The organism is Streptomyces sp. NPDC002886 (assembly GCF_042888445.1).
In the GTDB taxonomy this organism is placed as follows: domain Bacteria; phylum Actinomycetota; class Actinomycetes; order Streptomycetales; family Streptomycetaceae; genus Streptomyces.
Map to the genome: position 1 here is coordinate 668,697 of NZ_JBIAPV010000002.1, position 223,853 is coordinate 892,549.

Consider the following 223,853-nt stretch of genomic DNA (forward strand, 5'->3'; position numbering starts at 1 on the left):
GGTCACCCCGATGCCGGGGAACGGCGTGTCGAGAGTCGGGTTGGTCGCGGACTGCAACGGCTTCGGGCGCGAGGGTACGGCGTTGGTGGACGCGCGTTTCGGCCAGGTGGGCACCTGGATCGTCGAGCTGGACGGCGGCCGGGTCCGGGCGAGGGACCAGGGCCCGGACGGCGCTGAGCGGGGGGACTGGGAAAGGCGCTGGTTCACGAAGCAGGCCCTGAACGAGGCCCGCCGCGTGGAGCACGGCGATTGGTCCGATCCCGCCGCCCTCGCCCGCCGGCACTTCGGGCTCCCCGCGGACGCGCCCCTGCGATGACAGCCGCGGTATCGCGGGCGGCGGCGCCCGGTCAGGAGCGTTCGTAGTAGTAGCCCTCGCCGTGCGAGGGGCCGACGTTGTGCTGGAGGCCGGACGGCAGGCTCTTGGTGAAGAAGGAGGGGTCCAGGACCCCGCAGAACTGGCTGGTGGACTTGGACTTGTCCACCGCCGCCGCCCCGATGTTGATCCGGGTCCCGCCGGAGGCCAGCGAGGTCACCTTGCCGATGTTCTCGCAGTGGCCCATCTGGGACTCGTTGATCAGGCGGACCGCCCCGGACCGGCTGATGATCACCGTCCCCGGCTGGCCGATGTTGAAGTCGCCCTTGTAGGTCCAGGTCCCGGCGAAGTACGAGGGGACCGCGCCGCCGCCGCCGGAGCCGCCGCCGCTCGGCGACCCGCCCCCGCTCGGTGACCCGCCGCCGCTCGGCGAGCCCGAGCCCGATGCCGCTCCCCCCGGGGTGGCGCTCGGGCCGGTGCCCGTACCGGTGCCCCCGGCGGCCGGGCCACCGCCGCCGCCCTGGTTCGCGCCGCCGCCCGGGGTGCCGGAGCCTCCCCCGGGGGTACCCGTCCCCGCCGCCGCGCCCTGCCCGGCGGCGACCTGCCCGTCCGGCGCCGGTACCGGAGGGCTCTGCGCGGCCTGGGGGCTCCCGGGGTTCTGCGTACCCGGGGCCGGCGACCCGCTCGCCGCCGAAGGGGAGCCCGAGGAGGCGCCGGGCGTCACGGGCGCACCGCTCGCCGGGGGCGAGGCCTGCGCCCCGCCGCCAGCGCCGCCGAACGGCTGGAGCAGGGCCACCGTGCCCCCGCCGACGGTGAGCACCAGGGCCACCGGCACCGCGACGGTCAACCGCCGCCGCTCCCGGCGCCGTTCGCCTTCTCCGGCAGCTCCGGCGGCCGGGCCGGTGGCCGGCGCAGCCGCCGCCCCGACCACCTGCGCGCCGGACCCTCCCGGCCCTCCCGTGGCTCCCGCCTCCGGCCGCAGCCCGAGCGTCCCCCGGTCGGGGGTCCGCGCATCGCCCGCTCCCCCGTCCCCGACGTGCCCGGGCACCGGCTCCGGCTCCGGCTCGGCGACCGGTACCGCCTCCGCGTCGAGCAGCCGCGCCGCCTGCCGGGCCAGCCGTTCCACCACCTTGGGCGGCAGCCACGCCCCGCCGCGCGCCGCCGGGCGGACCCGCTCCGGGTCGGCCAGCAGCTCGTCCACGCCGGGCCGTTCCTCCACGCCCTTGACCAGGCAGCGGCCGATCAGCGCGCGCAGCGGGGCGTCCGCCACCCGCTCCAGGGCCGGTTCGCCCTCCACGATCTGGAACATCACCGCGTGCTGGTTGCTGGCGCCGTGCCCGAAGGGCAGCTCGCCCGTGGCCGCGTACATCAGGACGCAGCCGAGCGTGAACACGTCGCTCTTCGCCCCGGCCCGCTGCCCGCGCACCTGCTCGGGCGACATGAACCCGGGCGAGCCGACGACCATGCCGGTGCTGGTGAGCAGCGATTCGACGGAGGTCTCCAGGGCCCGCGAGATCCCGAAGTCGATGACCCGGCTGCCCTCGACGGTCAGCATCACGTTCGACGGCTTGAGGTCGCGGTGCACGATCCCGGCGGTGTGGATGTCCTTCAGCGCGTGCAGCAGCCCGTCCGCGAGGGCGTGTACGGATTCCACGGGCAGGGGGCCGTACCGGCGCACGATCTGCTCCAGCGAGAGCCCGGGTACGTATCCGGTGGCCACCCAGGGCCGTTCGGCGTCGGGGTCCGCGTCCAGGACGGGCGCCGTGTACCGCTCGCCCACCTTCCGGGCGGCGTCGATCTCGCGGCGGAAGCGGGCCCGGAACTGCGCGTCGGCCACGTGCTCCTCGTGCACCACCTTCACCGCGACCGTACGCCCGCCCTCGGACCGGGCCAGGAACACCCGTCCCATCCCGCCGGCCCCGAGGCGCCCGAGCAGCAGGTACGGCCCGATCCGGCTCGGATCTCCGGGCGCGAGCGGCTTTATGCCACCGTCGACGTTGTCGTCGTCACTCAGTGCGCTGCTCATGCCCTCTGTCCCCCGGTGAGCCCCCTACGGACGGCCGAACCGGCCAGTCCAGTCGAACGGGCCTCAGCCTAAAGGCAGTTCGTTGCAGGATGAAGGCAAGGGTGACCGCACGGCGGACTTCCGGACGGCGGTTCCCGCCGGGGGCCACCGGCGGGAACCGCACTCGGCCCCCGGTACCACCGGCCGTACGGGTACTCCCGCCGAACCGGGCCGTCCCGGGACGGGCGGCAACCGAATCCTTTTTCCTCAAGGGAGGCCGGGCGGAGTCGGCCACCGCGCGCGGGCCCGGCTCGAAGGGGCCCCCAATGGCCGCTATGCCCGCCCCGCGGATCTTGCTTGAGTGCGCGTGTTCCGTCCACGCCGCCACCAGGGAGTCCCCATGTCCTACCGCCCCCGCCTCCGCAGCACGGTGATCGGCGCGTGCACCGCGGCGCTCCTCGCCGGCTCCGCCCTGGCCTCCGTGCCCGCCCAGGCGCAGAGCCCGCGGACCTCGGCGACCGCCACCGTCCGCATGGAGAGGGCCGAGGCCGCCGTCATCACGTTCTTCCAGGCGTACCTGGACGCCACCAACGGCTCCCACTCCGAGGGCAAGGACACGTTCGCGGTGCGGAAGGAACTCCTCACGTCCCGGCTCGACGACGAGCTCTACAAGTGGGAGGGCGACCACCAGACGCACGGGATCTTCCGCCGGAACGTGCCTGTCACGACGTTCTCGACGGTCTACAAGGGCACCAGCACGGAGGGCATCGCCACGGTGGACCTGACCGAGAAGTTCGAGGACGGCTCCGCCGACCTGGTCGTCCACTACACGGTGCTCGACAACCTCCTGATCGACGGCCTGACCAGCTAGCCCCAGGCCAGGCCCGGCCCCGCCGCACCGTCAGAGGCTGCGGACGAACTCCGCGAAGGCGGCGGGGGCGACGGTGAAGGCGGGGCCGTCGGGGACCTTGGAGTCCCGGACGGCGATGCGGCAGGGCTGGTGGGCGATCTCCACGCACTCGCCGCCGGTGTCACCGCTGTACGAGGCCTTGCGCCAGGCGGCCGCGCCGAGCGGGGCGCACTCGACGCACTCGCCGCCGGTGTCACTGCTGTACGAGGACTTACGCCAGCGCGCGCCCGTCAGGTTCTGGATGGTGTCCATAGCGTTCCTCCATTACGCGGGCGATCAGTCCCGCCGATTTCTCCACGGAGAGCGCGGCGGCCTGCAGGTGATCGTAACGGAGCGAACCCTCCCTGAGAGTTGCCGGATTGGCCGTCATGTGCCCCTGAACGAAGTCCTCGGTGTAGACGATGTCCGGGTCATCCTCGAAGCGCAGGAGGGTGAATGTCCCTGGCAGCCCCGCGTGCGCGCCCGCCTCGAAGGGCAGGATCTGCACCCGCACCCACTCCCGATTCCGCAGACCCAACAGGTGGGCGAGTTGACCTCGCATCACCTCCCGGCCCCCGACCTCCTGGTGCAGGGTCGCCTCGCTCAGCACCACCCACATCAGCGGTGGGTGGTCGCGCTCCAGGATCCGCTGCCGTTCCATCCTGGCGGCCACCAGCGCGTCGAGCCCCTTCTCGTGCCGCACGCCGAGTACGGCCCGCGCGTAGGCCTCCGTCTGCAGCAGTCCATAGACCAGCTGGGCCTGGAAGGTGGAGATGTACGCCGCCTTCGCCTCCATCTCCGCATACGCCTGGAACCAGGTCGGCAGCTGGCTCCGTAGCACCAGCCCCACCAACCGGGAGAACACACCACCTGTATCCAGCGCCGCGTCGACCCGTTCCGAGAAGTCGCGGGTCGGGACCTTCCTCGCGGTCTCGATCTGCCCGATCAGCGAGCCTGCGCAGAAGATGATGTCGCCCAGCTGCCCCTGTTTGAGCCCCGCGGCCTCCCGCAGGCGGCGCAGTTCGGCGCCGTAGTAGTCCAGCGGAGAGGCGCTGGGGTCGAGACTGCGGATGTTGACCATGGAGCGGTCACCCCCAAGTACACGCCGGGCGGCGTTCGTTTCGGTCCATAGCCGAGCGTAACCACGCCGCTCCAGTCTGGTGCCATGAATCTCACAACTGACTGCTCAGCGGGACACGTTGACGCCAGCTACCGCATGGGCTTCACCGTCGGTGACCATTCCGCCGGCCACATGCGCCGCATCCTGCGGATGTTCCTCGCCCAATGGGAGCTCGAAGCCCTGGCCGACGCCGCGGAGCTCGCGCTCACCGAGCTGGTCGCCAACGTCGTGCGCCACGTACCCGGACGCGGCTGCGTGGTCCTCATCCTGCGCCGGCCGGACGGGCTGCGCGTGGAGGTCTCGGACGGCTGCCCCGCGCCCCCGCACCCCCCGACCGGCTCCGGGGAGCTGAGCGAGGACGGCCGCGGCCTGCTCCTGGTCGAAGCGGTGACGGACCGCTGGGGCACGGCACCGAACTCCACGGGCAAGACGGTGTGGTTCGAGTGCGACGCCGCCGCGCGGTGACCCGGTACGACGTCACGCGGCGCTCCGGAGGAATGCCGTCCCCGTCCGGGCGGGAACACTCCCTTCCGGGTCCCCGCGGTCAGCGGGTCCGCGCGTGCTCCACGGCCGCCGCCGCCAAGCCCGCCACGAACGGGTGCGCGCGGGTGCCGTCGCCGTCCAGTTCGGGCTGGAAGAGGGTGGCCAGGAAGAAGGGGTGTCCGGCCAGTTCGGCGATGCGGATGTCGCCCGATTCGTCGGCGCCGGTGAAGGTCATGCCGTGGGCCCGAAGGAGGTCCAAGTGGAGGGGGTTGGGGCCGTAGTTGCAGTGGTAGCGCGCCTGCGTGCGGTCCGCGCCGAGCAGCCGGGCGGCGCGGGAGCCGGGGGTGACCCGTACGGTCCCCTCGTGGCCCACGAGCGAGCAGGCCAGCGGGACGACCACCGCGTCCGCCTCGGCGGTCGCCGGGTCGTTCTCGGCGTGGGCGGCCCGGTCCAGCCCGCAGACCGTACGGGCGAACTCCAGCAGGGCGTGCTGGAAGCCGCCGCAGGTGCCGAGGAAGGGGATGCCGTTCTCGCGGGCGTCCCGGATCGCCGTGAGCACGCCGCCCTCGCTGCGGTACGGGCTGCCGGGCAGGACCCAGACGGCGTCGAAGCCGTCCATGCCCTCACCGGCCTCCTCGGTGGGGATCCAGTAGGCGTCCAGGTCCAGGCCCTCGCGCTCGCGCAGCGCCTCCAGCAGGCCGGGGACGCGGGCGTGGGAGCGTACGGCGTCGGAGCGGTCCGCGATCAGGGCGATGCGGGCGGGCGACGTGCGGTGGTTCGCGTTCATGACGACCATCCTCCGAGCCGCCTGCTCATCACGTCCAACGATGATCCGCACTACCCGCATAAGCGATACTGATGCCCATGGATCCGCATCTCCTCCGCACCTTCGTCGCGGTCCTCGAACACCGCTCCTTCTCCACCGCCGCGTCCGTCCTCGGCTACACGCAGTCGGCCGTCTCCCAGCACATCGCCGCCCTCGAAGCCGACCTGGGCGCCCGGCTGGTCGAGCGGCGGCCCGTCGCCCCCACCGAGGCGGGCGTCCGGCTGATGGAACACGCCCCCGCGCTGCTGCTGCGCCTGGACGCCGCCCGCGCCGACATCGCCCGGCTGCACCGGGCCCCCGACGCCCGGCTGACGCTGGCCTGTTCCCCCGCGGCCTTCGGCCCGGCGCTCGCCCGGGCCCTGGCCCGGCTGCGCGCCGCGGGACCGGTGGAGGTGGACCTGCACACCCTGGCCCGGGACTCCGTGCTCGAAGCGGTCCTGACCGGCCGCGCCGACCTCGGCCTCGTGGACGGCGTGGCCGCGCCCAGCGATCCCCTCCCGCTGCCGGACCTCGGGCCCACCGTCACCCTCGCGGTCGCCGAAGGGCCCCTGGCCGTGCTCTTCCCGCACACCCACCCCCTGGCGCGCCGGAGTTCGGTCCGGCTGCCCGACCTCGCGCAGGCGCAGTGGATCGACGCCCCCGACACGGCCGTCCCCCTGGCCCGGCTCCGCGAGGTCAGCCACACCGCCGGCTTCCACCCCCGGATCCGCCACCACGGCACCGACCCGCACGCGCTGGCCGCCCTGGCCGCCGCCGGGCACGGCCTGACCGCCCTCCCCCTCTCCCTGGCCGCCACCTTCCCCGGCACCACGGCGATCCCGGTCCGTGCCCCCCGCCTGGTCCACCGCACGGAACTCCTCCACCCCACGGCCCCGAACCCGCACGCGGCGAGCCTGGCGGCCCTCCTCACGGCCGCGGGGTAGACCCGGCCGGTCCGGACCGGCCCCCCGGGGCAGTGGCGGAGAGTCGACGCGGTCGCCCTACTTCCACTCCACGCCCTTCACCGACAACTTCGTCGCGTCGTAGGCATCGGTGGAGAGGACCGTCGCGGGTCCACCACCTTGCGGGACCTCCACGACCGCCGTCGCACTCCACACTTCCTCGATGCCGGCCCACTTGCGGCGCCCTCCGCCCAACAGGGCTTCGGAGTCGCTGTCCGCGTCCAGCAGCGCCCAGTTCGCCGAGGTGACACCCCGGTTCCGGTACGTTCCCTCGAGCGTGCAGGTGACCAGGGAGCCGCCGTCCTTGAGCCGGAACACCGGCAGTTCCTCCCCCACCGGCCGGTAGGAGAAGCTGCGCTGCAACTTCTCCGCGGCCCACCCGTTGAAGTGGTCCACCATCGTGCCGGTGAAGTCGCCGGGTTCGAAGTACGGGCTGTCCGGCTTCCCCGCCGGCGCGATGAAGCTCAGGTAGTCCGCGTAGCGACCGCACACGGCGGTGTCCGCCGTCGCGGTCGGCGACAGCTCCGCGTTGCCGGCCGCTCCCCGCGCCGGCTCCGGCAGCACCTTCGGGCGAACCCTGATGACCCCTTCCTTGGGTGACGCCGTCGGCGAGGCGCTCGGGGTCGCCGGCGGAGGCACGGTGACGACCCAAGTGGCCACCACGGCCTTCCAGTCCCCAGCGCCTCCGGCGCCGTCGCCGTCTCCGCCGCCTCCGCCACGCGTGAAGTAGTGCAGGACGGAGCTCCGGTCCTTCTCCGCTCCTTCCCTCTTGCTCAGCACGGCGAATCCCCGCGGAGCCGGTGCACCCTCCGCCACCGCCGGAATCAGGAACACCGGCCGCACGTACCGGACCGGCGTCGCCTTGGTGCCCTTGGCCCGGTCCAGTCGCGCCACGGCCCGGCTCTCCTCCAGCAGCCGACCGCCCTCCACTCGGGCGAGCGCTTCGGTGTCCCCCTTCGCGTCGGCCGCGGCGTTCTCCAGCACGTACCTGTCGAAGACCTCTTTGGCCCGCGCCTCCGTCAGCAGCGGCGCGGCGCCGGCGGCCGTGCCGGCCGAAGACGGGCCGGGGGATCCGACCGCCCCGCCCGCCCCGCCCCCGCCCGTGCACCCGGCCATGACCGTCCCGGCCAGGACGACTGCTCCCATCGCACTCCACGCACGTCCGCGCAGGACCATCGCCCGCTCCCCCTGTCGGTCCATCAGATCGACGTGATCATAGAGTGCGGGTACGACCACAGAGGGCTGCGGAACAGCCCCCAACTCCACTGATCCACCGGAGAATTCCGTGGACGGCTTCGCGCGGTCCCCGCGGGCGGCGCCGGAAGCCGTGCTCGCCGGCTCGCCCTCACCGCACGCACCGCACGCACCGCCCACAAGGAGTTCCCGTGTCCGAGAGCCGCTACGGCCTTCCTCCCGAACGCGCCGCGCTCATCGCCCGCTTGGTCGACCGGTGCACGCCGCTGCTCGAAAGGGGCGAGGGCATGGAACGCGTCCAGGTGCTCCTGCGGGAGCTCGGGGCGGGGGTCATGGACGCGATCATCGTCACCCGAGAACTGCGGGGAGGCGGTCTCGCGGAGGCGAAGGAGATCGTGCTGTCGAGTACCGCGTGGACGACCGGGCCGACGGAAGGCCCGCAGCCCGTGGACTTGGCGGAGCGGGCGGGGGACGTCGCCGAAGCCCTCCTGCGGCTGCCCCCGACCCCACGGGCCACCAAACTCCTCGCCGTCGACGGCGCCGGCGGATCGGGCAAGACCACGCTGGCCACCGCGACGGCCGCGCGCCTCGGCGACGCCGTCGTGGTGCACGTGGACGACTTCTACCGCCCCATGGCCGAGCGTGAGCGCGAGCAGCTCGACGCCGAGCAGGGCTACCACCGCTACTTCGACTGGGAGCGCCTGCGCGACCAAGTCCTGATCCCGCTGCGGGACGACCGGGCCGCCCGCTACCAGCTCTACGACTGGAGCACCGGGCGGCTGGGGGCCTGGGGCGAGATCGGCGAAGGCGGCGTGGTGATCGTCGAGGGGGTCTACTCCGCGCGACCGGAGCTGGCCCCGTACTACGACCTCACCGCCTACGTCGACACCCCTCGGGACGTCTGCCTGCGGCGGGTGCGCGCACGCGGCGAGAACTCCGAGGAGTGGATCCTCCGCTGGCGCGCCGCCGAGGACCACTACCTGCGCACCACCTGGCCCCAGACCCGAGCCGGGCTCCTCGTCAGGGGCTACTGAGGCACCATCGCCCTCAGGGAGCCGCAGGCCCCGTGGGCTCGGAGCCGCCCAGGAGGAACTCGGTGGCCCGGGCGATGGCCTCGGCGTACGTGGGGTGGACCGCCTCCGACTCCTCGTCCCGGCCGTCCGCGGCGGTGGCGGTGTACCACCAGGCGTCGGCGTCCGGGTCGTGGTGGATGACGGCGGTGCCGCCGGCGTAGCGCAGCGGGATGGACTCGCTGGCGGACCGCTTCGCCACCGCATGCGGCCACTTGAGGCGGGCGGACTGGCGCTTGATGCCGCCCCAGGCCGCGCCGAGCTGCGCGTAGCTGGCCCCGCTGCGGCCGGCGACGGTCGCGGCGCTCTCCGCCATCCGGTCGACGGACCGCTTGGCCTCGTACAGCGCCCGCAGCATGGCGAGTTGTACGTCGGGGGCGGCCATCAGGGCGGGATCGAAGGGCTTGCCCTCGGCGCGGTAGGCCTGTGCGCGCGTCGAGATGCGCTGCGCCAACGGCCGGACGGCGTCTAGCACTTGGTCGTCCATGGCGAACGCCTCGTCCTCGGCGGGCTCGCTCCAGGCGGGCTCCACGAGGGCCGCGACGGTGGCCCAGAAGTCCTCGTCGTTCCGGTCGGGGGTCGGGATCGGAGTTGAATCGTCCATGTGACATGTTTACCTGCCGCGACGCCGTACGACAAGTAAAACTGTCGCAAGGTGGATCGACAGGTGTTCATGTCGGTGGACGCATCCCCAGTCCGGCCCCGGCACCGCGGGCGGGCCCGGGCATGGCGTCCTACCAGCGGGTAAGGCACCATGGGCCGCCGACGTGCGCCGATCCAGGCCGGACGCCACCCACCCCGCAGGAGGAACACCATGGCCAGCCCCAAGCCGGAGACCCTCGCCGCCTTCGAGGCCGCCAAGGGGTTCATGCCCGTAGGGGAAGGGCTCGCCCTGTACGCGGCGGCCGCCGACGCGGCGCGGCTCGGGCTGCCGCTCCTGGAGGTCGGCACCTACTGCGGGCGCTCCACGATCCTGCTCGCGGACGCCGCCCGCGAGGCGGGGGTGAGCGCGCTCAGCGTGGACCACCACCGGGGCAGCGAGGAGCAGCAGCCCGGCTGGGAGTACCACGACCCGAGCGTCGTGGACCCGGAGGTGGGGCTGATGGACACCCTGCCCACCTTCCGCCGGACCCTGCACAAGGCCGGCCTGGAGGACCACGTCATCGCGATCGTCGGCCGCTCCCCGCAGGTCGCCGCGGCCTGGGGCGGCAAGCTCGGCCTGGTCTTCATCGACGGCGGCCACACCGACGAGCACGCCACGGGCGACTACGAGGGCTGGGCCCCGCACCTCGCCGAGGGCGGCACGCTGGTGATCCACGACGTGTTCCCCGACCCGGCCGACGGCGGCCAGGCCCCGTACCGCGTCTACCTGCGCGCCCTGGCCTCGGGCGCCTTCGAGGAGGTCTCGGTGACCGACTCCCTGCGCGTGCTGCGCCGCACGGGCGCGGGCATCTGACCTTCGGGTCCTGCCCCGGGGCCCGCTTCGGGGCAGGCTCCAGGGCCGGACCCGGGGCGGGCCCCGGCATATAAGCTCACCGCGCCCCCGGATGGCCCACGGTCCGTACACCCGACCGACCTCCGGTCTAGCATCGCCGGGTGCGCTACGACGAAAGCTCCCCGCCGCTCCCCGAGTCCTCGACGTCCATCAGTCCGGACCGGCCCTGGTACGCCCGCCGGTCGACCCTGGTCGTCGCGGCGGCCGCGATCGCCCCGACCGTTCTGGCCGGGTGGGTACTGACCGAGGTGCTGAGCGGGGGCGCGAGCGACGACTCGCGGCCGCCCCGGATCGTGATGCCGCTCGCGGCTTCGGCCGCCGCACCTTCCGCGTCGGCCACGTCCTCGGCCTCGGCCGCGTCCTCCGCCTCGGCTACGCCGACCCCCGGACCCGGCGCGAGCGCCGCCCCCGCCGCCAAGGGGCTCGCCGGCCGCACCGTCGTCATCGACCCCGGCCACAACACGGGCAACTTCAAGCACACCACCGAGATCAACCGCCAGGTGGACATCGGCACCAACCGCAAGGAGTGCGACACCACCGGCACGACCACGAACTCCGGCTACATGGAAGCCGAGTTCAGCATGGACGTGTCCCGGCGGCTGCGCACCGTCCTGGAGGCCAAGGGCCTCAAGGTGGTCCTCACCCACGAGGCCGGCAAGGAACGCCCCTTCGGCCCGTGCATCGACGAGCGCGCCCGGATCGGCAACGAGGCCGCCGCCGACGCCGTGGTCTCCGTCCACGCGGACGGGGTCTCGGCCGGGAGCCGCGGTTTCCACGTGATCCTCCCCGCCAAGGTCAAGGGCGGCGGCGCGGACACCGCGAAGATCATCGGACCGTCCCGGCAGCTCGGCGAGCGGATCGCCGGAAACTTCGCCCGGACCACCGGCTCCGCCCCCGCCAACTACCTGGGCAGCGGTACCGGATTGGTCGTGCGCGACGATCTGGGCGGACTGAACCTCTCGACCCGCCCCAAGGTGTTCATCGAATGCGGCAACATGCGTGATGCCAAGGACGCGGCACAACTGTCGAGTCCGGAGTGGCGCCAGAAAGCGGCCCAGGGCATCGCGGACGGCATCGTCGGCTTCCTCGGCGGGTAGGGCCACCAGGACCGTCCTCCCGGACGGCCCGCAGCCCCGATCCTCTCGGCCGCGGCGAAGCTCCGTACCATGGTGCCGCCCGCCCCCTGCGTCACGGCGGGCGCCCACGGCACCACGAGACGACGAGACCGAGAAGGACACCTAAGACGTGAACATCCGATCCCTCACACGAGGCGACGGCGTGGTGATCGGAGCAGCGGCGTTGCTGTTCATCGCCTCGTTCCTCGATTTCTACTCCGCGCCCGGCGTCGACGCACCGAGCGCATGGGACACCGACGTGTACCGCCTGGCGCTGCCGAGCATCTTCCTGCTCGCGTTCATCGCCGTCGGCCTGCTCGTCGCGGCCCGCCTGCAGCCCGCCGGACGCCAGCTCCTGGGCCTGCCCTTCCAGGCCTGGGGCACGGTGCTCGCCGTCGCGGCCGCCTGGTCCGCGCTCTGGGGCCTCATCACCTGCCCGACCGGGGCCGACCTCGGCGCGGGCGCGGTCATCGCCTTCCTCGCCACCGCGGCGCTGGCCGGCGTGTCCCTCTTCGGCGCGAAGGTGCCCGCGCTCGCCGGGCAGCTGGTGCCGGACCCGAAGCCCGCCACCACCGCGGTCCCGCCGTACGGCGGCCAGCCGCAGCAGCCTGGCGCCGGGTACGGATACCCGGGCGGCCAGGAGCCGCAGCCGTACGGGGCCGCCCCGCAGCCGGTCCCGCCCTACGGCGGCGGCCACGAGCAGCAGCACCAGGCCCCGCAGACCCCCCAGGACGCCACCCCGCAGCCCGCTCCGGCCGCGGACTTCACGCCGTTCTGGTTCGCCGTTCCGGTGGCCCGCCCGCTCTTCGCGGAGGACGGCAGCCCCGCCCCGATCGCGGAGCTCGCGCCCGGCACCTGGTACCTGGCCGTGGAGCAGCGCGGTCCGGCCACCCTGATCGCCCAGACCCAGGACGGCCGTCGCGGCGTCCTGAACGACACCTCGGGCATCCAGCGCGGCTGATCCCGGTCCCTTGCGCGCACAACGGCCCCCCGCCCTTCCGGGCGGGGGGCCGTTGCCCTACAGTCACCTGACGCATCGTCAGATTCGTGGAGGGGACCGTCACATGCGCCTCGGACTCGCACTCGGATACTGGGGCCGCGGCCCCAATCCGGACCACCTCGACCTCGCCGCCGAAGCCGAGAACCTCGGCTACGACTCCGTGTGGACCGCCGAGGCCTGGGGCTCGGACGCCTTCACCCCGCTCACCTGGATCGCCGCGCACACCTCGCGCATCCGCCTGGGCACCGCCATCGCGCAGATGGCCGCCCGCACCCCGACCGCCACCGCCATGCAGGCACTGACCCTGGACCACCTGTCCGGCGGCCGGATGATGCTGGGCCTCGGCCTGTCCGGCCCGCAGGTGGTCGAAGGCTGGTACGGGCGCCCCTTCCCCTCCAGCCCCCTGACCGCGACCCGGGAGTACGTGGACGTCATCCGCCAGGTGCTGCGTCGCGAGGCCCCGGTCGCACTGGAGGGCCGCTTCCACAGCCACCCGTACCGGGGCGCGGACGGCACCGGCATCGGCAAGCCGCTCAAGCCCATCACCCACCCGCTGCGCGCGGACCTGCCGATCCTGCTCGGCGCCGAGGGCCCGAAGAACATCGCCCAGACCACCCGCATCGCGGACGGCTGGCTGCCCCTGTACTGGTCGCCGACCCGCACCGACGTCTACCAGGCCTCGCTGTCCGAACTCCCCGAGGGGTTCATGATCGCCCCGATGGCCCGCGCGAAGGTCTGCGACGACGTCGCGGAGGGACTCCTCCCGGTGAAGGCGATGCTGGGCTTCTACATCGGCGGGATGGGCCACGCGGCACGCAACTTCCACGCCGACCTCATGGGTCGCATGGGCTACGAGGAGGAGGCGCAGCGGATCCAGGAGCTGTTCCTGGCCGGGCGCAAGGAAGAGGCCGTCATGGCCGTCCCGGACGCGTTCGCGGACGAGATCTCCCTGGTCGGACCGCGGGAGCGGATCGCCGAGCGCCTGGAGCTGTGGCGCAAGGGCCCGGTGACCGACCTGCTCCTGACCGCCCCCGACCCGCACACCCTGCGGGTGCTGGCGGAGCTGAACAGCTAGGCCGGTCTCCCCCCGGCCCCCGGCCGCCGCCGGACCCACGGCCTGCGCGTCCGGGGCGGGGGGACCGGGGCGGATACGGGTGCCGGAGCGGCAGCCGGGACGGCATCGTCCTGGAGCACCCCGCGCGCGACGGCCACGAGGGCGACCAAGGCCGCCCAGAACGGCGCGTAGCACTCGTTGAACCGCTCGATCGCCCCGGCGTCGCCCCCGATCATGTCCTCCAGCGCCTCGTAGCTGTCGGACGTCGACCGCCGCAGCCGGTAGGCGGCCTCCGCGACCTCCTGCGGCCCCTCCAGCTCCACGATGCGCACGAGGTGGCGCAGCGACGCGTACGCGTCGCGCAGCCGCAGGCGCAGGTCCTTGAGCGCGTCGATGCGCACCTCGGGATCCGGTTCCGCGTGGGCGTCGTTGACCTTCCAGTACAGGTCGCCCATCTTCTGCGCCTGCTCGATGACGTCCGCGTAGGCGGTGCGCCGCGCCGTGCGCCGCTGATCCGCCCGCTGGACGGCCGCGGTCGTCTCGGCCTGTATCCGGGCCGCCCGGGCCGTGCCCCGGCTGGTCACCCAGCTCGCGAGCACCGCCGTGCCCGCGGTGAGTACGCCCACCCACAATGTGTTGTCCCCCATGGCCCCATTCTCACGGCCGACGAGGCTACCGCGGCCCGGAATCCGGGGTTTGCTCCGGCGGGGGCGCCGGGAGGGAGTCAGGGGCCGTCTCCGGGAGGGCAGCCAGGAGTTCCCGCAGGTCCAGCGGCATCACGGCGATCTCCATGCCCTCGCCACCCTCGAACTCACAGGTCACGATCCGCGAGCCCGGGTTGATGGAGATGCCCTCCCGCACGGAGGGGACCCGTACGCCGGTGGCCCGGGCTCCGGTCAGGGGCACGGGCTCGCCCCGGCCGGGCACCCAGCGGGCCGCGCCCGGGTCGGCGTACACCCGGCCGCTGCGCCAGCGGCCGCCGCCCGCGGGCCGGCGGGCCATCGACGGGATCCCGGCCGGGGATCCCGCGGCCCGGCGCCGGTGGTGTTTGCGGCGCAGCAGCCATCCGGTCGCGGCGGCGACGCCGGCGAAGAACACGAACTCGATCATCGGCCCATTCAAACAGGGAAACGGAAGCGGGCCGGACCGGAGGATTCCGGTCCGGCCCGCCGCACCGGACCGCGTCAGCCGGTCAGCTGGCCCGCGCTCGGGACCTTGTCGGTCACCGTGGCGCCCGCGCTCTTGCCGGCCTCCTTGACGCTGTTGATGACGTTCTCGAAGGCGCCGATGTCGGCGTCGCCGGCCTGGCCCTTGCGCAGCTTGGTGCCGAGCCCCTTGAGGGAGTCGATCCCCGCCGTCAGCGGGCCCACGGCCTTCGACAGCAGCGGGTCGCCCTTGGCGTTCTCGCTGGCCGCCTTCAGCCGGTTGTAGGCGAAGGCGCCCGCGAGGCCCGCCTTGACCAGGGCGAAGGTGCGGCCCTTGGCGCCCTTCTTGAACTTGCCCGCCTTGTACGGCTTGATGATCCACTGGTAGGTGGCACCCGCCGCGAGTCCCGCGTTGGCGACGAAGCGGGTCTTGGCGAACTTCTGCTTCTCCGCCGGGGTGCTGGGCGAGGGTGTGGCGGCGGCCGCTTCCGCGTCCTCGGCGGATGCCGCGGCGTCGGCCTCGGCGAACGCGGCCATGGCCACCGAAACCTCGTCGGCCTGACCGGGGGCGGCCTTGTCGCCGCCGCCCGAACCGCAGGCGGTCGCACCGCCGAGCAGGGCGCAGGACAGGAGCACCGCCGTGAGGGCACGGCGGAAGCGGACGGCTGTGGTGGGTAGGGACACGGGTCTCCTCCGGGGACTGAGGCGTCCCCCGCAGCCTCACCCCGGCCGCCCTGCTCCGCCACCCGGGGGACCCGTTCGGGTTGGCCCGGCGGGGTTTACCGCGGCGGGGAGCGGCCACAAGCGCGGCATGCGCACACACACGCGAGTACACACCAGAAGAAGCAGCTCGGCGGGCCGCATCGTCGCGGTCGTCGCCGACGTCATGGCCTTCATCATCGGCCTGTGGATCCTGCTGTACCTGCTGGACGCCAACCAGGGGAACGCACTGGTCGACTTCATCCACGACGCGGCGAGCTGGCTGGCCGGCTGGTCCTACGACCTCTTCACCTTCAACCGCGACTGGGTCCAGGTGGTGATCGGCTACGGCATCGCGGCCGTCGCCTACCTGGTCATCGGCCACGCCGTCGCGGGCCGGCTCTACCGCCGCTAGGCCGTCCCTTCCGGAATTCCGGGACACGAGGGCAACCATCCGTGCCGGCCGTGGGTCGAACGGGCGAGAGTTGATGCATTGGACTTCGCCCGGGGGGCTCTTGTGAAGAAGTACACGGCGACCGAGGGTGCCTCACCCGCCCGCTCGGTACCCGCACGCTCGGTACCCGACCGCTCCGCGCCCGCCGCGCCGCACCGGGCCGCGGCGGCCCCGGGAGAGCCCCTCCGCATCATCCGGTTCGCCGTCTCCACCGAGGAACGTGCGCAGGACCCCGAGAGCTACGCCGCCGTGCGCTGACGCGTGCGGCGCGGAGACGAATGCGGGAGGGGGCACGGGCCGCGCCCGTGCCCCCTCCCATCAGCCGTCGGCGTCAACCGTCAGCCGCAGCAGTCCGGTTCCAGGCCGGCCGGCAGCGTCAGGCCGCCGAAGACCGTGCCGGTGGCCTTGTCGCCGCCCAGGGCGGCCACCGCGAGGAGGAGCGAGCCCGCCGTCCAGGTGGTCTGCTCCACGGGCCAGACCGCCCGGTCGTCGAAGACGTACCCGGTCCAGTACATGCCGTTGTCGGCCCGCAGATGGCCGATCGAGCGCAGGATCTCCAGGGCCCGGTCCGACTCCCCCGTCGTCCACAGCGCGAGGGCCAGTTCGCAGGACTCCCCGCCGGTCACCCAGGGGTTCGGCAGCACGCACCGCACGCCGAGGTCCGGGACGACGAACTCCTCCCACCGCTCCTCGAGCCGGGCCTTCGCCTCCGTGCCCGTCAGCGCCCCGCCGAGGACCGGGTAGTACCAGTCCATGGAGTAGCGGGACTTGTCGAGGAACCGCTCCGGGTGCCGGCGTATCGCGTGCCCGAGGGCGCCCGCGGCCAGTTCCCAGTCCGGCTGCGGATCGCCCCTGTGCTCGGCGATGGCCAGCGCGCAGCGCAGTGCCTGGTGGATGGAGGAGGACCCGGTGAGCAGCGCGTCCTCGACCGCCTCGCCGGAGGGTTCGCGCTTCCAGCCGATCTCGCCGCCCGGCTGCTGGAGCCGCAGGACGAACTCGACGGCCGCGTACACGGCGGGCCACATCCGGTCGAGGAAGGCGTCGTCGCCGGTGGACAGGTGGTGGTGCCAGACGCCGACGGCGAGGTACGCGACGAAGTTGGTCTCCCGGCTCGCGTCCTGCGGCTCGCGGGTGTCGACCCCGTCCTCGCGGTCGGCGTAGGCCGCGTACCAGGAGCCGTCGTCGTTCTGGTGGCGGACCAGCCAGTCGTAGGCCCGCTCGGCGGCCTCGTGCTCGCCCGCCGCGTCGAGGGCCATCGCGGCCTCGGTGTGGTCCCAGGGGTCGAGGTGGTGCCCGCGGAACCACGGTATGGCCCCGTCGGCGCGCTGCGCGGCGAGGATCCCGGCGACGGTGGCGGCGGCCTGATCGGCCGTCAGCACGCCGTCCAGGACCAGGTGTTCGGGTGCGGTGCGCCCGGGAGAGCTCACTGCGCGGCATCCACGGGGAGGTGCGGCTTGGTGGCGTAGGCGACGAAGCTCTTGCCGATGACCGGGTTCAGGGCCTGCTCCGCGAGCCGGGTGAGCGCGGGCTTCTTCATGATGTCCCAGACCAGGAGCTTGTGGTACGCCTTGACGGGCAGCGCCTGGTCGTTGTCGACGCCGAAGGCGCACTTGAGCCACCAGTACGGCGAGTGCAGGCCGTGGGCGTGGTGGGTGCCGTACGGCTTGAGACCCGCGGACTCCATCTTGCCGAGCAGCTCCTCCGCCTTGTAGATGCGGATGTGGCCGCCCTCGACCTCGTGGTAGGCGTCGGAGAGCGCCCAGCAGATCTTCTCGGGGCCGTAGCGCGGCACGGTGATCGCGATGCGTCCGCCGGGCTTCAGGACGCGGACCATCTCGGCGAGGACGCCCTTGTCGTCGGGGATGTGCTCCATCACCTCGGAGATGATGACGACGTCGAAGGAGTCGTCGGGGAAGGGCAGCGCGAGGGCGTCGCCCTCCATCGCGGTGGCGGTGGCGCCGGCCGGGGCCTCGCCCGCCTCCTTCATCGCGGCGAACCACTTGGCGACCTCGCGGATCTCCTCGCCGTTGCGGTCGAGGGCGACCACCTGGGCGCCGCGCCGGTAGCACTCGAAGGCGTGCCGGCCTGCGCCGCAGCCCAGATCGAGTACGCGGTCGCCTGCGGCGAGCGGGAACCGGGAGAAATCGACGGTCAGCACGTGGTCCTGCCTTCGCGGTCGCGGGGTGGGGAGGGGAACTGCATCGGACGGAAGGGGGAGGTCACCGGGTCGTCGCGGCCTGCGGGGCTTGCGGGGCCTGCCCGGCCTGCTCGGCCTTCGGGGTTCTCGGGGCCTTCGCGCCCGCCGCCGCGCGCTCGATGGCGGCGCGGTAGTGGACGACGGTGCCCTCGGCGGCCTTGGCCCAGGTGAAGCGGGACAGCACCCGTTCGCGGCCGGCGGCGCCGAGCCGGGTGCGCAGTTCGGGGTCGCCCAGCAGTCGGCCCAGCGCGGCGGCCAGCGCCCCCGCGTCGCCGGGCGGCACGGCGAGGCAGCTCTCGCCGTCGGGGCCGGTCACCTCGGGAATCGCGCCGCCGGTGGTGGCGACCAGCGGGGTACCGGTGGCCATGGCCTCGGCCGCCGGGAGCGAGAATCCCTCGTACAGCGAGGGCACGCAGGCGATCTGGGCGCTGCGGACGAGGTCGACGAGCTCGGTGTCGGTGATGCCCTTGACGAAGCGGACGGCGTCCTGGAGTCCGTACGTCTCGATCGCGCGGGCCACCGGGCCCTGTTCGGCTCGCTTGCCGACGACGACGAGGTGCGCGTCGGGCTGTTCGGTACGGAGCTTCGCGAGCGCCTCGACGAGGTGCACGAGCCCCTTGAGCGGGACGTCGGCGCTGGAGGTGGTCACGATCCGCCCGGGCACCTCGGCCACGGAGGCGTCGGGCGACCACAGGTCGGTGTCGGCACCGATGTGGACCACGTGGATGCGCTCGTCCCGGACACCGAGGTGCTCGGCGATCTCCTTCTTGGAGGAGCCGGAGACGGTGAGCACCGATCCCAGCCGCCGGGCCACGCGGCCCTGCATGCGCGTGAACCCGTACCAGCGCCGTACGGAGACGCGCTTCCTGCGGTCCTTGGCGGCGGCCAAGTCCAGCTTGCGGTCGACGGTGATGGGGTGGTGGATGGTGGTGACCAGCGGGGCACCGAGGTCCGCCAACAGCCCGTAGCCGAGGGTCTGGTTGTCGTGGATGACGTCGAACTCGCCCGCGCGGGAGGCCAGATGACGGCGCGCGCGGAGCGAGAAGGTCAGCGGCTCCGGGAAGCCGCCGGTCCACATGGTGGCGACCTCGACGGCGTCGATCCAGTCGCGGTACTCGTCGCGCCCCGGCGTACGGAACGGGTCGGGGCTGCGGTAGAGGTCCAGGCTGGGCAGCTCGGTGAGGGTGGCGCCGGCGCCGGTGAGGGCGTCGGTGTCGAGCACCGGGTAGGGCTGCGCGCCGATGACCTCGACGGAGTGGCCCAGCTTCACGAGCTCGCGCGCCAGGTGGCGGACGTAGACGCCCTGGCCACCACAGAACGGGTTCCCCTTATAGGTGAGGAGTGCGATCCGCAACGGGCGGCCGCCGTCGGCGGCCGAACCCGTGAGAGGGCTCGTCACCATGGCCTCTGCGGTCACTCTCGGCCCCCTTCTCCCTGCACTTTCGCCGGAGCGTAACCGCTCGGATAATGTAGAACAAGTTTCAGACTTGATCCGTTGAAGAGCATTGAATCTACCGGCCGGAAACCACACCGTAAGAGGGGTGGCGGGTGATTCGCGCCACGGATCGGGCGCCTGCCATGCTGGGGCGCACGACAGCCCGGGGCAGCGCGCGTGGTCGCTCCGGCGCAGACCTGAACGCCCTGGAACTGAAACGCCTTGGAACCGGAACGGGACAGATGACAGCGGAAGCGAAGGCCGTGACCCCAGCCGTCACCACACCGGCGTCTCCGCCCCTGACGGAGCGCCAGGAGGCACGCCGCAGGAGGATCCTGCACGCCAGCGCCCAGCTGGCGAGCCGGGGCGGCTTCGACGCGGTGCAGATGCGGGAGGTGGCGGAGTCCTCCAGCGTGGCCCTGGGCACGCTCTACCGGTACTTCCCCTCCAAGGTGCACCTGCTCGTCGCGACCATGCAGGACCAGCTCCAGCACATGCACGGAACGCTGCGCAAGCGCCCGCCGGCCGGGGACGAGCCCGCGGCCAGGGTCGCGGAGACCCTGATGCGCGCCTTCCGCGCGCTCCAGCGGGAGCCGCACCTGGCGGACGCGATGGTCCGTGCGCTCACCTTCGCGGACCGCAGCGTGAGCCCGGAGGTGGACACGGTGTCCCGCCTCACGACGGCGATCATCCTGGACGCGATGGGGCTGGACGCCCCGCCGACGGCGGAACAGCTCTCCGCGGTCCGGGTCATCGAGCACACCTGGCACTCGGCCCTGATCACCTGGCTCTCGGGCCGCGCGTCGATCGCCCAGGTGAAGATAGACATCGAAACGGTCTGCCGCCTGATCGACCTCACGGCCCCGGAGCCCCCGACGGCGACGCCGCCTGCGACGCCCCGGAAAAAGTCCTGATCCCGCCGTAGGGCGGGAGGTTCTCACCTCTCCCTGCCGTCGACACCTCAGCCCTGCTGCTCCTTGAACCGCTGCTCGCACTCCGGGGTCCCCTTCAATGCCAGCAGGCTGAACTGAAGGGCGCCGTTGGGCGCCTTGGCGAAGGTACTGAGGCTCCACTTGCCCTTCTCCAGGGTGTACGCGAGCACCGGTTCGGTCATGCGATGGTTCACCGTCCAGCCGCGGGCCACCAACCCGTTCACGAGCCCCACGAGCTGCTGATCGCTCACGAACTCGAAGCTGACGTAGTCGGCGGCACAGTCGCCCCAGGCTTCGCGTAGCGGGTTCCCCTGCCCGACGTCCATCCCGACCTCCGCATCGTCCGTCACGACGTAGAAGTCCTCCAGGACCGTATCCCGCGTCGGCTCCGGCCCGGAGTACACGGGCTGCAGGGACGACCGGGGTACCGCCGTCCAGTTGGCCCGCGGACTCGCCGGGGCCCTCTCCGGCGCCAGCAGACTGCCGCCCACCACCACACCCAGCCCGGCGGCCACCACGGCCAGCACCTTGAGGCGTCCGACCGTACGACTCCGGGCGGGCTCGGCCTGCTCGGCGAATTGTCCGGGAGTGTCCGTCCCGTTGGTGTCTCCGGTACCGCTCATGTCCCCACCCCTTGCGAAGCCGCCGGGCGAGGTTCGGCCCGACGGCGGTCGCAGGAGTGTCACACGCTCCACCACGTGGACCGGAGCCGGGGCCGCCCTTCCGCCCCCACCCGGCCCCGGCGGCCCCCTCACTCCTCCGGCGGGAACACCGCCTCGCCGCTGCCCAGCAGGGTGATCGCGATCGCCTCGACCGGGCAGCCCTCCGCCGCCGCGAGCACCGGCTCGCTCGCGTCCGTCTCCGCCGCCCGAGGATGCGACTGCCGCGCCGAGTCGAGGGCGAAGCCCTCGGGGGCGTGGTTCACGCACATGCCCGAGCCGATGCAGACCCCCCGGTCCACCTCGACGTGCCAGCGGTCACCCATCACGCACCGGCCGCGGGGGGTACGTACCCTGCCGGGAGGTGGATCATCTTGTGCTCGAGGTACTCGCCCAGCCCCTCCGGGCCGAACTCCCGCCCGACGCCGCTGTTCTTGTAGCCGCCGAACGGCCCGAGCATGTCCAGGCTGAAGGTGTTCACGTTGAAGGTGCCGGTCCGCACCTGCCGCGCGAAGTCGATGCCGTGTTCCACGTCGCCGGTCCAGACGCTGCCGCTGAGCCCGAACTCCGAGTCGTTGGCGATGCGTACGGCCTCCGCCTCGTCCCCGTACGGGATCAGGCAGACGACCGGGCCGAAGATCTCCTCGCGGGCGATCCGCATCGAGTTGTCTACGTCCCCGAAGAGGGTCGGCTCCACGTACCAGCCCTGGTCCAGGCTCGAGTCGCCCGGGCGTCCACCGCCGGACAGGACCTTGGCGCCCTCCTCCTGGCCGATCCGGATGTAGTCGAGCGAGCGCTGCTGCTGCCGCCTGGCCACCAGCGGGCCGAGCTGCGTCGCGGGGTCCATCGGGTCGCCGACGACCAGCGCGGACGCCGCGGCGGCGAGCGCCTCGGCGATCTCCTCGTAGCGGCTGCGCGGGGCGAGGACGCGGGTCTGGGCCACGCACGCCTGGCCGTTGTTCATCCAGGCCGCGGGGACGATCCCGGCGATGGCGGCGTCGAGGTCGGCGTCCGGGAGGATGACGGCCGCGGACTTGCCGCCGAGTTCGAGGGTCACGCGGGTGAGGTTCTTCGAGGCGACCTCCATGACCCGCCGGCCGGCGGGCACGGAGCCGGTGAAGGCGACCTTGTCCACGTCCGGGTGGCCGACGAGGTACTCGCTGACCTCGCGGTCGGCGGGCAGGATCGACAGCACACCCTCGGGCAGCCCGGCCTCGCGGGCGATGTCGGCGAGGATGTAGGAGTCGAGGACCGCCTCCGGGGACGGCTTGAGGATCACCGTGCAGCCGGTGAGCAGCGCGGGCGCCAGCTTGGCGGCGGCCACGAACTGCGGGACGTTCCACGGGATGACGGCGGCGACCACGCCGACGGCTTCGCGCCGGACGAGGATCGGGCCGAGGACGCCCTGGCGGAACTCCTCGTAGGGGTAGTCGCGCGCCACGGTGATCGCGGCGTCGTAGACCATCATCGGGCCGAGGGCCTGCGCGAGGACGCTCCAGGAGTACGGGGACCCGTTCTGGGAGCTGATCGAGCGGGCGATCTCCTCGTGCCGGACGGCTATGGCGTCCTTGATCCTGGTCACCACCGCGATCCGCTCTTCGAGCGTGGTGCGCGGCCAGGGACCCTCGTCGAAGGCCTTGCGGGCCACGGCGACGGCCCGGTCGACGTCGGCCTTCGAGGCGTGCGGGACGCTGCCGATGACCTGCCCGGTGTGGGGCGAGACGACCTTGATCGTTTCGGAGCCCAGCGGATCCGTCCACTCACCGCCGATGAACAGTTTTCCGTGTTCCACGAGCTCGGTCATGGCTGATGCCTCCTGCGGCTTGGCGTTCCAGAACTGATACCAGTTCTAGTTCTAGGAGTCCACGGAGCTGACCGAACCGCCCGTGCATCGGCCCACACTCGACAGCCCGAAGATCCAACGACTAGTCAGGAAGCCGGAGAAGTGGTCGACTTGGGCGACTAATGCAACACGTTCTCGTTAGACCTGTTCCCGTTGCACCTCCCGTTGGACCTGTTCCCGTTAGAGCGGAGCCCCTCATGGCAGAGGACACCCCGGACGTGGCACCTCACGTCACCGATCACGGCGGCGGCGTGTGGGGCATCAAAGTCCCCATCCCCGACAATCCGCTCGGCCACACCCTCGTCCACGTCCTCGACACCGACCGCGGCCCGGTCCTCATCGACACCGGCTGGGACGACCCCGCCTCCTGGGACACCCTCGTCGCCGGCCTCGGCGCCCTCTCCATCGCCGTCGCCGACCTGCACGGCGTGGTCATCACCCACCACCACCCCGACCACCACGGCCTGTCCGGCCAGGTCCGCGAGGCCTCCGGCGCCTGGATCGCCATGCACGCCGCCGACACCGAGATCGTGGTGCGGACCCGGTCCTCCGAACCCGGCGTCTGGTTCGACTACATGGCCGAGAAGCTGGCCACCTCCGGAGCCCCCGAACAGCACATCGCCCCGCTGCGCGCCGCCCGCGCGAGCGGCCGCATGAGCACCCTCCCGGGGCTGCGGGCCGCCGTCCCCGACCGGGAGATCGTGCCCGCCGAGCTGCTGCCACTGGCCGGCCGCCGGCTGCGGGCGGTCTGGACCCCCGGGCACACCCCCGGCCACGTCTGCCTGCACCTCGAGGAGAAGCACCCGCGGAACCTCCCCGGCAACGGCCGCCTCTTCTCCGGCGACCACCTGCTGCCCGGGATCTCCCCGCACATCGGCCTCTACGAGGACCCCTCCTCCGAGCAGGTCACCGACCCCCTCGGCGACTACCTCGACTCCCTCGAACGCATCGGCCGCCTCCAGCCCGCCGAGGTCCTCCCGGCCCACCAGCACGCCTTCACCGACGCACAAGGCCGCGTACGGGAACTCCTGGACCACCACGAGGAGCGGCTGACCGGGCTGCGCGCACTGCTCGCCGCCGAGCCGCTGACCCCGTGGGCGCTCGCGGAGCGGATGGAGTGGAACCGGCCCTGGGAGCAGATCCCGTACGGCTCCCGCAACATCGCCGTCTCGGAAGCGGAAGCCCACCTGCGGCGTCTGGTGAAGCAGGGCCGCGCGGAGGCGGTGCCGGGCAGCGACCCCGTGACGTACCGCGCCGTGTAAGGGGTGCGGGTGGGCGGCGCCACCCGGCCCCGGGGCTACGGGCCGGTAGAGTATGGGCGTCGTCCACACTTCCGTACGGGGGGAAGCCGGTGCGAATCCGGCGCTGACCCGCAACCGTGACCCACCCCGGCAGCTTCGGGGCGGGGAGCCGGATTGCCCCGTGCGTGAGGTGCGCGGCTCGAGCCGCCGGGTCCTCCGGCGGCCGGCACCGTCGAGGTAAACGGAGCCGGAGCCCGGTACCAGCCTCCATCGCTGTGCTGCCTGCCTCCGGGTCCCCAGCACGAGAGGCACCCGCCCCGCCATGAACGTCCGCCGCAGCGCCGCCACGCTCGCCGCTTCCGCCGTGCTCTGCGTGGGCGCGGCCCCCGCGGCCCTCGCCGATGTCGCCACGCCGTCCCCGGCACCCGTCGTCCCCTCCGGGCTCTTCGGCAAGAACGATCCGACGTACGACGGGGTGTGGCGGCAGTCCTTCGCACTGCTCGCCCAGCACACGGTGGGTCTGAAGCCCGCGCGGCAGGCCGTGGACTGGCTCGTCGGCCAGCAGTGCGCCGACGGCGGCTTCGCCTCCTTCCGCGCGGACACGGCAGCCGCGTGCGACGCGAAGCTGATGCTCGACACGAACGCCACCGCGGTGGCCGTGCAGGCGCTGAAGGCGCTCGGCGGTCAGGACGCGGCGGTGAAGAAGGGCGCGGACTGGCTGAAGTCCGTCCAGAACGCGGACGGCGGCTGGGCCTACGTCCCCGGCTCCCCGAGCGAGGCCAGCTCCACCGCCGTGGTGATCAGCGCGCTGGCCGCGGCGGGCGAGAAGCCGGCCGAGGTCAAGTCGAAGGCCGGCAAGTCCGCGTACGAGGGGCTCCTCGCCTTCCAGCTCGGCTGCTCGTCCGAGCCGGCCGCCGACCGGGGTGCCTTCGCCTACCAGGCGACGGCCGACGGCAAGCTGCCCGCCAACGCCGACGCGACGGCCGCGGCCGTACTGGCCGGCCTCGGCCAGGGCGCGCTCGTCTCCCCTTCCGCCTCCCCCACGGACACCCCCGCGGCGGGCCTCGCCTGCCCGGCGACCGCCGGTGACCCGGCGGCGGCGGCCCAGGGCGCGGCCGGATACCTGGCCCAGGCCCTGAAGAAGGACGGCCACCTCACCGCCCTCACCCCGGGCGCCGACCAGCCGACCCCGGACACCGGCAACACCGCCGACGCGGTGATCGCCCTGGCCGCGGCCGGGCACAAGCAGTCCGCGGCGGGCGCCCTGGAGTGGCTGAAGACCAACTCCGCCGAGTGGTCCAAGGGCAACCCGGCCGGCCTCGGCACCCTGATCCTGGCCGCGCACGCGACGGGCACCGACCCGAAGGCCTTCGGCGGCACCGACCTGGTCGCGGCGCTGAACGCGACGGGCCCGGCGCCGCAGAACGCCTCCGCGAAGGCGTCGGAGCAGCCGGCGGACAAGAAGGAAAAGAAGGACGAGGACTCCGGCGGCAGCAACGTCTGGTGGATGATCCTCGCGGGCGCCGCGGCCGGCATGGGCATCGGCATCGTGCTGAGCGGCCGCCGGAAGAAGAACCAGCTCTGATGCGCGGACGCCGCCCGTCGCTGCCGGCCCTCTTCGCCGGCATCGTCCTGACCCTGGCCATGACGTTGCTGGCCGCGTCCCCCGCCCTGGCCTCGACCTACCGCTACTGGTCGTTCTGGGACGGCGCGGGCGGCACCTGGGCGTACGCCACCCAGGGCCCCTCCTCGCTGCGTCCGGCGGACGGCTCCGTGCAGGGCTTCCACTTCGTGGTCAGCAAGGACGCGGCCGATCAGGCCGCCCCGCCGCGCGCGGACGCCGACTTCGCGGCCATCTGCTCGGCCACCGCCCCGGTGCCGGGCAAGAAGCGGATCGCGCTGGTCGTCGACTTCGGCACGCCCGCCGAGGCCCAGGCGGGCGAGACCCCGCCGCAGGCAGCCCCGCGTACGGCGTGCGCGCAGGTCGGCCCGGACGCCACGACGGCCGAGGCACTGGCGGAGGTGGCGAAGCCGCTGCGCTACAACAGCGCGGCACTGCTGTGCGCGATCTCGGGCTACCCGAAGCAGGGCTGCGGCGAACCGGTGGCGGACACCGCCGCCACGCCTGACAAGCCCACCGCCCCGTCCGCCGGCTCCGAGGACGGGGGCCCGTCGGCGGGCCTCTTCGCCGGCATCGCGGCGGTGGCCGCCCTGGCCGCGGCCGCGTTCTGGCAGTCCCGTCGCCGCCGCACCCGATGACGGGCGGTCCCGAGGTGGAGGGTCCCGCGGGGTCGGCCTCGGCCGCGCCGGCGGGGCCCGCGAACGGCGGGACGGTCGCCGACGGCGGGCAGCCGCCCACCGGGGCCACCCGCACCACCCGCCCGTCTTCCCGCACGGGTGGTGCGGGTGGGCACCCGGCACGGCCGCAGGCCGGGCGCACCCGGCACGGCGCGGCACGCGAAGTCCCGACCCCGGCCGGCCCGAACGCCCCCGACCGGGCAACCGGGAGCACGCGCGTGCCGACGTACAAAAAATGGCACGCCCCCGAGGCCACGCGGAGCAACGCCCTGCACGCGGGTGCCTGGTGGCTGTGGGCCCTCGGGCTCGCCACCGCCGCCTCCCGCACCACCAACCCGCTCCTGCTCGGCCTGATCATCGGCGTCACCGGGTACGTGGTCGCGGCCCGCCGCACCGATGCCCCCTGGGCGCGGTCCTACGGGGCGTTCGTCAAGCTCGGCCTCTTCGTCATCGGCCTGCGCCTCCTGTTCTCCGTGCTCCTCGGCTCCCCCATCCCCGGCACGCACCTCCTCTTCACCCTCCCCGAGATCCCGCTCCCGGCCTGGGCGCAGGGCATCCGGTTCGGTGGCCGGGTCACCGCCGAGCAGCTCGTCTTCGCCTTCTACGAGGGCGCGAAGCTGGCCACGCTCCTCATCTGCGTCGGCGCCGCCAATGCCCTCGCGAACCCGGCGCGGCTGCTGAAATCACTGCCCGCGGCCCTGTACGAGGTCGGCGTCGCCGTGGTCGTCGCGATGACCTTCGCGCCGAACATGGTCGCGGACGTGGTCCGGCTCCGTACGGCCCGTCGCCTGCGCGGCCGCCCCACGGGCGGGGTCAAGGCGATCCTCCAGATCGGCCTGCCGGTCCTGGAGGGCGCCCTCGAACGTTCCGTGGCCATCGCCGCCTCGATGGACGCGCGCGGCTACGGCCGTACCGCGCACGTTCCCGCCGCCGTCCGCCACACCACCAACGTGCTCACGCTCGGCGGGCTGCTCGGCATGTGCGCGGGTACGTACGGGCTGCTGGCGGCGGAGGGCGCCGAGTACGGCCTGGTCCTCCTCCTCTTCTCCCTCGCCCTGGCCCTGGCCGGGCTGCGCCTGGGCGGCCGCCGGTCGATCCGGACCCGGTACCGGCCGGACCGGTGGGGCGTACGGGCCTGGCTGGTCGCCGGGTCGGGCGCGGCGGTCGCGGCGCTGCTGATCCGCGCCGTGTCCGCGGACCCGGCGGCCCTGCGGCCGGGCGTCGTCCCCCTCGTCGTCCCGACCCTCCCCCTCTGGCCGGCGGCGGCGATCCTGATCGGTCTTCTCCCGGCCCTGGTGGCCCCGCTCCCCCCGGCACCCCTCGCTCCCCTGAAGGAGGCGTAAGACCCCCGTGATCCACTTCGAGGACGTATCGGTGACGTACGAGGGCGCGAGCGCCCCCTCCCTCTCCCATGCCGACTTCACGCTCCCGGAAGGCGAGCTGACCCTCCTGGTCGGCCCCTCCGGCGTCGGCAAGTCCACCCTCCTCGGGGCGGTCTCGGGCCTGGTCCCGCACTTCACCGGGGGCACCCTCAAGGGCCGGGTCACGGTCGCCGGCCGCGACACCCGCACGCACCAGCCGCGGGAACTCGCGGACGTGGTCGGCACGGTCGGCCAGGACCCGCTGGCCCACTTCGTGACGGACGTCGTCGAGGACGAGCTCGCCTACGGCATGGAATCCCTGGGCCTCGCGCCCTCCGTCATGCGCCGCCGCGTCGAGGAAACCCTCGACCTGCTCGGCCTGAACGACCTCCGCGACCGCCCCATCGCCACCCTCTCCGGCGGCCAGCAGCAGCGGGTGGCGATCGGTTCGGTCCTGACTCCGCACCCCCGTGTCCTCGTCCTGGACGAGCCGACATCGGCCCTCGACCCGGCGGCGGCGGAGGAGGTCTTGGCCGTCCTGCAACGCCTGGTCCACGACCTGGGCACGACCGTCCTGATGGCGGAGCACCGCCTGGAACGGGTGGTCCAGTACGCCGACCGGGTCCTGCTCCTCCCCTCCCCGGGCGCACCCCCCGTCCTGGGCACCCCCGCCGACATCATGGCCGTCTCCCCGGTCCACCCCCCGGTAGTGGCCCTGGGCCGCCTGGCCGGCTGGTCCCCCCTCCCCCTCTCCATCCGAGACGCCCGCCGCCAGTCCACCCCCCTACTGACCCGCCTGCCCCAGGCACCACACCCACACCCCGCCACGGCAGCAGGGGCGCAGCCCCCGGCGGGAGCGGGGGCGGAGCCCCGGGCGGGGTCGGGGGCGCAGCCCCGGCCTGAGTCCGGGGCACAGCTCCCGGCGGGATCGGGGGCGCAGCCCCAGGCGGGTTCCGGGGCACAGCCCCCAGCCGGTCCCGGGGCGGAGCCCCCGGCGGGGTCCGGGGCGCAGCCCCGGGGAACGGGCGAAGGGCGGGTAGGGGACGGCCGCCCGCAGGGCCCCCGCCCCGGCCTGCTCGCCCGGCTGCGCCGCCGCGGCCTCCGCACCCCCCGGCCGCAGGCCCCGGCCGACCCCACCGGGACCACCGGGGCAACCGGGGCCACGGGGACGACCCCGGCCACCGTCAAGGCCGTCTCCCTCCGCCGCGACCGCGCCGAAGTCCTCCGCGACATCAACCTCACCGTCGCGAAGGGCGAGACCATCGCCCTCATGGGCCGCAACGGCGCCGGAAAGTCCACCCTCCTCGCCACCCTCATCGGCACCCTGGAGCCCACCACCGGCCAGGTCACGGTCAGCGGCCGCACTCCCCACCGCACGCCGCCCTCCGAGATGGTGACCCGCGTCGGCCTCGTCCCCCAAGAGCCCCGCGACCTCCTCTACGCCGACACCGTCGCCGCCGAGTGCACCGCCGCCGACCACGACGCCGGCCAGGCGCCCGGCACCTGCCGTGCCCTGGTCGCCGCGCTCCTGCCCGACGTCCCCGACGACACCCACCCGCGCGACCTGTCCGAGGGCCAGCGCCTGGCCCTCGCCCTGGCGCTGGTCCTGACCGGCCGCCCGGCCCTGCTGCTCCTCGACGAGCCGACCCGCGGGCTGGACTACGCCGCCAAGGCCCGTCTCGTGGAGATCCTGCGCGGGCTGGCCGCCGAGGGCCACGCCGTCGTCCTGGCCACCCACGACGTGGAGCTCGCCGCGGAACTGGCCCACCGCGTGGTGATCCTGGCCGGCGGCGAGATCGTCGCGGACGGCCCGACCGCCGAGGTCGTGGTCTCCTCCCCCGCCTTCGCCCCGCAGGTGGCCAAGATCCTGGCCCCGGGCCACTGGCTCACGGTCTCCCAGGTCGAGGCGGCCCTCTCCACGGAAGCGGCCGGTGCAACCGGGCCGGCCGGGGCAGCCGGTGCAACCGGTGCAACCGGTACAGCCGGGACGGCCAAGACAGCCGGAGCGGCCTCGTGAGCACCCCCCGTTCCCGCCCCCTCCGCATCGGCCCCCGCGCCGCCACCGCCCTGGTCCTCGTCACCCTCATCGGCATCGCGGCCTTCGGCTGGCCGCTCCTCGCCGACCGCCAGTCCGGCTTCGCCCACTCCCATGACGCCCCCTGGCTCTTCGCCGCCCTCCTGCCCCTCCTCGTCGGCGTGGTCGTCGCGACCATCGCGGACGACGGCATGGACGCCAAGGCCGTCGCCATGCTCGGCGTACTGGCCGCGGTCGGGGCCGCCCTGCGCCCGCTCGGAGCCGGTACGGGCGGCCTGGAGCCCATGTTCTTCCTGATGGTGCTGAGCGGCCGGGTGCTCGGCCCGGGCTTCGGTTTCGTCCTGGGCGGGGTCACGATGTTCGCGTCGGCCCTGCTCACGGGCGGTGTGGGCCCGTGGATGCCGTTCCAGATGCTGGCGATGGGCTGGTTCTCGCTGGGCGCCGGACTGCTGCCGGGTCCGGACCGGATCCGGGGGCGGGCCGAGCTGGCGATGCTCGCGCTGTACGGGTTCCTCGGCTCGTTCGCGTACGGCACGATCATGAACCTTCAGGGCTGGGTGATCCTGCAGGGCAGGGACCAGGGGATCTACTTCTCCCCCGGGGACCCGATCTCGGCGAACCTCGTGCGGTTCCTCTCGTACTGCCTGGCGACCTCGGTGGGCTGGGACCTGGGCCGGGCCGCGCTGACCGTCGTACTGACCCTCACGCTCGGCGCGACCCTGCTGAAGGCATTGCGTCGGGCCACTCGAAAAGCGGCGTTCGACGCCCCCGTGACCTTCGATCCGGGGCCGGATCGAGCCGCCCACCTTCCTCCGAAGGGGACATGACCGGCCACGGAGGGTGAGATCCGGGCCTCGTGGCGGTGACCCGCCCCACAGGACCTTGGTCACATACGAGGCGGGATAGTAGTCCTTAAACGTCCCTTACCCACCCCCTCGAACCCACCCCCACCTGCGCCGATACCCGCCCGGCCCGCGGGGGGCCGTTGCGCCCCGGCTGCGAGGACCACTAGTAAGAGGGGTCGTTGCCAGCCGCCCCGGACCCCCGTAGAACTGGATGAGTCGCAGGGCGGACGGAGGTCCCCCGGATCCCCGCTCCCGCCGACGATCCCCTCTCCTTCACGTGAGTGGCTCACGCATGCTCCGGCATGTCCGCTGCGGCAGTCCTTGTCCCCGTCGAAAGGTCCGTCCGTGTCCAACGCCGTCATCCGCCGCATCGCCGCTTCGAAGAAGACCCTCGCGGGTACCGTCCTCGCCCTGGGTGTCGCCGGTTCCATGCTGGCCGCGGTCCCCGCGCAGGCCGCCCCCATGAGTGCCAAGGCGATCGCCCAGCAGATGATCAAGGACCCGGCTCAGTTCGCGGCGTTCAACAACATCGTTTCCCGTGAGAGCGGCTGGAACCACACCGCCACGAACTCCTCTTCGGGCGCCTACGGCCTGGTCCAGGCCCTGCCGGCCTCGAAGATGGCCTCGGCGGGCTCGGACTGGAAGACGAACCCGGCCACCCAGATCAAGTGGGGCCTGGACTACATGAACTCCCGCTACGGCAGCCCCGCCGGCGCCTGGACCTTCTGGCAGAACCACCACTGGTACTAAACCACCAGCGGAACCAGACGCAGACGCAGAGGCACGAGCGAGAGCAGCGAGACCAGCGCATGCGAAGGCCCCGGCGGCCGACCTCCCCAGGTCCGGCCACCGGGGCCTTCGCGATCCCATCCCACTGGGTTCAAAGGCGGCGCAGCAGTGCCTGCTACAGCCGCTGGATGATGGTGCCGGTGGCCAGCGCCCCGCCCGCGCACATGGTGATCAGCGCGAACTCCTTGTCCCGGCGTTCCAGCTCGTGCAGTGCGGTGGTGATCAGCCGGGCCCCGGTCGCACCGACGGGGTGACCGATGGCGATGCCGCCGCCGTTGACGTTGACCTTCTCCAGGTCCTGGTCGAAGACCTGGGCCCAGCTGAGGACGACGGAGGCGAAGGCCTCGTTGATCTCCACGAGGTCGATGTCCTTCAGCGACATCCCGGCCTTGCCCAGCACGGCCCGGGTGGCGTCGATCGGCCCGTCCAGGTGGAAGTGCGGGTCGGAGCCGACCAGCGTCTGGGCGACGATCCGGGCGCGCGGCCGCAGCTTGAGCGCGCGGGCCATCTTGCGCGAGGCCCACATCACGGCGGCGGCCCCGTCGGATATCTGGGAGGAGTTCCCCGCGGTGTGCACGGCGGTCGGCATGACCGGCTTGAGCCGGGCCAGGCCCTCCATCGAGGTGTCGCGCAGGCCCTCGTCGCGGTCGACCAGCCGCCACATGCCCTGACCGGCGGCCTGCTCGGCCTCGGTGGTGGGCACCTGCACCGCGAAGGTCTCGCGCTTGAACCGCTCCTCGGCCCACGCGGCGGCGGCCCGCTCCTGGGACAGGACGCCGAGGCGGTCCACGTCCTCGCGGGTCAGTCCCCGGCGGCGGGCGATGCGCTCGGCGGCCTCGAACTGGTTCGGGAGGTCGACGTTCCACTCGTCCGGGAAGGGCTTGCCCGGGCCGTGCTTGGAGCCGGAGCCGAGCGGCACGCGGGTCATGGCCTCGACCCCGCAGGCGATGCCGATGTCCATGACACCGCTGGAGATCATGTTGGCGACCATGTGGTTGGCCTGCTGGGAGCTGCCGCACTGACAGTCCACGGTGGTCGCGGCGGTCTCGTACGGGAGGCCCATGGCCAGCCAGGCGTTGCGGGCCGGGTTCATCGACTGCTCGCCGGCGTGGGTGACGGTGCCGCCGACGATCTGCTCCACGCAGTCGGGCTGGATTCCGGTGCGGGCGAGGAGCTCGCGGTAGGTCTCGCCGAGAAGGTAGGCGGGGTGAAGATTGGCGAGCGCGCCCCCGCGCTTGCCGATCGGGGTGCGTACGGCTTCGACGATGACGGGTTCCGCGGCCATGAGCTCGTCCTCTCCTGTTCCTGCGTAGCGCACAGCGCGCATCGGCTAGCGCGCCTCAGCTGACGGGCGGGCCGTCCCGGCGCCCCACCCGAACTAGTACGCGTTCTAGTTCTCCCCGCAGTCTTATGACCAGAACACCCGGTACGCAAGGGTCTTGCACGCGGCTTACACGGATTCCACACGCAACAGTTGGCGCGGGGCCCCTTGTCACTTCTAGAACTCGTTACTACCTTCAAGCCAACTTCTGATGGGCCGTCAGACTCTGGAGTCGCCCGATGACCTGCCCCGCGCTGCCCGAAGGCTTCGACGCCACCGACCCGGACGTGCTCCAAGACCGGGTCCCCTACCCCGAGTTCGCGCAGTTGCGGCAGACCGCACCTGTGTGGTGGTGCCCGCAGCCGCGGGGTGTCACCGGCTTCGACGACGAGGGGTACTGGGCCGTCACCCGGCACGCGGACGTCAAGTACATCTCCACGCACCCGGAGCTGTTCTCCTCGACCACGAACACGGCGATCATCCGCTTCAACGAGCACATCCAGCGTGATGCGATAGATGCCCAGCGGCTGATCATGTTGAACATGGATCCGCCGGAACACACCCGCGTACGCCAGATCGTGCAGCGCGGCTTCACCCCGCGGGCCATCCGCGGGCTGGAGGACGCCCTGCGCGACCGGGCCCGCAAGATCGTCGCGGAGGCCCTGGCTGCCTCGGCCGACGGCAGCTTCGACTTCGTCACCCAAGTGGCGTGCGAGCTCCCGCTGCAGGCCATCGCCGAGCTGATCGGCGTACCGCAGGAGGACCGGTCCCGGATCTTCGACTGGTCGAACAAGATGATCGCGTACGACGACCCGGAGTACGCGATCACCGCCGAGGTCGGCGGAAACGCGGCGGCGGAGATCATCGGCTACTCGATGAACCTGGCCGCGGAGCGCAAGGAGTGTCCGGCCAAGGACATCGTCACGCAGCTCGTGGCCGCCGAGGGCCAGGGCAACCTGGGCTCCGACGAGTTCGGCTTCTTCGTCCTCCTGCTGGCGGTCGCGGGCAACGAGACCACCCGCAACGCCATCAGCCACGGCATGCACGCCTTCCTGACCCACCCCGAACAGTGGGAGCTGTACAAGGCGACCCGGCCCTCGACGGCCGCCGAGGAGATCGTCCGCTGGGCCACCCCCGTGGTCTCCTTCCAGCGCACCGCCACCCAGGACACCGAACTGGGCGGGCAGAAGATCAAGGCCGGCGACCGCGTCGGCATGTTCTACTCCTCCGCCAACCACGACCCCGAGGTCTTCGAGAACCCCGACGTCTTCGACATCACCCGCGACCCGAACCCGCACCTGGGCTTCGGCGGCGGCGGCCCGCACTTCTGCCTCGGCAAGTCGCTGGCCATCATGGAGATCGACCTGATGTTCAACGCCCTGGCCGACGCCCTGCCCGACCTGCGCCTCGTCGGCGAGGGTCCGCGCCGGCTGCGCGCGGCCTGGCTGAACGGCATCAAGGAACTCCGGGTCAGCCACGGCTGACGGTCACCGCTGACCCGTGATCCAGGACGGCAGGGGCCCCACCTCCCACGCCCGGCCCCTGCCGTCCCTCGGTTGTTACTCGCGGGTCGCCGTTCGTTACCGTCTCGCTGCCTGCGAGATCATTGCCTTGGCCCCGAACCGGCCCCCAGACTGCCCGGATGAACCTCGATGACCCCAGCGCGAGACGTTGGCAGCGGCTGCCCACGACGTGGCAGCGGATGGTCGATCTCGGCGAGGGGTCCGAGCCCCTGAGCCAGGGGGTCCTGGCCCTCATCGAGGCCGCCCGCGAGGAGCCGGAACTACGCCGGCTCTACCCGTACACCAGCCACTTCACCCTGTGGTTCAGCGCCTCCGCGGGCCACCCCTTCGCCGTGACCGCCCCGGCGGTGGAACCCCTCCCCGACGGCCGCTTCCGCGTCCGCGGCCCCCGCCAGACCACGGTCCTGGGCGAAGCCGACACGGCCCGGGCGGCGATAGCCCTGGTCGTGGCCAACCTCCCGACCGAATAGCCCGGCCGAACCCCGCCGCTTCCCGGCCGAGCCCGGCCGCTCCCAGCCCGCTCCGATCCCAGCCCCTCCCCGGCCGAACCCAACCTGCTCCGGGCCGATCCCAGCCCGCTCCGATCTCAGCCCCTCCGGCGTTTGAGGAGCGGGGGTCCGGGGGCGGGCCCCCGGGAACGGCGCCGCACGCGGCAACGGGTCCGGGCGGAGCCCGGGGAACGGTGGAAGGGCGGGTAGGGGACAGCCCCGCAGGGCCCGCCGCCCCTCCGCCCACGCCCCCCGAGTGGCGGAAGCCACCCCGCGGGCGGATCCTGACAGAACGCGGCGATCCATCGCGAAGGGGTGCCGGGGCGGGCTGTTACACCGCCCCGGCACCCCTTCGTCGTAGCCGCACAGCCGGCTAGGCCCGAGTCCGCTCCGCGGACCCCGCGGACCCCGCGGACCCCGCCCCGACCCGCTCGGGCCGCCGCGGCCGCGGTACGGAAACCCCCGCCGGCACGGCATCCCCCCGGGGACCGGACAGCACGTAGACGAGCCCGAACCCGGCTCCGACGACCACCGCGCCGCCGACCGCGTCAAGCACCCAGTGGTTGGCGGTCGCGACGATCGCGCACACCGTGATCGTCGGATGCAGCGCACCGAGCAGCTTCTGCCACCGCTTCGGCGCGATCGTCACGATCACGATCCCGCACCACAGCGACCACCCGAAGTGCAGCGAGGGCATCGCCGCGTACTGGTTGGAGATCGCGGTCATGGCCCCGTAGCTCGGGTTCGCCAGATCCTGCACCCCGTGCACGGTGTCCACGAAACCCAGCCCGGGCATCAGCCGCGGCGGCGCCAGCGGATACAGCCAGAACCCTATGAGCGCCAGCACGGTGGCCAGGCCCAGCGAGGCCCGCGCCCAGCGGTAGTCCTTGGGGCGGCGCCAGTACAGGACGGCGAGTATCGCCAGCGGGACCACGAAGTGGAAGGAGGTGTAGTAGAAGTTGAAGAACGCCTCCAGCCAGGGCGCCCCGACGACCGCGTGGTTCACCGCGTGCTCGATGTCGATGCCGAGCGCCTTCTCGATCCCGTGGATCTGGCTGCCGTTGCCCTCCGCGAGGGTGCGGCTGGTGGGGGCGGCGGCCCGGATGTGCGAGTAGAGCGAGTACCCGACCCGTATCAGGAGCAGTTCCAGCAACAGGTTCGGACGCGACAGCACCCGCCGCCAGAACGGCAGCAGCGGCACCCGCGCCCACCGCGCGGGCGCGGGCCGGCCGTAGGCCGTGGGGACTGGCTCGCGCCAGTGCGGGGAGGAGCGCGGCAGGAACGGCACCGCGCAGGCCGCCGCGAGGGCCGCGAGCAGCAGCACGTTGTCCCGTACGGGGGCCAGCGCGACCAGGTTGGGCAGCAGCACGTCGCTCGGCAGGGTCATGGCGAGGACCACGGCCACCGGCCACACCGGCCGGTCGGCGGCCCGCTTGCCGACCTTGCCCGCGACCGCGAGCAGCACCCACAGCAGCTGGTGGCGCCAGCCCGTCGGGGACACGGCGACGGCCACGCAGCCGGTGATCGCGACGGCGAGCAGCAGCTGGCCGTCGCGCGCGTAGCGGGCGGCGCGGCGCAGGCCGATCCAGACGATCGGGGCCGCGAGGGCGACGTAGAGCAGGATCTCACCGGGGCCGGAGAGGCCCAGGCGCAGCAGCGCGCCGTGCACGGACTGGTTGGCGAGGCCGTCGGGTGCGCCGCCGAGGCCGGTGCCGGCCAGGTGCTGGACCCAGTACGTCCACGAGTCGCTGGGCAGGGCCGCCCAGGACAGGGCGGTGGCGCCGGCGAAGGCCAGGGCCGCCGAGCGGGCGGTGGTCCGGCGTCCGGACAGCCACAGCAGCGGAGCGAAGAGCAGCAGCGCGGGCTGGAGCGCCGCGGCCAGGCCGATCAGGAACCCGGAGGGGCGCTCGCTCGGGACCCGGAACACGGCGAGGAGCACCAGCAGCACCGGCAGCACGGCGGTCTGCCCTGGCAGCGCGGCCTCGCGGACGGGCAGCGAGACCATCATCAGCGCGACCAGCACGGGCGCGGCGAGCAGCGCGGTGCGTCGGGGCACGGGGTCGGGCAGGGCGCGCGCGGCGACCAGCCCGACGGCGGCGACGAGCAACAGGGTCACGCAGGTCCAGGCCACCTCCAAGGAGGGCGCGGCGAGGCCCAGGAGCGGCTTGAGGACCAGCCCCGCGAAGGGGGTCCCGGTGAACTGGCCGTTCGTGTAGAGCGAGCCCGGCAGGCTGCCCGGGAGATGGAAGCCGCTGAGCCACTCGCCCGGTGGCACGCGCAGCACGACCGAGGCCTGCCTGACGGCGAGCAGCAGGGCCAGCGCCCACAGCATGAGGCGTGCCGCCCCGAGTCTTCCGCCGCTACCGCCTATGACCCCGGCATGTCCGTTCGCACCACTGTGCTCCGCCGCGTTAGCCACGCCTCGCCGGCCTCCCGCCCTGTTGACTGCAACCCTGACTTCGCCTGGCTGCCGCGTTTCGTACTGCGTTTCATCCCGCGTGCTTCATTTACCGGGACGACGATATCCCCCGCGCGATACCTAGGATGGCGGGCATGAGCATCGTGAAGATCAACGCCCTCACCGTCCCGGACGAACAGCGAGAGGTTCTGGAGCAGCGGTTCGCCTCCCGCGCCGGCTCCGTGGAGAACTCGGACGGCTTCGAATGGTTCGAGCTGCTGCGGCCCGTCGAGGGCACCGACCAGTATCTCGTGTACACGCGGTGGCGTTCCGAGGAGGACTTCCAGGCGTGGATGGAGGGGCCCATGAAGGCGGCCCACCAGGGCGGCGGCGCGGGCGGTGCCGGTGGCGGCGCGGGCGGCGGCGCGGAGCGGCCGAAGCCTGCTGCCACGGGCTCTTCGGTGTGGTCGTTCGAGGTCGTGCAGCAGGCGGCGCCGAAGCAGGGCTGACGCGGGCCCGAGATCGGAGAGAGGGGCCCGGAGCCGTGGCTCCGGGCCCCTCTCCCTTGCCTGTCCGGCTCAGGCCCAGAAGGCTTCCATCTCGTCGATGTCCTCGATGCAGACGTCGAGGTCGCTGATCTTCCCCCCGACGATCGTGAAGAAGATGCCCTCGTGGATCTCGATCCCGCGGTCTCCGCGATCGGCGCGCGTTGTGTGGAAACTCATGACGTGGCCACGGCCGTCCGCGAGCAGTTTGTCCAAGTGGAGCCGCATGGTGCCGTGCGTCTCCTCGCCCATCCGGCGATAGAGGTCGAGGACGGCTTCCCGCCCCTTGTGGTGCCCGGAGATGGGGCTGGCGCCGGGGACGTGCTGGATGACGTCGGCCGTCATCATCGTGCTCAGCTTCTCCATGTCGCCCTGGCCGAATGCCTCGTAGCCGCGGCGGATCAGGGCACAGTCAGGATGCTCCGACATGACGGTCACGCCCTTCGTGCGTACGGTTTGACCCTTTTCCTATCATCGGCCCGGCCTTGTGGATATTCCAGCGCGGGCGGCCGGGGATCGCACCACAATGACGTCATGACCAGCAGAGAGACGCTCCCCACGACTGCGCCCACGACCACGGCGTCGCCCACCCCCACACCCGCGGTGTCGCCCGGCACCCCGCCTCCGGGCGGGACCTGGCAGGTCACCGCAGAGCCGTTCACCACCCCGGACGCCACGCTGCTGCGCCGCGCGTACTACGCGGAGGTCGCCGGCCGGTACTGGCGGCGGTCCGTCACCGAGGCCGAGATCGACCAGGGCCTCCTGGACTTCCCGGACGACGACCTCGCGGCGCCGACGGGCCGGTTCCTGGTCGGCAGACTCGACGGCCGGCCCCTCGCCTGCGGCGGGATACGTCTGCTGGACCCCGTCACCGCCGAGCTCACCCGGGTGTACGTGGACCCGCGCGCCCGCGGTACGGGTGGCGGGGCGGCTCTGCTCCGGGTCCTGGAGGACGCGGGCCGCGCGCTGGGCGCCGAGCGGGTCCGGCTGGACACCCGGTCCGACCTGGTGGAGGCCCGCGCCTTGTACGCGCGCCACGGGTACGCGGAGATACCCGCGTACAGCTCCGGCCCCTACGCCGAGCACTGGTTCGAGAAGCGCCTGGCCTGACCGTTCACGCGGCTCGGCTCCACCCTGGCGGCTCGGCGGTTCGCCCTGGCGGCTCGCTGGTTCACCTGGCGGAGTGGTCCCGGCGGGGCAAGGTCTCGTAGGGCTCCTCGTCCACGGAACCGCAGAGCTCCGAGTTGATCTCGGCGACCAGCTCGGACAGGTCGGTCGGGCGGTCCGCGGTCCACCAGTCGCCGAGCAGCTCGGCGAGCGACTCCTCCCGCGCGGCGGACAGCTTCAGCGCGCTCTCGCGCCCCTTGGCCGTCAGGACCAGCGGCAGGCCGTCGCGGACGGCGAGCCCCCGTCCCTCGATCTGGCGGCCCGCGTCCGTGATGGCCCGCAGCGGCACCATGGTCTTCTCGGCCAGCACAGCCGGGTCCGCGCTGCCGTACTTGTTGATCCGCAGCAGCAGCCAGCTGGCGGCGGGCAGCAGGTCGTAGCCGGCCTTCTCGGTGATCTTCTCGTAGACGTGCTTGCGGCCCTGGAGGGTCCCGAGCGTCGTCAGGGCGCGGGCGACCTCCTCCCGCGACGAGCGGTGGACGGGGTTGGAGGCGAGGGTCTCGGTGGCATCGGGAGCCGTCACCGAGGCGCGCAGCTTGTCCTCCTTGAGGAACCAGGCCACGACGAAGGCGACCAGCACCACGGGCGCCGCGTAGAGGAAGACGTCGGTGATGGAGGTGGCGTAGGCGTCGAGCACGCGCGGTCGCAGAGCGGCGGGGAGGGCGCCGATGGCGCGCGGGTCGGCCTCGAGCTTGCTCGTGTCCAGCCCCGGCGGCAGCGGGATGCCCTTGAGCGCACCGGCCAGCTTGTCGTCGAGCCGGTTGGTGAAGATCGTGCCGAAGATGGCGACCCCGAAGGAGGCGCCGATGGAGCGGAAGAAGGTGGCACCGGAGGTGGCGACGCCGAGGTCGGCGTAGCTGACCGAGTTCTGCACGACCAGGACGAGCACCTGCATGACCAGTCCGAGGCCGGCGCCGAAGACGAAGAAGTAGACGCTCATCTCCCAGGTGGAGCTGGTGCGCTCCAACTGGTGCAGGAGCAGCAGCCCGACCGCGGTCAGGGCCGTGCCCGCGATCGGGAAGACCTTCCAGCGTCCGGTGCGGCTGACGATCTGGCCGGACACGGTGGAGGTGATCAGCAGTCCGAGCACCATCGGCAGCATGTGGACGCCCGACATGGTCGGGGAGACGCCCTGGACCACCTGGAGGAAGGTCGGCAGGTAGACCATCGCTCCGAACATCGCGAAGCCGACGATGAAGCTGATCAGCGAGCAGAGCGTGAAGGTCCGGATCCCGAACAGCTTGAGCGGGAGCACGGGCTCCGCGGCCCGCCGCTCGACGAAGACGAAGGCGATCAGCAGGACGAGGCCGAGTGCGGCGAGCCCGAGGATCTCCGGGGAGCTCCAGCCCCAGGTGCCGCCGAGCGAGGCCACGAGCACCAGGCAGGTCGCGACGGAGGCGATGAGGAAGGTGCCGAGGTAGTCGATGGTGTGCTTCTCGGTGCGCACCGGGATCTTCAGGGCCGCGGCGATGACGACGAGGGCGACGAGACCGATGGGGAGGTTGATGTAGAAGACCCAGCGCCACGACAGGTGGTCCACGAACAGTCCGCCCAGCAGCGGACCCAGCACGCTGGTGGCTCCGAAGACCGCACCGAAGAGCCCCTGGTACTTGCCGCGTTCGCGCGGCGGGACGATGTCCCCGACGATCGCCATCGACAGCACCATCAGCCCGCCGCCGCCCAGTCCCTGGAGCGCGCGGAAGCCGATGAGCTGCGGCATGTTCTGTGCCAGGCCGCACAGGGCGGACCCGATCAGGAAGAGCACGATGGCGGACTGGAAGAGCTTCTTGCGCCCGTACTGGTCCCCGAGCTTGCCCCACAGCGGCGTGGCGGCCGTCGAGGCGAGCATGTAGGCCGTGACCACCCACGACAGGTGCGACATCCCGCCGAGGTCGCTGACGATCGTCGGCAGGGCCGTGGACACGATCGTCTGGTCGAGCGAGGAGATGAGCAGTCCCAGCAGCAGCGCGCCGATGGAGACGAGCACCTCACGTGAGGCGTGTTCGGCGCTGGGGCCGGATGTCCGCTTACGCGGGTCGGGCTCCGTGGTCACGTCCTGCACCATCGGCTCCTCCTCGGGCCTGATCGACTCCTCCATCCTGAGTGGTGTGTCCCGTTATGGCCTCTCGGGCGTGTTGGGCGGGTTACCGGGGGTCTGCATAATCGCAGGCAGCGGCCAGGGGAGGGATTCGAGTGAGCACTGAGCACTGTCCGGATTGCGGCACGACGGAAGGGGCCTGCGACTGCGCACGAGGCTTCCAACCCTTGCGCGTCCGCCCCTACGTCACCCACCCCACCCCACCACCCCAGCCGACCACCCCGCCCCACCCGGACCCGGCTCACACCCCGCCTCGCCCGGACCCGGCGGGTACCGCACCACACGCGGGCCTGGCCGGCGCCCCGCCACGCGCGGACCCGGCGGGCACCCAGCCACACCCGGGCCCGGCGGGCACCCCGCAGCACCCAGGCCCGGCGGGCACCGCGCCACGCCCTGAATCGGCGGGCACCGCGCCACGCCCTGACCCGGCGGGCCCCCAGCCACACCCGGACCCAGCGGGCACTCCGCAGCACCCAGGCCCGGCGGGCACCGCGCCACACCCGGGCCCGGCCGGCACCCCGCAGCACCCGGGCCCGGCCGCCACCGCTGGGCACCCCGCTCCCCCGAATCCCGCGCCCCACCCGGCCCGAACGGCCACCCCACCGCCGCGCCCGGGCCCGGCGGGCACCCCGCCACACCCCGACCCGGCCGTCGCTCCGCCCCACACCGACCCGGTGGACGCCGCGCAGCACCCGGGCCACACGGCCGACGCGCAGCCCCGCACCGACCGGGCAGGCAACGCCCCACACCCCGAGTCGGCCCGCCCCGCCCCAGGAGGCGCCGCCGCTCACCCCGGTTCGGCAGGCACCGCCGCGTACCCCGCCCCGACGGGCAACCCGCCGCACCACCCCGGCGGAACGGCCGCCTTCCCGGCCTACCCCGGCCCGGCGCCAACCGCGTCATACCCCGGCCCGTCGGATGCCGCGTCGCCGTACCCCGGCCCGTCGGATGCCGCGTCTCCGCACCCCGGCCCGTCGGATGCCGCGTCTCCGCACCCCGGCCCGTCGGATGCCGCGTCTCCGCACCCCGGCACGGCCGGACCGACCGGCACCCCGCCGCCGCCCGGCCCGACCCGCGCCGCGCCGCTCCCGACGGGGGCCGGTACTCCGGCGTACGGAACACCCGTAGCGTCTCTGCCCGAAGAAACGATGCAGCTGCGCCCCGTCCCGGCGTACGAGCCCTCCGCGGCGCCCGGAACCTATGGCACATACGGATCCCCCGAGGACCACGCGGAAAACCAGGCCGGCCCGGCTTACGGCGCACACGGCATGGGCGGCGCGGACGGCACACGCGGCATGGACCGTACGGGCGGGCCGTACCCGCCCAGACCCCCGCGGCGCCGCATACGCGCGCTGCCCGCCGCCGCGGCCGCCATCGTGCTGATCGGCGTGGCCGTCATCGCGCTGAGGGCCGCCTCGGACTCCGCCTCGCCGGAGGCCGCCCTCGTCGACGCGAAGCCCTCCGCACCCCTGACCAGCCTCACCCAGGTCGCCCCGTCACAGCCCGCCGAGAGCGTCGGCCCCTCGCCGTCGCCGTCGCCGTCCCCGTCGCCCTCCCCCAGCCCCTCCCGGTCGGCGTCCGCCTCGCCGTCCCCCTCGGCCTCCCCCACCCCGAGCCGTACATCCTCCCCCTCGGCCGCCCCGTCGCCCACCCCGAGCCGATCCTCTTCTCCGACCTCGCGCCCCCCGACGCACGCGCCGACCCTCCGGTACGGGGATTCGGGCCCCGAGGTGGAGAAGCTCCAGCGCCTGCTGGCGGCGCAGGGCATCTACCACGGGAGGTACGACGGCCGGTACGGCAACCGTACGGAAGCGGCCGTATCGACCTTCCAGGCGTACAACGACATCGACGAGGACCCTTGGGGCGTCTACGGTCCGGCGACCCGTCGCGCGTTGGAGGGATAGAACACACCGCATCTGGTGGCGAGCACCCCTCCGCGTTTTGTATTCTTCAGGAACAAAGTGGTTCCGTCCTCACTCCCTGACCGGTGGACGGAACCACTTGTTCTCTTTCCCGTCCCGTCTGGAGCCTCTCCGATGCCGGCCAGCACCACCACCGCCACCGCCCCCGCCGTCCTGACCGCCAAGGCCCTGCTCCTGGACATGGACGGCACCATCGTCAACTCGGACGCGGTGGTCGAGCGCTGCTGGTACGACTGGGCCGTCGCCCACGGCCTGGATCCGGAGGCAGCCCTCAAGGTGGTCCACGGCCGCCAGGGCTACGCCACGATGGCGATCCTGCTCCCGGACCGCCCGATGGAGGAGAACCTCGCCGAGAACGCGGTGATGCTCGCCCGCGAGACCGCCGACACCGAGGGCGTCGTCCCGATCGGCGGAGCTCCCGCCTTCATGGCCGCCCTCAGCACCCTGCCGCACGCCCTGGTCACCTCCGCCGACGCGGCCCTGGCCACGGCCCGGATGACGGCCGCCGCACTGCCGATGCCCGAGATCCGGGTCACCGCCGAGTCCGTACAGGCCAGCAAGCCCGACCCCGAGGGCTTCCTGATGGGCGCCGCCGCCCTCGGCGTGGACCCGGCCGACTGCATCGTCTTCGAAGACTCGGCCGCCGGCATCGCCGCGGGCCAGGCCGCGGGCATGCGGGTCATCGGCGTCGGCCCCCGCGCCGCCGCCCACGGCCCGACCGCCCACGTCCTCGACCTGACCGCCGTCGCCGTCGCCGCCTCCCCCGACGGCTCCATCACCCTCACCCTCCAGACGGCCTGACCCGGACCGCCCGACCAGCGGCATGCCCTGGTCGGGCGGCGGGACGTACTCGATCGCCCGTATCCCGTATGTACGGACCACCGGCTACCAGCGCGCGACCGCGTGCCCCCTCGAGGGACGGCCGGGTAGGTGAGGTGCGGGGTCTCGCACCCTCGCGTCCCGCGCACGCTCCTCGCATAGGGCCCGGCCCGGTTCCCGAGCGGGTGGCCCAGGCGACCCCTCGGATCAAGACCGGAATCCACGCCGCAGGCCCGCTGAGCGAAGGAACCGCAGACCATAGCGTCGCGGCTGACCTTCCGCCGCAGGCGAACCCTCCGGAGGCCGGCCGTTCGCGGCGAGGGAATACGAGGTGACCGAGGCCGGCGCGCGCCGTGGAACGGACTGACGCCCCCACTGGTCCAGAGCGGACTCCGACCACCAGTCGGCGCACGACAGGCCTCCGCCCCGCGCCTCTCTGCCCCGGCATCGGACTGGACACGGCTCTCCGGGCCGACCCAGGCGACCCGCCCAGCCCAACCAAGCCCAGCCCATCACCGACTCAGGCGACGCAGAACTCGTTCCCCTCGGGATCCTGCAGCACCACCGCGTAGTGCGTCTCCAACTCGTCCAGCACGCGCAGCACAGTCGCCCCCGCGCCGATGAGCCGCGCCACCTTGTCGTCGACCCTCCGCGTCCGGAGCTCCATCGGGACACCACGTCCGCCGCTGACCTTCACATCCAAGTGCACCCGGTTCTTGCCGGTCTTGGGCTCCGGAACCTGCTGGAACCACACCCGGGGCCCCCGCCCGGACGGATCCACGATCGACTCCGGCACTTCCCCCACCCCTTCGGGCAGCTCCTCCTCGGGCACCCCCATGCCCTCCCAGTACGCGCGCCAGGTCGCGTGCCCGTCCGGCGCAGGCTCCGGCACGTAGCCCAGCGCTTCGGTCCAGAACGTCACCATCACCCGCGGGTCGGCGCAGTCGATGGTCAGTTGCAGCGTGGTCTCCATGAACCCAGCCTCGCAGGCGGGTCTGACAACGCGGGGTACGGTCGGCCGTGGCGCACCGGATCAGCGGTATGCGCAGGTGGAGCACGTGACCACGGGGGAAATGCCATGACCGAACTGATCGCTCTCTTCGCCCTGATGGGCATTACCGGGCTGTACGCCGTCGCCAAAGTGATGCGCAGGGAACGGCGCCACCGCGCGGAATCGGCGGACGGACTGCTGATCCAGCTGGAGCGCACCGAGCAACTGCGCAAGGACCGGACCACTTACGGATCCAACGCCGTCCACAACAACCCCTTCACCACCGGACTCTGATTCCGGATCACGGCGCCGCCCCCGGAACGACCGGGCGCGGCGCCGTCGCCATGCCCGCTGCCGGCGCCACCCAGAGGCCACCGCCGCCGCCCCCGAAGCCACAGCCACAGCCACAGCCACAGCCACAGGCACAAGATTCAGGAAACGGGCCGGGACACCGACCCCACTCCCGCCCAACCCGGCCCAAATCCCCAACTCCCCCCACCCCGAGGCCCGTCACCCACCTCGCCATGACATGCTCATGCCTTCAAACTGTCACCTCACGCCCACCCCCGCGAAACCCGGCGCGGCCACCATGGCCACGCCCCACAGCTCACCCACCCCACCACCCAAACCCACCCCTCACCCTCACCCTCGCCCTCCCAGGAGCCCTCATGTCCTCCGCATCCCCCACGCCCTCCGTCTACGCGCGTCGACTCGGCGCGCTCGCCTCCATACTCGCGGCCGCCTCGCTGACCACCCTCCTCGCCGCCCCCACCGCCGCCGCCTCCCCTCCCACCCCCATCAGCGCCGCGGCCGCCCGCTCCTACCTCGCCACGGTCACCCCGAAGACCGAAGGCACCACCAGCGGTTACAGCCGCGACCTCTTCCCGCACTGGAGCACCGTCTCCGGCACCTGCAACACCCGCGAGACCGTCCTCAAGCGCGACGGCTCGGGCGTGGTCCAGGACTCCGCGTGCGCGGCCGTCAGCGGCAGCTGGTACTCCGAGTACGACGGCGCCACCTGGACGGCCGCCTCCGACATCGACATCGACCACATGGTCCCGCTCGCCGAAGCCTGGCGTTCCGGCGCCAACTCCTGGACCACCGCCAAGCGCCAGCAGTTCGCCAACGACCTCACCCGCCCCCAGCTCATCGCGGTCACCGACAACGTGAACCAGGCGAAGGGCGACCTCGACCCCGGCAAGTGGCTGCCGTCGCGCACCGCCTACCGCTGCACGTACGCGCGCATGTGGGTCGAGGTCAAGCAGTACTGGGCCCTGAGCATGGACTCGACCGAGAAGACGGCCCTGGTCAACATCCTCAACGCCTGCTGACACCCCCCACGCCCGCACACCCCGGGCCACCCCCGCGCCCCCACCCCTGGCCAAAGATCTTTCCCCCGCCAGGGGGAGGTGGACCACCCCCTTCCCGTCGTACGGTGACCGAACGGCAATGCCGGATGAAGGAGGGGGAGTTGCATGGGGACATTGCGCCTGGGACCGCTGCTGCGCCACGTCGACTGGGACACGGGCGACTCCGCCACACTGTGGATCGAGGCGGACCGCCCGTGCACCGCCGAGGTGCGCTGCGCCGACGGCTCCGGCGGGAGCGTCCACACCTTCCAGATAGCCGGCCACCACTACGCCCTGATCACCGTCACCGGCCTCACCCCGGACTCCACCACGGGGTACGAGGTCTTCCTCGACGGTCTCCGGGTCTGGCCGCTGCCCGACAGCCCGTTCCCCGCGAGCACCATCACCACCCCGCCCGCGCGACGGCCCGGCTCCACGGCCGCTCCCGACCTGCGCCTGACCTTCGGCTCCTGCCGCCAGGCCGCCCCGCCGGCCGACCGGCGCGGACCGCACGGGCCCGACGCCCTCGACACCCTCGCCGCCTCTCTGGCCGCCGATCCGGAGGCGGTGCGGCCCGACGTCCTGCTCCTCCTCGGCGACCAGGTGTACGCGGACCAGCTCTCCCGCTCCACCCGACGGTGGCTGGCGGCCCGGCGGGACCTCCGCGAGGCCCCCGGCGCCCAGGTCGCGGACTTCGAGGAGTACACCCGGCTCTACTACGAGTCCTGGCTCGATCCGGAGATCCGCTGGCTGCTCTCCACCGTGCCGAGCCTGCACATGTTCGACGACCACGACGTCATCGACGACTGGAACACCAGCGCCGCGTGGCTGGCGGAGATGCGTGCCACCCCGTGGTGGCAGGAGCGGGTGGTCAGCGGCCTCATGTCGTACTGGGTGTACCAGCACCTCGGCAACCTCTCCCCCGCCGAACTGGCGGCCGATCCCGTGTTCGAGGCGGTCCGGGCGACCCCCGACGGCACCGACGTCCTACGGGCCTTCGCCACCTCGGCGGACGCCGACCCGGCCAGGGCGCGCTGGAGCTACCGGCGCGACTTCGGCCGGTCCCGGCTGCTGATGGTGGACACACGGGCCGCCCGGGTGCTCGCCGAGGACGGGCGGGCCATGCTCGATCCCGCGGAGCAGCAGTGGCTCCGGGAGAACGCCCTGGCCGGACACGGGGGTTACGACCACCTCCTCATCGGCTCGTCACTGCCCTGGCTGATGCCCCCGCTCGTGCATGACGCGGAGGTGTGGAACGCCGCGCTGTGCCGCGGGGAGCGGGGCCCGAGATGGGCCCGGATCGGCGAGGACCTGCGCCGCCGGAGCGACCTCGAACACTGGGCGGCGTTCCCGGACTCCTTCGCGATGCTCAGCGACCTGATCGAGGAGGTGGGCACGGGTCCCCGGGCTCCGGCGACGGTGTGCGTGCTCTCGGGAGACGTGCACCACGCGTACGTGGCGGAACCCCGAATACCCAGCACGGCCCAGGTGTTCCAGCTGACCTGCTCCCCGGTCCACAACTCCATCCACACGGCCGTGAAATGGGGCTTCCGGCTGGGCTGGTCGCGGCTGGGCCGGTGGCTGGGCCGGGGCTTCTCGCGGCACGGCCGGACGGGCCGGCCTCCGCTGAGCTGGCGGCGTACGGGCGGCCCGTTCTTCGGCAACCAGCTCATGACGCTCGCGCTGTCGGGGCGCTCCGCACGGCTGCGCCTGGACCAGGCCCGCAAGGGCCCCCGCCTGGTGACGGTGCTGGACCGCGACCTCACACCACCCCACTGACGCGCGGCGGGGCGGACCCGTCACGCCGGAGCACGGCCCCGGGCGTCCGGTCCGTGGACACCCGGCGTACGCTGTTCCGCTGTCAGCCGCCCCTGCCGCTCCCCGCGACGTCGCGGCGCCTCACGCCGAGGCACGTCAACCGGACTGGGGAGTCCCGTTTTGCTTGAGACTCTGGGCTCGCTGACTTCGAGTCCGTGGATCTACGCCCTCGTGGCGCTGTCCATCCTGCTCGACGTGTTCCTGCCGGTGCTGCCGAGCGGGGTGCTTGTGGTCACCGCCGCGGCTGCCGCGGCGGCCGCGGGTCCCGTGCCCGTGCAGTCCCAGGTGCCGGACATCCTGGCCCTCCTGGCGACGGCCGTCACCGCCTCGGTACTGGGCGACATGGCCGCGTACCGCCTGGCCCGGCGGGGCGGGGCCCGGCTCGACCGGGCCATCGCCCGGTCCCGCCGGCTCACCCGGGCCCACGAGCGCCTCGGCACCGCCCTCGCGCGCGGCGGCGGCGCCCTGGTCGTGGTCGCCCGCTTCGCCCCGGCCGGCCGCTCGGTGGTCTCCCTCGGCGCGGGCAAGACCCACCGCAAGGTCCGGGAGTTCCTGCCCTGGTCGCTCCTGGCCGCCATCGCCTGGGCCGGCTACAGCATCGCCCTCGGCTACTTCGGCACCCAATGGCTGGGCACCACCTGGCTCGGCAGCGCCATCTCCCTCATCGCCCTCTTCGCCGCCGGCTCCCTGGCAGCCTTCGTGGTCCGCCGCCCCACCCCCGCGCCCACCCCCGCCGCCTGACTCCGCCCGCACGGGCTGATGGACCAACATCCCGGCCCGGCCGCCCACCTTCCCCCGGCCCCGGCCGCTCGATAGCCCCACGCCGACCCCACCCACCCCGCCGACCCGGCCCACCCCCTCGCCACTCCGCCCCGGATGTCCCGTACCCAAGGCCGACCCGGCCGCTCGATAGCCCCGCGGCGGCCCCACCCACCCACGGCCCGGCCCATTCCCTCGGCACTCCGCCTCGGATGTCCCGCACCAAGGCCGGCCCCGGCCGCCCGATAGCCCCGCGCCGGCCCCACCGCGCCATCCCGGCCCGCTCGCTCGGCACTCCGCCCCAGATGTCCCGTACCCAGGGCCAGCCCCGGCGCTCGATAGCCCCCGTGCCGGCCCCACCCACCCAGCCGGACCGGCACGCTGCTCGGCACTCCGCCTCGGATGTCCCGTACCCAGGGCCAGCCCCGGCGCTCGAAAGCCCCCGCGCCGGCCCCACCCACCCCGCCGGCCCGGCACGCTCCCTCGGCACTCCACCTCGGATGTCCCGCACCCGGGGCGGCCCCGGCCCCGGCCCCGCTCCCCCGCCGCCGCCCCGCGCGGATCGCGGGCTCAGCCGTTCGCCCCCGCAGCAATCGCCGCGGCCACCCACCCTCCGCCAGCCCCTCCACCCGGCCCCTCCCCCGGCCCCGCGGTCGGCCCCGCGCCGATCCCCCGGCCTCCCCACCCGCAACCAGCGCCCGGTCCCAGTCCCACCCGCCCCACTCGTCCCACCCGCCACACCCGCACCGCCCGGCTCCCCCGGGCGGAGCAGTCGCTCACCCGTTCACCCGGCAGCGATCGCCGCGGCCGCGCCGGGCTCCTAGCGTCCAGAGAACGGTGCATACCCGAATCCGCGCCGCGCCGTTCCCGGAGCCCGAGGAGTCCTCTCCATGCCCGCCACCCCCCGCAGCCCGCACAGCCCCCGCCCCCGCCGCCACCGCCCCCTCCCCCGCCTGCTGGCCGTCGCCGCCGCGACCGTCGCCTTCGCCGCGGCCGCGCCCCCGACCCTCGCCCAGGCCCAGCCCTCCGGCAGCGTCTCCCCGACCAACGTCGCCCCCGGAGGCCGGGTCAGCCTCAACGTCACCGGCTGCGGCACCCGCACCGGCAAGGCCACCTCCCGCGCCTTCGGCGACGTCTGGCTGACCCCCGGCAACGCCGAGGCCACCAACCTCTTCGGCTCCGCCACCACCTCCCGGAACATCAGCGCCGGCTCGCACCCCGTCACCTTCGAGTGCGGCGGCCCCGGCGGCGAGCGCGTCACGGTGGCGCTGAACATCACCCCGGGCGCCGCCCGCGGTGGACTCGGCGGCAGCGTCGGCTCCATGAGCCCGGGCCAGATCGCCATCGGCGGCGCCCTCGTGGCCGGCGCGCTGGGCGCCGGTGCCTGGATCCTGCGCCGCCGCACGGGCCACGCCTCCTGAGGCGACCCGGCGCCCCGCCCGCTCCGAGCCGCCGGCACGGGAGTGGCCGATGGTCCCGCCCCACTCGGGACTTTCCCCACTCCCGCCGGGCACTCCCTCCCGCAAGGCTGAGTCCACGCACCGCTGCCCCCGAGGAGCCCGCCATGGACCAGAGCCCGCGCCCCGTGATCGCCGCCGTCGACGGTTCCGCGAACGGCAACCGGGCCCTGGAATGGGCTGTCTCCCAGGCCCTGATGACCTCAGCCCCGCTGCGGATCGTGCACGCCCGCCTCTACATGAACACCATCGGCGCAGCCCTGTCCGGCGGCTTCGCCGAGCCGGGCCTCGACGACGACCCCGTACTGATCCGTGTCCGCGAGGCCCTCGACGGCCGCGCCGGCCTCCCCCCGATCGAGTACGCCTCGTACCCCGGCGCCCCCGACCGGGTACTGCCCCAGCTCGGCGAGGACGCCCAGGTGATGGTCCTCGGCTCGCGCGGCCGCGGCGGCTTCGCCAGCCTGCTCCTCGGCTCGAACGGCATCGCCTGCGCCGGCCAGGCCGCCTGCCCCGTGGTGGTCGTCCCGCGCGCCGAGCCGCCGCTGCACGACCCGTACGGGCAGGTCGTACTCGGCCTCAACAGCGCGGCCCCCGACGCGAGCACCACCTACTTCGCCTTCCGCGAGGCGGCCCTGCGCGGGGCCCGGCTCCAGGTCGTCGTGGCGCACGCCTGGCCCGGCCGGACCTTCACCGCGGCCGGCGCCATCGGCTCGGCGGCCGCGCACGGGGAGACCGCCAACGCCCACGAGGTCGCGGCCCTGGCAGCCGTACACCTGCGTCCGTACGCCGAACGGTTCCCGGAGGTGGAGATCGAGCAGTTGTCGGCGCCCGGCGACGCGGCCGGCCACCTGGTCGCCGCTTCCCAGGCCGCGGACCTGATGGTCATCGGCCGCCACCGCAAGCGCCCGCTCTCCCCGCGCCTGGGCTCCGTCACCAACGCGGTACTGCTCCACACCGGCTGCCCGGTCGCGGTGGTCCCCCTGGAGGAGAGCGCCGTCCCGGCCGCCGCCTGACCGCCCGCCGGGCCCTCACCCGGCGGACACGGCCGCTCCCGCTCCCCTGACGTGCAGCCCCTCCAGCAGGTCCCTCGTAGCCTCCGCGACCGCGTCGACGGCGGCGTCGAAGACCTCCTGGTTGTGCGCGGCGGGCGCCCTGAACCCGGACACCTTCCGCACGTACTGCAGGGCGGCGGCCCGGATCTCCTCCTCGGTCGCCTTCTCCGGAATGGCGGGCGGACGCAACGTCTTAATCGATCGGCACATACCCCCACTATCCCGCGCCCCGCACACCCGGAGCCGAGGGTCCGCCCCCGCGTCGATGTCGGCCATGGACCTCAGCGGCCGCTCACCACCAGCCCCATTTCTTCTTCCGCAGCTCCTGCATCCTGGCCTTGGCTTGCTTTGCCTCTGCCTGAGCGTTCCCTTGTCGGGTCCAGCGCCCTTGGTGCTTGGCGCACTGGCCGCTCCCGACGATCGCCTTGTTCCGGCACCGGCCTCCGCGCTTGGTCACCGCGCCGCACCTCGGTTGCGCCACCCCGCCCCTCCCGCTCCCGCCCGCTCACCCGACGTGAGCACCCCTTGCACCGTGCCCGAAGCCTCGAGGAGCAGAAAGGGCGCACAGCGACGCACCGGGAGCTCAAGACGTCCTCAACGGTGGACGCCGTCTCGCGGGGCGGGGGGCTTGCGCAGGTCAGGGGGCCAGCGCGGCGGCCACCCGGGACAGTCGGCCGGCCGGCAGCGCAAAGTGGTTGGCGGGGTTGCGGCTGGAGTACTCACCGTCGTTGACGGAGCAGCCGCGGCCGTCCGTCGTCCAGCGCGCGGGGCCCGGCGCCCCCTGGCCATCCAGGAGGACGACTCCGAGGGCCTCGGGGTCGTCCACACCCGTGCAAGCACGCAGCGCGGCCGTCAGCCGGCCCACGGCATCGTCGGGCAGTTCGTCGTCGCCCAGCGTGGGAAGCAGGAGCAGCCGAGCGTGCGGGTCGGTGGTGCTCCCGCCGGGCAGTGCGTTGTCCGCAGCAGCCACCAGCTCGGGCCAGGACAGGCCCGGCCCCATGAAGTGCCCGTCGTCCTGGGCGAGGTGCTCGGCCTCCTCCCAATCGAGATGGTGGAGGAGGTAGTCCGTGCCGGCCTCGCCCGTGAAGGTGCGATAGACGATGTGGAGCCGGTGATCGTTGGCAAGGGGGATGGTGAACGTCGGCCACTTGGCCTGCTCCCACAACCGCCGCTGGAACTCGCCCGCCGCGTCGTAGTCAGCACCGAAGAGCAGTTCCGCGGCTTCCTCGGAATGGACACACGAGGAGACGTGCCCAAGCCAGAACAACGGCTCGTCCAGGAACCCGGCCTCATGCGTGAGGGGGCCACCGTCGTACCCCGGTATCCGGTCAGGATGCAGGTCTCCGCTGTTCGTCACGGGGGACATCATGCCGCCCGTGACCAGAGCCACGATCCGAAACCACCCACACCCCTCCCGCCGGCCCCCACCATGCCGGTCGGCGCTGCTCGCATTGGTGTCAGATGCGGACGCAAAAGACCCCCTGCCATGATCGGCAGGGGGTCTTTTCGCTGGTGGGCGCGGACGGTTTCGAACCGCCGACATCTGCTTTGTAAGAGCAGCGCTCTACCCCTGAGCTACGCACCCGTGGATGAGTGGACAGCCTACATGGAGTGCGCACCCCCCACGCAAACCCGTTCCCGTGGGGGAGAATGGACCGGGGCAGGGGAATTGCGGACGGACCGGGTACGGGAGAGGCGACTGTGACGACGGCACCCCGGCGGTGGTTCGGCGGCGGGCGGGACGAGAGTCGGCGAGCGGATGCTCAGGCGGCGAAGGACGCCGCGGCGGCGGCGTTCTACGAGCTGGACACCGCGCAGCGGGATCTGCGGATCTCGATCGAGACGATCGCGGCCGCGGACGGCTCGCCGGAGGCGCGCCGGGTGGGTGAGGGGTTCGCCGCGCTCGGGCAGCGCATCGACCAGGTGAGTCATGTCTACATCGACGCCGTCGACGCGCACGATCTCGATCGGGTGGAGCTGGAGGCGTCCGCCGCGACGCGGGCACGGGAGGAGCTGACGCGGGCCAAGGAGGAGCTGGTCCGGGTCAAGGGCGAGCTCGACCGGTTCGCGCTCGGGCTGCAGCCGCTGCTGGACCGGGCCGAGACGCAGCTGGCGCGGGTGGCGCCCGCCCGGGAGCGGGCCAGGGCCGCGCTGCTCGCGGCGAGCACGGCGCTGGACGAGGTGCGCGGGAAGGGCTTGCAGGCCGATGACCTGGCCGCCCGGCTGGCCGCGCTCGGGCCGGAGCTGACCAAGCTGAACCAGGGCGCCGCGCAGCACGGTGTGCAGGAGACCGTGCAGCGGGCGGAGCGGATCCTGCGGGATGCCGAGGCGATACGGGCCGAGGCGGCGCGGCTCCCGGAGCGGGCCGCGGAGATCGACCGGCGGCTGGTGAGCCTGCGGACCCGGGCGCAGGCGCTGCGCAACCGGGCGGACCGGGTGGATCCGGTGCTCAGCGAGCTGCGCCGGCGGTTCAGCGCGGCCTGCTGGCAGGACCTCCAGCACGTCCCGGAGCAGGCGGTACGGGACGTGGCGCAGGCCGAGGAGCGGCTCGCGGAGGCCGGCCGGGCGCGCGACCAGCAGCAGTGGGCCGTCGTAGCTGCCCTGGTCGAGGCGGTACGGGCTGCGCTGGACGCCACCGACGAGGCGGTGTCGGCGGCGCAGGACCGGCTGACGCGGCTGGAGGCGGTGGCACGGGATCCGCAGGCGGAGGTGCAGCGGACCCGGTTCGCGATCCGGGACGCGCAGCGACTGGTGATGGAGGGCCGTACGGTTCCCGAGGACCGGCACGCGCGTCCGCTGGACGACGCGGTGGCGCGGGTGGCGCGGGCGCTGGCCGCGCTGGAGGACCGCCACCCCGACTACTGGGCCTTCCTCCAGGAGATGGAGGCCGTACGGTCGTCCGTGCAGCGGGTCGTGACGGACATCCGGACCGAGCGCGGCCACGGCTGAGCGGACGGGGCTGAGCGGACGGGGCGACGGGGCCGGACTTGTCCGGGTGGGGGCATCGGCGGATGCTGGAAGGGCCAACCGGAGCAGAGGAGGGCGCCATGGCCGCCCAGCCTTCACACGCGCCGCAAGAGTCGCAGGAGCCGCACGCGCCCCACGCGCTCTACGGGTGTCACGAGTCCCATGAGCACTACGCGCCCTACGTGGCCCACGAGCCGTACGGGACCGCGCCGGCGCCCCGGAGCTCGCCGGGGATCCTGCACCGCATGATGCGCCCCGTGAACGCGAGCCTCGACGAGCACCTGCCCAGCGATCACCGGCTCAGCAAGGTCTACCGGGTCGGGGCAGGCCTGACCGGACTGCTGCTGGTGGTCTTCGGGATCCTGGGGCTCATCGACCGGATCGGCTTCTTCGACACCGGCGGGGACACGGTGCTGGCGCTGAACACCAACGGCGCGCTGAGCGTGCTGTCGATCTGCATCGGGCTGCTGCTGTTCGCCGGGATGGTCATCGGCGGCACCTTCGCCTCGACGCTCAACATCGTGCTGGGCGTGCTGTTCATCGCGAGCGGGTTCGTGAACCTCGCGCTGCTCGACACGAAGATGAACTTCCTGGCCTTCCACATCCCCAACGTGCTGTTCAGCTTCGTGGTCGGCGTGATGCTGATGTGGTTCGGGATGTACGGGAGGGTGGGCAGCGCCCTGCCGCACGACAACCCGTACTGGCGTGCCCGCCACCCCGAGCAGGCGGCTCGGGAGCAGCGGGCACGGGCGGCCCGTCCGGGCGGGAGGCCCGTCGGCAGGCCGGCGTAAGAGAGCGGCCAACGGCGGCCGAAGGCGGCCTACGCCTCGATGCGTTCGACCCGTCCAGTCGGACCGACTGCCGCCGCACAGCACGCCCACGAGGGCGGCGACGAAGGGCAGGGCTCCGGTCGGTCCGCCCTTGTCGTCGCCTCGTCCTCAGTGATGTGGACGAGTTCGTACTCGCCGACCTTGAGGTGCTGTTCGGGGCGGTTGCGGATGACCTTCACCCACACCAGCGCCCAGGCGATGCCCATGCCGCCGAGGATCCAGAACACGTGGGGCCAGCCGAGGCCGATGAACTGCCCCGAGGTGGAGACGGCGACCGCCCGGCCGCGTTCCGCGCGTGGGAACCAGGAGGCGGTGAGGCGCCCGTCCCAGGGGAAGGCGGGGGCTTCGAAGAGGCCCAGGCCGGCCCATGCGGCTGGCGAAGAGGAAGCCGAAGCCCTTGGCGAGCGAGTTGAGGGCGGTCATGACCGACCAGCCGATCAGCGCCCAGGCGTAGACGGGGCGCGGCCCGAACCTGTCGACGAGGCGGCCGCCGGGATGTCCCGGGAGACGTCGGGCGCCACGATCGACAGGATGCTGCGGTCCAGGTAGCTGATGGCGGTGCTGACGAAGAGCACGGCGAGGATCGCGAAGCGGTACGTGCCGATCCGGCGCTTCGGCAGGCCGGAGGGGCCGGTGCCGGTGCCCGGCCGCGTGGTCGCGGCGGCCGGGTCGTGGCTGAGTGAGATCGGTGTCTCCCGGGGGGGCGTGTGAGGAGCGTGGAGCAGCGCCTGGCGGTGCGATGCCCTGCCGACCTGCCGGAATCAGGGGTTCCGGTAACACGACGTAATAATTGCTAATTAACGATTACTTGTGCAAATGTTTGCCTTGTCGGGGCGGCAAGTAGGGGCGAAAGCCTGGTGGGGAGAGGGGAAACCGGAATGAGCAGCAGCGAAGCCGCCTACGCCGGCCGCGGGATCCACAAGGCCGCCGTCGAGGAACTGGCCCGCAGGATCTTCGACGGCTCCTACGACGAGGAATCCACGCTCGACCTCCCCCGCCTCATGGAGGAGCTCGACGTCAGCCAGACGGTGCTCCGCGAGTCCATCAAGGTGCTCATGGCCAAGGGGCTGCTCGACGCACGCCAGAAGCGCGGCACCTTCGTGCGCCCGCGCGCCGACTGGAACCTCTTCGACGCCGACGTGCTGCGCTGGAAGCTCGCGGCCGGCGCGCCCGACTGCTTCTTCTCGGACCTGCTCGAACTGCGCCGCTCGATCGAGCCGGCCGCCGCCGCGCTGGCCGCCGTACGGGCCACCGAGCGGGACCTGGCCGCGCTGGACGCGGCTCTGACCGCGATGGCGGCGAGCGACTCCGACCCGGTGCTGCACGTACGGGCGGACGCCTCGTTCCACCTGGCGCTGCTGACCGCCTCGCACAACCTGTTCTTCGCGCAGATGCACCGCGTGATCATCCCAGCCCTCGTGGAACGCGACCGCGCGGTGCACAAGGGGGACTTCGAGCACCCGCACGCGATCCACCGGGCCGTGGTCGACCGGGTCCGGGCCGGGGATCCGGACGGGGCGCACCGGGCCGTGCTCGACCTCCTCGACATGGCGCAGCGCGACCATCCGTAGAACCCATAGAGCACGTAGAACCCGCAGACCAACCCCACAGGCCGCCCCGCAGACCGGCCCGTAGCCCCCATGGCCCCCATAGCCCCGCAGACACCGTCCTGCCGCCCCCCCACCAGGAGAGGACACCGTCAGCCGTGAAGATCACCCGCATCGAAACGTTCATGGCCCCACCGCGCCGGATGTTCCTGCGCGCAGAAACCGACGAGGGCGTCGTCGGCTGGGGCGAACCGGTGGTCGAGGGGCGTGCCGAGGCGGTGCGCGCGGCCGCGGAGGTGCTGTCCGAGTACCTGATCGGCCAGGACCCGATGCGGATCGAGGACCACTGGCAGGTCATGACCAAGGGCGGCTTCCACCGCGGCGGCCCCGCCCTGTCCTCCGCCGTCGCCGGGCTCGACCAGGCGCTGTGGGACATCAAGGGCAAGGCGTACGGGAAGCCCGTGCACCAGCTCCTCGGCGGGCCGGTCCGCGACCGGATCCTCGCGACCCGCTCCGAGGTCCGCGACTGCCTCCGGCGTGCCGAGACGGCCCTCGAGGTGCTCGGCGACGACCGCGACTTCGGACTCGACTTCCACGGCCGGGTCTCCCCCGCCAACGCCCACCAACGCCCGCAGATCCTGCCCCTGCCGGCCCCGTACGACCCGATGTTCGTCGAGGAGCCGGTCCTCTCCGAGTACGCGCAGGCCGTCCCCGATCTGGTGAAGGCCTCCAGCATCCCCATCGCGCTGGGCGAACGGCTCCTCCCCCGGCGGGAGTTCCTCGAGCCACTGCAGGCCGGCGTCGCGATCCTGCAGCCCGACGCGGGCTCCCTGGTCCGCACCGAGCGGCCGGGCCTCGGCGTCGAGGTCGACGAGGTCGACGAGGTCGACGAGGTCGACGAGGCGGCCGTCCGGGCCGCCGACAAGAAGGGCCACGCCTGGCGCAACCCGGTGTGGTGCCACGAAGACGGTTCCTTCGCCGAGTGGTGAGCCCCCACCACCACCCGGCGACATCCCCTCCCCCCACCCCCTCACCTCAGAAGGCAGGCATTCCCATGGAGTTCGGCGCAGCGCTGCGACAGGAGCGGCTCGTCGCCATCGTCCGCGGACGGGACGCGGAGGCGTCCTTCCGTACCGTCATGGCCCTCGTCGAGGAGGGCGTCCCGCTCATCGAGGTCTCCCTCAGCGGGACCGACGCGCTGGACGTCATCGGCCGGGCCCGCAAGGAGCTCGGCGACGAGGCCTGGCTGGGGGCCGGTGCGGTCCTCACCGCCGAGGACGCCCAGCGGGCCGCCGAGGCCGGCGCCAACCTGATGGTCACCCCGGGCCTCGGCGCCGGCGTGGACGAGTCCGTCCGGCAGGGCTTGCCGGTACTGGCCGGGGTCATCACCCCGACCGAGGTCATGGCGGCCGACGCGGCGGGGGCTGCCGCGCTCAAGCTGTTCCCGGGCTCGATCGGCGGACCGGCGTACCTGCGGGCCCTGCGCGCCCCCTTCCCCGACCTGCCGTTCGTGCCCGTCGGCGGGGTGGACGCGGCGGCCGCGGCCGAGTACCTGTCCTCCGGCGCGGTGGCGGTCGGCGTCGGCTCCCCGCTGATCGGGGACGCGGCCGACGGCGGCGACCTGCTCGCGCTGCGGCGCCGGGCGGCGGAGTTCAAGGCGGCCTGCGCGTGACCGGAACCGACACCGCCCCCGAAGCCGCCCCCGCCACCGCCCCCGAGGTGCTCACCTTCGGGGAGACGATGCTCGCCCTGCGCGGCAGCGGCCCGCTGCGCCTGGGCGGGAGCATGGACGTCTCCGTCGCGGGCGCCGAGTCGAACGTCGCGATCGGCCTGGCCCGCCTGGGGCACGCGGTCCGCTGGGCGGGTGCGGTCGGCGCGGACGAAGCCGGTGAGCTGGTCCTACGGACCCCGCGCGCCGAGGGCGTCGACGTCTCCGGAGCCTCCCGCGACGACGGCGGGGCCCCGACCGGCCTGATGCTCGCGGAGCCCAGGCTGCCGGACGTCACGCGGGTGCACTACTACCGCGCGGACTCGGCGGGCTCCCGCCTCGAGGCGTGTTCCCTGGAGCGGGCCTTCACCGCGGCCCCGCCGAAGGTCCTGCACCTGACGGGGATCACCCCCGCCCTCTCCCGCTCCGCCCGCTCGGCCTGCGCCCTCGCGCTGCGCCTCGCCGCCGAGCACTCGGCGCTGGTCTGCCTGGACGTGAACTTCCGGTCCCGGCTGTGGTCCTCCGAGGAGGCGGCGGCGGTGCTCCGCGCGTGGATGCCTTCGGTGGACGTCCTCATCGCCTCGGAAGACGAGCTCCCCCTGTGCCTGCCGTCCGGCGCCCCGGCCGACACGGCCCTGCGGGCGAAGGAACTGCTCGCCCTCGGGGTCGGCGAGGTCATGGTCAAGCTCGGCGCGGCCGGCGCGACGGCCTACGGGGACGACGGCCGGACCCTCCACGCCCCGGCCCGGCCGGTCCGCGCGGTCGACACGGTCGGCGCGGGTGACGCCTTCGTGGCGGGCTACCTCTCGGCGTTCCTAGACGGGTCGACAGCGGAGGCCCGCCTGGACCGCGCGGTCACCACGGGCGCCTTCGCGGTCGCCTCACGGGGCGACTGGGAAGGCGCCCCGACCCGAGCCGAACTCGGCCTCCTGTCCGCCCCGGCGGACACGGTGGTCCGCTGAGCCCCGGCGGGGCCAGGCCGACACGGGGGTGCGGCCCGGCTCCGCCGGTTCCGGGGGCCCTGCGGGCGAAGTCCCCTCCCCGTCCTTCCACCGTTCCCCGGGCTGCGCCCGGACCCCGCTCCTCGAACGCCGGCGGGGCTCGAATTGCCCCGCGGACAATCCAGCCCCGGCCGGGCAGCATCCCGCCCCTCCGGCGTTCGAGGAGCGGAGGCCCGAGGCCCGGCCCCCAGTGACGGCGCCGCGCGGGGGCGGGTCCGGGCAGAGCCCGGGGAACGGGCGAAGCGCGGGGAACGGGCGAAGCGCGGGGAACGGGCGAAGCGCGGGGAGGGGACCTCGCCCGCAGGGCCGACCCAGGCGCACCCGACCAGCCCGCATCCCGGATCCGACGCGCGGGGGCTCCCGAGGCCGGTCGGCACTGCGTAGCCTGTCCGCATGCCCCGTTACGAATTCCGCTGCCGGACCTGCGAAGACACCTTCGAGGTCAGCCGGCCCATGGCCGAGTCCTCCGCGCCCGCCGACTGCCCCGCCGGGCACGCCGATACCGTCAGGCTGCTCTCCGCCGTCGCCGTCGGCGGGACCAGTTCGGCCCCCGCCGCGCCCATGGGCGGTGGCGGAGGCTGCTGTGGTGGGGGCGGCTGCGGGTAGGCCGTCCCTTTCGGATCTTGCCGGGCCCGCGACGCCCGGCAGCGCGCCCGGCCGCACTGCCGAGGCGCCCCCGTACACCCCGTACGCGAGCGCCCCGACAGCACGCCCGGGCACGGCACCAGACGCCGCGAGCTCGGCCGACAAGATCCGAAAGAGACGACCTGGCGGTCAGCGCTTGCGGGACAGGGTGATGCCGTCGGAGATCGCCAGGAGCACCGATTCCATGCGGGGGTCCGCGGCGACGTGCTCGTTGTAGGCCTGGACCCCCGCCGCCCCACCGGTCGCCGCCGGGTCCAGCACCGAGCCGTGGAACAGCGTGTTGTCCGTGACGAGCAGCGCGCCCGGGCGCAGCCGGGGCACGAGCTCCTCCCAGTAGGCGATCTGGCTCTGCTTGTCCGCGTCCATGTACGCCATGTCGATGTGCGGCTCGGCCGGCATCGCGCGCAGCGTCTCGATCGCGGGCGCGATCCGCAGGTCGATGCGGTCCGCGACCCCGGCCTTGGCCCAGGCCTCGCGCGCGTACGCCGTCCACTCCTCCGAGACGTCGCACGCGATGAGACGTCCGTCCGCCGGCAGGGCCTGCGCCATCGACAGGGACGAGAAGCCCGTGAAGGTGCCGATCTCCACGATGTGCCGGGCGCCGGTCAGCCGGACCAGGAAGGCCAGCAGCGGCCCCTGCTCCTGCGCCGACTGCATTCCGGCCGAGTCCGGGAACACCCTGTACGTGGTCTCCACCAGCCCCCGCTGGACCTCGTCCAGCGGGGGGTTGTGCGCGAGCACGTACTGGTAGAGCTCGTCTGTGATCTTCGTGCTGTTGCCCTTGGTCATGGGGCCAGTGTGCCCAAGGTCAGGCGGCGGGCGGGGCCAGTCGCGCGACTTCGCGGGTGAACGCGCGCACGATCTCCTCGCCGGCCAGGACGCCCGCCTGGGTCAGCGCGGTCACGTGCGGCGCCGTCCAGCCGGCATCGGCCAGCTCTCCGTGGCCCGGCCGCCAGGCCGTGTCCGCCGCGAGCAGCAGGTCCGCGTCCAGCAGCGAGTCGCCGGCGGCCAGGGTGCTCGTGGCCCCCGTGCGCCGGGCCACCTCGTGCATGGCCGCGCTCTTGGTCAGCGGCCGCGGGACGGCGTAGATCTTCCGGCCCTGGAGCGAGACCGTCCAGCCGCGCGCCTCGGACCATTCCGTCAGCGCCTTGATCCACTCGGCGGGGACCAGCGCCCGCTCCACGACCAGGTACGCGAACAGGTCCTCGGCCACCCGCGCCTTGCGCAGCCACGCCGGGTCGGTGACCGACATCAGGTGGGCGTGCATCTCCTCCAGCGGGACGGACTCCGCGGCGAGCCGCGCCGCGACCTGGCGGCGCCAGTCCCGGTCCGGGACCCCGTCCACCAGCAGCTGGCCGCCGTTGGCGCAGATCGCGTACTTCGCCGGCCGTCCGGGGAAGCGGATGCGCTGGTACTGCTTGCGGGTCCGGGTGGTGGTCGGCACGAACACCGCGCCCGGGTCGGCGGACAGCTCCGCCAGCAGCCCCGCCGCCGTCTCCGTCATGTACGACAGCGGCTTGCTCTCGTGCACCTCCACGCACAGCAGCCGCGGGGCCACCGGGTCGGGCATGGTCAGGCCGAGAGCGGCCGCCGAGTAGATGAGCGTACGGTCGAGGTCACTGGCTACGAGAACGGTCACTTGGTGGCCACAGCCTTTCCGTCGGCGCCCGTGGCGCCGCGCGTGAATCGGGGATGAATGAGTCCTACGCAGCTGTACGGCAGGCCGTCGACCTCTTCCACCGGCACCCCCCGCTGCTCCGCGAGGAGGCGTACGTGGTCCAGGTCGGCCCCGGCGCCGCGCTGCGCGAGGATCTTCCACGGCACCCGGCGCAGCAGCACCCGCGTCGTCTCGCCGACGCCGGGCTTCACCAGGTTCACGTCGTGGATCCCGTACTCCTCGCTGATCCGCTCGACGGCCTCCCAGCCGACCCACGTCGGCGTGCGGTCGGCGGCGAGGAGCTCCTTGACCTCGGCGTCCACGGCCTCGGCCACCTCCTCGAAGTGCGCGGAGACGGTGTCGACGAACGCGACGGAGACATCGGCCCCGGCGAGCTCGCGGTAGAACTTCGCGCCGTGGAAATCGGCGGGCCCGACCAGGTCGGACCTGAGAACCGTACGCGAGACCAGCCCGGAAACGGTGGAATTGAGACAGGCGGAGGGGATCAGGAAGTCCTCGCGGGTGCCGTACGTCTCCACGCACGAGCCGGGGTCGGCGAGGACCACGATCTCCGGGTTGAAGCCCTCGAACTCGCCCAGGGCCTCGCGCAGTTCGCGGGTGATGGCGCCCTTGCCGGTCCAGCCGTCGACGAAGACGATGTCGGCCGGGTCGTGGTGGGCGGCCAGCCAGCGCAGCGCGTTGGCGTCGATGCCTCGGCCGCGCACGATGGAGACGGCGTAGTGCGGCAGGTCCAGGCCGTGCCGGGCCTGCGCCCAGCGCCGCATCAGCACGCCCACGGGGGTGCCGGCGCGGGCCAGCGAGACCAGGACAGGGGAAGGCGAGCGCTCGGCGAGGACCGTCTCGGTGACGGTGCCGACGGCGCGGGCCATGCGGGCGGCGGAGGCGGTCAGCGCGCTCTGGTAGAGCTGCTGGTACTCCGGGGACGGCTGGAACTCCACCGGCAGGGATTCCGCGTAGTGCGCGCCGCCCGCCTGGATGGCCTCCTCGCGCTCCTCGGTCGGGGCCTCCAGCTCGACGTCGGAGAGGTCCTGGAGCAGCCAGCCGACGTCCTCGGCGGCGTAGGAGGAGAAGGCGGGCCCGCGCAGCGGCTCACCCAGCGGTCCGCCCGGCGCTTCGCGCGGGGGCTCGGTCATGATCGGCTCCTGCCGGTCGGGTACGTACGAAGGTATGACCGCCAGCACGACCCGGCCGGTGTGCGGCGCGAGGGCGGCGAGCAGGCCGGTACGGAGCTCCGCGGTGTCCCCGGCCGAGTCCACGACGGCGACCACGGCGTCGAAGCCGGCGCCGACCGTGCCCGCGGCGACGTTGTACGCGTACCGGTCTCCGGGGCCGTCGGCGGGGTCGTCGTGGGCGGGGAAGACGAGCCGGGTGCGGATCGCGTAGCCGGGGTCGTCCACGGCGAGCACCGGCGAGCGGGTGGTGGTGGAGAAGCGCACCTCGACCGCCGCAGCGGCGGCGGACGCCTCCAGGGCCTGCGCGAGGCGCAGCGGGGCGTACATCAGCTCCTCGTTGCCGAGTACGAGGACCCGCGCGGGGCCGTCGCCGAGCGCGGCCTTGAGCCGGTCCGCCATGGCCGGCAGCGCGGCGTCCAGTGCCGCGCGGTGCGCGGGGGTGAAACCGTGGCGTCCGCCGTCGGGTATGCGGGCCGGCCAGCCGAGCTCCACGGTGGTCACCTGCGGGACGTCTGCCGGGGCGCCGCCCGTGGCAGGGGCATCGTCCGGGGCGGAGGCCGCAGCGGAGGCCGCGGCCTCCGCCTCGTACCGCTCGACCAAGGCCCGGCCCTTCTCCAGCACCCCCTCCGGGAGGGAGACCGTGCCCGAGGCCAGGGATATGAGGTCCACGCGGGCGCCCAGCCGCTCCGCGAACGCGACGAGGCGGTCGCGGTCGGCCGGGGAGCGCATGTCGACCAGGGCGACGACCACGTAGTGATCGCGCGGGTGGCGGGCGTGGAGGTCGGCGATGGTGTTCAGGACGGTGTTGCCGGTGGAGAACTCGTCGTCGACGAGGACCAGCGGGCCGGGGCCCGCCAGCAGCTTCGGGTCCTCGGGCAGCAGCAGGTGCGAGGTGGCGTGCGAATGTGCCTCCTCGAAGCCCCCGGCGGCCTCCACGCCGCGCACGGGGCGGCGGGTGGAGTGCAGGTACGGGGCGCTGCCCAGGCCGTCGGCCACGCAGTGGCCCAGCCCGGTCGCGGTCTCCGCGTACCCCAGGACCACCGCCGAGGCCGCCTCCGCGTCGCCCAGCAGCTCCCGGACCCGCTCACCGAGCCCGTACCCGGCCGCGTAGACGGCCGCCGGGGACTGCGGGACGTGCTTGCCCAGCACCCGCGAGACCAGCAGGTGCGCCCGCTTGGGGTTGCGCCGCAGCGCCAGCCCCAGCAGTTCGTCCAGTCGCGGGCCGTCGCCCGTCCCGTCCGCCAGGCTCACGCCCAGCCGGTCCGCGACCCACGTTCCCGACCACACCGCTTCGATCTTCTTGCCCTTCTTCGCAGTCAACGGCCCGCTCACACCTGGAGCCCGGCCGTGAGGAGATCGACGAAGCCGACCTCCTCCTTCGCCACACCGAAGACCTCGGCGCGCAGCATGGTGCGCTCGGCCCAGGCCCGGTGGGGCTTCACTTCGTTCATCTTGTTCGTGTAGGCGGAACGCATCACTCCGCCGCCTCCCCGCTCGGGGCGCAGGATGTCTTGAGCATCGCTGAACTCCTCGTGCGACACCACCGAGAGCGCGTGGACCGGCGTGACGTGGGCGGGGTGGATGCAGGTCTTGCCCAGCAGCCCGTTGGCCCGGTCGAGCTCGATCTCGCGCAGCAGCCCGTCCAGGTCGTGCTCGATCAGCGCGGTGCGCAGCTCCTCGACGCCCTCCTCCAGGAAGGGGCTGCGGCGCAGCTGCGGCTTGAAGAGGCGCTGCTGGCTGCGGAAGTACTCCCACACGGGGCCGGTGACGGTGAAGCCGGTGCCGTCGGCGCGGCTGAGGACGTTGACCACGTCGGCGATCACCCCGGCGACGATCTGGACGTCGTAGGCCGTCATGTCGGGGGTGCGGCGCAGCCCGTACGCGGAGCAGAAGTCGGTCACGCCCAGGCGCAGCGCCAGGACCCGCTCGCGGTACTTGTTGACCGTGCGCGAGATCCCGGCGAGGGCCTCGACCCGGGTCTCCAGGTGGAGCAGCTCGGGGGTCTCCAGGACGGGCATCGCGTACAGGCGGGACAGTCCGCTCGCGGCTTCCGCCTGCGCGACGGCGTCGAGGAAGGCGATCCCCCGGCTCTCGCTGAACTTGGGAAGGACGAATCCGGCCAGTCGCGCCGCCGAGCCGCCGAGCCGGTGCACGAGGTCGGGAATCTGCTCGGGCTCCCGGACGCGGATGAAGAGCAGCGGGAGCTCCGCCGGATCCTCGTGGAGGGCGGCGAACTGCCGGACGAGGTTCTCCTCGCCCCCGACGACGTCCGCGTCGCTGATGGAATCCTCCAGGCAGAGGACCATCGAGACGACCCCGAGGCCGGCCTGCTTGCGGATGTCACGGGCGAGCTGGGGCCGGGTGGCCGGGCTGTAGAGCGTGGCTCCCAGCGCGGCCGCGAGCGTGGCGGCGGGGGAGGCGGCGGTGAACTCTGCCGGCTCCTGGTGGAAGAGGTCCTTGCGGACGGTGGGCGAAATATGCCCGAAGTGACGCATGTGCTTCCCCCGTACAGGCTCGGCGGCCGATCTGGCGTGGCCGGTAATAGTACGTACGAACGTGAGTCAAAAATTCCTCAAGCACATGAAATCCAGGTAACCCTCTTGCACCATGCCCAGGTCTCGCGATCCGGACAAGGTCTACGGGGGGCCGCATTGTCCCGCTCCCGCCCGGGAGGGCAGGATGACCGCCATGACGCACGCGATGCAGAAGGGCTCCAACATCCCCGTGGCCGCCTTGGCGGTCCGCGCGGTGCTGCGCTGGACCGGGGGGCCCGACGTGCCCGACGTGGACGCCTCCGCGCTGCTCGTCGGCGCGGACGGGCGCGTGCGCTCGGACGAGGACTTCGTCTTCTACAACCAGCCCCGGCACCCCTCGGGGGCCGTCTGGCGGCTCGGGAAGAAGCAGCTCGGCGACGGGATCACCGACGCCGTACAGGCGGACCTGCGGGCCGTCACACCGGCGGTGGACCGGATCCTGGTCGTCGCCTCCGCCGAGGACGTCCCCTTCGAGCGGGTCCACGACCTGCGGATCCTGCTCTACGACGCCACCGCGACCGGCGGCGCCGAACCGCTGGCCTACTTCGACGTACGGCCGGAGACGGGCGCCGAGACGGCCCTGATCTGCGGCGAGCTGTACCGGCGGGCCGACGCGTGGAAGTTCCGCGCGCTGGGCGAGGGGTACTCCAACGGGCTCGTCGGCCTGGCCACGGACCACGGGATCTCCGTGGACGAGAACGCCGCCGAGGCCCAGGAACAGGCGCAGGGACAGGCCCAGAGCCAGCCCCAGGCGCAGGCCGCCACGACGGCCCTGGCGCCGCCCACCCAGGCTCCGCCGGTCGCCCAGCCCGCCTACGGCTACCCGCAGCCGGTGGCCCCCGTGCCGGTGCCGGCTCCGGGCGGGGACCCGTCCTTCCGGCTGCCCGCACAGGGCCCGCAGTTCATCCGCCGGTGACCGGCGGCCGGGCGGGGCGGCCCGGGCCGCCCCGGCGGCCCCGGCCGCCCCGTCAGGTCTTGGTCTTGTAGCCCCGGCCCCACTGGAGCCCCCACCCGTACAGCCGGTCGAGCTCGGCCTGGAACCCGTACACGAAGGTGACCTCACGCCGCACGATCAGCTCCCCCTTGACGTTCTCCAGGGAGACGACGGCGCACGAGCGGGCGTGCGGGTGGCGCTCCTCCAGCGGGATCTCGATGCGCGGCCCGGTGATCGGGTAGAGGGTGACCAGGGCGTGCGTCCGGTCGAAGGCCGGGGTCTGGTCGTAGATGTACACGAAGACCAGCAGCCGCTTGATCTCCTCGGCGTGGTCGAGATTGACGAAGATCGTCTCGCCGGAGGGCGCCCCGAACCGGTCGTCCCCGCTGAGCTTCACGTACGGCGGGCTGTTGATGTCCCCGTGCAGGTTCCCGAGCGGCTGGACGACGCCCCGGGTGCCGTCGGTCAGCTCGTAGAGGCAGCCGATGTCGAGGTCGACATTGACCATGCCCTGGGTGTGCGCCTGCACCATGTCCGGCTTGAACAGCTTGAACGGATGCCGGAAGAGCTGCCCGCTCTGGCCGGTGCTGCGGCCGCCTATGTCCGAGGTGCGCATCCGCCAGGAGAGGTTCACGCGCAGATTGCCGTGCACCGCCCCCTGTTTGGTCAGCGATACCGTCGGATGGCGTTTGGTCAGCTCGATCGCGTTCGACGAGGCACTGCCCGACTGGAACTGCGTGCCGCGGCTGCCCCTGATGCCGTCGAAGAATCCCATCCCCACAACCCCCCTGCTCCCTTGGCCCGCTTGGCCCCCTGCAGGCATGCCGGCGTCCGGTCCCGGCATGCGGACGGGGCGGCCCGGTGGGTCCGTGGACCCGCCGGACCGCCCCGCACTTGAGCGTTCCGCATTACCGCCGCGATCATGCCTCGGCGGTGGAACCCTCCAGCTCCAGGCGCTTGTTGCGGCGCACCGAGGACCAGAAGGACCATCCGATCAGCACGACGCCGACGAGGCCGGTGATGACCTCGTTGATCTCGTACTGGATGGTGACGAGCAGGATCACGGCGAGCGCGCCGATGGCGTAGTGCGCGCCGTGCTCCAGGTAGACGTAGTCGTCGAGGGTGCCCTGGCGGACCAGGTAGACCGTCAGCGACCGGACGTACATGGCGCCGATGCCGAGGCCGAGCGCCATGATCACGATGTCGCTGGTGATGGCGAAGGCGCCGATGACCCCGTCGAAGGAGAAGGAGGCGTCGAGGACTTCGAGGTAGAGGAACATGAAGAACGCGGCCTTGCCGGCCATGGCGACGACCGAGACGGGTTTGCCGCTCTTCTTCGCCTCTTCCTCCAGCTCGTGTTCGTGCTCCTCCTCTTCCTCCAGCTTGTTCTCGAAGTAGCCGGAGAGGCCGCCGACGATCATGTAGGTGATCAGGCCGAGGATGCCGGAGATCAGGACCGTCTGCGCCTTGTCCACGTGCACGCCGCCGTGCTGGTGGGCGTTGACGGCGAAGGTCATCGCGGTGATGACCAGGACGATCAGCGCGATGCACGCCGACAGCATGTCGATCTTGCCGAGCTTGGCGAGCGGACGCTCCAGCCAGGCGAGCCACTTGATGTCCCGGTCCTCGAAAATGAAGTCCAGGAAGATCATCAGCAGGAACATTCCGCCGAAGGCGGCAATGGACGGGTGGGCGTCCGTGACGAGCTGCTTGTACCTGTCCTGGTCGCGCACCGCGAGTTCGACGGCGTCGATCGGCCCGATCTTGGCACTGATCGCCACGATCACGATCGGGAAGACCAGGCGCATGCCGAACACGGCGATGAGAACACCGACGGTGAGGAAGATCTTCTGCCAGAAGGCATTCATCTTCTTCAGGATTCCGGCGTTGACCACCGCGTTGTCGAAGGACAGCGAGATCTCAAGGATGGTCAGGATCGCAACGACCCCGAAGGCCTCCCACCCCCCGTAGAGCACCGCTGCGACCAGTCCGAGCGCAGTGACTGCGAACGACCAGCCGAAGGTTTTCAGAACCACTGGCATCCCATCGTGTTGTACGGCTTTACGAAACGTTGACCCCGAAGTCTAGAGCGATGCCGCGGAGCCCCGACGCGTACCCCTGCCCCACCGCACGGAACTTCCATTCGCCGCCGTACCGGTAGACCTCGCCGAAGATCATCGCGGTCTCGCTGGAGGCGTCCTCGGAGAGGTCGTAGCGGGCGAGTTCCTGACCGTCCGCCTCGTTCACCACGCGGATGAAGGCATTGCTGACCTGGCCGAAGCTCTGCCGGCGGGCCTCGGCCTCGTGAATGGAGACCGGGAAGACGATCTTGTCCACGCCGGCCGGGACCTTGCTCAGGTCGATGATGATCGACTCGTCGTCGCCTTCACCCTCGCCGGTGAGATTGTCCCCCGTGTGTTCGACGGAGCCCTCGGGGCTCTTCAGGTTGTTGTAGAAGACGAAGTACTCGTCCCCGAGCACCCGGCCGTTGCTGCACAGGAGTGCGCTGGCATCGAGGTCGAAGTCCGCGCCCGTGGTCGAGCGCGCGTCCCATCCGAGGCCCACCAGAACCCGGGTGAGGTTCGGTGCGGCTTTGGAGAGGGAGACATTGCCCCCCTTGGCGAGTGTGACGCCCATGTTGTGGTCCTCCCCGGACGACGATGGCGGTGTGGCGAAGTGACGGTACGGCGGTGAGGCGGTGTGACCGTACGGCGGTAGAGCGGTGTGACGGTAAGGCGGTACGGCCGTAAAGCCGGTCCGGCGCCGTACACACGAGTGCACGGCGCCGGACGGACGATGGAACGACTGCTCTCGTCGAGCAGGCTCAGACGTTGACGCCGAAGTCCTGCGCGATGCCGCGCAGGCCCGAGGCGTAGCCCTGGCCGATGGCGCGGAACTTCCACTCCGCGCCGTTGCGGTAGAGCTCGCCGAAGACCATGGCGGTCTCCGTCGAGGCGTCCTCCGACAGGTCGTAGCGGGCGAGCTCGGCGTTGTCGGCCTGGTTCACGACGCGGATGTACGCGTTGCGGACCTGGCCGAAGCTCTGCTGGCGGCTCTCGGCCTCGTAGATCGAGACCGGGAAGACGATCTTGGCCACGTCGGCGGGCACGCCGGCGAGGTTGACCTTGATCGCCTCGTCGTCGCCCTCGCCCTCACCGGTGGTGTTGTCACCGGTGTGCTCGACCGAGCCGTCAGGGCTCTTCAGGTTGTTGAAGAAGACGAAGTTCGCGTCGCTGGCGACCTTGCCCTGGTCGTTGGTCAGGATCGCGCTGGCGTCCAGGTCGAAGTCGACACCGGTGGTGGTGCGAGCGTCCCAGCCCAGACCGACGATGACCGCGGTCAGGTTCGGCGCGGCCTTGGACAGCGAGACGTTGCCGCCCTTGCTGAGGCTGACTCCCACGGGTCCTCCATAAGGTTTTGTGTGGGGCGGGGCCCCGTCGTGCGATTGCTATCGGATCAACGTTTCGATCCTAGTGACGGGTTCCCGCCTGTACGGGCTTATTCCAGGCGAACGGGCCCGCGTGCCTGTCGGCACCGCGCCCACGAGCCTGCGGTACCGACTCAGAGGCTGTCGAGGGCCTTGATGTACTCGTTCAGGTCACGCGCGTCGGGCAGCCCGTTGACGACGCTCCAGCGCACGATGCCGTCCCGGTCGATGACGAAGGTGCCGCGCACCGCGCAGCCCTTCTCCTCGTCGAAGACGCCGTAGGCGCGGGAGGCCTCCCCGTGCGGCCAGAAGTCCGACAGCAGCGGGTACTCCAGCCCCTCCTGCTCGCCGAAGACGCGCAGGGTCGGTACGGAGTCGTTGGAGACGGCGAGGAGCTGCACGTCGTCGTTCTGGAAGCGCGGCAGCTGATCGCGCAGCTCACAGAGCTCGCCGGTGCAGACGCCGGTGAAGGCGAAGGGGTAGAAGAGCAGCACGACGGCCTTCTCCCCCCGGAAGTCGGAGAGCCGCACGACCCTGCCGTGGTTGTCCTTGAGCTCGAAGTCCGGGGCCTTGCTGCCGACCTCGATCGCCATCTGTCGCATCCCTTCGTCCCGCGTTCGTCCCGCATCCCTGCGTTGGGCTGTTCGGGTGATCTCAGCTTATGGGTCCGCCGCGGATCCGGCCCCGCCCGGCCCGCCGCGAAACGCACACACCCCGCCCACCGGGAAGCTTCCGGCGGGCGGGGTGCGTGTGTCCGCATGACTGCGGGGCGCGGCTCAGCGCTTGGACTTGGCCGTCTTCGGAGTCGCCAGCTTGGTGGCGGTCCACTCCTTGCCGACGGGGAGACCCTTCGCCAGCGAGAGGCCGGCGGTCTCGGCGGCCTCGCTGATGTCGCTGGCCTCCACGAAACCGTCCTTGCCGGTCTTGGGAGTGACCAGCAGGATCAGTGCGCCTTCCTCGACCAGCTCGGTCGCGTCGACCAGGGCGTCCGTCAGGTCGCCGTCGTCCTCCCGGAACCACAGCAGAACCGCGTCTGCGACATCGTCGTAGTCCTCATCGACGAGTTCGGTGACGTGACCCTCTACGGCATCACGGAATTCCTGATCGACGTCGTCGTCGAAGCCGATTTCCTGGACCACCTGTTCGGACTGGAAACCCAGCCTGGCGGCCAGGTTCTCCGCGTGGTCCGCGGTCGCGCTCACGGGGTGCCTCCTGCTCATGTTCGGTGAATGTTCTTCGGCGGCGCGCGTACGCGCAGCATGGGCGTAGTCCACACGGGCGCGGCGGATCGCGCAAGTACCCGGCCGCCGAGACCGTCGAAACGGTGACGATTGCGGCCGTCTCGCCGCAACTTTCAGCCCTTCGGCATGTACCCCTGGTGATTCATCCCACACCATTCCACCTCATTCGGCACGGTCCCGGGACTTTCGCACCTGTTTGAGGGACGAACGGCCATGCGAAGGGGGTGATCGACATGGGCGTAAGGTTGCGGTTTGGGCGTTGTCGTCAGCGCGGCAGGCACAATCCCCCCACACTCCAGGGATTACCCAGCGGTAAAGATGACGATTTCTTCCGAGCGTAAGACCATGGGAGGCGGCGAGACTCAAGGCACGACTCCCCCGACAGCGAAGGAACAGCGTGGCTTCCGCATCCGATCGCAATCCGATCATCATTGGTGGCCTGCCGAGTCAGGTACCGGACTTCGATCCGGAAGAGACGCAAGAATGGCTCGACTCCCTGGACGCCGCGGTCGACGAGCGGGGCCGTGAGCGCGCCCGCTACCTCATGCTGCGGCTGATGGAGCGGGCCCGCGAGAAGCGCGTGGCCGTGCCCGAGATGCGCTCCACGGATTACGTCAACACGATCGCCACCAAGGACGAGCCCTTCTTCCCCGGCAACGAGGAGATCGAGCGCAAGGTCCTCAACGCCACCCGGTGGAACGCGGCCGTCATGGTGTCGCGCGCCCAGCGCCCGGGCATCGGCGTCGGCGGTCACATCGCCACCTTCGCCTCCTCCGCCTCCCTCTACGACGTGGGCTTCAACCACTTCTTCCGGGGCAAGGACGAGGGCGACGGCGGCGACCAGATCTTCTTCCAGGGCCATGCCTCACCCGGCATCTACGCCCGCGCCTACCTCCTGGACCGGCTCTCCGAGCAGCAGCTCGACGCGTTCCGCCAGGAGAAGTCGAAGGCCCCGTACGGGCTCTCCAGCTACCCGCACCCGCGGCTCATGCCGGACTTCTGGGAGTTCCCGACCGTCTCGATGGGCCTCGGTCCGCTCGGTGCGATCTACCAGGCCCGGATGAACCGGTACATGGAGGCCCGCGGGATCGCGGACACGTCCAAGTCACACGTTTGGGCGTACCTGGGCGACGGCGAGATGGACGAGCCCGAGTCGCTCGGCCAGCTCTCCATCGCGGCCCGCGAGCACCTCGACAACCTGACCTTCGTCGTCAACTGCAACCTGCAGCGCCTCGACGGCCCGGTCCGCGGCAACGGCAAGATCATGCAGGAGCTGGAGTCGCAGTTCCGCGGCGCCGGCTGGAACGTCATCAAGCTGATCTGGGACCGCTCCTGGGACCCGCTGCTGGCCCAGGACCGCGACGGCATCCTGGTCAACAAGCTGAACACGACCCCGGACGGCCAGTTCCAGACGTACGCCACCGAGACGGGCGCGTACATCCGCGACCACTTCTTCGGCGGCGACCACCGGCTGCGGGCCATGGTCGAGAACATGACCGACCAGCAGATCCAGCACCTGGGCCGCGGCGGTCACGACCACAAGAAGGTCTACGCGGCCTACGCGGCGGCCAAGGCCCACAAGGGCCAGCCGACGGTGATCCTGGCGCAGACAGTCAAGGGCTGGACGCTCGGCCCGAACTTCGAGGGCCGCAACGCGACCCACCAGATGAAGAAGCTGACGGCCGACGACCTCAAGCGCTTCCGCGACCGCCTGCACATCCCGATCACGGACGCCCAGCTGGAGGACGGCGCGCCGCCGTACTACCACCCGGGCCGCAACTCCCCCGAGATCCAGTACATGCACGACCGCCGCAGCGCGCTCGGCGGCTACGTGCCGACCCGCGTGGTGCGCGCGAAGCCGCTCCAGCTGCCGGGCGACGCCACCTACGCGGCGGCCAAGAAGGGCTCGGGACAGCAGTCGATCGCCACCACCATGGCCTTCGTCCGCATCCTGAAGGACCTCATGCGGGACAAGGAGATCGGCAAGCGCTTCGTGCTGATCGCCCCCGACGAGTACCGCACCTTCGGCATGGACGCGTTCTTCCCGAGCGCCAAGATCTACAACCCGCTGGGCCAGCAGTACGAGGCGGTCGACCGCGACCTGCTGCTCGCGTACAAGGAGTCGCCGACCGGCCAGATGCTGCACGACGGCATCTCGGAGGCGGGCTGCACGGCCTCGCTGATCGCCGCGGGTTCGGCGTACGCGACGCACGGCGAGCCGCTGATCCCTGTCTACGTCTTCTACTCGATGTTCGGTTTCCAGCGCACGGGTGACCAGTTCTGGCAGATGGCGGACCAGCTGGCCCGTGGTTTCGTCCTCGGCGCGACCGCCGGCCGGACCACCCTCACGGGTGAGGGCCTGCAGCACGCCGACGGCCACTCCCAGCTGCTGGCCTCGACCAACCCGGGCTGTGTGGCGTACGACCCGGCGTACGGGTACGAGATCGCGCACATCGTCAGGGACGGTCTGCGGCGCATGTACGGCCCCGACGCCGAGGACGTCTTCTACTACCTGACGGTCTACAACGAGCCCATCCAGCACCCGGCCGAGCCGGCCGGCGTGGACGTGGACGGGATCCTCAAGGGCATCCACCGGATCTCCGAGGGCACCACGGGAGCGATCGGGGCGCAGATCATGGCCTCGGGCGTGGCCGTGCCGTGGGCGCTGGAGGCGCAGCGGATCCTCGCCGCCGAGTGGAACGTCAAGGCGGACGTCTGGTCGGCGACCTCCTGGAACGAGCTGCGCCGCGACGCGGTCGCCGTGGAGGAGCACAACCTGCTCCACCCGGAGGAGGAGCAGCGCGTCCCGTACGTGACGAGCAAGCTGTCCGGCGCGGAGGGTCCGTTCGTGGCGGTCTCCGACTGGATGCGGGCGGTCCCGGACCAGATCTCGCGCTGGGTCCCGGGCCCGTACACCTCGCTGGGCGCGGACGGCTTCGGCTTCGCGGACACGCGGGGCGCGGCCCGGCGCTTCTTCCACATCGACGCTCAGTCGGTGGTCCTCTCGGTGCTGACCGAGCTGGCCAAGGAAGGCAAGATCGACCGTTCGGCGCTGAAGCAGGCGATCGACCGGTACCAGCTGCTGGACGTCCGGGCGGCCGACCCGGGCGCGGCCGGGGGCGACGCGTAGCCGTCACTTTTCCGTAGGGGCGCCGGGACACCTGTCCCGGCGCCCCTTACGCGTTCTTTACGATGCTCCGCATGAAGCAACCCTCCCCCCAGGCCCGGTGGGAACGCCGGACGCAGATGCCACTGCTGGTGCTCGCCCTGGGATTCGCCGTGGCCTACGCGGTGCCCATCGTGCTGCCCGACGCGAGCCCGGCGGTGCACGCCGCCTGCAAGCACGCCGAGTGGGGGGTGTGGGCCGCCTTCGCCGCCGACTACCTGGTGCGGCTGGGTCTGGCGCGGTCGAAGAGGGCCTTCGTACGGACCCACTGGCTGGACCTGATGGCGGTGGTGCTGCCGATGATCCAGCCGCTGCGGCTGCTGCGGGTGGTCTCCACCCTGATGCTGGTGGGGCGGCGGGCCCGGATGGCCCCGCAGATCCGGCTGACCACCTACGTGGCGGGCTCGGTGGTCGGGCTGCTGATGTTCGGCTCGCTGGCGGTGCTGAGCGTGGAGCGGGACGCCCCCGACGGCAACATCAAGAACCTCGGGGACGCGCTGTGGTGGTCGGTGACCACGATGACGACGGTCGGCTACGGGGACCACTCCCCCACCACGGGCCTCGGACGGCTGCTGGCGGTCGGGCTGATGCTGTCCGGGATCGCGCTGCTGGGTGTGGTGACCGCCAACATCGCGGCCTGGTTCATCTCCCGCTTCGAACGCGACGACCTGGTCGAGCGCGCCCAGACGGCGGCGATCTCCGAACTGACGGCGGAGGTACGGGCGCTGCGTGCGGAGGTCGCGCTGCTCGGCGGGGGCCCGGGGGCGGGCCGGGCCGCGGGTGCCGCCGGGGCCGCGGAGGCTCCCGGTGCCGCCCGGGACCCCGGGCCCGCCCCGGAGCCGGCCCCGGTCGCCGGGGTCGGCGCCCAGGGCGGGCCGGTCCAGGCGGGTGACGGCGCCGCCGTCAGCGCTCCCACACCTTGAACGCCCTGACCTGGTAGGGCGACTGGGGCAGCCACACCCCGTCGCCCGGGTAGGTCTGGAACTCGCCGGTCTCGGCGCATTCGGCGGACTGGTAGGTGGTGACCGGGCGGCCGGTCCGGTTCGTGAGGGACTGGGCGGTGGTCCCGGCGGGCAGGGCGGTGCAGCTGTTGATGTCGAGGGTGCTGAGCTCGTGGGTCGTGCGGGCGCCCTTGAACTCCGGCTTCGCCCACAGGCACAACTGCCCGGTGGCGCAGGCCCCGAGCGTCGGCGGCCCGGCGGCCCGCCCCCGCGGCCGACCGGAACCCCGGGTGGCGGCCGGACCATCGGCACGGACCGGGGCCAGGACCTGCGCCTGACCCTGCGTCTGGCCCTGCGCCTGCGCCGGCGTGAGGCTCGGGGCGCGGGCCGCCGCGTGGGCGGATTCCGCCGTGCCGGGGATCAGCAGGGTGGCGGCGAGTGCGGTGGCCGTGACGGCGGGGAAGCCGGAGAAACCGAAGAAACCGGAGAAACTGGTGCTCCACGTACGCATGACGGGTCAACTCCTGGTGGACGTACGGGCCCCGGACCGTTTCCGAAGGCTCCGTCGGCACCACGCTGACCTGCGAGGACGTCCCGGCGGAAGGGGCCGCGAGCGGGTCCACCCGGATAGGCGACAGCCCCGCCGGAACCGTCCGGCGGGGCTGTCGCGGCCCCGGAGTTGACGCCCGCGCGGCCTCCGGGACCTCCGCCATCGCGCGGCCCCCCGGCACGGTGCCAGCGGGACACCGTGCACGGGCGGGCCGCCGGGGCGGGGCGAAGGGGCTGGATGCGGGCCGCGACCACGCCCGCGACGGTGAAGGCGGTGCCCACCCCTGACACGAACGTGTCGTGGCCGACCCCCGCGATGGTCGCCGCGAGCCGCTCCGGCGCCTCCGGCGAGAGTGCGCCCCCGCCGTCGACGGTGATCCGACCGATCACGCCGACAGAATAGTGTCAGCGGCTGACACTTCACAGGGCGGTTCGTCAGACAGCGCTGTCAGGTCGGTCACAGGTACCCTGACGGCCGTGACGACCGATCAGCGGCCCGCGTCCGCACCGCCGGCCGGACTGCGCGAGCGCAAGAAACAGCGCACGCGCGACGCACTGCTGCGCGCGGCCCTCCTCCTCTTCATCGCCCAGGGGTACGAGGAGACGACCGTCGACGAGATCACCGACGCCGTGGACGTCTCCCAGCGCACCTTCTTCCGGTACTTCGCCAACAAGGAAGAGGTCGCCTTCGCCGTCCAGGACCTGGTCGAATCGCACTTCGTCGCGGCGCTGGACTCCCGCCCGCCCGCCGAGGGCCCCTTCGAGGCGATGCGCTCGGCCGTGCTCGCCGCCTGGGACACCGTCGACGAGGCCATTTCGGACCTGGTCCCCATCGACCTGTACATGCGCAGCTACCGGCTGATCGAGTCCACCCCGGCCCTGCTCGCCGTGCACCTGCGCCGCTCCACCGAGCTGGAGGAGCGGATCGCCCGGCTGCTGGCCGAGCGCGAGGGCCTGGACGTGGACGCCGACCCGCGCCCGCGGGTGGCCGTCGCCGCGTTCACGGGGGTGATGCGCGTCACCGGCCGGCTCTGGGGGCAGGGCGAGGACACCAGCGTGGCCGCCATCCGGCGGATGACCGAGGTCTACCTCGACCAGATCGGCCCGGCGCTGGCCTCCGACTGGCGCCGGCCCGCCTGACCTGCGCGGTTCGCACCCGGCCGGGCGAAGACCCGGAGGGGTGCGGCGAAGACCCGTACGGGCCCGGTCGCCCGCGCGCGCCGATCCGTACGGGAGCACCCGCCGGCGGGTGTCCCACGATCGGCCGTGACTCCCGTCACCCGGCGCGCAGCCACCCGCGACGGTCTCCTAGGCTGGAGGCAGTGAACCTGCCCGGCCCCGCCCACGCCCTCTCCGCCGACGCCCCCGCGCGCCCGGCCGCCCTGCGCGCGCTGCTCGCCCTGACGGTGGTCTTCCTGATGCTCGCGACCACCGGCTGGACGGCCGTCTACCGGACCGCGGACGACCCGTCCCCGCGCCAGGCCGCGCTCGCGTCCTGGGCGCATGCGCACTTCGAAGGCCGGGCCCTGCCCGCCGCGGACGCCCCGGCGCCCGTGGTGGCACGTTTCTTCAGGAGTCTCGACGGCGCCCAGCGCGCCCGGCTCACCGAGGGCCATCCGCTGGTGGTCGGCAATCTCGACGGCGTGCCGCCCGACGTCCGCTACCGGGCCAACCGGATGGCCCTGAAGCAGGCCGCGCGGGTCGAAGGCACCCGTGCCCGCGACATCACGCTGGCCCCCTCCGACCGTGCCGTCGCCGCCCGGCGCTCCCACCGCTTCGAGTCCCTCGCCGAGCCCGGCCGGCAGATCCTCGTCTTCGACCCCACCGGCGGCGCCCTCGTCGCGGAGGTCTTCGGCGACCTCGACGAGGCCCGCCGGGTCTCGGTGGTCGTCCCCGGCGTCGACACCGACGCGCTCACCTTCGAGCGCTCGGTGCGCCGGCTGACCGCACCGGTCGGCATGGCCGAGTCCCTGTACGAGGCCGAGCGCGCGGCCGCCCCCGACAGCCGGACCGCGGTCATCGCCTGGGCCGGCTACACCGCCCCGACCGGCGTCGGCATGGACGCGGCGACCGGGCGACTGGCCGTGGACGGCGCGGCCAGGCTGCGCGCACTGACCTCCGGGCTGCCGGGACGGGCGAGCGTGGCGCTGTTCTGCCACAGCTACGGCTCGGTGGTGTGCGGGGTGGCGGCGCACGAACTGCCGTCCCGGGTCACGGACATCGTGGTGGCCGGGAGCCCCGGCATGCGCGCCGGGAACGCCGCCGAGCTGGGCACCTCCGCGCGGGTGTGGGCGATGCGCGATGCCGGCGACTGGATCGCCGACGTGCCCCACCTGGAGTTCGGCGGCCTGGGCCACGGCGTGGATCCGGTCTCCGGGGAGTTCGGCGCGCGGGTCCTGTCGGCGGCCGGAGCCAAGAGCCACACCGGCTACTTCGAGCCAGGGACCGAATCTCTGGACAACTTCGCCAAAATCGGAACCGGTGCGTTCGGTTCCACCGTGTGCGCCGCCGGGGACGACTCCTGCCGACGCGGAACTTCCGGTTCGGACGGCGCCTGACCGCTCGGCCGACCCGAAATCGGACCGCGCAGCAGGGGGACGCACGGGGGTGCGCCCCTTTACGATGTCCCGCATGGGTGACGTACTGGCCGGAAACCATGCCGTCTGGGAGTTCGACCGCACCACGAACTCGCTCATCATCCGCTTCGCACGGGGGATACGAACGCCCAGACTCTGGCACGCCCTGGGGGAACGCCGGATTCCCCTGGAAGCGTTGTCCGGGGTGGACCTGACCGTGGGGCGGCGGGACACCCTGGTGCTGCACGCCCGCGTACGGGTGGGAGCGGACCCGCTGATGGAAGCCGCGGCGGGGCAGCTGCGGGAGGTCTGCGATCCGTACCGGCTGGTGTTGCCGGGTGGCGGGGGCGAGGCCGGCCGTGCCGCCGCCTTCACCGAGACCCTGCGCGAACGGCTGGGGCCCGCCGAGCCGGCCGAGCGGTTCCTCGTCCGCGTCCCGGAGCCGCCGGCCACGCTGAAGGCGTACGACGCCCGGCTCTCCTTCGACGGCGGCGCCGTCACCTTGCGCTGGTCGCGCACCGGGGCCACGAGCGCCAAGTGGAAGGCGGGCGACCAGCGGTATCCACTGGTCGCCCTGGCCGGGCTGGTCTGGCACTCCCCGGAACGGCCCGGCGGCCACCTACGGCTGTTGCCCCGCGAGGGCGCCGGTGATCCGCGGCCCGACCACGATCTCGCCTCCGCGGTGTTCGGTGTGGGGTACGGGGGCGTCCACGAGTCGCTGCCCTTCGCGGCGGCCGTGCTGGTGGCCCTGCGGGCGCGGGCCGTCGTCGCCTCCGGCGCGGGGGTGTCCGGGCCGCGGGCCTGGGAGCGGATCCAGCACCTCGCCGAGCTGCACGGTGCGGGGCTCCTCACGGACGCGGAGTACCGGGCCCTGCGGGACCGGTTCACGGCCGGGGCCTGACCACGAGGCTGGATGAGGCCGGATCCAGCCGACGCGGGACCTACCCCTCGCGCGCCGCCGACGTGGAGCTCATGTCCGGGTAGCGATCGCCTGCGACCTGGGCCGCGATCGGCTCCAGCAGGGCGAGTTCCGCCGTCGTCAGGGTGATGCGGGTCGCCGCCGTGTTCTCCGTGAGGCGGGAGGGCTTGCGGGTGCCCGGGATCGGGACGACCGTCAGGCCGTGCACCGCCGCCCGCTGCTGCACCCACGCCAGGGCGATCTGCGCCGGCGTGGCCCCGCGGGCCGCCGCGATCTCCCGTACGGGGGTCAGGAGCTCCCCGTTCGTCTTCGCGTTGTCACCGGTGAACCGGGGCTGGTACTTGCGGAAGTCGTCGGCCGTCAGATCCGCCGACGCGTCCGCGAAGGCCCCGGTCAGGAAGCCGCGCCCGAGCGGGGAGTACGGCACGAAGGCCACGCCCAGCTCCGCCGCCGCGCCCACCGCGCTGCGCTCCACGTCCCGGCTGAACAGCGACCACTCCGACTGGAGCGCCGCGATCGGGTGCACCGCGTGCGCCTCGCGCAGCTCGGCGCCGGTCACCTCGCTGAGCCCGAGGTGGCGCACCTTGCCCTCCTTCACCAGCTCCGCCATCGCGCCCACCGACTCGGCGAACGGAACGGCCGGGTCCCGCCGGTGCATGTAGTAGAGGTCGATCACCTCGGTGCCCAGCCTGCGCAGGCTGTCCTCCACCGCGCCGCGGATGTACGCGCGGTCGTTGCGGACCGCCCGGTACTGCGGGTCGTCCGTCCGCTCTATGGCGAACTTCGTGGCGAGGGTGATCCGGTCGCGGTGCGCGGCCACGAACGGTGCGAGGAACTCCTCGTTGGCGCCCCGCCCGTAGATGTCGGCGGTGTCGAAGAGCGTGACCCCGGCGTCCAGCGCCGCGTCCAGGGTCTGCCGGGCCGCCGCCTCGTCCGTCTCCCCGTAGAACTCGCTCATGCCCATGCAGCCGAGCCCCTGGACGCCCACCAGCGGTCCGCCCGCGCCCAGTTCGACCTGCTCGATCCGTGCCGTGTCGCCTGCCGTGTTTCCGGTCATGTCCGGTCTGCCTCTCCCGCGACGGTGGTGCACATCGCATATGTGTCGATCTTGTAGTCCAGTACGGCGAGCGCGTCGGTCAGTTCCGCGATCCGCGTCCGCACCTCGTCGCGCGTGCGCTCCAGCAGCTCCCGCCGGTCGTCGGCGGTGTGCGGGCCCTCGCGGACGAGTTCCGCGTACCGGACCATGTCCGCCACCGACATTCCGGTGGTGCGCAACTTCCCGACGAAGCCCAGCCATTCGAGGTCCTTGTCGGTGAACCGCCGCTGCCCCGAGTGCGAGCGGTCCACGTGCGGCATCAGGCCGATCCGCTCGTACCAGCGCAAGGTGTGCTGGGTCAGACCGGTCCGTGCCTCGACCTCGCTGATCGTGTACCGCGTCCGCGTCTGCAGGGGGGTCTGGGTCAGGCTCATGGCTCCACGCTAAATCCTTGGAGTGCACTCCAAGCAAGTACCCTCGGCCGCATGGAGAGCTTGCAGAGTCTGCGCATCATCGAGAACTGGCCGGTTCCGACCGCGGCCGCGGCCGTGGTCGACTCCGACGGGACCGTGCTCGGCACGCACGGCCCGGTGGACCACCGCTTCCCGCTGGCCTCCGTCACCAAGCCGCTCACCGCCTACGCCGCCCTCGTCGCCTACGAGGAGGGCGCGATCGAGCTGGACGAACCGGCAGGGCCCGCGGGCTCCACCGTGCGCCACCTGCTCGCCCACACCAGCGGCCTGGCCTTCGACGAGCACCGGGTGACGGCCCCTCCCGGGGAGCGCCGGCTGTACTCGAACGCCGGTTTCGAGGAGCTCGGCGACCACATCGCGAAGGCCACCGGGATCCCCTTCGCCGCGTACCTGGCCGAGGCCGTCTTCGAGCCGCTGGGCATGGAGTCGAGCAGCCTGGAGGGCTCGCCCGCCAAGGACGGCGTCTCCACCGTCTCCGACCTGCTGCGCTTCGCCGCCGAGCTCCAGCAGCCCCGGCTGCTGGACGTCCGCACCGTCGCGGAGGCCACCTCCGTGGTCCACCCCGGGCTCAAGGGCGTGCTGCCCGGCTACGGCCACCAGTCCCCCAACGACTGGGGTCTCGGCCTGGAGATCCGCGACGGGAAGGCCCCGCACTGGACGGGCGCCGGGTCCTCGCCGCGCACCTTCGGGCACTTCGGGCAGTCCGGGACCTTCCTGTGGGTGGACCCGGACGCCCGCGCCGCCTGCGTGGCGCTGACCGACCGCGCCTTCGGGCCCTGGGCGGTCGAGGCCTGGCCGCCGTTCACCGACGCGGTGCTCGCCGAGCTCAGGACCCGCTGAGACCCCCGCGGGACCCGCGCCCGCGGGTCCCGCCTAGGCGAACTCCCAGATCAGCACCTCGGCCGGCGAGCCGGCGACCAGTTCCAGCTCCGGCTCGCCGGTGATCCGCACCGAGTCCCCGGGGCTGAGCTCCTCGGCGCCGTCCGCGGATCCGCCGTGCAGCCGCAGGTCGCCCCGTACGACGTGCAGGTACACCCGCCCGGCGGCCGGTACGGCCACCCGCTCGCCCGCGCCCGGACGCCGTACGTGCAGGACGGCCCCGGCGGCCGGCACGGCGTAGGGCGTGCCGTCGGCGATCCCCCGGACCAGCGCGTACGAGGGTTCCCCGGCCGGATCGGCCGGGGCCAGCCACATCTGGACGAACCGCAGCGGGCCGGAGCCGTCGTTGCGCTCCGCGTGCCGGGTCCCGGACGCCGCGCCCAGGTGCTGTACGTCACCGGGCCGCACCAGGGTGGTGGCGCCCTCGGCGTCCCGGTGGGTGAGCTCGCCCTCGGCCACCCAGGTCACGATCTCGGTGTGGCTGTGGGGGTGCTCGTCGAAGCCCGCACCGGGGGCGAGGCTCTCCTCGTTGCACGCCAGGACCGGGCCGAACCGCAGGTTGTCGGGGTCGTAGTGCGCGCCGAAGGAGAAGGCGTGCCGGGTCGTGATCCCGGAATCCGGGTCCCCGCCCTCGAACCGGTCGGGGTCTCGGCGTACATCAATCATGGGGGCCACCGTAGCCCCGGAGGGCGGCCCGGGACGGGACCGGACTCCGCGCAGCGGTTCCGATAAGGCAGTCTTGTCACGTGCCCCAACCCGAACGTGAGCATTCACCCGCGGCCCATCCCGCACATCCGGCTCCGGCCCATCCGCACGCGGCGACGCTGCGACGACTGGAGAAGTCCTCCGGCCGGCTCGCCGCCAACGCCATCGCGCGCATGGACGAGACGCTGTCGTGGTACCGGGCGATGCCGCCGGAGAACCGGTCCTGGATCGGCCTGGTCGCCCAGGCCGGCATCGCCGCGTTCACCGAGTGGTTCCGGCATCCGGAGACCCCCCAGGCGATCTCCACCGATGTCTTCGGGACGGCTCCGCGCGAGCTGACCCGGGCGATCACCCTGCGCCAGACCGTCGAGATGGTGCGGACCACGATCGAGGTCATGGAGACCGCGATCGACGAGGTCGCCGCGCCCGGCGACGAGTCGATCCTGCGCGAGGCCCTGCTCGTGTACGCCCGGGAGATCGCCTTCGCGACGGCCCAGGTGTACGCCCAGGCCGCCGAGGCACGCGGTGCGTGGGACGCCCGGCTGGAGTCCCTGGTGGTCAACGCGGTGCTGTCCGGGGAGGCCGACGAGGGCGCGCTGTCCCGGGCCGCGGCGCTCGGCTGGAACTCCCCCGAGCACGTGTGCGTGGTGCTGGGCACGGCACCGGAGGGCGACAGCGAGCTGACGGTCGAGGCGATCCGGCGCGCGGCCCGCCACCACAAGCTGCAGGTCCTCACCGGTGTGCTGGGTGACCGGCTCGTGGTGATCGCGGGCGGCAGCGACAATCCGATGCAGGTGGCGAAGTCGCTGATCGGGCCGTTCGCGGCGGGTGCGGTGGTCGCCGGACCGGTGGTCCCGGACCTGCTGAACGCCACGAAATCGGCGCAGGCCGCCGTGGCCGGACTCAAGGCCTGTACGGCGTGGCAGGACGCGCCGAGGCCGGTCCTCGCGGATGATCTCCTGCCCGAACGCGCGATCGCCTCCGACCCTGCGGCCCGCGAGCAGTTGGTGGAGGAGATCTACAGACCGCTCGAAGAGGCGGGCTCGGCCCTCCTGGAAACGCTGAGTGTTTATCTGGAGCAGGCGAGCAGCCTGGAAGGTGCGGCCCGGATGCTGTTCGTACACCCGAACACCGTGCGCTACCGGCTGCGACGTGTGACAGACGTCACCGGCTGGTCGCCCTCGGATGTCCGCTCCGCGTTCACGCTGCGAATCGCCCTGATCCTCGGACGTCTGGCCGACGGCGATCCTCAGTCCTAAGCTTTTGTCGGACATCAACAATTACCCCGATGGTTCTTCGTCCCTGTCCCCACGGGCGGCGCGGACCGAACACAAGAGAGAGTGTGAGGGTGCTCGTACTCGTCGCTCCCGGCCAAGGCGCACAGACGCCCGGCTTCCTGACTCCCTGGCTCGAACTGCCCGGCGCCGCTGACCGCGTCGCCGGCTGGTCGGACGCCATCGGGCTCGACCTTGCCCACTACGGCACCAAGGCCGACGCGGACGAGATCCGCGACACGGCCGTCGCACAGCCCCTGCTGGTGGCCGCCGGCCTGCTCGCCGCGGCCGAGCTGACCACCAAGGCCGGCCCCGGCGCCTTCGGCGCGGTGGCGGGCCACAGCGTCGGCGAGATCACCGCCGCCGCGTACGCGGGGGTGCTGTCCGACGCGGACGCGCTGTCCTTCGTACGCACCCGCGGGCTCGCCATGGCCGAGGCCGCGGCGACCACCGCGACGGGCATGGCCGCCGTGCTCGGCGGGGACCCGGACGTCGTCGTCGCCCACCTCGAGAAGCTGGGTCTGACCGCGGCGAACGTCAACGGCGCGGGCCAGATCGTCGCCGCGGGGACCGTGGAGCAGATCGCGGCCCTGGAGGCCGAGAAGCCCGAGGGTTCCATGAAGGTCGTCGCCCTCAAGGTCGCGGGCGCCTTCCACACGCACCACATGGCTCCGGCGGTCGCCGGTCTGGAGAAGGCCGCCACGGCCCTCTCCCCGGCCGACCCGGTGCTGACGTACGTATCGAACAAGGATGGTCAGGTCGTGACCACGGGCGCCGACGTCGTCGCCCGGCTGGTCGGCCAGGTGGCCAACCCGGTCCGCTGGGACCTGTGCATGGAGACGTTCGCCGCACTGGGCGTCACCGGGATCGTCGAGCTTTCCCCCGGTGGCACCCTGGCGGGTCTGGCCAAGCGCGCGCTGAAGGGCGTACCGAGCGTGGCGCTGAAGACCCCGGACGATCTCGACAAGGCCGCGGCTCTCGTCACCGAGCACGCGGTCTGAGAGAAGGAGCCCACTCAGCATGTCGAAGATCAAGCCTGCCAAGGGCTCCCCGTACGCCCGCATCCTCGGTGTCGGCGGCTACCGTCCGATCCGCGTGGTGCCGAACGAGGTCATCCTCGAAACCATCGACTCCTCCGACGAGTGGATCCGGTCCCGCTCCGGCATCGCCACGCGGCACTGGGCCTCCCCCCAGGAGACCGTCGCCGCGATGTCGGTGGAGGCCTCGGGCAAGGCCCTGGCCGCCGCCGGGATCGCCCCGGAGAAGATCGGCGCCGTGATCGTCTCGACGGTGTCGCACTTCAAGCAGACCCCGGCCGTGGCGACCGAGATCGCGCACCGCATCGGCGCGGGCAAGCCCGCCGCCTTCGACATCTCCGCGGGCTGCGCCGGGTTCGGCTACGGCCTGACCCTGGCCAAGGGGCTCGTCGTCGAGGGTTCCGCGGAGTACGTCCTCGTCATCGGCGTGGAGCGGCTCTCGGACCTGACCGACCTGGAGGACCGCGCGACGGCCTTCCTGTTCGGTGACGGCGCGGGCGCCGTGGTCGTCGGCCCCTCGGACGAGCCGGCCATCGGCCCCACCGTGTGGGGTTCGGAGGGCGACAAGTCGGAGACCATCAAGCAGACCGTGCCGTGGGACGAGTACCTCGGCAAGGACGGCGGCAACAAGTTTCCCGCCATCACCCAGGAAGGCCAGGCGGTGTTCCGCTGGGCCGTCTTCGAGATGGCGAAGGTGGCCCAGCAGGCGCTCGACGCAGCCGGGATCACCGCCGATGACCTGGACGTCTTCATTCCGCACCAGGCGAACATGCGGATCATCGACTCGATGGTGAAGACTTTGAAGCTGCCGGAGCACGTCACGGTCGCCCGTGACATCGAAACCACCGGCAACACCTCGGCCGCCTCGATCCCGCTCGCAATGGAGCGGCTCCTGGCGACCGGAGCGGCGAAGAGCGGCGACACCGCGCTCGTCATCGGCTTCGGGGCGGGGCTCGTCTACGCCGCCACGGTCGTTACCCTCCCCTAGGGCCCGGGATCCACATCCCGGACTCCGTTCGACCCCAGCTAGCTATATAGAAGGAGCGCCAACATGGCCTTCACCCAGGAAGAAATCGTCGAAGGTCTCGCGGAGATCGTCAACGAGATCGCCGGCATCCCGACCGAGGACGTCCAGCTCGAGAAGTCCTTCACCGACGACCTGGACGTCGACTCCCTGTCCATGGTCGAGGTCGTCGTCGCCGCCGAAGAGCGCTTCGAGGTGAAGATCCCGGACGAGGACGTCAAGGGTCTCAAGACCGTCGGCGACGCCGCGAGCTACATCCTCAAGCACCAGGCCTGAGCCTGACGAGCGTTTGTCGCCACCTGGCGGTGGCGCCGTGACAATTCACCCCCTGAAACGTGGAGAAAGAATTCCTGTGAGCCCGACCAATCGCACCGTGGTCGTCACCGGTATCGGCGCAACCACTCCGCTGGGTGGCGACAGCGCTTCGACCTGGGAAGGTCTACTTGCCGGCCGTTCCGGCGTAAGGCCCCTCGAAGGTGAGCGCTTCGCCGAACTCCCGGTCCGTATCGCCGCCACCGCCGCCGTGGACCCGAGTGAGGTCCTCCCCCGGCCGCTGGCCCGCAAGCTGGACCGCTCGGCCCAGTTCGCGATCATCGCGGCCCGCGAGGCGTGGGCCGACGCCGGTTACACCGGCCCGGCGGGCGAGGACGCGTCCATCGCGCCCGAGCGCCTGGGCACCGTCATCGCTTCCGGCATCGGCGGCGTGACCACCCTGCTCGACCAGTACGACGTACTGAAGGAAAAGGGTGTGCGCCGGGTCTCCCCGCACACCGTCCCCATGCTCATGCCCAACGGCCCGTCGGCCAACGTCGGCCTGGAGGTCAACGCCCGCGCGGGCGTGCACACTCCGGTCAGCGCCTGCGCCTCCGGAGCCGAGGCCATCGGCTACGCCGTCGAGATGATCCGTACCGGCCGTGCCGACGTGGTCGTCGCCGGCGGTACCGAGGCGGCCATCCACCCGCTGCCGATCGCGGCGTTCGCCAACATGATGGCGATGTCCAAGAACAACGAGAACCCGACCACGGCCTCCCGTCCGTACGACAAGGCCCGTGACGGCTTCGTCCTCGGCGAGGGCGCGGGCGTCGTGGTCCTGGAGTCCGCCGAGCACGCCGCCGCGCGCGGCGCCCGCGTCTACTGCGAGGTGCTGGGCCAGGGTCTGTCCGCGGACAGCCACCACATCGCGCAGCCGGAGCCCACCGGCCGCGGCGTCTCGGCCGCGCTGCAGAACCTGCTCGACAACACGGGCCTGGACCCGGCCGAGCTGGTCCACGTGAACGCGCACGCCACGTCCACCCCGCAGGGTGACACGGCCGAGCTGAAGGCCCTGCGCAAGGTGCTGGGCGAGGACCTCGACCACATCGCGATCTCGGCCACGAAGTCGATGACCGGTCACCTCCTCGGTGGCGCGGGCGGCATCGAGACGGTCGCGACGGTGCTGGCGCTGTACCACCGCCTCGCCCCGCCGACGATCAACCTCGACGACATCGACGACGACATCGACGCGGACATCGTGCGCGACGAGCCCCGCAAGCTCCCCGCCGACGGCCCGATCTCCGCGATCAACAACTCCTTCGGCTTCGGCGGCCACAACGTCTCGCTGGCCTTCCGCACCATCTGAGTTACCGCACGCGTGAAGGGCCCCGCTCGGCATCTGCCGGGCGGGGCCTTCTGCGTGCCGGCTGCGGTGTCCGAACGACGACCACCGCGACCATCAATTGAGGAACCCCAACGGCGAGCAACCAGGTCCGCGAGAGCGGCGCCGGTTTAGGCGCAAAGAGGTGCCTAGACCACCTGGTGGAGCCAGCGCACCGGGGCGCCCTCGCCCGCGTAGCGGAAGGGTTCGAGCTCGTCGTCCCAGGGTTTGCCGAGCAGTTTGGCGATCTCCTCCTCCAGGTCCGTCTCGCCGTGCGCGGACCGGGCGAGGGCGGCGCGCAGCCGGTCCTCGGGGATCAGGATGTCGCCGTGCATACCGGTGACGGCGTGGAAGATGCCCAGGTGCGGGGTGGAGCTGTAGCGCTCGCCCTCGGCGGTCGGACAGGGTTCCGCGGTCACTTCGAAGCGGAGCAGATGCCATCCGCGCAGTGCGGAGGCGAGTTTCGAGGCGGTGCCCGCCTCGGCCTGCCAGGAGAACTCGGCTCTCCAGGTGCCCGGGGAGGCGGGCTGACGGATCCAGTCGAGGTTCACCCGCACCCCGAGCACCCCCGCAACAGCCCATTCCACGTGCGGGCAGAGCGCGCGCGGTGCGGAGTGCACGTACAGGACTCCACGTGTCGTCACCGGGACCTCCAGTGTGGGACGAGGTCGGGAATAAACTCCAGAAAACGGACAGTATGTGACGTGATGTAATGTAACGGAAATTATTTGACATTGCGTCGCGGGACTTGCGGCCGAAACGCCACGGGAAAAAGCTACCGTGCGCCGGGGGTCATGGTGTGACGTACGGTCGCTCCGAGGCCCGTAAACACAGAGCATTCACTCAGCAGGACGCCGCCGAATGACGCGGGGGCGACGAGGAGGGACCTTCCGCATGCGCACCACCGCCCCACGCCGCCGCGCGCGTCGGACTTCCGCGGGTGCGGGCGCGGGCGCGGCGGCCGCCCTGATGGTCCTGACCGCGGCCGCGCTGACCGGGTGTTCGGCGGACGCGGTGAAGCCCGGGGGCGAGCGCGGGGCGCAGGCGGCCCCGCGGTGGAACACCGCACCCGCCTCGGTCGCCGCCGTGGGCGACTCCATCACGCGCGGTTTCGACGCCTGTTCGGTGCTGGCCGACTGCCCCGAGGCCTCCTGGGCCACCGGCGACGACCCCGAGGTGCGCTCGCTGGCCGCCCGGCTGCTCGGCGAGGCCGAGGCGCCCGCGCGCAGCTGGAACTACGCGGTGACCGGCTCCCGGATGGCGGACCTGCCGGGTCAGCTCGCCTCGGCCGCCGCGCACAAGCCCGGCCTGGTCACGGTGATGGTGGGCTCCAACGACGCCTGCCGGCCGTCCGCGTCGTCGATGACCCCGCTGGCCGCCTTCCGCTCCGGATTCGAGAAGGCGCTGGCCGGTCTGCGGGCGGCCTCGCCGGCCTCGCAGGTGTACGTCTCCAGCGTCCCGGACCTCCAGCGGCTGTGGGAGCAGGGCAAGGACGACCCGATGGTGCGGCGGATCTGGAAGCTGGGCATCTGCCAGTCGATGCTCGCCGATCCGACCTCGGCGACCGCCGGTGCGACGGCCCGGCGGGAGCAGGTGCGGGCGCGCGTGGTCGAGTACAACGAGGCGCTGCGCGAGGTCTGCGCGAAGGACGAGCTGTGCCGCTACGACGGCGGCGCGGTCTTCCAGTACCCCTTCGCGGCGGAGCAGTTGAGCCGCTGGGACTGGTTCCATCCGGGCAAGGACGGGCAGGCGCGGCTCGCGGAACTGGCGCACCGACAGGTGACGTCCGCCGAGCCTCCGCGTTGACGCGACAGGTGGATCGGACCGGGGGCGGGTGTCAGGGCCCGCCCCCGGTCCAGCTCTTTTAATCGCCCCGATAGGGGTGATTTCCGGCCATTACAGGTCGAGGGCCGCCGTCAGCCGCGTGTCGCCGTGCGAACGGCTCGCGCGGACCTCGTAGCCGCCGCCGATCCGCCGCCAGGACAGGGACGGCTGGTCCCAGATCTCGAAGGCGCGCTCCGGCAGCGGGATCTCCACGTCGACGCTCTCGCCGGGGCCGGCGGTCACGCTCGCGAAGCCCGCCAGCCAGCTCGCCGGGCGCTCCACGCCGTCCGCGACGGGCGCCAGGTAGACCTGTACGGTCTCGCGGCCCGGCCGGGTGCCGGTGTTGGTGACGCGGACCTTCGCCAGCGTGGGGGTGGCCTCCAGGGACTCGTACGCCCAGTCCGTGTAGCCGAGGCCGTGCCCGAAGGGGAACGCCGGGGCGATCCCGTGCTTCTCGTAGGCCCGGTAGCCGATGAAGAGGCCCTCGGTGTACTCCAGGCGCCCCTCGGTGGGGGTGACTTCGGTGACCGGCGCGTCGGCGAACTCGGCGGGCCAGGTGGTGGGCAGCCGGCCGCCCGGCTCGGCCTCGCCGAGGAGTACGTCGGCCAGCGCGGCCCCGCCCTCCTGCCCGGGGAACCAGGTCAGCAGGACGGCGGCGACCTCCTCGCGCCACGGGAGCTCCACCGGGGAGCCCGCGTTGACGACGACCACGGTGTTCGGGTTGACCGCGGCGACGGCGCGCACCAGGTCGTTCTGGCGGCCCGGGAGGGTGAGGTCCTTGCGGTCGAAGCCCTCGGACTCCACCCGCTCGGTGGTGGCGACGACCACGACGGCGGTGTCGGCGGCGCGCGCGGCCTCCACGGCCTCGGCGATGAGCTCGTCGGCGGCGCGCTGCGGGCCGAGGTGGAGGAAGGAGAACATGATCGCCTTGAGCGGCAGGGCGGACACGTCGGGGACCTGGTAGGTCAGGGAGACCTCGACGGCCTCGCCCTCGGTGAGACCGAGGCGGGTCCGCACCTGGGGAGCGCCGAAGAAGGCCTCGAAGGGGTCGGCCTCGTCACCCATCGGCTGGACCCCGTCGAAGCGGACCTCTCCGCCGACGGCGAGGGTGAAGGCGCCGAGTCCCCGGGTGCCGAAGGCGTGCTCGCCGCTCTCGCGCGGGACGAAGGTACCGGTGACCTCGATGCTGGCCATCGTCTCGTACGTGGCGCCCTCGGGCAGGTCGTCGCCGATCCACTGGACCTGGCCGGTGGGCAGCGAGCCGGTGCCGATGACCGCGCCGGAGGCGTCCCGGCAGACCGCGCGGAGCTGGAAGCCCTTGTCGGCGGGGGTCAGTTCGTCACTGGGGTCGGCGCCGACGGTGAAGGTCAGCGCGCCGCCGGGCAGGGCATCGGTGAGTCCGTCGAGCGGGGAGACGATCCGCTCGGGGAAGACGGTGGCGCTGCCGCCGCCGAGGACGCGGGCGTCGCGGGCGGCGGCGCCGATGAGGGCCACGGTGCGGCCGGGGGCCGTGTCGAGCGGGAGCACGGGCTTCCCGTCGGCGGCGGCCTCGTTGCGTACGAGGACGAAGCCGCGGGCGGCCAGCTCGCGGGCCAGCGCCTGGCCGTCGATGGCGGCCGGGACCTCGCCGACCTCGGCGGGGGCGCCCTCCAGGATGCCGACGCGGGCGGCGAGGCGCAGGACGTTGCGGACGGCGTCGTCGACGGCGGACTCGGGGACCTCGCCCGAGCGGACGGCTTCGGCGAGCGGGGCGCCGTAGACGGAGACGGGGCCGGGCATGACCACGTCGAGGCCGCCGAGGATGTCGCCGGTGGTGGAGCGGGCGGCCATCCAGTCGGAGACGTTGGCGCCGTCGAAGCCCCATTCGGCGCGCAGGACCTCGTTGACGAGGTGGGTGTTCTCGCTCATGAACACGCCGTTGACCCGGTTGTAGGCCGTCATGATGCCCCACGGGTGGGCGTTCTCGACGATCGCCTCGAAGGGCGCCAGGTACAGCTCGCGCAGCGGGCGCGGGGCGATCACGCTGTCGACGGTGAACCGCTCGGTCTCCGCGTCGTTGCCGACGAAGTGCTTGACGGTGGTGCCGACGCCGCCGTCCTGGACGCCGTTCACGTAGCCGCTGCCGACGGCGCCGGTGAGGTACGGGTCCTCGGAGTAGCACTCGAAGTGCCGGCCGCCGAGCGGGGAGCGGTGCAGGTTGACGGTGGGCGCGAGCAGGACGTGGACGCCCTTGCGGCGGGCCTCCTGGGCGAGGAGCCGGCCGGCCCGGCGGGCCAGCTCGGGGTCCCACGCGGCGGCGAGCGCGGTCGGGGAGGGCAGGGCGATCGACGGGTCGTCGGCGGTCCAGCGCACGCCGCGCACCCCGATGGGGCCGTCGGAGAAGACCAGGGACTTCAGCCCGATCTGCGGGAGCGCGGGCAGCGACCACATGTCCTGGCCGGCCAGCAGCCGGGCCTTGGTGTCGAGGTCCAGCTTGCCCAGGGCCGTCTCTACGGCGTCGTTGCGGACCTGATCGGCATCGGTCACGGCCATGCCTCCTCGTTGGGTGCGGGTGCGCGGTGCGGCGCGGTGACCCCATGGTGGACCCGTTACCTGTAGAGCGGTAGGGTTCGTAACCTGTTCGTAATCGATCGATGTCGTACGGTCTGCTGGCAGCTATGGAACGGAAGGGGTGGCGGGCGATGGTCAGGGCCAGGAGCGAGGAACGGCGCGTGGAGATCGTCCGCGCGGCCGTCGAGGTGATCGCCGAACGCGGCTACCGGGGCGCGGCCCTGGGCGCGGTCGCCGAGCGGGTGGGCCTGACCCAGCAGGGACTGCTGCACTACTTCCCGACCAAGGAGGCGCTGCTGGTCGCGGTCTTGGAGGAGCGCGACCGCTGGGACACCGGCGGCGGCACCGCGCTGGCCGAAGCCTGGCGCCCGGACCTGCTGGCCTCGCTGGTGGAGTACAACGCCATGCGCCCCGGCATCGTGCAGACCTTCTCGGCGCTGCTCGGCGAGAGCGTCACCGAGGGCCACCCGGCGCGGGAGTTCTTCGCCGAGCGCTACGCGCAGGTGCGCTCCGCGATGGCGGCGGTCCTGCGCGCGGAGTACGGGGAGCGGCTCCCCTCGGGCCTCACCCCCGAGCAGGCGGCCCCGCTGCTGGCCGCCGTGATGGACGGCCTCCAGTACCAGTGGCTGCTGGCCCCGGAATCCGTGGACATGCCCGGCACCTTCCGCGCCTTCCTGGACCTGATCCAGGGGCCCCGGGCCGAAGACTCGCCCTGATCTCGGGGCTGGCATGCTGGGCCGGGTGAAGATCGCCGCCGCGCAGCTGAGCTGCGTCCCCGCCGACGTGTCCGCCAACGCCGTACGGGCGGCCGCGCTCGCCGTGCGGGCCCGGGAGGAGGGCGCCGCCCTGGTCGTGTTCCCCGAGCTCACGCTGACCGGCTACGAGTTGGCCTCGCTCGGCGCCGACCCCGGTCTGTGGCTGGCCGACGCCGAGGACCCCCGGCTGGACCCCGTCCGTGCCACCGGGATCGCCACCGCCGTCAACGTCGCGCTGCGCACGGACGGCCCCCGGCCCGTCATCGCGACCCTGGTCCACGACGCGGACGGCGCGCACGTGACCACGTACGCCAAGCAGCACCTGTTCCGTCACGAGCAGGAGGTCTTCGCCGCGGGGTCGGTCCCGGGCCGCTTCGAGCTCGGCGGGATCCGCTTCTCCCTGGGGATCTGCTTCGACAACCACTTCGCGGACGTGCCCGCCGCGGGCGCCGCGGCCGGCTGCCGGGTCCACCTGGCGAGCTCGCTCTACGGCACGGGCGACGGCGTCGCCGAGCGGGCGGCGATCCACCCGGGGATCGCACGGGACTTCGGGATGTACGTGGCCCTGGCCAACCACGTCGGACCCGCCGGACCGTGGACCGGCTGCGGGGGCGCGGCGGTGTGGGCGCCGGACGGGACCCCGCTGGCCGAGGCGGACGCGAGCACGCCGTCGGTCGCCGTGGCGGAGGTGCCCGTGGAGGCGCCGGCGGAGGCTTCGACGGAGACCTCGGCGGAGGCGTCGGCCTGACGGGGCGTCCGGCCCGAAGACCCCGGAACTCGTGTGGAAACAGGGCCCGGACCGGCCGGGAAAGGGCCGTGGGGGCGCTGGGCGAGGCCCTGGGGCGCTTGCCCTCCCCACCCGCGGGGGCGGGGACCGGCCCGGCGGCGACAGGGCGCCAGATGGCCCGTCAGACATCTCCCGCACCCCGCCTGACCTGGGCTTTTCTCCGGTTCACCGATAAAATTGGGGACATCTGAAAGGGGCTCGGATGGACCGCAGCATACGCAGTGTCGACGACGTACTCGCCCTCATGGACGGCCTCTTCGCACCGGAGGCCGACCGCTGGACCGCAGGCGGCTCCGCCTGGTGGGACGGCTTCTACGCCGACCGTGAGCGGCCGGTGCCGTTCTTCGCGGCGAAGCCCGACGAGAACCTCGTCTCCGGCCTCGACCGCGGGCTGATCCCCGCCGGCGGCCGCGCGCTGGACCTCGGCTGCGGCCCCGGCCGCAACGCCCTGCACCTGGCCGCCCGGGGCTTCGAGGTGGACGCCGTCGACCTCTCCCCGACGGCGCTGGCCTGGGCCGGGGAGCGGGCCCTCGCCGCCGGAGCCCGGGTGCGCTTCCACCACGGGGACGCCTTCGGCGCGGCCGGCGCCGGGCTCGTGGGCCCGTACGACCTGATCTACGACTCGGGGTGCTTCCACCACCTGCCGCCGCACCGCCGGATCAGCTACCTGGCCCTGCTGGACCGGCTGCTGGCCCCGGGCGGCCGCTTCGCCCTGACCTGCTTCGCCTCGGGCGCGATGGGCTCCGAGCTGCCCGACGCGGAGTTCTACGGCCGGGCCCGCCTCGAAGGCGGGCTCGCCTACACCCCGGAGGCACTGCGCCGGATCTTCGGGGACCTCACCGAGGTGGAGCTGCGCCGGATGCACGACGAGCCCGCGTCCTCCGTTTCCTTCGGCGAGGACTTCCTCTGGACGGCGCTGTTCCGCCGCCCGGAGTGAGCGCCCGGCCCTCCGGGGCGGGGGCCCGGACCCGTCCTCACACGGGGACCGTCTGGGCGGTGCCGGGGATCAGGTGCTTCGTGCCCCACGCTCCGAGGGCCGCCAAGGCCCCGTTCAGCTCCTGGCCGAGCGGGGTCAGCGAGTACTCCACCCGCGGCGGGACCTCCTCGTAGACCTCGCGGTGGACGATGCCGTCCGTCTCCAGCTCGCGCAGCTGGGCCGCGAGCACCTTCTCCGAGACCCCCGGAACCAGGCGGCGCAGTTCGCCGAAGCGTCGCGGGCGCTGCTCCAGCTCCCACAGCACCGACACCTTCCACTTGCCGTCGATCACGGACATCGCCGCGGCGATCCCGCAGTGATCCGCCCCCGGCCGCTGTGTCATTGCCATCGCGCACCCCTCCCCACCTGTTCGCTCACCTCGGGGTAACCACGCACTCCGAAGTGCCTACTTGAGCACCTGACGGCCCTCCACCAGGCTAAACGGCATGACCGACACCAGCACGAAGACCGGCACGAACAACGGCGCGAAGACCCCGCTCACCCTCCTCGGACTCGGTGCGATGGGCACCGCCCTCGCCCGCACCTGGCTCGCCGCCGGGCATCCCCTCACCGTCTGGAACCGCACCCCCGCCAAGGCCGAGGCCCTCGCGGCCGAAGGCGCCGTCGTCGCCGCGACCCCGGCCGAGGCGGTGGCCGCGAACGGCCTGATCGTGGTCTGCCTGCTGGACCACGCCAGCGTCGGCGAGGCGCTGGAGGGCCTGGACCTCACCGCCAAGGACCTGGTCGACCTGACCACCGGCACGCCCGCCGAAGGCCGCGCCCGGGCCGCGTGGGCCCTGGAGCGCGGGGCCCGGTTCCTGGACGCCGGGATCATGGCCACCCCGTCGATGATCGGCGCGCCCGAGGCCGGCGGGTACGTCTTCTACAGCGGCTCCCCCGACCTGTTCGAGGAGCACCGGAGCACGCTGGAGGTACCGGCCGGCGCCCGCTTCGTCGGCCCCGACCCCGGCCACGCGGCCCTGCACGACGTGGCCCTGCTGAGCGCGATGACCGGACTGTTCGCCGGGATCTCGCACGCCTACGCGCTGATCGAGGGCGAGGACGTCTCCCCGAAGGACCTGGCTCCGCTGCTGACCGAGTGGCTGGGGGCGATGGGCTTCTTCGCGGGCGCGGCCGCCGAGCGGCTGGTCTCGGGGGACTTCACCACGGGCGTCGAATCGAACCTGGCCATGCAGGTCACGGCGAGCGCCACCTTGCTGAAGACCGCCGCGGATCAGGGGGTCAGCGCCGAGCTGATCAGTCCGTACCTGGACCTGATGCGCGAACGCCTGGGAGCCGATCCGGCGGCCCACGGCGGCGAGGACACCGCCGGGGCGATCGCCCTGCTCAGGCGCTGAGGCTCTTGCCCTGCGCCGGTCCCTGAGGCCGGCCCTGGCCCTGGGGCTGCCCCTGGCCCTGCGCCTGGCCCTGAGGCTGCCCCTGCGCCGGGCCCTCGCTCTGGTCCCGGTCCTGCTCCTGCCCCCGCTCCGGGTTCTCGCCCACCAGGTCCCGGACCATGAGGGTCGCCCCGGCCACCGCGCCGGGCATCAGGAACACGGCGACGAGCGGCACCAGGAAGGACAGGACGAGCGGCACCCCGAAGCCGAGCGCCAGCATCCGCCGCGCGCGCAGCAGCGCGAGCTGCTCGGTGAGCTGCACCCGGCGGCGCATCAGGGCGACGGAGGTGAGCTCCTGGGCGAGGAAGAAGCCGGAGACGCAGAAGCCGAGGACGGGCACCACGGTCTGCCCGATCACCGGGACGAAGCCGAGCGCGAAGAGCAGGATCCCGAAGAGCAGCACCCGGCCGAGGATCCGCAGGCTGTCCCGGGCGGAGATCCACAGCTCCTGCGCGAGCGTGAGGCCCGACTCCGGGACCTCGCCGCCCTCGGTGCGGTCGACCTGCTCCGAGAGGGACTCGTAGAACGGCTGGCCCACGAGCAGGGTCACGGCGGTGAAGGTGATCACCGCGAGGAAGAGGCCGAGGCTGAAGACCAGGGCGGTCAGGAAGCCGCGGAAGAGCCCGACCCACGGGGAGGACCAGTCGTCGGCGAAGGGGGTCGCCCACGCGGTCAGGTCGTCGGCGCCGTAGCCGAGGCCGATGAGGGCGCCGGCGTACAGCACGAGGGAGACGAGCCCGGGCAGCAGCCCGAAGCCCAGCCAGCGGCCGTGGCCAAGTACCCATCGCTGTCCGGCCAGCAGATAGCCGAATCCCCCCGCAAGATCACGCATGGGTCCAGTTTAGGGCGGGCGCCCGGGCGGGCGGACGCCGGGCATGACGAAGGCCGCACCCCGGTGCCTGGGTGCGGCCTTCGACGTACGGCGCGGACCGGATCAACCGGCCGAACCGGTCGAGCGGGTCGGAGATCAGACCGCGAGCTCGACCGTGATGTTGCCGCGGGTCGCCTTGGAGTACGGGCAGACCTGGTGGGCCTTCTCGATGAGGTCCTTGGCGGTGGCCGCGTCCACGTTCGGGATGGAGGCCGAGATCTTGACGATGATGCCGAAGCCGTCGTCGTTCTTGCCGATGCCGACCTCGGCGGTGACCGTGGAGCCGGAGATGTCCGCGTTCTCGTTGCGGGCGACGACGCCGAGCGCACCCTGGAAGCAGGCGCTGTAGCCGGCGGCGAACAGCTGCTCGGGGTTGGTGCCCTCGCCGCTGCCACCGAGCTCCTTCGGCGGGTTCACGACGACGTCGAGCTTGCCGTCGTTGGTGGCGACGCGACCGTCACGGCCGTTCTCGGCGGTGGCAATGGCGGTGTACGCGACGTCGGACTGCTGGATGGACATGTAAGAAGATCCTCCTGGTAATCGCCGGGACTCGCGCCCACGCGTCACGGCGGTGTGGAGTGAGCCTAACCGGTGAAAGAAACGATCATCTTTCCGGTGTTGTCGCCGCGCAGCATTCCGAGGAAGGCGTCGGCGGCGTTCTCCACTCCGCGGACGACCGTCTCGTCGGCGACGAGCTGTCCGGAACGCAGCCAGCCGGCCACGTCCTGGACGAACTGCGGCTGCAGTCCCGCGTGGTCTCCGACCAGGATGCCCTGCAGGCGCAGCCGCTTGCCGATGACGAGGGCGAGGTTGCGCGGCCCGGGCACCGGCTCCGTGGCGTTGTACTGGGCGATGGCCCCGCACAGGGTGGCCCGGCCGTGCACGTTCAGGGAGGAGATGGCCGCTTCCAGGTGGTCGCCGCCGACGTTGTCGAAGTAGACGTCGATGCCCTCGGGCGCGGCCTCCTTCAGCTGGTCCGCGACGGGGCCGCTCTTGTAGTTGAAGGCGGCGTCGAAACCGTACTTCTCCGTGAGGAGCGTCACCTTCTCGTCGGAGCCGGCGGAGCCGATCACCCGGGAGGCGCCCTTGATCTTCGCGAACTGGCCGACGAGGCTGCCGACCGCTCCGGCGGCGCCGGAGACGAAGACGGAGTCGCCCTCCTTGAAGGAGGCGACCTCGAAGAGGCCGGCGTAGGCGGTCAGGCCCGGCATGCCGAGGACGCCGAGGTACGCGGAGAGCGGGGCGAGGGAGGCGTCCACGGGGGTGGCGTGCTTGGCGTCCACGTCGGCGTACTCGCGCCAGCCCAGACCGTGCAGCACGTGGTCGCCGACGGCGAAGCGCTCGTCGGCCGAGGCCACGACCTCGCCGACCGCGCCGCCGTCCATGGGCTTGTCGAGCTGGAAGGGCGGGATGTACGACTTCACGTCGTTCATCCGGCCGCGCATGTACGGGTCCACGGACATGTGGAGGTTGCGCACCAGGATCCGGCCGGCGGCGGGCTCGGCGTTGAGCGGTACCTCGCGCAGGGCGAAGTCCTCGGCGACGGGCCAGCCCTGCGGACGGCGGACGAGGTGCCACTCACGGCTGACGGCGGGAATCTGGGACATGGCGTCACTCCTGGATGGGGGAAGAGTGCAAAATGCTTCAGGACGTGAAACAACCATGCTCCTGGATATTTCATGTTGTCAAGTAAATGGGTAGGCTGAATGCATGCCCAGCCGTCGCGCAGACCCCCTGACCCTCGAAGTCGTCGAGCTCATCGGCGACGTCGTGACCCGCTACCACCAGGAGTACGAGCACGCGGCCTCCAGCCACCAGCTCACCGGCGCCCAGGCCCGCGTACTGAACCTGCTCTCCCTGGAGCCCATGCCGATGCGCAAGATCGCGCAGCGGCTGCGGTGCGAGCCGTCGAACATCACCGGCATCGTGGACCGCTTGGAGACGCGCGGGCTGGTCGAGCGCCGCCCCGACCCGGCCGACCGCCGGGTGAAGCTCGCCGCGCCCACCGAGGAGGGCCTGCAGACCGCCGACCGGCTCCGCGAGTCGCTGGACTTCGCCCGGGAGCCCCTGGCCGGTCTCACCGCGGCCGAGCGCGCGGTCCTGCGGGACCTGCTCCGGCGGATGCTGGGCTGAGCTACCCGCTCACCAGCACAGCGGGTTCCACCAGTCGTCGCAGTCCGGGGTGGGCGTCGGGGTGGGTGTCGGGGTGCGCGTGGGCGTCGGGGTCGGCTTCTTGCCGGGCTTCCCCTTGGGCCCCTTCGGGCTCGCGCTCTTGCTGGGCGTCGCGGATCCGCTGGACCCCGATGTGCTCGGAGCGGCGGACGTGGGAGTCCGGGAAGCGCTCCGCGACGGCCCCGCCGACCCGGAGGCGGAGCCGGACGACCCGGCGGTCGAGGCCCCGGTGGTCCGTCCGGTCGCGCCCGGCTTCGTGCCCGTGGCCTTCCCCGAGCCGGCGGCCGGCCCCTTCGGCGCGGCGGTCCCCGAGGGCGCGGCCGGCTCGTCCGTCAGACCCGGCAGCGGAGCCGGCTCCGCGGGACCCGCGTCGTCGGTCAGCATCACCGTCTCCGCCCGGTCGGTGCGCTGTCCGTCGACCGTCAGCCGGGCCAGGCCCAGAGCGGCTCCGGCGGCGAGCATCAGCCCGAGCCCCACGGTGAGCGCCGTCCGGCGGCGTCGGCGGTGCCCGGCGCGGCGGCGGTCGGCGGCGCGGTTCCGGGCCCGGCCGCGGCCCTGGCCCTGGCCTTGTACTCCTTCCCCGGACAGCACGACGAGGGAGTCGGCGTACACGTCGGCGAGTACGGCCGGGTCGCTTCCGAAAGCGGCGGCGGAGCCGGGGGCGGGCGCGGCGGGCACGGCCGGCGCGGCGGATGTCAGGTGTTCGGCCGGGGTCCCGCATCCGGCGCACGCCAGCGCGCCGTTGAGGTATCTGCGGCAGGCGATGCAATAGTCCATGGCGCCCCGCAGGCTACGCGTTCGCTCACAACGGCCGTATACCGGGATCGTGAGGATCCTGTGTGGAAGGCTTGGCTCCATGACCAGGACGCCCGGGACACGCCCCCTGACCCCGGGTCCCTTCGGCCCCGCAGGCTTCCAGCTGGTGCTGCTGCGCCGGATGGCGGACTTCCAGCCGGGACTCGCGGAGGAGGCCCGCCGGCGGCTCGGCGCCTCCCTCGCCGAGCAGCGGGAGGCCAACAAGCGCTGGCAGGCCATGGTCCGGTCGCCGCGCTCGCGGGGCGCCCTGGCCCGCTACCGCTCGGTGCTCGGCCCGCCCGAGGCCGCCTCCCCGCGCACGATCGGCGATCTGACGTGCGAGGCCCTGCTGTGGCCGGTGCCCCTGTGGCCCGACCTCCGCTTCGAGGTGCTCGCCGCGCCGGACGGGGCCGTGTGGAACGAGTGGCTGGTGCGGGCCCCGGGCGCGCCCGGTCCCGTACTGGAGTCGCCCGGGGACCTGCTGCCCTGGTCGGCGACGGTCGACGAGGTGGCGCGGGCCTTCGCCCCCGTCCGCCCGATGGAGGGCACCGCGCCGACGCGGTGGCGGCTGGCGTTCACCGCGTCGGGGCGGGCCTGCGTCGCGGAGTTCACGTACGGCCTGCTCCAGGAAGTGTCCGTGGCGGACCTCCCGGAGCAGGGTTAGGACCGCAGGAAGGCCCGTACGCCCGCCGAGGTGGGGTCGTCGCCGAGCAGGTCGTTGTGCTTGAGGCAGCCGACCGGGGTGTTCACCGCCCCGGTGAGCGGGACGCTGTCGTCGGGGTTGATGACCTCGTCGCAGTTCGACCAGAAGGTGGCGTACCGCACCGCGCCGGGGGTCTCGTCCCCGGAGTTCAGGTTCTTCACCACGTACGAGCCGGGGGTCATGTCCCGGCAGGCCTGGTCCCACAGGGCGCAGGCCCAGGCGGTGGAGGTGCCGCGGTTGGGGCCGGCGAGGGAGACCCAGCGCTCCACGTACGGGGCCCCGCCGCCGAACTTCACGTACCAGCGGGTGACCAGCGAGCCGAAGGAGTGCGCGACCAGGTCCACCCGGGCGGCGCCGGTCTGCCGGCGGACCTGGTCCACGTAGGCGGCGAGCCGTCCGGAGAGCACCTCGTTGACCGACTGGTGGGTGTCGTAGCCGAAGGAGAAGAGCTCGGAGTCGGCGTACCCGTCGGCGCGCAGGTCCTCGCGCAGGGAACCCCAGACGCCGGGGTCGGCGTTGTAGCCGTGCACGAAGACCACCGGATTGCGCGCGACGACCGGGGCGGAGGGCGCACCCGATGACCCGCCCGATGACGCGCCGGAAAGTACTCCCGAGGACGCGCCGGAGGCCTGGGCCGGGAGCGCGGGCGCCGCGAGCAGCGCCAGGCAGAGCGTCAGAAGGGCGAGCAGTCGCTGGCGGACCGTCAGCATCGAGTCCCCTTTACCTTGTTACGCACGAGTAGCACGATGGGTGCGGGCATGGTCGCGCCTGGCGTCGCAGAATTCCACCCCCGTGCAGCACTCACCCGCACCCCTCGTGACCCTTCCGTATCTCACGACACCCCCCACCCGGAGCATCAAATCGGGCAATACGGGTAATTCACCCGAGAAGATACGAAGTGTGACCGGCACCCCGCCGGTCTTCTTGCGTCAGTGCTCTCGGGAGGATCTGCCGTGACCGTCAGTCTTGAGCAGTTGCGCCGCTGCCACGTGGCCGTCGACCTCGGAGCGGCCAGGACCCGCGTCTACGTCAAGGGCCTCGGCCTGGTCGTGGACGAGCCCAGTGTCGCCGCCGTGAACACGCGGACCGGCGCACTCATCGCCGTCGGCACCTTCGCCGAGCGGATGACCGGCCGCACGCCCGACTACATCCGCGTCGTCCGCCCCGTCTCCGGCGGCACCGTCGTGGACATCGAGATGGCCCAGCGCATGCTGCGCCACCTCCTCGGCGAGAAGCTGCGGCGCGCCCTGCGCCGCAAGCCCCGGCTGCGGGCCGCCGCCTGCACCCCGCACGACGCCGACCCGCTCGCCCAGCGCGCGGCGGTGGAGACGATGGTCGGGCTCGGAGCCCGGCGCGTCGAACTCGTCGACACCCTGATCGCGGCGGCCGTCGGCTGCGGACTGCCCGTGGAGCAGCCGACCGCGACGATGATCATGGTGTGCGGGGCCGCCGCCACCCAGGTCGCCGTCCTCTCCCTCGGCTCGATCGTCACCGCCGTACGGATCCCGGTCGGCGGCGAGGCCATCGACCACGCCGTCGTCCAGCACCTGCGCCACGCGCACGAGCTGATGCTGCCCAGCCAGGCCGTCCGCCCGCTCCAGCTGGCCCTGCACGGGAACGGCATCACCGCCGAGGGCCCGGCCTCCACCCTCATCCACGGCCGCGACGTGTCCACCGGACTGGCCCGCTCCGTCACCGTGGACACCGCTGCCGTCCGCGACGCCATCTACACCCCGCTGACCGCCGTGCTCGACGGCATCGGCAAGGTGCTGCGCGACTGCCCGCCCGACCTGGTGGCCGATCTGACGGACCGGGGGATCATGATGGTGGGTGGCAGCGCCCTGCTGCCGGGCCTGGACCAGATGCTCCGCGACGCGACCGGCATGCCCGTGGCCATCGCCGAACGGCCGGACGTCTGCGCGGTACTGGGCCTCGGCATGATGATCGAAGGGAAGATCTCCCCCATGGTTCTGAACCCCCTGGCCGAATGACGCACGCCGGTCCACCCCCGCCGCCCCCCGGGGACGGGCAGGGCGTCGCCGCCCGACAGGCGGCCAGCCTGCCCGTCCTCCTGGAGGCGGTCCTCAGCGTCGGTTCCGAACTCGAACTGCGGGCCACCCTCCAGCACATCGTGGATTCGGCGACCGAGCTGTGCGCGGCACGGTACGGAGCGCTCGGGGTCGTCGACCCCGAGCGCCTCCGGCTGACCGAGCTCTTCAGCTCCGGCATGACCGAGGCCGAGAGGGCGGCGATCCCGCACCTGCCGGACGGCCGCTGCGGCCTGCTCGGCTCCCTGATCAGCGATCCGCGCCCGCTCATGCTGGAGGACCTGACCCAGGACCCCCGCGCGGTGGGCTTCCCGCCGGGACACCCCCCGATGAAGGGTTTCCTCGGCGTCCCGATCCGGGTCCACACCGAGGTCTTCGGCAACCTCTACCTCGCCGACAAGCGGGGCGGCGGCCCGTTCACGGACGAGGACCTCGCGCTGGTGCGCGTCCTGGCCTCGCAGGCGGGCATAGCGATCGGCAACGCCCGGCTGTACGAGACCGCGCGCCGCCGGGAGCGCTGGATCGAGGGCGCCGCCGCCGTGACCACGACCCTGCTGGCGGGCCGTCCGGCGGCGGACGCGCTGATGTGCGTGGCCGAACGGGCCCGGCTGCTGGCCGACGCCGCCGCCGGGGTCGTCCTCCAGCCGACCCCCGAGGGAGGCATGGAGATCGTGGCCGCCTCCACGCAGGGGGACCCCGGCGACCTGGTGGGCACGGCCATCGCCCCGGGCTCGGCGGTCCTGAAACAGCTCCTGGGCGGCGAGCCGGTCTTCATAGAGGACTCCGCGACGGACCCCCGGATGACCACGCACGTCCGCGAGCGCTTCGGCCCGAGCATGATGCTGCCCCTCCAGAGCGGCGGCCAGCTCATCGGCACGCTCGCCCTGCCGCGCGTCCGCGGCGGACCCCCCTACGACGCGGTCGACCGGTTGCTGGCCTCGCAGTTCGCCTCCCAGGCCGCGCTGGCCCTGGTCCTGGCGGACGCGCAGCACGACCGGGAGCAGCTGGCGGTCTACGAGGACCGGGACCGCATCGCCCGCGACCTCCACGATCTGGTGGTCCAGCGGCTGTTCGCGACGGAGATGATGCTGGAGAGCACCCGGCGCCGCTCCGCCAAGGCACCCGCCGGGGACACGGTCGGCGAGGAGCTGGGCCGGGCCGTGGACGAGCTCGACTCCACCATCCAGGAGGTCCGCACGGCCATCTTCGCCCTCCAGCAGCCGCCGACGGACGCCCCGACCACCTTCCGGGGCCGGGTCCTGCGGGAGACCGGCGGAGCGGCGGTCCTGCTGGGCTTCCAGCCGTCGGTGCACTTCGCGGGCACGGTGGACGCGCTGCTGACCGAGCCCGTCGCGGGCGACCTCCTCTCCGCCCTGCGCGGAGCCCTGGCCGCGGCGCACCGCCGCGCGGAGGTCACCGCCATCGAAGTCGAGGTCGACGCGGTCCCCAGCCGGGTCCGCCTCACCGTCTCCGACGACGGCCGTACGGACTCGGACACCCGGGGCACGACGCTGACCTGGGAAGCCCAGCTCTGACCCCGGCGGGCCGCCCCGGCCGAATCCGGCCCCTCCGGTGCTCGAGGAGCGGGGGCCGGGGCGGAGCCCCAGGGAACGGGCGGAGGGTGGGGCGGGGACTCCGCCCCGCAGGGCGGCCCGCGCGCACCGCACAAGCGCCCCACCAGGGGCGGCCCGTACGCTGGCGCCGTGACGACCCGCCCCTCGGCCCGCGCCGCCATCGCCTCCGCCACCGACCCCGGCAGCTTCACCGAACTCCCCGCCCCACCAAGGCATTCCGCCCCCGACGGCCCCCTCGGCTGGGCCGGCTACGACGACTCCCGCGCCCGCGCCGCCGCGCGGACCGGCGAGGACGAGTCCGTGGTCACCGGCACCGCCCGCGTCGGCGGCCACGAAGCCACCGTGATCTCCTTCGAGTTCGGCTTCCTCGGCGGGTCCCTCGGCCACCGCACCGGCGACCGGCTCGAGGCGGCCTACACTCACGCCCGCACCCACCGCCTCCCCCTGGTCTCCCTCATCGCCACCGGCGGCTCCCGCATGCAGGAGGGGATGCTCGCGCTGACCCAACTGCAGCGCGTGGCGCGCCAGTCCGCCCTCACCCGGGCCGCCGGCCTCCCGCAGATCGCCGTCCTGCGCGACCCCACCACCGGCGGCGGCTGGGCCACCCTCGGGGCGGGGGCCGACGTGATCCTCGCCCTGCCCGGGGCGCAGGTCGGGTTCGCCGGGTCCCGGGTGCGGCCGCCGGACGCGGATCCGGCCGCCTACACCGCCGAGGGGCAGTACGCCGCCGGGCACGTGGACGCCGTCGTCCCCGCCGCGGAGCTCCCCGCGACCCTGGAGGCATGGCTCCGGGTGCTCGCCGCGCCCCGGTCCGGCGGGGCCGTGGAACCTCCGGCCGCGCTGGCCGACGTAGCGCTGCCGTCCACGGGGTGGGACGCCGTCCGGCAGGCCCGGCACCCCGGCCGGCCGCGCGCCGGGCGGTACCTGGACGCGTACTTCGAGCTCCGCCTCCCCCTCTCGGGCGACCGGGCGGGCGGCACGGACCCCGGGATGCTGTGCGGGTTCGGGCTCCGGGAGGGCCGGGCGGTGGCCTACGCCGCCCAGTGCGGCACCGCCACCCGCCCGGCCGGGTACCGCACGGCGGCCCGCGTCATCCGGCTCGCGGACCGGCTCGGGATCCCGGTGCTCACCCTCGTGGACACCCCCGGCGCGGCCAACGACGCCGCCGCCGAACACGCGGGCGCGGGCGCGGCCATCGCCGACGCCTTCGCGGCGCTCGCCTCGGCCGCGGTCCCCGTCACCACCCTCCTCATCGGCGAGGGCGGCTCGGGCGGCGCGCTCGCCCTGGCGGCGCCGGGGAACACCTGGGTCACCCCGGACAGCTACTTCTCCGTGATCGCCCCCGAACTGGCGGCGGCCATCCTCAAGCGGCCCCCGGAGTCGGCCCCGGCGACGGCGGACCAACTGCGGGTCCGCCCCCAGGACCTGGTCGCCCTGGGCGTCGCGCGCGGCATCGTCTCCCCCGCGAAGCACGCGGAGGGATCGGGACCTGAGGGATCAGGCCCGGAGGGATCAGGAGCGGACCGGGAGCCGACGGATCGGGGCTGAGCCGTCGGCGGGGACGGTGCCGCGCGTCCCCAGCACCTCGCCCGTGTCGGCGAACTCCCAGCTGGTCGCGGGCCGGCCGTCCCCAGACGCCCAATCGGAGCGGACGACGGGTCGGCCCAGCAGGCTCTCGAACCAGTCGGCGCACCGCTCCGCGAGTTCCTCGACCGTGCCGGAGGCCCGGAAGAAGCCGTGCTCGGGCGACTCGTCCAGGTGGAAGAGCTGGTCGCGGACCCTCCCGGCCCGCACCCGGGTGCCGCGGAAGTGCACGGCCCACTCGGCGAGCACGAGCCCGCGGGCCTCGTCGAGAAGCGTGACGTGGACGAGGAACGAGGACTCGTCCTCGGGCCGTCCGACCTGGCTGGGAGCCCACGGCACCCGCCAGCCGGCGGCCCTGGCGCGCAGGGCCGCCAGGAAGGCGAGTTCGGCCTCGTCGAAGTCCCAGGGCTCCTCGCCGCACTCCTGCGGGTCCTCGACCTCGAACCACCCGTTCGCGACGTCCATGGACGGACTCTAGAACCACCGGCTCCGCGCCGGCAGCTTCACGTCCACCCGGTAGAGCCGAGTGATCTGCTGCGGGAACTCGTTGTCGTCGCTGGTCAGCAGCAGCCGCACCCGTCCGTGCTCGTCGTGGTCCGTGACCACCATGCCCTCGACGTTGTCCACCAGCGGGTGGTTCTGCGGCAGCTTCGAGGGCGCGCCCAGCGTCGGGCAGCCGTCGAGGTCGCCGATCGGCGTCTTGCGCGCGGTCCGCAGCTCCGGGCCCTGCGCCAGCGCCGCCACCTTCGAGGTGTCCGTGGCGCCCAGGGGGTCGGCCAGGTACAGCCGCACCGTGATCTTGAACTGCTGCGTGAAGCCGCGCTCCAGCACGATCAGCCGGCCGTCGCGCGTCGGCGCGAGCTCCACCAGCCCGTGTCCGGCGTCCACCGGGTACGCGTACTGCCGCCCGAGCACGAATTCACCGTCGCGGCCGCGGCGTTCCCAGGTCTGGATCCGCTGGAGCGTCCGCCCCTGCGCGTCCTTGCCGTCCCCGGCCAGTGCGCCCTCGACGCCGGCGACGAGGGTGTGCCCGCCGGGCAGCAGGGTCAGCGACTCGAAGGTCTGGTTGACCGTGGCCCGGCCCACGGGCGCGAGCTTGAAGCCGTCCGGGATCGGCAGCGAGCCCAGCACCTCGCCGGTGCGTGCGTGCCGCCGGATGGCCGGGGCGTTCTCGTCCGTCACCAGGTAGGTGCCATCGCGGTCGACGACGATTCCCTCGGAGTCGAGGGCCTTGCCCGCGCCGTCGGTCAGCGGCAGCCGCGCGGCGGCCGTCGCCGTCGGGGTGTCGCCGCGGCCCACCTTCAGCTTGTACAGCGCCGACTTGTCGGAGATCGCGGCGATCGTGCCGTCCCGGTCCACCGAGAGCCCGGAGAGCCCGCCGACCAGCTTCCCGTCGATGAGGGTCTTGTCGAGGGAGTCCGAGTAGCCGGCGATCGAGAGGTACGGCGAGCAGGAACGGTCCTCCTTCGGTGCCCGCGGAGCCGCGGGGGCCTGGGCCTGGGCCTGCGGAACGAGTGCTCCGGCGAGCGCGGCGGTGGCCACGGCGGTGGTGACGAGCGTACGAAGGCGCATGAAGGCCTTCCTCCTGGGTTCGACTGGGGCGGGGGTGGAGTGCGGTGGAGCGGAGCGGGGTGGGTGGAGCTGGGAGCGGGGAATGGACTTCCGAACTGTCATATGACGAATCGAAAGAAAATGGAAGGCCCGGCAACGCGATGACAACGAACCCGCCAACTTCCCTTCACACTCCCCCGGATCGGGCGAACCTCCCCGGACTGATCCCCACGTGCCGCCCGAAGTGCCGGGTCAGGTGCGCCTGGTCGTAGAACCCCGCCGCCACCGCCGCCTCGGCCGGCCGCATCCCCGCCAGCAGCAGCCGGCGCGCCTTCGCGACCCGCAGTCCGGTGAGGTAGGCGTGCGGCGGGAGCCCGAACGCCTTCCGGAAGCTGCGGATCAGGTGGGTGGGATGGGGGTGTCCCAGAAGCGCGGAAGCCTCCTCCAAGGTGATCCCGCCGAGGACCCGCGCGTCGAGGAGCTCGCGCAGTCGTACGGCCGTATCCGGGCCCGGAACCCCGTACGGAACCACCGGACGGCCCTCCAGCCACGAGCGCAGCCGCTCCTGGACGAAGGCGAGCCGCGACTGCGCCTCCAGCCGCTCGACCGCGCCGGCCGGCAACCCCCGCGCGCCCAGCGCGCGGTGCAGTCCGTGCACCCGCTCGCGCAGGGCGGCGTCGAGCAGCAGCGGCGCGTCGACGGCGGCCCCGGTCAGCGACTGGGGCAGCACCGACCCGTCGAGGTACAGCACGCGCTTGCGGAAGCCCGCCTCGGTGACGGTCCGCCCGTCGTGCACCACCCCGGGCGGCAGCAGGGCCACCGTGTCCGAGCCGCCGACGCCGTGCCGTTCGCGGTCCAGCCCGAAGTCGACGCGGCCGCCGTCGAGGATCATCAGCGTCCAGGTGTCGTGGACGTGCGCGGGGTAGGCGTGGTCGGTGAACCGGGCGTGGAACACCTCGGCGATCCCCGGTACCGGCGGCTGCCAGGCCGAGACCGTGCTGTGCGGACGCATCGCGGCTGCCATGTCAGGAACGTACAAGACCGGGTGGGGCGCACCCGGGCAGCCTGCACCCATGACGACAACCGAGAGCAGGCACGAGAGCACGCACGAGAACGGCCACCCGGCGGACACGGCAGACACGGCAGACACGGCAGACACGGCGAGCGTGGTGAACATCGCGGAGAAGCTGGCCGGTTTCACCGAGCAGTGGGCGCCGCACCGGATCGCCCGGGTCAACGACTACGAGGTCAAGATCGCCAAGATCCAGGGCGAGTTCATCTGGCACACCCACGAGGACACCGACGAACTCTTCCTCGTCGTCAGCGGCACCCTGACGATCCGGCTGCGCACCGGGGACGTCGTCCTGAACCCCGGGGAGATCTACGTGGTCCCGCGCGGGGTGGAGCACTGCCCGCAGGCCGACGGGGAGACGGCGATCCTGCTGTTCGAGCCCGCCGGCACCGCGAACACCGGCGGGGAGGTCAGCGACCGCACCCGCGAGCCGGTGGACGCGTAAGGGGCCGCCGGGCGGGAACCCCGGAAACCCCCTTCGCCGTCTCAGGCCTGCGGCGAGCGGGCGTCGTACCGGGCGAACCCGCGCCACCGCGCGGCCAGCAGCGCCAGTACGAGTACGCAGCCCAGCCCGCCTCCCGTGATCGCGATGGTCGGGGAGGTGAGCTCGGCGGCGGCCCCGGCGAGGAAGTCCCCGAGCCGGGGCCCGCCCGCCACGACCACGATGAAGACGCCCTGCAGGCGGCCCCGCATCCCGTCCGGGGTCGCGGCCTGCAGCATGGTGGTGCGGAACACCATCGAGATGCTGTCGGCGCATCCGGCCAGTGCCAGGAAGAGCAGCCCGAGCCACAGGTCGCGGGTCAGCCCGAAGACGGCGATGGCCAGCCCCCACGCGGCGACGGAGAGCAGGATGGCCACCCCGTGCCGGCGGATCCGCCCCTGCCAGCCGGAGAGCAGCCCCCCGAGCAGCGCCCCGACGGCGGGGGCGGCCACGAGCAGTCCGACCGTCTTGGCGTCGCCGCCGTACCAGAGCACGGCGACGGCCGGGAACAGCGCCTTCGGCTGGGCCAGCACCATGGCGGCCAGGTCGGAGAAGAAGGTCATCCGGATGTTCGGCCGGGTCCCCAGGAAGCGCAGGCCGTCGAGTACGGAGGCCCGCCCGGTGCGGCCGCCCGACCCCTCGGGCTTCATCGGCGGCAGCCGCCACGTCGCGTAGAGGGCGGCGCCGAAGGTGAGGGCGTCGATCAGGTACGCGGCCTGGTAGCCCCACCAGCCGACGATGACCCCGCCCAGCGCCGGGCCGGCCGTCATGCCGAAGGTCATGACCACGGAGTTCAGGGCGTTGGCGGCGGGCAGCTGCTCGGCCGGCAGCAGCCGCGGGATCATCGCGGACCGGGCGGGCCCGTTGAGGGCCCCGCAGAGGGACTGGAGCGCGACGACGGAGTACAGCAGCCAGACCCGGTGGTAGTCCAGGAGCGCGGCGCCGGCCAGGGCGAAGGACAGGGCGGCCAGGCCGAGCGCGCTGACGAGGCCGAGCTTGCGGCGGTCGACGGTGTCGGCGATGGCCCCGCCGTAGAGCCCGAAGGCGACCAGCGGGACGAGCGAGCAGAGCCCGACGAGTCCGACGGAGAAGCTGGAGCCGGTGATCTCGTAGACCTGGAGCGAAATGGCCAGGGCCGTCATCGCCTGGCCCAGCCAGGAAACGATTCCGCCGAACCAGAGCCGGCGGAAGTCCGGGGAGGTTCTCAGCGGGGTGAGGTCGGCCCAGATGCGGCGGCGGGGGCGGAGGGGCGGGGGTGGAGCAGTCGTACGAGTCACAACGGATGATAAGCAGCTGCCACCGGGGGCCCGGCTGCGCGGACCGCGCATTCACGCACGCGCAACATTCACCCCACCCGGAACCGGCGCCCCGCCGCGGCGCATTCCTTGCCGGTAACTCGCCACTATCACCGGACATTTGACCGAATAGACGTGCGCTCCTCGCCTGAAGTTCAGCTCATGATGAAAAGACTCGTATGTCCAGGGAGGCGCAGTGATCGAACCTGGCACCAGCACCACGAGCACCGGCACCAAGAGCACCGGCACCACGAAGACCGGAGCACCCCGCGCGACCGCGACCGATCCGGTCTTCCCCCTCACCCTGGGCGTCGAGGAGGAGTTCCTCCTCGTCGACGCCCGCACCCTGCGGGTGGTCCCGGCCGCCCCGCTCGTCCTGTCCACCGCCGCGGGGCTCCCCCACGAACTGCACCCCGAAGGCACCCGCTACCAGGTGGAGATCTCCACCCCCGTCGCCGACTCGGCCGCGATGCTGCGGAGCGAGCTCGCCGGCCTGCGGCGCACCCTCGCGCGGGCCGCCCGCGCCCACGGCTGCCGGCTGCTGGCCGCGCCCTCGCCGGTGGTCGCCCTGGAGGGCCCGCTCCACCTGACGGACGACGAGCCGCGCCAGCGCGAGCAGGCCCGGCGGTTCGGCGCGCTCACCGACACCCTGGTCAGCTGCGGCCGGCACATCCACATCGGCACCCTCGACGTGGACACGGCGGTGGCCGTCTCCAACCGGGTCCGGCCCTGGCTGCCCACGCTGATCGCACTGGCGGCCAACTCGCCCTTCTGGGGCGGCCGCGACACCGGCCACGCCAGCTGGCGGGCGATGGCCTGGGCGGGCTGGCCCTCGGCGGGCCTGCCCCCGCACTTCGACTCGACGGCCCACTTCCGGCGCTCGGTGCAGACCCTGCTCGGCTCCGGGGCCGCCCTGGACACCAAGATGGTCTATTGGGACCTCCGGCCCTCGGGGAACTGGCCGACGCTCGAACTGCGGGCCCCCGACATGTCACCGGACATCGACTCGGCCATCCTCCAGGCCGAACTGGCCCGCGCCCTCGTCGCGACGGCCCTGCGCGAGATCGCCGAGCAACGGCCCGATCCACCCGTACGGGAGGACGTACTGCGCCTCGCGCGCTGGCGGGCGGCCCACGACGGCCTGGAGGGCTTCGGCCTGGACCCGTACACGGGCGTCGAGCTCCCGGCGGCGGACCTGGCGGAGGCCCTGCTCGACCTGGTGGCCCCCGAACTGGCCGCGTCCGGCGACCTCGACCACGCGGCGAGGACCATGGCCGGCCTCCTGCGCGACGGCTCGGGCGCCCACCGCCAGCGCACGGCCTTCGCCCGCCGCGGCGACCTGAAGGACGTCCTGCGCCACCTGGCGGACGAAACGGAGGCCTCCTGAGCGCAGGGCCGCCTGAGCGGAGGGCCGGCGGACCGGAGGTGGCAGCACCGAGCCGGGGCCGGCCCGCCCCCGCGGCCCCGCGGAGCGTCCCGGACGGACACCCTGGAAAACGGGACAGGATCCTGACCGCCGCCCGCGAGGCCCCCCGGGCACGGACGACGGCGGTGGCACCTCCCTGACCGCCATCACCAAGCGAGCGGGCGGGCGGCCGTGGGTATCGGGACGCTCTACCGGCACTTCCCCACCCGGGAGGCGCTCGTCATGGAGCTCCACCACCACGACGCCAGGGCGACGCCCGTCCCAGGCCGCCGCTCCCCCTCACGCGGGCGGCTCCGCCCGCCGCAGGGAGCGGACCGCCGGGACCGAGAGCAGCACCGCGAAGGTCACGACGGCGACCAGGGTGGACACGTACAACAGCGTGCGCGCGCCGATGAGTCCGGCGACCGGGCCGGCCAGGGCCTGGCCCGCGGGGAAGGCGATGAGGGAGCCGGCGACGTCGTAGGCGTAGACCCGGTTCAGCACCGCCGACGGGACCTGGGACTGGACGCTCGTGGCCCACATGACGCTCCAGAACGCCCAGGCGGCGCCGCCGACCACGAAGCACGCGCACGTCGACCACAGGGGAAGCCCGACGGCGTTGGACAGGGGGAGGAGCACCCAGGCGAACATCGCGACCGCTCCGGCGACCAGCGGCCTCCGGGGGCGCAGCCGCATGCCGACCAGACCGCCCAGGACGTTGCCCGCCCCGAACGCCGTCCAGACCAGGCCGAGGCCGGTCGCCCCGTGCTCGCTCGCGACCAGGAGCGTGGTGAGGGGGCGCAGCGGGCCGAAGGTCGTGATGCCGTTGACGGCCCAGGCCAGGATGACGACCCAGAGCCAGGTGCGGGAGCGGAACTCGTGCCAGCCTTCGAGGAGGTTGCGCCAGGTCGACGTCTTGCGGTCCGGGGCGGGAGTGGGGGCGAGCCGCAGCAGCAGGAGACAGAGGCCGCTGGCGGCGAAGGTCGCCGCGTCGACGGCGAGCACCAGGGCCACGTCGAACACCGCGACCAGGAGGGCGGCGACGGTCGGCCCGGCCATCGAGGCGATGGCCTCGGCGACGCGGATGGTGGCGTTGGCCCGCTGAAGGTCCTTCGCCACCTGGGGAACCATGCTGGCGACACCCGGCTGGAACGCGGCGGACGCGGTACCGCTGCCCGCCGCGAGGAGGAGCAGCAGCCAGAGCGGGGCGTTCCCGGAGGCGAACGCGGTAGCGGCGGCGATCTGCAGGCAGCACCGCGCGGCATCCGCGCCGATCATCATGCGGCGGGGCGTGAACCGGTCGGCGAGCACCCCGCCGAACAGGATGAGCACGGCGAACGGCAGCATCTGCGCGGCCAGGACGAAGCCCACCCCGGAGGCCCCGTAGCCGAGCTGCACGACGCCGTACATGAGCGCCACCGGCAGCATGGCGTCACCGAGGAGCGAGACCAGGCGGGCGGTGAAGTACAGCCGGAAGTTCTTGGTCCACAGCGGTGGCGGCGCCGCCACCTCCCCGGCGGCATCGGCGGTCAGGGTGCGAGCGGGCTCCATACGAATCCCCCGTACATCTGGAATTGTCCCCCTTGAGCCCGTTCACTTCGTGACCGTGTTTGCGTCATTGCATCCAGATGGCCGTGCGGAGAACCATCACTTTCGAGTCGCCCCAGAGGCTAGGGGGCCCCGAACGCGCGAAGCAAGGCAGATTCCGATCAGCGCGCCCGGCCGCAATTCCCCCGAAAGGCCTTCTCCCCCGACGCCCTTCACCACGCGAGCACGGAGCCCCCCACCACCGCCGACACGGGCCCGCCGGGCACGCCCCCACGCACCGGACCAGCCGTCACGACCCGCCGCACAAGGCCCTGGCGGCCTCCCGGCCGGGAGGCACGGGCGGTCCGTCCGGAGCTCCGAGGCCGACCGGGCGCCGACGGGCAGGAAAGAATCCGCCTTTTTGGAGGAGAACTGGTCCGCTCCGAGACATCTCCGGAAAACGCTCGCCCATATCCCCCGAGACGGGCATCACGCCGCCACCACAAAAACCGCTGGGCTCCGGATCCGCCGGCACGGTTCACGCCATTCCGTGCCGCGCACGGCCACGAGGGCAGCAACACGTCCGCCAAGGCGGCCGCGTTGTGCGACGTGTTGGAGGACCGGCAGAGGCCGAAGGAGTTCTCGCACGGGCGGGCGGGATCGGCCGCGCTCTCGCGATCGTCATCGCCGTCCTCATCGCGGCGGCCGGCGGATGCGAGGGCAGTGGCGGCGGCCCGCTCCGAAGGCGGACGGCCGCGCGGGCACCATCACCCCCCGACAGCCGCACCGTCTGAGGCCATACGGGTCCACAGGGCGCGGCAGAACCGGGACGCCGGACCGGCCGGAAACGAGAAGGTGCCCCGACCCAGGAAGTTCGGGCGAGGCACCAAGGTTGCCGGTCGCAACGTTTCTGCGAGCCAGCTGCGTGGTGGGGCGGGTGGGACTCGAACCCACGGCCGACGGATTATGAGTCCGCTGCTCTAACCGGCTGAGCTACCGCCCCTTCACGGCGTGGCGCGTACATGTGTGCGCGCCGTCTGCCGCAGCATAGCCGCTCATACGATCTCCTGCCTCGGATGCCTCGCATGATCGGCTTCGCCTGCCCAGAGAGACCGCGCAGGGCCCTGCGCGGTTGCGCGTGGCGGGCAGGAAAAAGAAAAAAGGACCCACCTGGGGTCCTCGTTCCTTCTTGCTCCCCCGACTGGACTCGAACCAGTAACCTGCCGATTAACAGTCGGCTGCTCTGCCAATTGAGCTACAGGGGACCGCGCTCCCCCGACTGGACTCGAACCAGTAACCTGCCGATTAACAGTCGGCTGCTCTGCCAATTGAGCTACAGGGGATTGCTGCGTTGCACCGAACAGCCCACCTCTGGCCTTGGCCAGGGGGCGAGCGCCCGTTGCGAGTCATAGATTAGCGCAAGCAGGGGGGTGCTCCGCCAATCGGTATCGCCAGCGGGCCGGGCACCACACGACGAAGGGTGACAGGCATGCGGTACAAGGTCACGTTCGCGGTCGGGCTGGCCCTCGGGTACGTGCTCGGGACCCGGGCCGGACGCGAGCGGTATGAACAGTTGAAGAAGTCCGCGCGCGGGTTCGCGCAGAACCCGGCCGTCCGAAACGCCGCCGAGAGCGCAGGTCAGAGCGGCCGGGAGTTCGCCGGCAAGGCCTTCGCCGCGGTGAGCGAGAAGGTGGGCGACGCGGTGCCCGACTCCCTCTCCGGGCGGGTACGGGGCCTGCGGGCACGGGTCGGTGGCAACGGCGCGGGCGAGGACGACTGGGGCACCAGCAACACCTGAACGGGTTCGGTCCGGCGCGGGGTCCTCTGGCGGGGACCCCGCGCCGGGGTCCCCGCCAGCGGACCCCTCGGGGTTCCACATATGGGACGGGGCCCGTTCCGGGCGCTCCGGGACGGTCGAGCCCGTCCCCGCGTGCGGCAGAATTCTCCGCATGGGGATAGTCGCCGGGCTGGACAGCTCTTCCACGTTCACACGCATCGTCGTCTGTGACACCGAGACGGGCGCCGTGCTGCGCCAGGGGTACGCCCCTCATCCGCAGCCCACCGGCGAGGCGGTGCCGCACGAGACCGATCCACAGGCCTGGCTGCTCTCGCTCGGCGAGGCCGCCGGCGGCGGGCTCCTCGAAGGGGTGCAGGCCATCGGGGTCTCGGCGCAGCAGCACGGCGTGCTGCCGCTGGACGCGCAGGGCGGCCTCGTGCGTCCCGCCCTGATCGGCAACGACAAGCGCGGCCAGGCGGCCGCCGCCGAGCTGATCGAGTCCTTCGGCGGCCGGCAGGCCTGGGTCGAGGCCGTCGGATCCGTCCCCCATGCGGCGCAGCCCGTCGCGAAGCTCGCCTGGCTGGCCCGTACCGAGCCGGAAGCGGCCCGGCGGGTGGCCGTGCTGATGTCCCCGCACGACTGGCTGGTGTGGCAGCTGCTGGGCCGCCCGGCCCGGCGGACCACCGACCGCGGTGGTGCCTCCGGCACCGGCTACTGGTCGGCGGCCGCCGGCGCCTACCGCCCCGACCTGGTCGAGCTCGCGCTGGGGCACCGCGCGCTGCTCCCCGAGGTGCTCGGCCCGGCCGAAGCCGCCGGGACCACGCCCGAGGGGCTGCTGATATCCGCCGGCACCGGCGAGACCATGGCGGCCGCGCTCGGGCTGGGCATGGGACCCGGCGACGCCGTGGTCTCGCTGGGCGCGTCCGGATCGGTGATGGCGGTGCACCACGAGGCGCTGTCGGAGCCGGGCGGGCTGATCACCTCCCTCGCGGACGCCACCGGGCTGCACCTGCCGGTGGTGAACACGCTGAACGCCGTACGGGCCCTGCGCGGCACCGCCGAACTGCTCGGCACCGATCTGGAGGGGCTGAGCGAGCTCGCGCTGAAGTCGACGCCGGGCGCGCACGGACTCGTACTCCTGCCGTACCTGGAGGGTGAGCGGACGCCGAACCTGCCGCACACCGCCGGGACCCTGTCGGGGCTGCGCCGGGATTCCATGAAGCCGGAGCACCTCGCGCGGGCCGCCTTCGAGGGCATGCTCTGCGGGCTGGTGGACGCCATCGACGTGCTGCGCAGCCGCGGGGTGGAGATCCGCCGGGTGTTCCTGCTCGGCGCCGCCGCCGAGCTGCCGGCCGTACAGGCCTTCGCGCCGGGGCTGTTCGGCACGCAGGTCCTCGTCCCGGCGCCGGCGGACTACGCGGCCCTGGGCGCGGCCCGGCAGGCCGCGTGGGCCCTCGGCCTGGCGCAGGGCGGCGCGGCCTCGAAGACCCCGCCGGTGTGGCCGGCGCCCGCGGCGCAGCTGTTCGAGCCGGACGAGGAGTACCCGGCCTGGCAGGGCGCGCGCCAGCAGTACATCGCGACCCGGGACCAGATCCACCCGGGGGCGTTCTAGACGTCGGCCGGGGTCAGCCCAGCTGCGCCTTCACGTGTGCGACGACCGCCCGGAATTCCTCCGTCGGCGAGAAGTCGAGGTACTCGGTGTCTTCAAGAGCCTCCGGCGCGTGCCCGGGCGCCCAGTAGCAGGCTTCCCCGGCCGAGTAGACCTCGTCCCCGCCTTTCGTGTGCATCGCGATCCGGCCCTTGATCACGTAGGCGTAGTGCGGGCACGGACACAGGTCGTCGGGCAGGCCCTTGAACGCCGGGGTCATGTCGACGCCCTTGTCGAAGCGCCCGAAGGCGACGGAGAAACCGCCGCCGAGCTCCAGCACGCGCAGTTCGGCACCGTTGCCCTCGAAGAGGACGGGGATCTGCTCCCGTGTGGCTGCCGTCATGGTTCCTCCACGGCTGATCCGTCCCGAGACTTCCCCTCCTCCATCGTCCTCCCGGCACCGGCCGTCGGCGCGGCGGCCGCCCTGCCGCGCCCCGGCCTACGCCCTCCCGCGCCCGGCCTACTCCTTTTGACCGGGCTTTACGAAAAGCGGTGGGTTCCGGCCGCCCGTTGGCAGAAGATGGAGTGAACCCCCTCGATCATGCCGACCGGAGCCTGCGCGTGCTCATACGACTTCTGCGGACCCACCTGGGCCCGTACCGGAAACCGATCGCCGTGCTGGTCCTGCTGCAGCTGCTGCAGACCAGCGCGAGCCTCTACCTGCCCACGCTGAACGCCGACATCATTGACAACGGTGTCGTCAACGGCGACACCGGCTACATCCTGCGCTTCGGCGCCCTCATGCTCGGCGTCTCGCTCGTGCAGCTCGTCTGCAACGCCGGCGCCGTCTACTACGGGGCCCGCACCGCCGCGGCCTTCGGCCGGGACGTCCGGGCCGGCGTCTTCGACCGCGTGCAGAGCTTCTCCGCGCGTGAGCTCGGCCACTTCGGCGCCCCGTCGCTGATCACCCGTACGACGAACGACGTGCAGCAGATCCAGATGCTCGTGCTGATGACCTTCACCCTGATGGTCTCCGCGCCGATCATGTGCGTCGGCGGCATCTTCATGGCGCTCTCGCTGGACGTGAAGCTCTCGGGCGTCCTGCTCGCCGTCGTCCCGATCCTCGGCCTGTCGGTCGGCGCGATCGTGCTGAAGACCCGCCCGCTGTTCCGCATGATGCAGACGCGTCTGGACACGGTCAACCGGGTCCTGCGCGAGCAGATCACCGGCAACCGGGTGATCCGCGCCTTCATCCGCGACGACTACGAGAAGGAGCGCTTCCGCGAGGCCAACGCCGACCTCACCGGCGTCTCGCTGGCGGCCGGCAAGCTGCTCGCGCTGATGTTCCCGACCGTGATCGTGGTCGTGAACATCTCCAGCGTCGCCGTCGTCTGGTTCGGCGCGATGCGCATCGACTCCGGCGACATGGAGATCGGCCAGCTGACGGCCTTCCTCGCCTACCTGATGCAGATCGTCATGTCCGTGATGATGGCCACCTTCATGTTCATGATGGTGCCGCGCGCCGAGGTCTGCGCCGAGCGCGTCCAGGAAGTCCTGGACACCGAATCCAGCGTGATCCCGCCCACCGACCCGGTCCGCAAGCTGCTCCACCACGGCCGTCTGGAACTGCGCGGCGCCGACTTCCGCTACCCGGGCGCCGAGGCCCCCGTGCTGCGCGGGGTCGACCTCGTGGCCCGGGCCGGCGAGACCACCGCGGTGATCGGCTCGACCGGCAGCGGCAAGTCCACGCTGCTGGGGCTGATCCCCCGGCTCTTCGACGCGACCGGCGGCGACGTGCTCGTCGACGGCGAGGACGTACGCCGCCTCGCCCCGGACCTGCTCGCCAGGACGGTCGGCATGGTGCCGCAGAAGCCGTACCTCTTCTCCGGGACGGTCGCCAGCAACCTGCGCTACGGGCGCCCCGACGCCACCGACGAGGAGCTCTGGCACGCGCTGGACGTCGCGCAGGCCAAGGGCTTCGTGTCCGAGCTGGAGGGCGGGCTCGACGCGCCGATCGCCCAGGGCGGCACCAACGTCTCCGGCGGCCAGCGCCAGCGGCTCGCGATCGCGCGCACGCTCGTACAGCGCCCGGAGATCTACCTGTTCGACGACTCCTTCTCGGCCTTGGACTACGCCACGGACGCGGCGCTGCGCTCCGCGCTCGCCCGGGAGACCGAGGAGGCGACCGTGGTCATCGTCGCCCAGCGGGTCTCCACGATCCGCGACGCGGACCGGATCATCGTCCTCGACGAGGGGCAGGTGGTGGGCGAGGGGCGCCACCACGAGCTGATGGCCGGCAATGAGACCTACCGGGAGATCGTGCTCTCCCAGCTGACGGAAGCGGAGGCGGCGTGAGCGGGCCCGGAGGACGGATGATGATGGGACCGCCGACGACGCGGTCCATGGACTTCAAGGGCTCGGGCAAGCGGCTGCTGAGCGCGCTGGCGCGGGACCGGGCCAAGCTGTGGGGCATGATCCTCGCGGTCGTCGGCAGCGTCGCCGCGTCGGTGACCGGGCCCAAGATCCTCGGCGAGGCCACCGACCTCGTGTTCGCGGGGATCGTCGGCCGGAGCATGAAGGAGGGCCTCACCAAGCAGCAGGCGCTGGACGGTCTGCGCGCCAGGGGCGAGGGCGGGATGGCGGACATGCTGTCCGGCACCGACTTCACCCCGGGCAAGGGCATCGACTTCGGTGCGGTCGGGGTGGTGGCGCTGTGGGCGCTGGCCGTCTTCACGGTCGCCGGCCTGCTGATGCTGGTCGCCACCCGGCTGTCGAACCACATCATGAACGGCACCGTGTACCGGATGCGCGAGGAGCTGCAGGCGAAGCTGTCGCGGCTGCCGCTGTCGTACTTCGACCAGCAGAAGCGCGGCGAGGTGCTCAGCCGGGCCACGAACGACATCGACAACATCGGCCAGACGATCCAGCAGACGATGGGTCAGCTGCTCAACTCGATCCTGACGATCGTCGGCGTGCTGGCGATGATGTTCTGGATCTCGCCGCTGCTGGCGCTCGTCGCGCTGGTGACCATCCCGGTGTCCGCGTACGTGGCCGCGAAGATCGGCAAGAAGTCGCAGCCTCAGTTCGTGGCGCAGTGGAAGTCCACGGGCGCACTGAACGCGCACGTCGAGGAGATGTACTCGGGCCACACCCTGGTCAAGGTCTTCGGCCGGCAGAAGGAGTCGGCGGCCCTGTTCGCCGAGCAGAACGAGGCGCTGTACCGGGCCTCCTTCAAGGCGCAGCTGGTCAGCGGGATCATGCAGCCGGTGATGCTGTTCATCTCGAACATCAACTACGTGCTCGTCGCGGTCGTCGGCGGTCTGCGGGTGGCCTCGGGCACCCTGTCGATCGGTGACGTCCAGGCCTTCATCCAGTACACGCGCCAGTTCTCGATGCCGCTCACGCAGGTCGCCTCCATGGCGAACCTGGTGCAGTCCGGCGTCGCCTCCGCGGAGCGGGTCTACGAGCTGCTGGACGCCCCCGAGCAGGAGGCGGACGCGGAGGTTCCGGAGCGTCCGGAGAACCTGCGCGGGCAGGTCACCTTCGACAAGGTCGCCTTCCGCTACGAGCCGGACAAGCCGCTGATCGAGAACCTCTCGCTGAGCGTCGACCCCGGACAGACGGTCGCGATCGTCGGCCCGACCGGCGCCGGCAAGACCACGCTGGTCAACCTGCTGATGCGGTTCTACGAGGTCACGGGCGGGGAGATCGCCCTCGACGGGGTGGACATCGCGAAGATGACCCGCGAGGAACTGCGCAGCGGCATCGGCATGGTGCTCCAGGACACCTGGCTGTTCGGCGGCACCATCGCCGAGAACATCGCCTACGGGGCCACGCGCGAGGTCACGCGCGCCGAGGTCGAGGAGGCCGCGCGGGCGGCCCACGCCGACCGGTTCGTCCGCACCCTGCCCGAGGGCTACGACACGGTGCTGGACGACGAGGGCGCCGGCGTCAGCGCGGGCGAGAAGCAGCTGATCACCATCGCGCGGGCGTTCCTGTCCGACCCGGTGATCCTGGTGCTCGACGAGGCGACGAGCTCGGTGGACACCCGCACCGAGGTGCTGATCCAGAAGGCGATGGCGCGCCTCGCGCACGGCCGTACGTCCTTCGTGATCGCGCACCGCCTGTCCACGATCCGCGACGCCGACCTGATCCTGGTGATGGAGAGCGGCTCGATCGTGGAACAGGGCACGCACGAGGAGCTGCTGCTCTCGGACGGCGCGTACGCGCGGCTGTACGCGGCGCAGTTCGCGCAGGCGGTGGCCGAGGTCGACTAGCACGGCCGGTACCGGGAGGGGCGCCCTGCGGGGCGCCCCTTTTCCGTACCCGCCCGCGTGCGCGCTCAGTCCAGATATCCGCGCAGCTGGTCCGCGAAGGCGTGGTCGCGGAGCTTGTTGAGGGTCTTGGACTCGATCTGCCGGATCCGCTCCCGGGTCACCCCGAAGATCCGCCCGATCTCCTCCAGGGTGCGCGGCCGCCCGTCGGCGAGTCCGTAGCGGAGCTGGACGACTTTGCGCTCCCGCTCGCCGAGGGTCGAGAGCACCGCTTCCAGGTGCTCGCGGAGCAGGAAGAACGCGGCCGATTCGACCGGTGAGGCGGCGTCCCCGTCCTCGATGAGGTCGCCGAGCGCGACATCGTCCTCCTCGCCCACGGGTGCGTGCAGCGAGACCGGCTCCTGTGCGAGGCGCAGGACCTCCAGCACCCGCTCGGGGGTCAGCTCGAGGTGGACGGCGACCTCCTCGGCGGTGGGTTCGTACCCCCGCTCCTGGAGCATGCGGCGCTGGACGCGCACGACGCGGTTGATCAGTTCGACGACGTGGACGGGGACGCGGATGGTCCGGGCCTGGTCGGCCAGCGCCCGGGACATGGCCTGGCGGATCCACCAGGTGGCGTAGGTGGAGAACTTGTAGCCGCGGGCGTAGTCGAACTTCTCGACGGCGCGGATCAGTCCGAGGTTCCCCTCCTGGACCAGGTCGAGCATGGTGAGTCCGCGGCCGACGTAGCGCTTGGCGACGGAGACGACGAGCCTCAGGTTCGACTCGATGAGGCGGCGTTTGGCCATGCGGCCCATGACGACGAGCTTGTCCAGGTCGAGCGTGAGCTGCAGGTCGAGGGTGGCTCCGCTGCCGAGCTTCTCCTCCGCGAACAGTCCCGCTTCCACGCGCCGCGCGAGCTCGACCTCCTCGACGGCGCTGAGCAGCGGGATCCTGCCTATCTCGCGCAGGTACTGCCGGAACAGGTCGGCGGACGGTCCCGCTCCGCCGGAGCCTTCCGCCGGGCGCTTGCGCGGCGGGGGCACCTTCTCCATGAGTTCCGGGACCCCCAACTCCTCGGCCTCTTCGGCCTCTTCGGCCTCCTCCTCGTGCACGGCGTCGGCCTCGGCCTCGGGCTCGGGCTCTTCGGCCGCGGGCACTTCGGCGGGCGGGCTGACGGTGACGGTCAGGCTCTGGGTCTGCACGGGGGCGACCTCCACAGGGCTCCGAGGACGGGTGCACCGCACCTCAGTGTGGGGTACGACACATCTCTGCCACGAGGGGCGTGCGACCACTTTCTGGGTCCGGCGCGTGACCCATGGTTACCCCCGGACCAGAACCCCGATGCGGATCGGACGCATGTCCGAGATGATCGCTGCCATGCCCGAGTACGAATCCCACATCACCGTCCGCTGCCCGCACCCCGCGGAACTGGCACGACTCGAATCATGGTCGGCGGAAAGGGAGTTGAAGGTGACCCACATCGTGCTGGCCCGGGGCCGGATGACCTCGCAGCCGATGCTGACGCTGCCCGACCGGGACGGGCACGAGGTCTTGGTGCCCCGGCTGCGCGCGGCCGGCTTCGACCCGGTCCGGGTCAAGGTGGAGACGGTCCCGTGGACCACGGAGCCCCCGGGGCCGGGCGGCGGGTACTTCGAGCATCACGTGAAACTGCGGCTCCCGGCCGACTGGGACCGGGCCGCTCTGGAGGCCTTGGTGGTCCCGCACGCGGCGCACGTGTCCTGGAACGCCCGCCGGGTCCTGCCGGGGGCCCGGCAGGAACGTTTCGTGACCCAGCGGTGCCGGGGCACGGCGACGGGGGCGGGGGCTGCTTGCGACGCGCTGGTCGCCGCGTTGGCCGGGGCCGGGTATGAAATCCGCTCGGAGGAGCGGGAGTTCGTGCTGTACGACAGCGACCTGTCGGTGGACGACGGGTGGATCGAGGAGGGGACGTCCGATGACGTGGGAGAAGTTCGGATGGCAGTCCGAGGAGCTGCCCAAGGGGCCGCTGGACGAGGAGACGCGCAGGGAGCGTGACCTGCCCAGGACGCTGCGGGCGGTGGCCGGGGACGACGTCCGCCAGCGGTCGGTCTTCGACCCGTCGCTGAAGCAGTTCCAGAACGCGTACCGGGCCGGAGACCCGGTCTTCGACGCCCCGGAGCGCACCGCCGCCTGGCGGACGGCACGGCGGGCCGCGCTGGACGCCGTACTCCTGGCGGTGTCGGAGTCCCGGTGGGGGGACTCGCTGGTGCTGCGCGGGAGCGTGCTGCTCGCCGACTGGTTCGGGGACGCGGCGCGGGAACCGGGAGACCTGGACTTCGTGGTCGTACCGCGGAGCTGGAACATCGACGACGGCCGGACGGCGCGGATGCTGGAGGAGATCGCCGCGGGTGCGGCCGGCCGGGCCGGGATCAAGGACTCGGGCGCGGTCTGCGAGGGCATCTGGACGTACGAACGGGTGCCGGGGATGCGGATGATGCTGCCCTGGCAGGTACCGGGGCTGCCGGCCGGCCAGGTCCAGCTCGACTTCGTGTTCAACGAGCGACTGCCCGAGGAGCCCGAGCCGGTCGAACTCGGCTGCGGCGCCGTGGTCCTGGCCGCGTCACCCGCCCTGTCCCTGGCATGGAAGCTGCTGTGGCTGGTGAGCGACTCCTACCCGCAGGGGAAGGACCTCTACGACGCGGTCCTGCTGGCCGAGGCGTTCGCCTTGCCGTACGAGCTGCTGGACCAGGTGTTCCGGCTGGCGCCCGAACAGCCGCTGCCCAACCCGGGGGTGACCCTGGGGGACATCGTCGCGTACGGGAACGTCGGCGGCGAGTGGGATCACTTCACGGCCGAGTACCCGCAGCTCTCCGGTTCGGAGGAGGAGTACGCCCGGCGGCTGGCCGCGGCGGTGGCGCCGACCTTCGCCGGGGCTCCGGAGAACCGCTAGGCCGGCTCGACGCGGACCGCGCAGACCTTGAACTCCGGCATCCGGGACACCGGGTCGAGCGCCGGGTTGGTCAGGGTGTTCGCGCGGCCCTCGCCCGGCCAGTGGAAGGGCATGAAGACGGTGTCCGCCCGGATGGTGTCCGTGATCCGGGCCGGGGCGACCGCGCGGCCGCGGCGGGAGGTGACCGCGAGGGGGGCTCCGTCGACCGCGCCGATGCGGGCCGCGAGGCGGGGGTGGAGTTCCACGAAGGGGCCGGGGGCGGCTTCGTTGAGCTCGTCCACCCGGCGGGTCTGCGCGCCCGACTGGTACTGGGCGACGACCCGGCCGGTGGTGAGGACGAGCGGGTACTCCGCGTCCGGCATCTCGGCGGCGTCGCGGTGGGAGACGGGCACGAAGCGGGCCCGGCCGTCCTCGGTGGCGAAGCGGTCCAGGAAGAGGCGCGGGGTGCCGGGGTGGGGTTCCGGTGCGGCGGCGGGGCCGGTCTCTGCCGTCCGTGAGGGGGCGGGGCACGGCCAGAAGACGCCCTGCTCCGCCTCGATGCGGGCGTAGGTGATGCCCGAGTAGTCCGCCGGGCCGCCCGCCGAGGCGCGGCGCAGCTCCTCGAAGACCTCCTCGGCGTCGGTCGGGAAGGCCTTCGGCATGCCGAGGCGGGTGGCCAGCCCGTGCAGGACCTCCAGGTCGGAGCGGACCCCGGGCGGCGGGGTCAGGGCCCGGCGGCGGAGCAGGACGCGGCCCTCCAGGTTGGTGGTGGTGCCGGTCTCCTCCGCCCACTGGGTGACCGGGAGGACCACGTCGGCCAGGGCCGCCGTCTCGGACAGGACCACGTCGGCCACGGCCAGGAAGTCCAGGGAGCGGATGCGCTCCTCGACGTGGGCGGCGCGGGGGGCCGAGACCACAGGGTTGGAGCCCATCAGGAGGAGGGCCTTGACGTCGGAGCCGAGCGCGTCGAGGAGTTCGTACGCGCTGCGGCCCGGTCCGGGGAGGGTGTCGGGGTCGATGCCCCAGACCCCGGCGACGTGGGCGCGGGCCGCCGGGTCGGTCAGCTTGCGGTAGCCGGGGAGCTGGTCGGCCTTCTGGCCGTGCTCGCGGCCGCCCTGGCCGTTGCCCTGGCCGGTGAGGCACCCGTAGCCGGAGAGCGGGCGGCCGGCCCGGCCGGTGGCGAGGCAGAGGTTGATCCAGGCTCCGACCGTGTCGGTGCCCTTGGACTGCTGCTCGGGGCCGCGTGCGGTGAGCACCATCGCGGAGTCCGGGGCGCAGAACATCGCCACCGCTTCGCGGAGCTTGGGGACGGGCACGCCGGTGATCCGCTCCACCAGCTCCGGCCAGTGCGCCATCGCGCCGGCCCGGGCCTCCTCCCAGCCCGTGGTGCGCCCGGCGATGAACTCCTCGTCGGTGTGCCCGCCCGCCACCACCAGGTGCAGCAGGCCGAGCGCCAGCGCCAGGTCCGTGCCGGGGCGCGGGGCCAGGTGCAGGTCGGCCTGTTCGGCGGTGCGCGTGCGGCGCGGGTCCACCACGATCAGCGTGCCGCCGTTCTCGCGGAGTTCCCGGAAGAAGCGGAGTGCGGGCGGCATGGTGTCGGCGGGGTTGGAGCCGACGAGGATGACGCAGCCGGTCCGGGGGATGTCCTCCAGCGGGAAGGGCAGCCCCCGGTCGAGCCCGAAGGCCCGCTGGTGCGCGGCGGCGGCCGAGGACATGCAGAACCGGCCGTTGTAGTCGATCTGCGAGGTCCCCAGGGCGATGCGGGCGAACTTCCCGAGGGCGTACGCCTTCTCGTTGGTCAGCCCGCCGCCGCCGAACACCCCGACCGCGTCGGCCCCGTGCGACCGCCGCGTGCGGGCGAGGCCCTCGGCGACGGCGTCCAGGGCCTCCTCCCAGGTGGCCGGCTCCAGCCGCCCTGCGTGGGTGCGGACGAGAGGCTCGGTGAGGCGCACCCGGGAGGAGAGCACGGCGGGGGCGGTGCGGCCCTTGCCGCACAGCGCGCCCCGGTTCACGGGGAAGTCGGTCCGCTCCTCCACCGTCACGCCCGCGCCGCCGGGCTCGGGGCGCAGGTTCATGCCGCACTGCAGCGCGCAGTACGGGCAGTGCGTGGCGGTGACGGAATCCGAGGTGTGCATGGAGCCCAGCGTGCGACGGAGGTGTTACGCGGACCGCCGCCCCGCGTTACAAGCCGGGATGCTCCGCCTCAGCGCCGCCCGCCGGCCCCGGTGAGGCCCTGCGCGGCGGGGGGGCGGTCGAGGATCTCCACGTACACGATCCGCGGCGGGCACCCCCCATGCCCTCCGGGCCGCCGGGGCCGGGTTCACCGCCGCCGGGTCACTGGCCCGTCAGGTACTTCACCGTGAGGCCCGCCGTCCAGCCGCCGTCGACCGCGAGTTCGGCGCCGGTCATGTAGCCCGCGGCGTCCGAGAGGAGGAAGGCGACGGCGGCGGCGATCTCTTCGGGGAGGCCGACGCGGCCGAGGGGGGCGCCGGGGTAGTTGCCCTCGCCCGCCTGGATGCCGACCGGGGCCGTCATCGGGGTGAGCGTCATGCCGGGGTGGACGGAGTTGACGCGGATCCGGGACTCCGCGAGCTCGACCGCGCCGATCTTCGACAGTCCGCGCACGCCCCACTTGGAGGCTCCGTAGCCGGCGGTCAGGGCGAGGCCGGTGAGGCCGGCGGCGGAGGAGATGTTGACGATGGAGCCGCCGCCGTTCTCCCGCATCAGCGGGATCGCGGCCTTGATGCCGATGAAGACGCCGACCAGGTTGATCTCGACGACCTTGCGGAAGTGCTCGACGCTCTCGTGCTCCAGGAACTGGCCGGTGGCGATGCCCGCGTTGTTGACCAGTCCGTCGATCCGGCCGAATTCGGCGACCGCGAAGGCGAGGGCCGCGTCCCAGTCGGATTCGCTGGTCACGTCGTGGCGCAGGAAGCGCGCCGCGTCGCCGAGCTTGGCCGCCGTTTCGGCGCCCTCGGTCTCCAGGACGTCGGTGATCAGCACCTTGCCGCCGCCGTCCACGACGGCCTGTGCCGCCGCCGCGCCGAGGCCGCGGGCCCCACCGGTGACGACGACGACCTTGCCGCTCAGATCCACAACAGCCACGGTTCCACACCCCTGACGCACGAGACAGATCGGTATATGACTAATCGGCATACGCCGATCGCGGCGTCAGTCTGCCAGAGAGGCCAGCGCCCGCGACACCCCCTCCTCCTTCGGACCCAGGAAGCGCGGCTCCGGCTCGAAGACCGCGTCCAGTGCCGCCTTGCCCGCCGCGAAGACCTCCCGGGCCCCGCCGTAGTACCAGGTCGCGTCGTGCACGTCGGACACCCCGACCCCGTACGAGTCCACGCCCGCCGCCCGGCACAGCGCGACGGCCCGGCGGATGTGGAAGCCCTGGCTGATCAGCACCGCCCGGTGCACGCCGAAGACCTCCCGGGCCCGGACGCAGGAGTCCCACGAGTCGAAACCGGCGTAGTCGCTGACGACACGGGCGTCGGGCACCCCGTGGCCCGTCAGGTAGGCGCGCATCGCGTCGGGCTCGTCGTAGTCGGTACGGCTGTTGTCGCCGGTGACCAGGACGACCTTGACCTTCCCCGCGCGGTAGAGCTCGACGGCGGCGTCGAGGCGGCGCGCGAGGTACGGGGTGGGCCGTCCCTTCCAGAGCCCGGCGCCGAACACCACGGCCACCTCGGCGGCGGGCGCGTCGGCGGTGGTCCGCAGCCGGGGCCCGGCGGACGCGTGCGTCCACGCCGAGGGCAGCAGCGCCAGCACGCAGCCCGCCATCACCACCCGCACGGCCCGCCGCCGGGCGCGCACGGTCCGGGGCACGGTGATCCGTACGGCCCTCAGCCGCTCCCACGCCGCCCCCGGCAGACCTCGTAGTGCTGCGCGCCTCAATGCGATCCCCTTGCTGGTGGTGCCGGTGGTCCTGCTGTTGCCGGTCCTGTCGTCTACGGACGCGGGTACGGTCCCGGCGGTTGCCCGGTGGCCCCTGCCCCGGGCCTCACGACAGGGACCGCACCACGGCGTACGCCGCTCCCCGGCCCAGCGCCGGCAGCAGGAAGGAGACCCACGCCACCGCGCCCCCCACCGGGTGCGGGTGCCCGTACAGGGCGGGCAGGTGCAGGGCGAAGGCGAGCAGCAGCGAGCCGGTCCAGCAGAGCTGGGCCCGTCCGGACCACGGGAGGGCCCTCAGCCCGTCCGTGTCCGTCATCGCCGTGCCGCCCAGCCCGGCCACCAGCAGGAACAGTGTGAGGAACGCGGCCAGGAGGCTCGCCTTGCGCGCCTCGTCCGCCTGCGGGAACGCGTCCCAGGAGGCCGGCCCGGTCACGGACCGCAGGTCCTTGCGCTCGTCGACCCGCCCCTCCAGGGCGGGCTCCGAGGGCGCCCACAGCAGCTGTACGCGGTCTCCCGCCTTGGGCTCCCGGTAGGTGTAGGCCGATGCCCGCACCCGCTGCGCCCCCGCTCCGGCTCGGGCTCCGGCTCCCGCTCCCGCTCCCGCTCCCGGAACGGTCAGTTCCAGCCGGGCTGTCCACCCCAGGACCCGGCCCTCGCTCGTGTGCGCGTGCACTCCCGTCGGCTCGCCCGCGACCACGGCGGTCGCCACCTCCGCGCCGGCCCGCCGCAGTTCGGGCTCCGCCTCACGGTGGTGCTGCTGGAACAGCGCGACGAGCAGCGCCGCGGACATCAGGGCGGTGAGCAGCCAGACCGCCGCCTCCCGTGTGCGCACCCAGAGATCCCCGGAGCCGGGTCCGGCCGTTCCGGGCCGGAGCCGGGGCTTCCGGCCCGTCTCTCTCTCTCTCTCCCCCCCCCACGCGTCCAGCGCCCGCGCCCGGGCCTCCCGCGCGTCCAGGGCCGTCACCAGGGCCGTCCGCACGACGGCGGCGCCGGCCGCCACCCCGCCCCAGAGGGCGACCCGGCCGAGCAGGTCGCCCGTCCCCCAGGCACCGAGCGACAGCACGCAGCAGACGGCGGCCGCGCCGCCGGACAGCCACGCGCATCCGCGGACCGCCCACAGGAAGAACCCACTCATGTGTCCCCCACGCATCCCCGCACCCCACACGTCCCGGCGCCCGCGCACATCCCGGCGCCCATGCCCCCGTGCCACGCGCACAGCGAAGCACGCCGCGACCCCACCCCCGCCGTCCACCCCCCTGTGAGCAGGTCGCAAACACCCGTCACGCCCGCGCAACGCACCGGCAACCTGCCGCGCGCAGGATCGGTTCATGACGGAGCCGGCGCATCCTTCCGAGTCCCTGCCCCAGCCCCTCTCCCTCCCCCCACACCAGCCCCCGCCGTTCCTCCCCCCGCTTCCGCCCGCGACCACGGCGGAGCTGCTGACCCGGATCACCGCCCAGCTCGGTACGCAGCTCAGCGGTCTGCGTCCCCGACACCACGCAGGAGTCCTCCCATGCAGCAGCCCGCCCTCGTCGCCGTGGCCCACGGCAGCCGCGATCCGCGCGCCCTCCACACCGTCGAAGCCCTGCTCGAACGGGTTCGTGAGCTCCGGCCCCGCCTCGACGTCCGGCTCGGTCACATCGAGCTGAACCACCCCCTGCTGGACCACACCCTCGACCGGACCTCCGGCGACGCCGTCCTGGTGCCGCTGCTGCTCGGCCGCGGCACCCACGTCAAGCGGGACCTGCCGGCCGCCGCCGCCCGCGCCGGGCATCTGCGGACCCGGGTCGCCGCCCCGCTGGGCCCGCATCCGCTGCTCGTCGAGGCCCTGTACGAGCGGCTCGTGGAGGCCGGCTGGAGCGCCGGGTCGGCGGTGGTGCTGGCCGCCGCCGGGTCCCGCGACCCCGACTCCGCCGCCGATGTGCGGGCCGGCGCCGACCTGCTCTCGGAACGGCTCGGCGGGGTGCCCGTGGTGGCCGCCTACGCCTCGGGCACCGCGCCCTCGGTGCCCGCCGCCGTACGGGCCCTGGCCGCGCGGGGTCTCCACCGGGTCGCGGTCGCCTCCTATTTCACCGCCCCGGGCCGCTTCGCCGCCGCGAGCGCCGCCGCCGCCCCGGGCCCGGCCGCCGCCCCGCTGGGCGACCATCCGGCGCTGGCCCGGCTGGTGCTCCAGCGCTACGACGAGGCCGCCGCCGCGCTCGCGGCGCCCGTAGGCCGGGAGCAGCCGCTCGAACTGGCCACCGTGTAGCGACCGGGTTGGGCGGCAATCGATCGGATTGCTCCTCTTGACTCGTCTTGTCGGCCCGGGCGGTTACCGTTTGGGCCATGGAAGGCATGGAAGGCACCACCGCACCTGTCCGACCCGCCCTCGACCTGCCCGGCGAGCCGTACGATCCCGCCGATACCGAGCGCTGGGCCGCCGAGCCCGACAAACGGCCCGGGCGGACCGCCTTCCAGCGCGACCGCGCCCGCGTGCTGCACTCCGCGGCCCTGCGCCGGCTCGCCGGGAAGACGCAGGTGGTGACCCCGGGGACGCGTTCGTACGACTGGGACGCCAGTCCTCGTACGCGGCTGACGCACTCCCTCGAATGCGCCCAGGTCGGGCGCGAGCTCGGCGCGGCCCTCGGCTGCGATCCCGATCTGGTCGAAGCCGCCTGCCTGTCGCACGACATGGGGCACCCGCCCTTCGGCCACAACGGCGAGGAGGCGCTCAACGAGTTCGCCAAGGACTGCGGCGGTTTCGAGGGCAACGCCCAGTCGCTGCGCCTGCTGACCCGGCTGGAGCCCAAGCGGTTCGTCCCCGATCCGGTGAGCGGCGAGCTGGTCAGCGTCGGCCTCAATCTCACCCGGGCCTGCCTGGACGCCGCCACCAAGTACCCCTGGGCGCGCGGGGACCACCCCACCGACCCGGGCTCGGTGAAGTTCGGCGCCTACGAGGACGACCTGCCGGTCTTCGAGTGGCTGCGCCGCGGTGCGCCCGCGGACCGCAAGTGCTTCGAGGCGCAGGTCATGGACTGGTCCGACGACGTGGCGTACTCCGTCCACGATTTCGAAGACGGCCTGCACGCCGGCCACCTCGACCCGAACATGCTCTTCGCCGAACCCGAGCGCGCCGAGATCTGGCGGGTGGCCATCGGCCGGTACGTGCCCGCCGACACCGCACCGGAGGAACTCCGCGAGGCGCTGGACCGGTTGATGGAGCAGGACTGGTGGCCGCACGGGTACGACGGCTCGGCGGTGGCCCAGGCCCGGCTGAAGGACGCGACCAGCCAGCTGATCGGCCGGTTCTGCCTGGCCGCCGAGGGCGCCACCCGACAGGCCTACGGGACCGGCCGGCTGACCCGGTACGCGGCGGAGCTGGTGGTGCCGCGCGAGGCACGCAACGAGTGCGCGGTACTGAAGGCGGTCGCCGACCTGTACGTCATACAGCGCGACGAGCAGGAGCGGATCCGAGCCGATCAGCGGATCGTCCTGGCCGAGCTGGCGGAGGCCGTCAGCGCCCGCGCGCCCGAGGGTCTGGACCCGCAGTTCCGCGCGATCTTCGACGCTGCCCCGGACGACCGGACCAGGAAGCGGGCGGTCGTGGACCAGATCGCGGCCCTCACGGACGCCTCCGCCCGCTCCCTGCACGCCCGCCTCACGCAGCGCGCGCGACGCGCCGAACGGTGAGCCGATCGGGCCACTCCCCCTTCACGCGGCAGGCTCGTTGCGGGACGCTCGCATGTGGTCGCATGTGGCGCAGAGGTTATGAGGAGGCATCAGGTGGTCGACGCACACCGGACGTTCGTCATCGTCGGCGCAGGGCTCGCCGGGGCTAAGGCGGCCGAAACGCTGAGGTCCGAGGGGTTCACGGGGCGGGTGATCCTGATCGGCGACGAGCGCGAGCATCCCTACGAGCGGCCGCCGCTCTCCAAGGGGTACCTGGCGGGCAAGGAGGAGCGCGAGAGCGTCTTCGTGCACGAGGCGTCCTGGTACGCGGCCTCCGACATCGAGCTGCACCTCGGCCAGCCCGCGGTCCAGCTCGACCGGGAGGCCAAGAAGGTGGTGCTCGGTGACGGCACGGCGCTGCCCTACGACAAACTGCTGCTCGCCACCGGCGCCGAACCGCGCCGGCTCGACATCCCGGGCACCGAGCTGGTCGGGGTGCACCACCTGCGCCGGCTCTCGCACGCGGAGCGGCTGCGCAAGGCCCTGGCGGGGCTGGGCCGCGACAACGGGCACCTGCTGATCGCGGGCGCCGGCTGGATCGGTCTGGAGGTCGCGGCGGCGGCCCGCGGGTACGGGGCCGAGGTCACCGTGATCGAACCGGCACCGACCCCGCTGCACGCGGTGCTCGGTCCGGAGGTCGGCCGGCTCTTCGCCGACCTGCACACCGAGCACGGGGTCCGCTTCCACTTCGGCTCCCACCTGACGGAGATCGTCGGGCACGACGGCATGGTGCTGGCGGCCCGTACGGACGACGGGGAGGAGCACCCGGCGCACGCGGTCCTCGCGGCGATCGGGGCCGCCCCGCGGACCGCGCTGGCGGAGACCTCGGGCCTGGCCCTGGTGGACCGGGAGCACGGGGGCGGGATCGCGGTGGACGCCTCGCTGCGCACCTCCGACCCGGACGTCTACGCGGTCGGGGACGTGGCGGCCGCCCACCACCCGGTGCTGGGGGCCCGGCTGCGGGTGGAGCACTGGGCGAACGCACTGAACGGCGGGCCGGCCGCCGCGCGGGCGATGCTGGGGCAGGAGGTCTCGTACGACCGGGTTCCGTACTTCTTCTCCGACCAGTACGACGTGGGTCTGGAGTACTCGGGGTACGCCCCGGCGGGTGGCTACGACCAGGTGCTGATCCGCGGGGACGCGGGCAAGCGGGAGTTCATCGCCTTCTGGCTCTCGGACGGCCGGGTGCTGGCCGGAATGAACGTGAACGTGTGGGACGTCACCGAGGACATCCAGGCCCTGATCAGGTCGAAGGCGCCGGTGGACCGCGAGAAACTGGCGGATCCCTCGATTCCGCTTTCGGCCCTGGTGCGGGCGGAAGGGGCCTGACGGGATTGTCTCCGCCCGGCCGTAGACTGGCGCGGTGGCAGGACGGATCAACGACGACGACGTGAAGGCGGTACGGGACGCGGTCCCGATCGACGCCGTGGTCTCGGAGTACCTCCAGCTGCGCAACGCCGGCGGCGGCAACCTCAAGGGCCTCTGCCCCTTCCACGACGAGAAGTCCCCGTCCTTCCAGGTCAGCCCGAGCAAGGGCTTCTACCACTGCTTCGGCTGCCAGGCGGGCGGGGACACCCTCGACTTCGTCATGAAGATCGACCACCTCTCCTTCTCGGAGGCGGTGGAACGGCTCGCCGGCCTGGCCGGCATCACCCTGCGGTACGAAGAGGGCGGCTACACCGCCGGCAGCAGCGGGCGCGGCGAGCGGATCCGGCTGGTCGAGGCGAACAAGGCCGCGGCCGAGTTCTACACGGACCAGCTCGGCAGCGCCGAGGCGGAGATCGGCCGCAAGTTCCTGGCCGAGCGCGGCTTCGACCAGGCCGCCGCCCAGCACTTCAGCGTCGGCTACAGCCCGGCCGGCTGGGACCACCTGACCCGCTTCCTGCGCGGCAAGGGCTTCAGCGACAAGGAACTGATCACCTCGGGCCTGTCTCAGGACAGCCGCAGCGGAAAGCCCATCGACCGCTTCCGCGGCCGGCTGATGTGGCCCATCCGCGACATCAGCGGCGAGGTCGTCGGCTTCGGCGCGCGCAAACTGCGCGACGACGACAACGGCCCCAAGTACCTGAACACCCCCGAGACGGCGATCTACAAGAAGTCCCAGGTGCTGTACGGCATCGACCTGGCCAAGAAGGAGATCGCCAAGACCTCCCGGGCCGTCGTGGTCGAGGGCTACACCGACGTCATGGCCTGCCACATGGCCGGGGTCACCACCGCGATCGCCACCTGTGGCACCGCCTTCGGCGGCGACCACATCAAGATCCTGCGCCGGCTGCTCATGGACAACGCGACCGCCGAGGTGATCTTCACCTTCGACGGGGACGCGGCCGGGCAGAAGGCCGCGCTGCGCGCCTTCGAGGACGACCAGAAGTTCGCCGCGGAGACCTCCATCACCATCGCCCCGGGCGGCATGGACCCCTGTGACCTGCGCCTGGCCAAGGGCGACGCGGCCGTGGCGGGGCTGGTCGAGGCACGCACCCCGCTGTTCGAGTTCGCCCTGAAGCACATCGTGGCCCGGCACAACCTGGAGAACCCGGCGGGGCGGGCGGCCGCGCTGGAGGAAGCCGCCCCGATCATCAAGAAGATCAAGAACGTCGCGATCCAGCACGAGTCGGCGGTCCAGCTGGCGGGCATGCTCGGCATGCGCGACGAGCAGTTCGTGGTCAAGCGGATCGCCCAGCTCGACCGCTGGGCCCGGGAGCGCGGCAACCAGCCCCAGCAGCAGCGCCGGGGGCAGTCCTCCGGCGGCTCGGGTCACTCCGGCCACTCGTACGAGGACATCCCGGCGCCCTCCGCGAGCCCCACGGGTCCCGCGCTGAACCTGCGCAGCCCCGCGCACATCACCGAGCGCGAGCTGCTCAAGCTGGCGCTCCAGCGCCCGGCACTGGTCTCCCCCGCCTTCGACGCGTACGGGATGGACGAGTTCACCGCCCCGCCCTACGCGGCCGTCCGCCAGGCCATCCTGGACGCCGGCGGCGCTTCGCTCGGCACCGAGGACTACGTGACCCGGGTCCGGGACGCCGCGCCGAACGACACCGTCCGCGCGCTGGTCACCGAGCTCGTCGTGGAGGCGATCCGCGCGAAGACCGTGGACGAGGTCTACGCCGGGGTCCAGCTGGTCCAGGTCAGGCTCCGCGCGGTGGACCGCCGGGTGCGCGAGATCCAGGGCACGATGGCCCGCCTCGGTCACCAGGGGTCGCCCGAGCAGCTGGCGGCCGTCCAGGAGGAGCTGTGGGTCCTCCAGCAGTACGAGCAGCGCCTGCGCAACCGCGGCGCGGAAGGCCTGTGACCCGCCGTCCGGCCTGCCCGGCCTAGCCGAGCCTGCCCGGCCTAGCCGCGGCGCAGCCAGTCGCCGCCCGGGATGGGGGTGCCCGAGCGGGCGAGGCGGCGGGCCAGGGACGGGGCGGCCAGGTAGACCCAGGCGCGGACCGGGGTGCCGTCGGGGCGCAGGGCCTCGCGGGCGGTGCGGTCGTAGACGTTCGCGGGGTGTCCGGGGCCCGCGTACTCCTCCAGCAGGTCCAGCGCCACGAGGAGTTCCCCGTACGCCCCCGGGGCCGGGGTGATCAGCTCCCCGGCTATGGCGGAGCCGGGGCGGTCCACGGCGTACGGGTATCCGGGGCCCTCGTACAGGGCCGCGTCCGGGAGGCGGGCGGGTTCCTCGACTGCGGTGCGGCCGCGCAGGAAGAGGTCGTGGTTGACCTCTCCGGGGCGCAGGGTCCCGTAGACGAAGAACGGGAGCTCCTCCTGCCGCGGAAGCGTTCCCTGCGGGGCCGTTCCCTGCGGGGCCGTTCCCTGCGGCAGCACCTCCTGCGGCGGCACCCTCCGCGGAACCGTTCTTTCGGCGTGGCCTTCCGGCCGATCGGCCGATGTCATGCGGTCCTCCCTCGATTCAGACTGAGCTGCTGACCGGACTCCCGCCGGCCGCGGTGCGGGCCGAAGGTCCCGAGTTCGGCCCCGGGAGTCGGCGTACGCACCGCTGTTACACGTCCTCCCGGTCCCCGTGACCGACGCCTCATACCGTCAGTCTGCCTCCGCGCACCCAGCCCCCATGCTCCGCCTCCCCCACCAACGACGGTTCCGCCTTCCATGACTCGACCGAGCTACCGCCGCCTCGCCGCTGCCGCCCTGCTCTGCATCGGCCTCGGCGGCTGCGGCACGCCCGGGGGCCTCGGATCCGGCGAGGTCGCGCCCCCCGTTTCCTCCCAGCCGCGGCCGAAACCGCTGTGGCCCTCGTGGACCGATTCGCCGAGCTCCAGCGGTACGGCGGTGGCCGGCGGGGAGGCGCCGCCGAAGCCGCTCGAAGGCGCCCCGCCGGTGGGGCCGCAGGGGATCGAGGAGGTCGACGTGATGGCCGTGGTGCGCGCGGACAAGAACATGAAGCGCTTCGGCCGGGAGAAGCAGATCCAGGGGCCGGGCAAGGCCGGGGTACGGCCGGCCCGGTACGTGGACCTCACGGGCAACGGGAAGCACGAGCTGATCGTCGCCGCCGACACCCAGACCGGGCGCTCGGTGCTCAGCGTCTACACCGCCGCCGGTGGGAAGATCGTGCCGATCCTGTACACCAGCGGCCGGCGGATGAGCGTCGAGACCCTCGGCACCGACCTGCTGGTCCGCACCACCGACGAGGACGGGTCCTCGCACGACATCCGCTACCACTGGGACGGCCAGCGGATGAGCGTCCTCAGCGACGACCACAAGTTCGGCAACGCCATCTCCGCGCCGCGCGCCGGCACCTGCCCGGCCCCGCAGCCGTCCTCCGCCCAGTCCCCCGCACCCGCGAACCGGGTGGCCGGATGAAGCGCGTCCTGCTCCGCTGCCGCCGCCTCGTGCACTCCCTCGGGCTGCGCTGGAAGATCGCCGTCCTGCTCGCCGTCGGCTGCTCGCTCGTCGCGCTCACCATCGGCATCCTGATCCACGAGGCCCGCGCGGACCAGGTGGCCGACGCGGCGCGCAAGAGCGCCCTCGCGCAGCTCGTCCGGGTGCGGCAGGTGTACGAGCTCACGGGCCAGCTCGACTTCGACAAGGTCGGGGAGGCCGACGCGCGCCTCGACTGCCCGGGCCTGCCGGAACCCCTGCGGCAGGCCGCCCTGGCCGGAGAGCGCACCACCTACCTCGACCTGCACGGCCCCCACCCGGCGGTGTGGGCCGCCCGGCCGGTCGGCGGCGCCCAAGTGCTCTCCGTACGCCAGCCGCTGGCCGCAGAGCAGGCGGAACTGTGGGAACTGGACCAGAAGTTGATGGCCTTCGGCGTGGTCGTCGTGACCCTCGCGGCGATCGGCGGGGCGGCGCTGGCCAGCCGGCTGAGCAAGGACCTGCGGTCCGCGGCCGAGACGGCCCGGCGGATCAGCACGGGCGAACTCGACGCACGGATCGGCCCGTCGGGCGTGCCCGGGACGCGGAACGAGGTGGCCGAACTGTCGGCGGCGGTGGACACGATGGCGGCGAGCCTGCAGCGACGGCTGGTGGCGGAGCAGCGGTTCACGGCGGACGTGGCGCACGAGCTGCGGACCCCGCTGACCGGCCTGCTCACCGCGGCCGAGCTGCTCCCGCCGGGGCGGCCCACGGAGCTGGTGCGCGACCGGGTCGCGGCGTTGTGCGGTCTGACGGAGGACCTTCTGGAGGTGGCCCGGCTGGACGGGGACCGGGAGGTGGCCCAGCTGGACGTCCACCTCCTGGGGCCGCTGGTCGAGGCCGTCACCCGGCGTTCGGGGGTGGAGGCGCGGGTGCTGGGCGCCTCCGAGGACGCGGCCGGCGTCCGCACCGACGTCCGGCGGCTGGAGCGGATCCTGACGAACCTGCTGCTCAACGCCCGCAAGCACGGCGGGGACCCGATCACCGTGACGGTGGCCGGGAACACGGTCACCGTCCGGGACCACGGCCCGGGCTTCCCCGAGACGCTGCTGCGGGACGGCCCGCAGCGGTTCCTGACGGGCGCGACCGAGCGCGGCCAGGGCACGGGCCTGGGCCTGACCATCGCCCTCGGTCAGGCCCAGGTCATCGGCGCCCGGATCACGCTCGCCAACCCTCCCCCCTCGGGCGCCTCGGCCACGCTCACCCTCCCCCCGGCATAGCCCCGCCGAGCCACCGTCACCCGGACGGGGTGGTGCCCTACGGATACCCCTCCACCCCTCCCCACCTGCGCGAACGCTCCCCCGCCCTATCCCCCGGCCCGAATCTGACACCACATCAGCAGGCGCGGCCGCCCGCACCCGGGTTACCTCGGAGACACGACCCCGTGTCCACAGGAGACCCCTCATGCGCCGACGCACCGCCCACGTGCTCACCGCCACCGCGCTGACCGCCGTCGCGTTCGCCGGCCCGGTGGCCGGCGCGGTCGCCGCCGCGGACCTGGGCATGCCGGGCTTCGGCAAGACGGGCTTCGACATGACGGGCTTCGCGGCCGGCGACTTCGCCCCGCTGGAGGTGTGGCCCACGTCCGCCGCCCCCGGCACCACCGTCACGGTGAACACGAAGGCCTGCGGCCCGGGCAGTCATGCCGAGGGCGATGCCACCACCGTGGGAGGCGGCCGCTTCAAGCTGACTCCGGGCACCCACAAGGAGGTGGTCGTGGGACAGTTCCAGGTCGCCCGCGGAACCCACCCCGGCACCCACGCGATCGGCGCCACCTGCGCGAACGGCAAGTTCGCCACCGGCGACCTGATCGTCACCGAGCACGACCGCGCCCCCCAGGGCCACGTGCGCACCGGGGTGGGCGGTGGCACGACCACCACCACCGACCCCGCCAAGATCGCGGCGGGAGCGGCAGTGCTGGCCGCGACCGCCGTCGGCGGTACCTGGTTCCTGCGTCGCCGGGCGAGCGGCACGCGGAACTGACGGACGCCCACCGCGGCTCCGGCCGCGGTCCGACCGGTACCGTCCCCCGTCGCCCGCCCCGCGAGGTCCCCCCCGTTCGCGGGGCCGGGCGACGGCCACACCACACCACGTCACCAAGCCGAGGGGGCCGCATGGAGGCAGAGGCACGCCGCGCCCGCGCCCGCGCCGGCGGGCTCGTCGCACTCGCCACCTGCATCGGCGTCTGGCTCATCGGCAGCGGCTCCGGCGAGTCCGTCCGGCCGCCGCTGCCCTCCCCCGCTGAAGCGCTGAGCGCCCAGGCCCGGTTCCCCGGCGCCATCGCCGCGCTCCCCGGCTCCCCGCCCACCCGGATCCGGATCCCCTCCATCCGGGTGGACGCCCCGCTCACCGGGCTCGGGCTGCAGGCCGACGGCAGTCTCGAAGTACCGCCGCCCGCCCGCCGGGACCTGGCGGGCTGGTACCGGGAGGGCACCACCCCCGGCGCGACCGGCACCGCGGTGGTCGCCGGGCATGTGGACGACGCCACCGGGCCCGCGGTCTTCTACCACCTCGGCGCGCTGCGCCGGGGCGCCCTGATCGAGATCGCCCGCGCCGACGGACGTACGGCCGTGTTCACCGTCCACGCGGTGGAGGTCTACGACGCCAAGGCCTTCCCCGACACCCGCGTGTACGGGTCGGCGCCTCGCGCCGAGCTGCGCGTCATCACCTGCGGCGGGGGCTTCTCCCAGCGCACCGGCTACCAGGGCAACGTGGTCGTCTTCGCCCACCTGACGGCCACGTACTAGTCCGTCCCCGGAGTCCCCGCCGTCCTCGTCCCCGCCGTCCCCGCCGTCCCTCCGGTGCGGACCACCGCCTGGTCGCCGTGGGGTCCGAACAGGTGCAGGATCTCCACCACCTCGCCTTCGCCGGGGCCGAACCAGTGCGGTTCACCGGTGTCGAACTCGGCGACCTCGCCGGGGCGCAGGGTGAGGGTCCGCTCCCCGATGACGAGGCGGAGCTCGCCGGCGAGCACGTAGAGCCATTCGTAGCCGGCGTGGGTCACCCGTCTCGGTTCCCGGTACGCGAGCACCTGCTTGAAGACCTGGACCCGGCCCGGGTACGTCGTCAGGGGGACCAGGACGCTCCCGTCCCTGCGGCGGGGCTTCAGGTGGACGCGCGGGTCGCCGGTGACCGGGGCGGCCACGAGCTGGTCCAGGGGCACGCGGTGGGTCCGCGCGAGCGGGATGAGCAGTTCGAGCGTGGGGCGCCGCTTGCCCGACTCCAGGCGGGAGAGCGTGCTCACGGAGATCCCGGTGACCTGCGCGAGCGCCTCCAGGGTGAGGCCGCGCTCGCGCCGCAGCGCCCGCAGGCGCGGGCCGATGGCGTCGAGGGTCCGCGCGAGTTCGGCGTTCTCCGCCTGCTCGGCGCCCTCCGTGTGTGCGGCGCGTTCGGCGTATTCGGCGTCCCTGTCCATGGGGCCATTTTGCGGTATCGGCAAATTTTCTGGGCCGCGGCCACCGCCCGGTCCGAGCATGGTCCGACATCCGAAACCGGTGGCCGACAGGCCGTCGCGGAGCGAAGGCGGCCCCTCATGACCACGACCACGACGATCCCGGCCGGGGCGGCCGCGGGGCCCGCCCCCGGAGCACGCCGCCGGTGGACGGTACTGGCCGTCTGCGCGCTGAGCATGTTCCTCATCGGAGTGGACACCACCATCGTCAACGTGGGCCTGCCCGCGATCGGGCGGGGCCTGGGGGTGGGCACCCGCGGCCTGGAGTGGGTCGTGGACGCCTACACCCTGGTCCTGGCCGGCCTCCTCATCACCTCCGGCGCCCTCGCGGACCGCTTCGGACGCCGTCGCGTGTTCCGGTGCGGGCTGGTGGTGTTCGCTCTCGCCTCCCTCGCCTGCGCCCTCGCCCCGTCGCTCGGCCTCCTCGTCGCGGCGCGGGCCGTCCAGGGGGTCGGGGCCTCGATGCTGAGCCCGGTGGCCCTGGCGATCGTGGTCAACGCGATGCCCGACCCGCGGGAGCGGGCCCGGGCCATCGGCATCTGGGCCTCGGTCTTCGGGCTCAGCATGGCGGCGGGCCCGGTCATCGGCGGGGCCCTCATCGCGGCCTTCGGCTGGCGGTCGGTGTTCTGGATCAACGCCCCGGTGGTCGCCGGCGCGCTCGTCCTGGTCGCGGTGTTCGTGCCGGAGTCCCGCGGACAGCGGGCCCGGCGGCTCGACCTGCCCGGCCAGCTGCTCCTGACGACGGCACTGTTCGTCTCGGTCGGCGTCCTGATCGAGGGCCCCCGCATCGGCTGGGCCTCCCCCGCCGCGCTGGCCTGCTACGCGGCCGGCGCGGCGGCCACGACGGCCTTCGTCCGGGTCGAACTCCGCCGGACCGAGCCCCTGATCGACCTCCGCCTGTTCCGGCGGCCGCCCTTCGCCTCGGCGGTACTGGGCGCGGTGGCGGTGTTCGCCGCGCTGAGCGTGAGCCTGCTGCTCACCACCCTGTACCTGCAGAACGCCCGCGGCTGGACCCCGCTCGCGGCCGGCGCCGCGACCCTGCCCATGGCCCTCGGGGCCACCGTGTGCGCGCCCTGGTCCGGCAGCCTGACCGGGCGGCTCGGACCCCGGCGTCCGCTGCTCCTCGCGGGCGGGTTCACCGCCGCGGGCGGGTTCTGCATGGCCGCCTTGGGCCAGGACCCGGGCGTACCGCCGCTCTTGGCGGCCTACCTGCTCATCGGCATCGGCTTCGGCTTCGCCAACGCCCCGCTCACCCACACCGCGGTCGGCGGACTGCCGCCGTCCCGCGCCGGTGTGGCCGGGGCCGTCACCTCCACGGCCCGCCAGGTCGGATCGGCGGTCGGCATCGCCGTGGCGGGGGCCCTGGCCGCGGGCGTCGCCCCGGAGGGCCTGTCCCGGGCGTCCCGGCCGGGCTGGCTGCTCGTCACGGCCTGCGGCCTGCTCCTCCTCGGGGTGGCCCGGGCCTCCCGCAGGGAGACGGCGTAGGCCGCCCTACACCGGGAACGCGTACCAGCGGCGGTGGACGTACGGCTCCACGCACAGGGCCGCGGCGCCCGCCACGGCTCCCACCAGGAGGGAGGTCCAGCCGCCCCCGACGAGCGCGCCCGCGCAGGCCCCGGCCACGAACAGCGGCCTGGCCAGCGTCAGCGGGCCCGGGCGTCGGCGAGGACCTCGTACGCCCGGTCCGGGTCCTCGGCGAGCAGCAGCACGGCGCCGGCCGTGAGGGCGGGGGCCGGCAGCAGGACGGAGCCGACGGCCAGTCCGCGCAGGGCCGCACGGACGACGGCACGGCGCCTGCGGATCCGGGCGTCCCGCCCGGCGTAGGCGCGGTAGCCGCTTAAGGCGGCGTCGACGAGGCCGAGGACGGCGAGCGGGAGGGCCGGGTTCATCGCACGGTGCCGGACCCGGAGACGGCCCCGGAGGCGGACCCTGCCTCCGCGCCCGACCGGGAAGCGGCGCCGGGCCGCTGCCGTCCGCCGCGGGTCAGGTGCTCGGCGCCCACGAGCCGGCGGGAGTCGCGGCCGAGGGCCTGGCGCAGCGGGTCCTCCAGGTAGGGGCGGATGCCGATGATCGGGCGCAGGGTGGTGCTGAAGGGGTTGGACAGCCGCCGGGGTTCGTAGAGCAGCGGCCGGATGCCCGGTACGGTCGCGGCGCTCAGCAGGGTCTCGTCCGAGTGGGCGCGCCGGGCGGAAACGACCCCGTCGTGGCGGCCGAGCGGATGGCGCATCCGGGCGCGGTGGAACATCCAGGCGCCCATGGGTGCCAGCCGGGTGGCGGCTATGTCGAAGTGGCAGAAGGCGAGTGCCTGGGAGTCGGCCTGGGCCTCGAAGAACTCCGCGAGCGCGGGGCCGCGGAAGTGGTGCAGCACCCCGGTGGAGACGTAGACGGTGGCGACCTCCGGCAGGTCGAAGGCGTTGCCGTGGACGAACCGGCAGTCGAGCCCCTCGGCGCGGGCCAGCCGGTCGGCCTCGGCGACGAGGGCGGCGTCGAGGTCGACGCCGATCAGCTCGACGTTGCTTCCCAGGGCGCCGGTGGAGGCCAGCCAGCGGATGAGGTGGCCGAGCCCGCACCCGATGTCGACCAGGCGGAACCGGCCGTTGCGGCCGGCGATCTCCCGGATGGTCTCGAACAGCGGGTCCAGCAGGTGCACCAGCCGCTCCCCGGTGCGCAGCTCCTCGCTGAGCCGCTGCAGCTCGGTGTGGACGGCGATCATCAGCCGGTCCACGGCGACCGGGTCGAGGACGTCGTCGGGGCCGACGGGAAGCCCCGCGACGATCCGGGCGGCGCGCCGGTCCCCGGCCTCGTCGAGTCGGCGGACCACGTCACTCCGGCGCACGGGCAGTCGCGCCCCGCTGAGCGGATCGGTGACGGTGATCAGGTCGGATATCTCGAGGTGGGGCACGACGGAAACCTTATCCCCCGGGCAGGCCGGTGGGCGGGCGATCGCAGCAGGTCAGCCCCACTGTTCGAGGCCCAGTTTGACCACCAGGGCTCCGACGACCGTCAGAAGCACGCCGCGGACGAAACCGCTGCCCTTCTTCAGCGCCATCCGGGCACCGATCATGGCGCCCGCCAGGTTGAAAACGGCCATCAGGGCGGCCAGTTGCCACAGCACCATGCCCTGGTAGGCGAACATGGCGAGCGCTCCGGCGTTGGTGCACACGTTGACGATCTTCGCCGTGGCGGAGGCCGTGACCAGGTCGAGGTGGAGCAGGGCCGTCAGCGCCAGGACCAGGAAGGTGCCGGTGCCGGGGCCGATGAGCCCGTCGTAGAAGCCGATGCCGAGGCCGGCCAGCGCGATGGTGAGCAGGACGCGCCGACGGCCGGCCGGAGCCGCTCCGGGAGCGGCGCCGAAGGCGGGCCGGAAGAGGACGAAGGCCGCGACCACCACCAGGACCGCCATGATCAGCGGGCGCAGCGCGTCCTTGCTGATGCCGCCGGCCAGGGCGGCCCCGCCCATCGAGCCGACGAGCGCGGCCAGGCCGATGCGGACGGCGAGCTTCACGTCCACCGAGGTCTTGCGCAGGTAGGAAACGGCCGCGCCCGAGGTGCCGACGATGGCCACGGCCTTGTTCGTTCCGAGCACGGTGGCGGGGTGGGCGTTCGGCAGGCCGAGGAGCAGAGCGGGCAGGAGCAGCAGTCCGCCACCGCCGACGACGGCGTCGATCCAGCCGGCCGCGGCCGCCGCCACGCACAGCACGATGATCATGGTTGTCGATATGTCAGGCACGGCCCGACCTTATGGAGCGGGTGGGTGCAGTGGCCATCAATCCCCGGAAACTTGCGCAAAGGTTGAGCTTCGCCCGGCCGGAGCCCGGTCCGGGGCCACGGGAGCCGACGGGTCCACCGCCACCGTCAGCACGCTCGCGGCCAGCACACTGACCAGCCCGAGCCCGGCCGCGAGCCGCCTGGCCGGCGGTACGGAACCCAGCACGGCCAGCGCCGCCCGCGCCGGGGAGGTGCGCGGCCGGCGGTGCCGCGCCGCGGCCGCGGGCACGCCCGACGGACCCGCCGGCCCGGGCGCGGCCAAACCCGGCCCCTCCGGCGCTTGAGGCCCGGATCCGGGCGCAGCCGAACCCAGCCCCTCCGGCGTTTGAGGAGCGGGGTCTGGGGCGGAGCCCCAGGGAACGGGGGAAGGGCGGGTAGGGGACGAGCCCCGCGCAGCGGCCAGGGACACGGGCAGGGTGACGTGCAACGGGTGACGCACGGGGCGGCGACCTCTCGGGAAGCGGAAGCAGAAGCGGTCTCGGCCGCGGAGACGGGCGGGCTCGGCGGCGGAAGCGAGGGCGGGACCGGCCGCGGCGGCCGACCAGGCGCGGGCTCAGTGGCCGAAGCACTCCGCGTGGATCCGCCCCACCGGCACCCCGGCCCGCACCAGCGCGGCCATCGTGGCGTCCGCCATCCCGGGCGGCCCGCACAGGTACACGTCGTGCTCGGCCAGCTCCGGGACCAGCTCGGCCAGCGCCTGCGGAGCCAGCGGGTCGAAGGCGGCCCCCGACGGCCCGAGCAGGTAGTGCAGCCCGGCCTGCCGTTCGGCGGCGATGGCCTCCAGTTCGGAGCGCAGGACGAGGTGCTCCTCGGCGCCCGCCCGGTAGAGCAGGGTGATGTCCCCCGGCCCGCCGGGCAGCGTCTCGAACAGGGCCCGCATCGGGGTGATCCCGACCCCGCCGGCGATCAGCAGCACCTTGGTCCGGGTCCGCCGGGCCGCGGTGAGCGCCCCGAAGGGCCCGGTGGCGAGGACCCGGGTGCCGGGCCGCAGCCGGCGGATCCGGCGGGAGTGGCCGCCGAGGGCCTTCACGGTGATGCGCAGGGTGTTCCCGCGGACCGGCGCTGACAGCGAGAACGGCAGCGCGGTGTGCCACAGCCTGCGCTGGAGGAACCGCCAGCGCAGGAACTGCCCCGGCTCCGCGCGCAGCTCCGCGAGGTGCTCCCCGTAGACGAGGACGGAGACCACCCCGGGCCCCTCCGCGCGGACCTCGGCGACGCGCAGCGCGTGCCGCAGGGCCTGGCGTACGGGCACCACGGCGCGGTACCAGAGCAGCAGGACGGCGACCACGGCATGGGCGAGGGCCCAGAACCAGACGACGAGGGCCAGGTCGGGCCCGGCGAGCTGGTGCCCGAAGGCGAGGGCGGCGGCGAGGTACACCAGGAGGTGGACCCCGCGCCAGGTTTCGTGGCTGACCCGGCGGCGTACGGAGCGGGCGGAGGTGATGCCGACGGCGATCAGGAGGACGGTCCCGATCGCCGCGGCGGCCAGGGCCGGGTATCCGAGCAGCTCCCGAACCGCCGAGAGCACGTCGGCCCCCTCGTGCACGGCGTAGCCGCAGAGCGCGAAGGCCGCGTGCCCGAAGCAGAGCAGCAGGACGTGGCGGCCGCCCAGCGCGTGCCAGCGGGCGAGCCGGGCCGCGCCCACCCCGTGCTCGACGGCGGGGACCCGGGCCATGAGGAACAGCAGGACGAGCACCCCGTACCCGGCGAGCAGGCCGGACAGGTGCGCGGCGGTCGCGAACAGCGCGTCCAGCCGGGCCGAGGGCCGCACCTGGACGGCCCACAGCAGGGCGACGGTCCCCGCCCCGCCGAGCATCCCGCCCTTGACCCGAACCGCCATGTCCCGCTCTCGCATACGGCCACGCTACGGGCGCTCCGGCGCTCTACCGGGCCCTCCCGGTGATCCTTAAGGCGGCCTTGAGGAACGCCTCACGGACCCTTAACCCGCACGCTGAGGTCGAGGTTCCGTCAGGGAAACAACGGCGATGCCGTGGGGAAACAGCGGCCGCGCACTCTCGTGTCATGACCTCGGAACAGCAACGCGTGGTGGTGATCGGCGGCGGCCTCGCCGGCCTGCGGCTCGCCGCCCGGCTGGGCGGGGACGTCCGCGTCCTCGGCGAGGAGGAGCACGCCCCCTACAACCGGGTCCTCCTCGCGGAGGTCCTGGCCGGCCGGTACGCGCCGGAGGTGACGGCCCTCCCGGCCCCCGGCCCGGCGCTGCGCCGGGGCGTGCGGGCGGTACGGATCGACCGGGCGGAGCGGGTCGTCCACTGCGACGACGGCTCGGTCGAGCGGTACGGCACCCTCGTGCTGGCCACGGGATCGAACCCGGTGCTCCCTCCGCTGCGCGGCCTGTTCGAACCCGAGGGCCGGGAGCTCCCCGCGGGTGTCCACGCGTTCCGCACCATGGACGACTGCCTGGCCCTGTCGGCGGCCGTACGCCCCGGCGTGCGCGCGGTGGTGATCGGCGGCGGCCTCCTCGGCGTCTCGGCAGCCCGCGCCCTGGCCGAGCGGGGCGCCCAGGTGGTCCTGGCGCAGCAGGGCGAACGCCTGATGGAACGCCAGCTGGACGCCGAGGCCTCGGAGCTCCTGCACGAGCACCTGACCACCCTCGGCGTCGAGATCCACACGGAATGCCGGGTCCGCGGCCTGTCGACGGCGTTCGAGGAGCGGTCCGGGGCAGAGCCCGCGGCGCCCCGCCGGGTGACCGGCGTCGACCTCGCCGTCGGCTACCGCCTCGACGCCGACCTCGTCGTACTGGCCTGCGGCGTCCGCCCCCGCACGGGACTGGCCCTCGCCGCCGGCCTGGACGTCCGCACCGGCGTCCTCGTCGACGACGAGCTCCGCACCAGCGACCCCCGCATCCACGCCGTCGGCGACTGCGCCGAGCACGCGGGCCGGGTGTACGGCCTGGCCGGCCCCGCCCTCGAACAGGCCGACGCGCTCGCCGGGGTCCTCCTCGGGACCGGCCGGGGACTGGCCGCGGACCCCGCCTACGGCGGCACCCGCGCCCTGACCCGCCTCACCCTCACCGCCGGCGGCGACCGGCCCCTCGATCTCGCCGCCTTCGGCGAGACCACCCCGCTCCCCGGCGACGACGTGGTCCGGCTCACCGACGCCACCCGCCGCACCTACCGCAAGGTCGTCATCCGCGGCGACCGCCTCGTCGGCGGGGTCCTGCTCGGCGAACTCTCCAGCGTGGGCGCCCTCGCCCGCAGCTGGGAGGACGGCGCGCCCCTCACCGACCAGCACGGTCCCACCGACCTGCACCACCTGCTCACCGACGACGGAGGCTCCTGATCATGGCCGCAGCCACGCCCCATCCCGCCCCGGCCACCGCCCAGGCCACCGCCCCCGCCACCGCGCCCGCCCTCGTGCTCATCGGTCACGGCATGGTCGGCCAGCGCTACCTGGAGTCGCTCGCCGAACTCGGCGCCACCTCCACGCACCGGATCACCGTGCTCTGCGAGGAGCCGCGGCCCGCCTACGACCGCGTGCACCTGACCTCGTACTTCTCCGGCAGCACCCCCGAGGACCTCTCCCTCACTCCCGCCTCCTTCATGGCGGAGCACGGGATCGCCCTGCACCTCGACGACCCCGCCGAGAGCATCGACCGCGAGGCCCGGACCGTCACCTCCCGCTCGGGGCAGGTGTTCCCGTACGACGTGCTCGTGCTCGCGACCGGCAGCTACCCCTTCGTGCCGCCCGTCCCCGGCAAGGACGCCCCGGGCTGTTTCGTGTACCGCACCATCGAGGACCTCCTCGCGATCGAGGAGTACGCCAAGACGCGGACCACCGGCGCCGTGGTCGGCGGCGGCCTGCTCGGGCTGGAGGCCGCCGGCGCGCTCAAGGGCCTCGGCCTCGCCACCCGCGTCGTGGAGTTCGCCCCCCGGCTGATGCCCGTCCAGGTCGACGAGGGCGGCGGCGCGGCCCTGCTGCGCACCATCGAGAACATGGGACTCACCGTCCACACGGGCGTCGGCACCCAGGAGGTCCTGACCGGCGAGGACGGCTCGGTCAGCGGCATGAAGCTGTCCGACGGCTCCAGCGTCGACACCGACCTGGTCGTCTTCTCCGCCGGTGTCCGCCCCCGCGACCAGCTCGCCCGCGACAGCGGCCTGACCGTCGGCGAACGCGGCGGCATCTCCGTCGACGCCCACTGCCGCACCTCCGACCCGCACGTCTACGCCATCGGCGAGTGCGCGCTGGCCTCCGACGGCCGCGTCTACGGCCTGGTCGGCCCCGGCTACGAGATGGCCGAGACGGCCGCCGCGGACCTGCTGGGCCGCGAGAAGGAGTTCACCGGCGCCGATCTGTCCACCAAGCTCAAGCTCCTCGGCGTGGACGTGGCCTCCTTCGGCGACGCCCACGGCGCCACCGCCGGCAGCCTCGACGTCGTCTACTCCGACTCCCGCTCCGGCGTCTACAAGAAGGTGGTCGTCTCCTCCGAGGGCGTGCTGCTCGGCGGCGTCCTGGTCGGCGACGCCGACTCCTACGGGCTGCTCCGCCCGCTCACCGGCTCCGTACCGCCCGTCACCCCCGAGCAGCTGGTGCTGCCCGCCGGCGCCGGCGCACCCGTCGTCCTCGGCCCGGCCTCGCTCCCGGACGGTGCGGTGATCTGCTCCTGCCACAACGTCACCAAGAAGGCGATCACCGCCCACACGACGGTGCCCGAGGTGAAGAAGTGCACCAAGGCGGGCACCGGCTGCGGGAGCTGCCTCAAGGTGATCGGCCAGCTGATGCCGCCGGCCGCCGACAAGGGGCTCTGCGAGTGCTTCTCCTTCACCCGCGCGGAGCTCTACGAGATCGTCCGCACCCTGCGCGTGACCTCGTACGAGAAGCTCCTCGACAGCCACGGCCGCGAGAAGGCGCGCGGCGGCGACGGCTGCGAGGTCTGCAAGCCCACCGTCGGTTCGATCATCGCCTCGCTCGCCCCCACCCTCGGCGCGAGCGGCTACGTCCTGGACGGGGAGCAGGCCGCCCTCCAGGACACCAACGACCACTTCCTCGCCAACCTGCAGCGCAACGGCTCGTACTCGGTCGTCCCGCGCATCCCCGGCGGCGAGATCACCCCCGACAAGCTCATCGTGATCGGCGAGGTGGCCCGCGACTTCGGCCTCTACACGAAGATCACCGGCGGGCAGCGCATCGACCTCTTCGGCGCCGCCATCGACCAGCTCCCCCTCATCTGGGCCCGGCTCGTCGAGGCCGGCTTCGAGTCCGGGCACGCGTACGGCAAGGCCCTGCGGACGGTGAAGTCCTGTGTGGGCCAGACCTGGTGCCGCTACGGGGTCCAGGACTCCGTACGGATGGCCATCGACCTGGAGCTGCGCTACCGGGGCCTGCGCGCCCCGCACAAGCTCAAGTCGGCGGTCTCCGGCTGCGCCCGCGAGTGCGCGGAGGCGCAGAGCAAGGACTTCGGGATCATCGCGACGGCGAGCGGCTGGAACCTCTACGTCGGCGGCAACGGCGGGGCCACCCCGCGCCACGCCGACCTCCTGGCCCAGGACCTGTCCGACGCCGAACTGGTCCGGCTCATCGACCGGTTCCTGATGTTCTACATCCGCACCGCCGACCGGCTGGAGCGCACCTCCACCTGGCTGGACCGGCTGGAGGGCGGCCTCGACCACCTGCGGGACGTGATCGTGCACGACTCGCTCGGGCTGTGCGCGGAGCTGGAGTCGCTGATGGCCGACCACGTGGCGCACTACCGCGACGAATGGGCCGAGACCCTGGACGACCCGGAACGGCTGCGCCGGTTCGTGTCCTTCGTCAACGCGCCCGGCGCCCCCGACCCCAGCGTGAAGTTCGTCCCCGAACGCGGCCAGGTCAAGCCCGACCTGACCATCCTGACCCTGGAGCCCCTGGGAGGCACCCGATGACCGTGGAACTGCAGGTGGCGGAAGGATGGCTCACCGTGTGCGAGCTGTCGGCGCTGATCCCCGGGCGCGGGGTGGCCGCGCTGCTGCCCGACGGGAGCCAGGCCGCCGTGTTCGTCGACCGTGCGGGACGCCCGTACGCCATCGGCAACCGGGACCCCTTCACCGGGGCGCAGGTGCTCTCGCGCGGGCTGATCGGCTCGGCCTCGGGGCGGCTCTTCGTGGCCTCGCCGCTGCTCAAGCAGCGCTTCGACCTGGAGTCGGGGCACTGCCTGGACGACGAGGAGGTGGCGGTCCGGACGTATCCGGTACGGACCGCCGCGACCTCCGTCTGAGACTCAGCCCTGGATCATCGACGGGTCCATCCACATGATCTCCCAGGTGTGACCGGAGAGGTCGTCGAAGGCGCGGCCGTACATGACCCCGTGGTCCTGTGCGGGACGGGGCTCGGTGGCGCCCGCCGCCAGGGCCCCGTCGACGAGCTCGTCGACGGCGTCGCGGCTCTCGGCGCTCAGACACAGCAGCACTTCGGAGGTCTTGGTCGCGTCCGCGATGTCCTTGTGGGTGAAGTCCTTGTACCGGGCCTCGGTCAGGAACATGGCCACGATCGAGTCGGTGATGGGCATCGAGGCGCAGTTCTCGTCGGTGAACTGGGCGTTGAAGGTGTAACCGAGCTTGCCCCAGAAGGTCTTGGTGGCCTCCAGGTCCTTGACCGGCAGGTTGACGAAGATCATGGTGGAGGACATCGGGGTCTCTCTTCTCTCGGTGCGTTCCGTTGCTTTCGAGAGGTAGACCGCGGGGCCTCGGGGAACTCATCGCTCCCGGCGAAGTTTTTTCGAGATTTCCTCGACGCGCCACGAACGTGCAGGTCAGGACGTCATCGAGCGCAGTCCCAGAGCCGCCAGCGGTACGAAGCCCAGCCCGTCGGCGCTCTCCAGCGAGGCGTCGGCGCCGGCCAGCCGCTTGTGCAGGGTCAGCGCGATCCGCTCGCCCTGGGCTTTGGCCCGCTCCGCGTTCGGCCCCCGGTGCAGTCCGTCGATCGTGGCCCGCCACAGCTGCACCCAGCGGCCGAAGTCCGCGGCGGTCATCGCGCGGGCCGACTGGAGCGCCGCGTGCGGGGCGAAGACGTCGCGCCGGTATTCGGCGCTGCGGAAGAGGGCCCGCTCCCAGAAGTCGGTGATCCGGGGCAGGTGCACGTCGAGGTCGGTACCGGCGATCTCGGTGAAGAAGGGCCCGATGCGCGGATCGGCGAAGGCCGCCGTGTAGAAGCGGCGCAGGACGACGTCGAGGTCGGCGCGGCCGGTGATGTCGGTGACGGCGGCATGGGGGTTCATCACTCCACCATCCTCCCGCGCCCGGCCCCTCCCCAGGGCAGAAAGTCCCGCATCAAGCCGTCCGGAGCCGCTTCGATACCGCTTCGGCGGCTCTCTTCCGCCCTCTCCGATGTCCGGCCTCTCCGATGTCCGGCCTCTCCGATGTCCGGAAATCCCCCGGGCGCATTGACCTCGCGCCGGTCGCTCCCGCGTCATGTGGAATTGATGTGGCGTCAACTCCACGCTCCTAGGTTCCTCCACGCGTGCGTGACTCCCGCCCGACCGGGCGCGGAGCCCCTCCTCCACAGGAGTGACCGTGGAACGTCGTACCTTCCTTCGCGGGGCCGTCATCGGCTCCTCCGCCGCCGCCTTCGGCGGCACGCTGATGCACGGCGCGGCCTACGCGGCCCCCGCCCAGCCCGGCGCCGGACCCTACGGAGCTCTCGGCGCCGCCGACGCCAACGGCATCATGCTGCCCGCGGGCTTCAGCAGCCGGGTGATAGCCCGCTCCGGCCAGACGGTCCCCGGCACCTCGTACAGCTGGCACAGCGCCCCCGACGGCGGCGCCTGTTTCGCGGACGGCACGGGCTGGATCTACGTGTCGAACTCGGAGATCAACCCCTCCGGCGGGGCGAGCGCGGTGAGGTTCGACTCCTCCGCCACCGTCACCGGCGCCTACCGGATCCTCTCCAACACCCGGCAGAACTGCGCGGGCGGCAAGACCCCGTGGAACACCTGGCTGTCCTGCGAGGAGGTCGACCGCGGCTTCGTCTACGAGACCGACCCCTACGGGGTGAACGCCTCCGTGCAGCGCCCCGCGATGGGCCGCTTCAAGCACGAGGCCGCCGCCGCCGACCCGGTCCGCCAGGTCGTCTACCTGACCGAGGACGAGACCAGCGGCTGCTTCTACCGCTTCATCCCCACCACCTGGGGCAACCTCTCCTCCGGCACCCTCCAGGTCCTCAAGGCCGGCACCGCCACCTCCGGCTCCTTCACCTGGGCCAACGTCCCCGACCCGGACGGCTCGCCGACCAGCACGCGCACCCAGGTCTCGGGGTCGAAGAAGTTCAACGGCGGCGAGGGCTGCCACTACGCCAACGACACGGTGTGGTTCACGACCAAGGGCGACAACCGGGTCTGGCAGCTCAACCTCGCGAACAGCACCTACGAGCTGGCCTACGACGACTCCCTGGTCCCCGGCGGCAACGCCCCCCTGACGGGCGTCGACAACGTCACGGGCTCCTCGTACGGCGACCTGTACGTCGCCGAGGACGGCGGCAACCTGGAGATCTGCGTGATCACCCCGGACGACGTGGTCGCGCCGTTCCTGCGGGTCACCGGCCAGTCCTCCTCGGAGATCACCGGCCCGGCCTTTTCTCCCGCCGGCAACCGCCTCTACTTCAGCAGCCAGCGCGGCACGAGCGGCAGCTCCTCGGGCGGCATCACGTACGAGGTGACGGGCCCCTTCCGCACCTGATCCCGACGGCCCCGCGTCCGGCCGCGCCCCGGCGGGGTCACGAACCCGCCGGGGCGCGGCCGGTCACGACATCACGGCCCCGCCCTTGAGCAGCGCGGCGCCGAGCGGCGTCACCGTGTGCAGCACCGCGTTGCCGCGCCGCAGCGTGGTGACCAGCCCGGCCTCCCGCATCACCCCGGCGTGCTGGCTCGCCGAGGCCAGTGACACCCCGGCCCGGCGCGCCAGCTCGCTCGTGGTGGCCCCGTCACCGATCGCCTGGAGCACCACCGACCGGGTGTGCCCGACGAGCTTGCCCAGGGTGAGCTGGCGGTGCCTGCGCCGCTCCTCCGCGGGCCGGGCCGCCTCGCCGCCGGGCTGCGCGGAGGAGAGCTCGGCCGCCGCCGGATACACCAGCACGGGCGCCAGCTCCGGATCGTGCAGGGTCACGGCCGTGCGCCGGCAGAAGAAGGAGGGCTGGAGCAGCAGCCCGCGCCCGCGGAGCCGTACGTCCCGGTCCACCGGGTAGTCGCACTCCAGCACCGGCGCCCGCCAGCGCAGCATCGGCGGCAGCGAGGCCAGCAGCTCGTCCGCTCCCCCGTCGAGCAGCGCCCGCCCCCGCATGGCACGCTCGGCCTCGATCTGCGCCTGGATGTGGCTCCAGTACGGCTCCACGGCCGCCCGGTGGTACCCGCGCAGCTCCCCCAGCAGCCGGGGCAGGTGCGCGGTGTCGCCCTCCATGAAGTCCCGCAGCCGCCTGGGCACCGGGCTCTCGGAGCCGCGGTGCGCACCCCCGTCGGCCGTCCCCGGCATCCCGAAGGCCGCGGCCATGCCCGAGCCGGCCTCCACGCCCCGCCCGAGCAGGGTGAGCTCGCGGCGCAGCCGCTCGGGGCGGATCCCGCGCAGCGCGTCGAGGCCCACGTCCCACCCGTACTGCCCCTCCGTGGGGGTCAGGAAATCGGGGAAATACCCGCGGCTCGGTATCAGCGCGCCGAGAAGTCGTGTTTCACCATTCAACCTGGTGCGTGTTTCCGCACGCCAATCGCCGAAGAGCCGGGTATCGCGCCGGTCCCGTAAGCGGTGAAAACTCAAGATGGTTTCCCACAACGCATCCGGACGCCCTGCCATCCTTACGCGCGCGAGGTCCACTCCAGTGAAATGGATACGCAGCACCCGAACCCCCACCTGTGCAACCGCAATCCCCCCGCCCCTTGAGTATGCATGCCGTCACACGTGGTCACCATGGCCTTTCAGCCACAGTTGAAACCCCTTTCGGCGAAGGTGTGACAACCGAAATCCTGTACTCCGCCGGGCACACTCCGGCGCGACCGAAACGCTCCGCGAAGGCCGTGGGGGGCTTTGCGGGGCCTGGCGGTCGGTCGCACCGGGAAGCGCCGACGTGTCCGGCGGATTGGCGGCAGGCGGTGGACGGGTGGGGATCCGTCCACCGCCTGTTGCTGTTAAGGCATCTGGAACAACATTGAACCAATACTGGGCCGGAGGAACGCCGGGGAACAGCGGCGAACACCGTCCCCGAACGCACCGGAAGGCCGGGGAAATAGACGCGCCTGCCACCGGACGTCAGGGAACCCGGGGGCAGGCGCGGTCAATGGGGGCCCCGGCATCGGGGCCGCGGAGGGTCAGCGGCTGTCGCTGCCCTTCGCCTCGGCGGCGGCGCGGCCGGCCTCCAGGCGCGCGACCGGAATCCGGAACGGCGAGCAGGAGACGTAGTCCAGGCCGACCTCGTGGAAGAAGTGGACGGACTCGGGGTCGCCGCCGTGCTCTCCGCAGACACCGAGCTTGAGGTCGGGGCGGGTGGCCCGGCCGGCCTCGACGGCGCTGCGGACCAGCGTGCCGACGCCGTCGCGGTCGATGGTCTCGAAGGGCGAGACCCCGAAGATGCCCTTCTCCAGGTAGGCGGTGAAGAAGCTGGCCTCGACGTCGTCGCGGGAGAAGCCCCACACGGTCTGGGTCAGGTCGTTCGTGCCGAAGGAGAAGAACTGCGCGGCCTCGGCGATCTGGCCGGCGGTCAGGGCGGCGCGGGGCAGCTCGATCATGGTGCCGATGGTCAGCTTGAGGTCGGTGCCGGTGGCGGCCTCGACCTCGGCGATGACCTGGTCGGCCTCCTCGCGGACGATCTCCAGCTCCTGGACGGTGCCGACGAGCGGGACCATGATCTCGGCGCGCGGGTCGCCCTTGGCGTTCTTGCGCTCGGCCGCGGCCTCGGCGATCGCCCGGACCTGCATCTTGAACAGGCCGGGGATGACCAGGCCCAGGCGGACGCCGCGCAGGCCCAGCATCGGGTTCTGCTCGTGCAGCTTGTGCACGGCCTGGAGCAGGCGCAGGTCGTTCTCGTTGGCGTCCTTGCGGGACTCGGCGAGGGCGACGCGCACCGACAGCTCGGTGATGTCGGGCAGGAACTCGTGCAGCGGCGGGTCGAGCAGGCGGACGGTGACGGGCAGCCCGTCCATCGCCTCGAACAGCTCGACGAAGTCCTTCTTCTGGAGCGGCAGGAGGGCACTGAGTGCCTCCTCGCGCTCGTCGTCGGTGTCCGCGAGGATCAGCCGCTCCACCAGTTCGCGGCGCTCACCGAGGAACATGTGCTCGGTGCGGCACAGGCCGATGCCCTGGGCGCCGAAGCGGCGGGCGCGCAGCGCGTCCTCGGCGTTGTCGGCGTTGGCGCGCACCCGCAGGCGGCGTACGCGGTCCGCGTAGGCCATGATCCGGTGCACCGCGGCGACGAGCTCGTCGGCGTCGTCGGCGCCGGCGTGCATGCGGCCCTCGAAGTACTCGACGACCGGGGACGGTACGACGGGTACCTCACCGAGGTACACCTTGCCGGTGGAGCCGTCGATGGAGACGACGTCCCCCTCTTCGACGACCGTCCCGCCGACCGTCATGCGGCGGCGCTTGGTGTCGACCTCGAGGTCCTCGGCGCCGCAGACGCAGGTCTTGCCCATGCCGCGGGCCACGACGGCCGCGTGCGAGGTCTTGCCGCCGCGCGAGGTCAGGATGCCCTCGGAGGCGATCATGCCGTCGAGGTCGTCGGGGTTGGTCTCGCGGCGGATCAGGATGACCTTCTCGCCGGAGCGGGACCACTTGACGGCCGTGTAGGAGTCGAAGACGGCCTTGCCGACGGCCGCGCCCGGGGAGGCGGCGATGCCGCGGCCCAGCAGCTGGGTCTTGGCCCCCTCGTCGAAGCGCGGGAACATCAGCTGCGCGAGCTGGGCGCCGTTGACGCGCTGGAGGGCCTCGGCCTCGTCGATCAGGCCCTGGTCCACGAGCTGGGTGGCGATGCGGAAGGCGGCGCCGGCGGTGCGCTTGCCGACACGGGTCTGGAGCATCCACAGCTGGCCGCGCTCGATGGTGAACTCGATGTCGCAGAGATCCTTGTAGTGGTTCTCCAGCGTCGTCATGATCGTCATGAGCTGGTCGTACGAGACCTTGTCGATGGTCTCCAGGTCCGCGAGCGGCACGGTGTTGCGGATGCCCGCGACCACGTCCTCGCCCTGGGCGTTCTGCAGGTAGTCGCCGTAGACGCCCGCGTGGCCGGTGGCCGGGTCGCGGGTGAAGGCGACGCCGGTGCCCGAGTCGGGGCCGAGGTTGCCGAAGACCATGGAGCAGATGTTGACCGCGGTGCCCAGGTCGCTCGGGATGCGCTCCTGGCGGCGGTAGAGCTTGGCGCGGTCGGTGTTCCAGGAGTTGAAGACCGCTTCGACGGCGAGGTCGAGCTGCTCGCGGGCGTCCTGCGGGAACTCGCGGCCGGCCTGCTTGGCGACGATCTTCTTGAAGCGGGTGACCAGCTTCTTGAGGTCGGCGGCGTCGAGGTCGGTGTCGACGGTGACCTTCTTGGCGGCCTTGGCCTCGTCGAGGGCTTCCTCGAACAGCTCGCCGTCCACGTCCAGGACGGTCTTGCCGAACATCTGGATCAGGCGGCGGTACGAGTCCCACGCGAAGCGCTCGTTGCCGGCCTGGGTGGCGAGACCGGCGACGGACTCGTCGGAGAGGCCGATGTTGAGGACCGTGTCCATCATGCCGGGCATCGAGAACTTGGCGCCGGAACGCACGGAGACCAGCAGCGGGTCGTCCGACTGGCCGAGCTTCTTGCCCATCTTCGCCTCGAGGGCGGCGAGGTGCGCGCTGACCTCTTCGCGCAGCTCGGCCGGGGCCTCGCCGCTGTCGAGGTAGACCTTGCAGGCCTCGGTGGTGATGGTGAAGCCGGGAGGGACCGGCAGACCCAGGTTGGTCATCTCGGCGAGGTTGGCACCCTTGCCACCGAGAAGGTCCTTGAGGTCGCGGTTGCCCTCCGTGAAGTCGTAGACGAACTTCTGATCTTTGTTTTCCGACACGGGTCTCGACTCCTCGAGGCTCGGTGGCTGCCCTGACGGCCAGGAACATACCCAGATCGAAGGCTTATGGGTACGTCTACTTGACGGACATGCGGACTTAACCACCTGGGTGCCAGCCAATCGAATGTAACTGAAGAGTAGCCAAAACCTACGAAGACCCTTCAGATCCCGAAGGGTGAGGCGTTCACCACGGCCTGTTTGCGCTCGGATGAGCGATCATCGATCCATTTGCGTTCAAGAGTTGAACGAACAAAGGGTGGCACCCAGTGCCACCCTTTGAAAGTCTTATCCGTGACCACAGTGCTCATCTGAGCGAAACCTCACCCATGCGTGGCGTATGTCACGCCACCGACGGCACGTTTTGCCACCCGATTCTCAGCCTCCGGACGTGTCCAGTTCGGCGTCCTCGCTCACGCCCGCGCAGTCGTACGGATCGTTCAGCCATCCCTCAGGCAGGACAACTCGGTTGTTTCCGGACGTACGGCCCCTGGGGCCGTCCGCGCTGTCGGGCCAGGGCTGGTCCAAGTCCAGCTCGCTCAGATGAGCGTCCAGCTCCGCCAGGGACGAGGTCACGGCGAGCTTCTGCCGCATCTCCGAGCCGACCGAGAAGCCCTTGGTGTACCAGGCCACGTGCTTACGGAAGTCGATCACCCCGCGGGCCTCGTCGCCGATCCACTCCCCCAGCAGCTCGGCATGGCGCAGCATCGTCCGCGCGACCTCGCGCAGGGTCGGCTTGTGGAAGTCCTCGGGGCGGCCTTCGAAGGCCGCGACCAGGTCGTTGAACAGCCACGGGCGCCCCAGGCAGCCGCGTCCCACGACCACGCCGTCGCAGCCCGTCTCGCGGACCATCCGCAGCGCGTCCTCGGCACACCAGATGTCTCCGTTGCCGAGCACCGGGATCTCCGGCACGTGCTCCTTGAGCCGTGCGATGGCCTCCCAGTCGGCGGTGCCGCCGTAGTGCTGGGCGGTGGTGCGGCCGTGCAGGGCTATGGCGGTGACGCCCTCCTCGACGGCGATCCGGCCGGCGTCGAGGTAGGTGAGGTGGTCGTCGTTGATGCCCTTGCGCATCTTCATGGTCACCGGCAGGTCGCCGGCGCCCGCGACGGCCTCGCGCAGGATCGCGCGCAGCAGGTTCCGCTTGTACGGAAGGGCCGAGCCGCCACCCTTGCGGGTGACCTTGGGCACCGGGCAGCCGAAGTTGAGGTCGATGTGGTCGGCGCGGTCCTCTTCGACGATCATGCGGACCGCCTTGCCGACCGTCGCGGGGTCGACTCCGTACAGCTGGATCGAGCGGGGCTTCTCGGTCTCGTCGAAGTGGATCAGCTGCATGGTCTTCTCGTTGCGCTCGACCAGGGCCCGGGTCGTGATCATCTCGCTCACGAACAGCCCCTTGCCGCCCGAGAACTCGCGGCACAGCGTACGGAACGGGGCATTGGTGATGCCGGCCATGGGCGCGAGCACCACCGGGGGCTGCACGGTGTGCGGGCCGATCGCGAGAGGCGGGGGGAGCGTGGTCATCCCCCCATTGTGGCTCAGCCGCGCCGTTGATCGCATGTCGTTAGTTAGGCGTACTATCGGCCCCATGGACGAGCTGACCCAGCGGCGACGCCTGCTGATCCTGACGATCTGCTGCATGAGCCTGCTCATCGTCAGCCTGGACAACACCGTCCTGAACGTCGCCCTCCCCTCCATGCGCCGCGATCTGCACGCCTCCGTGGCCGGCATGCAGTGGACGATCGACGCGTACACGCTGGTCCTGGCCTCGCTCCTGATGCTGGCCGGCTCCACCGCGGACCGGATCGGCCGCCGCAAGGTCTTCACGGCCGGCGTCGTGCTCTTCACCGCCGGCTCGGTGCTCTGCTCGCTCGCGCCCAGCCTGGGCTGGCTGATCGCCTTCCGGATGATCCAGGCCGTCGGCGGCTCGATGCTCAACCCGGTCGCCATGTCGATCATCACCAACACGTTCACCGACCCGAAGGAGCGCGCCCGCGCCATCGGCGTCTGGGGCGCGGTCGTCGGCCTGTCCATGGCCGCGGGCCCGCTGATCGGCGGCCTGCTCGTGGACTCGGTCGGCTGGCGGTCCATCTTCTGGATCAACCTGCCCGTCGGCATCCTCGCCCTCGTCCTGACCCTGCGCTACATCCCGGAGTCCCGGGCCGACCACCCGCGCCGCCCGGACCCGGTCGGGCAGCTGCTGGTCGCGGGGCTGCTCGGCTCGGTGACGTTCGGGATCATCGAGGCCCCCTCCGCCGGACTGCGCTCCCCGCTGATCCTGGGCTGCGCGCTCGTCGCCGTCCTGTCCCTGGTCGGGCTGCTGGCCTACGAGTCACGGCGGGCGGAGCCCCTGATCGACCCGCGCTTCTTCCGTAGCGCCCCCTTCAGCGGGGCCACCGTCATCGCGGTCAGCGCCTTCGCCGCGCTGTCCGGGTTCCTGTTCCTGAACACCCTCTACCTCCAGGACGTACGGGGCCTGGACGCCCTGGACGCCGGCCTGTACATGCTGCCGATGGCGGCCTTCGCCTTCCTCTGCGCCCCCGTGTCGGGACGGCTCGTCGCCGCCCGGGGACCGCGGCTGCCGCTGCTGGTCGCGGGCGTGACGATGGGGGCGAGCGGGCTGCTGTTCGCCGCCTTCTCGGCCGAGAGCTCGACGCCGACGCTGTTCTGCGGGTACGTGCTCTTCGGCATCGGGTTCGGCCTGGTGAACGCGCCGATCACCAACACCGCGGTCTCCGGGATGCCGCGCGCCCAGGCCGGCGTGGCCGCGGCGGTGGCCTCCACCAGCCGGCAGACCGGCGGGGCGCTGGGCGTGGCGATCGTGGGCGCCGTCCTGGCCGCCGGGATGGCCGGCGGGTCCGGCTCCGCCGCCGACTTCGTGTCCGCGGCCCGGCCGGCCTGGTGGATCATCACGGTGTGCGGACTGCTCGTCCTGTGCGTGGGCTTCGCCACCAGCGGCAGCTGGGCCCGGGAGACGGCCCTGCGCACGGCCCGCGCGCTGGAGCCGCAGGCCGGCCCCGCGCGCACGGGCGCCTCGCCGCGGCACTGAGCCGGGGCCGGGCGGCTGCTCGCGCGCCCGCCTGAACGCCCGGCGGCCTCACTCCCCGCAGGCGAAGTCCTCGCTGTTCGAGTCGATCCGGTCCAGCAGGCCGCGCAGCGCCTCCTGGTCCCGGTCCGAGAGGCGGGCGAACAGGCCGAGTTCCACCGCGTCGAGCGCCGCGTTCGTCTTCGCGAGGGCCTCGGTGCCGGCGTCGGTGATGGCGACGTTGTGGCGGCGGCGGTCGGCCGGGTCCCGGCGGCGCTCGACGAGCCCGTCGCCCTCCAGGTCGTTGAGGATCCCGACGAGCACGCTGGGGTCCACCTCCAGTCGCTCGGCCAGCGCGCGCTGGCCGATGGGCCCGCCGTCCAGGTGCGTGAGGGCCATCGCGTGGCGCGGGGTGAGTCCGGCGGCGCTGAGCGCCTGCTTCATGCGGGTCTGGGTGATCGATCCGTGCCAGGCCAGCAGCATGCCCAGCCGCTGCGGCGGGTGCGTGGGGTCCTGAAGCGCCGTCATGTCCACATCGTAACAACCGGGAAATGATTGCGCCGGGACAATCGTTGATGGTATTCAATGGTTCTACATCGCCGATCGTTGGAGCCCATCATGTTCATCGCCTATGCCGTCGTCGCCGGCCTGCTCGCCCTCACGCTCGCCGCGTCCGCGACCTTCACCCTCCAGCGCAACCCCGCGATCACGGAGAACATGGTGAAGGTCGGAGTGCCGGACTCCTGGCTCCCCCGACTGGCCACCCTCAAGGCGGCCGGGGCGATAGGCCTGGTCGCGGGCCTGTGGCTGACCCCGCTGGGCATCGCCGCCGCCGTCGGCGTGACCCTCTACTTCATCGGCGCGGTCGTCTTCCACCTGCGCGCGAAGGACTACGCCCTCGCCCCCGCGGCCGTCCTCCTGCTGATCGCGGCGGCCGCCGTGATCCTGCGCGCGGCGGCCTGACCCCCCTGCGCCGCACCCGCGCCGCACCCGCCGAGACCCCGGGCGCGACCCGGCCGCGATCCGCGCACCGGCCTCCTGGACAGTTAGTCTGCGCGCAGATAGTCTGCGCGAAGAACATCTACCAGGAGGCCCCCATGTGGGAGTACGAGCACGGCATCGAGACCAGCGCCGCACCCGAGGCGATCTGGGCCCTGTGGGCCGACGTCGAGAACTGGGGCGCCTGGAACGCCGACATCGAGAAGATCGAGCTCCGCGGCACCTTCGCGGCGGGCGCGGAGATCACCATGACCCCGGCCGGCCAGGACCCGGTGGAACTGCTCGTCGCCGAGGCCGCCGAGGGTGAGATGTTCGTCGACGAGGCGCGCTTCGGCGGCCTGGTCCTGCGGACCACCCACCGGATCGACCGGCTCGAGCCGGCGCTCAGCCGGGTGGTGTACCGGATGGAGATCAGCGGCGAGGGCGCGGCCGAGGCGGGCCCGCAGATCGGCCCGGGCATCACGGCCGACTGGCCCGACACCCTGGCGGCACTGGTCCGGGCGGCCCGGGGCTGATGGCCCTGACCCCGGGCGAGAGCCCCGGCTTCCTGCTCTGGCACGCCACCTTGCGCTGGCAGCGGGGCATCGCCGCGGCGCTGGGGCCCCTGGACCTGACCCACGTGCAGTTCGTCCTCCTCGCCTGCGCCTGGTGGCTCAACGAACAGGGCGAGCACCCCAACCAGCAGGCGCTCGCGCGCCAGGCGGGCACCGACGTGAAGATGACCTCGCAGGTGGTGCGCACCCTGGAACAGAAGGGGCTGCTCGCCCGCGAGGTCGATCCGGCGGACACCCGCGCCAAGCGGCTGCGCGTCACCGCGGCCGGGGCCGAGCTGGCCCCGCGGGCGATCGCCGCCGTCGAGGGAGTGGACGAGGAGTTCTTCCGGCCGGTCCCGCGCGGGGACGCCGTCACCCTGCTGAGCCGCCTGGCCCACCCCAAGTCCTGACGCTCCCCGGCCCCCGACCCACAGCCCCGTCCGCCTTGCGGGCGGGGCTTTCTCGCACGAACGAGTGACAGATATTGAAATCTGTCAGCCGTCATGCCATTCTCGTTCCATGACGACGAACCAGAGCACCTCCCACGGCACCTCAGACGGCACCTCACCGACCGGCACCCGCACCCTCGGCAGGACCGGACCCAGCGTCTTCCCCTTGGGCCTGGGCTGCATGGGGATGTCCGCCCTGTACGGCGAGGCCGACCGGGCGGAGTCCCTCGCCACCATCCACGCCGCCCTGGACGCCGGGGTCACCCTGCTCGACACGGGCGACTTCTACGGCATGGGGCACAACGAGCTCCTCATCAACGAAGCCCTGCGCACCGCCCCCGCCGCGGCCCGCGAGAAGGCGCTGACCAGCGTGAAGTTCGGCGCCCTGCGCACGGTCGAGGGTGGCTTCACCGGGTACGACGGGCGGCCGGAGGCCGTCAAGAACTTCCTGGCCTACTCGCTCCAGCGGCTCGGCCGGGACCACATCGACGTCTACCGCATCGCCCGCGTGGACCCCGACGTGCCGATCGAGGAGACCGTCGGCGCCATCGCGGAGGCCGTCACGGCCGGGCACGTCCGGCACATCGGGCTCTCCGAGGTCGGCGCGGACACCCTGCGCCGGGCCGCGGCCGTGGCACCGATCGCCGACCTCCAGATCGAGTACTCCCTGATCTCGCGCGGGATCGAGGAGGAGATCCTGCCGACCGCCCGCGAGCTCGGCATTGGCGTCACGGCGTACGGCGTGCTGTCCCGCGGCCTGATCAGCGGCCACTTCACCCGCGACCGGTCACTGGCTCCGGGCGATTTCCGCGGGATGAGCCCGCGCTTCCAGGGCGACAACCTCGACCAGAACCTCGACCTGGTCGACGCCCTGCGCAAGGTCGCCGACGAGAAGGGCGTGAGCGTCGCCCAGACGGCCATCGCCTGGGTGCTCTCACGGGGCGAGGACATCGTGCCGCTGGTCGGCGCCCGCAGCCGGGAGCGGCTCGGCGAGGCCCTGGGCGCCCTTCAGGTCACCCTGACCGCCGCCGACCTGGCCGCCATCGAGGACGCGGTTCCGGCCGGTGCGGCAGCGGGCGATCGATACCCCGCGGCCCAGATGGCCCACCTGGACAGCGAGCACTGATCCGGCTGTACGGTCGTACTCATGCCACCCGCAGCAGCCGAGCCCCTCACCCCCGAGCGCATCCTCGAAACCACCGAGGAGGTGCTGCGCCGCTTCGGTCCGACCAAGGCGACCGTGGTGGACGTGGCGCGCGCCCTGGGTGTCAGCCACGGCAGCGTGTACCGGCACTTCCCCTCGAAGGCCGCGCTGCGCGAGGCCGTCACGGAGCGCTGGCTCACCAAGAGCGTGGTCATGCTGGAGGAGATCGTCTCGGCGCCGGCCGAGCCGGGCCCCTCCAAGCTGGAGTCATGGCTGGGGGCGCTGTTCGAGGCCAAGCGCCACAAGGCCGGTGACGACCCGGAGCTGTTCGCGACGTACATCGTGCTGCTCGGCGAGAGCAGCGGCGTGGTGGAGCACCACATCACCGAGCTGATCGGGCAGCTCTCCCGGATCATCGGCGAGGGGGTCGCGGCGGGATCGCTCAGCGCGCCCGACGTACCGGCCGCCGCGCGCGCGGTGTTCGATGCCACCGGCCGCTTCCACGATCCGCAGTACGCGGCGGACTGGCTGGAGCCGACCATCACCGCCGAGTTCGAGGCGGTCACCGCCCTGGTCGTCCGGGGCCTGCGCGCCTGACGTCCGGAACCGGCCAGCCCGGAATCGGTCAGTCCGGACAGCTTGATCAGCATTTGGAGCGGCGGGCCCTTGCCGCGCGGCTTTCCGTATTCCTACGTTCCCCTTACCGCACATCATCAGGTCCGTTCCAGGGGGAACACTTTGTCCGCTCAGCAAGAACCGGCAGCGCGGTCCGGGCCGCCGGCCAGGTCCGGATCGGCCGCCGCGATCGGCTGGGTCCTGACCATCGCCTTCAACGTGGTCGCGCCCATCCTCACGTACAACACGCTGACCGACCGGGGCTGGAGCGATTTCGCCGCGCTCCTGGTCAGCGGCGTCTGGCCGGTGGTCGACTCCATCGTCCACCTCGCCTGGCGCCGCAAGATCGACGAGTTCGCCGTGGTCACCCTGTTCTTCCTGGTGATCACCGCTCTCGTCACGCTGATCGGCACGCACTCGGCGCGTGCCCTGCTCATCAAGGACTCGGGGGTGACGGGGCTGTTCGGCGTGCTCTGCGTCGCCACCCTGTTCGCTCCCCGGCCGCTGATGTTCTACTTCGGCCGAAAGTTCGGGACCGACGGGACCACGGAGGGCGTGGCGTACTTCAACGGGCTCTGGCAGTACCCGGACTTCCGCAAGGCGATGCGGCGGATGACCATCGTCTGGGGCGTCGCCTACCTCATCGAGGCCGCGCTGCGGCTGGTGCTGGCGTACACGCTGAGCGTCGACACGATGGTCTGGGTCAGCCCCCTCCTGATCTACGGCTTCCTGGTTTCGCTGATCGTCTGGACCATCCGGTTCTCGAAGCGCACCCAGGCCGAGGGCCAGGCCAGGGCCGCGGCAGCGGCGGAGGCAGCAGCAGCCGCGGAGGCCGGCAGCCCGGCCCCGGCGTAACCGGCCCGGAAGACGGCAGTGGCCCGGTGCGCGATGCGCACCGGGCCACTGCCGCATCCGCGGCGGAACCTAGCAGCCGAGCAGGCGGCTGCCGAGGTAGCTCTGGATCTGGTCCAGGGAGACGCGCTCCTGCTTCATGGTGTCGCGCTCGCGCACGGTCACCGCGTTGTCGTCGAGGGTGTCGAAGTCGACGGTGACGCAGAACGGCGTGCCGATCTCGTCCTGGCGACGGTAGCGGCGGCCGATGGCGCCCGCGTCGTCGAACTCGATGTTCCAGTGCTTGCGCAGGTCGGCGGCGAGGCCCTTCGCCTTCGGCGACAGCTGCGCGTTGCGGGACAGCGGCAGGACGGCGACCTTGACCGGAGCCAGGCGCGGGTCGAAGCGCATCACGGTGCGCTTCTCCATGACGCCCTTGGCGTTCGGAGCCTCGTCCTCGTTGAACGCGTCGAGCATGAAGGCGAGCATCGCGCGGTTGACACCGGCGGCCGGCTCGATGACGTACGGGGTGTACTTCTCCTTGGTCTCCTGGTCGAAGTACACGAGCTCCGAGCCGGAGGCGGCGGAGTGCGCCTTGAGGTCGAAGTCGGTGCGGTTGGCGACGCCTTCGAGCTCGGAGAACTCATTGCCACCGAAGTTGAAGCGGTACTCGATGTCGGCGGTGCGCTTCGAGTAGTGGGACAGCTTGTCCTTCGGGTGGTCGTACCAGCGGATGTTCTCCTCGCGGATGCCGAGGTCGCGGTACCAGTTCCACCGCTCCTGCATCCAGTACTCCTGCCACTGCTCGTCCTCGCCCGGCTTGACGAAGAACTCCATCTCCATCTGCTCGAACTCGCGGGTGCGGAAGATGAAGTTGCCGGGGGTGATCTCGTTGCGGAAGGACTTGCCCATCTGCGCGATGCCGAAGGGGGGCTTCTTGCGCGAGGAGGTCATCACGTGGGCGAAGTTGGTGAAGATGCCCTGGGCGGTCTCGGGGCGCAGGTACGCCTTGGAGCCGGTGTCCTGGGTCGGGCCGAGGTGGGTCTCCAGCATGCCGGAGAACTGCTTGGGCTCGGTGAACTGGCCCTTCGTGCCGCAGTTGGGGCAGTTGATGTCGGCGAGACCGTTGGCGGGCACGCGGCCGTGCTTGGCCTCGTACGCCTCTTCCAGGTGGTCGGCGCGGTGGCGCTTGTGACAGGAGGTGCACTCGGTCAGCGGGTCCGAGAAGGTGCCGACGTGACCGGAGGCCACCCAGACCTCGGGCGCCAGGATCACGGAGGAGTCGAGGCCGACGATGTCCTCACGCCCGGTGACCATGGCCTTCCACCACTGGCGCTTGATGTTTTCCTTGAGCTCGACACCGAGCGGACCGTAATCCCAGGCGGCCTTGGAGCCGCCGTAGATGTCACTGCACGGGAAAACGAAGCCACGGCGCTTGCTCAGGCTGACGATGGTTTCGATCTTGTCGGCGGCCACGGTGCTCTCTTCATTTACGAGGACGAACGGCGAAGCCTCAAGGTTACCGGCGCCCGCACCCCCCCTTTCAAATCGGGACCCCCCTCCTCCGGTCCCGCGCACCCCTCCCACCAGGGTTTTTGACAATCGTTTCCATCTTTGATGAAAATGGATGTCATGAACGTACGACGACGCCTCATACCCACCGCCGCCCTCGCCGGAGCCGTTGCCCTCGCCGCCACCGCCCTGACCGCCTGCTCGGGCGCCGCGGGAGCCGCCGAGGGCAAGGACGGCAAGCTCGACGTGATGGCGTCGTTCTATCCGATGCAGTTCCTCGCCGAGCAGATCGGCAAGGACCACGTGAAGGTCGACACCCTCACCAAGCCCGGGGTCGAGCCGCACGACCTGGAGATCACCCCGAAGCAGACCGCGCAGCTCGGCGAGGCCGATGTCGTCCTCTACCTCAAGACGCTGCAGCCCGCCGTCGACAAGGCCGTCGCCCAGTCCGGCGTGAAGAACGTCGTCGACGCCGCCACCCTCACCAAGCTGGAGGTGCACGGCACCTCCGGCCACGACCACGCCGCCGAGGGCGACGGCCACGACCACAGCCACGGGGAAGCCGGCGAGGACCCGCACGTCTGGCTCGACCCGGTCAAGTACGCGGAGATCGCCAAGGGCGTCGGCGCGGCCCTGGAGAAGTCCGACCCCGACCACGCGGCGGACTACAAGAAGAACACCGCCGACCTCGTCGCCAAACTGGGCGCGCTCGACACCGAGTTCAAGGACGGCCTGAAGAACACGGCCTCCAAGACCTTCATCACCACCCACTCCGCCTTCGGCTACCTCGCCGAGCGCTACGGCCTCGACCAGGAGGGCATCTCCGGCGTCGACCCCGAGTCCGAGCCCAGCCCGGCCCGGATGAAGGACCTGCAGACCCTCGCGAAGCAGGACAATGTGTCGACGGTGTTCTTCGAGACCCTGGCCAGCGACAAGACGGCCAAGACCCTCGCGACGGACACCGGCCTGAAGACCGACGTCCTGGATCCCCTGGAGGGAATCACGGACAAGTCCCAGGGCGCTGACTACTTCGAGGTCATGCGGGCCAACCTGAAGAACCTCCAGAAGGCACTCGGCACCAAGTAATGGCGACAGCAGTAGCGGCATCGGAGGCGCGAGCCATGGAGTCCACGCCCACACAGGCCCTGGACCAGCCCGTCATATCCCTGCGCGGGGCCACGGCCTCGCTCGGCTCGCGCCCCGTGCTGCGCGGCATCGACCTCACCGTGCGCAGCGGTGAGGTCGTCGCCCTGCTCGGCGCCAACGGTTCCGGCAAGTCCACGGCCGTCCGCGCCGTGGTCGGTCAGGTCCCGCTGAGCGACGGCGCCCTCTCCCTCTTCGGCACCGACTTCAAGCGCTTCCGCGACTGGTCGCGCATCGGGTACGTCCCGCAGCGCACCACCGCCGCCAGCGGCGTGCCCGCCACCGTCCGCGAGGTCGTCTCCGCCGGCCGGCTCGCCCGGACCCGCTTCGGGTTCCTGCGCAAGGCCGACAAGGCCGCCGTGGAGCGCGCGCTGGACCTGGTCGACATGGGCTCCCACGCCGACGCCTCCGTGAACGCCCTCTCCGGCGGCCAGCACCAGCGGGTGCTCATCGCCCGCGCGCTCGCCGGCGAGCCGGAACTGCTGATCATGGACGAGCCGATGGCCGGCGTGGACCTGGCCAACCAGGAGGTCCTCGCGAACGCCCTGCGCACCCAGGTCGCCGCCGGCACCACCGTGCTGCTGGTCCTGCACGAGCTGGGCCCGCTGGAGCCTCTCATCGACCGCGCCGTCGTCCTGCGCGACGGCTGCGTCACGCACGACGGCCCGCCCCCGGAGGCCCTGGGCCAGCACGCGCTGCCCGGCCACGACCACGTACACCCGCACTCCGCGCACGACGCCGAGCCCCTCCGGACGGGACTGCTGAGCTGATGGACCTCCTCGACTACGCCTTCATGCAGCGGGCCCTCATCGCCGCCGCCCTGGTCGGCATCACGGCCCCCGCGATCGGCACGTACCTCGTGCAGCGCCGCCAGGCCGTCATGGGCGACGGCATCGGGCACGTGGCCATGACCGGTGTCGCCCTCGGCTTCTTGCTCAACACGAGCCCGGTGTGGATGGCCACCCTCGTCGCGGTCATCGGCGCGGTCGGCATGGAGCTGATCCGCTCCCGCGGCAAGACCAGCGGGGACATCGCGTTGGCCATGCTCTTCTACGGCGGCCTGGCCGGTGGCGTCATGATCATCAACCTGGCTCCGGGCGGCTCGACGGCCAATCTGACCAGCTACCTGTTCGGCTCCATCACCACGGTCTCGGCCGAGGACATCACCGCGGTCGTGATCCTCGCCCTGTTCGTCGTCGCCGTCACCCTGGGCCTGCGCCGCCAGCTCTTCGCGGTCTGCCAGGACGAGGAGTTCGCCCGGGTCACCGGCCTGCCGGTGCGCTTCCTGAACCTGCTGATGGCCGTCACCGCGGCCGTCACCGTCACCGTCGCGATGCGCATCGTCGGCCTGCTGCTGGTCAGCGCCATGATGGTGATCCCGGTCGCGGCCGCCCAGCGCGTCACCCGCGGGTTCACCGCCACCCTGACGGTGGCCATGGTCATCGGCGTGCTGGTCTCCCTGTCCGGCACGGCCGCCACCTACTACATCGACGCACCGTCCGGCGGCACGATCGTGCTGCTCGCCATCGCCGTCTTCATGGTGATGACGGCCGTGTCCACCCCCCTGGCCCGGCGCCGGGCCAGGGCCGCCCGCGCCGCCGAGGAAGTCTGTACGCGGGACGACGTAAAGGTGTGACGGGTTCGGGCAGTCGGCCGCCTGGCACAATGGGCCGAGACCGAAACGAGGAGGAACCGGTGGCGACTGCGCCTGGCGAGATGAATACCGCGCCAGTACGAGGACGATCCACCCGACAGCGGGCCGCCGTCGCGGCGGCGCTGGACCAGGTGGACGAGTTCCGCAGTGCCCAGGAACTCCACGACATGCTCAAGCACCGCGGTGATTCCGTGGGCCTGACCACGGTCTACCGCACCCTGCAGTCCCTCGCGGACGCCGGCGAGGTCGACGTGCTGCGCACCAGCGACGGCGAGTCCGTCTACCGGCGCTGCTCCACCGGGGACCACCACCACCACCTGGTCTGCCGCAAGTGCGGCAAGGCCGTCGAGGTGGAGGGCCCGGCGGTGGAGAAGTGGGCAGAGACCATCGCGGCGGAGCACGGCTTCGTGAACGTCGCCCACACCGTGGAGATCTTCGGCACCTGCGCGGACTGCGCCGCCAAGCCCGCCTAGAGCCTGCGCAGGTTCCGGTCCAGGATCGCCCGCAGGGCGTCGGTGTCCGCCGGGGGCAGGATGCCCCGCTTGGGCAGGACCGTGAGGGCCACCGCCGACTTGTCGTCGCTGAGCATGACGAACGAGCCCGGTGTCTCCAGGTACGTGGGCTGCGCGCTCCACCCGACGCGCGCCTCGCTGTCGGCCGTCGTCACCCGGACTCCGGAGTCGTCGACGAGGACCCGAGCCTCCCCCGCCTTCTCCACGTAGCCGGCGAACGACCGCGCCAGCAGCCAGGGCGTCAGACGGGGAACGAGCGGCGAGAGCGCCCACAGCACCGCCCCGGCGACGGCCACGCCAACAGCCCGGGCACCAACGGTCCCGTCCAATACCACGGTCAGCGCCCCGAACAGGACCAGCAGCGTCCCGAGCACGGGGTACATCCAGCGCAGGCGCCGCCCCGCGGCCGTCGAGGCGGACCGGGCCCGGAGCGCCTCGGCGAGCTCCGGCCTGGTCGTCAGATACACCAGTTCGACCGCCCGGCCGCCTGGCGCCGCCACCTGCTCCGCATGCATGTTCGTATCCATGACAGCGGAGCCTACGGTCAGGGGCGGTCGGCGCTGCCCTCGGCCTGGTTCGGGACGGCGCCGCCGAAGCGGCGGTCGCGCTGGGCGTACTCGTAGCAGGCCGCCCAGAGGTCCCGGCGGTCGAAGTCGGGCCACAGGGTGTCCTGGAAGACCATCTCGGCGTACGCGCTCTGCCAGAGCAGGTAGTTGGAGGTGCGCTGTTCGCCGCTCGGGCGCAGGAAGAGGTCCACGTCCGGCATGTCCGGGTAGTAGATGTACTTCGCGAAGGTCTTCTCGTTGACCTTCGACGGGTCCAGCTTCCCCGCCGCGACATCGCGGGCGATGGCCTGCGCCGCGTCCGCGATCTCGGCGCGGCCGCCGTAGTTGACGCAGAAGTAGAGGGTCATCGCGTCGTTGTCGACGGTCTGTTCCTGCGCGACCTGGAGCTCCTGGACGACCGACTTCCACATCTTCGGCATGCGGCCGACCCAGCGGATGCGGATGCCCAGCTCGTTCATCTCGTCGCGGCGGCGCCGGATGACGTCGCGGTTGAAGTTCATGAGGAAGCGCACCTCGTCGGGCGAGCGCTTCCAGTTCTCCGTCGAGAAGGCGTACAGGGAGAGGTTCTTGACGCCCATCTCCAGGCAGCCCTTGAGCACGTCGAGCACGACGCCCTCGCCCACCTTGTGGCCCTCGGTGCGCGGCAGTCCGCGCTCCTTGGCCCAGCGGCCGTTGCCGTCCATGACGATCGCGACGTGGTTCGGGACGAGCTCGCCGGGGATCTTCGGCGGGCGCTCACCCGAGGGATGCGGCTCGGGAACCTTGTACTCGCGGCGAGAGCGTCCCAGAATCCCGCGTCGTGCCATGTGCCCAGCTCCTATTTCTCGACGTACCGAAGCGAGCGTAGCCCGCGCTCCAGATGCCAGTGCAAGTAGGCCGAGACCAGCCCGCTGCCCTCCCGCACGTGACGCGCCTCGCACGCGTCGGCATGTCCCCAGTCGCCCGTCAGCAGGGCGCTGAGCAGGGCGATGGCCTCCGACGAGGGTACGACGCTGCCGGGGACGCGGCAGTCGCCGCATATGACTCCGCCCGCGGCGACGGAGAAGTGCCGGTTGGGGCCGTGGATCCCGCACTTCGCGCAGTCGTCGAAGCTGGGCGCGTAGCCGTTGACGGCGAGGGAACGCAGCAGGAAGGCGTCGAGGATCAGGTTGGGGGCGTGTTCGCCGCGCGAGAGGGTGCGCAGGGCGCCGACGAGCAGCAGGTACTGCTGGACGGCGGGCTCGCCCTCGTGGTCGGTGAACCGCTCGGCGGTCTCCAGCATCGCGGTGCCGGCGGTGTAGCGGGCGTAGTCGGTGGCGATGCCGTTGCCGTACGGGGCGATGATCTGGGTCTGCGTGCAGAGCGGCAGGCCGCGGCCGATCAGTTCGCCGGTGCGCGAGAAGAACTGCACGTCGGCGTGGGAGAAGGGTTCCAGACCGGCGCCGAACTTGGACTTGGTGCGCCGGACGCCGCGGGCGACGGCCCGGACCCGGCCGTGGCCCCGGGTCAGGAGCGTGATGATGCGGTCCGCCTCACCCAGCTTCTGGGTGCGCAGCACGATGCCGTCGTCGCGGAACAGGCTCATGGGCCCATTGTCCCGTACGCCACCGACAGGACGGCCGCCCCGGACGGCAGCGGCCTCCCGGACGGCAGCGACCCCCGCCGGGCACGAGGCCCGGCGGGGGACACCCCTTGGGAGGATCAGGCGGTCGGTGCCGGGGCGGGTTCGCCCTCGCCCGACTGGGCCGGGATGGCTGCCGCGGGCTCGTCGTCCGCCGCCGGGGAGGCGTCCGCAGGGGCGTCGGCCAGCAGGGAGTCGGCGAGCGGGGCGTCAGCGACCGAGGCGTCGTGCGCACCGTCCTTGCCCAGACCGTTGAAGATCAGGTTCAGGACGATCGCGGCCGTGGCACCGAGCGTCACACCGCTGTTGAGGAGCGAGGAGAGGTCCGCGTTCATGTGGTCCTTGAAGAGGACCGGGACGGTGGCGGGGAGCAGCGCGAAGGCCAGGGAGACACCCACGACGAGGGCGTTCTTCTCCTCCTTGAGGTCGACCTTGGCGAGGGTCTGGATGCCCGCCAGGGCGACCATCGCGAACATCACGGTCGCGGCGCCGCCGAGCACTCCGTGCGGAACGGCGGCGACGATCGCGGCGGCCTTGGGGATCATGCCGAGCACGATCATGAAGACACCCGCGGCGACCACGACGAAGCGGCTCTTGACCTTCGTCATGCGGACCAAGCCGACGTTCTCGGCGAAGGCCACGTAGGGGAAGGAGTTCAGGACACCGCCGAGGGCGGTCGCGGCGCCGTCGGCACGCAGGGCGCGGGCCACGGTCTCGCTGTCGATCTCCTTGCCGACGATGTCACCGACGGCGTAGGTGTCACCGGTGGTCTCGACCATGGTGATCAGCATGACGATGAGCATCAGCACGATCGGGAACCACTCGAACTTCGGCGCGCCGTAGTAGAACGGCGTGGTGATGCCGATCCAGTCCGAGTTGCTGACGTTGCCGAACTTGGCGTCGCCGAGCAGGAAGGCGACGGCGGTGCCGCCGACGAGGCCGAGGAGGATGGAGATGCTGTTGAGGAAGGGCTTGCCGAGCTTCATCAGGATGAGGATGAAGAGCATCGTGCCGCCGGCGTAGGCGAAGTTCTTCGGGTCACCGAAGTCGGGGCTGCCCAGGCCGCCCGCGGCGTCGTTGAGGCCGACCGGGATCAGCACGATGCCGAGGACGGTGATCACCGTGCCGGTGACGACCGGCGGGAAGAGCCGCATGATCGTGCGGAAGGCCTTGGGAGGCAGCCAGGCGAAGGCGAAGGTGGCGATGCCGGCCGTGATGACCGCGCCGTAGATGACGAGGAGGCCCGCCGTCCCGCCGCCCGCGCCGAGACCGATGGCGATCATCGGGGACACCGCGGTGAAGGTGACGCCCTGGATCAGGGGCAGCCGCGCGCCGACCCTGCCGATGCCCCACGCCTGGATGATCGAGGCGATACCGCAGGTGAAGAGGTCGGCATTGATCAGGTAGACCAGCTGCTCGGTGGTGAGCCCGAGGGCGCCACCGACGATGATCGGAACGATCACCGCACCGGCGTAGAACGCGAGTACGTGCTGGAAGCCGTACAGCGCGAGCTTGGGGAGGGGGAGCACCTCGTCGACCGGGTGCGTGCTCTGCTTTCCGGTGGCGGAAAGCGGTGCGGCGACACGTGCCATCTCTGCCTTGCCCTTCAATGAGGTAGGTAACTGAGAAGAAGCTGGAGGGAGCTGGTTGTCCCTGGCCGAAGTGGGTCGTTAACCCGTTGATCCGGCAGGGTGATCAGTACGTCCACGTGAATCGAAGCTCCGCGGTGTTACCGGCGGCGTCTCCTCGTGTGACCGGAATTGAACGCCTGTGGGGCCGCTCACAGATATCGTCAACTTCTACAAAATGTTGACCCGGCGGGGTGCAGGATCTGGAGGTTTCTCCAGTGGTGGAGACCCCCGGTGTCGACTATGGCCAACGCTTCGGCGAACGGCCGCTTCCTCCTGCGCGAACGCGAAGGCCGTGCGCCGTGACGTGGGGGTTAGCGCACCGAGGGCCGTTCGGCCACGCAAAGATGAAGCCCCGGCTCCGCCCGTCCACCTGGTGGAAACACCCCGTACGGATGGCGAGCCTCCGCGGTTCACGGCACGCGGAAGGATCTCCGAATCGGGCCCGCGAGGCCCGATCGTTACCTCTGAATGTGCCGTTTTCGACCACACCGTGAGACGCGGCCGCGTCCGAAACCGTCAGCGCGGCCGAAACGATGGCCCGCGCCGCCGTCGCCGCGTCGAGCACCGGCTCGGTCCGGCGGTGCGTGCGGCCCCGACCAGGGGGAACCGCACGCTCGTCATCGCGCGCAGCTCCGGCACCATCGGGCACACCGACACCGACACCGATGCCTACGCCGATGTCTACGCCGCCGACACCGGCCCCGGTACCGGCACGCCCCGCCCCCGTGGCGCGGGGCGCCGGCTGAGGGGCGTACGGGCCGCCCGAGGCCCGTGGCGGGACCCTACGGCGCCCGGACCGCCGACAGCAGCCGGGCGACCTCGTCGGCGTCGATCCGCAGCGCCGCGCCCACGGTCGCCAGCACCTCGCGCTCCGCGGGGATGTACGGGCCGTCGGCCAGCGCCACGCGCGCACCCTGCAGCAGGAGCGATTCGCGGCCCGGGCCGGCCAGGTGCGGGGCCAGCGGCTCCAGGGCCTCGTGCAGTTCGATCGAGAGCGCGGCGCCGTAGCAGTCGGGGCCGTCGTAGAGCCCGAGCCTGCCCTCCTCGGCGGCCAGTCCCTCGACCAGGGACTCCAGCTGCTCCTCGGAGCAGTCCTGGAACCCGGCGGACCGTACGGCGCCCACGGCGGCCTCCAGCGCGCTGCGCGAGGCCGTCCCCCCGGCGGCCAGCACGGCCAGGGTCACGGTGTGCACGGCGTCGCGCAGCAGCGCGGTGAAGCGGGTGGTGGTGAGGTGGTCCAGGACCTCGGTGCCGAAGCGCTCGCGGCAGCCCTGGCACTCGACGACGGGACCCGCCTGCCCGCGGGGCAGCAGCGGCACGCCCAGGACGGTGAACCGGCGGCGCCCCGTGCGCCGGCGGTAATTGCGGTCGCCACCGCAGTCGGGGCAGAAGAACTCCCCGTCACCCACGGTGCTCCAGGTGGTGCGGATACCCCAGACCGTCAGCTTCCGGCCGTCCCCACCCCGAACTGGCAGCACGTCGCACCTCCGTAACCTTCCGGCAACATCGCCGGGTTGGCGTGATGTTAGCCACATCGGTGAGGATGCGTCAGCCGTGTGACAAGACAACATCGTCCGGCCCCCGTACTTGGCCGATCTGCGCCCCTGCCCGCATCCGGCCCCGCACCCGGCCCCACCTGCGCGCCCGTCCCCCACGGCGGCCCCCCGGCTTCCCGGCGCCCGGCCGCGTGAACGAGAAGTTTGCCGGTGGACGGCGGCGACCCGGCCCGCTGACGGGGCCGCTCGCCCCGGGAACGGCGGAACCCCGCCCCTCCGGAAGGAGGAGCGGGGTCCACGGACGAGCGGGTCGGTCAGCGGCCCGCGCGGTTGACGGCGGAGATGACCGCCTTCAGGGAGGCGCGGGTGGTGTTCGCGTCGATGCCGATGCCCCACAGGACGCGGCCGTCGATCGCGCACTCGATGTACGAGGCGGCGACGGCGGAGGCGCCCTCGCTCATCGTGTGCTCGGTGTAGTCCAGCAGGCGGGCGTCGATGCCGATAGCGGCCAGCGCGTCGAAGAAAGCGGAGATCGGGCCGTTGCCGGTGCCGTTCAGCACGGCCTCGACGCCGTCCACGACCGCCTCGACGGTCAGCGTGTCGGTGCCGTCCTTGTCGGTGGCGGTCGAACCGGAGCGCAGCTGGATGCGGCCCCACGGGTTCTCGGGGTTGGGCAGGTACTCGTCCTGGAAGACGTTCCAGATCGCGGTCGGGGTGACCTCGCCGCCCTCGGAGTCGGTCTTGGCCTGGATGATCCGCGAGAACTCGATCTGCATGCGGCGCGGCAGGTCCAGCTTGTGGTCGTTCTTCAGGACGTACGCGATGCCGCCCTTGCCGGACTGCGAGTTGACCCGGATGACCGCCTCGTAGGAGCGGCCGACGTCCTTCGGGTCGATCGGCAGGTACGGCACGGCCCACTCGATGTCGTCGACGGTGACGCCCTTGGCGGCCGCGTCGGCCTCCATCGCGTCGAAGCCCTTCTTGATGGCGTCCTGGTGGGAGCCGGAGAAGGCGGTGTACACGAGGTCGCCCGCGTAGGGGTGGCGCGGGTGGACTTCCATCTGGTTGCAGTACTCGCTGGTGCGACGGATCTCGTCGATCTGCGAGAAGTCGATCTGCGGGTCGATGCCCTGCGAGAACAGGTTCATGCCCAGCGTGATCAGGTCGACGTTGCCGGTGCGCTCGCCCTGGCCGAACAGGCAGCCCTCGATGCGGTCGGCGCCGGCCATCAGGGCCAGCTCGGCGGCCGCCACGGCGGTGCCCCGGTCGTTGTGCGGGTGCACGGAGATGCAGATGTGCGCGCGGCGGGTCAGGTTGCGGGCCATCCACTCGAAGCGGTCCGCGTGGGTGGAGGGCGTCGAGCGCTCCACGGTGGCGGGCAGGTTGAGGATGATCTCGCGGCCCTCGGACGGCTGCCACACGTCGCAGACGGCCTCGCAGACCTCCAGGGCGAAGTCCAGCTCGGTGTCGGTGAAGATCTCCGGGCTGTACTGGTAGCCGAAGACGGTGTCGGCGCCCAGCAGCTTGTCGGCGTACTCCATGACCAGGCGGGTGCCGTCGACGGCGATCTGCTTGATCTGCTCCTTGGAGCCGCGGAAGACGACCCGGCGGAAGGTGGGTGCGGTCGCGTTGTACAGGTGCACGGTGGCGCGCTTGGCGCCGACCAGCGACTCGACGGTCCGCTCGATCAGGTCCTCGCGGGCCTGGGTCAGTACGGAGATGGTCACGTCGTCCGGGATCGCGCCCTCTTCGATGATGGAGCGCACGAAGTTGAAGTCGGTCTCACCGGAGGACGGGAAGCCGACCTCGATCTCCTTGTAGCCCATGCGCACCAGCAGGTCGAACATCTCGCGCTTGCGTGCGGGGGTCATCGGGTCGATCAGCGACTGGTTGCCGTCGCGCAGGTCCGTGGAGAGCCAGCGGGGCGCCTTGGTGACGCGGGCCTCGGGCCAGGTGCGGTCGGGGATGTCCACCTGCTCGTACGAGCCGTACTTGTGGATCGGCATCCCGGAGGGCTTCTGGGTGTGGGTCGCGTTCGTGATGGGCGTGGGGCGACCGACAAAAGTGTGCTGGCTCATGACGTAGGGCTCCTCGCGTGTCCGCGTGTAGTTCGCTGGGACGGCCGACGGACGGTCGCAAAACCGCAACACCAAACTCCGCGGGGAGGGGGTCGGCCTACGACTACAGGCCCTCGCCGCGGCAGCTAAGGAGGAGCAGCCCGAAACGCATGATGGGCCGAGCCTAACCGAGCCGCCCCGTAATGCGGGACCTGTTTCAGTATGCAAGACCGGCAGGTCCGTTTTGCACCCTTTGTGAGCTAAGCCTCTTTACCTCTTGCCGGCTCGGCCCGATGTCCGGTTGATCCGTCAATGCGGCGCCGCCGCTTTCAGACGAGCGAATGAATCATGGTCGCAGCTAGTGACAGCGGCATCACCCGCTGCCACATTGCCGGGCATGGATGCCTTCCTCACGCCCCGTCGCCCCGTCTTCTGCACCGTGGTGCCACCGCACCTCCTGGACAAGATCGCCCGGTCCGAGGACCCCGCCCGGGCCGCCGCCGCGCGGCGGACCCTCGAACTGGACGCCTCGCACCGGGTGCGACGCCTGATGGCGGTGCTCCCGCCCGCCGGGGAGACTCCCTCCGAGACCCCCGAGCGGACCGTCTACGACGCCGAGCACCGGACCCGGCTGCCCGGGAAGAAGGTCCGCGGCGAAGGCGAGGACGCCGGCCAGGACGCCAGCGTCAACCGCGCCTACGCCGGGCTCGGAGCCACCTTCGAGCTCTTCTTCAAGGCCTTCGGCCGGCACTCCATCGACGACGCCGGCCTGCCGCTGAACGCCAGCGTCCACTACGACCGGCTGTACAACAACGCCTTCTGGGACGGCAGCCAGATGGTGTTCGGCGACGGCGACGGCGATCTCTTCCTCGACTTCACCGTGTCCGTGGACGTCATCGGGCACGAGCTCGCCCACGGGGTCACCCAGCACACCGCCGACCTGGAGTACTACGGCCAGTCCGGCGCCCTCAACGAGTCCATGTCCGACGTCTTCGGCTCCCTCATCAAGCAGTACACGCTGGGCCAGACCGCCGGGGACGCCGACTGGCTGATCGGCGCCGGGCTGCTCGGCCCCTCCGTGGACAGCGGCTTCGCCCTGCGGTCGATGAAGGCGCCCGGGACGGCGTACGAGGACGACGAGCTCGGCAAGGACCCGCAGCCCGCCACGATGGACGACTACGTCCGCACCTCCCGCGACAACGGCGGGGTGCACATCAACTCCGGCATCCCCAACCACGCCTTCTACCTGGTGGCCACCGAGCTCGGCGGCAAGGCCTGGGAGCGGGCCGGGCGGATCTGGTACGACACCCTGACCGGCGGAGAGCTGGGCCCGAAGGCGGACTTCGCCCGGTTCGCCGCCCTCACGACCGCCGCGGCCGTCACCCGGTACGGCGACGGCGGCGCGGAGCACCAGGCCCTGCAGAAGGCTTGGTCGGCGGTCGGCTTGGGGTAGCGGGCGCGGGGTAGGAGGGCCGTCATGCGGATTCAGGTGGTGCGGACGGGCGGCTTCGCGGGGATCGAGCGCCGCGGCGAGGTGGACACCTCGGGCCTGCCCGACGAGGACGAGTGGCAGGACCTGGCCCGGCTGGCCCTGCGGGACGGTCCGCCGGGGGAACCGGCGGACCGGATCCGGGACGGTTTCTCGTACACGATCACGGTCGACGGGCGGACGGTGCTCTGCCAGGATCCGAACCTTTCGGACGCGCAGCGCTCGTTGATCTCGCGCGTCCTCAAAGAAGGTGCCTGAGCAGCGCGCACTTGCTTGGATAGCCGGATGATCACGCCTTCCGACCGTCTGCCCGAGCTCGAACGCTATTACGACACCGCGCCCCGGGCCGGTGGGGCGCGGGCCGAGGACTTCGGCCCGCTGACCCTGTTCGTCCAAGAGGGCGACGGCTGGCCCTACTACGCGCGGCCCGCGCTCGGCGCCGCCTCCGCCGATGGTGTCACCGTGGCCGACGTCGAGCGGGTGCTGGCCCGGCAGCGGGAGCTGAAGGTTCCCGAGGCCTTCGAGTGGGTGGCCGAAACCACCCCCTCCCTGCGCGCCGCCGCGGAGGCCGCCGGGCTGACCGTGCACGCGCATCCGCTGATGGTGCTCGACCCGGCGGCGCCGCGGCCCCCCGCGCATCCGGACGTACGCGTCCTCGGCGCGGCCGACCCGCTGCTGCGCCCGGCCGTGACGGTGCCGATGCTGGCCTTCGCCGCTCCCGGCACGGCGGTGGGCGAGGCGGGCCCGGCGGAGCTGGCGGTCGCGGAGCGAGAGCCGGCCTCCGAGGGCCGCCGGATCCGGGTCGCGGGGATGATCGAGTCGGGCCGCACCGCCCTGGCCGCGGCCGTGCGCGACGGCGCCGTCCTGTGCTCCGGCCAGTACATCCCGGTCGGCGACGTTTCCGAGGTGGTCGGTGTCGGCACCCTGCCCTCGGCCCGCCGCCAGGGCCTGGCCCTCGCGGTGACGGCCGCCCTGGTCGCCGACGCTCTGGACCGCGGAGCCCGCACGGTCTTCCTGTCGGCGGGCGACGAGGACGTGGCCCGCCTCTACGCCCGCCTCGGCTTCCGCTCGGTCGGCACGGCCCTGATCGCGGACCGGCCGCTGTGATCGGCCGGGTGCTGTGATCGGCCGGCTGCTGGGCCGCCGCCGCGAGTGGCCCCAGGACCCGGCCGCCGGACGGCCCGCCGCGCCATCGCCGCTGACCGGAGCCGAGGTGGAACAGGCGGAGGCGGAGCTCGGCATCCGCTTCCCTCCCGCGTACCGCTCGTACCTCCTCGACGTCGGCGCGGGCGGCCCGCTGCACCGGCTGGAGCGGGGCCCGGACGGCTGGTGGTGGGCGGGGAACCCGGACACGCGGCGCGATCTGCTGCCCCTGCCCTTCCCGCACCCCGATTCCTACGTCGAGGCGGACGCGGCGCTGTGGGAGCGGTTCCCCCGCGAGGAGGACTTCCCCGACGAGGCCGCCCTCCGGGCCGCCCGGCAGGCCTGGGACGAGGCCGAGGGCGACGAGTTCGAGGACCGCAAGACGGCCGGCTGCGTGGTGCTGCGGGACGACGGCTGCGGCTTCGCCACCCTGCTCGCGCTCACGGGACAGCTGGCCGGGACGGTCTGGTGGGACGGCCGGGCCACCTGCGACCTGATCGTGCCGCTGTCCCTGGACCACCCGGGCGGCGCGGCCCCGCTGACCTTCGGGCAGTGGCGGGAGCGCGGCCTGGGCGACCTCTCGGACCTGCTGCCGCCGGACTGGGGGCGTCCCGCGCAATCCTGAGCCCGTTCTTTTGCGGGAACGGCAAGACCGCTTGGCCGGGCCCGCCGTCCGGGCGGAGCATCGGAGGCACGGGCATCCGTACCCGTACCGACCGGAAAGAGGCCGAAATGGCGCACGCGCACGACCACGCCCCGCAGTCCCCGGACGCTCCCGAGACCGGCTTCGCGGGCGAGGAGTTCTGGGACTCCCGCTACCGCGAGAGCGACAGGATCTGGAGCGGCGACGCCAACGTCGTGCTGGCCCGGGAGACCGCCCCGCTCGCTCCCGGCCGGGCCCTGGACCTCGGCTGCGGAGAGGGCGGCGACGCCGTGTGGCTCGCGCGGCAGGGCTGGCACGTCACCGGGACGGACATCTCCGGGGTCGCCCTGGAGCGGGCCGCGGCCCACGCCGCCGAGGCCGAGGTCGCGGACCGCACCGCCTGGGAGCGGCACGACCTCGCGGAGTCCTTCCCGGCGGGCGAGTACGACCTGGTCTCCGCGTGCTTCCTGCACACCTTCGGGGAGTTCCCGCGCGACCGGATCCTGCGCCGGGCCGCCGCGGCCGTGGCCCCCGGCGGGATCCTGCTCGTCGTCGGCCACGCGGGATGGCCGTCCTGGCAGGAGGACCGCCCGGAGGTGGACTTCCCGACCCCGGACGACGTCCTCGCCCAGCTGGAACTGGAGGCCGGCGCCTGGGAGGTCCTGCTGGCGGAGGAACACGTACGGGTCCAGAACCAGCCTGACGGCCGGCCCGGGACCCGTACGGACAACGCGGTGAAGGTGCGGCGGCTCCCGTAGGAGCCGGCCGCTAGAAGCCGAGCTTGCGGAGCTGCTTGGGGTCGCGCTGCCAGTCCTTGGCGACCTTCACGTGCAGGTCGAGGAAGACCGGGGTGCCGAGCAGCGCCTCGATGTGCTTGCGCGACTTCATCCCGACCTCCTTCAGGCGGGCGCCCTTCGGGCCGATGATGATGCCCTTCTGGCTCGGGCGCTCGATGTAGAGGTTGGCGTGGATGTCCAGCAGGGGGCGGTCCGCCGGGCGGTTCTCCCGGGGGATCATCTCCTCGACGACCACGGCGATGGAGTGCGGGAGCTCGTCCCGTACGCCCTCCAGCGCGGCCTCGCGGATCAGTTCCGCGACCATCACCATCTCGGGCTCGTCGGTGAGGTCGCCCTCCGGGTACAGCGGCGGGCTCTTCGGCAGCATGGGCGCGATCAGGTCCGCCAGCAGCTGGACCTGGGTGTCGCCGACCGCCGAGACGGGGACGATCTCGGCCCACTCGAAGCCGAGCTCCTCGGCGAGCTGGTGCACGGCGATGAGCTGCTCGCCCACCACCTTCGACTCGACGAGGTCGGTCTTGGTGATGATGGCGATCTTGGGGGTCTTCTTGATCCCCGCGAGCTCCTTGACGATGAACTTGTCACCGGGGCCGAGCTTCTGGTCCGCGGGCAGGCAGAAGCCGATCACGTCGACCTCGGACCAGGTCGCGCGCACGACGTCGTTCAGCCGCTCGCCGAGCAGCGTGCGCGGCTTGTGGAGGCCGGGCGTGTCGACCAGGACGAGCTGGGCGTCGGGGCGGTGCACGATGCCGCGGACCGTGTGGCGGGTGGTCTGCGGCCGGTTGGAGGTGATCGCGACCTTGGTACCCACGAGCGCGTTGGTCAGGGTCGACTTCCCCGCGTTGGGACGGCCGACGAAGCATGCGAAGCCCGCACGGTGCGGGCTGGTGGTCTCGGGGGAACGATCGCTCATACGGGCCATTCTCCCCGATGCGGCTCCCAGCGCCGACCAGGCCGCCGCCAGGAGGGCCAGAGCGGTCGCGAGCAGGCCGTTCAGGGCGGGGTGCGCGGCGAGTCCGGCGGTGGCCCGGGCTGCCGTGCCGTCGGCCCGCGCCACCACCGCGACCTCGGCCCATTCCAGGGCGGGCGGGTCCGCCCAGTGCGCGGTGAGCCGGACCCGCTGGCCGGGCAGCAGCTCGGCGGGCAGGCCTGTGAGGGGGCGGGAGATCAGTTTCCGGCCCAGCGCCCCGGAGGCGGTCAGGGTGGCGCGGGGGCGCAGGGTGACGTTGCCGAGGTTGTGGAGCGTGTACGAGATCTCCGCGCTGGCGCCTCCGCCGCGGCGGGCGGTGGCGGTGCGGAGGTCCTCGACGGCCAGGGCGGGGGCGGTGGGACCGGTGACCCGGAGGTAGACGCGGGCGGCGACGGCCTGCTGGACCCCTATCCCCTGTCCGGCGATCCCCCGCACCGAGGCGTCGGCCGGCCGGTCCTCCAGGGCGACGACGGCTCCGGGATGGTCCCCGGGTTCGGCCCGGTCGGGGACGGTGAGGGTGAAGCCGACGTCGACCGCCGTCTTCGCCGGGACGGTGATCCGCTCCCGGGCCAGTGCCGTCCAGGCGCCCGTGGCGGTGCGCGGCTCCTCGGGCCCGCGCAGGGCGAAGCCGCCGTCTCGGGCGGTGTTGTAGGCGTCGGCGGCGTAGAGGCGGAAGGTGCGGGGGCGGTCCGTGCGGTTGGCGATGGTGACGGAGTCGGTGACGCTCTGGCCGGGGCCGGCGGCGAGATAGAAGTACGGCCGCTGCCCGATCGTGTTGGCGGCGGGCAGAACGGACCACTGCCCGTTGTCCGCGGCGGCGACGGATCCGGCTCCGGCGAGCAGCCCGACCCCTGCCGACAAGGCGGCGACCGCGGCCGTGGCCAGGCGCCGCCGCACCCGCCCGGCCAGTGCCGCCGCGCGGGGCCGAGTCCCTCGCAGCGGCACAGGGGCGGCCGAGAGGCCGGGTCGGGTCACGACAACGTCAGGGTCAGCACCGCCGTGTACGCGCCCGGCGGGGTGTACGGGGGGACCTGAAGGGTGACGGCGGCGTCGACGGTGAAGGTGCCGCCGACGAGGGTGGCGTCACCGGTCGAGGCCAGGACCGCGCCGTCGGGCCCGACCGTGCCCGCGCTGCCCGGCGTACACGCGCTGGGGCTGCCGGGCGCGGCCGCGCACGTCGGGGTCCAGCTCAGGGAGGCACCCGGGATGCGGAGCCCGCCGGCCCCCGTGAAATCGGTGACCTTGCCGATCAGGGACCACCCGGCCGGTCCGCCGCGGGCGTCCTTGACCGTGACGGTGCCGATCCGGCCGGCCGCCGCGCCGCCGTCCCCGTACGGGACCGCGGCCAGGGTCACGGCGTCGCCCTCCTGGGTCATGCCGAGCTCGCCCGGCTCCACGACCGCCGTCACCGTCTGGCTCCCCGGCGGCAGCGGGACGGCGACGATCACCGTGTACGCGGCCGGGCCGGAGCCCCGCTCCGGAGTCCAGGCCGCGCCCTCGTACGCCACGACGGCGGTGGTCGCCCGGTCCGTGACCGGCAGCTCCGCGAGGACCACCCCGAGCTCGTCGGCCTTGGCGGTGACCCGGTCGGCGGTCTCCGCCGTACCCGCCCGGCCCGCCACGGTGACCTCCGCGCCGGGCACGAAGCCGGCTCCGGTGACCTTGACCTTGGCGCCCGGGCCGCCCGCGGCCGTGCCGAGCGCGACGGCGCGCACGTTGGCCGTCGGCAGCGGGCTCGCGGTGATGCGCTGCGCCACCGGAGCCCTGCCCGGGAGCGGCGCCGGGGCCGGCAGCGGCAGCGGACCCGGAGACGACGGGGCCGACGGGGACGGGACCGGCGGCGACGGCACCGCAGACGCCGATGCCGACGCCGATGCCGACGCGGAAGGCTCCGGTCCCGGCTCCGCGCCCCCGGCGACCGCGCACACGGTGTCCAGTTCGAGGAGATGCCCGGTGTGCAGGGTGTAGCCGCCCGGGGCCAGGGTGATCTCGCCGGGAGCCGTGACGGTGAAGGTGCCGGTCATGGTGACGGCGGGCAGCGCCCCGCCCACCGCGACGGGATCGTTGCGCTTGGCTCCGACGACCGTGACCTCGCCCTGCTGCGCGCCTCCGAGGACGATCCGCCCGGTCGGGGTGAGGACGTCGCCGGGCAGCGCGACGGAGAGGGGGTTCACGGCGGGGGTCCGGGCCACCTGGTAGGTGACGGTGACGGTGTCGCCCACGCGCGGCGTCACGTCGTCCACGGTGACCCGGGCGGTGGTGGGCCCGTCGGCCGGCGGCAGTCCGGCTTCCTGGGGCGGCAGGCAGTGCGTCGGGAACTCGACCTGCCCGGGAGGCGTCTCCCCCTCCGCCGCCGCGGGGGTGCTCAGCGCGCCCCCGGTCGCCGCGGCCAGTACCGCCATGCCGACGGCCGCCGACCAACCTCTGTGCCGCGCCGTCGTTCGCGCCGAAGTCCGCACTGACCGCCCCCTGGGATCCCGTACCCCGCCAGGGGGCCATTCACGAGCGGGCGGGGGGATAAGTCAATGCACGGACTCCGCAGGAACTGATGTCCCATCAGGAGATGGCAGGGTGCCGCCGAACGCGGTATCCGGCGCGGCCGCCCTGAAGGTCCGCCGGTAGGCCGTCGGGCTCACGCCGAGCGCCGCCTGCACGTGCTTGCGCAGGGACTGCGCGGTCCCGAAGCCCGCCTCCCGGGCCACGTGTTCCATCGGCAGCTCGGTCTGCTCCAGCAGGGCCCGGGCCCGCTCGACCCGCTGCCCGGTGATCCATTCGCCCGGGCTGAGCCCCGATTCCTCGCGGAACCGGCGCGTGAAGGTCCGTACCGACATGGCCTCCTGCCGGGCCAGGTCACTCAGCCGCAGCGGTTCGTGCAGCCGGTCCAGTACCCAGGCGCGGGCCGCGGTGGTGCTCGCCTGCTGCGTCTCGGGCACCGGGCGGTCGATGAACTGCGCCTGCCCGCCGTCGCGGTGCGGCGGTACGACGGTGTACCGGGCGGTCTGGTTGGCGACGGCCGCGCCGTGGTCGCGGCGCACGATGTGGAGGCACAGGTCGATCCCGGCGGCGACTCCGGCGGAGGTGAGCACGTCCCCGTCGTCGGTGTAGAGCACGTCCGGGTCGACCAGGACGGCCGGGAAGGTCCGCTGGAAGTGCCCGGCGGAGGACCAGTGGGTGGTGGCCCGGCGGCCGTCCAGGTACCCGGCGGCGGCGAGCACGTAGCCACCCGTGCAGATGGAGACGAGCCGGGTGCCGGGCCTGATGTGCGCGAGGGCGGCGGCCAGTTCGGGGGTGAGCCGGCCCTCCGCGTGGACCGGGCCCAGCTCGTAGGAGGCGGGGACCACCACGGTGTCGGCCGTGGCCAGCAGTTCGGGGCCGTGCTCCACGTGGATGTCGAAGTCGGCGTCCGTGGGCACCCGGCCGGGGGCGAGCCCGCAGGTGAGGATCTCGTAGAGCGGCCGCCCGGTCGCGGGCTCCTTCGCCCGCCCGAAGATCCGGTGGGGGATCCCGAGCTCGAAGGGCAGCAGCCCGGCGAGGGCGAGTACGACGACACGGTGAACCCGGTGGACCCGGTGCGCGCGAGGCTCCATGGCCCGATCATATCGAAGCATGTCGGTCAGGCCACTGTCGTACGGGCACCCGGCGGCCGGAAACTGTCGTCGTGACGCAGACAGAACCGGGCCCCGGCCCCGCCCCCGGCGCTTCCACCGGCCCCTCCCCCGCACCGACGCCCACCTCCGGTACCGCCACCGGCACCGGCGCCGCCGCCGACGCACCGCTGCCCCGTCAGCACCGCGTCCACCGTGCCTGGTTCGTCGCGGCCGTCGCCTTCGTGACGATCATCGGCGCCGCCGGCTTCGCCTCGCTCCCCGGTCTGCTCATCGAGCCGCTGCACGAGGAGTTCGACTGGTCGCGGGGCACGATCGGCCTCGCCGTCTCCGTGAACCTCGCCCTGTACGGGCTCACCGCGCCGTTCGCCGCCGCCCTGATGGACCGCTTCGGCATCCGCCGGGTCGTCGCGATCGCGCTGACCGTCATAGCCGGCGGCACGGTGGCCACCGTGTGGATGACCGCCTCCTGGCAACTGGTCCTCTACTGGGGCGTCCTCGTCGGGCTCGGCAGCGGCTCGATGGCCCTGGCCTTCGCGGCGACGGTGACCAACCGCTGGTTCACCGCCCGGCGCGGCCTGGTCACCGGCATCCTGACCGCCGCCGGGGCCTCCGGCCAGCTGGTGTTCCTGCCGCTGCTGGCCTGGCTGGTCGAGAACCACGGCTGGCGCCCCGCGGCGGTCACCGTCTCCTTGGCGGCCCTGGCCGTCGTGCCCTTCGTCTGGCTGCTGCTGCGCGACCACCCGGCGGACATCGGGACCACCCCGTACGGGGGTCCGTACACGCCCAAGCCCGCGCCCGTCCCCGGCGCCGCCCGCCGGGCCGTGGGCGTCCTGCTCAAGGCGGCCCGGACCGGCCCCTTCTGGCTGCTGGCGGGCACCTTCGCGATCTGCGGGGCCTCCACCAACGGGCTGGTGAAGACCCACTTCGTGCCCTCGGCCCACGACCACGGCATGCCGGTGACCGCGGCGGCCGGACTGCTCGCCGTGATCGGCGTCTTCGACGTCATCGGCACGGTGTTCTCCGGCTGGCTGACGGACCGCTTCGAATCGCGCCGCCTGCTGGCCGTCTACTACGCCCTGCGCGGGATCTCCCTGCTCTTCCTCCCGATGCTGCTGGCCCCGACCGTGCACCCGCCGATGGTGTTCTTCATCGTCTTCTACGGCCTGGACTGGGTCGCGACGGTCCCGCCGACGATCGCGCTGTGCCGCGAGCACTACGGGGAGGACGGTGCCATCGTCTTCGGCTGGGTCCTGGCCTCGCACCAGGTCGGCGCCGCACTGGTGGCCTTCCTCGGCGGCCTGGCCCGCGACGCCTTCGGCTCGTACGACCCCGTCTGGTACGCCTCGGGCGCCCTGTGCGCGATGGCCGCCCTGATGGCGATGGTCATCCGCCGCCGGAGCGCGGCCGACGCCGTCACGGCCTGAGGGCCGCCCGGTCCGGGCTGCGATCATGCCCCCATGGACGACGGGGGCGGGACGGCGGCGGCGGACGAACTGGTCCGGGCGGCGCGGGCCGGGGACGGGGCGACGGTCTCGCGGCTGCTGAGCCGGGGTGTCGCCGTGGACGCGCGGGACGCCGACGGGTGCACGGGGCTGGACAGCGCCGTGCGGGAGGGCCGGGAGGGCGTGGTGCTCGTACTGCTCGCCGCCGGCGCCGACCCCGAGCAGGCCATGGGCCCGTACAACGAGGAACTGCCCCTGGTGCAGGCGGCGACCAGGGGGCACACCGGCATCGTGCGGCAGCTGCTCGCCGCCGGCGCCGACCCCGACCGTGCCAATGGGCTGCGCGCCACCCCACTGGGCCGTGCGGGGGCCGAGGGCCACACGGACACGGCCCGGGTCCTGCTGGAGCACGGGGCCGATCCGGGCATCCGTTGGAAGGCGCTGACCCCCGCCGAGTGGGCGACCCGCTTCGGCCACACCGGGACGGCGGAGTTCCTGCGCACCCGGGCCGCCAGGCCGGAAGGGTCGGACGGGCCGTCCGACCCGGCGGCTCCGGCGGCTCCGGCGGCTCCGGCCTAAGCTCCGGCCGCGGTCGTCGACTTCAGGGTGCCGTCCGGGCCCGCCAGGAGGACCGGGGTGTCCGGGCCGCCGAGGTCGCGGACCGCCGCGCGGTCGGCGTCGGAGGGGGCCTCGGCGGCGCTGACGACGGCCGCCGCCTCCAGGGACTGGGCGCCGCTGGCCACGGCCATCGCGACGGCCGTCTGGAGCGCGCTCAGCTTCAGGGAGTCCAGCGCCACGGTTCCGGCGACGTACGTACGGCCGGTCTCGTCCCGGACCGCCGCCCCCTCGGGCACGCCGTTGCGGGCCCGGGCGCTGCGCGCCAACGTGATGATCTTGGTGTCTTCGGGGTCGATCCCGGTGCTGTCGGTCATAGCCCGAAGCATATGGAGCGCGTCGGCGGGGCCGCACGACGACCCCGCCGACGCGCTCTCCCCTCCACCCCCGGTGTCCCCCCGGGATCTTGGTGGCGCAGGGATAAAACTAAGCGCTGCGTAAGCGCACGCGCGGCCCCGAAGGTCCCGTGATCGATGACCTTGGGCCCTTCTCCGATTCCACTGCGGGGAACGCGGTCCCGGCCCGATCGGCAGGAGGTCCCTACGCCAGGACGCCACCACCGCAGGACGTCCCCTACGCCAGGACGCCCCACGGCAGGACGCCGCTACGGCCGGTCGAGCCGCAGCCGCTCCGCCCTCGGCAGGCCCGCGACCACGAGGTCGTACGAGTCCTCGACCAGCTCCCGCACCAGCGCGTCGGACAGGGCCCCCGGTCCGCCCGCGGTGACGGTGTTCCAGTGCCGCTTGTTCATGTGCCAGCCCGGCGCGATCGCCTCGTGCTCCGCCCGCAGCGCCACCGCCCGCTCCGGATCGCACTTGAGGTTGACCTTCAGCGGCTCGGCGTCCAGCGCGCTGAGCGCGAACATCTTCCCCAGCACCTTGAACACCGAGGTCTCCGGGGTGAAGGGGAACTCCTCCACGGCCGCGTTGAACCCCAGGCAGAAGTCGCGCAGCTCCGCCGGCGTCACTCCGACTCCCCGTCCGCGTCCTCCGCCGGAGCCATCGGCTCCACCAGCACGGTCACGATCTTGTTCCGCCGTCCCGCCGGGGACTCCGCCGTCAGCCGCAGCGGCCGCCCGTCGGGCAGGTCCACCACCGCCGAGGCGCCGGCGATCGGGACCCGGCCCAGCGCCTTGGCGAGCAGTCCGCCGACCGTCTCCACGTCCTCGTCGTCGAAGGAGTCCACCTTGAACAGCTCACCGAGATCGGTGATGTCGAGGCGCGCGGTGACCCGGTAGCGGTCCCCGCCCAGCTCCTCCACCGGGGGGATCTCCCGGTCGTACTCGTCGGTGATCTCACCGACGATCTCCTCGAGGATGTCCTCGATGGTGACGATGCCGGCGGTGCCGCCGTACTCGTCGATGACGACCGCCACGTGGTTGCGCACCGACTGCATCTCGCGCAGCAGGTCGCCGGCGTTCTTGGTGTCCGGCACGAACACCGCGGGCCTTATCGCGGTGGAGACGAGGTCGCTCTCCGCGTCCCGGCTGATGTGCGTCTTGCGGACCAGGTCCTTCAGGTACACGATGCCGACGATGTCGTCCTCGTTCTCCCCGGTCACCGGGATCCGCGAGAAGCCGGACCGCAGCGCGAGCGTGGTCGCCTGACGGACCGTCTTGTACCGCTCGATGCAGACCAGGTCGGTGCGCGGCACCATGACCTCGCGCACGAGGGTGTCGCCCAGCTCGAAGACCTGGTGCACCATGCGGCGCTCGTCGTCCTCGATCAGCGACTCCTTCTCCGCGAGGTCGACCATCGCGCGCAGCTCCGCCTCGGAGGCGAAGGGCCCCTTGCGGAAGCCCTTTCCGGGCGTGAGCGCGTTGCCGAGGAGGATCAGCAGTTGCGGGATCGGCCCCATGATCCGGGCGAGCGGCACGAGGACGTACGAGGCCGCCGTCGCCGTGTTCAGCGGGTGCTGCCGGCCGATGGTGCGCGGGGACACGCCGACCGCCACGTAGGACACGAGCACCATCACGGCGATGGCCACGAGCAGTGCGGTCCAGTTCTCCCCGAACTCGTCGAGGCAGACGTACGTGACGAGCACGCCCGCCGCCATCTCGCAGGTGACCCGGACCAGCAGGGCGACATTGACGTAGCGGGTGGGGTCGCCGGCGACCTGTGCCAGCTTCGCGCTGCCGCGCCGGCCCTCCCGTACGGCCTGCTCGGCGCGGAAGGCGGAGATCCGGGCGATCCCGGACTCGGCGCACGCGGCGAACCAGGCCACCACCACCAGCAGGACGGCCCCGGTGATCAGCTGAAGATCACCGGTCATGAGACGGTCGGGGCCGGGGACGGGCCGGTCACGCCGTTCTCGTCGCGCCATCCGTCGACGATGGCCGCCTGAAGGCCGAACATCTCGGCCTTCTCGTCCGGCTCCTCGTGGTCGTACCCGAGCAGGTGCAGCACCCCGTGGACGGTCAGGAGCTGGAGCTCCTCGTCCATGGAGTGCTTCGTCGGGGCGTCCTCGCCCTGCTTCTTGGCGACTTCGGGGCAGAGCACGATGTCACCGAGGAGCCCCTGCGGGGGCTCCTCCTCGTCCTTCTTCGGCGGACGCAGCTCGTCCATCGGGAAGGACATGACGTCGGTGGGTCCGGGCAGGTCCATCCACTGGATGTGGAGCTGCTCCATCGCGTCCTCGTCCACGACGATGACGGAGAGCTCCGAGAGCGGGTGGATCCGCATCCGGGCGAGTGCGTAGCGGGCGATGTCGAGGATCGCCCGCTCGTCGACATCGGTTCCGGACTCGTTGTTGACGTCGATCGACATGGTGCGCTTGTGTCTACTTCCGCTGGAAGCCGTTCCGCGACTGCTTCGCGTCCTGGCTGTCGTCGTACTTCTCGTACGCGTCGACGATACGGCCGACCAGCTTGTGCCGGACGACATCCTCGGACGTGAGCCGCGAGAAGGCGATGTCCGGAACGCCTTCGAGGATGTCCTGCACCTGCCGCAGACCGCTCTTGGCGCCACCCGGAAGGTCGACCTGGGTCACGTCGCCGGTGACGACGATCTTCGAGTCGAACCCGAGCCGGGTCAGGAACATCTTCATCTGCTCGGGGGTGGTGTTCTGCGCCTCGTCGAGCACGACGAACGCCTCGTTGAGTGTGCGACCCCTCATGTACGCCAGCGGCGCCACCTCGATCGTGCCCGCCGCCATCAGCCGCGGGATCGAGTCCGGGTCGATCATGTCGTGCAGGGCGTCGTAGAGCGGCCGCAGGTACGGGTCGATCTTGTCGAAGAGGGTGCCGGGGAGGAAGCCGAGGCGCTCGCCGGCCTCCACCGCCGGGCGGGTCAGGATGATCCGGCTGACCTGCTTGGACTGCAGGGCCTGGACCGCCTTGGCCATGGCGAGGTAGGTCTTGCCGGTACCGGCGGGGCCGATGCCGAAGACGATCGTGTGCTTGTCGATCGCGTCGACGTAGCGCTTCTGGTTCAGGGTCTTCGGGCGGATGGTCCGGCCGCGGCTGGAGAGGATGTTCTGGGTGAGCACCTCGGCGGGCGTCTCGTCCGGGCCCCCGCCGTTGCCGCTCGACTTGAGCATGGCGATCGAGCGTTCCACTGCGTCCTCCGTCATCGGCTGCCCGGTGCGGAGCACCAGCATCATCTCGTCGAACAGTCGCTGGATCAGCACGACTTCCGCCGTCGAGCCGATCGCGCTGACCTGATTGCCCCGAACATGGATGTCGGCCTTCGGGAAGGCCTTCTCGATCACGCGCAACAGGGCGTCGCCCGAACCGAGGACGGACACCATCGGATGGGTGGCCGGCACGGAGAAATGGGCTCTTGCCTGCCCCGGCGCGGGGGTCTTGGCTGTCGGTGTCTGAGTCATGGGCCGGCACTGTGGCCTGCGCATACCTCCCACTGAGGGGCCGCGCCGATCGACGGCCACCGGACTTCCAAGCCTACGTCGCCGCCGCGGCATACCCGAGGGGTTTTACGCGGTCCCCTACGGGGGCCGGGCACCGGCCCCGACAACGGCGCCGCACCGGACTGGACAGGCCGTCCCAAACCAGCCCCTCCGGCGTTTGAGGAGCAGGGGTCCGGTGACCGGTCCCCGGCAACGGCGCCGCACCCGACCGGACCGCCGCCGGGCCGGACCGTCCGCGCGGGGGCTCCCGGGGAGGAGTCGCGGCCCGGCCCCCCGTTCCCCCCGCCGGTGTGGCCTAGGCCGACTGCCGGAAGCCGATCGTCGGGACCGCCCGGCGCCGGCTGGCGGGCTCCGCGGCCCGCGGGACGATGTCGTCCAGGAAGCCGTACCGCCCCCGCAGGGCCTCCGGGGCGGTGCGCCACCAGTGGGCGACCTCCGTCCAGCCGGGGGCCGACAGGGAGCCGCCGAACTCCTGCACCGAGAGCGCGGCCGTCAGGCCCGCGAAGGCGAGCCGGTCCGCGAGGGGCCACTCGGCGAGGGTGCCGGTGAGGAACCCCGCCACGTACACGTCGCCCGCCCCGGTCGGATCCAGCGCGTCGACCGCGATCGCGGGCACCTCGGCCGTCTCCCCGGTCCGCCCGTCCACCGCGTACGAGCCCTCGGCGCCCATCGTCACCACCGCGATCGGCACCTTCTCGGCCAGCGCCCGGGCCGCCGCGCGCGGGCAGTCGGTGCGCGTGTAGGCCATCGCCTCCCCCGCGTTGGGCAGGAAGGCCTCGCAGTGCTCCAGGTCGGCCAGCGCCCCCAGGTCCCACCGCCCGCTGTCGTCCCAGCCGACGTCGGCGAAGACCCGGGCCCCGCGCCGGGCCGCCTCGGCGACCCAGGCCTCGCCGCCGCCCGGGCCGAGCGAGGCCACGGCCGCGCGGGCGCGGGGCGGGCACTGGGGGAACGGTCCGGGGCCCGCCGGGGGCGGGGCCTCGTGGCCGTGGGAGACCATCGTGCGCTCGCCCTCGTACGCCATCGAGACGGTGACGGGGCTGTGCCAGCCGGGCACGGTCCGCGACATCGACAGGTCGATGCCCTCGCCCTGTTCGAGCGCGTCCCAGCAGTACTCCCCGTAGTGGTCGTCGCCGAAGGCGGCGGCCAGGGAGGTGCGCAGGCCGAGCCGGGCGAGGGCGGTGGCCATGTTGGCGACGCCGCCGGGGCTCGAACCCATGCCCCGCGCCCAGGACTCCGTGCCGCGCACGGGGGCCGATTCGAGGCCGGTGAAGATGATGTCGAGGAAGACCGTGCCCGTCAGGAAGACGTCGCAGCCGGGTTCATGGGGGTCGCGCAGCGGACCGAGCGGGTCCACGGCGGAGTCGAGGCTGTCCCGGCTGCTGCGACTGGTCACGATGTACTCCCCGTTCGGTCGGTGCGCGTTCTGAGCTTGGCGGGTCGTTTCCTCAGCGGGTCGTTCTTCCCTGGGCTTCCCGATCGGACTTCCTGATGGGACTCCCTGATGGGACTCCCTGATGGGATTCAACCCACGACGGCCGCCGGGCCCTCCCTCCCGGGCCGACCCGGAATACAGTGTGACGCAGATCACCGCCCGAACGCCCTTCTCGGAGGATCGGGCATTTTGATAGATATGAGCCCCGCGGTCTTGCGGAATCTCATGCTCCACCTGCACATCCTGGAACACCCGTGCCCGACCGCACCCCCGCGCCGCCCGCCGCCTGGCCGCTCGTCGCGCTCTTCACCTCCGGTTACGTCGCCCCGTACCTGCTGCCGACCGTCGTCGGCCGGCTCGACGCGCACCTCCCGCTGAGCCCCGCGCAGGCCGGACTGATCGGCTCGGCCCTGCTTCTCGGCTCGGCCACCGCCGGATTCACCCTCGCCTCCCGCATCCCGCGCCTCGGGCCCCGCCCGCTGGCGCGGCTCGGACTGCTGCTCGCCGTCCTCGGGTACGGCACGGCCGCCGCCACCGCGCAGCTGCCCCTCGTCATCGCGGGCGCCGTCCTCGGCGGCTTCGGCTCGGGCACGGCCACGGCCGTCGCCGCCTCCGGGATCGCGGCGCAGCGCGACCCGCACCGGACCTCCTCGCTGGGGCTGCTGTCGGTGTCGGCCACGGCCGGGGCCCTGTACCTGACCCTGCCCCGGCTGGGCGGCGGGCACGGGCTGCCGTTCGCGGCGATCGCCCTGGTCGCGCTGGTGTGCTGGCCGGCGACGGGCCGCCTGCCCGGGGCCGACCGCACGGAGGCCGCGGAGGCGACGGACCTCGCCCCCCGCACCGACCTCGGCGACCTCAGGGACCCGGCCGTACGGGCCTCCGGGCGGCTGCCGTACCCGCGCGCCGGGGTGGTGCTCGCCGGGGCCCTGATGCTGTGGTCGCTGGCCCAGAACGCCCTGTGGGGCGTCAGCGGCCGCATCGGCGCGCAGCAGGCGGGCCTGTCCGAGGTCACCCTCGGCATCGTCTTCGCGGCCGCGCTCGGCGCCGGGCTGCTCGGGTTCACCGGCGCCTCCCTGCTCGGGTCCCGGCTCGGGCGGGCGGTCCCGGTGGGCGTGGGCACGGTGGTCATCGCCTGCTGCGTGGTGCTCGCCTCCCAGGCTCGGGACGTGGGTGCCTTCGCCGCCGGGGAGATCCTGTGGAACGCGGTCTACCCCGTCGTGCTCTCCTACGCCATCGGCCTCGCCGCCGCCCTCGACCCGCGCGGGCGGTGGGCCGTCCTGGTCGGTTCCGCGTCCTCGCTCGGCGTGGCCTGCGGGCCCGTCACCGGAAGCCTGCTCGCGGAGGCCGCGGGGTTCCCCGGCATGGGGCTGGTCCTCGGCATCCTGCTGCTGGCGGTGGCCGGGCCGATGGCCGGGGTCGCCCTGCACGTCGGCGGCCGCCCGCTGACCCCGGGCTCGGTGCGACGCCGCGGCGGGGCACCGGCGGCCGTGCTCGCCGCCGGAGCCGGGACGCCGGCCGGTTCGGTGCCGCGGGTCGGCGCGCAGGAGCTGGAGGTCGTGGAACTCGCGCAGCTCCGCCCCCGCCCCCTGCGCCTGCCGCCGCTCCGGGTCCTGCTGCTCTCCCCCGCGGCAACCCGCCGCGGCCGGGACCGCACCCGCAAGCGGACCCGCGCCGGCGTCTAGGCCGTCTCTTTTGGATCTTGCCGAGTCCGCGACGCCTGGCACCGCGCCTGGCCGCACTGCCGAGGCGCCCCCGTACGCCCAGTACGCGAGCGCCCCGACAGCACGCCCAGGCACGGCACCAGACGACGCGGACTCGGCCGACAAGATCCGAAAGAGACGCCCTAGCCCGTCGGGTACGGGACGGGGACGGCCCCCGCGGGCCGCTCCCCGGGCTATCCGGGCCGCTTCGGCACGGGAACCCGTACGAGGTCCGCGGCGATCGTGAGCTCGCCCTCGAACCCGGCCGCACGGGCCTGGCGTTCGAACTCCGACGGGTCGGTGTAGCGCTGCGAGAAGTGCGTCAGCACGAGGTGCCGCACGCCCCCGTCCCGGGCCGCCCGGGCGGCCTGTCCGGCGGTGAGGTGCCCGTGGTCGGTGGCCAGTCGGACGTCCTCGTCGAGGAAGGTCGACTCGATGACCAGCATGTCGCAGCCCGCCGCGAGCTCCTCCACGCCCTCGCAGAGCCGGGTGTCCATGACGAAGGCGAACCGCTGTCCGGCGCGGGCCTCGCTGACCTCGTCGAGCGTGACTCCGCCGAGGCTGCCCTCGCGCTGGATCCGGCCCACGTCCGGCCCCTTGATGCCGTGGAGCGCGAGCAGTTCGGGCCGCATCCGGCGCCCGTCGGGCTCGGTGAGCCGGTAGCCGAAGGACTCCACCGGGTGCGAGAGCCGTACGGCGTCCAGGGTGTACGCGTCCCCGCGCGCCAGGACCCCGTCCTCGGCCACCGGCTCCTCGGCGAGCCGCACCGTCTCGTGGTAGGCCGTGGCGTACCGCAGCCGGTCGAAGAACTTCTGCCCGGAGGCCGGGTAGTGGGCGGTGACGGGGTGCGGGACCCGGTCCAGGTTGATCCGCTGGATGACGCCGGCGAGACCGAGGCTGTGGTCACCGTGGAAGTGGGTGACGCAGATCCGGTTGATGTCGTGTGCGGCCACCCCGGCGCGGAGCATCTGGCGCTGGGTGCCCTCGCCGGGATCGAAGAGGATGCCCTCGCCGTCCCAGCGCAGCAGGTAGCCGTTGTGGTTGCGGTGGCGGGTGGGCACCTGGCTGGCGGTGCCCAGCACCACGAATTCTCTTGCGGACACGGTTTATCCCGGGGGCCATTCGAAGCCACGGCCGCCGAGGACGTGCGCGTGGGCGTGGAAGACGACCTGGCCGGCCCGGGCGCCGGTGTTGAAGACGAGCCGGTAGGCGTGGTCGGCGAGCCCCTCGTCCACCGCGACCCGGCCGGCCTCGGTCAGCACGTCGGCGGCGATCCCGGGCTCCGCGGCCGCGAGGGAGGCGGCGTCAGGGTAGTGCGCCTTCGGGATGACGAGGACGTGGGTGGGCGCCTGCGGGTTGATGTCGCGGAAGGCGACGGTCGTGTCCGTCTCGCGGACGACCGTGGCGGGGATGGTCCCCGCGACGATCTTGCAGAACAGGCAGTCGGCCTGCGGTTCCCCGGCCATGTGCTGAGCCCTTCGTGACGGGTGATCGATTCCGGCATCGTATCCACCACCGCCCGCCGGCCCCCTCAGGGCCGGCAGCCCGTCACGGCCGTCAGGACCAGCGCCCCGTCCGCGCCAGCAGCACCGCCGCCGCGGCCGTGCCCGCCGTCGAGGTGCGCAGCACCGAGCGGCCCAGCCGGTACGGGTGCGCCCCGGCCGCGGCGAAGGCCGCGAGTTCGTCCGGGGAGACCCCGCCCTCGGGTCCGACGACCAGGACGACGGAGCCGGCGGCGGGCAGTTCCGCGGTCGCCAGCGCGCCCGAGGGTGCGTCCCGGTCCTCGTGGAGGACCATCGCGAGGTCGGCCTCGGCGAGCAGCGCCGCGACCTGCTTGGTCGACAGCGCCTCCTCGACCTCGGGGAAGCGGACCCGGCGGGACTGCTTGCCGGACTCGCGCGCGGTGGCCCGCCACTTGGCGAGGGATTTGGCGCCCCGGTCGCCGCGCCACTGGGTGATGCAGCGCGAGGCCTGCCAGGGCACGATCGCGTCCACGCCGGTCTCCGTCATGGTCTCGACGGCGACCTCGCCCCGGTCCCCCTTGGGCAGGGCCTGGACGACGGTGATCCGGACGGCCGGCTCCGGCTCCTCGAAGATCCCGGACACGGAGACGACGAGGCGGTCCTTGCCCTCGGCGGCCGTCACCACGGCCTCGGCCCAGCCGCCCCGGCCGTCGGTCAGCACGAGCGCCTCGCCGGGAGCCAGCCGCTTCACGGAGACCGCGTGGCGGCCCTCAGAGCCGTCCAGGACGAACTCCGGCCCCGCGGGAACCTTTTCGACCACGAACACCGGGGCGGTCATGACGCACTCCTCATCTGCATTGCCTTCAACGCGTTCTGTGCCGCGCCGAGTTCCGCCGCGAGCACCTCCACCAGTTCCCCGGCCGGCAGGGCCCGCGCCAGCCGGTGCCCCTGGCCCGCCCACAGGGCCATGCCCTGCGGGTCCCCGGCCGCGGCGGCGGCCTTGCGCAGCGGCGCGGTCAGGTGGTGGACCGCCGGGTACGCGGCGGGGGCGTACGGGCCGTGCTCCCGCATGAACCGGTTGACCAGTCCGCGGGCCGGCCGCCCCGAGAAGGCCCGGGTGAGCTCCGTCCGGACGAACAGCGGGTCGGTCAGGGCCTTCTTGTGCAGGGGGTGGGCGCCCGACTCCGGGCAGGCCAGGAAGGCCGTGCCGAGCTGCGCGGCCTCCGCGCCCGCGGCGAGCAGCGCGGCGATCTGCGAGCCGCGCATCAGGCCGCCCGCCGCGATGATCGGGAGGGCCACGGCCTCGCGCACCTGCGCGACGAGCGCGAGCAGGCCGACCCCGGCGGTGCCGTCGCCCTGCGGGTCGTCGCGGTGGGTGCCCTGGTGGCCGCCCGCCTCCACGCCCTGGACGCACACGGCGTCGGCGCCGGCCGCCTGGGCGGCACGGGCCTCCTCGACGGAGGTGACGGTGGCGATCGTGTACGTACCGACCTTGCGCAAACAGGTGAAGGCCGCGGGCGAGGGCAGGCCGAAGGTGAACGAGACCACGGGTACCGGGTCTTCGATGAGAATGGCCAGTTTGGCGTCGTAGCCGTCGTCGCTGGTGCCGATGATGTCCTCGTCCGCGAGGGAGATCTCGTACCAGGACGCCTCGCTGGCGAGGTGCCCGCGGTAGACCTCCAGAGCCGCCGGGTCCACCTGGGAGGTCTGCGGCAGGAAGAGGTTGACGCCGAAGGGCCGGCGGGTGAGCGCGCGCAGCCGCTTGATCTCCTGGTACATGCCGTCGGCGGTCTTGTAACCGCCGGCGAGGAAGCCCAGCCCACCCGCTTCGCACACGGCGGCCGCGAGCGGCGGGCAGGACGCGCCGCCCGCCATGGGCGCCTGCACGATCGGGTACGCGAAGAGACCGTTCGGTGCGGAGGACATGAGCTGCATCGTGCCATGTCCCGCTCACGGGACCGAATCACGGCATTCGCCTGGCATAGTCCCCTTCACCGGGGTGCCCGAATACCGCCGCCGCCCCGCCGCCCCGCATGCCGCGAGCCCGGTCCGGGGCATCCCCGGACCGGGCTCGCAGGTGTTCTCGTACGCTGCCCGCGCGCGGCTCAGCGCCCGTTGAAGGCGTCCTTCAGGCGGCTGAACAGGCCCTGCTGACCCGGCGCGAACTGGCCCATCGGCCGCTCCTCGCCGCGCAGCTTGGCCAGCTGGCGCAGCAGGTCCTCCTGCGCCGGGTCCAGCTTGCCGGGGGTGGTGACCTCGACGTGCACGATCAGGTCGCCGCGCCCGCCACCGCGCAGGTGGGTGACGCCGCGCCCGTGCAGCGGGATCGCCTGCCCGGAGCCGGTGCCGGGCCGGATGTCGATCTCCTCCAGGCCGTCCAGCGTCTCCAGCGGGCACTTGGTGCCCAGGGCCGCCGCGGTCATCGGGATGGTGACCGTGCAGTGCAGGTCGTCCCCGCGCCGCTGGAAGGTCGGGTGCGGCAGCTCGTGGATCTCCACGTACAGGTCGCCGGCGGGGCCGCCGCCGGGGCCGACCTCGCCCTCGCCCGCGAGCTGGATCCGGGTGCCGTTCTCGACGCCGGCCGGGATCTTGACGGTCAGGCTGCGGCGGGAGCGGACCCGGCCGTCGCCCGCGCACTCGGGGCACGGGGTCGGGACCACGGTGCCGAAGCCCTGACACTGCGGGCAGGGGCGCGAGGTCATGACCTGGCCCAGGAAGGACCGGGTGACCTGCGAGACCTCACCGCGGCCGCGGCACATGTCGCAGGTCTGCGCCGAGGTGCCGGGAGCGGCGCCCTCACCGGAGCAGGTGGTGCAGACGACGGCCGTGTCGACCTGGATGTCCTTGGTCGTGCCGAAGGCGGCCTCGTCCAGTTCCAGGTCGAGGCGGATCATGGCGTCCTGGCCGCGGCGGGTCCGCGAGCGCGGTCCGCGCTGCGAGGACTGGCCGAAGAAGGCGTCCATGATGTCGGAGAAGTTGCCGAAGCCACCCGCTCCGAAGCCGCCGGCCCCGCCGCCGCCCGAGGAGGACAGGGGGTCGCCGCCGAGGTCGAAGACCTGCTTCTTCTGCGGGTCCGAGAGGACCTCGTAGGCCGCGTTGATCTCCTTGAAACGCTCTTGCGTCTTGGGATCGGGGTTCACATCCGGGTGCAGCTCGCGTGCGAGCCGCCGGAAGGCCTTCTTGATCTCGTCCTGCGATGCGTCGCGGCGCACGCCGAGAACGGCGTAGTAGTCCGTGGCCACTTACGACTCCGCCAGGATCTGTCCGACGTAACGTGCCACTGCGCGTACCGCTCCCATCGTTCCGGGGTAGTCCATGCGGGTCGGTCCGACCACGCCGAGTTTGGCGACTGCTTCGCCGCCCGAACCGTAGCCGACCGAGACGACGGACGTGGAGTTCAGTCCCTCGTAGGCGTTCTCATGCCCGATCTTTACGGCCATTCCCGACTCACTGGCCTCGCCCAGCAGCTTGAGGAGCACGACCTGCTCCTCCAGCGCTTCGAGCACCGGCCTGATCGTCAGGGGAAAATCGTGTCCGAAGCGGGTGAGGTTGGCGGTGCCGCCGATCATCAGCCGCTCCTCCGCCTCCTCCACCAGCGTTTCGAGGAGGGTGTCGAGGACGGCCTTCACCGTCACCCGGTCCTCGGTCTCGAAGGACTCCGGAAGGTCCTTCACCAGCGGCGGCACATCCGTGAACCGGCGGCCGACGACACGGCTGTTGAGGCGGGCCCGCAGGTCCGCGAGCGAGGTGTCCGCGAAGGGGGTCTGGCAGTCGACGAGCCGCTGCTCGACCCGGCCGGTGTCCGTGATGAGGACGAGCATCAGGCGGGCCGGGGCCAGCGAGAGCAGTTCCACGTGCCGGACGGTGGACCGGGTGAGCGAGGGGTACTGGACGACGGCGACCTGCCGGGTCAGCTGCGCGAGCAGCCGCACCGTACGGCCGACGACGTCGTCGAGGTCGACGGCCCCGTCGAGGAAGTTCTGGATGGCCCGGCGCTCGGGCGTCGACAGGGGCTTGACCCCCGCCAGCTTGTCGACGAAGAGCCGGTAGCCCTTGTCGGTGGGGATCCGGCCCGCGCTGGTGTGGGGCTGCGCGATGTAGCCCTCGTCCTCCAGCACGGCCATGTCGTTGCGCACGGTGGCGGGCGAGACGCCGAGCCGGTGGCGCTCGGTGAGCGCCTTGGAGCCGACCGGCTCCTCCGTCCCGACGTAGTCCTGGACGATGGCGCGCAGCACTTCGAGTCTGCGTTCGCTGAGCATCGCGCGCACACCTCCATCGTTTCCGTCGTTCGCGGCTTCGGCAGGCCTTGCCTGCTGGCACTCTGAGCGTTCGAGTGCCAGAGATCCCCCGGTCAGTGTACGGCGGGGTGGTACACCCCTAGCAAGGGCGGCCCGCCAAGGTAGCGTCGCGGCATGGACGTGCGTTGGGAAGAGGCGGGCTGGGAACGGCTCGCCGAACGGGCCGGCCGCAAGCGCCTGCCGGTGTGGGATTGCACCGTGGGACTGGTGGTGGGCGAGGATTCGGCCCTTCTGATCGACCCCGGATCCTCCCTGCGGGAAGGCGCGCTGGTGCGTGCCGAGGCGGAGCGGCTGGCGGGGCGGCGCGTGACCCATCTCGCATTCACACACGGACATTTCGACCACGTGCTGGGCGGGGCGGCGTTCGCGGGGGCGGAGGTCTACGGCCCGGTCGGGCTGGACGCCCTGCTCTCCGTGAGCCGGGACGAGCTGCGGGCCGACGCGGTCCGGCACGGCCTCGCGGAGACCGAGGCGGCCGAGGCGGCGGACCTGCTGGTGCTCCCCCGGCACCTGGTGTCGGGCGAGTGGACGCTGGACCTGGGCGGGGTGCAAGTCCTGCTGGCGAACGTGGGCCCGGGCCACACCCGGCACGATCTGGCGGCCTTCGTGCCCGGCGCGCGCGAGGTGGTCTTCTGCGGCGACCTCGTCGAGGAGTCGGGCGAGCCGCAGGCGGGCCCGGACGCGGTGCCCCGGCAGTGGCCCGCGGCACTGGACCGGCTGCTCGCCCTGGGCGGGGACGACGCTCTGTACGTGCCGGGTCACGGAGCGGTGGTCGACGCAGCCTTCGTACGTGCCCAACGCGACACACTGGCGGCCCGTTTCGGCGTGTCGGACACGTGAGGGGGCCCGCTCTCCTACCCTCGGCCGGATGCGCGAGTACTCCCCCGACCTGACCCCGCAGTGGAAGCGCTCCAAGCCCGTCCCCGAGGTGCCGGCCGATCCGGACCTGGTGGTCGAGGTGGCCGGTACGGACTTCTGCGGCGCGGTGGTGGCCTGCGAGGCGGGCACGGTGACCCTGGAGGACCGCTTCGGCAAGCGCCGCGTGTTCCCCCTGGAACCCCGCGGCTTCCTCCTGGACGGCGCCGTGGTGACCCTGACCCGTCCGCCCCGGGGACCGGCCGCCCCGGCCCGTACGGCCTCGGGCTCCCTCGCCGTGCCCGGAGCCCGGGCACGGGTGGCCCGGGCGGGCCGGATCTACGTGGAGGGCCGCCACGACGCCGAACTCGTCGAACGGGTCTGGGGTGACGACCTGCGGATCGAGGGCGTCGTGGTCGAGTACCTGGAGGGCATCGACGACCTCCCCTCCGTCGTCGCCGACTTCGCCCCCGCGGCCGACGCCCGGCTGGGCATCCTGGTGGACCACCTGGTCCCGGGCTCCAAGGAGTCCCGCATCGCCGCCGCGGTGACCTCCCCGCACGTCCTGATCGTGGGCCACCCGTACGTGGACGTCTGGCAGGCGGTGAAGCCCTCCGCCCTGGGCATCCGCTCCTGGCCGGTCATCCCGCCCGGCCAGGACTGGAAGACGGGCATCTGCCGCGCCCTGGGCTGGCCGGAGAACACCGGAGCCGCCTGGCAGCACATCCTGTCGCGCGTGACCTCGTACAAGGACCTGGAGCCGACGCTGCTGGGCGCGGTGGAGCACCTCATCGACCACGTGACGGCGTAGCCCACCGCCGTCGGCCGCATCCGGCCCCTCCGGCGTTTGAGGAGCGGGGGTCCGGGGGCCGGCCCCCGGCAACGGCGCCGCACGCGCCAGGGGTCCGGGCGCAGCCCGGGGAACGGTGGAAGGGCGGGTAGGGGACGGCCCCGCAGGGCTCCCCCACCCCGGACTGGCTAGTCGACCAGGTCGCGAACCACCGCGTCGGCCAGCAGCCGCCCCCGCAGCGTCAGAACGGCCCGCCCGGCCGCGTACGGCCCCGCCTCGAGGAGACCGTCGGCCACGGCACGCCGCGAGGCGGCAAGCCCCGCAGGCGCCAGCAGGGACAGCGGCACCCCGTCGACGAGCCGGAGCTCCAGCAGGATCCGCTCGACCCGCCGGTCCTCCTCCGAGAGGAGCTCCCGCCCGGCCCCGGGCGACCGCCCCTCGGCCAGGGCCGCCGCATAGGCGCCCGGATGCTTCACGTTCCACCACCGCACTCCGCCCACGTGCGAGTGCGCCCCGGGCCCGGCCCCCCACCAGTCGGCCCCGCGCCAGTACAGCTCGTTGTGCAGGCACCGCCCGGCCTCGGAGGTGGCCCAGTTCGAGACCTCGTACCAGGAGTACCCCGCCTCGGCCATCACCGAGTCGAGGATCAGGTACCGGTCCGCGTGGACGTCGTCGTCCGTCATCGGGACCTCGCCGCGCCGGATCCGCCGCGCGAGCTGGGTGCCCTCCTCCACGATCAGCGCATAGGCGCTGATGTGATCGGGCCCGGCCCCCAGGGCGGCCGAGAGCGACGCCCGCCAGTCCTCGTCCGATTCCCCGGGCGTCCCGTAGATCAGGTCCAGGTTCACGTGCTCGAAGCCCGCCGCCCGCGCCTCCGCGACGCAGGCCTCGGGCCGGCCGGGGGTGTGCGTACGGTCCAGCACCTTCAGGACGTGCTGCTTCGCGCTCTGCATGCCGAAGGAGATCCGGTTGAAGCCGCCCGCGCGCAGCTCGGCCAGATACTCCGGGTTCACCGACTCCGGATTGGCCTCGGTGGTGACCTCGGCGTCCTCGGCCAGCCCGAATTCCTCGCGGATCGCCGCGAGCATCCGTACGAGGTCGCCGGCGGGCAGCAGCGTGGGCGTACCGCCGCCCACGAACACGGTCCGGACGGCCCTCGGGTCGTCCCCGAGCACCTTCCGGGCCAGCCTGACCTCGTCGATCAGGGTATCGGCGTAGTTCTCCCGGGAGGCGAGCACGCCGCCGGTGCCCCGCAGCTCGGTGGCCGTGTAGGTGTTGAAGTCGCAGTACCCGCAGCGCGTGGCGCAGTACGGAACGTGCAGGTAGAACCCGAGCGGCCGCTCGCCCGCTCCCGCCAGGGCGTGGGGCGGCAGGGAGCCGTCTTCGGGCATGGGTTCACCGTCGGGCAGTGCGGAAGGCATGGCCCCATTGTCCCGCACTGCCCCAAGGTCGTTTACGGTCCCGCGCGGCGACCGTGCGACACCGCTCGCTACGCCTCCCGGGACCCCTCGTACATCTCCTCGATGAGGTGCTTGAACTCGCGCTCGACGACCGGCCGCTTCAGCTTGAGGCTCGGGGTGAGGTCCCCGTGCTCCACGTCCAGGTCGCGCGGCAGGAGGCGGAACTTCTTGACCGTCTGCCAGCGCTGGAGGCCCTCGTTGAGGGTCTGGACGTAGGTCTCGATGAGCCGGTTCGTCTCCGGCGCGGCCAGGACCTGGGAGTACGTCTTGCCCTCCAGGCCGCTCTCGGCGGCCCAGACCAGGATCGAGGGCTCGTCGAGGGCGATGAGGGCGGAGCAGAAGTTCCGGTCGGCGCCGTGGACGACGATGCTGGAGACGTAGGGGCAGAGCGCCTTGAACTGTCCCTCGATCTCCGCCGGGGCGACGTATTTGCCGCCCGAGGTCTTGATCAGGTCCTTCTTGCGGTCGGTGATGCGCAGGTAGCCGTCCGCGGAGAGCTCGCCGATGTCGCCCGTGTGCAGCCAGCCGTCGGCCTCCAGCACCTCCGCGGTCTTCTCGGGCTGCCCGTGATAGCCCTGCATGATGCCGGGGCCGCGCAGCAGCACCTCGCCGTCGTCGGCGATGCGGACCTCGGTGCCGGGGAGCGGCTTGCCGACGGTGCCGGTGCGGTAGGCCTCGCCCGGGTTGACGAAGGAGGCGGCGCTGGACTCGGTCAGTCCGTAGCCCTCCAGGATGTGGATGCCCGCGCCGGAGAAGAAGTAGCCGATCTCGGGGGCGAGGGCGGAGGCGCCGGAGACGGCGGCGCGCAGGTTGCCGCCGAAGGCCTCGCGGAGCTTGGAGAAGACGAGCTTGTCGGCGACCTTGTGCTTGGCGGCGAGGCCCAGGGGGGCGCTCGCGCGGCCGGTGCGGCGGAAGTTGTCCTGGGTGACCTTGGCGTACTCGCGGGCCACGCCGACGGACCACTGGAAGATCTTGTACTTGGCCCCGCCGCCGGCCCGTGCCTTGGCCGCGACCCCGTTGTACACCTTCTCGAAGATGCGCGGGACGGCCGCCATGTAGGTCGGCTGGACGATCGGCAGGTTCTCGATGATCTTGTCGATGCGGCCGTCGACGGCGGTCACGTGACCCACCTCGATCTGGCCGGAGGTCAGCACCTTGCCGAAGACGTGCGCGAGCGGCAGCCAGAGGTACTGGACGTCGTCCTTGGTGATCAGGCCGGTGGCCACGGTGGCCTTGGCCATGTACGACCAGTTGTCGTGCGGCAGCCGCACGCCCTTGGGCCGGCCGGTGGTGCCCGAGGTGTAGATGAGGGTGGCGAGCTGGTCGGCGGTGATGGCCGCGATCCGCTCCTTGACCACCTCGGGGTGCTTGGTCAGGTACTCGCGGCCGCGCGCCTCCAGGTCGGCCAGCGAGAGCACCCAGCCCTCGGGGTCCCCGTCGGCCGCGACGGCGCCGGCGGTCTCCACGACCACGACGTGGGCCAGCTCGGGCAGGTCGGCGCGGCGCTCACGGGCCTTGGCCAGCTGCGCGGCGTCCTCGGCGATCAGGATCCGGCTCTCGGAGTCGGAGAGGATGAACGCCGACTCCTCCGCGTTCGTGCTCGGGTAGATGGTCGTCACGGCGCCGCCGGCGCACATCACGCCGAGGTCCGCGAGGATCCACTCGACCCGGGTGTTGGAAGCCAGCGCGACGCGCTGCTCCGGCTGGATCCCGAGCTCGACGAGTCCGGCCGCGATGGCGAAAACCCGCTCGGCGGCCTGTCCCCAGCTGAGGGACTTCCAGTCGTCCGGGCCGCCCTTGCCGTCCGCGGCGGGGACCGGGTAGCGGTAGGCCTCGGCGTTCGGCGTGGCGGCGACACGCTCCAGGAAGAGGGTCGCCACGGTGGGCGGGCGGTTCTCGATCAAGGTCTGTGTGTCGCTCACGGACATCCTCCGGACCACTCGGCAGGGCCTGTTCGTCACAGGGGCGGACTGACTGGGTGGTGGGTCAGGGTGGGTGGCTGAGTCAGGGCTTGGCCGCATCCGACCAAAAAAACTGGCGAGTAACCAACGAGCTTTGATCAGACTAGGGGCCCTCCGCCTGGCGCGTAAGAGGCCCTGGGGCGCCGATTCATAACGAAACAGGCCCCCGCGCCGGAGCACGGGGGCCTGCTTCTCATCCGGTGACGTTCACCGCGGCTACTTCTTCTTGCCGCCGGACTCGTCGCTGGAGAGGACGGCGATGAAGGCCTCCTGCGGGACCTCCACGGAGCCGACCATCTTCATGCGCTTCTTGCCTTCCTTCTGCTTCTCCAGCAGCTTCCGCTTACGGGAGATGTCACCGCCGTAGCACTTGGCGAGGACGTCCTTGCGGATGGCGCGGATGGTCTCGCGGGCGATGACGCGCGAGCCGACGGCCGCCTGGATCGGGATCTCGAAGGCCTGCCGCGGGATGAGCTCGCGCAGCTTGGCGACCAGGCGCACGCCGTAGGCGTAGGCCGCGTCCTTGTGGCAGACGGCGGAGAAGGCGTCGACCTTGTCGCCGTGCAGCAGGATGTCGACCTTGACCAGGCTGCCCGACTGCTCGCCGGTGGGCTCGTAGTCGAGGGAGGCGTAGCCGCGCGTCTTGGACTTCAGCTGGTCGAAGAAGTCGAAGACGATCTCCGCGAGCGGGAGCGTGTAGCGGATCTCGACCCGGTCCTCGGAGAGGTAGTCCATCCCGAGGAGGGTGCCGCGGCGCTGCTGGCAGAGCTCCATGATCGCGCCGATGAACTCGGAGGGCGCGAGCAGGGTGGCCCGTACGACCGGCTCGAACACGTCCCTGATCTTGCCCTCGGGGAACTCGCTCGGGTTGGTGACGGTGACCTCCTTGCCGTCCTCCATGACGACGCGGTAGACCACGTTGGGCGCGGTGGCGATCAGGTCGAGCCCGAACTCGCGCTCCAGGCGCTCGCGCACCACGTCCAGGTGCAGCAGGCCGAGGAAGCCGACGCGGAAGCCGAAGCCCAGCGCCGCCGAGGTCTCCGGCTCGTAGACCAGCGCGGCGTCGTTGAGCTGGAGCTTGTCCAGGGCCTCGCGCAGGTCCGGGTAGTCCGAGCCGTCGAGCGGGTACAGGCCCGAGAAGACCATCGGGCGCGGGTCCTTGTAGCCGCCGAGGGCCTCGGTCGCGCCGTTGTTCAGGCTGGTGATGGTGTCACCGACCTTGGACTGACGGACGTCCTTCACGCCGGTGATGATGTAGCCCACCTCACCGACGCCGATGCCGTCGGCCGGGGTCATCTCCGGGGAGGAGACACCGATCTCCAGCAGCTCGTGCGTGGCTCCGGTCGACATCATCCGGATGCGCTCGCGCTTGTTGAGCTGGCCGTCGACCACACGCACGTACGTCACGACACCGCGGTACGAGTCGTACACGGAGTCGAAGATCATCGCGCGGGCCGGGGCGTCCTTGGGGCCGACCGGGGCCGGGACCGTGGCGACGATCTTGTCGAGCAGCACGTCCACGCCGAGACCGGTCTTCGCCGAGACGCGCAGGACGTCCTCGGGCTGGCAACCGACCAGGTTCGCGAGCTCCTCGGCGAACTTCTCCGGCTGGGCGGCCGGCAGGTCGATCTTGTTCAGGACCGGGACGATCGCCAGGTCCTTCTCCATCGCCAGGTACAGGTTGGCGAGGGTCTGCGCCTCGATGCCCTGGGCCGCGTCCACCAGGAGGACCGTGCCCTCGCACGCCGCCAGGGAGCGGGAGACCTCGTAGGTGAAGTCGACGTGCCCGGGGGTGTCGATCATGTTGAGGATGTGGGTCTTGCCCAGGTCCTCGCCCGTGTTCGGCGCCCACGGCAGCCGGACGGCCTGGGACTTGATCGTGATGCCGCGCTCACGCTCGATGTCCATGCGGTCGAGGTACTGGGCGCGCATCTGCCGCGAGTCCACCACACCGGTGAGCTGGAGCATCCGGTCGGCAAGGGTCGACTTGCCGTGGTCGATGTGCGCGATGATGCAGAAATTGCGGATCAGCGCCGGGTCGGTACGGCTCGGCTCGGGCACGTGGCTGGGGATCGCGGGCACGCAGTGTCCTGATTCTCGGGTCGCAGTCGGAACGAAGTGTGGGCGTCGGTCTGCGCGAAACGGATCTATACGCAGACTCCCATGGTCCCATGAACCGGAGAGTGCGCTCGGTTTGGGCCGGTCGAACGGCAGCTGGTAGCCTGAGCAGCTGTGTCTCGTGTGCCCTCTAGCTCTACGGGACGCAATCCGAAGATCAAATCTCTGAACCTGCAAAGGCTCTTTCGTGGCGAACATCAAGTCCCAGGTCAAGCGCAACAAGACGAACGAGAAGGCTCGCCTTCGCAACAAGGCCGTCAAGTCCTCGCTCAAGACCGCCATCCGCAAGGCCCGTGAGGCCGTCGTCGCCGGTGACGTCGAGAAGGCCACCGTGGCTTCCCGCGCCGCTTCCCGCGCGCTCGACAAGGCCGTCTCGAAGGGTGTCATCCACAAGAACGCCGCCGCCAACAAGAAGTCGGCGCTGGCGACCAAGGTTGCCTCCCTTCAGGGCTGAGCCCCTGATGTGATCGCCGGGCAAGGATCCAGCGGGCCCTCTCTCCCGCTCCCGACCGGCACTCCGCGCCGCACACGAAGCGTTCGCCACGCGGGTGCGGCGCAACCAGAGAAGTAACCGAAGGCCCCGATCGCCTCCCTTCCCCAGGGCAGCGACCGGGGCCTTCGGCATGCCCGGGGGCACACGGAGCCGCGGGGCTCCTGCACCGCGGGCCCGCACGGAGCCCCCACCGGGGCCCTACGGGGTCACCCCGGCCCGCGCCCGCGCGGAGCTCGGGGGGCTTGGCCCGTACGGACCTCAGGCCCGCGCGGGCGGCCTGGCCCGTACGAGCACCAGGCCGTACGGGGCTCGGGGCGCCGGGGTGCGCCGTGTCGCCGCGGGCGGGCCCCCTCAGACCGACTCCGCAGGCCTCGCGGGCGCGGCGGGGCGGGCCGAGACCGCGGCGAGGACGGTGGCCGTGAGGATCTCCGGCGCCTCGGCCGGGGTCATCCGTCCGGCCTGCACCTCGGCGGCGGCCGCGTGGACCAGGCTGTAGACGACCGTGACCAGCCAGTCCGCGGACAGGTCGGCGCGCAGCTCACCGCTCTCCCGGCCACGGCCGATCAGGCGGCGGACGGGAGCGAGGATCCGGTCGTGGCGCTCGCGCAACCGCTCGGGCGGCAGCGCCGCGGAGACGGCCGCGAACACCGCGGAGTGCCGGTCGAGGACCCGCCACGAGCTGCGAATGAGCACCCCCAGGGCCTCCTCCGCGCCCCCCTCCCCGGCGGCGCCTCCCCCGGCCGCCTCCTCCTCGCCGCCGAGCCCCTCCAGCGTGGCCGCGGCCTCACCGACGGCCCGGTCGAGGGCGGCGTCGAGGAGCGCTTCCCGGGTCGGGAAGTGCGAGTAGAGCGTGACGCGGCTGACGCCGGCGGCGCGAGCGATCGCGGCCATGCTCGCCTGCGGATCGGCCAGGAAACAGTCGAGGCCCGCGTCGACGATCGCGGCGGTGTTGCGCTCGGCGTCTGCGCGGCGGGGGCGGGGTGCGTCGGAGACCATGCCGACAAACTTAACACCGCTGTTCACATTCTCCGGGCACGCCTGCATACTCAATCCCTAACACCCTTGTTAACTTTAGGAGCGGCTTCGCCATGCCCCCGCACACGCAGGACCGGAACCAGGACGAGCACGCACACCCCCACCCGAGCCCCCACCAGGGTCCCCACCCGAGCGATGGCCCACCGCCCCACCCGCGCCGTCGCCTCCTCCTCGTCCTCCTCTGCCTGGCCCAGTTCATGCTCATCGCCGACGTCACCGTCGTGAACGTCGCCCTCCCCGCCATCGGCGCCGACCTCTCCCTCTCCGGCACCGGGCTGACCTGGATCGTCACGGCGTACACCCTGTTCTTCGGCGCCCTCCTGCTGGCCGGCGGCCGGATCGCGGACCGGTTCGGTGCGGTGCGGACGTTCCTGACCGGGCTGGCCCTCTTCACCGCCGCCTCCGCGGCCTCCGGGCTCGCGGGGGACGCCGCCACACTGATCACGGCCCGCTCCGCGCAGGGCGTCGGCGCGGCCCTGCTCTCGCCGGCCGCCCTGTCGCTGGTCACGACCCTGTTCCAGGGCCCGGCCCGGCACCGCGCCCTCGGCGCATGGGCGGCGATCGGCGGCACCGGCGCGGCCCTCGGGGTCCTGCTCGGCGGGATCCTCACCGACGGGCCCGGCTGGCGTTGGATCTTCTACCTCAACCTGCCCGTCGGCGCCCTCGCCCTCATCGGAGTACCGCTCCTGCTCGGCCGCCCGCTCCCCGCCACGGCGGACCCGGCCCGCCGAACCGCTCCGCTGAACGTGCCGGCGATCCTCCTGCCGACCCTGGCCGCGGGCGCACTCGTCTACGGCCTCACCGAACGCTCCTGGCTCCCCGCCATCGCCGCCCTGGCCGTACTGGCCCTCCTGATCGCGACACAACGCCGCTCCGCCAACCCCCTGATGCCCCCGGCCATGCCGGGCCGACGCGCCCTCCTGGGCGGCAGCGCGGTGATGCTGGGGGCGGCGGGCCTGCTCGTGACCGGGTTCTACCTGAGCTCCCTGCACATCCAGCAGTCCCTCGGGCGCAGCCCCCTGATCACCGGGCTGGCCTTCCTCCCCGCGGCGGTGGCCGCCACCGCCGGCGCACACCTGGGCTCCCGGCTGCTCCCCCGCTTCGGCTGGCGCCCGGTGGGCGCGGCGGCGTTCACCGTGGCCGCCGCGGGCGCGGCCCTCACCTCCCTGGGCGGCCTCTGGTCGGGCCTGGTCCCCGGCTTCGCCCTGCTGGCCCTCGGACTCGGCGCGGCATTCGTGTGCGCCACGACCTCGGCCCTGTCCGAAGTGCCCCCGGCCCACACCGGCCTGGCCTCCGGCCTGGTCGGCACCTCGCACGAACTGGGGGCGGCCATCGCCATCGCCGCCCTGGCCACAGCCGACTTCACCACCCTCGCCTACCCGGCCCTCGCCCTGGCCCTGGCCACCCCCTTGCTCCTCCCCAAGGGCCACCCCGACCCCAACGCCACCCAAGCCATGGCCCACTGACCCACCCCAGGAGCGGAGTTCCGGAACCAGCACCGCACACGGCACCGACTCCGAGCCGAAGAGAGGGGCAACGCCCCAAACAACGCCGCGCCCGCCAGCGGATCCAAGTCTCGGCAGCCCACCATCAGGCCCCGGGCCGAGAAAACAGCCCCACCGGCCCGGTACCACCCGCGCAGCAGCGCCCCGCACGGCAACGGGTCCGATTCTCAGCAGCCCACCATCAGGCTCCGGGCCGAGGAACCGGCCCCACCGGCCCGGCACCACCCGGGCAACCACGACGCGCAGCAGCGCCCCGCACGGCAACGGGTCCGATTCTCAGCAGCCCACCATCAGGCTCCGGGCCGAGGAACCGGCCCTGCACCACCCGGGCAACGGCGACGCGCAGCAGCGCCGTGCACGGCAGGGGCACCGCCGGGCGGTGGCCGGAGAAGGGTCCGGGGCGCAGCCCCGGGGAACGGGCGAAGGGCGGGTAGGGGACTTGGCCCCGCAGGGCCCACCACCCGCACCCGCCCCCCGACGTCGAGCGACCGACCCGCATCACAGCCGGGGGAAAGCGGTCAGAGGGCGGCGGTCAGGCAGGGGGCTCAGGCCCCAGAGGGCCAAGCGCCCAGGGGCCCGGGGGCCAGCGCCCAGGGGGCCCGGCTCCGGGGCCCGGGCGGGCCCAGGGGCTAGGTCGTCTCTTTCGGATCTTGTCGGCCGAGTCCGCGGCGTCTGGTGCCGTGCCTGGGCGTGCTGTCGGGGCGCTCGCGTACTGGGTGTACGGCGGCGCCTCGGCAGTGCGGCCAGGCACGGTGCCAGGCGTCGCGGGCCCGGCAAGATCCGAAAGAGACGCCCTAGCCCCGCCGGGTCCGCGCCGCTCGGGCGACCGCGACGACCGCCTTCTCCAAGGCGTACTCCGGGTCGTCACCCCCGCCCTTGACCCCCGCATCCGCATCCGCCACCGCACGCAGCGCGTCCGCGACACCATCCGCCGACCATCCCCGCATCTGCTGCCGCACCCGGTCGATCTTCCACGGCGGCATGCCGAGGTCCCGTGCGAGGTCTCCGGGACGGGCCCCCCGCGGGGCCGAGGCCAGCTTCCCGATCGCCCGTACCGCCTGGGCCAGCGCGCTGGTGATCAGGACCGGAGCCACACCCGTGGACAGCGACCAGCGCAAGGCCTCCAGGGCCTCCGCGGCACGCCCTTCCACCGCCCGGTCCGCGACGGTGAAGCTCGAAGCCTCGGCCCGCCCGGTGTAGTAGCGGCCGACCACGGCCTCGTCGATCGTGCCCTCGACGTCCGCGCACAACTGCGCCGCCGCACTCGCCAGCTCCCGCAGGTCGCTGCCGATGGCGTCGACCAGCGTCTGGCAGGCCTCGGGCGTGGCCGAACGGCCCAGCGTCCGGAACTCCCCCCGCACGAACGCCAGCCGGTCCGCCGGCTTCGTCATCTTCGGGCAGGCGATCTCGCGGGCACCCGCCTTCCGCGCCGCGTCCAGCAGGCCCTTGCCCTTGACGCCGCCCGCGTGGAGCAGGACGAGGGCGATCTCCTCGAACGGCGCGGCGAGGTACGCCTTGACCTCCTTGACCGTGTCGGCCGAGAGGTCCTGCGCATTGCGTACGACGAGCACCTTGCGCTCCGAGAAGAGCGAGGGGCTGGTCAACTCGGCCAGGGTGCCGGGCTGGAGCTGTTCGGAGGCGAGGTCACGCACGTCCGTGTCGGCATCGGCGGCGCGTGCCGCCGTCACGATCTCCCGCACGGCGCGGTCGAGCAGCAGGTCCTCCTGCCCCACCGCGAGGGTGATCGGGGCGAGCGGATCGTCGGTGGAATTCTTCCTGGTGGCCATCGCCTCCAGCATCCCACGCCGTACTGACAGAGCCTCGCGGCCCGGCCCCTCACCGCCCCCTCCCGGCCCCCTTCCACGGCTCCCTCCCCCATGCCCGAGAATGTCCGGGTGAACGTGCGACATGTACTGGTCCTGCCCGACCGCGACGCCGCCGAGGAGGTGGCGCGAGAGCTGTCCGACCGCTTCGGCCTCCCGGAGGAACCGCAGCTGGTCCGCGACGCCCTCGCCGGCGAGGACGACGCCGAGGACGCCCAGTGGCTGGTGGTCGTCGAGGACCCGAGCGAACGGCTGGACGCCACGGCCCTGGACGAACTCGCCGCCGAGTACGACGGCTGGCTCGAAGCCCCGTAACCGCCGGCCGGGCGTCGAACGCGGAGAAGTACCGGAGCCACCACAACCCCCGCCTACCGGAAGTCGGTGCCGAGCAGTGCGGCGTCCAACCCCAACGCGATCTGCGACGCGCTCCGCACGTGCCGGATCGGTACGCGTCCTCGTCCTCCTGATGAGCGCGCTCTGTGCCGCGCTGCTCTCCGGATGCGGCGGCGGCCACGGATCCGGCGGCGAGCCCGACCTCGCGGATCAGGACCGTTTCCTCCGGGAGTACGTCCGTGTGCTCAACGACTCCGACCAGGACGGCCTGGCCCGGCTGCTCGATGCCCATCCGGCGGGTGCTCAGGACGCGAAGGCCCGGATCGCCGCGTACGGCGGGAAGGACTGGGACGTGAGCTGGAGCCGCGTGTCGGAGTTCAGCGGCATGTGGAGGGTGACGCTCAGCGGCACGGCCGGTACGGACCGGGCGCCCGTCCGGGTGACCGAGACGGTGACCTGGGAGGACGAGCACTGGGTGATGACCCCGCTGGACGGGGTCGTACCCCCACCCTCCGGCGCGGCGGACACGACACCACCCGGCAGCTGACCGAGCGCCTCGGCACCTGGCGTTCCCCGCCGCGGCGGTCCGCGCGTCCGCCGGATGTACGGGCCGCCGCGGCGCGGCAGCCTCCGGCCCCCGCGCGCGGCCGCCGCACCCCACCCGGTCAGGCCTTGTGCACGACCTGCACGTCCAGGGTTACTTCCACGGTCGAACCGATCGCCGCGATCCCGTGCGCCAGCATCGACTGCCAGTTCAGCGTGAAGTCCTCGCGGTTCAGTTCGGCCGTCGCCCGGCAGGCCGCCCTCGGTTCGCCCTCCAGGCCGGCGCCCAGACCCAGGTACTGGGTGTCCAGGGTCACGGACCGGCTGACCCCGTGGAGGGTGAGTGCGCCCGCAACGGACCAGCGGCTGCCGCTGCGGTGGATGAACCGCTCGCTGTAGAACTCCACCGTCGGGTGGCGGGCGGCGTCCAGGAAGTCCGCGGAGCGCAGGTGGTCGTCCCGCATCCGCAGCCCGGTGTCGATGCTCGCCGCGTCGATGATCACGCGCATGGAGGAGTCCTCCATGCGGTCGGCTATCCGCACCGCGCCGGCGAAGGTGTTGAACCGCCCGTTGATCCGGGCGAAGCCGATGTGCCGGGCCGAGAACCCGATCGAGGAGTGCCCGGGGTCGAGCTCCCAGTGACCGGGCTGCGGCAGCAGCGGCGGATCCACCGGCTCCAGGACGATCTCCCCGGTGCCGGGCTGCGCCGGGTCCCCCACCAGCGTCGCCCCGTGGAAGGGCGCGTAGCCCTCGGCCGTGACGGCCAGCCGGTACTCGCCCGCCGGCACGGCCGCCGTGAAACCGCCGTACGGGTCGGTCTCCCCGCTGACGATCCGTCGGCCTATCGGGTCGGTCACCTCGAACTTGGCCTGCCGGACCGGCTGGTGGACCGTGTCGAGCACCCGACAGCTGAGCAGCCGCGCGGTATGAGGAAGCGTCAGTGTCGCGGATGTCTGGGGACTGGCGCTTCCGGCCGTCTCCATCCCCCGTCTGCGACTGAACATGGTTTATGCACCCCCGTGCTGTATGGGCTTGGACCGCTCTGGCGAAAACGCATTCGATCATGCTGTCGGGTTGTGGGCAAACGGAGTGGTCACTCCTGGTATGCCCGGGACGGCCCCGTCGGCGAATGGCCGGGAACGCGCGCAGTCGCGGGCCGCTGCCGGTGACGGCGACCGAACCGTCTTGGTCCGTGCGCAGCACTGCCGCGCCGAGCTCCCGCAGTCGGGCGAGCGTACCCGCCGCGGGGTGCCCGTACCTGTTCCCGGCGCCCACCGGGACGATCGCGAGGCGCGGCCGGATCCGCTCGTGCAGTCCGGGATCCTGATGGGCGCTGCCGTGGTGGGCGACCTTGAGGACGTCGACGGGCCCCAGTTCCGGATGGTTCCTCAGCAGGGCCTGCTGGGAACCCGGTTCGAGGTCGCCCAGCAGAAGCAGGGTCAGGCCCGCGGCGCGCACCAAGAGGGCCACGCTCGCGTCATTGGGGCCCTCGGGGAAGGCGTCCCCGGCCGGCCACAGCACCTGCCACTCCAGCGGCCCGGACCGGCGCCGCTCCCCCTCCACGGCGCGGACGAGGGGAACCCCGGCGGCGGCCGCCGTCCGCCGTACGAACGCGGCCTGCCCGGGCGGTTCTTCCAGTCCGGTGACTTGCACCACACCCACAGAGCGGCCCTTGAACACCCCCGCCAACCCACCCACATGGTCGGCGTGAAAGTGCGTCAGCAGGATCAGCGGCACCCGGCTCACGCCCAGCTCCCTCAGACACGCGTCCACCGGCCCCGGCTCGGGGCCCGCGTCCACCACCACGGCCGTACCCGGGCCGACCGCGAGTACGGCGGCGTCCCCCTGGCCCACCGCGCACTGGGTGTAGATCCAGTCGGGCGGTGGCCAGCCTTTGACCGTACGAATGACCAGTGGCGGCCTGAGTACGGCCAGGATCAGCAGCACGGCCAGGGCGGAGGCGAGCCATCGCCCACGGCCGACCCGCCTGCCGAGCAGTACCGCCGCGAAGGTGGCCGCGGCGAGCAGCAACCCTCCGCCCACCCCGCCGGGCCAGCCCAGCTCCGCCCCGGGCAGTGCCGCCCCGCTCCGGGCCACGGCGGCGATCCACCCGGCGGGCACGCCCGCGCACCACGCGAGCACCTCCGCGACGGGCCGGCACACCGGGGCCGTGGCCAGCGCCGCGAACCCGAGGATCGTGGCGGGTCCCGCCGCCAGCTCCGCCAGCAGGTTGCAGGGCACCGCGACCAGGCTCACCCGGGCCGACAGCACCGCCACGACCGGCGCGCACACCGCCTGGGCCGCCGCCGCGGCCGCCAGCGCCTCGGCGAGGCGGGGCCGCATCCCGCGCCGCCGCAGGGCCTCGCTCCACCGGGGAGCCAGCGTCAGGAGGGCCCCGGTGGCCAGGACGGAGAGGAGGAAGCCGTAGCTCCGGGCCAGCCAGGGGTCGTAGAGCACCAGGAGCACGACGGCGGCGGCCAGCGCCGGGATCAGGGACCTGCGCCGCCCGGTGGCGATGGCCAGCAGGGTGACCGAGCCGCAGGCCGCCGCCCGCAGCACGCTGGGCTCCGGCCGGCACACCACCACGAAGGCCAGGGTCAGTGCCACCCCGCACAGGGCGGTCGCCCGCAGCGAGAGCCCCAGCCGCGGGGCGAGCCCGCCGCGCTCGGCCCGCTGCGCGCGGGCCGGGGCTCCGATGAGCAGGAAGAGCACCACGGTCAGGTTGGAGCCGGAGACGGCCAGCAGGTGCAGCAGATCGGTGGCACGGAACGCGTCGTGCAGATCGGGCTCCACCCGCGAGGTGTCCCCGACCACCAGCCCGGGCAGCAGGGCCCTGGCGTCCGGGGCCAGCCCGTCGGTGACCTCGCGCAGCCCGGCCCGTAGCCGCCCGGCGATCCGCTGCACGGCGTCCGGCCCGCCGGTCACCCGGGGCGGGGCGTCACCGGCCGGACGGAGCAGGGCGACGGCCCGCTCCCCGTCCCGCGCCGGAGCCAGCCGGGCCACCACCGCGACCCGGGTCGAGGGCTGCAGCCGGGCCCACCCCGGATGCCCGGCCAGCACCCGTACCGGGGTCGAGACCCGGGTACGGGCGCCGTCGGGTCCGGTCACCCGGGTCACCACCGCGTCGAGCAGCACCACCGGCGGCCCGCTCCCGGTCCGGGCCGTCCGCGGATCGGAGCCCACGGTGAGGTCGGCCAGCACCCGCGCATGCTCCCGGGCCAGCTCCGGAACAGGCCCGGCCCGCGCCTCGGCCCGCTGGAGCCCCGCCACCCCGGCTCCGGCGGCCGCACACAGCAGGACCGCCGCCAGGGCCGTCCGGAACGGCGCGGAGCGTCCCCGGCCGGCCAGCATCAGCAGCCCGGCCGCGCCCACCCCCAGCCCCGCCACGAGGGCACTCCGTCCGACGGGCATCCCGAGGCCCACGGCCGCCGCCCCCCACAAGGCCAGAGCGGGCCCCACCAGCCGCAAATCCACCGGCCCCGCATCCCCCGCGCCCTGCTCCCTCCCGTCCGAACCCCCCGCCAAGGCCCCCCGAGCGGCCGAACCCGAAGCAGCCGCACCCCGCGCCGGACCGCCGGGCCGACTCACGGCCGCACCAGCTCGCGCAGGTCGGCGAATCGGCGCTCGCCGATCCCGTTGACCTGCCGGAGGTCCTCCACGGAGCGGAACCCCCCGCGCACCGTGCGGAAGTCCACGATGTGCTGCGCGAGGACCGGGCCCACCCCCGGCAGGCCGTCCAGCTGCTCGGCCGTGGCCGTGCCGAGGCTCAGCGGCCCGGAGGCGGGGCCGCCCCGGCCGGCTGGCGGCGGTGGAGCCGGAGCGCCCACCAGCACCTGTTCGCCGTCCGACAGGACGCGGGCCCGGTTCAGGCCGGTGGTGTCCGTCCCGGGCCGCACTCCCCCGGCGGCGGCCAAGGCGTCCTCCACGCGCGAGCCCGGCGGCAGCTTGCGCACCCCGGGATCACGGACCTTGCCGCTGACGTCCACCAGGATGGGACCGCCCCCGTGGCCCGCCCGCACAGCGGTCGGGGCCGGCAGGGCGGCCGCCGCGGGCGCCACCACGGCGGGTGCGGTCACCGGCCGGGGCCGTGCCGCCCCGTACTGCTGCACGGCGAACCCGACGGCGACGACGAGCACCACCGAGACGGCCGCCACGGTCCGCGGCTCCACCCCGCAGCGGGTTTGGAGCCACACGGGCAGCCGCTCCCGCAGCGCGAGCCACCGTAAGGCCCGGCCGGGCGCCGCCCGCTCCTCGGGCGCGGCCTCACCCCGGGCGGGCGCCTCGGGCCGGACCACCGGAGAGGACCTGGCCGGTGGATCCGGACGGGTGGGAGCCTCCGGCTCGGCCGACGCCCCGACGGACCGGCCGTCCCACGGCCCCGCCCCGTCCCGCGGCCCCGCCCCGGCCGGCGGCGGAGCGCCCGGAGGGCGGCCCGCTCCGAGCAGGGCCTCGGCCCTGCGGCGCACCACCGCGGGATCGGGGCGGCCGGGCCGTTGTCCGCGGCGGTGCCGCAGACGACTGTCGGAGAGGCGGGGACGGCCGGGGCCACTGGTGGCGCCGGCGGGACCTGACGTGCGCGTACGAAGAGTCATGCCACGACGGTAGGACCGATCACCGACACGCGTTCGGAAGCTTCAATTCCGGTGGATGGAGAGGTTGTTGTGGATATCTCCACCACCCGATCCGGTGATCAGCGCGGGGAGACGACCGTCGCCAGCAGCCCCGGGCCGGTGTGTGCCCCGATCACCGCACCGACCTCGCTGACGTGCAGCTCGACCAGCCCGGGGATGCGTTCACGAAGCCTCTGCGCCAGTTTCTCCGCGCGTTCCGGGGCCGCGAGATGATGCACGGCCACGTCGACGGGGCCCGATCCCGCGCGCTCGACGGCCAGCTCCTCCAGGCGGGCTATGGCCTTCGAGGCCGTGCGCACCTTCTCCAGCATCTCGATCCGCCCGCCGTCCAGCGTCAGCAGCGGCTTGACCGCGAGCGCGGAGCCGAGGAGGGCCTGCGCGGCCCCGATGCGGCCGCCGCGGCGGAGGTAGTCGAGGGTGTCGACGTAGAAGTACGCGGACATGCCGGCGGCCCGCTTCTCGGCGGCGGCGACGGCTTCGTCGAGGGAACCCCCGGCTTCGGACACCTCCGCCGCGGCCAGGGCGCAGAATCCCAGGGCCATGGCGACCATGCCGGTGTCGACGACGCGGACGGGCACCGGGGCGGTCTTCGCGGCGAGAACGGCGGCGTCGTAGGTGCCGGAGAACTCCGCCGACAGGTGCAGGCTGACGATGGCCGTCGCACCGGCCTCCACGGCGGACCGATAGGCCTGGACGAAGTCCTCGGGGCTGGGGCGGGACGTGGTGACCGAGCGACGCTTCTGCAGGGCCAGGGCGAGGCTCCTGGCCGAGATCTCGGTGCCCTCTTCCAGGGCCTCGTCGCCGAGGACCACGGTCAGCGGGACGGAGATGATTCCGTGCCGCGCCATGGCCGGTTGGGGCAGGTAGGCCGTGGAATCCGTGACGATCGCGACATGGCGGGACATGAGGCGGAGGTTACCGGCAGTGGAGGTGTTCCGGCAGCCCGGGTCCACCGGCGGGCCCCCGGCCGCGGATCCGGGCGTGCGACGGCCGGGCCGGCCCTGGGCTCTCGGATGGGCTCGCGGCCGGGCTCCGGCCAGGCTCTCGGCTGGGCCGTCGGCGGGCTGTCGCCCACGTCCCCGTCGGGCCGCCCTTGGGCTCCGGCCGGGCGGCGCGGGTCCGGCCCTGCGGGGCTGGGTCCCCTACCCGCCCTTCCACCGTTCCCAGGGCTCCGCCCTGACCCGGCCCTCAAACCCCGGACACGCCGGGAAGGGGCACCCGGGCTACACCCAGACCCCTCTGGGACCCCGTCCCAAACCCCGCACCTCAACCGCCGGACACGCCGCGAAGGCTCACCGGGCTACACCCAGACCCCTCTGAGACTCCGCCCCAAACCCCGCACCTCAACCGCCGGACACGCCGCGAAGGCTCACCGGGCAACGCCCAGACCCCTCTGGGACCCCGCCCCAAACCCCGCACCCCAAACGCCGGACGGCTGAATCAAACCTGCACCCCGCTCAGGTCGTCGCCTCCGGGCGGCGGGTCTTCTGCCAGGGGTACGCCGGGGTCGGGGTGGGTTCCGTGAGGGCCGCGGGCTCGGGGGTGTTCCAGGTCGGAGCCGGCTCGGGAGTCGACTGGGGGAAGGCGTCGGACGGGGCGCGGGACCAGTCCCTCAGGGCGCCCGACTCGACGTCGATCTGGGTCGACAGGTGGGAGAGGTCCTCCTCCGCGAAGCGCCGCGCGCGGTCGCGCGCCGCCCAGCGCAGCGAGTCCGACGCCTGCGTGATCTGCGCCGTGCGCTCCCGCAGGTCCGGCAGCACCGCCGCGATCCGCTGCCGGTCGGGCTCCGCCTCCAGGCGCTTCAGTTCGTCGTCGAGTTCGTGCCCGTGCGCGCTCAGCCGCTCGAACAGGCCGATCGACTCCTGGAGCGAGGCGTCCGTCTGGACCCCTTGGTACAGCGCCTGCTGCGTCGCGCGCATCGAGTTCCGCAGGTCCAGACGCAGCGTGGCCAGCGCGCCCGGGACACCGATCTGGCCGAAGCTGCGGGCCTTCAAGGTGGTGTCCTCCACCGTGCGGCGGGCCTGGGTGATGGTCTTGTCCACACCGCGTGCGGCGGCTTTGACCACCTTCGTCGTCACGTAGGCACCGAGCCCCAGGAAGGCGAACAGCAGCACCAGGGCCACGATGATAAAAGCCTCCATGAGGGTCCCTTCCCCAGTCCGTTTACGTCCCTTCCACCGTAAACGCCACGGGCAGGCCGCGGGTTCCAATCGAACCCCCAACCTGCCCGTACGGGAATACCCCGAGACGCGTCAGACCTCAGACGTCAGACGTCAGACGACGATGTTCACCAGCTTCGGCGCGCGCACGATCACCTTGCGGATCTCCGCCCCGCCCAGCGCCGCCACGACCGCCTCGTCGGCCAGCGCCAGCTGCTCCAGCTCGGCGTCGGAGATCGCCGGAGAGACCTCCAGACGGGCCTTGACCTTGCCCTTGATCTGGACGACGCACGTGACGCTCTCGTCCACGACGTACGCCGGGTCCGCGACCGGGAAGTCCTGGTGGACGACCGACTCGCCGTGGCCCAGGCGCTGCCACAGCTCCTCGGCGATGTGCGGCGCCAGCGGGGCCACCAGCAGCACCAGCCGCTCCGCGACCGAGCGCTCCAGCGGCCGGCCCGCCTTCGTCAGGGTGTTGTTCAGCTCGGTGATCTTCGCGATGGCGGTGTTGAACCGCAGCCCGGTCATATCGCCGCCGACCCCGTCGATCGCCTTGTGCAGCGCGCGCAGGGTGGCCTCGTCCGGCTCCGCGTCGACGACCGTCACGGCGCCCGTCTCCTCGTCCACCACGTTGCGCCACAGGCGCTGCAGCAGCCGGTACTGGCCGACGACGGCGCGGGTGTCCCAGGGACGCGAGACGTCCAGGGGGCCCATCGCCATCTCGTACAGGCGCAGGGTGTCCGCGCCGTACTCCTCGCAGATCTCGTCCGGCGTGACGGCGTTCTTCAGGGACTTGCCCATCTTGCCGTGCTCACGCTTGACCGGCTCGCCCTGGTAGAAGTAGCCGCCGTCGCGCTCCTCGACCTCGGCCGCCGGGACGTACACACCGCGCGAGTCGGTGTACGCGTACGCCTGGATCATGCCCTGGTTGAACAGCTTGTGGAACGGCTCCACCGAGGAGACGTGCCCCAGGTCGAACAGCACCTTGGACCAGAAGCGCGCGTACAGCAGGTGCAGCACCGCGTGCTCGGCGCCGCCCACGTACAGGTCGACGCCGCCGTGCGGCTGCCCCTCGCGCGGGCCCATCCAGTACTGCTCGATCGCCGGGTCGACCAGCGCCTCGGAGTTGTTCGGGTCCAGGTAGCGCAGCTCGTACCAGCAGGAGCCGGCCCAGTTCGGCATGGTGTTGGTCTCGCGCCGGAACGCGCGCACCCCGCGCCCGTCGCCCAGGTCCAGCTCGACGTTGACCCACTCCTGGTTGCGCGACAGCGGGGTCTCCGGCTGGGAGGCCGCGTCGTCGGGCGCGAAGGTGCGCGGAGAGTAGTCCTCGACCTCCGGCAGCTCCAGGGGCAGCATCGACTCGGGCAGCGGGTAGGCGACGCCGTCCTCGTCGTAGACGATCGGGAAGGGCTCGCCCCAGTAGCGCTGGCGGCTGAACAGCCAGTCGCGCAGCCGGAAGTTGACGGTTCCCTCGCCGATGCCGCGCCCGGCCAGCCAGTCGGTGATCGCGGCCTTGGCCTCGACCACGCCCAGACCGTCCAGCGTGATGCCCTCGCCCGTCGAGTTGACGATCGTGCCGTCGTACGAGGTGAACGCGCCCTCCCACTCCAGCGGGTCGGCGTCGCGGTCGTCCGTGGGCTGGACGACGCAGCGCATCGGCAGCTCGAAGGCGCGCGCGAACTCGAAGTCGCGGCCGTCGTGCGCCGGGACGGCCATGATCGCGCCGGTGCCGTAGCCCATCAGCACGTAGTCCGCGATGAAGACGGGGACCAGGTCGCCGCTGACCGGGTTGGTCGCGTAGGCGCCGGTGAAGACGCCGGTCTTGTCCTTGGCCTCGGCCTGCCGCTCGACGTCCGACTTCGCGGCGGCCTGCTTGCGGTACGAGTCCACGGCCTCGGCGGGGGTCGCGTTGCCGCCGGTCCACAGCTGGTGGGTGCCCTCGGGCCACTCGGCCGGGACGATCTTCCCGACCAGCTCGTGCTCGGGGGCCAGCACCATGTAGGTGGCGCCGAACAGCGTGTCGGGGCGGGTGGTGAAGACCGTGATGGCCTCTCCGTCGCCGACCGCGAAGTCCACGCGCGCGCCCTCGCTGCGGCCGATCCAGTTGCGCTGCTGCAGCTTGATGGCCTCGGGCCAGTCCAGCGCGTCCAGGTCGTCGATCAGGCGGTCGGCGTAGGCCGTGATCCGCATGTTCCACTGGCTCAGCTTGGACTTGAAGACGGGGAAGTTGCCGCGCTCGGACCGGCCGTCGGCGGTGACTTCCTCGTTGGCCAGTACGGTGCCCAGCCCGGGGCACCAGTTGACGGGCGCGTCCGAGGCGTACGCCAGCCGGTACCCGTTCAGCACGTCGGCGCGCTCACCCGCGCTCAGCGCGGCCCAGGAGGCTCCGCCGGGCAGCTCGCGGGAGCCGTCCTCGAAGGAGGCGACCAGCTCGGCGATGGGCCGGGCCTTCGCGGCGTCCGCGTCGTACCAGGAGTTGTAGATCTGCAGGAAGATCCACTGGGTCCACTTGTAGTAGTCCGGGTCGATCGTCGCGAACGACCGGCGCTTGTCGTGGCCCAGGCCCAGCCGGCGCAGCTGGACCTTCATGTTCTCGATGTTCGCCTCGGTCGACACGCGCGGGTGCGTACCGGTCTGCACGGCGTACTGCTCGGCCGGCAGGCCGAAGGCGTCGAAGCCCAGGGTGTGCAGGACGTTGTGGCCGGTCATCCGCTGGTGACGGGCGAAGACGTCGGTGGCGATGTACCCGAGCGGGTGGCCGACGTGCAGACCCGCGCCCGAGGGGTACGGGAACATGTCCATGATGAACTTCTTGGGGCGCGCCACGATCTCCGCGTCGCCGGCCAGGTCACCGGTCGGGTTGGGGGCCTCGTAGGTGCCCCGCGCGTCCCATACGTCCTGCCAGCGTGCCTCGATGTCGGCGGCCATGGCAGCCGTGTAACGGTGCGCCTCGGCCGCCTCGGGGGCCGGGGTGTTCGTCTCGCTCATGATTCCTGAAGCTCCATCGATCGTCTCTGCCGGTTCTGCTGCCCAAACGAAAAAACCCCTCGCACAGGAGGGGGCGCCGCGCCGGGCCGACCGCTTCGTGGGGTCGGAACTGTTCAGCGCGGCTCGGTAAGCAGAAGGCGTACGGCACGCATGGCGTCAGGGTACCGCAGCGGCCCCCAGCGGTGCTCTGCCCTTCCGGCCGGTGGACGCACCCGGTGGACGCGCCCGGTCGACGCACAACGGGGCACGACGGCGCGCAACACGGGGCACAACGAGAAGCGGGCCACCGTTTCCGGTGGCCCGCTTCTTCACTGTGGAGCTATGGAGAATTGAACTCCAGACCTCCTGCATGCCATGCAGGCGCTCTACCAACTGAGCTATAGCCCCTCGTCTTGCCTGCCGCTTCCTGGCCCGTTTCCGGTTCCCCTTGGCGACATCCCAAACATTACACGGTGATGGCCCTGCTCCAAAAATCGGTTTCCGCGAGCCCCGGGCCATGTCCGTTTCGTGGCAGTTCGTCACATGACCCGACTCCCGGCTCCCGACGCCTCGCACGTCCCCGCGTCACGCACGGGCGAACTGGTAGAACCGCTTGAGCGTGCAGTGCTCGTCGAGCAGCCGCCCGTAGATCGGCTCGCCCTCCAGCTCGCGGTAGGTCTCGATCGGGTCGCCTTTTATGATCAGCGCCCGTGCGCATTCCTCGCACCAGTACTGGTAGTCGGGGTTGACCGGCTCCATGTCCCGCACGATCGGCGTGCCGTTGTTGCACCAGTCGCACCGCCGCCGGTGTGCACCCATCCGTCAGCGACTCCCTCCCGCGTCGGGCCGTCGTCGTCCCCCCTCCGGCCGTCCGATTCTGCCATGCCGGTGCCCGCTCGGGCAGCTGTGGACAAAAGCAAAGATCCCGCCCCCTGTTGGGGACGGGATCTTGATTGTGGAGCTATGGAGAATTGAACTCCAGACCTCCTGCATGCCATGCAGGCGCTCTACCAACTGAGCTATAGCCCCGCTCTCCGCGACGCTCCCCCCGTTTCCGGTGTTCTGCGCTGCGAACAAGAAGAACTCTAGCCTGTGACCAGCCGGAAAGTGAAATCCGGGTGGGAGCCGCTCCGAGGTGGGCTCAGTCGTCGTCGCCGAGCACCGGTTCGGGCAGCGTGCCGGCGTTGTGTTCCATCAGCCGCCAGCCGCGCGCGCCCTCGCCGAGCACGGACCAGCAGCAGTTGGAGAGCCCGCCGAGGCCCTCCCAGTAGTACGAGTCCAGGCCCAGCAGGCGGCCGATCGTCGTACGGATGGTGCCGCCGTGGCTGACCACCACGAGCGTGCCGCCCGGGGGCAGTCGGTCGGCGTGCTCCAGCACCACCGGCGCGGCCCGGTCGGCGACCTCGGTCTCCAGCTCGCCGCCACCGCGGCGGACCGCCTCGCCGCGCTTCCACGCCGCGTACTGGTCGCCGTACTTGTCCAGGATCTCGTCGTGCGTGAGGCCCTGCCATTCGCCGGCGTACGTCTCGCGCAGCGCCTCGTCGTGCGTCACCGCCAGACCCGTGACGGCTGCCAGCTCGGCAGCCGTGGCGGCGGCGCGCATCAGGTCCGAGGCGATGATGGCGTCGGGCTTCAGCGAGGCGAGCAGCCGGGCGGCACGGCGCGCCTGCGCCACACCGGCCTCGGTCAGCTCGATGTCCGTGGAGCCCTGGAAGCGGCGCTCCAGGTTCCACGAGGTCTGGCCGTGCCGCCACAAGACGATCTTGCGGCTGGTCCGGCTGTTGCCACTGGTCGTACCGCCACCGGTCATGCCGTCACCGGTCGTGCCGTCGTGGGTCGCGCTCAGAACAGATCACCGTCCAGTTCGTCGTCGCCCTGCGCGGCGCGCAGCGCGGCGTGCTCCTCGGCCTTGCCCTTGGTGAGCTTGGCGTCCTCGGGGAGGTCGATCTCGGGGCAGTCCTTCCACAGGCGCTCCAGCGCGTAGAAGACGCGCTCCTCGCTGTGCTGCACGTGGACGACGATGTCGATGTAGTCGAGCAGAATCCAGCGGGCGTCGCGGTCGCCTTCGCGGCGCACCGGCTTGGCGCCCAGCTCCTTCAGGAGCTTCTCCTCGATCTCGTCGACGATCGACTTGACCTGGCGGTCGTTGGGCGCCGAAGCGAGCAGGAAGGCATCGGTGATCGACAGCACGTCGCTGACGTCGTACGCGATGATGTCGTGCGCGAGCCGGTCGGCCGCGGCCTGGGCGGCGGCGGTGATGAGCTCGATGGAGCGGTCCGTGGCGGTCACTGGCCATGCTTTCGGGTTGGCGGGCAGATCCTTACAAGGGTCTCATGTACCGCCGAC

Annotated in this window: 210 protein-coding genes, 6 tRNA genes, 3 pseudogenes and 1 riboswitch (1 of these 220 only partly in view); of the genes and pseudogenes, 106 read left to right on the forward strand and 113 right to left on the reverse strand. The window is 72.6% G+C overall.

The window, feature by feature from the left end; translation table 11 throughout:
- Positions 1-316, forward strand: partial view of a hypothetical protein gene (locus ACFYYB_RS09170; RefSeq protein ID WP_389434192.1) — the 3' portion only. It extends 206 nt beyond the left edge of the window; 316 of the gene's 522 nt are visible here — the last part of the coding sequence; the start codon falls outside the window, past its left edge; the stop codon is at positions 314-316.
- A 31-nt stretch (positions 317-347) separates the two neighbouring features.
- Here ACFYYB_RS09170 and ACFYYB_RS09175 read toward each other — a convergent pair whose 3' ends face one another.
- Complete coding sequence (locus tag ACFYYB_RS09175) at positions 348-2,339, reverse strand: serine/threonine-protein kinase (RefSeq protein ID WP_389434193.1); 1,992 nt, start codon at positions 2,337-2,339, stop codon at positions 348-350.
- Positions 2,340-2,718: 379 nt separating this feature from the next.
- On the opposite strand from ACFYYB_RS09175, the gene ACFYYB_RS09180 reads away from it, so the two are divergent.
- Complete coding sequence (locus tag ACFYYB_RS09180; protein WP_389434194.1) at positions 2,719-3,189, forward strand: hypothetical protein; 471 nt, start codon at positions 2,719-2,721, stop codon at positions 3,187-3,189.
- Between the two features lie 30 nt (positions 3,190-3,219).
- Here the strand turns inward: ACFYYB_RS09180 and ACFYYB_RS09185 are convergent, their stop codons facing one another.
- Both ACFYYB_RS09185 and ACFYYB_RS09190 read right to left on the reverse strand, forming a co-directional pair.
- A complete protein-coding gene (locus tag ACFYYB_RS09185) occupies positions 3,220-3,480 on the reverse strand; it encodes a DUF397 domain-containing protein (RefSeq protein WP_389434196.1) in 261 nt (86 codons plus the stop codon).
- Positions 3,440-4,288, reverse strand: coding sequence for a Scr1 family TA system antitoxin-like transcriptional regulator (locus ACFYYB_RS09190; RefSeq protein ID WP_389434198.1), 849 nt, complete (start codon positions 4,286-4,288; stop codon positions 3,440-3,442). The genes ACFYYB_RS09185 and ACFYYB_RS09190 overlap by 41 nt, the downstream gene beginning before the upstream one ends.
- A gap of 84 nt (positions 4,289-4,372) precedes the next feature.
- Here ACFYYB_RS09190 and ACFYYB_RS09195 point away from each other — a divergent pair, with 84 nt between their 5' ends.
- Entirely contained in the window at positions 4,373-4,792 is a 420-nt protein-coding gene (locus tag ACFYYB_RS09195; protein ID WP_389434199.1) for an ATP-binding protein, read from the forward strand.
- Positions 4,793-4,871: 79 nt separating this feature from the next.
- Here ACFYYB_RS09195 and ACFYYB_RS09200 read toward each other — a convergent pair whose 3' ends face one another.
- A complete protein-coding gene (locus ACFYYB_RS09200) occupies positions 4,872-5,597 on the reverse strand; it encodes a hypothetical protein (protein ID WP_389434201.1) in 726 nt (241 codons plus the stop codon).
- Between the two features lie 77 nt (positions 5,598-5,674).
- Here ACFYYB_RS09200 and ACFYYB_RS09205 point away from each other — a divergent pair, with 77 nt between their 5' ends.
- Positions 5,675-6,559, forward strand: coding sequence for a LysR family transcriptional regulator (locus ACFYYB_RS09205; protein WP_389434203.1), 885 nt, complete (start codon positions 5,675-5,677; stop codon positions 6,557-6,559).
- A gap of 57 nt (positions 6,560-6,616) precedes the next feature.
- Here the strand turns inward: ACFYYB_RS09205 and ACFYYB_RS09210 are convergent, their stop codons facing one another.
- Positions 6,617-7,723, reverse strand: a complete 1,107-nt coding sequence (locus ACFYYB_RS09210) for a hypothetical protein (RefSeq protein WP_389434204.1) — start codon at positions 7,721-7,723, stop codon at positions 6,617-6,619.
- 239 nt (positions 7,724-7,962) lie between these two features.
- Between ACFYYB_RS09210 and ACFYYB_RS09215 the strand changes: the two genes are divergently transcribed.
- Positions 7,963-8,805 carry a uridine kinase gene (locus ACFYYB_RS09215; RefSeq protein ID WP_389434205.1) on the forward strand — a complete coding sequence of 281 codons (843 nt, stop codon included), beginning with the start codon at positions 7,963-7,965 and terminating at the stop codon, positions 8,803-8,805.
- Between the two features lie 13 nt (positions 8,806-8,818).
- On the opposite strand, the gene ACFYYB_RS09220 is transcribed toward ACFYYB_RS09215, so the two are convergent.
- Entirely contained in the window at positions 8,819-9,445 is a 627-nt protein-coding gene (locus ACFYYB_RS09220) for a hypothetical protein (protein WP_389434207.1), read from the reverse strand.
- Positions 9,446-9,655: 210 nt separating this feature from the next.
- Here ACFYYB_RS09220 and ACFYYB_RS09225 point away from each other — a divergent pair, with 210 nt between their 5' ends.
- The 4 genes from ACFYYB_RS09225 to ACFYYB_RS09240 all read left to right on the forward strand — a co-directional run bounded on the left by ACFYYB_RS09225 (position 9,656) and on the right by ACFYYB_RS09240 (position 13,526).
- Positions 9,656-10,297 (forward strand): class I SAM-dependent methyltransferase, encoded by a 642-nt coding sequence (locus tag ACFYYB_RS09225; protein WP_389434209.1) that lies wholly within the window; start codon positions 9,656-9,658, stop codon positions 10,295-10,297.
- A gap of 140 nt (positions 10,298-10,437) precedes the next feature.
- A complete protein-coding gene (locus ACFYYB_RS09230) occupies positions 10,438-11,433 on the forward strand; it encodes an N-acetylmuramoyl-L-alanine amidase (protein ID WP_389434210.1) in 996 nt (331 codons plus the stop codon).
- A 148-nt stretch (positions 11,434-11,581) separates the two neighbouring features.
- Positions 11,582-12,412 (forward strand): hypothetical protein, encoded by an 831-nt coding sequence (locus ACFYYB_RS09235; RefSeq protein WP_389434211.1) that lies wholly within the window; start codon positions 11,582-11,584, stop codon positions 12,410-12,412.
- A 103-nt stretch (positions 12,413-12,515) separates the two neighbouring features.
- Positions 12,516-13,526, forward strand: a complete 1,011-nt coding sequence (locus ACFYYB_RS09240; RefSeq protein WP_389434212.1) for an LLM class F420-dependent oxidoreductase — start codon at positions 12,516-12,518, stop codon at positions 13,524-13,526.
- On the opposite strand, the gene ACFYYB_RS09245 is transcribed toward ACFYYB_RS09240, so the two are convergent.
- From ACFYYB_RS09245 to ACFYYB_RS09255, 3 genes are all read right to left on the reverse strand, one after another.
- Positions 13,523-14,152, reverse strand: a complete 630-nt coding sequence (locus ACFYYB_RS09245; RefSeq protein WP_389434214.1) for a hypothetical protein — start codon at positions 14,150-14,152, stop codon at positions 13,523-13,525. The genes ACFYYB_RS09240 and ACFYYB_RS09245 overlap by 4 nt on opposite strands.
- 25 nt (positions 14,153-14,177) lie before the next feature.
- Positions 14,178-14,615, reverse strand: coding sequence for a hypothetical protein (locus ACFYYB_RS09250; protein ID WP_389434215.1), 438 nt, complete (start codon positions 14,613-14,615; stop codon positions 14,178-14,180).
- Positions 14,616-14,689: 74 nt separating this feature from the next.
- Positions 14,690-15,334, reverse strand: a complete 645-nt coding sequence (locus tag ACFYYB_RS09255) for a hypothetical protein (protein ID WP_327306955.1) — start codon at positions 15,332-15,334, stop codon at positions 14,690-14,692.
- A gap of 127 nt (positions 15,335-15,461) precedes the next feature.
- Here ACFYYB_RS09255 and ACFYYB_RS09260 point away from each other — a divergent pair, with 127 nt between their 5' ends.
- Entirely contained in the window at positions 15,462-15,764 is a 303-nt protein-coding gene (locus ACFYYB_RS09260) for a hypothetical protein (protein WP_389434217.1), read from the forward strand.
- Positions 15,765-15,866: 102 nt separating this feature from the next.
- Complete coding sequence (locus ACFYYB_RS09265; protein ID WP_389434218.1) at positions 15,867-16,061, forward strand: hypothetical protein; 195 nt, start codon at positions 15,867-15,869, stop codon at positions 16,059-16,061.
- Between the two features lie 80 nt (positions 16,062-16,141).
- Here ACFYYB_RS09265 and ACFYYB_RS09270 read toward each other — a convergent pair whose 3' ends face one another.
- From ACFYYB_RS09270 to ACFYYB_RS09280, 3 genes are all read right to left on the reverse strand, one after another.
- Positions 16,142-17,230 carry a prenyltransferase gene (locus ACFYYB_RS09270; protein ID WP_389434219.1) on the reverse strand — a complete coding sequence of 363 codons (1,089 nt, stop codon included), beginning with the start codon at positions 17,228-17,230 and terminating at the stop codon, positions 16,142-16,144.
- The gene (locus ACFYYB_RS09275) at positions 17,227-17,961 is read right to left on the reverse strand and encodes a class I SAM-dependent methyltransferase (RefSeq protein ID WP_389434220.1); all 735 of its coding nucleotides are present in this window, start codon (positions 17,959-17,961) and stop codon (positions 17,227-17,229) included. Before ACFYYB_RS09275 ends, ACFYYB_RS09270 begins: the two co-directional genes overlap by 4 nt.
- Before the next feature lie 61 nt (positions 17,962-18,022).
- Complete coding sequence (locus tag ACFYYB_RS09280) at positions 18,023-19,417, reverse strand: glycosyltransferase family 4 protein (RefSeq protein WP_389434221.1); 1,395 nt, start codon at positions 19,415-19,417, stop codon at positions 18,023-18,025.
- A gap of 260 nt (positions 19,418-19,677) precedes the next feature.
- Here ACFYYB_RS09280 and ACFYYB_RS09285 point away from each other — a divergent pair, with 260 nt between their 5' ends.
- Positions 19,678-20,349, forward strand: coding sequence for a TetR family transcriptional regulator (locus ACFYYB_RS09285; protein ID WP_389434222.1), 672 nt, complete (start codon positions 19,678-19,680; stop codon positions 20,347-20,349).
- Between the two features lie 47 nt (positions 20,350-20,396).
- Here the strand turns inward: ACFYYB_RS09285 and ACFYYB_RS09290 are convergent, their stop codons facing one another.
- The 3 genes from ACFYYB_RS09290 to ACFYYB_RS09300 form a co-directional block, all read right to left on the reverse strand.
- Positions 20,397-20,990 (reverse strand): hypothetical protein, encoded by a 594-nt coding sequence (locus ACFYYB_RS09290; RefSeq protein ID WP_389434223.1) that lies wholly within the window; start codon positions 20,988-20,990, stop codon positions 20,397-20,399.
- Between the two features lie 128 nt (positions 20,991-21,118).
- The gene (locus ACFYYB_RS09295) at positions 21,119-21,352 is read right to left on the reverse strand and encodes a ferredoxin (RefSeq protein WP_266877329.1); all 234 of its coding nucleotides are present in this window, start codon (positions 21,350-21,352) and stop codon (positions 21,119-21,121) included.
- Positions 21,352-22,830: an aldehyde dehydrogenase gene (locus ACFYYB_RS09300; protein ID WP_389434224.1), complete on the reverse strand. Its 1,479-nt coding sequence runs from the start codon at positions 22,828-22,830 to the stop codon at positions 21,352-21,354. The genes ACFYYB_RS09295 and ACFYYB_RS09300 overlap by 1 nt, the downstream gene beginning before the upstream one ends.
- Before the next feature lie 236 nt (positions 22,831-23,066).
- Between ACFYYB_RS09300 and ACFYYB_RS09305 the strand changes: the two genes are divergently transcribed.
- The 7 genes from ACFYYB_RS09305 (at position 23,067) to ACFYYB_RS09335 (ending at position 31,399) form a co-directional block, all read left to right on the forward strand.
- Positions 23,067-24,131: an MBL fold metallo-hydrolase gene (locus ACFYYB_RS09305; RefSeq protein ID WP_389434226.1), complete on the forward strand. Its 1,065-nt coding sequence runs from the start codon at positions 23,067-23,069 to the stop codon at positions 24,129-24,131.
- 49 nt (positions 24,132-24,180) lie between these two features.
- Positions 24,181-24,311: riboswitch (cobalamin riboswitch) on the forward strand.
- Between the two features lie 121 nt (positions 24,312-24,432).
- On the forward strand, positions 24,433-25,695 hold the full coding sequence (locus ACFYYB_RS09310) for a prenyltransferase/squalene oxidase repeat-containing protein (RefSeq protein ID WP_389434227.1): 1,263 nt from the start codon (positions 24,433-24,435) through the stop codon (positions 25,693-25,695).
- Complete coding sequence (locus ACFYYB_RS09315) at positions 25,695-26,369, forward strand: SCO2322 family protein (RefSeq protein WP_389434229.1); 675 nt, start codon at positions 25,695-25,697, stop codon at positions 26,367-26,369. Before ACFYYB_RS09310 ends, ACFYYB_RS09315 begins: the two co-directional genes overlap by 1 nt.
- Before the next feature lie 257 nt (positions 26,370-26,626).
- Positions 26,627-27,751: an energy-coupling factor transporter transmembrane component T gene (locus tag ACFYYB_RS09320; RefSeq protein ID WP_389434231.1), complete on the forward strand. Its 1,125-nt coding sequence runs from the start codon at positions 26,627-26,629 to the stop codon at positions 27,749-27,751.
- 7 nt (positions 27,752-27,758) lie between these two features.
- Positions 27,759-29,786, forward strand: coding sequence for an ABC transporter ATP-binding protein (locus tag ACFYYB_RS09325; RefSeq protein WP_389434233.1), 2,028 nt, complete (start codon positions 27,759-27,761; stop codon positions 29,784-29,786).
- A complete protein-coding gene (locus ACFYYB_RS09330; protein ID WP_389434234.1) occupies positions 29,783-30,631 on the forward strand; it encodes an ECF transporter S component in 849 nt (282 codons plus the stop codon). The genes ACFYYB_RS09325 and ACFYYB_RS09330 overlap by 4 nt, the downstream gene beginning before the upstream one ends.
- 363 nt (positions 30,632-30,994) lie before the next feature.
- Positions 30,995-31,399, forward strand: coding sequence for a transglycosylase SLT domain-containing protein (locus tag ACFYYB_RS09335; RefSeq protein WP_389434236.1), 405 nt, complete (start codon positions 30,995-30,997; stop codon positions 31,397-31,399).
- Positions 31,400-31,553: 154 nt separating this feature from the next.
- Here ACFYYB_RS09335 and ACFYYB_RS09340 read toward each other — a convergent pair whose 3' ends face one another.
- Entirely contained in the window at positions 31,554-32,723 is a 1,170-nt protein-coding gene (locus ACFYYB_RS09340) for a steroid 3-ketoacyl-CoA thiolase (RefSeq protein ID WP_327306941.1), read from the reverse strand.
- A gap of 275 nt (positions 32,724-32,998) precedes the next feature.
- Between ACFYYB_RS09340 and ACFYYB_RS09345 the strand changes: the two genes are divergently transcribed.
- Entirely contained in the window at positions 32,999-34,243 is a 1,245-nt protein-coding gene (locus ACFYYB_RS09345) for a cytochrome P450 (RefSeq protein ID WP_389434239.1), read from the forward strand.
- Positions 34,244-34,401: 158 nt separating this feature from the next.
- Positions 34,402-34,752, forward strand: a complete 351-nt coding sequence (locus ACFYYB_RS09350) for a DUF6193 family natural product biosynthesis protein (RefSeq protein WP_389434241.1) — start codon at positions 34,402-34,404, stop codon at positions 34,750-34,752.
- Positions 34,753-35,143: 391 nt separating this feature from the next.
- On the opposite strand, the gene ACFYYB_RS09355 is transcribed toward ACFYYB_RS09350, so the two are convergent.
- Positions 35,144-37,102 carry a bifunctional glycosyltransferase 87/phosphatase PAP2 family protein gene (locus tag ACFYYB_RS09355; protein WP_389434243.1) on the reverse strand — a complete coding sequence of 653 codons (1,959 nt, stop codon included), beginning with the start codon at positions 37,100-37,102 and terminating at the stop codon, positions 35,144-35,146.
- 221 nt (positions 37,103-37,323) lie between these two features.
- Between ACFYYB_RS09355 and ACFYYB_RS09360 the strand changes: the two genes are divergently transcribed.
- The gene (locus ACFYYB_RS09360; RefSeq protein WP_389434245.1) at positions 37,324-37,677 is read left to right on the forward strand and encodes an antibiotic biosynthesis monooxygenase family protein; all 354 of its coding nucleotides are present in this window, start codon (positions 37,324-37,326) and stop codon (positions 37,675-37,677) included.
- A gap of 69 nt (positions 37,678-37,746) precedes the next feature.
- Here ACFYYB_RS09360 and ACFYYB_RS09365 read toward each other — a convergent pair whose 3' ends face one another.
- On the reverse strand, positions 37,747-38,142 hold the full coding sequence (locus ACFYYB_RS09365; RefSeq protein WP_389434247.1) for a nuclear transport factor 2 family protein: 396 nt from the start codon (positions 38,140-38,142) through the stop codon (positions 37,747-37,749).
- A gap of 105 nt (positions 38,143-38,247) precedes the next feature.
- Between ACFYYB_RS09365 and ACFYYB_RS09370 the strand changes: the two genes are divergently transcribed.
- Positions 38,248-38,823, forward strand: coding sequence for a GNAT family N-acetyltransferase (locus ACFYYB_RS09370; protein WP_389434249.1), 576 nt, complete (start codon positions 38,248-38,250; stop codon positions 38,821-38,823).
- A gap of 61 nt (positions 38,824-38,884) precedes the next feature.
- Here ACFYYB_RS09370 and ACFYYB_RS09375 read toward each other — a convergent pair whose 3' ends face one another.
- Positions 38,885-40,945 (reverse strand): DHA2 family efflux MFS transporter permease subunit, encoded by a 2,061-nt coding sequence (locus ACFYYB_RS09375; RefSeq protein WP_389434250.1) that lies wholly within the window; start codon positions 40,943-40,945, stop codon positions 38,885-38,887.
- A 1,181-nt stretch (positions 40,946-42,126) separates the two neighbouring features.
- Here ACFYYB_RS09375 and ACFYYB_RS09380 point away from each other — a divergent pair.
- Both ACFYYB_RS09380 and ACFYYB_RS09385 read left to right on the forward strand, forming a co-directional pair.
- A complete protein-coding gene (locus tag ACFYYB_RS09380) occupies positions 42,127-42,882 on the forward strand; it encodes a peptidoglycan-binding protein (protein ID WP_389434251.1) in 756 nt (251 codons plus the stop codon).
- A gap of 132 nt (positions 42,883-43,014) precedes the next feature.
- The gene (locus tag ACFYYB_RS09385) at positions 43,015-43,701 is read left to right on the forward strand and encodes an HAD-IA family hydrolase (protein WP_389434253.1); all 687 of its coding nucleotides are present in this window, start codon (positions 43,015-43,017) and stop codon (positions 43,699-43,701) included.
- A 538-nt stretch (positions 43,702-44,239) separates the two neighbouring features.
- Here ACFYYB_RS09385 and ACFYYB_RS09390 read toward each other — a convergent pair.
- Positions 44,240-44,692 carry a VOC family protein gene (locus ACFYYB_RS09390; protein WP_389434255.1) on the reverse strand — a complete coding sequence of 151 codons (453 nt, stop codon included), beginning with the start codon at positions 44,690-44,692 and terminating at the stop codon, positions 44,240-44,242.
- Between the two features lie 105 nt (positions 44,693-44,797).
- On the opposite strand from ACFYYB_RS09390, the gene ACFYYB_RS09395 reads away from it, so the two are divergent.
- The 6 genes from ACFYYB_RS09395 to ACFYYB_RS09420 all read left to right on the forward strand — a co-directional run bounded on the left by ACFYYB_RS09395 (position 44,798) and on the right by ACFYYB_RS09420 (position 51,106).
- Positions 44,798-45,004 carry a hypothetical protein gene (locus ACFYYB_RS09395; RefSeq protein WP_389434256.1) on the forward strand — a complete coding sequence of 69 codons (207 nt, stop codon included), beginning with the start codon at positions 44,798-44,800 and terminating at the stop codon, positions 45,002-45,004.
- A gap of 374 nt (positions 45,005-45,378) precedes the next feature.
- Complete coding sequence (locus ACFYYB_RS09400) at positions 45,379-46,041, forward strand: HNH endonuclease family protein (protein WP_389434258.1); 663 nt, start codon at positions 45,379-45,381, stop codon at positions 46,039-46,041.
- A 144-nt stretch (positions 46,042-46,185) separates the two neighbouring features.
- Complete coding sequence (locus ACFYYB_RS09405; RefSeq protein ID WP_389434259.1) at positions 46,186-47,838, forward strand: alkaline phosphatase D family protein; 1,653 nt, start codon at positions 46,186-46,188, stop codon at positions 47,836-47,838.
- Positions 47,839-47,997: 159 nt separating this feature from the next.
- Positions 47,998-48,618, forward strand: coding sequence for a DedA family protein (locus ACFYYB_RS09410; protein ID WP_389434260.1), 621 nt, complete (start codon positions 47,998-48,000; stop codon positions 48,616-48,618).
- Between the two features lie 908 nt (positions 48,619-49,526).
- Positions 49,527-50,057 (forward strand): hypothetical protein, encoded by a 531-nt coding sequence (locus ACFYYB_RS09415; protein ID WP_389434261.1) that lies wholly within the window; start codon positions 49,527-49,529, stop codon positions 50,055-50,057.
- Between the two features lie 143 nt (positions 50,058-50,200).
- A complete protein-coding gene (locus ACFYYB_RS09420) occupies positions 50,201-51,106 on the forward strand; it encodes a universal stress protein (RefSeq protein ID WP_389434263.1) in 906 nt (301 codons plus the stop codon).
- 15 nt (positions 51,107-51,121) lie between these two features.
- Here the strand turns inward: ACFYYB_RS09420 and ACFYYB_RS09425 are convergent, their stop codons facing one another.
- The 3 genes from ACFYYB_RS09425 to ACFYYB_RS09435 form a co-directional block, all read right to left on the reverse strand.
- Positions 51,122-51,355, reverse strand: a complete 234-nt coding sequence (locus ACFYYB_RS09425) for a DUF2277 domain-containing protein (RefSeq protein ID WP_389434265.1) — start codon at positions 51,353-51,355, stop codon at positions 51,122-51,124.
- 427 nt (positions 51,356-51,782) lie between these two features.
- Positions 51,783-52,502, reverse strand: a complete 720-nt coding sequence (locus ACFYYB_RS09430; RefSeq protein WP_389434266.1) for a hypothetical protein — start codon at positions 52,500-52,502, stop codon at positions 51,783-51,785.
- A 153-nt stretch (positions 52,503-52,655) separates the two neighbouring features.
- Positions 52,656-52,730: transfer RNA gene (locus ACFYYB_RS09435), tRNA-Val, on the reverse strand.
- A gap of 116 nt (positions 52,731-52,846) precedes the next feature.
- Here ACFYYB_RS09435 and ACFYYB_RS09440 point away from each other — a divergent pair.
- Positions 52,847-54,094: a hypothetical protein gene (locus tag ACFYYB_RS09440; protein WP_389434268.1), complete on the forward strand. Its 1,248-nt coding sequence runs from the start codon at positions 52,847-52,849 to the stop codon at positions 54,092-54,094.
- 98 nt (positions 54,095-54,192) lie between these two features.
- The gene (locus tag ACFYYB_RS09445) at positions 54,193-54,903 is read left to right on the forward strand and encodes a DUF4383 domain-containing protein (protein WP_389434269.1); all 711 of its coding nucleotides are present in this window, start codon (positions 54,193-54,195) and stop codon (positions 54,901-54,903) included.
- A gap of 29 nt (positions 54,904-54,932) precedes the next feature.
- Here ACFYYB_RS09445 and ACFYYB_RS09450 read toward each other — a convergent pair whose 3' ends face one another.
- Together ACFYYB_RS09450 and ACFYYB_RS09455 are read right to left on the reverse strand one after the other, a co-directional pair.
- Complete coding sequence (locus tag ACFYYB_RS09450) at positions 54,933-55,169, reverse strand: hypothetical protein (RefSeq protein WP_389434271.1); 237 nt, start codon at positions 55,167-55,169, stop codon at positions 54,933-54,935.
- A 210-nt stretch (positions 55,170-55,379) separates the two neighbouring features.
- Positions 55,380-55,517, reverse strand: coding sequence for a hypothetical protein (locus tag ACFYYB_RS09455; RefSeq protein WP_389434273.1), 138 nt, complete (start codon positions 55,515-55,517; stop codon positions 55,380-55,382).
- 303 nt (positions 55,518-55,820) lie between these two features.
- Between ACFYYB_RS09455 and ACFYYB_RS09460 the strand changes: the two genes are divergently transcribed.
- The 5 genes from ACFYYB_RS09460 (at position 55,821) to ACFYYB_RS09480 (ending at position 59,804) form a co-directional block, all read left to right on the forward strand.
- Complete coding sequence (locus ACFYYB_RS09460) at positions 55,821-56,513, forward strand: FadR/GntR family transcriptional regulator (protein WP_389434274.1); 693 nt, start codon at positions 55,821-55,823, stop codon at positions 56,511-56,513.
- Between the two features lie 134 nt (positions 56,514-56,647).
- Complete coding sequence (locus ACFYYB_RS09465) at positions 56,648-57,478, forward strand: enolase C-terminal domain-like protein (protein ID WP_389434276.1); 831 nt, start codon at positions 56,648-56,650, stop codon at positions 57,476-57,478.
- Between the two features lie 65 nt (positions 57,479-57,543).
- A complete protein-coding gene (locus tag ACFYYB_RS09470) occupies positions 57,544-58,161 on the forward strand; it encodes a bifunctional 4-hydroxy-2-oxoglutarate aldolase/2-dehydro-3-deoxy-phosphogluconate aldolase (RefSeq protein WP_389434277.1) in 618 nt (205 codons plus the stop codon).
- Positions 58,158-59,159 carry a sugar kinase gene (locus tag ACFYYB_RS09475; RefSeq protein ID WP_389434279.1) on the forward strand — a complete coding sequence of 334 codons (1,002 nt, stop codon included), beginning with the start codon at positions 58,158-58,160 and terminating at the stop codon, positions 59,157-59,159. Before ACFYYB_RS09470 ends, ACFYYB_RS09475 begins: the two co-directional genes overlap by 4 nt.
- 432 nt (positions 59,160-59,591) lie before the next feature.
- Positions 59,592-59,804: a zinc ribbon domain-containing protein gene (locus ACFYYB_RS09480; RefSeq protein ID WP_389434280.1), complete on the forward strand. Its 213-nt coding sequence runs from the start codon at positions 59,592-59,594 to the stop codon at positions 59,802-59,804.
- A gap of 168 nt (positions 59,805-59,972) precedes the next feature.
- Here ACFYYB_RS09480 and ACFYYB_RS09485 read toward each other — a convergent pair whose 3' ends face one another.
- The 4 genes from ACFYYB_RS09485 to ACFYYB_RS09500 are packed head-to-tail and all read right to left on the reverse strand — an operon-like array spanning position 59,973 to position 65,188.
- A complete protein-coding gene (locus tag ACFYYB_RS09485) occupies positions 59,973-60,632 on the reverse strand; it encodes an O-methyltransferase (protein ID WP_389434281.1) in 660 nt (219 codons plus the stop codon).
- Between the two features lie 19 nt (positions 60,633-60,651).
- Positions 60,652-61,482 (reverse strand): HAD family hydrolase, encoded by an 831-nt coding sequence (locus ACFYYB_RS09490; RefSeq protein WP_327306914.1) that lies wholly within the window; start codon positions 61,480-61,482, stop codon positions 60,652-60,654.
- Entirely contained in the window at positions 61,479-64,013 is a 2,535-nt protein-coding gene (locus ACFYYB_RS09495; RefSeq protein WP_389434282.1) for a phosphoribosyltransferase, read from the reverse strand. Before ACFYYB_RS09495 ends, ACFYYB_RS09490 begins: the two co-directional genes overlap by 4 nt.
- Before the next feature lie 8 nt (positions 64,014-64,021).
- A complete protein-coding gene (locus ACFYYB_RS09500; protein WP_389434283.1) occupies positions 64,022-65,188 on the reverse strand; it encodes an HpcH/HpaI aldolase/citrate lyase family protein in 1,167 nt (388 codons plus the stop codon).
- 193 nt (positions 65,189-65,381) lie between these two features.
- Here ACFYYB_RS09500 and ACFYYB_RS09505 point away from each other — a divergent pair, with 193 nt between their 5' ends.
- Complete coding sequence (locus tag ACFYYB_RS09505) at positions 65,382-66,143, forward strand: TerD family protein (protein WP_389434974.1); 762 nt, start codon at positions 65,382-65,384, stop codon at positions 66,141-66,143.
- Between the two features lie 52 nt (positions 66,144-66,195).
- Here ACFYYB_RS09505 and ACFYYB_RS09510 read toward each other — a convergent pair whose 3' ends face one another.
- The 6 genes from ACFYYB_RS09510 to ACFYYB_RS09535 all read right to left on the reverse strand — a co-directional run bounded on the left by ACFYYB_RS09510 (position 66,196) and on the right by ACFYYB_RS09535 (position 70,790).
- Positions 66,196-66,936 carry a Tellurium resistance gene (locus ACFYYB_RS09510; RefSeq protein WP_267039314.1) on the reverse strand — a complete coding sequence of 247 codons (741 nt, stop codon included), beginning with the start codon at positions 66,934-66,936 and terminating at the stop codon, positions 66,196-66,198.
- Between the two features lie 145 nt (positions 66,937-67,081).
- A complete protein-coding gene (locus ACFYYB_RS09515) occupies positions 67,082-68,197 on the reverse strand; it encodes a DUF475 domain-containing protein (protein WP_327309454.1) in 1,116 nt (371 codons plus the stop codon).
- A gap of 25 nt (positions 68,198-68,222) precedes the next feature.
- Positions 68,223-68,798 carry a TerD family protein gene (locus ACFYYB_RS09520; RefSeq protein WP_327306911.1) on the reverse strand — a complete coding sequence of 192 codons (576 nt, stop codon included), beginning with the start codon at positions 68,796-68,798 and terminating at the stop codon, positions 68,223-68,225.
- A gap of 187 nt (positions 68,799-68,985) precedes the next feature.
- Positions 68,986-69,561, reverse strand: a complete 576-nt coding sequence (locus tag ACFYYB_RS09525) for a TerD family protein (protein ID WP_254385430.1) — start codon at positions 69,559-69,561, stop codon at positions 68,986-68,988.
- 161 nt (positions 69,562-69,722) lie between these two features.
- Positions 69,723-70,181, reverse strand: a complete 459-nt coding sequence (locus ACFYYB_RS09530; RefSeq protein ID WP_250745560.1) for a peroxiredoxin — start codon at positions 70,179-70,181, stop codon at positions 69,723-69,725.
- A 183-nt stretch (positions 70,182-70,364) separates the two neighbouring features.
- Positions 70,365-70,790: a DUF3052 domain-containing protein gene (locus ACFYYB_RS09535; RefSeq protein ID WP_389434286.1), complete on the reverse strand. Its 426-nt coding sequence runs from the start codon at positions 70,788-70,790 to the stop codon at positions 70,365-70,367.
- 436 nt (positions 70,791-71,226) lie between these two features.
- Between ACFYYB_RS09535 and aceE the strand changes: the two genes are divergently transcribed.
- Together aceE and ACFYYB_RS09545 are read left to right on the forward strand one after the other, a co-directional pair.
- On the forward strand, positions 71,227-73,959 hold the full coding sequence (gene aceE, locus ACFYYB_RS09540) for a pyruvate dehydrogenase (acetyl-transferring), homodimeric type (RefSeq protein ID WP_327306908.1): 2,733 nt from the start codon (positions 71,227-71,229) through the stop codon (positions 73,957-73,959).
- A gap of 71 nt (positions 73,960-74,030) precedes the next feature.
- On the forward strand, positions 74,031-74,918 hold the full coding sequence (locus tag ACFYYB_RS09545; protein ID WP_389434288.1) for a potassium channel family protein: 888 nt from the start codon (positions 74,031-74,033) through the stop codon (positions 74,916-74,918).
- On the opposite strand, the gene ACFYYB_RS09550 is transcribed toward ACFYYB_RS09545, so the two are convergent.
- The gene (locus ACFYYB_RS09550) at positions 74,899-75,447 is read right to left on the reverse strand and encodes a peptidase inhibitor family I36 protein (RefSeq protein WP_389434289.1); all 549 of its coding nucleotides are present in this window, start codon (positions 75,445-75,447) and stop codon (positions 74,899-74,901) included. The two genes, ACFYYB_RS09545 and ACFYYB_RS09550, sit on opposite strands and share 20 nt — an antisense overlap.
- Before the next feature lie 515 nt (positions 75,448-75,962).
- Between ACFYYB_RS09550 and ACFYYB_RS09555 the strand changes: the two genes are divergently transcribed.
- From ACFYYB_RS09555 to ACFYYB_RS09565, 3 genes are all read left to right on the forward strand, one after another.
- Positions 75,963-76,625: a TetR/AcrR family transcriptional regulator gene (locus ACFYYB_RS09555; RefSeq protein WP_389434291.1), complete on the forward strand. Its 663-nt coding sequence runs from the start codon at positions 75,963-75,965 to the stop codon at positions 76,623-76,625.
- Positions 76,626-76,903: 278 nt separating this feature from the next.
- Positions 76,904-78,043, forward strand: a complete 1,140-nt coding sequence (locus ACFYYB_RS09560; protein ID WP_389434976.1) for an alpha/beta hydrolase — start codon at positions 76,904-76,906, stop codon at positions 78,041-78,043.
- A gap of 73 nt (positions 78,044-78,116) precedes the next feature.
- On the forward strand, positions 78,117-78,962 hold the full coding sequence (locus ACFYYB_RS09565) for a DUF4429 domain-containing protein (RefSeq protein ID WP_389434293.1): 846 nt from the start codon (positions 78,117-78,119) through the stop codon (positions 78,960-78,962).
- Between the two features lie 40 nt (positions 78,963-79,002).
- Here the strand turns inward: ACFYYB_RS09565 and ACFYYB_RS09570 are convergent, their stop codons facing one another.
- Positions 79,003-80,037: an aldo/keto reductase gene (locus tag ACFYYB_RS09570; RefSeq protein ID WP_389434295.1), complete on the reverse strand. Its 1,035-nt coding sequence runs from the start codon at positions 80,035-80,037 to the stop codon at positions 79,003-79,005.
- On the reverse strand, positions 80,034-80,450 hold the full coding sequence (locus tag ACFYYB_RS09575; RefSeq protein ID WP_327306902.1) for a MerR family transcriptional regulator: 417 nt from the start codon (positions 80,448-80,450) through the stop codon (positions 80,034-80,036). The genes ACFYYB_RS09570 and ACFYYB_RS09575 overlap by 4 nt, the downstream gene beginning before the upstream one ends.
- Before the next feature lie 51 nt (positions 80,451-80,501).
- On the opposite strand from ACFYYB_RS09575, the gene ACFYYB_RS09580 reads away from it, so the two are divergent.
- The gene (locus tag ACFYYB_RS09580) at positions 80,502-81,329 is read left to right on the forward strand and encodes a serine hydrolase domain-containing protein (protein WP_389434297.1); all 828 of its coding nucleotides are present in this window, start codon (positions 80,502-80,504) and stop codon (positions 81,327-81,329) included.
- Positions 81,330-81,362: 33 nt separating this feature from the next.
- Here the strand turns inward: ACFYYB_RS09580 and ACFYYB_RS09585 are convergent, their stop codons facing one another.
- Positions 81,363-82,034: a pirin family protein gene (locus ACFYYB_RS09585; RefSeq protein WP_389434298.1), complete on the reverse strand. Its 672-nt coding sequence runs from the start codon at positions 82,032-82,034 to the stop codon at positions 81,363-81,365.
- An 80-nt stretch (positions 82,035-82,114) separates the two neighbouring features.
- Here ACFYYB_RS09585 and ACFYYB_RS09590 point away from each other — a divergent pair, with 80 nt between their 5' ends.
- The 5 genes from ACFYYB_RS09590 (at position 82,115) to fabF (ending at position 87,026) form a co-directional block, all read left to right on the forward strand.
- The gene (locus tag ACFYYB_RS09590) at positions 82,115-83,332 is read left to right on the forward strand and encodes a PucR family transcriptional regulator (RefSeq protein WP_389434300.1); all 1,218 of its coding nucleotides are present in this window, start codon (positions 82,115-82,117) and stop codon (positions 83,330-83,332) included.
- A gap of 89 nt (positions 83,333-83,421) precedes the next feature.
- Positions 83,422-84,348: an ACP S-malonyltransferase gene (locus ACFYYB_RS09595; RefSeq protein WP_389434302.1), complete on the forward strand. Its 927-nt coding sequence runs from the start codon at positions 83,422-83,424 to the stop codon at positions 84,346-84,348.
- 19 nt (positions 84,349-84,367) lie between these two features.
- Positions 84,368-85,372, forward strand: coding sequence for a ketoacyl-ACP synthase III (locus ACFYYB_RS09600; protein ID WP_389434304.1), 1,005 nt, complete (start codon positions 84,368-84,370; stop codon positions 85,370-85,372).
- Positions 85,373-85,435: 63 nt separating this feature from the next.
- A complete protein-coding gene (locus ACFYYB_RS09605) occupies positions 85,436-85,684 on the forward strand; it encodes an acyl carrier protein (RefSeq protein WP_243329395.1) in 249 nt (82 codons plus the stop codon).
- Positions 85,685-85,760: 76 nt separating this feature from the next.
- On the forward strand, positions 85,761-87,026 hold the full coding sequence (fabF, locus tag ACFYYB_RS09610; protein WP_389434306.1) for a beta-ketoacyl-ACP synthase II: 1,266 nt from the start codon (positions 85,761-85,763) through the stop codon (positions 87,024-87,026).
- A 164-nt stretch (positions 87,027-87,190) separates the two neighbouring features.
- Here fabF and ACFYYB_RS09615 read toward each other — a convergent pair whose 3' ends face one another.
- Positions 87,191-87,685, reverse strand: coding sequence for a DUF3145 domain-containing protein (locus ACFYYB_RS09615; RefSeq protein WP_254385450.1), 495 nt, complete (start codon positions 87,683-87,685; stop codon positions 87,191-87,193).
- Between the two features lie 250 nt (positions 87,686-87,935).
- Here ACFYYB_RS09615 and ACFYYB_RS09620 point away from each other — a divergent pair, with 250 nt between their 5' ends.
- Positions 87,936-88,847 (forward strand): SGNH/GDSL hydrolase family protein, encoded by a 912-nt coding sequence (locus ACFYYB_RS09620; protein WP_389434307.1) that lies wholly within the window; start codon positions 87,936-87,938, stop codon positions 88,845-88,847.
- Positions 88,848-88,937: 90 nt separating this feature from the next.
- Here the strand turns inward: ACFYYB_RS09620 and ACFYYB_RS09625 are convergent, their stop codons facing one another.
- Entirely contained in the window at positions 88,938-91,397 is a 2,460-nt protein-coding gene (locus ACFYYB_RS09625; RefSeq protein WP_389434309.1) for a beta-glucosidase, read from the reverse strand.
- A gap of 149 nt (positions 91,398-91,546) precedes the next feature.
- Between ACFYYB_RS09625 and ACFYYB_RS09630 the strand changes: the two genes are divergently transcribed.
- The 3 genes from ACFYYB_RS09630 to ACFYYB_RS09640 all read left to right on the forward strand — a co-directional run bounded on the left by ACFYYB_RS09630 (position 91,547) and on the right by ACFYYB_RS09640 (position 93,894).
- Positions 91,547-92,131, forward strand: coding sequence for a TetR/AcrR family transcriptional regulator (locus ACFYYB_RS09630; protein ID WP_389434978.1), 585 nt, complete (start codon positions 91,547-91,549; stop codon positions 92,129-92,131).
- A 25-nt stretch (positions 92,132-92,156) separates the two neighbouring features.
- Positions 92,157-92,918 (forward strand): carbon-nitrogen hydrolase family protein, encoded by a 762-nt coding sequence (locus ACFYYB_RS09635; RefSeq protein ID WP_389434310.1) that lies wholly within the window; start codon positions 92,157-92,159, stop codon positions 92,916-92,918.
- Positions 92,919-93,159: 241 nt separating this feature from the next.
- Complete coding sequence (locus ACFYYB_RS09640) at positions 93,160-93,894, forward strand: class I SAM-dependent methyltransferase (protein ID WP_389434312.1); 735 nt, start codon at positions 93,160-93,162, stop codon at positions 93,892-93,894.
- 37 nt (positions 93,895-93,931) lie between these two features.
- Here ACFYYB_RS09640 and ACFYYB_RS09645 read toward each other — a convergent pair whose 3' ends face one another.
- A complete protein-coding gene (locus ACFYYB_RS09645) occupies positions 93,932-94,282 on the reverse strand; it encodes a winged helix-turn-helix transcriptional regulator (protein WP_389434314.1) in 351 nt (116 codons plus the stop codon).
- 97 nt (positions 94,283-94,379) lie between these two features.
- Between ACFYYB_RS09645 and ACFYYB_RS09650 the strand changes: the two genes are divergently transcribed.
- A complete protein-coding gene (locus tag ACFYYB_RS09650; RefSeq protein ID WP_389434316.1) occupies positions 94,380-95,291 on the forward strand; it encodes an NAD(P)-dependent oxidoreductase in 912 nt (303 codons plus the stop codon).
- Here ACFYYB_RS09650 and ACFYYB_RS09655 read toward each other — a convergent pair.
- The 3 genes from ACFYYB_RS09655 to ACFYYB_RS09665 all read right to left on the reverse strand — a co-directional run bounded on the left by ACFYYB_RS09655 (position 95,281) and on the right by ACFYYB_RS09665 (position 97,808).
- Positions 95,281-96,162: an EI24 domain-containing protein gene (locus ACFYYB_RS09655; protein WP_389434317.1), complete on the reverse strand. Its 882-nt coding sequence runs from the start codon at positions 96,160-96,162 to the stop codon at positions 95,281-95,283. The two genes, ACFYYB_RS09650 and ACFYYB_RS09655, sit on opposite strands and share 11 nt — an antisense overlap.
- A 135-nt stretch (positions 96,163-96,297) precedes the next feature.
- Positions 96,298-96,720 carry an organic hydroperoxide resistance protein gene (locus tag ACFYYB_RS09660; RefSeq protein ID WP_389434319.1) on the reverse strand — a complete coding sequence of 141 codons (423 nt, stop codon included), beginning with the start codon at positions 96,718-96,720 and terminating at the stop codon, positions 96,298-96,300.
- 65 nt (positions 96,721-96,785) lie between these two features.
- Positions 96,786-97,808 (reverse strand): NADP-dependent oxidoreductase, encoded by a 1,023-nt coding sequence (locus tag ACFYYB_RS09665; protein WP_389434321.1) that lies wholly within the window; start codon positions 97,806-97,808, stop codon positions 96,786-96,788.
- A 103-nt stretch (positions 97,809-97,911) separates the two neighbouring features.
- On the opposite strand from ACFYYB_RS09665, the gene ACFYYB_RS09670 reads away from it, so the two are divergent.
- Entirely contained in the window at positions 97,912-98,334 is a 423-nt protein-coding gene (locus ACFYYB_RS09670; RefSeq protein WP_389434322.1) for a MarR family winged helix-turn-helix transcriptional regulator, read from the forward strand.
- 9 nt (positions 98,335-98,343) lie between these two features.
- On the opposite strand, the gene ACFYYB_RS09675 is transcribed toward ACFYYB_RS09670, so the two are convergent.
- Positions 98,344-99,150, reverse strand: a complete 807-nt coding sequence (locus ACFYYB_RS09675) for a hypothetical protein (protein WP_389434323.1) — start codon at positions 99,148-99,150, stop codon at positions 98,344-98,346.
- A 79-nt stretch (positions 99,151-99,229) separates the two neighbouring features.
- Here ACFYYB_RS09675 and ACFYYB_RS09680 point away from each other — a divergent pair, with 79 nt between their 5' ends.
- Positions 99,230-99,832: a hypothetical protein gene (locus tag ACFYYB_RS09680; RefSeq protein WP_389434324.1), complete on the forward strand. Its 603-nt coding sequence runs from the start codon at positions 99,230-99,232 to the stop codon at positions 99,830-99,832.
- Here ACFYYB_RS09680 and ACFYYB_RS09685 read toward each other — a convergent pair.
- Positions 99,829-100,581 (reverse strand): esterase/lipase family protein, encoded by a 753-nt coding sequence (locus ACFYYB_RS09685; RefSeq protein WP_389434326.1) that lies wholly within the window; start codon positions 100,579-100,581, stop codon positions 99,829-99,831. The two genes, ACFYYB_RS09680 and ACFYYB_RS09685, sit on opposite strands and share 4 nt — an antisense overlap.
- Before the next feature lie 243 nt (positions 100,582-100,824).
- On the opposite strand from ACFYYB_RS09685, the gene ACFYYB_RS09690 reads away from it, so the two are divergent.
- The 3 genes from ACFYYB_RS09690 (at position 100,825) to ACFYYB_RS09700 (ending at position 105,041) form a co-directional block, all read left to right on the forward strand.
- Positions 100,825-101,862, forward strand: coding sequence for a rod shape-determining protein (locus tag ACFYYB_RS09690; RefSeq protein WP_327306881.1), 1,038 nt, complete (start codon positions 100,825-100,827; stop codon positions 101,860-101,862).
- The gene (locus ACFYYB_RS09695) at positions 101,859-103,454 is read left to right on the forward strand and encodes a GAF domain-containing protein (protein ID WP_389434327.1); all 1,596 of its coding nucleotides are present in this window, start codon (positions 101,859-101,861) and stop codon (positions 103,452-103,454) included. The genes ACFYYB_RS09690 and ACFYYB_RS09695 overlap by 4 nt, the downstream gene beginning before the upstream one ends.
- Positions 103,455-103,622: 168 nt before the next feature.
- On the forward strand, positions 103,623-105,041 hold the full coding sequence (locus ACFYYB_RS09700; RefSeq protein WP_389434329.1) for a carboxyl transferase domain-containing protein: 1,419 nt from the start codon (positions 103,623-103,625) through the stop codon (positions 105,039-105,041).
- Here ACFYYB_RS09700 and ACFYYB_RS09705 read toward each other — a convergent pair.
- From ACFYYB_RS09705 to ACFYYB_RS09715, 3 genes are all read right to left on the reverse strand, one after another.
- Positions 105,006-105,542, reverse strand: a complete 537-nt coding sequence (locus tag ACFYYB_RS09705) for a hypothetical protein (protein ID WP_389434331.1) — start codon at positions 105,540-105,542, stop codon at positions 105,006-105,008. The genes ACFYYB_RS09700 and ACFYYB_RS09705 overlap by 36 nt on opposite strands.
- A gap of 9 nt (positions 105,543-105,551) precedes the next feature.
- Entirely contained in the window at positions 105,552-106,649 is a 1,098-nt protein-coding gene (locus tag ACFYYB_RS09710) for an esterase-like activity of phytase family protein (protein WP_389434332.1), read from the reverse strand.
- A gap of 166 nt (positions 106,650-106,815) precedes the next feature.
- Positions 106,816-107,652 (reverse strand): AraC family transcriptional regulator, encoded by an 837-nt coding sequence (locus tag ACFYYB_RS09715; RefSeq protein ID WP_389434333.1) that lies wholly within the window; start codon positions 107,650-107,652, stop codon positions 106,816-106,818.
- A 49-nt stretch (positions 107,653-107,701) separates the two neighbouring features.
- On the opposite strand from ACFYYB_RS09715, the gene ACFYYB_RS09720 reads away from it, so the two are divergent.
- On the forward strand, positions 107,702-108,145 hold the full coding sequence (locus tag ACFYYB_RS09720; RefSeq protein WP_389434335.1) for a cupin domain-containing protein: 444 nt from the start codon (positions 107,702-107,704) through the stop codon (positions 108,143-108,145).
- Between the two features lie 41 nt (positions 108,146-108,186).
- On the opposite strand, the gene ACFYYB_RS09725 is transcribed toward ACFYYB_RS09720, so the two are convergent.
- Positions 108,187-109,509, reverse strand: a complete 1,323-nt coding sequence (locus ACFYYB_RS09725) for an MFS transporter (RefSeq protein WP_389434336.1) — start codon at positions 109,507-109,509, stop codon at positions 108,187-108,189.
- Between the two features lie 163 nt (positions 109,510-109,672).
- Here ACFYYB_RS09725 and ACFYYB_RS09730 point away from each other — a divergent pair, with 163 nt between their 5' ends.
- On the forward strand, positions 109,673-110,863 hold the full coding sequence (locus ACFYYB_RS09730) for a glutamate--cysteine ligase (protein ID WP_389434337.1): 1,191 nt from the start codon (positions 109,673-109,675) through the stop codon (positions 110,861-110,863).
- Positions 110,864-111,181: 318 nt separating this feature from the next.
- On the opposite strand, the gene ACFYYB_RS09735 is transcribed toward ACFYYB_RS09730, so the two are convergent.
- From ACFYYB_RS09735 to ACFYYB_RS09750, 4 genes are all read right to left on the reverse strand, one after another.
- On the reverse strand, positions 111,182-112,432 hold the full coding sequence (locus tag ACFYYB_RS09735; RefSeq protein ID WP_389434338.1) for an MFS transporter: 1,251 nt from the start codon (positions 112,430-112,432) through the stop codon (positions 111,182-111,184).
- A 902-nt stretch (positions 112,433-113,334) separates the two neighbouring features.
- Positions 113,335-113,411 (reverse strand) — tRNA-Ile (locus ACFYYB_RS09740).
- 189 nt (positions 113,412-113,600) lie between these two features.
- Positions 113,601-113,673, reverse strand: a tRNA-Asn gene (locus ACFYYB_RS09745).
- Positions 113,674-113,678: 5 nt separating this feature from the next.
- Positions 113,679-113,751: transfer RNA gene (locus ACFYYB_RS09750), tRNA-Asn, on the reverse strand.
- A 146-nt stretch (positions 113,752-113,897) separates the two neighbouring features.
- On the opposite strand from ACFYYB_RS09750, the gene ACFYYB_RS09755 reads away from it, so the two are divergent.
- Together ACFYYB_RS09755 and ACFYYB_RS09760 are read left to right on the forward strand one after the other, a co-directional pair.
- Positions 113,898-114,206 (forward strand): YtxH domain-containing protein, encoded by a 309-nt coding sequence (locus ACFYYB_RS09755; RefSeq protein WP_389434339.1) that lies wholly within the window; start codon positions 113,898-113,900, stop codon positions 114,204-114,206.
- A 151-nt stretch (positions 114,207-114,357) separates the two neighbouring features.
- Entirely contained in the window at positions 114,358-115,797 is a 1,440-nt protein-coding gene (locus ACFYYB_RS09760; protein ID WP_389434341.1) for an FGGY family carbohydrate kinase, read from the forward strand.
- 13 nt (positions 115,798-115,810) lie between these two features.
- Here ACFYYB_RS09760 and ACFYYB_RS09765 read toward each other — a convergent pair whose 3' ends face one another.
- Positions 115,811-116,176 carry a hypothetical protein gene (locus ACFYYB_RS09765; RefSeq protein ID WP_389434342.1) on the reverse strand — a complete coding sequence of 122 codons (366 nt, stop codon included), beginning with the start codon at positions 116,174-116,176 and terminating at the stop codon, positions 115,811-115,813.
- A gap of 218 nt (positions 116,177-116,394) precedes the next feature.
- On the opposite strand from ACFYYB_RS09765, the gene ACFYYB_RS09770 reads away from it, so the two are divergent.
- Entirely contained in the window at positions 116,395-118,128 is a 1,734-nt protein-coding gene (locus ACFYYB_RS09770) for an ABC transporter ATP-binding protein (RefSeq protein WP_389434343.1), read from the forward strand.
- Entirely contained in the window at positions 118,125-120,050 is a 1,926-nt protein-coding gene (locus tag ACFYYB_RS09775) for an ABC transporter ATP-binding protein (RefSeq protein WP_389434344.1), read from the forward strand. Before ACFYYB_RS09770 ends, ACFYYB_RS09775 begins: the two co-directional genes overlap by 4 nt.
- A 65-nt stretch (positions 120,051-120,115) precedes the next feature.
- On the opposite strand, the gene ACFYYB_RS09780 is transcribed toward ACFYYB_RS09775, so the two are convergent.
- Positions 120,116-121,231, reverse strand: a complete 1,116-nt coding sequence (locus ACFYYB_RS09780; protein WP_389434346.1) for an RNA polymerase sigma factor — start codon at positions 121,229-121,231, stop codon at positions 120,116-120,118.
- Positions 121,232-121,406: 175 nt separating this feature from the next.
- Here ACFYYB_RS09780 and ACFYYB_RS09785 point away from each other — a divergent pair, with 175 nt between their 5' ends.
- Together ACFYYB_RS09785 and ACFYYB_RS09790 are read left to right on the forward strand one after the other, a co-directional pair.
- Positions 121,407-122,063, forward strand: a complete 657-nt coding sequence (locus ACFYYB_RS09785; RefSeq protein ID WP_389434347.1) for a hypothetical protein — start codon at positions 121,407-121,409, stop codon at positions 122,061-122,063.
- Entirely contained in the window at positions 121,984-122,958 is a 975-nt protein-coding gene (locus ACFYYB_RS09790) for a nucleotidyl transferase AbiEii/AbiGii toxin family protein (RefSeq protein ID WP_389434349.1), read from the forward strand. The genes ACFYYB_RS09785 and ACFYYB_RS09790 overlap by 80 nt, the downstream gene beginning before the upstream one ends.
- Here ACFYYB_RS09790 and ACFYYB_RS09795 read toward each other — a convergent pair.
- The 4 genes from ACFYYB_RS09795 to ACFYYB_RS09810 form a co-directional block, all read right to left on the reverse strand.
- A complete protein-coding gene (locus tag ACFYYB_RS09795) occupies positions 122,955-125,072 on the reverse strand; it encodes a molybdopterin oxidoreductase family protein (protein ID WP_389434351.1) in 2,118 nt (705 codons plus the stop codon). The two genes, ACFYYB_RS09790 and ACFYYB_RS09795, sit on opposite strands and share 4 nt — an antisense overlap.
- A gap of 199 nt (positions 125,073-125,271) precedes the next feature.
- A complete protein-coding gene (locus ACFYYB_RS09800) occupies positions 125,272-126,093 on the reverse strand; it encodes a glucose 1-dehydrogenase (RefSeq protein ID WP_389434353.1) in 822 nt (273 codons plus the stop codon).
- A gap of 15 nt (positions 126,094-126,108) precedes the next feature.
- Positions 126,109-126,843 (reverse strand): vancomycin high temperature exclusion protein, encoded by a 735-nt coding sequence (locus tag ACFYYB_RS09805; RefSeq protein WP_389434980.1) that lies wholly within the window; start codon positions 126,841-126,843, stop codon positions 126,109-126,111.
- A gap of 100 nt (positions 126,844-126,943) precedes the next feature.
- Positions 126,944-127,972, reverse strand: coding sequence for a hypothetical protein (locus ACFYYB_RS09810; RefSeq protein ID WP_389434355.1), 1,029 nt, complete (start codon positions 127,970-127,972; stop codon positions 126,944-126,946).
- Between the two features lie 193 nt (positions 127,973-128,165).
- Here ACFYYB_RS09810 and ACFYYB_RS09815 point away from each other — a divergent pair.
- From ACFYYB_RS09815 to dnaG, 4 genes and pseudogenes are all read left to right on the forward strand, one after another.
- Positions 128,166-129,085, forward strand: a pseudogene (locus ACFYYB_RS09815) (sirohydrochlorin chelatase).
- A 77-nt stretch (positions 129,086-129,162) separates the two neighbouring features.
- Complete coding sequence (locus tag ACFYYB_RS09820) at positions 129,163-130,506, forward strand: deoxyguanosinetriphosphate triphosphohydrolase (protein ID WP_389434356.1); 1,344 nt, start codon at positions 129,163-129,165, stop codon at positions 130,504-130,506.
- A gap of 93 nt (positions 130,507-130,599) precedes the next feature.
- The gene (locus ACFYYB_RS09825) at positions 130,600-131,874 is read left to right on the forward strand and encodes an NAD(P)/FAD-dependent oxidoreductase (protein ID WP_389434357.1); all 1,275 of its coding nucleotides are present in this window, start codon (positions 130,600-130,602) and stop codon (positions 131,872-131,874) included.
- Between the two features lie 34 nt (positions 131,875-131,908).
- Positions 131,909-133,834, forward strand: a complete 1,926-nt coding sequence (gene dnaG / locus ACFYYB_RS09830) for a DNA primase (RefSeq protein ID WP_389434358.1) — start codon at positions 131,909-131,911, stop codon at positions 133,832-133,834.
- Positions 133,835-133,875: 41 nt separating this feature from the next.
- Here the strand turns inward: dnaG and ACFYYB_RS09835 are convergent, their stop codons facing one another.
- Complete coding sequence (locus ACFYYB_RS09835; RefSeq protein WP_389434981.1) at positions 133,876-134,346, reverse strand: gamma-glutamylcyclotransferase family protein; 471 nt, start codon at positions 134,344-134,346, stop codon at positions 133,876-133,878.
- A gap of 285 nt (positions 134,347-134,631) precedes the next feature.
- Between ACFYYB_RS09835 and ACFYYB_RS09840 the strand changes: the two genes are divergently transcribed.
- The 4 genes from ACFYYB_RS09840 (at position 134,632) to ACFYYB_RS09855 (ending at position 138,143) form a co-directional block, all read left to right on the forward strand.
- Positions 134,632-135,342, forward strand: a complete 711-nt coding sequence (locus tag ACFYYB_RS09840) for a hypothetical protein (protein ID WP_389434360.1) — start codon at positions 134,632-134,634, stop codon at positions 135,340-135,342.
- Positions 135,339-136,616 carry an ATP-binding protein gene (locus ACFYYB_RS09845; RefSeq protein WP_389434361.1) on the forward strand — a complete coding sequence of 426 codons (1,278 nt, stop codon included), beginning with the start codon at positions 135,339-135,341 and terminating at the stop codon, positions 136,614-136,616. Before ACFYYB_RS09840 ends, ACFYYB_RS09845 begins: the two co-directional genes overlap by 4 nt.
- A 184-nt stretch (positions 136,617-136,800) precedes the next feature.
- Complete coding sequence (locus ACFYYB_RS09850) at positions 136,801-137,379, forward strand: hypothetical protein (protein ID WP_389434363.1); 579 nt, start codon at positions 136,801-136,803, stop codon at positions 137,377-137,379.
- Between the two features lie 131 nt (positions 137,380-137,510).
- Positions 137,511-138,143: a class F sortase gene (locus tag ACFYYB_RS09855; protein WP_389434365.1), complete on the forward strand. Its 633-nt coding sequence runs from the start codon at positions 137,511-137,513 to the stop codon at positions 138,141-138,143.
- Here the strand turns inward: ACFYYB_RS09855 and ACFYYB_RS09860 are convergent.
- Positions 138,140-138,811 carry a helix-turn-helix domain-containing protein gene (locus ACFYYB_RS09860; RefSeq protein ID WP_389434367.1) on the reverse strand — a complete coding sequence of 224 codons (672 nt, stop codon included), beginning with the start codon at positions 138,809-138,811 and terminating at the stop codon, positions 138,140-138,142. The two genes, ACFYYB_RS09855 and ACFYYB_RS09860, sit on opposite strands and share 4 nt — an antisense overlap.
- Positions 138,812-138,928: 117 nt before the next feature.
- On the opposite strand from ACFYYB_RS09860, the gene ACFYYB_RS09865 reads away from it, so the two are divergent.
- Positions 138,929-140,332 carry an MFS transporter gene (locus ACFYYB_RS09865; protein ID WP_389434368.1) on the forward strand — a complete coding sequence of 468 codons (1,404 nt, stop codon included), beginning with the start codon at positions 138,929-138,931 and terminating at the stop codon, positions 140,330-140,332.
- A 6-nt stretch (positions 140,333-140,338) separates the two neighbouring features.
- On the opposite strand, the gene ACFYYB_RS09870 is transcribed toward ACFYYB_RS09865, so the two are convergent.
- From ACFYYB_RS09870 to ACFYYB_RS09890, 5 genes are all read right to left on the reverse strand, one after another.
- Positions 140,339-140,470: a hypothetical protein gene (locus tag ACFYYB_RS09870; RefSeq protein WP_389434369.1), complete on the reverse strand. Its 132-nt coding sequence runs from the start codon at positions 140,468-140,470 to the stop codon at positions 140,339-140,341.
- Between the two features lie 20 nt (positions 140,471-140,490).
- Positions 140,491-140,736: a hypothetical protein gene (locus ACFYYB_RS09875; RefSeq protein WP_389434370.1), complete on the reverse strand. Its 246-nt coding sequence runs from the start codon at positions 140,734-140,736 to the stop codon at positions 140,491-140,493.
- Complete coding sequence (locus ACFYYB_RS09880; RefSeq protein WP_389434371.1) at positions 140,733-141,749, reverse strand: class I SAM-dependent methyltransferase; 1,017 nt, start codon at positions 141,747-141,749, stop codon at positions 140,733-140,735. Before ACFYYB_RS09880 ends, ACFYYB_RS09875 begins: the two co-directional genes overlap by 4 nt.
- Positions 141,750-141,800: 51 nt before the next feature.
- On the reverse strand, positions 141,801-142,577 hold the full coding sequence (locus ACFYYB_RS09885) for a sulfite exporter TauE/SafE family protein (RefSeq protein ID WP_389434373.1): 777 nt from the start codon (positions 142,575-142,577) through the stop codon (positions 141,801-141,803).
- 591 nt (positions 142,578-143,168) lie between these two features.
- A complete protein-coding gene (locus tag ACFYYB_RS09890) occupies positions 143,169-144,470 on the reverse strand; it encodes a ferric reductase-like transmembrane domain-containing protein (RefSeq protein ID WP_389434374.1) in 1,302 nt (433 codons plus the stop codon).
- A 167-nt stretch (positions 144,471-144,637) separates the two neighbouring features.
- Here ACFYYB_RS09890 and ACFYYB_RS09895 point away from each other — a divergent pair, with 167 nt between their 5' ends.
- From ACFYYB_RS09895 to nirD, 3 genes are read left to right on the forward strand one after another with little or no spacing between them, the layout of a single operon-like run.
- On the forward strand, positions 144,638-145,915 hold the full coding sequence (locus tag ACFYYB_RS09895; protein WP_389434375.1) for an NAD(P)/FAD-dependent oxidoreductase: 1,278 nt from the start codon (positions 144,638-144,640) through the stop codon (positions 145,913-145,915).
- Between the two features lie 2 nt (positions 145,916-145,917).
- Positions 145,918-148,497 carry a nitrite reductase large subunit NirB gene (gene nirB, locus ACFYYB_RS09900; protein ID WP_389434377.1) on the forward strand — a complete coding sequence of 860 codons (2,580 nt, stop codon included), beginning with the start codon at positions 145,918-145,920 and terminating at the stop codon, positions 148,495-148,497.
- Positions 148,494-148,829: a nitrite reductase small subunit NirD gene (gene nirD, locus ACFYYB_RS09905; RefSeq protein WP_389434378.1), complete on the forward strand. Its 336-nt coding sequence runs from the start codon at positions 148,494-148,496 to the stop codon at positions 148,827-148,829. The genes nirB and nirD overlap by 4 nt, the downstream gene beginning before the upstream one ends.
- 3 nt (positions 148,830-148,832) lie before the next feature.
- On the opposite strand, the gene ACFYYB_RS09910 is transcribed toward nirD, so the two are convergent.
- Complete coding sequence (locus tag ACFYYB_RS09910) at positions 148,833-149,240, reverse strand: VOC family protein (RefSeq protein WP_389434379.1); 408 nt, start codon at positions 149,238-149,240, stop codon at positions 148,833-148,835.
- A gap of 123 nt (positions 149,241-149,363) precedes the next feature.
- Positions 149,364-149,828 carry a group III truncated hemoglobin gene (locus ACFYYB_RS09915; protein ID WP_389434380.1) on the reverse strand — a complete coding sequence of 155 codons (465 nt, stop codon included), beginning with the start codon at positions 149,826-149,828 and terminating at the stop codon, positions 149,364-149,366.
- Positions 149,829-150,123: 295 nt separating this feature from the next.
- On the opposite strand from ACFYYB_RS09915, the gene ACFYYB_RS09920 reads away from it, so the two are divergent.
- Positions 150,124-151,284, forward strand: a complete 1,161-nt coding sequence (locus ACFYYB_RS09920; protein ID WP_389434382.1) for an alkaline phosphatase PhoX — start codon at positions 150,124-150,126, stop codon at positions 151,282-151,284.
- 63 nt (positions 151,285-151,347) lie between these two features.
- Here ACFYYB_RS09920 and ACFYYB_RS09925 read toward each other — a convergent pair whose 3' ends face one another.
- The 3 genes from ACFYYB_RS09925 to dusB form a co-directional block, all read right to left on the reverse strand.
- Positions 151,348-152,433: a helix-turn-helix domain-containing protein gene (locus ACFYYB_RS09925; RefSeq protein ID WP_389434383.1), complete on the reverse strand. Its 1,086-nt coding sequence runs from the start codon at positions 152,431-152,433 to the stop codon at positions 151,348-151,350.
- A 467-nt stretch (positions 152,434-152,900) separates the two neighbouring features.
- Entirely contained in the window at positions 152,901-155,609 is a 2,709-nt protein-coding gene (gene ppdK / locus ACFYYB_RS09930; RefSeq protein ID WP_389434385.1) for a pyruvate, phosphate dikinase, read from the reverse strand.
- 375 nt (positions 155,610-155,984) lie between these two features.
- Positions 155,985-157,127: a tRNA dihydrouridine synthase DusB gene (dusB, locus tag ACFYYB_RS09935; RefSeq protein WP_254382970.1), complete on the reverse strand. Its 1,143-nt coding sequence runs from the start codon at positions 157,125-157,127 to the stop codon at positions 155,985-155,987.
- A gap of 64 nt (positions 157,128-157,191) precedes the next feature.
- On the opposite strand from dusB, the gene ACFYYB_RS09940 reads away from it, so the two are divergent.
- On the forward strand, positions 157,192-158,652 hold the full coding sequence (locus ACFYYB_RS09940) for an MFS transporter (protein ID WP_389434386.1): 1,461 nt from the start codon (positions 157,192-157,194) through the stop codon (positions 158,650-158,652).
- A gap of 48 nt (positions 158,653-158,700) precedes the next feature.
- On the opposite strand, the gene ACFYYB_RS09945 is transcribed toward ACFYYB_RS09940, so the two are convergent.
- Complete coding sequence (locus ACFYYB_RS09945) at positions 158,701-159,156, reverse strand: MarR family winged helix-turn-helix transcriptional regulator (RefSeq protein WP_389434387.1); 456 nt, start codon at positions 159,154-159,156, stop codon at positions 158,701-158,703.
- A 90-nt stretch (positions 159,157-159,246) separates the two neighbouring features.
- Here ACFYYB_RS09945 and ACFYYB_RS09950 point away from each other — a divergent pair, with 90 nt between their 5' ends.
- The 6 genes from ACFYYB_RS09950 (at position 159,247) to ACFYYB_RS09975 (ending at position 163,223) form a co-directional block, all read left to right on the forward strand.
- On the forward strand, positions 159,247-159,591 hold the full coding sequence (locus tag ACFYYB_RS09950; RefSeq protein ID WP_389434388.1) for a DoxX family protein: 345 nt from the start codon (positions 159,247-159,249) through the stop codon (positions 159,589-159,591).
- 134 nt (positions 159,592-159,725) lie between these two features.
- The gene (locus ACFYYB_RS09955; RefSeq protein WP_389434390.1) at positions 159,726-160,142 is read left to right on the forward strand and encodes a polyketide cyclase; all 417 of its coding nucleotides are present in this window, start codon (positions 159,726-159,728) and stop codon (positions 160,140-160,142) included.
- Positions 160,142-160,570, forward strand: coding sequence for a MarR family winged helix-turn-helix transcriptional regulator (locus tag ACFYYB_RS09960; RefSeq protein ID WP_389434391.1), 429 nt, complete (start codon positions 160,142-160,144; stop codon positions 160,568-160,570). The genes ACFYYB_RS09955 and ACFYYB_RS09960 overlap by 1 nt, the downstream gene beginning before the upstream one ends.
- 109 nt (positions 160,571-160,679) lie before the next feature.
- Entirely contained in the window at positions 160,680-161,735 is a 1,056-nt protein-coding gene (locus ACFYYB_RS09965) for an aldo/keto reductase (protein WP_389434393.1), read from the forward strand.
- A gap of 21 nt (positions 161,736-161,756) precedes the next feature.
- The gene (locus tag ACFYYB_RS09970) at positions 161,757-162,350 is read left to right on the forward strand and encodes a TetR family transcriptional regulator (protein WP_389434395.1); all 594 of its coding nucleotides are present in this window, start codon (positions 161,757-161,759) and stop codon (positions 162,348-162,350) included.
- 141 nt (positions 162,351-162,491) lie between these two features.
- Positions 162,492-163,223 (forward strand): VC0807 family protein, encoded by a 732-nt coding sequence (locus tag ACFYYB_RS09975; RefSeq protein ID WP_389434397.1) that lies wholly within the window; start codon positions 162,492-162,494, stop codon positions 163,221-163,223.
- Between the two features lie 69 nt (positions 163,224-163,292).
- Here the strand turns inward: ACFYYB_RS09975 and ACFYYB_RS09980 are convergent, their stop codons facing one another.
- Entirely contained in the window at positions 163,293-164,675 is a 1,383-nt protein-coding gene (locus tag ACFYYB_RS09980; protein WP_389434399.1) for a glycine--tRNA ligase, read from the reverse strand.
- Positions 164,676-164,831: 156 nt separating this feature from the next.
- Between ACFYYB_RS09980 and ACFYYB_RS09985 the strand changes: the two genes are divergently transcribed.
- From ACFYYB_RS09985 to ACFYYB_RS10000, 4 genes are read left to right on the forward strand one after another with little or no spacing between them, the layout of a single operon-like run.
- On the forward strand, positions 164,832-165,797 hold the full coding sequence (locus tag ACFYYB_RS09985) for a metal ABC transporter substrate-binding protein (protein WP_389434401.1): 966 nt from the start codon (positions 164,832-164,834) through the stop codon (positions 165,795-165,797).
- A 35-nt stretch (positions 165,798-165,832) separates the two neighbouring features.
- Positions 165,833-166,624, forward strand: coding sequence for a metal ABC transporter ATP-binding protein (locus tag ACFYYB_RS09990; protein WP_389434402.1), 792 nt, complete (start codon positions 165,833-165,835; stop codon positions 166,622-166,624).
- The gene (locus ACFYYB_RS09995) at positions 166,624-167,490 is read left to right on the forward strand and encodes a metal ABC transporter permease (RefSeq protein ID WP_274552012.1); all 867 of its coding nucleotides are present in this window, start codon (positions 166,624-166,626) and stop codon (positions 167,488-167,490) included. The genes ACFYYB_RS09990 and ACFYYB_RS09995 overlap by 1 nt, the downstream gene beginning before the upstream one ends.
- A 59-nt stretch (positions 167,491-167,549) precedes the next feature.
- On the forward strand, positions 167,550-167,981 hold the full coding sequence (locus ACFYYB_RS10000; protein ID WP_389434404.1) for a Fur family transcriptional regulator: 432 nt from the start codon (positions 167,550-167,552) through the stop codon (positions 167,979-167,981).
- Here the strand turns inward: ACFYYB_RS10000 and ACFYYB_RS10005 are convergent.
- The 6 genes from ACFYYB_RS10005 to leuA form a co-directional block, all read right to left on the reverse strand.
- Complete coding sequence (locus ACFYYB_RS10005; RefSeq protein WP_389434406.1) at positions 167,978-168,547, reverse strand: hypothetical protein; 570 nt, start codon at positions 168,545-168,547, stop codon at positions 167,978-167,980. The two genes, ACFYYB_RS10000 and ACFYYB_RS10005, sit on opposite strands and share 4 nt — an antisense overlap.
- 17 nt (positions 168,548-168,564) lie before the next feature.
- On the reverse strand, positions 168,565-169,392 hold the full coding sequence (locus ACFYYB_RS10010) for an isoprenyl transferase (protein WP_389434408.1): 828 nt from the start codon (positions 169,390-169,392) through the stop codon (positions 168,565-168,567).
- Positions 169,393-169,403: 11 nt separating this feature from the next.
- A complete protein-coding gene (gene recO, locus ACFYYB_RS10015; protein WP_389434410.1) occupies positions 169,404-170,150 on the reverse strand; it encodes a DNA repair protein RecO in 747 nt (248 codons plus the stop codon).
- A 116-nt stretch (positions 170,151-170,266) separates the two neighbouring features.
- Positions 170,267-171,778: a nucleobase:cation symporter-2 family protein gene (locus tag ACFYYB_RS10020; protein WP_389434412.1), complete on the reverse strand. Its 1,512-nt coding sequence runs from the start codon at positions 171,776-171,778 to the stop codon at positions 170,267-170,269.
- A gap of 821 nt (positions 171,779-172,599) precedes the next feature.
- A complete protein-coding gene (locus ACFYYB_RS10025) occupies positions 172,600-173,295 on the reverse strand; it encodes a TerB family tellurite resistance protein (protein WP_389434414.1) in 696 nt (231 codons plus the stop codon).
- A gap of 332 nt (positions 173,296-173,627) precedes the next feature.
- A complete protein-coding gene (gene leuA, locus ACFYYB_RS10030; RefSeq protein WP_389434415.1) occupies positions 173,628-175,391 on the reverse strand; it encodes a 2-isopropylmalate synthase in 1,764 nt (587 codons plus the stop codon).
- Positions 175,392-175,767: 376 nt separating this feature from the next.
- Between leuA and ACFYYB_RS10035 the strand changes: the two genes are divergently transcribed.
- The 5 genes from ACFYYB_RS10035 to ACFYYB_RS10055 all read left to right on the forward strand — a co-directional run bounded on the left by ACFYYB_RS10035 (position 175,768) and on the right by ACFYYB_RS10055 (position 179,403).
- Positions 175,768-176,823 (forward strand): M4 family metallopeptidase, encoded by a 1,056-nt coding sequence (locus ACFYYB_RS10035; RefSeq protein ID WP_389434417.1) that lies wholly within the window; start codon positions 175,768-175,770, stop codon positions 176,821-176,823.
- Between the two features lie 24 nt (positions 176,824-176,847).
- Positions 176,848-177,117, forward strand: a complete 270-nt coding sequence (locus ACFYYB_RS10040; RefSeq protein ID WP_389434418.1) for a protealysin inhibitor emfourin — start codon at positions 176,848-176,850, stop codon at positions 177,115-177,117.
- A gap of 27 nt (positions 177,118-177,144) precedes the next feature.
- Positions 177,145-177,966, forward strand: coding sequence for a GNAT family N-acetyltransferase (locus ACFYYB_RS10045; RefSeq protein WP_389434420.1), 822 nt, complete (start codon positions 177,145-177,147; stop codon positions 177,964-177,966).
- 13 nt (positions 177,967-177,979) lie between these two features.
- Complete coding sequence (locus tag ACFYYB_RS10050) at positions 177,980-178,627, forward strand: SMI1/KNR4 family protein (RefSeq protein ID WP_389434422.1); 648 nt, start codon at positions 177,980-177,982, stop codon at positions 178,625-178,627.
- 107 nt (positions 178,628-178,734) lie between these two features.
- Positions 178,735-179,403: a class I SAM-dependent methyltransferase gene (locus tag ACFYYB_RS10055; RefSeq protein ID WP_389434424.1), complete on the forward strand. Its 669-nt coding sequence runs from the start codon at positions 178,735-178,737 to the stop codon at positions 179,401-179,403.
- A 10-nt stretch (positions 179,404-179,413) separates the two neighbouring features.
- Here the strand turns inward: ACFYYB_RS10055 and era are convergent, their stop codons facing one another.
- The 4 genes and pseudogenes from era to ACFYYB_RS10075 form a co-directional block, all read right to left on the reverse strand.
- The gene (gene era / locus ACFYYB_RS10060) at positions 179,414-180,364 is read right to left on the reverse strand and encodes a GTPase Era (protein WP_374213701.1); all 951 of its coding nucleotides are present in this window, start codon (positions 180,362-180,364) and stop codon (positions 179,414-179,416) included.
- A 528-nt stretch (positions 180,365-180,892) separates the two neighbouring features.
- Positions 180,893-181,387 (reverse strand): annotated as a pseudogene (locus ACFYYB_RS10065) (WxL protein peptidoglycan domain-containing protein); the annotation flags it as partial.
- Complete coding sequence (locus ACFYYB_RS10070) at positions 181,384-182,814, reverse strand: beta-xylosidase (protein WP_389434425.1); 1,431 nt, start codon at positions 182,812-182,814, stop codon at positions 181,384-181,386. The gene ACFYYB_RS10070 and the pseudogene ACFYYB_RS10065, both read right to left, overlap by 4 nt.
- Before the next feature lie 120 nt (positions 182,815-182,934).
- Positions 182,935-183,999 (reverse strand): GlxA family transcriptional regulator, encoded by a 1,065-nt coding sequence (locus tag ACFYYB_RS10075; RefSeq protein ID WP_389434427.1) that lies wholly within the window; start codon positions 183,997-183,999, stop codon positions 182,935-182,937.
- A gap of 188 nt (positions 184,000-184,187) precedes the next feature.
- Between ACFYYB_RS10075 and ACFYYB_RS10080 the strand changes: the two genes are divergently transcribed.
- Together ACFYYB_RS10080 and ACFYYB_RS10085 are read left to right on the forward strand one after the other, a co-directional pair.
- Positions 184,188-185,444: an MFS transporter gene (locus ACFYYB_RS10080; RefSeq protein ID WP_389434982.1), complete on the forward strand. Its 1,257-nt coding sequence runs from the start codon at positions 184,188-184,190 to the stop codon at positions 185,442-185,444.
- A gap of 33 nt (positions 185,445-185,477) precedes the next feature.
- Positions 185,478-186,041: an ankyrin repeat domain-containing protein gene (locus ACFYYB_RS10085; RefSeq protein ID WP_389434428.1), complete on the forward strand. Its 564-nt coding sequence runs from the start codon at positions 185,478-185,480 to the stop codon at positions 186,039-186,041.
- Here ACFYYB_RS10085 and ACFYYB_RS10090 read toward each other — a convergent pair.
- The 6 genes from ACFYYB_RS10090 to ACFYYB_RS10115 form a co-directional block, all read right to left on the reverse strand.
- Positions 186,038-186,394 carry a cytidine deaminase gene (locus tag ACFYYB_RS10090; protein WP_389434429.1) on the reverse strand — a complete coding sequence of 119 codons (357 nt, stop codon included), beginning with the start codon at positions 186,392-186,394 and terminating at the stop codon, positions 186,038-186,040. The two genes, ACFYYB_RS10085 and ACFYYB_RS10090, sit on opposite strands and share 4 nt — an antisense overlap.
- A gap of 287 nt (positions 186,395-186,681) precedes the next feature.
- Positions 186,682-187,044 carry an MmcQ/YjbR family DNA-binding protein gene (locus ACFYYB_RS10095; RefSeq protein WP_389434431.1) on the reverse strand — a complete coding sequence of 121 codons (363 nt, stop codon included), beginning with the start codon at positions 187,042-187,044 and terminating at the stop codon, positions 186,682-186,684.
- A complete protein-coding gene (locus ACFYYB_RS10100) occupies positions 187,041-188,348 on the reverse strand; it encodes a hemolysin family protein (protein ID WP_389434432.1) in 1,308 nt (435 codons plus the stop codon). Before ACFYYB_RS10100 ends, ACFYYB_RS10095 begins: the two co-directional genes overlap by 4 nt.
- Positions 188,345-188,842, reverse strand: a complete 498-nt coding sequence (gene ybeY / locus ACFYYB_RS10105) for an rRNA maturation RNase YbeY (RefSeq protein WP_389434433.1) — start codon at positions 188,840-188,842, stop codon at positions 188,345-188,347. Before ybeY ends, ACFYYB_RS10100 begins: the two co-directional genes overlap by 4 nt.
- Before the next feature lie 13 nt (positions 188,843-188,855).
- The gene (locus ACFYYB_RS10110; protein WP_327306808.1) at positions 188,856-189,902 is read right to left on the reverse strand and encodes a PhoH family protein; all 1,047 of its coding nucleotides are present in this window, start codon (positions 189,900-189,902) and stop codon (positions 188,856-188,858) included.
- 334 nt (positions 189,903-190,236) lie between these two features.
- The gene (locus ACFYYB_RS10115; protein ID WP_389434984.1) at positions 190,237-191,337 is read right to left on the reverse strand and encodes a carbohydrate kinase family protein; all 1,101 of its coding nucleotides are present in this window, start codon (positions 191,335-191,337) and stop codon (positions 190,237-190,239) included.
- 290 nt (positions 191,338-191,627) lie between these two features.
- Between ACFYYB_RS10115 and ACFYYB_RS10120 the strand changes: the two genes are divergently transcribed.
- The gene (locus ACFYYB_RS10120) at positions 191,628-193,055 is read left to right on the forward strand and encodes an MFS transporter (protein WP_389434435.1); all 1,428 of its coding nucleotides are present in this window, start codon (positions 191,628-191,630) and stop codon (positions 193,053-193,055) included.
- Between the two features lie 212 nt (positions 193,056-193,267).
- Here ACFYYB_RS10120 and ACFYYB_RS10125 read toward each other — a convergent pair whose 3' ends face one another.
- From ACFYYB_RS10125 to hrcA, 6 genes are all read right to left on the reverse strand, one after another.
- Positions 193,268-194,176, reverse strand: coding sequence for a ribonuclease Z (locus tag ACFYYB_RS10125; protein ID WP_389434436.1), 909 nt, complete (start codon positions 194,174-194,176; stop codon positions 193,268-193,270).
- A gap of 3 nt (positions 194,177-194,179) precedes the next feature.
- Entirely contained in the window at positions 194,180-194,539 is a 360-nt protein-coding gene (locus ACFYYB_RS10130) for a histidine triad nucleotide-binding protein (protein ID WP_382971127.1), read from the reverse strand.
- A 91-nt stretch (positions 194,540-194,630) separates the two neighbouring features.
- Positions 194,631-195,374, reverse strand: coding sequence for a 16S rRNA (uracil(1498)-N(3))-methyltransferase (locus ACFYYB_RS10135; RefSeq protein WP_389434437.1), 744 nt, complete (start codon positions 195,372-195,374; stop codon positions 194,631-194,633).
- A complete protein-coding gene (locus ACFYYB_RS10140) occupies positions 195,371-196,462 on the reverse strand; it encodes a nitronate monooxygenase (RefSeq protein WP_389434439.1) in 1,092 nt (363 codons plus the stop codon). Before ACFYYB_RS10140 ends, ACFYYB_RS10135 begins: the two co-directional genes overlap by 4 nt.
- Before the next feature lie 179 nt (positions 196,463-196,641).
- Positions 196,642-197,778, reverse strand: a complete 1,137-nt coding sequence (gene dnaJ, locus ACFYYB_RS10145; RefSeq protein ID WP_250739430.1) for a molecular chaperone DnaJ — start codon at positions 197,776-197,778, stop codon at positions 196,642-196,644.
- Positions 197,779-198,795, reverse strand: coding sequence for a heat-inducible transcriptional repressor HrcA (gene hrcA / locus ACFYYB_RS10150; protein WP_389434441.1), 1,017 nt, complete (start codon positions 198,793-198,795; stop codon positions 197,779-197,781). It lies immediately after the preceding gene.
- Between the two features lie 153 nt (positions 198,796-198,948).
- Here hrcA and ACFYYB_RS10155 point away from each other — a divergent pair, with 153 nt between their 5' ends.
- Together ACFYYB_RS10155 and ACFYYB_RS10160 are read left to right on the forward strand one after the other, a co-directional pair.
- Positions 198,949-199,674, forward strand: a complete 726-nt coding sequence (locus ACFYYB_RS10155) for an MBL fold metallo-hydrolase (protein ID WP_389434442.1) — start codon at positions 198,949-198,951, stop codon at positions 199,672-199,674.
- A 28-nt stretch (positions 199,675-199,702) separates the two neighbouring features.
- On the forward strand, positions 199,703-200,500 hold the full coding sequence (locus ACFYYB_RS10160; protein ID WP_389434443.1) for a DUF3097 domain-containing protein: 798 nt from the start codon (positions 199,703-199,705) through the stop codon (positions 200,498-200,500).
- A gap of 167 nt (positions 200,501-200,667) precedes the next feature.
- On the opposite strand, the gene hemW is transcribed toward ACFYYB_RS10160, so the two are convergent.
- From hemW to lepA, 3 genes are all read right to left on the reverse strand, one after another.
- Complete coding sequence (hemW, locus tag ACFYYB_RS10165) at positions 200,668-201,900, reverse strand: radical SAM family heme chaperone HemW (protein WP_389434444.1); 1,233 nt, start codon at positions 201,898-201,900, stop codon at positions 200,668-200,670.
- Positions 201,901-201,968: 68 nt separating this feature from the next.
- Positions 201,969-203,861 (reverse strand): AMP-dependent synthetase/ligase, encoded by a 1,893-nt coding sequence (locus ACFYYB_RS10170; RefSeq protein WP_389434446.1) that lies wholly within the window; start codon positions 203,859-203,861, stop codon positions 201,969-201,971.
- A 255-nt stretch (positions 203,862-204,116) separates the two neighbouring features.
- Positions 204,117-205,982 carry a translation elongation factor 4 gene (gene lepA / locus ACFYYB_RS10175; protein WP_389434448.1) on the reverse strand — a complete coding sequence of 622 codons (1,866 nt, stop codon included), beginning with the start codon at positions 205,980-205,982 and terminating at the stop codon, positions 204,117-204,119.
- 223 nt (positions 205,983-206,205) lie between these two features.
- Here lepA and rpsT point away from each other — a divergent pair, with 223 nt between their 5' ends.
- A complete protein-coding gene (gene rpsT, locus ACFYYB_RS10180; RefSeq protein WP_250739437.1) occupies positions 206,206-206,472 on the forward strand; it encodes a 30S ribosomal protein S20 in 267 nt (88 codons plus the stop codon).
- Positions 206,473-206,862: 390 nt separating this feature from the next.
- Here the strand turns inward: rpsT and ACFYYB_RS10185 are convergent, their stop codons facing one another.
- Positions 206,863-207,507, reverse strand: a complete 645-nt coding sequence (locus ACFYYB_RS10185; protein ID WP_389434450.1) for a TetR/AcrR family transcriptional regulator — start codon at positions 207,505-207,507, stop codon at positions 206,863-206,865.
- Between the two features lie 92 nt (positions 207,508-207,599).
- On the opposite strand from ACFYYB_RS10185, the gene ACFYYB_RS10190 reads away from it, so the two are divergent.
- Entirely contained in the window at positions 207,600-209,012 is a 1,413-nt protein-coding gene (locus ACFYYB_RS10190; protein ID WP_389434451.1) for an MFS transporter, read from the forward strand.
- Between the two features lie 833 nt (positions 209,013-209,845).
- On the opposite strand, the gene holA is transcribed toward ACFYYB_RS10190, so the two are convergent.
- Entirely contained in the window at positions 209,846-210,838 is a 993-nt protein-coding gene (gene holA / locus ACFYYB_RS10195) for a DNA polymerase III subunit delta (RefSeq protein ID WP_389434452.1), read from the reverse strand.
- 90 nt (positions 210,839-210,928) lie between these two features.
- Between holA and ACFYYB_RS10200 the strand changes: the two genes are divergently transcribed.
- Both ACFYYB_RS10200 and ACFYYB_RS10205 read left to right on the forward strand, forming a co-directional pair.
- Entirely contained in the window at positions 210,929-211,189 is a 261-nt protein-coding gene (locus ACFYYB_RS10200) for a hypothetical protein (protein ID WP_389434454.1), read from the forward strand.
- 151 nt (positions 211,190-211,340) lie between these two features.
- Positions 211,341-211,754 carry a hypothetical protein gene (locus ACFYYB_RS10205; protein ID WP_389434455.1) on the forward strand — a complete coding sequence of 138 codons (414 nt, stop codon included), beginning with the start codon at positions 211,341-211,343 and terminating at the stop codon, positions 211,752-211,754.
- Positions 211,755-211,872: 118 nt separating this feature from the next.
- Here ACFYYB_RS10205 and ACFYYB_RS10210 read toward each other — a convergent pair whose 3' ends face one another.
- The 11 genes and pseudogenes from ACFYYB_RS10210 to rsfS form a co-directional block, all read right to left on the reverse strand.
- A complete protein-coding gene (locus tag ACFYYB_RS10210; protein WP_389434456.1) occupies positions 211,873-212,754 on the reverse strand; it encodes a YceI family protein in 882 nt (293 codons plus the stop codon).
- Between the two features lie 136 nt (positions 212,755-212,890).
- Positions 212,891-215,101: pseudogene (locus ACFYYB_RS10215) on the reverse strand (ComEC/Rec2 family competence protein); the annotation flags it as partial.
- 233 nt (positions 215,102-215,334) lie between these two features.
- The gene (locus ACFYYB_RS10220) at positions 215,335-216,342 is read right to left on the reverse strand and encodes a helix-hairpin-helix domain-containing protein (protein ID WP_389434458.1); all 1,008 of its coding nucleotides are present in this window, start codon (positions 216,340-216,342) and stop codon (positions 215,335-215,337) included.
- 98 nt (positions 216,343-216,440) lie between these two features.
- Positions 216,441-217,286, reverse strand: a complete 846-nt coding sequence (locus ACFYYB_RS10225; RefSeq protein WP_389434459.1) for a DegV family protein — start codon at positions 217,284-217,286, stop codon at positions 216,441-216,443.
- 552 nt (positions 217,287-217,838) lie between these two features.
- The gene (locus tag ACFYYB_RS10230) at positions 217,839-218,522 is read right to left on the reverse strand and encodes a hypothetical protein (RefSeq protein ID WP_389434461.1); all 684 of its coding nucleotides are present in this window, start codon (positions 218,520-218,522) and stop codon (positions 217,839-217,841) included.
- A 132-nt stretch (positions 218,523-218,654) separates the two neighbouring features.
- Complete coding sequence (leuS, locus tag ACFYYB_RS10235) at positions 218,655-221,528, reverse strand: leucine--tRNA ligase (RefSeq protein WP_389434462.1); 2,874 nt, start codon at positions 221,526-221,528, stop codon at positions 218,655-218,657.
- 314 nt (positions 221,529-221,842) lie between these two features.
- Positions 221,843-221,915: transfer RNA gene (locus ACFYYB_RS10240), tRNA-Ala, on the reverse strand.
- 177 nt (positions 221,916-222,092) lie between these two features.
- The gene (locus tag ACFYYB_RS10245; RefSeq protein WP_007264019.1) at positions 222,093-222,326 is read right to left on the reverse strand and encodes a hypothetical protein; all 234 of its coding nucleotides are present in this window, start codon (positions 222,324-222,326) and stop codon (positions 222,093-222,095) included.
- Positions 222,327-222,463: 137 nt separating this feature from the next.
- Positions 222,464-222,536, reverse strand: a tRNA-Ala gene (locus ACFYYB_RS10250).
- Positions 222,537-222,648: 112 nt separating this feature from the next.
- Positions 222,649-223,317 carry a histidine phosphatase family protein gene (locus ACFYYB_RS10255; protein ID WP_389434463.1) on the reverse strand — a complete coding sequence of 223 codons (669 nt, stop codon included), beginning with the start codon at positions 223,315-223,317 and terminating at the stop codon, positions 222,649-222,651.
- A 32-nt stretch (positions 223,318-223,349) separates the two neighbouring features.
- Positions 223,350-223,796 (reverse strand): ribosome silencing factor, encoded by a 447-nt coding sequence (gene rsfS / locus ACFYYB_RS10260; protein WP_250739445.1) that lies wholly within the window; start codon positions 223,794-223,796, stop codon positions 223,350-223,352.
- Positions 223,797-223,853: the final 57 nt, after the last annotated feature.

Excerpts from the sequence above, each read along its gene's own strand:
- ACFYYB_RS10135 (WP_389434437.1), bottom strand. The coding sequence starts at position 195,374 with ATGACCGCCCCGGTGTTCGTGGTCGAAAAGGTTCCCGCGGGGCCGGAG.
- leuA (WP_389434415.1), bottom strand. The coding sequence starts at position 175,391 with ATGAGCCAGCACACTTTTGTCGGTCGCCCCACGCCCATCACGAACGCG.
- ACFYYB_RS09245 (WP_389434214.1), bottom strand. The coding sequence starts at position 14,152 with ATGGGGGACAACACATTGTGGGTGGGCGTACTCACCGCGGGCACGGCG.
- ACFYYB_RS09640 (WP_389434312.1), top strand. The coding sequence starts at position 93,160 with ATGGACCGCAGCATACGCAGTGTCGACGACGTACTCGCCCTCATGGAC.
- ACFYYB_RS10225 (WP_389434459.1), bottom strand. The coding sequence starts at position 217,286 with ATGTCCCGCCATGTCGCGATCGTCACGGATTCCACGGCCTACCTGCCC.
- ACFYYB_RS10205 (WP_389434455.1), top strand. The coding sequence starts at position 211,341 with ATGAGCGCGCTCTGTGCCGCGCTGCTCTCCGGATGCGGCGGCGGCCAC.
- ACFYYB_RS09200 (WP_389434201.1), bottom strand. The coding sequence starts at position 5,597 with ATGAACGCGAACCACCGCACGTCGCCCGCCCGCATCGCCCTGATCGCG.
- ACFYYB_RS10130 (WP_382971127.1), bottom strand. The coding sequence starts at position 194,539 with ATGGCCGGGGAACCGCAGGCCGACTGCCTGTTCTGCAAGATCGTCGCG.
- ACFYYB_RS09560 (WP_389434976.1), top strand. The coding sequence starts at position 76,904 with ATGCTCGCGACCACCGGCTGGACGGCCGTCTACCGGACCGCGGACGAC.
- ACFYYB_RS10040 (WP_389434418.1), top strand. The coding sequence starts at position 176,848 with ATGCGGATTCAGGTGGTGCGGACGGGCGGCTTCGCGGGGATCGAGCGC.
- ACFYYB_RS09800 (WP_389434353.1), bottom strand. The coding sequence starts at position 126,093 with ATGCCGATTAGTCATATACCGATCTGTCTCGTGCGTCAGGGGTGTGGA.
- ACFYYB_RS09345 (WP_389434239.1), top strand. The coding sequence starts at position 32,999 with ATGACCTGCCCCGCGCTGCCCGAAGGCTTCGACGCCACCGACCCGGAC.
- ACFYYB_RS09735 (WP_389434338.1), bottom strand. The coding sequence starts at position 112,432 with ATGGAGCCCGCTCGCACCCTGACCGCCGATGCCGCCGGGGAGGTGGCG.
- ACFYYB_RS09445 (WP_389434269.1), top strand. The coding sequence starts at position 54,193 with ATGGCCGCCCAGCCTTCACACGCGCCGCAAGAGTCGCAGGAGCCGCAC.
- ACFYYB_RS09600 (WP_389434304.1), top strand. The coding sequence starts at position 84,368 with ATGTCGAAGATCAAGCCTGCCAAGGGCTCCCCGTACGCCCGCATCCTC.
- ACFYYB_RS09950 (WP_389434388.1), top strand. The coding sequence starts at position 159,247 with ATGTTCATCGCCTATGCCGTCGTCGCCGGCCTGCTCGCCCTCACGCTC.
- ACFYYB_RS09765 (WP_389434342.1), bottom strand. The coding sequence starts at position 116,176 with ATGACGGCAGCCACACGGGAGCAGATCCCCGTCCTCTTCGAGGGCAAC.
- ACFYYB_RS10045 (WP_389434420.1), top strand. The coding sequence starts at position 177,145 with ATGATCACGCCTTCCGACCGTCTGCCCGAGCTCGAACGCTATTACGAC.
- ACFYYB_RS09630 (WP_389434978.1), top strand. The coding sequence starts at position 91,547 with ATGGTCAGGGCCAGGAGCGAGGAACGGCGCGTGGAGATCGTCCGCGCG.
- ACFYYB_RS09370 (WP_389434249.1), top strand. The coding sequence starts at position 38,248 with ATGACCAGCAGAGAGACGCTCCCCACGACTGCGCCCACGACCACGGCG.
- ACFYYB_RS09995 (WP_274552012.1), top strand. The coding sequence starts at position 166,624 with ATGGACCTCCTCGACTACGCCTTCATGCAGCGGGCCCTCATCGCCGCC.
- ACFYYB_RS09360 (WP_389434245.1), top strand. The coding sequence starts at position 37,324 with ATGAGCATCGTGAAGATCAACGCCCTCACCGTCCCGGACGAACAGCGA.
- leuS (WP_389434462.1), bottom strand. The coding sequence starts at position 221,528 with ATGAGCGAGACGAACACCCCGGCCCCCGAGGCGGCCGAGGCGCACCGT.
- ACFYYB_RS09915 (WP_389434380.1), bottom strand. The coding sequence starts at position 149,828 with ATGAACCCCCATGCCGCCGTCACCGACATCACCGGCCGCGCCGACCTC.
- ACFYYB_RS09605 (WP_243329395.1), top strand. The coding sequence starts at position 85,436 with ATGGCCTTCACCCAGGAAGAAATCGTCGAAGGTCTCGCGGAGATCGTC.
- ACFYYB_RS09865 (WP_389434368.1), top strand. The coding sequence starts at position 138,929 with ATGACCACGACCACGACGATCCCGGCCGGGGCGGCCGCGGGGCCCGCC.
- era (WP_374213701.1), bottom strand. The coding sequence starts at position 180,364 with ATGGCCCGTATGAGCGATCGTTCCCCCGAGACCACCAGCCCGCACCGT.
- nirB (WP_389434377.1), top strand. The coding sequence starts at position 145,918 with ATGGCCGCAGCCACGCCCCATCCCGCCCCGGCCACCGCCCAGGCCACC.
- ACFYYB_RS09685 (WP_389434326.1), bottom strand. The coding sequence starts at position 100,581 with ATGCTGACGGTCCGCCAGCGACTGCTCGCCCTTCTGACGCTCTGCCTG.
- ACFYYB_RS09585 (WP_389434298.1), bottom strand. The coding sequence starts at position 82,034 with ATGATTGATGTACGCCGAGACCCCGACCGGTTCGAGGGCGGGGACCCG.
- ACFYYB_RS09845 (WP_389434361.1), top strand. The coding sequence starts at position 135,339 with ATGAAGCGCGTCCTGCTCCGCTGCCGCCGCCTCGTGCACTCCCTCGGG.
- ACFYYB_RS09190 (WP_389434198.1), bottom strand. The coding sequence starts at position 4,288 with ATGGTCAACATCCGCAGTCTCGACCCCAGCGCCTCTCCGCTGGACTAC.
- ACFYYB_RS09195 (WP_389434199.1), top strand. The coding sequence starts at position 4,373 with ATGAATCTCACAACTGACTGCTCAGCGGGACACGTTGACGCCAGCTAC.
- ACFYYB_RS09985 (WP_389434401.1), top strand. The coding sequence starts at position 164,832 with ATGAACGTACGACGACGCCTCATACCCACCGCCGCCCTCGCCGGAGCC.
- ACFYYB_RS09760 (WP_389434341.1), top strand. The coding sequence starts at position 114,358 with ATGGGGATAGTCGCCGGGCTGGACAGCTCTTCCACGTTCACACGCATC.
- ACFYYB_RS10255 (WP_389434463.1), bottom strand. The coding sequence starts at position 223,317 with ATGACCGGTGGCGGTACGACCAGTGGCAACAGCCGGACCAGCCGCAAG.
- ACFYYB_RS09380 (WP_389434251.1), top strand. The coding sequence starts at position 42,127 with ATGCAGCTGCGCCCCGTCCCGGCGTACGAGCCCTCCGCGGCGCCCGGA.
- ACFYYB_RS09420 (WP_389434263.1), top strand. The coding sequence starts at position 50,201 with ATGGACCAGAGCCCGCGCCCCGTGATCGCCGCCGTCGACGGTTCCGCG.
- ACFYYB_RS09945 (WP_389434387.1), bottom strand. The coding sequence starts at position 159,156 with ATGACGGCGCTTCAGGACCCCACGCACCCGCCGCAGCGGCTGGGCATG.
- ACFYYB_RS09470 (WP_389434277.1), top strand. The coding sequence starts at position 57,544 with ATGGAGTTCGGCGCAGCGCTGCGACAGGAGCGGCTCGTCGCCATCGTC.
- ACFYYB_RS10160 (WP_389434443.1), top strand. The coding sequence starts at position 199,703 with ATGCGCGAGTACTCCCCCGACCTGACCCCGCAGTGGAAGCGCTCCAAG.
- ACFYYB_RS09340 (WP_327306941.1), bottom strand. The coding sequence starts at position 32,723 with ATGGCCGCGGAACCCGTCATCGTCGAAGCCGTACGCACCCCGATCGGC.
- ACFYYB_RS09205 (WP_389434203.1), top strand. The coding sequence starts at position 5,675 with ATGGATCCGCATCTCCTCCGCACCTTCGTCGCGGTCCTCGAACACCGC.
- ACFYYB_RS09395 (WP_389434256.1), top strand. The coding sequence starts at position 44,798 with ATGACCGAACTGATCGCTCTCTTCGCCCTGATGGGCATTACCGGGCTG.
- ACFYYB_RS10075 (WP_389434427.1), bottom strand. The coding sequence starts at position 183,999 with ATGGAGCCTCGCGCGCACCGGGTCCACCGGGTTCACCGTGTCGTCGTA.
- ACFYYB_RS10020 (WP_389434412.1), bottom strand. The coding sequence starts at position 171,778 with ATGGCACGTGTCGCCGCACCGCTTTCCGCCACCGGAAAGCAGAGCACG.
- ACFYYB_RS09720 (WP_389434335.1), top strand. The coding sequence starts at position 107,702 with ATGACGACAACCGAGAGCAGGCACGAGAGCACGCACGAGAACGGCCAC.
- ACFYYB_RS09415 (WP_389434261.1), top strand. The coding sequence starts at position 49,527 with ATGCCCGCCACCCCCCGCAGCCCGCACAGCCCCCGCCCCCGCCGCCAC.
- ACFYYB_RS09285 (WP_389434222.1), top strand. The coding sequence starts at position 19,678 with ATGACAGCGGAAGCGAAGGCCGTGACCCCAGCCGTCACCACACCGGCG.
- ACFYYB_RS09480 (WP_389434280.1), top strand. The coding sequence starts at position 59,592 with ATGCCCCGTTACGAATTCCGCTGCCGGACCTGCGAAGACACCTTCGAG.
- ACFYYB_RS10230 (WP_389434461.1), bottom strand. The coding sequence starts at position 218,522 with ATGGAGGCTTTTATCATCGTGGCCCTGGTGCTGCTGTTCGCCTTCCTG.
- ACFYYB_RS09855 (WP_389434365.1), top strand. The coding sequence starts at position 137,511 with ATGGAGGCAGAGGCACGCCGCGCCCGCGCCCGCGCCGGCGGGCTCGTC.
- ACFYYB_RS10200 (WP_389434454.1), top strand. The coding sequence starts at position 210,929 with ATGCCCGAGAATGTCCGGGTGAACGTGCGACATGTACTGGTCCTGCCC.
- ACFYYB_RS10210 (WP_389434456.1), bottom strand. The coding sequence starts at position 212,754 with ATGTTCAGTCGCAGACGGGGGATGGAGACGGCCGGAAGCGCCAGTCCC.
- dusB (WP_254382970.1), bottom strand. The coding sequence starts at position 157,127 with ATGACCACGCTCCCCCCGCCTCTCGCGATCGGCCCGCACACCGTGCAG.
- ACFYYB_RS09565 (WP_389434293.1), top strand. The coding sequence starts at position 78,117 with ATGGGTGACGTACTGGCCGGAAACCATGCCGTCTGGGAGTTCGACCGC.
- ACFYYB_RS09240 (WP_389434212.1), top strand. The coding sequence starts at position 12,516 with ATGCGCCTCGGACTCGCACTCGGATACTGGGGCCGCGGCCCCAATCCG.
- hemW (WP_389434444.1), bottom strand. The coding sequence starts at position 201,900 with ATGCCTTCCGCACTGCCCGACGGTGAACCCATGCCCGAAGACGGCTCC.
- ACFYYB_RS09375 (WP_389434250.1), bottom strand. The coding sequence starts at position 40,945 with ATGGTGCAGGACGTGACCACGGAGCCCGACCCGCGTAAGCGGACATCC.
- ACFYYB_RS10035 (WP_389434417.1), top strand. The coding sequence starts at position 175,768 with ATGGATGCCTTCCTCACGCCCCGTCGCCCCGTCTTCTGCACCGTGGTG.
- ACFYYB_RS09545 (WP_389434288.1), top strand. The coding sequence starts at position 74,031 with ATGAAGCAACCCTCCCCCCAGGCCCGGTGGGAACGCCGGACGCAGATG.
- ACFYYB_RS09580 (WP_389434297.1), top strand. The coding sequence starts at position 80,502 with ATGGAGAGCTTGCAGAGTCTGCGCATCATCGAGAACTGGCCGGTTCCG.
- ACFYYB_RS09840 (WP_389434360.1), top strand. The coding sequence starts at position 134,632 with ATGACTCGACCGAGCTACCGCCGCCTCGCCGCTGCCGCCCTGCTCTGC.
- ACFYYB_RS09260 (WP_389434217.1), top strand. The coding sequence starts at position 15,462 with ATGCGCACACACACGCGAGTACACACCAGAAGAAGCAGCTCGGCGGGC.
- ACFYYB_RS10005 (WP_389434406.1), bottom strand. The coding sequence starts at position 168,547 with ATGGATACGAACATGCATGCGGAGCAGGTGGCGGCGCCAGGCGGCCGG.
- ACFYYB_RS09510 (WP_267039314.1), bottom strand. The coding sequence starts at position 66,936 with ATGGGATTCTTCGACGGCATCAGGGGCAGCCGCGGCACGCAGTTCCAG.
- ACFYYB_RS09425 (WP_389434265.1), bottom strand. The coding sequence starts at position 51,355 with ATGTGCCGATCGATTAAGACGTTGCGTCCGCCCGCCATTCCGGAGAAG.
- recO (WP_389434410.1), bottom strand. The coding sequence starts at position 170,150 with ATGAGCCTGTTCCGCGACGACGGCATCGTGCTGCGCACCCAGAAGCTG.
- ACFYYB_RS09990 (WP_389434402.1), top strand. The coding sequence starts at position 165,833 with ATGGAGTCCACGCCCACACAGGCCCTGGACCAGCCCGTCATATCCCTG.
- ACFYYB_RS10070 (WP_389434425.1), bottom strand. The coding sequence starts at position 182,814 with ATGGCGGTACTGGCCGCGGCGACCGGGGGCGCGCTGAGCACCCCCGCG.
- ACFYYB_RS09390 (WP_389434255.1), bottom strand. The coding sequence starts at position 44,692 with ATGGAGACCACGCTGCAACTGACCATCGACTGCGCCGACCCGCGGGTG.
- ACFYYB_RS09970 (WP_389434395.1), top strand. The coding sequence starts at position 161,757 with ATGCCACCCGCAGCAGCCGAGCCCCTCACCCCCGAGCGCATCCTCGAA.
- ACFYYB_RS09875 (WP_389434370.1), bottom strand. The coding sequence starts at position 140,736 with ATGAACCCGGCCCTCCCGCTCGCCGTCCTCGGCCTCGTCGACGCCGCC.
- ACFYYB_RS09810 (WP_389434355.1), bottom strand. The coding sequence starts at position 127,972 with ATGAGTGGGTTCTTCCTGTGGGCGGTCCGCGGATGCGCGTGGCTGTCC.
- ACFYYB_RS09795 (WP_389434351.1), bottom strand. The coding sequence starts at position 125,072 with ATGCACACCTCGGATTCCGTCACCGCCACGCACTGCCCGTACTGCGCG.
- ACFYYB_RS09575 (WP_327306902.1), bottom strand. The coding sequence starts at position 80,450 with ATGAGCCTGACCCAGACCCCCCTGCAGACGCGGACGCGGTACACGATC.
- ACFYYB_RS09290 (WP_389434223.1), bottom strand. The coding sequence starts at position 20,990 with ATGAGCGGTACCGGAGACACCAACGGGACGGACACTCCCGGACAATTC.
- ACFYYB_RS09530 (WP_250745560.1), bottom strand. The coding sequence starts at position 70,181 with ATGGCGATCGAGGTCGGCAGCAAGGCCCCGGACTTCGAGCTCAAGGAC.
- ACFYYB_RS09670 (WP_389434322.1), top strand. The coding sequence starts at position 97,912 with ATGCCCAGCCGTCGCGCAGACCCCCTGACCCTCGAAGTCGTCGAGCTC.
- ACFYYB_RS10245 (WP_007264019.1), bottom strand. The coding sequence starts at position 222,326 with ATGGGTGCACACCGGCGGCGGTGCGACTGGTGCAACAACGGCACGCCG.
- ACFYYB_RS09180 (WP_389434194.1), top strand. The coding sequence starts at position 2,719 with ATGTCCTACCGCCCCCGCCTCCGCAGCACGGTGATCGGCGCGTGCACC.
- ACFYYB_RS09210 (WP_389434204.1), bottom strand. The coding sequence starts at position 7,723 with ATGGGAGCAGTCGTCCTGGCCGGGACGGTCATGGCCGGGTGCACGGGC.
- ACFYYB_RS10100 (WP_389434432.1), bottom strand. The coding sequence starts at position 188,348 with ATGACCGGTGATCTTCAGCTGATCACCGGGGCCGTCCTGCTGGTGGTG.
- ACFYYB_RS09400 (WP_389434258.1), top strand. The coding sequence starts at position 45,379 with ATGTCCTCCGCATCCCCCACGCCCTCCGTCTACGCGCGTCGACTCGGC.
- ACFYYB_RS09300 (WP_389434224.1), bottom strand. The coding sequence starts at position 22,830 with ATGACCGAGCTCGTGGAACACGGAAAACTGTTCATCGGCGGTGAGTGG.
- ACFYYB_RS09715 (WP_389434333.1), bottom strand. The coding sequence starts at position 107,652 with ATGGCAGCCGCGATGCGTCCGCACAGCACGGTCTCGGCCTGGCAGCCG.
- ACFYYB_RS09820 (WP_389434356.1), top strand. The coding sequence starts at position 129,163 with ATGGAAGGCATGGAAGGCACCACCGCACCTGTCCGACCCGCCCTCGAC.
- nirD (WP_389434378.1), top strand. The coding sequence starts at position 148,494 with ATGACCGTGGAACTGCAGGTGGCGGAAGGATGGCTCACCGTGTGCGAG.
- ACFYYB_RS09650 (WP_389434316.1), top strand. The coding sequence starts at position 94,380 with ATGACCGACACCAGCACGAAGACCGGCACGAACAACGGCGCGAAGACC.
- ACFYYB_RS09680 (WP_389434324.1), top strand. The coding sequence starts at position 99,230 with ATGACCAGGACGCCCGGGACACGCCCCCTGACCCCGGGTCCCTTCGGC.
- ACFYYB_RS09850 (WP_389434363.1), top strand. The coding sequence starts at position 136,801 with ATGCGCCGACGCACCGCCCACGTGCTCACCGCCACCGCGCTGACCGCC.
- hrcA (WP_389434441.1), bottom strand. The coding sequence starts at position 198,795 with ATGCTCAGCGAACGCAGACTCGAAGTGCTGCGCGCCATCGTCCAGGAC.
- ACFYYB_RS09960 (WP_389434391.1), top strand. The coding sequence starts at position 160,142 with ATGGCCCTGACCCCGGGCGAGAGCCCCGGCTTCCTGCTCTGGCACGCC.
- ACFYYB_RS09460 (WP_389434274.1), top strand. The coding sequence starts at position 55,821 with ATGAGCAGCAGCGAAGCCGCCTACGCCGGCCGCGGGATCCACAAGGCC.
- ACFYYB_RS09860 (WP_389434367.1), bottom strand. The coding sequence starts at position 138,811 with ATGGACAGGGACGCCGAATACGCCGAACGCGCCGCACACACGGAGGGC.
- ACFYYB_RS10185 (WP_389434450.1), bottom strand. The coding sequence starts at position 207,507 with ATGGTCTCCGACGCACCCCGCCCCCGCCGCGCAGACGCCGAGCGCAAC.
- ACFYYB_RS09405 (WP_389434259.1), top strand. The coding sequence starts at position 46,186 with ATGGGGACATTGCGCCTGGGACCGCTGCTGCGCCACGTCGACTGGGAC.
- ACFYYB_RS09625 (WP_389434309.1), bottom strand. The coding sequence starts at position 91,397 with ATGGCCGTGACCGATGCCGATCAGGTCCGCAACGACGCCGTAGAGACG.
- ACFYYB_RS09350 (WP_389434241.1), top strand. The coding sequence starts at position 34,402 with ATGAACCTCGATGACCCCAGCGCGAGACGTTGGCAGCGGCTGCCCACG.
- ACFYYB_RS09655 (WP_389434317.1), bottom strand. The coding sequence starts at position 96,162 with ATGCGTGATCTTGCGGGGGGATTCGGCTATCTGCTGGCCGGACAGCGA.
- ACFYYB_RS09385 (WP_389434253.1), top strand. The coding sequence starts at position 43,015 with ATGCCGGCCAGCACCACCACCGCCACCGCCCCCGCCGTCCTGACCGCC.
- ACFYYB_RS09895 (WP_389434375.1), top strand. The coding sequence starts at position 144,638 with ATGACCTCGGAACAGCAACGCGTGGTGGTGATCGGCGGCGGCCTCGCC.
- ACFYYB_RS09550 (WP_389434289.1), bottom strand. The coding sequence starts at position 75,447 with ATGCGTACGTGGAGCACCAGTTTCTCCGGTTTCTTCGGTTTCTCCGGC.
- ACFYYB_RS09965 (WP_389434393.1), top strand. The coding sequence starts at position 160,680 with ATGACGACGAACCAGAGCACCTCCCACGGCACCTCAGACGGCACCTCA.
- ACFYYB_RS09305 (WP_389434226.1), top strand. The coding sequence starts at position 23,067 with ATGGCAGAGGACACCCCGGACGTGGCACCTCACGTCACCGATCACGGC.
- ACFYYB_RS09185 (WP_389434196.1), bottom strand. The coding sequence starts at position 3,480 with ATGGACACCATCCAGAACCTGACGGGCGCGCGCTGGCGTAAGTCCTCG.
- ACFYYB_RS09620 (WP_389434307.1), top strand. The coding sequence starts at position 87,936 with ATGCGCACCACCGCCCCACGCCGCCGCGCGCGTCGGACTTCCGCGGGT.
- ACFYYB_RS09645 (WP_389434314.1), bottom strand. The coding sequence starts at position 94,282 with ATGGCAATGACACAGCGGCCGGGGGCGGATCACTGCGGGATCGCCGCG.
- ACFYYB_RS10055 (WP_389434424.1), top strand. The coding sequence starts at position 178,735 with ATGGCGCACGCGCACGACCACGCCCCGCAGTCCCCGGACGCTCCCGAG.
- ACFYYB_RS09315 (WP_389434229.1), top strand. The coding sequence starts at position 25,695 with ATGCGCGGACGCCGCCCGTCGCTGCCGGCCCTCTTCGCCGGCATCGTC.
- ACFYYB_RS09755 (WP_389434339.1), top strand. The coding sequence starts at position 113,898 with ATGCGGTACAAGGTCACGTTCGCGGTCGGGCTGGCCCTCGGGTACGTG.
- ACFYYB_RS09665 (WP_389434321.1), bottom strand. The coding sequence starts at position 97,808 with ATGTCCCAGATTCCCGCCGTCAGCCGTGAGTGGCACCTCGTCCGCCGT.
- ACFYYB_RS10190 (WP_389434451.1), top strand. The coding sequence starts at position 207,600 with ATGCCCCCGCACACGCAGGACCGGAACCAGGACGAGCACGCACACCCC.
- ACFYYB_RS09785 (WP_389434347.1), top strand. The coding sequence starts at position 121,407 with ATGCCCGAGTACGAATCCCACATCACCGTCCGCTGCCCGCACCCCGCG.
- ACFYYB_RS09250 (WP_389434215.1), bottom strand. The coding sequence starts at position 14,615 with ATGATCGAGTTCGTGTTCTTCGCCGGCGTCGCCGCCGCGACCGGATGG.
- ACFYYB_RS10090 (WP_389434429.1), bottom strand. The coding sequence starts at position 186,394 with ATGACCGACAGCACCGGGATCGACCCCGAAGACACCAAGATCATCACG.
- ACFYYB_RS09710 (WP_389434332.1), bottom strand. The coding sequence starts at position 106,649 with ATGCGCCTTCGTACGCTCGTCACCACCGCCGTGGCCACCGCCGCGCTC.
- ACFYYB_RS09365 (WP_389434247.1), bottom strand. The coding sequence starts at position 38,142 with ATGTCGGAGCATCCTGACTGTGCCCTGATCCGCCGCGGCTACGAGGCA.
- ybeY (WP_389434433.1), bottom strand. The coding sequence starts at position 188,842 with ATGTCGATCGACGTCAACAACGAGTCCGGAACCGATGTCGACGAGCGG.
- ACFYYB_RS10110 (WP_327306808.1), bottom strand. The coding sequence starts at position 189,902 with ATGACTCAGACACCGACAGCCAAGACCCCCGCGCCGGGGCAGGCAAGA.
- ACFYYB_RS09310 (WP_389434227.1), top strand. The coding sequence starts at position 24,433 with ATGAACGTCCGCCGCAGCGCCGCCACGCTCGCCGCTTCCGCCGTGCTC.
- holA (WP_389434452.1), bottom strand. The coding sequence starts at position 210,838 with ATGGCCACCAGGAAGAATTCCACCGACGATCCGCTCGCCCCGATCACC.
- ACFYYB_RS09695 (WP_389434327.1), top strand. The coding sequence starts at position 101,859 with ATGACGCACGCCGGTCCACCCCCGCCGCCCCCCGGGGACGGGCAGGGC.
- ACFYYB_RS09940 (WP_389434386.1), top strand. The coding sequence starts at position 157,192 with ATGGACGAGCTGACCCAGCGGCGACGCCTGCTGATCCTGACGATCTGC.
- ACFYYB_RS09890 (WP_389434374.1), bottom strand. The coding sequence starts at position 144,470 with ATGCGAGAGCGGGACATGGCGGTTCGGGTCAAGGGCGGGATGCTCGGC.
- ACFYYB_RS09520 (WP_327306911.1), bottom strand. The coding sequence starts at position 68,798 with ATGGGCGTCACACTCGCCAAGGGGGGCAATGTCTCCCTCTCCAAAGCC.
- ACFYYB_RS10155 (WP_389434442.1), top strand. The coding sequence starts at position 198,949 with ATGGACGTGCGTTGGGAAGAGGCGGGCTGGGAACGGCTCGCCGAACGG.
- ACFYYB_RS09505 (WP_389434974.1), top strand. The coding sequence starts at position 65,382 with ATGACGCACGCGATGCAGAAGGGCTCCAACATCCCCGTGGCCGCCTTG.
- ACFYYB_RS09225 (WP_389434209.1), top strand. The coding sequence starts at position 9,656 with ATGGCCAGCCCCAAGCCGGAGACCCTCGCCGCCTTCGAGGCCGCCAAG.
- ACFYYB_RS09295 (WP_266877329.1), bottom strand. The coding sequence starts at position 21,352 with ATGGGTGACCGCTGGCACGTCGAGGTGGACCGGGGGGTCTGCATCGGC.
- ACFYYB_RS09485 (WP_389434281.1), bottom strand. The coding sequence starts at position 60,632 with ATGACCAAGGGCAACAGCACGAAGATCACAGACGAGCTCTACCAGTAC.
- ACFYYB_RS09910 (WP_389434379.1), bottom strand. The coding sequence starts at position 149,240 with ATGTCCTCCACCATGATCTTCGTCAACCTGCCGGTCAAGGACCTGGAG.
- ACFYYB_RS09500 (WP_389434283.1), bottom strand. The coding sequence starts at position 65,188 with ATGCGTCACTTCGGGCATATTTCGCCCACCGTCCGCAAGGACCTCTTC.
- ACFYYB_RS09175 (WP_389434193.1), bottom strand. The coding sequence starts at position 2,339 with ATGAGCAGCGCACTGAGTGACGACGACAACGTCGACGGTGGCATAAAG.
- ACFYYB_RS09705 (WP_389434331.1), bottom strand. The coding sequence starts at position 105,542 with ATGGACGTCGCGAACGGGTGGTTCGAGGTCGAGGACCCGCAGGAGTGC.
- ACFYYB_RS10220 (WP_389434458.1), bottom strand. The coding sequence starts at position 216,342 with ATGACTCTTCGTACGCGCACGTCAGGTCCCGCCGGCGCCACCAGTGGC.
- ACFYYB_RS09220 (WP_389434207.1), bottom strand. The coding sequence starts at position 9,445 with ATGGACGATTCAACTCCGATCCCGACCCCCGACCGGAACGACGAGGAC.
- ACFYYB_RS09725 (WP_389434336.1), bottom strand. The coding sequence starts at position 109,509 with ATGCGCGGTCCGCGCAGCCGGGCCCCCGGTGGCAGCTGCTTATCATCC.
- ACFYYB_RS09355 (WP_389434243.1), bottom strand. The coding sequence starts at position 37,102 with ATGCTGTGGGCGCTGGCCCTGCTGCTCGCCGTCAGGCAGGCCTCGGTC.
- ACFYYB_RS10085 (WP_389434428.1), top strand. The coding sequence starts at position 185,478 with ATGGACGACGGGGGCGGGACGGCGGCGGCGGACGAACTGGTCCGGGCG.
- ACFYYB_RS09955 (WP_389434390.1), top strand. The coding sequence starts at position 159,726 with ATGTGGGAGTACGAGCACGGCATCGAGACCAGCGCCGCACCCGAGGCG.
- ACFYYB_RS09570 (WP_389434295.1), bottom strand. The coding sequence starts at position 80,037 with ATGACCGGAAACACGGCAGGCGACACGGCACGGATCGAGCAGGTCGAA.
- ACFYYB_RS09790 (WP_389434349.1), top strand. The coding sequence starts at position 121,984 with ATGACGTGGGAGAAGTTCGGATGGCAGTCCGAGGAGCTGCCCAAGGGG.
- ACFYYB_RS10010 (WP_389434408.1), bottom strand. The coding sequence starts at position 169,392 with ATGGCACGACGCGGGATTCTGGGACGCTCTCGCCGCGAGTACAAGGTT.
- ACFYYB_RS10140 (WP_389434439.1), bottom strand. The coding sequence starts at position 196,462 with ATGTCCTCCGCACCGAACGGTCTCTTCGCGTACCCGATCGTGCAGGCG.
- ACFYYB_RS09660 (WP_389434319.1), bottom strand. The coding sequence starts at position 96,720 with ATGTCCATCCAGCAGTCCGACGTCGCGTACACCGCCATTGCCACCGCC.
- ACFYYB_RS09675 (WP_389434323.1), bottom strand. The coding sequence starts at position 99,150 with ATGGACTATTGCATCGCCTGCCGCAGATACCTCAACGGCGCGCTGGCG.